This window comes from Hydrogenophaga sp. ANAO-22 (assembly GCF_042466645.1).
GTDB lineage: Bacteria > Pseudomonadota > Gammaproteobacteria > Burkholderiales > Burkholderiaceae_C > Hydrogenophaga.
The window spans coordinates 1,570,200-1,793,263 of record NZ_CP159956.1 but is presented as its reverse complement, the minus strand read 5'-3'; the positions used below and the strand labels follow the sequence as shown (position 1 = coordinate 1,793,263).

Annotated in this window: 206 protein-coding genes, 3 pseudogenes and 1 riboswitch (2 of these 210 cut by a window edge); of the genes and pseudogenes, 119 read left to right on the top strand and 90 right to left on the bottom strand. The window is 69.1% G+C overall.

Features of this window, described 5'->3' with window-relative positions:
• A protein-coding gene (hemA, locus tag ABSY19_RS08435) for a glutamyl-tRNA reductase (protein ID WP_382161304.1) crosses the window boundary here: on the bottom strand, window positions 1-910 show its 5' portion. 389 nt of this gene lie to the left of the window's left edge; the window shows 910 of its 1,299 coding nt (coding positions 1-910); its start codon is at window positions 908-910; its stop codon lies off the left edge, out of view.
• Window positions 911-958: 48 nt separating this feature from the next.
• Here hemA and ABSY19_RS08430 point away from each other — a divergent pair, with 48 nt between their 5' ends.
• The gene (locus ABSY19_RS08430) at window positions 959-1,228 is read left to right on the top strand and encodes a hypothetical protein (RefSeq protein WP_382161301.1); all 270 of its coding nucleotides are present in this window, start codon (window positions 959-961) and stop codon (window positions 1,226-1,228) included.
• A gap of 10 nt (window positions 1,229-1,238) precedes the next feature.
• On the opposite strand, the gene ugpQ is transcribed toward ABSY19_RS08430, so the two are convergent.
• From ugpQ to ugpB, 5 genes are all read right to left on the bottom strand, one after another.
• Window positions 1,239-1,997, bottom strand: a complete 759-nt coding sequence (ugpQ, locus tag ABSY19_RS08425) for a glycerophosphodiester phosphodiesterase (RefSeq protein WP_382161298.1) — start codon at window positions 1,995-1,997, stop codon at window positions 1,239-1,241.
• A complete protein-coding gene (locus ABSY19_RS08420; RefSeq protein WP_382161295.1) occupies window positions 1,994-2,998 on the bottom strand; it encodes a sn-glycerol-3-phosphate import ATP-binding protein UgpC in 1,005 nt (334 codons plus the stop codon). Before ABSY19_RS08420 ends, ugpQ begins: the two co-directional genes overlap by 4 nt.
• A gap of 48 nt (window positions 2,999-3,046) precedes the next feature.
• Window positions 3,047-3,901, bottom strand: coding sequence for a sn-glycerol-3-phosphate ABC transporter permease UgpE (ugpE, locus tag ABSY19_RS08415; RefSeq protein WP_382161292.1), 855 nt, complete (start codon window positions 3,899-3,901; stop codon window positions 3,047-3,049).
• Complete coding sequence (gene ugpA / locus ABSY19_RS08410) at window positions 3,901-4,782, bottom strand: sn-glycerol-3-phosphate ABC transporter permease UgpA (RefSeq protein WP_382161289.1); 882 nt, start codon at window positions 4,780-4,782, stop codon at window positions 3,901-3,903. Before ugpA ends, ugpE begins: the two co-directional genes overlap by 1 nt.
• A 98-nt stretch (window positions 4,783-4,880) precedes the next feature.
• Window positions 4,881-6,197: a sn-glycerol-3-phosphate ABC transporter substrate-binding protein UgpB gene (gene ugpB / locus ABSY19_RS08405; protein WP_382161286.1), complete on the bottom strand. Its 1,317-nt coding sequence runs from the start codon at window positions 6,195-6,197 to the stop codon at window positions 4,881-4,883.
• A gap of 186 nt (window positions 6,198-6,383) precedes the next feature.
• On the opposite strand from ugpB, the gene ABSY19_RS08400 reads away from it, so the two are divergent.
• The 30 genes from ABSY19_RS08400 (at window position 6,384) to ABSY19_RS08255 (ending at window position 32,674) form a co-directional block, all read left to right on the top strand.
• On the top strand, window positions 6,384-10,262 hold the full coding sequence (locus ABSY19_RS08400; RefSeq protein WP_382161283.1) for a DUF3683 domain-containing protein: 3,879 nt from the start codon (window positions 6,384-6,386) through the stop codon (window positions 10,260-10,262).
• Window positions 10,263-10,285: 23 nt separating this feature from the next.
• Window positions 10,286-10,699, top strand: coding sequence for a gamma-butyrobetaine hydroxylase-like domain-containing protein (locus ABSY19_RS08395; protein WP_382161280.1), 414 nt, complete (start codon window positions 10,286-10,288; stop codon window positions 10,697-10,699).
• A 17-nt stretch (window positions 10,700-10,716) separates the two neighbouring features.
• Window positions 10,717-11,448 carry a bifunctional demethylmenaquinone methyltransferase/2-methoxy-6-polyprenyl-1,4-benzoquinol methylase UbiE gene (gene ubiE / locus ABSY19_RS08390; protein ID WP_382161278.1) on the top strand — a complete coding sequence of 244 codons (732 nt, stop codon included), beginning with the start codon at window positions 10,717-10,719 and terminating at the stop codon, window positions 11,446-11,448.
• Window positions 11,449-11,490: 42 nt separating this feature from the next.
• Window positions 11,491-12,495, top strand: a complete 1,005-nt coding sequence (locus ABSY19_RS08385) for a Tim44 domain-containing protein (RefSeq protein ID WP_382161276.1) — start codon at window positions 11,491-11,493, stop codon at window positions 12,493-12,495.
• A gap of 83 nt (window positions 12,496-12,578) precedes the next feature.
• Entirely contained in the window at window positions 12,579-13,196 is a 618-nt protein-coding gene (locus tag ABSY19_RS08380; RefSeq protein ID WP_382161273.1) for a hypothetical protein, read from the top strand.
• Window positions 13,193-14,758, top strand: coding sequence for a ubiquinone biosynthesis regulatory protein kinase UbiB (gene ubiB / locus ABSY19_RS08375; RefSeq protein ID WP_382161270.1), 1,566 nt, complete (start codon window positions 13,193-13,195; stop codon window positions 14,756-14,758). Before ABSY19_RS08380 ends, ubiB begins: the two co-directional genes overlap by 4 nt.
• A 151-nt stretch (window positions 14,759-14,909) precedes the next feature.
• Window positions 14,910-15,242, top strand: coding sequence for an FmdB family zinc ribbon protein (locus ABSY19_RS08370; protein ID WP_382161267.1), 333 nt, complete (start codon window positions 14,910-14,912; stop codon window positions 15,240-15,242).
• Window positions 15,243-15,252: 10 nt separating this feature from the next.
• Window positions 15,253-15,930, top strand: coding sequence for a DUF502 domain-containing protein (locus ABSY19_RS08365; RefSeq protein WP_382161264.1), 678 nt, complete (start codon window positions 15,253-15,255; stop codon window positions 15,928-15,930).
• 48 nt (window positions 15,931-15,978) lie between these two features.
• The gene (gene aspS, locus ABSY19_RS08360; RefSeq protein WP_382161261.1) at window positions 15,979-17,781 is read left to right on the top strand and encodes an aspartate--tRNA ligase; all 1,803 of its coding nucleotides are present in this window, start codon (window positions 15,979-15,981) and stop codon (window positions 17,779-17,781) included.
• 139 nt (window positions 17,782-17,920) lie between these two features.
• A complete protein-coding gene (locus ABSY19_RS08355) occupies window positions 17,921-18,241 on the top strand; it encodes a YqjD family protein (RefSeq protein ID WP_382161258.1) in 321 nt (106 codons plus the stop codon).
• Between the two features lie 17 nt (window positions 18,242-18,258).
• Window positions 18,259-18,645: a phage holin family protein gene (locus ABSY19_RS08350; protein ID WP_382161255.1), complete on the top strand. Its 387-nt coding sequence runs from the start codon at window positions 18,259-18,261 to the stop codon at window positions 18,643-18,645.
• On the top strand, window positions 18,642-18,947 hold the full coding sequence (locus ABSY19_RS08345) for a YqjK family protein (RefSeq protein WP_382161252.1): 306 nt from the start codon (window positions 18,642-18,644) through the stop codon (window positions 18,945-18,947). Before ABSY19_RS08350 ends, ABSY19_RS08345 begins: the two co-directional genes overlap by 4 nt.
• Before the next feature lie 17 nt (window positions 18,948-18,964).
• A complete protein-coding gene (gene nudB / locus ABSY19_RS08340; RefSeq protein ID WP_382161250.1) occupies window positions 18,965-19,420 on the top strand; it encodes a dihydroneopterin triphosphate diphosphatase in 456 nt (151 codons plus the stop codon).
• Window positions 19,417-20,145: an endonuclease/exonuclease/phosphatase family protein gene (locus ABSY19_RS08335; RefSeq protein WP_291114956.1), complete on the top strand. Its 729-nt coding sequence runs from the start codon at window positions 19,417-19,419 to the stop codon at window positions 20,143-20,145. The genes nudB and ABSY19_RS08335 overlap by 4 nt, the downstream gene beginning before the upstream one ends.
• Window positions 20,146-20,186: 41 nt before the next feature.
• Window positions 20,187-21,452: a cardiolipin synthase ClsB gene (clsB, locus tag ABSY19_RS08330; RefSeq protein WP_382161247.1), complete on the top strand. Its 1,266-nt coding sequence runs from the start codon at window positions 20,187-20,189 to the stop codon at window positions 21,450-21,452.
• A 10-nt stretch (window positions 21,453-21,462) separates the two neighbouring features.
• Window positions 21,463-22,485: a ligase-associated DNA damage response exonuclease gene (locus ABSY19_RS08325; protein WP_382161244.1), complete on the top strand. Its 1,023-nt coding sequence runs from the start codon at window positions 21,463-21,465 to the stop codon at window positions 22,483-22,485.
• A complete protein-coding gene (locus ABSY19_RS08320; RefSeq protein ID WP_382161242.1) occupies window positions 22,482-24,317 on the top strand; it encodes an ATP-dependent DNA ligase in 1,836 nt (611 codons plus the stop codon). Before ABSY19_RS08325 ends, ABSY19_RS08320 begins: the two co-directional genes overlap by 4 nt.
• A 121-nt stretch (window positions 24,318-24,438) precedes the next feature.
• Complete coding sequence (gene folE / locus ABSY19_RS08315) at window positions 24,439-25,113, top strand: GTP cyclohydrolase I (protein ID WP_382161239.1); 675 nt, start codon at window positions 24,439-24,441, stop codon at window positions 25,111-25,113.
• 8 nt (window positions 25,114-25,121) lie between these two features.
• Window positions 25,122-25,547, top strand: a complete 426-nt coding sequence (locus ABSY19_RS08310) for a BLUF domain-containing protein (protein WP_382161236.1) — start codon at window positions 25,122-25,124, stop codon at window positions 25,545-25,547.
• A gap of 72 nt (window positions 25,548-25,619) precedes the next feature.
• Window positions 25,620-26,501 (top strand): EamA family transporter, encoded by an 882-nt coding sequence (locus ABSY19_RS08305; protein WP_382161234.1) that lies wholly within the window; start codon window positions 25,620-25,622, stop codon window positions 26,499-26,501.
• 1 nt (window position 26,502) lies between these two features.
• Entirely contained in the window at window positions 26,503-27,357 is an 855-nt protein-coding gene (locus ABSY19_RS08300) for a DUF429 domain-containing protein (protein ID WP_382161231.1), read from the top strand.
• 76 nt (window positions 27,358-27,433) lie between these two features.
• A riboswitch (FMN riboswitch) is annotated at window positions 27,434-27,629 on the top strand.
• 88 nt (window positions 27,630-27,717) lie between these two features.
• Window positions 27,718-28,227: a 6,7-dimethyl-8-ribityllumazine synthase gene (locus tag ABSY19_RS08295; protein WP_382161228.1), complete on the top strand. Its 510-nt coding sequence runs from the start codon at window positions 27,718-27,720 to the stop codon at window positions 28,225-28,227.
• Between the two features lie 51 nt (window positions 28,228-28,278).
• Window positions 28,279-29,106, top strand: coding sequence for a helix-turn-helix domain-containing protein (locus ABSY19_RS08290; protein ID WP_382161225.1), 828 nt, complete (start codon window positions 28,279-28,281; stop codon window positions 29,104-29,106).
• An 80-nt stretch (window positions 29,107-29,186) separates the two neighbouring features.
• On the top strand, window positions 29,187-29,645 hold the full coding sequence (locus tag ABSY19_RS08285; protein ID WP_382161222.1) for a VOC family protein: 459 nt from the start codon (window positions 29,187-29,189) through the stop codon (window positions 29,643-29,645).
• 74 nt (window positions 29,646-29,719) lie between these two features.
• The gene (locus ABSY19_RS08280; RefSeq protein WP_382161219.1) at window positions 29,720-30,064 is read left to right on the top strand and encodes a hypothetical protein; all 345 of its coding nucleotides are present in this window, start codon (window positions 29,720-29,722) and stop codon (window positions 30,062-30,064) included.
• A gap of 24 nt (window positions 30,065-30,088) precedes the next feature.
• Window positions 30,089-30,781, top strand: a complete 693-nt coding sequence (locus ABSY19_RS08275) for an MBL fold metallo-hydrolase (protein ID WP_382161216.1) — start codon at window positions 30,089-30,091, stop codon at window positions 30,779-30,781.
• A gap of 63 nt (window positions 30,782-30,844) precedes the next feature.
• On the top strand, window positions 30,845-31,270 hold the full coding sequence (locus ABSY19_RS08270; RefSeq protein WP_382161213.1) for a hypothetical protein: 426 nt from the start codon (window positions 30,845-30,847) through the stop codon (window positions 31,268-31,270).
• A complete protein-coding gene (locus ABSY19_RS08265) occupies window positions 31,267-31,842 on the top strand; it encodes a preprotein translocase subunit YajC (protein WP_382161210.1) in 576 nt (191 codons plus the stop codon). The genes ABSY19_RS08270 and ABSY19_RS08265 overlap by 4 nt, the downstream gene beginning before the upstream one ends.
• A 107-nt stretch (window positions 31,843-31,949) precedes the next feature.
• Entirely contained in the window at window positions 31,950-32,171 is a 222-nt protein-coding gene (locus ABSY19_RS08260; protein ID WP_291114983.1) for a hypothetical protein, read from the top strand.
• The gene (locus tag ABSY19_RS08255) at window positions 32,168-32,674 is read left to right on the top strand and encodes a thermonuclease family protein (protein WP_382161207.1); all 507 of its coding nucleotides are present in this window, start codon (window positions 32,168-32,170) and stop codon (window positions 32,672-32,674) included. Before ABSY19_RS08260 ends, ABSY19_RS08255 begins: the two co-directional genes overlap by 4 nt.
• A gap of 9 nt (window positions 32,675-32,683) precedes the next feature.
• On the opposite strand, the gene ABSY19_RS08250 is transcribed toward ABSY19_RS08255, so the two are convergent.
• The 3 genes from ABSY19_RS08250 to gpmA form a co-directional block, all read right to left on the bottom strand.
• Window positions 32,684-33,436, bottom strand: a complete 753-nt coding sequence (locus tag ABSY19_RS08250; RefSeq protein ID WP_382161204.1) for a HesA/MoeB/ThiF family protein — start codon at window positions 33,434-33,436, stop codon at window positions 32,684-32,686.
• Window positions 33,437-33,473: 37 nt separating this feature from the next.
• Window positions 33,474-34,955, bottom strand: a complete 1,482-nt coding sequence (locus ABSY19_RS08245; RefSeq protein ID WP_382161201.1) for a S41 family peptidase — start codon at window positions 34,953-34,955, stop codon at window positions 33,474-33,476.
• Between the two features lie 152 nt (window positions 34,956-35,107).
• On the bottom strand, window positions 35,108-35,851 hold the full coding sequence (gene gpmA, locus ABSY19_RS08240; protein WP_291114989.1) for a 2,3-diphosphoglycerate-dependent phosphoglycerate mutase: 744 nt from the start codon (window positions 35,849-35,851) through the stop codon (window positions 35,108-35,110).
• 152 nt (window positions 35,852-36,003) lie between these two features.
• On the opposite strand from gpmA, the gene ABSY19_RS08235 reads away from it, so the two are divergent.
• From ABSY19_RS08235 to ABSY19_RS08220, 4 genes are all read left to right on the top strand, one after another.
• Window positions 36,004-36,414 carry a rhodanese-like domain-containing protein gene (locus tag ABSY19_RS08235; protein WP_382161198.1) on the top strand — a complete coding sequence of 137 codons (411 nt, stop codon included), beginning with the start codon at window positions 36,004-36,006 and terminating at the stop codon, window positions 36,412-36,414.
• Window positions 36,415-36,456: 42 nt separating this feature from the next.
• Window positions 36,457-36,714, top strand: a complete 258-nt coding sequence (gene grxC / locus ABSY19_RS08230; protein ID WP_291114993.1) for a glutaredoxin 3 — start codon at window positions 36,457-36,459, stop codon at window positions 36,712-36,714.
• Window positions 36,715-36,824: 110 nt separating this feature from the next.
• Window positions 36,825-37,283: a protein-export chaperone SecB gene (gene secB / locus ABSY19_RS08225; RefSeq protein WP_291114995.1), complete on the top strand. Its 459-nt coding sequence runs from the start codon at window positions 36,825-36,827 to the stop codon at window positions 37,281-37,283.
• Window positions 37,284-37,301: 18 nt separating this feature from the next.
• Window positions 37,302-38,318: an NAD(P)H-dependent glycerol-3-phosphate dehydrogenase gene (locus tag ABSY19_RS08220; protein WP_382161195.1), complete on the top strand. Its 1,017-nt coding sequence runs from the start codon at window positions 37,302-37,304 to the stop codon at window positions 38,316-38,318.
• On the opposite strand, the gene ABSY19_RS08215 is transcribed toward ABSY19_RS08220, so the two are convergent.
• From ABSY19_RS08215 to panB, 3 genes are read right to left on the bottom strand one after another with little or no spacing between them, the layout of a single operon-like run.
• On the bottom strand, window positions 38,315-38,566 hold the full coding sequence (locus ABSY19_RS08215) for a DUF1272 domain-containing protein (protein ID WP_291114999.1): 252 nt from the start codon (window positions 38,564-38,566) through the stop codon (window positions 38,315-38,317). The genes ABSY19_RS08220 and ABSY19_RS08215 overlap by 4 nt on opposite strands.
• Window positions 38,567-38,583: 17 nt before the next feature.
• A complete protein-coding gene (gene panC / locus ABSY19_RS08210; RefSeq protein ID WP_382161192.1) occupies window positions 38,584-39,435 on the bottom strand; it encodes a pantoate--beta-alanine ligase in 852 nt (283 codons plus the stop codon).
• A 15-nt stretch (window positions 39,436-39,450) separates the two neighbouring features.
• Complete coding sequence (gene panB, locus ABSY19_RS08205) at window positions 39,451-40,338, bottom strand: 3-methyl-2-oxobutanoate hydroxymethyltransferase (protein ID WP_382161190.1); 888 nt, start codon at window positions 40,336-40,338, stop codon at window positions 39,451-39,453.
• Window positions 40,339-40,410: 72 nt separating this feature from the next.
• Between panB and nadC the strand changes: the two genes are divergently transcribed.
• The gene (nadC, locus tag ABSY19_RS08200) at window positions 40,411-41,274 is read left to right on the top strand and encodes a carboxylating nicotinate-nucleotide diphosphorylase (RefSeq protein WP_382161183.1); all 864 of its coding nucleotides are present in this window, start codon (window positions 40,411-40,413) and stop codon (window positions 41,272-41,274) included.
• Between the two features lie 30 nt (window positions 41,275-41,304).
• Window positions 41,305-42,414, top strand: coding sequence for a quinolinate synthase NadA (nadA, locus tag ABSY19_RS08195; protein WP_382161181.1), 1,110 nt, complete (start codon window positions 41,305-41,307; stop codon window positions 42,412-42,414).
• Between the two features lie 7 nt (window positions 42,415-42,421).
• Here nadA and nadB read toward each other — a convergent pair whose 3' ends face one another.
• Genes nadB through ABSY19_RS08175 form a run of 4 tightly spaced genes read right to left on the bottom strand, consistent with a single transcriptional unit; the run spans window position 42,422 to window position 46,793 of the window.
• Complete coding sequence (gene nadB, locus ABSY19_RS08190; protein WP_382161179.1) at window positions 42,422-44,020, bottom strand: L-aspartate oxidase; 1,599 nt, start codon at window positions 44,018-44,020, stop codon at window positions 42,422-42,424.
• Window positions 44,017-44,865: a segregation and condensation protein A gene (locus ABSY19_RS08185; protein ID WP_382161177.1), complete on the bottom strand. Its 849-nt coding sequence runs from the start codon at window positions 44,863-44,865 to the stop codon at window positions 44,017-44,019. The genes nadB and ABSY19_RS08185 overlap by 4 nt, the downstream gene beginning before the upstream one ends.
• 12 nt (window positions 44,866-44,877) lie before the next feature.
• The gene (locus ABSY19_RS08180; RefSeq protein WP_297398212.1) at window positions 44,878-45,090 is read right to left on the bottom strand and encodes a DUF3460 family protein; all 213 of its coding nucleotides are present in this window, start codon (window positions 45,088-45,090) and stop codon (window positions 44,878-44,880) included.
• Window positions 45,091-45,149: 59 nt separating this feature from the next.
• Window positions 45,150-46,793, bottom strand: a complete 1,644-nt coding sequence (locus ABSY19_RS08175) for a SulP family inorganic anion transporter (RefSeq protein WP_382161175.1) — start codon at window positions 46,791-46,793, stop codon at window positions 45,150-45,152.
• A gap of 98 nt (window positions 46,794-46,891) precedes the next feature.
• On the opposite strand from ABSY19_RS08175, the gene bamE reads away from it, so the two are divergent.
• Complete coding sequence (bamE, locus tag ABSY19_RS08170; protein ID WP_382161173.1) at window positions 46,892-47,419, top strand: outer membrane protein assembly factor BamE; 528 nt, start codon at window positions 46,892-46,894, stop codon at window positions 47,417-47,419.
• Between the two features lie 9 nt (window positions 47,420-47,428).
• On the opposite strand, the gene ABSY19_RS08165 is transcribed toward bamE, so the two are convergent.
• Both ABSY19_RS08165 and metG read right to left on the bottom strand, forming a co-directional pair.
• Window positions 47,429-48,172: a YoaK family protein gene (locus ABSY19_RS08165; RefSeq protein WP_291115017.1), complete on the bottom strand. Its 744-nt coding sequence runs from the start codon at window positions 48,170-48,172 to the stop codon at window positions 47,429-47,431.
• Window positions 48,173-48,186: 14 nt separating this feature from the next.
• Entirely contained in the window at window positions 48,187-50,241 is a 2,055-nt protein-coding gene (gene metG / locus ABSY19_RS08160; RefSeq protein WP_382161170.1) for a methionine--tRNA ligase, read from the bottom strand.
• Window positions 50,242-50,401: 160 nt separating this feature from the next.
• Between metG and apbC the strand changes: the two genes are divergently transcribed.
• The gene (gene apbC, locus ABSY19_RS08155; RefSeq protein WP_382161167.1) at window positions 50,402-51,493 is read left to right on the top strand and encodes an iron-sulfur cluster carrier protein ApbC; all 1,092 of its coding nucleotides are present in this window, start codon (window positions 50,402-50,404) and stop codon (window positions 51,491-51,493) included.
• 13 nt (window positions 51,494-51,506) lie between these two features.
• Here the strand turns inward: apbC and ABSY19_RS08150 are convergent, their stop codons facing one another.
• From ABSY19_RS08150 to ABSY19_RS08135, 4 genes are all read right to left on the bottom strand, one after another.
• Entirely contained in the window at window positions 51,507-51,761 is a 255-nt protein-coding gene (locus tag ABSY19_RS08150; protein ID WP_382161165.1) for a Txe/YoeB family addiction module toxin, read from the bottom strand.
• Window positions 51,758-52,009 (bottom strand): type II toxin-antitoxin system Phd/YefM family antitoxin, encoded by a 252-nt coding sequence (locus ABSY19_RS08145; RefSeq protein ID WP_382161162.1) that lies wholly within the window; start codon window positions 52,007-52,009, stop codon window positions 51,758-51,760. Before ABSY19_RS08145 ends, ABSY19_RS08150 begins: the two co-directional genes overlap by 4 nt.
• Window positions 52,010-52,077: 68 nt before the next feature.
• On the bottom strand, window positions 52,078-53,652 hold the full coding sequence (locus ABSY19_RS08140; protein WP_382161159.1) for a benzoate-CoA ligase family protein: 1,575 nt from the start codon (window positions 53,650-53,652) through the stop codon (window positions 52,078-52,080).
• Window positions 53,653-53,687: 35 nt separating this feature from the next.
• Entirely contained in the window at window positions 53,688-55,265 is a 1,578-nt protein-coding gene (locus ABSY19_RS08135) for a 3,4-dehydroadipyl-CoA semialdehyde dehydrogenase (RefSeq protein ID WP_382161157.1), read from the bottom strand.
• A gap of 177 nt (window positions 55,266-55,442) precedes the next feature.
• Here ABSY19_RS08135 and ABSY19_RS08130 point away from each other — a divergent pair, with 177 nt between their 5' ends.
• From ABSY19_RS08130 to ABSY19_RS08095, 8 genes are all read left to right on the top strand, one after another.
• Window positions 55,443-56,390: a helix-turn-helix transcriptional regulator gene (locus ABSY19_RS08130; RefSeq protein ID WP_382161154.1), complete on the top strand. Its 948-nt coding sequence runs from the start codon at window positions 55,443-55,445 to the stop codon at window positions 56,388-56,390.
• 145 nt (window positions 56,391-56,535) lie between these two features.
• Window positions 56,536-58,203: a 2,3-epoxybenzoyl-CoA dihydrolase gene (boxC, locus tag ABSY19_RS08125; RefSeq protein ID WP_382161151.1), complete on the top strand. Its 1,668-nt coding sequence runs from the start codon at window positions 56,536-56,538 to the stop codon at window positions 58,201-58,203.
• Between the two features lie 137 nt (window positions 58,204-58,340).
• Complete coding sequence (gene boxB, locus ABSY19_RS08120) at window positions 58,341-59,768, top strand: benzoyl-CoA 2,3-epoxidase subunit BoxB (protein WP_382161148.1); 1,428 nt, start codon at window positions 58,341-58,343, stop codon at window positions 59,766-59,768.
• Between the two features lie 69 nt (window positions 59,769-59,837).
• Window positions 59,838-61,139: a benzoyl-CoA 2,3-epoxidase subunit BoxA gene (gene boxA / locus ABSY19_RS08115; RefSeq protein ID WP_382161144.1), complete on the top strand. Its 1,302-nt coding sequence runs from the start codon at window positions 59,838-59,840 to the stop codon at window positions 61,137-61,139.
• Window positions 61,140-61,395: 256 nt separating this feature from the next.
• Window positions 61,396-62,013: a DUF3305 domain-containing protein gene (locus tag ABSY19_RS08110; RefSeq protein ID WP_382161142.1), complete on the top strand. Its 618-nt coding sequence runs from the start codon at window positions 61,396-61,398 to the stop codon at window positions 62,011-62,013.
• Between the two features lie 2 nt (window positions 62,014-62,015).
• The gene (locus ABSY19_RS08105) at window positions 62,016-62,672 is read left to right on the top strand and encodes a DUF3306 domain-containing protein (RefSeq protein ID WP_382161139.1); all 657 of its coding nucleotides are present in this window, start codon (window positions 62,016-62,018) and stop codon (window positions 62,670-62,672) included.
• Window positions 62,632-64,701 (top strand): 4Fe-4S binding protein, encoded by a 2,070-nt coding sequence (locus ABSY19_RS08100; protein ID WP_382161136.1) that lies wholly within the window; start codon window positions 62,632-62,634, stop codon window positions 64,699-64,701. Before ABSY19_RS08105 ends, ABSY19_RS08100 begins: the two co-directional genes overlap by 41 nt.
• Window position 64,702: 1 nt before the next feature.
• A complete protein-coding gene (locus tag ABSY19_RS08095) occupies window positions 64,703-65,326 on the top strand; it encodes a molecular chaperone (protein WP_382161133.1) in 624 nt (207 codons plus the stop codon).
• 226 nt (window positions 65,327-65,552) lie between these two features.
• On the opposite strand, the gene ABSY19_RS08090 is transcribed toward ABSY19_RS08095, so the two are convergent.
• Window positions 65,553-67,661, bottom strand: coding sequence for a cache domain-containing protein (locus ABSY19_RS08090; RefSeq protein WP_382161131.1), 2,109 nt, complete (start codon window positions 67,659-67,661; stop codon window positions 65,553-65,555).
• A gap of 106 nt (window positions 67,662-67,767) precedes the next feature.
• Complete coding sequence (locus tag ABSY19_RS08085; protein ID WP_382161128.1) at window positions 67,768-69,150, bottom strand: sigma-54-dependent transcriptional regulator; 1,383 nt, start codon at window positions 69,148-69,150, stop codon at window positions 67,768-67,770.
• Window positions 69,151-69,574: 424 nt separating this feature from the next.
• Here ABSY19_RS08085 and ABSY19_RS08080 point away from each other — a divergent pair, with 424 nt between their 5' ends.
• The 10 genes from ABSY19_RS08080 to ABSY19_RS08035 all read left to right on the top strand — a co-directional run bounded on the left by ABSY19_RS08080 (window position 69,575) and on the right by ABSY19_RS08035 (window position 79,963).
• Entirely contained in the window at window positions 69,575-69,808 is a 234-nt protein-coding gene (locus ABSY19_RS08080) for a formate dehydrogenase (RefSeq protein ID WP_382161125.1), read from the top strand.
• A 19-nt stretch (window positions 69,809-69,827) separates the two neighbouring features.
• A complete protein-coding gene (locus tag ABSY19_RS08075) occupies window positions 69,828-72,806 on the top strand; it encodes a formate dehydrogenase subunit alpha (protein ID WP_382161122.1) in 2,979 nt (992 codons plus the stop codon).
• 15 nt (window positions 72,807-72,821) lie between these two features.
• Window positions 72,822-73,424, top strand: coding sequence for a formate dehydrogenase FDH3 subunit beta (gene fdh3B / locus ABSY19_RS08070; protein ID WP_291115509.1), 603 nt, complete (start codon window positions 72,822-72,824; stop codon window positions 73,422-73,424).
• Window positions 73,421-73,675: a hypothetical protein gene (locus ABSY19_RS08065; protein ID WP_382161119.1), complete on the top strand. Its 255-nt coding sequence runs from the start codon at window positions 73,421-73,423 to the stop codon at window positions 73,673-73,675. The genes fdh3B and ABSY19_RS08065 overlap by 4 nt, the downstream gene beginning before the upstream one ends.
• 10 nt (window positions 73,676-73,685) lie before the next feature.
• A complete protein-coding gene (locus tag ABSY19_RS08060) occupies window positions 73,686-74,921 on the top strand; it encodes a formate dehydrogenase subunit gamma (protein ID WP_382161116.1) in 1,236 nt (411 codons plus the stop codon).
• A 27-nt stretch (window positions 74,922-74,948) separates the two neighbouring features.
• Entirely contained in the window at window positions 74,949-75,335 is a 387-nt protein-coding gene (locus ABSY19_RS08055) for a hypothetical protein (protein WP_382161113.1), read from the top strand.
• Between the two features lie 69 nt (window positions 75,336-75,404).
• A complete protein-coding gene (locus tag ABSY19_RS08050; RefSeq protein ID WP_382161110.1) occupies window positions 75,405-76,268 on the top strand; it encodes a formate dehydrogenase accessory sulfurtransferase FdhD in 864 nt (287 codons plus the stop codon).
• Between the two features lie 59 nt (window positions 76,269-76,327).
• Window positions 76,328-76,960, top strand: coding sequence for a uracil phosphoribosyltransferase (gene upp / locus ABSY19_RS08045; protein WP_382161107.1), 633 nt, complete (start codon window positions 76,328-76,330; stop codon window positions 76,958-76,960).
• A 34-nt stretch (window positions 76,961-76,994) separates the two neighbouring features.
• On the top strand, window positions 76,995-79,538 hold the full coding sequence (locus tag ABSY19_RS08040; protein WP_382161104.1) for an ABC transporter permease: 2,544 nt from the start codon (window positions 76,995-76,997) through the stop codon (window positions 79,536-79,538).
• A gap of 8 nt (window positions 79,539-79,546) precedes the next feature.
• Window positions 79,547-79,963, top strand: coding sequence for a group II truncated hemoglobin (locus ABSY19_RS08035; RefSeq protein WP_382161101.1), 417 nt, complete (start codon window positions 79,547-79,549; stop codon window positions 79,961-79,963).
• A 4-nt stretch (window positions 79,964-79,967) separates the two neighbouring features.
• Here the strand turns inward: ABSY19_RS08035 and ABSY19_RS08030 are convergent, their stop codons facing one another.
• From ABSY19_RS08030 to radC, 3 genes are read right to left on the bottom strand one after another with little or no spacing between them, the layout of a single operon-like run.
• Window positions 79,968-80,369: a VOC family protein gene (locus ABSY19_RS08030; protein WP_382161098.1), complete on the bottom strand. Its 402-nt coding sequence runs from the start codon at window positions 80,367-80,369 to the stop codon at window positions 79,968-79,970.
• Between the two features lie 42 nt (window positions 80,370-80,411).
• Entirely contained in the window at window positions 80,412-81,047 is a 636-nt protein-coding gene (locus tag ABSY19_RS08025) for a Smr/MutS family protein (RefSeq protein ID WP_382161095.1), read from the bottom strand.
• A gap of 46 nt (window positions 81,048-81,093) precedes the next feature.
• Window positions 81,094-81,786 (bottom strand): DNA repair protein RadC, encoded by a 693-nt coding sequence (radC, locus tag ABSY19_RS08020; protein ID WP_382161092.1) that lies wholly within the window; start codon window positions 81,784-81,786, stop codon window positions 81,094-81,096.
• Window positions 81,787-81,885: 99 nt separating this feature from the next.
• Between radC and ABSY19_RS08015 the strand changes: the two genes are divergently transcribed.
• From ABSY19_RS08015 to ABSY19_RS08000, 4 genes are all read left to right on the top strand, one after another.
• Window positions 81,886-82,332: a peptidylprolyl isomerase gene (locus tag ABSY19_RS08015; RefSeq protein ID WP_382161089.1), complete on the top strand. Its 447-nt coding sequence runs from the start codon at window positions 81,886-81,888 to the stop codon at window positions 82,330-82,332.
• The gene (gene ispH / locus ABSY19_RS08010; protein WP_382161085.1) at window positions 82,332-83,303 is read left to right on the top strand and encodes a 4-hydroxy-3-methylbut-2-enyl diphosphate reductase; all 972 of its coding nucleotides are present in this window, start codon (window positions 82,332-82,334) and stop codon (window positions 83,301-83,303) included. Before ABSY19_RS08015 ends, ispH begins: the two co-directional genes overlap by 1 nt.
• A gap of 46 nt (window positions 83,304-83,349) precedes the next feature.
• A complete protein-coding gene (gene serS, locus ABSY19_RS08005) occupies window positions 83,350-84,669 on the top strand; it encodes a serine--tRNA ligase (RefSeq protein ID WP_382161082.1) in 1,320 nt (439 codons plus the stop codon).
• Between the two features lie 117 nt (window positions 84,670-84,786).
• Entirely contained in the window at window positions 84,787-85,317 is a 531-nt protein-coding gene (locus ABSY19_RS08000; RefSeq protein ID WP_382161079.1) for a dihydrofolate reductase family protein, read from the top strand.
• A gap of 24 nt (window positions 85,318-85,341) precedes the next feature.
• Here ABSY19_RS08000 and ABSY19_RS07995 read toward each other — a convergent pair whose 3' ends face one another.
• The gene (locus tag ABSY19_RS07995) at window positions 85,342-86,538 is read right to left on the bottom strand and encodes a serine hydrolase domain-containing protein (RefSeq protein WP_382163739.1); all 1,197 of its coding nucleotides are present in this window, start codon (window positions 86,536-86,538) and stop codon (window positions 85,342-85,344) included.
• Window positions 86,539-86,651: 113 nt separating this feature from the next.
• Window positions 86,652-88,541, bottom strand: a complete 1,890-nt coding sequence (locus tag ABSY19_RS07990) for a PAS domain S-box protein (RefSeq protein ID WP_382161076.1) — start codon at window positions 88,539-88,541, stop codon at window positions 86,652-86,654.
• A 294-nt stretch (window positions 88,542-88,835) separates the two neighbouring features.
• Here ABSY19_RS07990 and ABSY19_RS07985 point away from each other — a divergent pair, with 294 nt between their 5' ends.
• Window positions 88,836-90,782, top strand: a complete 1,947-nt coding sequence (locus tag ABSY19_RS07985) for a methyl-accepting chemotaxis protein (protein WP_382161073.1) — start codon at window positions 88,836-88,838, stop codon at window positions 90,780-90,782.
• A 42-nt stretch (window positions 90,783-90,824) separates the two neighbouring features.
• Here the strand turns inward: ABSY19_RS07985 and ABSY19_RS07980 are convergent, their stop codons facing one another.
• From ABSY19_RS07980 to ABSY19_RS07950, 7 genes are read right to left on the bottom strand one after another with little or no spacing between them, the layout of a single operon-like run.
• A complete protein-coding gene (locus ABSY19_RS07980) occupies window positions 90,825-91,580 on the bottom strand; it encodes a citryl-CoA lyase (RefSeq protein ID WP_382161070.1) in 756 nt (251 codons plus the stop codon).
• A gap of 42 nt (window positions 91,581-91,622) precedes the next feature.
• On the bottom strand, window positions 91,623-93,749 hold the full coding sequence (locus tag ABSY19_RS07975; RefSeq protein WP_382161068.1) for an acetate--CoA ligase family protein: 2,127 nt from the start codon (window positions 93,747-93,749) through the stop codon (window positions 91,623-91,625).
• Complete coding sequence (locus tag ABSY19_RS07970) at window positions 93,746-94,243, bottom strand: MaoC/PaaZ C-terminal domain-containing protein (protein ID WP_382161066.1); 498 nt, start codon at window positions 94,241-94,243, stop codon at window positions 93,746-93,748. Before ABSY19_RS07970 ends, ABSY19_RS07975 begins: the two co-directional genes overlap by 4 nt.
• Window positions 94,240-94,989 carry a 3-oxoacyl-ACP reductase FabG gene (gene fabG / locus ABSY19_RS07965; protein ID WP_382161063.1) on the bottom strand — a complete coding sequence of 250 codons (750 nt, stop codon included), beginning with the start codon at window positions 94,987-94,989 and terminating at the stop codon, window positions 94,240-94,242. The genes ABSY19_RS07970 and fabG overlap by 4 nt, the downstream gene beginning before the upstream one ends.
• 26 nt (window positions 94,990-95,015) lie before the next feature.
• Window positions 95,016-95,981: a Bug family tripartite tricarboxylate transporter substrate binding protein gene (locus ABSY19_RS07960; protein ID WP_382161060.1), complete on the bottom strand. Its 966-nt coding sequence runs from the start codon at window positions 95,979-95,981 to the stop codon at window positions 95,016-95,018.
• Window positions 95,982-96,005: 24 nt separating this feature from the next.
• Window positions 96,006-97,469: an aldehyde dehydrogenase family protein gene (locus ABSY19_RS07955; RefSeq protein ID WP_382161057.1), complete on the bottom strand. Its 1,464-nt coding sequence runs from the start codon at window positions 97,467-97,469 to the stop codon at window positions 96,006-96,008.
• Complete coding sequence (locus ABSY19_RS07950) at window positions 97,466-98,689, bottom strand: iron-containing alcohol dehydrogenase family protein (protein WP_382161054.1); 1,224 nt, start codon at window positions 98,687-98,689, stop codon at window positions 97,466-97,468. The genes ABSY19_RS07955 and ABSY19_RS07950 overlap by 4 nt, the downstream gene beginning before the upstream one ends.
• 70 nt (window positions 98,690-98,759) lie before the next feature.
• On the opposite strand from ABSY19_RS07950, the gene ABSY19_RS07945 reads away from it, so the two are divergent.
• Window positions 98,760-99,575 (top strand): IclR family transcriptional regulator, encoded by an 816-nt coding sequence (locus tag ABSY19_RS07945; protein ID WP_382161051.1) that lies wholly within the window; start codon window positions 98,760-98,762, stop codon window positions 99,573-99,575.
• Entirely contained in the window at window positions 99,572-100,585 is a 1,014-nt protein-coding gene (locus ABSY19_RS07940; RefSeq protein WP_382161048.1) for an NAD(P)H-dependent flavin oxidoreductase, read from the top strand. The genes ABSY19_RS07945 and ABSY19_RS07940 overlap by 4 nt, the downstream gene beginning before the upstream one ends.
• Here ABSY19_RS07940 and ABSY19_RS07935 read toward each other — a convergent pair.
• The gene (locus tag ABSY19_RS07935; RefSeq protein WP_382163737.1) at window positions 100,582-101,505 is read right to left on the bottom strand and encodes a LysR family transcriptional regulator; all 924 of its coding nucleotides are present in this window, start codon (window positions 101,503-101,505) and stop codon (window positions 100,582-100,584) included. The two genes, ABSY19_RS07940 and ABSY19_RS07935, sit on opposite strands and share 4 nt — an antisense overlap.
• Window positions 101,506-101,608: 103 nt before the next feature.
• Between ABSY19_RS07935 and ABSY19_RS07930 the strand changes: the two genes are divergently transcribed.
• Window positions 101,609-102,769, top strand: a complete 1,161-nt coding sequence (locus tag ABSY19_RS07930; protein ID WP_382161045.1) for an acyl-CoA dehydrogenase family protein — start codon at window positions 101,609-101,611, stop codon at window positions 102,767-102,769.
• A gap of 34 nt (window positions 102,770-102,803) precedes the next feature.
• Here ABSY19_RS07930 and ABSY19_RS07925 read toward each other — a convergent pair whose 3' ends face one another.
• Both ABSY19_RS07925 and ABSY19_RS07920 read right to left on the bottom strand, forming a co-directional pair.
• Complete coding sequence (locus ABSY19_RS07925) at window positions 102,804-103,640, bottom strand: hypothetical protein (RefSeq protein ID WP_382161042.1); 837 nt, start codon at window positions 103,638-103,640, stop codon at window positions 102,804-102,806.
• A gap of 53 nt (window positions 103,641-103,693) precedes the next feature.
• A complete protein-coding gene (locus tag ABSY19_RS07920) occupies window positions 103,694-104,638 on the bottom strand; it encodes a LysR family transcriptional regulator (RefSeq protein WP_382161039.1) in 945 nt (314 codons plus the stop codon).
• A gap of 110 nt (window positions 104,639-104,748) precedes the next feature.
• Between ABSY19_RS07920 and ABSY19_RS07915 the strand changes: the two genes are divergently transcribed.
• The 3 genes from ABSY19_RS07915 (at window position 104,749) to ABSY19_RS07905 (ending at window position 107,464) form a co-directional block, all read left to right on the top strand.
• Window positions 104,749-105,438 carry a type 1 glutamine amidotransferase domain-containing protein gene (locus ABSY19_RS07915; protein ID WP_382161036.1) on the top strand — a complete coding sequence of 230 codons (690 nt, stop codon included), beginning with the start codon at window positions 104,749-104,751 and terminating at the stop codon, window positions 105,436-105,438.
• The gene (locus tag ABSY19_RS07910) at window positions 105,435-106,634 is read left to right on the top strand and encodes an L-dopachrome tautomerase-related protein (RefSeq protein ID WP_382161033.1); all 1,200 of its coding nucleotides are present in this window, start codon (window positions 105,435-105,437) and stop codon (window positions 106,632-106,634) included. Before ABSY19_RS07915 ends, ABSY19_RS07910 begins: the two co-directional genes overlap by 4 nt.
• A 143-nt stretch (window positions 106,635-106,777) precedes the next feature.
• Complete coding sequence (locus ABSY19_RS07905) at window positions 106,778-107,464, top strand: GntR family transcriptional regulator (protein WP_382161030.1); 687 nt, start codon at window positions 106,778-106,780, stop codon at window positions 107,462-107,464.
• 4 nt (window positions 107,465-107,468) lie between these two features.
• Here ABSY19_RS07905 and ABSY19_RS07900 read toward each other — a convergent pair whose 3' ends face one another.
• Entirely contained in the window at window positions 107,469-108,290 is an 822-nt protein-coding gene (locus tag ABSY19_RS07900) for a shikimate dehydrogenase family protein (protein ID WP_382161027.1), read from the bottom strand.
• Window positions 108,291-108,306: 16 nt separating this feature from the next.
• On the bottom strand, window positions 108,307-109,011 hold the full coding sequence (locus tag ABSY19_RS07895; RefSeq protein WP_382161024.1) for an SDR family NAD(P)-dependent oxidoreductase: 705 nt from the start codon (window positions 109,009-109,011) through the stop codon (window positions 108,307-108,309).
• A 77-nt stretch (window positions 109,012-109,088) separates the two neighbouring features.
• Here ABSY19_RS07895 and ABSY19_RS07890 point away from each other — a divergent pair, with 77 nt between their 5' ends.
• Together ABSY19_RS07890 and ABSY19_RS07885 are read left to right on the top strand one after the other, a co-directional pair.
• Window positions 109,089-110,537: an NAD-dependent succinate-semialdehyde dehydrogenase gene (locus tag ABSY19_RS07890; RefSeq protein WP_382161017.1), complete on the top strand. Its 1,449-nt coding sequence runs from the start codon at window positions 109,089-109,091 to the stop codon at window positions 110,535-110,537.
• Window positions 110,515-110,967, top strand: coding sequence for an acyl-CoA thioesterase (locus tag ABSY19_RS07885; protein ID WP_382161014.1), 453 nt, complete (start codon window positions 110,515-110,517; stop codon window positions 110,965-110,967). Before ABSY19_RS07890 ends, ABSY19_RS07885 begins: the two co-directional genes overlap by 23 nt.
• A gap of 6 nt (window positions 110,968-110,973) precedes the next feature.
• Here ABSY19_RS07885 and ABSY19_RS07880 read toward each other — a convergent pair whose 3' ends face one another.
• Window positions 110,974-112,086 carry a glycerol dehydrogenase gene (locus tag ABSY19_RS07880; RefSeq protein ID WP_382161011.1) on the bottom strand — a complete coding sequence of 371 codons (1,113 nt, stop codon included), beginning with the start codon at window positions 112,084-112,086 and terminating at the stop codon, window positions 110,974-110,976.
• Window positions 112,087-112,181: 95 nt separating this feature from the next.
• On the opposite strand from ABSY19_RS07880, the gene ABSY19_RS07875 reads away from it, so the two are divergent.
• From ABSY19_RS07875 to ABSY19_RS07840, 8 genes are all read left to right on the top strand, one after another.
• A complete protein-coding gene (locus ABSY19_RS07875) occupies window positions 112,182-113,567 on the top strand; it encodes an ABC transporter substrate-binding protein (RefSeq protein WP_382161008.1) in 1,386 nt (461 codons plus the stop codon).
• A 69-nt stretch (window positions 113,568-113,636) separates the two neighbouring features.
• Window positions 113,637-114,524, top strand: a complete 888-nt coding sequence (locus ABSY19_RS07870) for a branched-chain amino acid ABC transporter permease (protein WP_291121497.1) — start codon at window positions 113,637-113,639, stop codon at window positions 114,522-114,524.
• A gap of 19 nt (window positions 114,525-114,543) precedes the next feature.
• Complete coding sequence (locus ABSY19_RS07865) at window positions 114,544-115,548, top strand: branched-chain amino acid ABC transporter permease (RefSeq protein WP_382161005.1); 1,005 nt, start codon at window positions 114,544-114,546, stop codon at window positions 115,546-115,548.
• Window positions 115,545-116,291: an ABC transporter ATP-binding protein gene (locus ABSY19_RS07860; protein ID WP_382161003.1), complete on the top strand. Its 747-nt coding sequence runs from the start codon at window positions 115,545-115,547 to the stop codon at window positions 116,289-116,291. Before ABSY19_RS07865 ends, ABSY19_RS07860 begins: the two co-directional genes overlap by 4 nt.
• Window positions 116,284-116,988 carry an ABC transporter ATP-binding protein gene (locus ABSY19_RS07855; protein ID WP_382163735.1) on the top strand — a complete coding sequence of 235 codons (705 nt, stop codon included), beginning with the start codon at window positions 116,284-116,286 and terminating at the stop codon, window positions 116,986-116,988. Before ABSY19_RS07860 ends, ABSY19_RS07855 begins: the two co-directional genes overlap by 8 nt.
• 100 nt (window positions 116,989-117,088) lie before the next feature.
• Entirely contained in the window at window positions 117,089-117,973 is an 885-nt protein-coding gene (locus ABSY19_RS07850) for a transketolase (protein WP_382161000.1), read from the top strand.
• A gap of 3 nt (window positions 117,974-117,976) precedes the next feature.
• Window positions 117,977-119,017, top strand: a complete 1,041-nt coding sequence (locus tag ABSY19_RS07845; protein ID WP_382160997.1) for a transketolase family protein — start codon at window positions 117,977-117,979, stop codon at window positions 119,015-119,017.
• A 17-nt stretch (window positions 119,018-119,034) separates the two neighbouring features.
• Entirely contained in the window at window positions 119,035-120,012 is a 978-nt protein-coding gene (locus ABSY19_RS07840) for an NAD(P)H-quinone oxidoreductase (protein WP_382163733.1), read from the top strand.
• 13 nt (window positions 120,013-120,025) lie between these two features.
• Here ABSY19_RS07840 and ABSY19_RS07835 read toward each other — a convergent pair whose 3' ends face one another.
• On the bottom strand, window positions 120,026-120,847 hold the full coding sequence (locus ABSY19_RS07835) for a DUF4377 domain-containing protein (RefSeq protein ID WP_382160994.1): 822 nt from the start codon (window positions 120,845-120,847) through the stop codon (window positions 120,026-120,028).
• A gap of 148 nt (window positions 120,848-120,995) precedes the next feature.
• Between ABSY19_RS07835 and ABSY19_RS07830 the strand changes: the two genes are divergently transcribed.
• Window positions 120,996-121,319: a YegP family protein gene (locus ABSY19_RS07830; protein ID WP_382160991.1), complete on the top strand. Its 324-nt coding sequence runs from the start codon at window positions 120,996-120,998 to the stop codon at window positions 121,317-121,319.
• Between the two features lie 5 nt (window positions 121,320-121,324).
• Here the strand turns inward: ABSY19_RS07830 and ABSY19_RS07825 are convergent, their stop codons facing one another.
• From ABSY19_RS07825 to ABSY19_RS07790, 8 genes and pseudogenes are all read right to left on the bottom strand, one after another.
• Window positions 121,325-122,047: a GntR family transcriptional regulator gene (locus ABSY19_RS07825; protein ID WP_382160988.1), complete on the bottom strand. Its 723-nt coding sequence runs from the start codon at window positions 122,045-122,047 to the stop codon at window positions 121,325-121,327.
• Complete coding sequence (locus tag ABSY19_RS07820) at window positions 122,026-122,991, bottom strand: isopenicillin N synthase family dioxygenase (protein ID WP_382160985.1); 966 nt, start codon at window positions 122,989-122,991, stop codon at window positions 122,026-122,028. The genes ABSY19_RS07825 and ABSY19_RS07820 overlap by 22 nt, the downstream gene beginning before the upstream one ends.
• Window positions 122,992-123,001: 10 nt before the next feature.
• The gene (locus ABSY19_RS07815; RefSeq protein ID WP_382160982.1) at window positions 123,002-124,036 is read right to left on the bottom strand and encodes an ABC transporter substrate-binding protein; all 1,035 of its coding nucleotides are present in this window, start codon (window positions 124,034-124,036) and stop codon (window positions 123,002-123,004) included.
• A gap of 62 nt (window positions 124,037-124,098) precedes the next feature.
• The gene (locus ABSY19_RS07810) at window positions 124,099-124,935 is read right to left on the bottom strand and encodes an ABC transporter permease (RefSeq protein WP_382160979.1); all 837 of its coding nucleotides are present in this window, start codon (window positions 124,933-124,935) and stop codon (window positions 124,099-124,101) included.
• Window positions 124,932-125,687 carry an ABC transporter ATP-binding protein gene (locus ABSY19_RS07805; protein WP_382160977.1) on the bottom strand — a complete coding sequence of 252 codons (756 nt, stop codon included), beginning with the start codon at window positions 125,685-125,687 and terminating at the stop codon, window positions 124,932-124,934. The genes ABSY19_RS07810 and ABSY19_RS07805 overlap by 4 nt, the downstream gene beginning before the upstream one ends.
• Window positions 125,688-125,935: 248 nt before the next feature.
• Complete coding sequence (locus tag ABSY19_RS07800; RefSeq protein WP_382160975.1) at window positions 125,936-126,661, bottom strand: lamin tail domain-containing protein; 726 nt, start codon at window positions 126,659-126,661, stop codon at window positions 125,936-125,938.
• Window positions 126,662-126,712: 51 nt separating this feature from the next.
• A pseudogene (locus tag ABSY19_RS07795) lies at window positions 126,713-126,814 on the bottom strand (PEP-CTERM sorting domain-containing protein); the annotation flags it as partial.
• 72 nt (window positions 126,815-126,886) lie between these two features.
• Window positions 126,887-127,537: pseudogene (locus ABSY19_RS07790) on the bottom strand (SdiA-regulated domain-containing protein); the annotation flags it as partial.
• A gap of 471 nt (window positions 127,538-128,008) precedes the next feature.
• Between ABSY19_RS07790 and ABSY19_RS07785 the strand changes: the two are divergent.
• The 3 genes from ABSY19_RS07785 to ABSY19_RS07775 are packed head-to-tail and all read left to right on the top strand — an operon-like array spanning window position 128,009 to window position 134,328.
• Window positions 128,009-131,152 carry an ExeM/NucH family extracellular endonuclease gene (locus ABSY19_RS07785; protein WP_382160973.1) on the top strand — a complete coding sequence of 1,048 codons (3,144 nt, stop codon included), beginning with the start codon at window positions 128,009-128,011 and terminating at the stop codon, window positions 131,150-131,152.
• Between the two features lie 47 nt (window positions 131,153-131,199).
• Entirely contained in the window at window positions 131,200-133,530 is a 2,331-nt protein-coding gene (locus ABSY19_RS07780) for a 5'-nucleotidase C-terminal domain-containing protein (RefSeq protein ID WP_382160970.1), read from the top strand.
• Window positions 133,531-133,566: 36 nt separating this feature from the next.
• Complete coding sequence (locus ABSY19_RS07775; protein WP_382160967.1) at window positions 133,567-134,328, top strand: PEP-CTERM sorting domain-containing protein; 762 nt, start codon at window positions 133,567-133,569, stop codon at window positions 134,326-134,328.
• A 19-nt stretch (window positions 134,329-134,347) separates the two neighbouring features.
• Here ABSY19_RS07775 and ABSY19_RS07770 read toward each other — a convergent pair whose 3' ends face one another.
• Entirely contained in the window at window positions 134,348-134,995 is a 648-nt protein-coding gene (locus tag ABSY19_RS07770) for a PEP-CTERM sorting domain-containing protein (protein ID WP_382160965.1), read from the bottom strand.
• A 184-nt stretch (window positions 134,996-135,179) separates the two neighbouring features.
• On the opposite strand from ABSY19_RS07770, the gene ABSY19_RS07765 reads away from it, so the two are divergent.
• Window positions 135,180-136,055 (top strand): trypsin-like serine protease, encoded by an 876-nt coding sequence (locus ABSY19_RS07765; protein WP_382160962.1) that lies wholly within the window; start codon window positions 135,180-135,182, stop codon window positions 136,053-136,055.
• On the opposite strand, the gene ABSY19_RS07760 is transcribed toward ABSY19_RS07765, so the two are convergent.
• Genes ABSY19_RS07760 through xrtB form a run of 15 tightly spaced genes read right to left on the bottom strand, consistent with a single transcriptional unit; the run spans window position 136,032 to window position 152,100 of the window.
• Window positions 136,032-137,255 carry a glycosyltransferase family 4 protein gene (locus ABSY19_RS07760; RefSeq protein WP_382160960.1) on the bottom strand — a complete coding sequence of 408 codons (1,224 nt, stop codon included), beginning with the start codon at window positions 137,253-137,255 and terminating at the stop codon, window positions 136,032-136,034. The two genes, ABSY19_RS07765 and ABSY19_RS07760, sit on opposite strands and share 24 nt — an antisense overlap.
• Window positions 137,252-138,490, bottom strand: a complete 1,239-nt coding sequence (locus ABSY19_RS07755; RefSeq protein ID WP_382160957.1) for a glycosyltransferase WbuB — start codon at window positions 138,488-138,490, stop codon at window positions 137,252-137,254. The genes ABSY19_RS07760 and ABSY19_RS07755 overlap by 4 nt, the downstream gene beginning before the upstream one ends.
• On the bottom strand, window positions 138,487-139,320 hold the full coding sequence (locus ABSY19_RS07750; protein ID WP_382163731.1) for a glycosyltransferase family 2 protein: 834 nt from the start codon (window positions 139,318-139,320) through the stop codon (window positions 138,487-138,489). Before ABSY19_RS07750 ends, ABSY19_RS07755 begins: the two co-directional genes overlap by 4 nt.
• Window positions 139,321-139,331: 11 nt before the next feature.
• Window positions 139,332-139,892 carry a putative colanic acid biosynthesis acetyltransferase gene (locus ABSY19_RS07745; protein WP_382160955.1) on the bottom strand — a complete coding sequence of 187 codons (561 nt, stop codon included), beginning with the start codon at window positions 139,890-139,892 and terminating at the stop codon, window positions 139,332-139,334.
• Window positions 139,889-140,842, bottom strand: a complete 954-nt coding sequence (locus ABSY19_RS07740; protein WP_382160952.1) for a class I SAM-dependent methyltransferase — start codon at window positions 140,840-140,842, stop codon at window positions 139,889-139,891. The genes ABSY19_RS07745 and ABSY19_RS07740 overlap by 4 nt, the downstream gene beginning before the upstream one ends.
• Complete coding sequence (locus ABSY19_RS07735; RefSeq protein ID WP_382160949.1) at window positions 140,839-142,005, bottom strand: glycosyltransferase; 1,167 nt, start codon at window positions 142,003-142,005, stop codon at window positions 140,839-140,841. The genes ABSY19_RS07740 and ABSY19_RS07735 overlap by 4 nt, the downstream gene beginning before the upstream one ends.
• Window positions 142,002-143,201, bottom strand: a complete 1,200-nt coding sequence (locus ABSY19_RS07730) for a glycosyltransferase family 4 protein (RefSeq protein WP_382160946.1) — start codon at window positions 143,199-143,201, stop codon at window positions 142,002-142,004. The genes ABSY19_RS07735 and ABSY19_RS07730 overlap by 4 nt, the downstream gene beginning before the upstream one ends.
• Window positions 143,202-143,204: 3 nt before the next feature.
• Window positions 143,205-144,821: a hypothetical protein gene (locus ABSY19_RS07725; RefSeq protein WP_382160944.1), complete on the bottom strand. Its 1,617-nt coding sequence runs from the start codon at window positions 144,819-144,821 to the stop codon at window positions 143,205-143,207.
• Window positions 144,818-145,978 carry a glycosyltransferase family 4 protein gene (locus ABSY19_RS07720; protein ID WP_382160942.1) on the bottom strand — a complete coding sequence of 387 codons (1,161 nt, stop codon included), beginning with the start codon at window positions 145,976-145,978 and terminating at the stop codon, window positions 144,818-144,820. The genes ABSY19_RS07725 and ABSY19_RS07720 overlap by 4 nt, the downstream gene beginning before the upstream one ends.
• Window positions 145,975-147,285 carry a lipopolysaccharide biosynthesis protein gene (locus ABSY19_RS07715; protein ID WP_382160939.1) on the bottom strand — a complete coding sequence of 437 codons (1,311 nt, stop codon included), beginning with the start codon at window positions 147,283-147,285 and terminating at the stop codon, window positions 145,975-145,977. Before ABSY19_RS07715 ends, ABSY19_RS07720 begins: the two co-directional genes overlap by 4 nt.
• The gene (locus ABSY19_RS07710; RefSeq protein ID WP_382160936.1) at window positions 147,282-148,331 is read right to left on the bottom strand and encodes a glycosyltransferase; all 1,050 of its coding nucleotides are present in this window, start codon (window positions 148,329-148,331) and stop codon (window positions 147,282-147,284) included. The genes ABSY19_RS07715 and ABSY19_RS07710 overlap by 4 nt, the downstream gene beginning before the upstream one ends.
• Window positions 148,332-148,358: 27 nt before the next feature.
• Window positions 148,359-149,354: a GDP-L-fucose synthase family protein gene (locus ABSY19_RS07705; RefSeq protein WP_382160933.1), complete on the bottom strand. Its 996-nt coding sequence runs from the start codon at window positions 149,352-149,354 to the stop codon at window positions 148,359-148,361.
• A 7-nt stretch (window positions 149,355-149,361) separates the two neighbouring features.
• The gene (gmd, locus tag ABSY19_RS07700) at window positions 149,362-150,480 is read right to left on the bottom strand and encodes a GDP-mannose 4,6-dehydratase (protein WP_382160930.1); all 1,119 of its coding nucleotides are present in this window, start codon (window positions 150,478-150,480) and stop codon (window positions 149,362-149,364) included.
• Window positions 150,477-151,190, bottom strand: a complete 714-nt coding sequence (epsI, locus tag ABSY19_RS07695) for an exosortase-associated protein EpsI, B-type (RefSeq protein WP_382160928.1) — start codon at window positions 151,188-151,190, stop codon at window positions 150,477-150,479. Before epsI ends, gmd begins: the two co-directional genes overlap by 4 nt.
• 4 nt (window positions 151,191-151,194) lie before the next feature.
• Window positions 151,195-152,100 carry an exosortase B gene (xrtB, locus tag ABSY19_RS07690; RefSeq protein WP_382160925.1) on the bottom strand — a complete coding sequence of 302 codons (906 nt, stop codon included), beginning with the start codon at window positions 152,098-152,100 and terminating at the stop codon, window positions 151,195-151,197.
• Between xrtB and ABSY19_RS07685 the strand changes: the two genes are divergently transcribed.
• The gene (locus ABSY19_RS07685; protein ID WP_382160922.1) at window positions 152,099-152,500 is read left to right on the top strand and encodes a VanZ family protein; all 402 of its coding nucleotides are present in this window, start codon (window positions 152,099-152,101) and stop codon (window positions 152,498-152,500) included. The genes xrtB and ABSY19_RS07685 overlap by 2 nt on opposite strands.
• Here the strand turns inward: ABSY19_RS07685 and epsG are convergent.
• Genes epsG through pstS form a run of 5 tightly spaced genes read right to left on the bottom strand, consistent with a single transcriptional unit; the run spans window position 152,494 to window position 157,654 of the window.
• Window positions 152,494-153,354, bottom strand: coding sequence for a chain length determinant protein tyrosine kinase EpsG (gene epsG, locus ABSY19_RS07680; RefSeq protein WP_382160920.1), 861 nt, complete (start codon window positions 153,352-153,354; stop codon window positions 152,494-152,496). The two genes, ABSY19_RS07685 and epsG, sit on opposite strands and share 7 nt — an antisense overlap.
• Window positions 153,351-154,724, bottom strand: coding sequence for a chain length determinant protein EpsF (epsF, locus tag ABSY19_RS07675; RefSeq protein WP_382160917.1), 1,374 nt, complete (start codon window positions 154,722-154,724; stop codon window positions 153,351-153,353). The genes epsG and epsF overlap by 4 nt, the downstream gene beginning before the upstream one ends.
• 9 nt (window positions 154,725-154,733) lie before the next feature.
• The gene (epsE, locus tag ABSY19_RS07670) at window positions 154,734-155,543 is read right to left on the bottom strand and encodes a polysaccharide export protein EpsE (protein ID WP_382160914.1); all 810 of its coding nucleotides are present in this window, start codon (window positions 155,541-155,543) and stop codon (window positions 154,734-154,736) included.
• Entirely contained in the window at window positions 155,540-156,550 is a 1,011-nt protein-coding gene (locus ABSY19_RS07665) for an EpsD family peptidyl-prolyl cis-trans isomerase (protein ID WP_382160911.1), read from the bottom strand. Before ABSY19_RS07665 ends, epsE begins: the two co-directional genes overlap by 4 nt.
• A 60-nt stretch (window positions 156,551-156,610) precedes the next feature.
• Window positions 156,611-157,654, bottom strand: a complete 1,044-nt coding sequence (pstS, locus tag ABSY19_RS07660) for a phosphate ABC transporter substrate-binding protein PstS (protein WP_382160909.1) — start codon at window positions 157,652-157,654, stop codon at window positions 156,611-156,613.
• 179 nt (window positions 157,655-157,833) lie between these two features.
• On the opposite strand from pstS, the gene phoB reads away from it, so the two are divergent.
• The 25 genes from phoB to ABSY19_RS07535 all read left to right on the top strand — a co-directional run bounded on the left by phoB (window position 157,834) and on the right by ABSY19_RS07535 (window position 190,303).
• A complete protein-coding gene (phoB, locus tag ABSY19_RS07655) occupies window positions 157,834-158,523 on the top strand; it encodes a phosphate regulon transcriptional regulator PhoB (RefSeq protein ID WP_382160906.1) in 690 nt (229 codons plus the stop codon).
• A 192-nt stretch (window positions 158,524-158,715) separates the two neighbouring features.
• Window positions 158,716-159,147, top strand: a complete 432-nt coding sequence (gspG, locus tag ABSY19_RS07650; protein ID WP_382160903.1) for a type II secretion system major pseudopilin GspG — start codon at window positions 158,716-158,718, stop codon at window positions 159,145-159,147.
• Between the two features lie 10 nt (window positions 159,148-159,157).
• Window positions 159,158-160,348 carry a type II secretion system F family protein gene (locus tag ABSY19_RS07645; RefSeq protein ID WP_382160900.1) on the top strand — a complete coding sequence of 397 codons (1,191 nt, stop codon included), beginning with the start codon at window positions 159,158-159,160 and terminating at the stop codon, window positions 160,346-160,348.
• Complete coding sequence (locus ABSY19_RS07640) at window positions 160,345-162,030, top strand: GspE/PulE family protein (protein WP_382160897.1); 1,686 nt, start codon at window positions 160,345-160,347, stop codon at window positions 162,028-162,030. The genes ABSY19_RS07645 and ABSY19_RS07640 overlap by 4 nt, the downstream gene beginning before the upstream one ends.
• The gene (locus tag ABSY19_RS07635) at window positions 162,017-162,841 is read left to right on the top strand and encodes a hypothetical protein (protein WP_382160894.1); all 825 of its coding nucleotides are present in this window, start codon (window positions 162,017-162,019) and stop codon (window positions 162,839-162,841) included. The genes ABSY19_RS07640 and ABSY19_RS07635 overlap by 14 nt, the downstream gene beginning before the upstream one ends.
• Before the next feature lie 140 nt (window positions 162,842-162,981).
• Window positions 162,982-163,506 (top strand): PilN domain-containing protein, encoded by a 525-nt coding sequence (locus ABSY19_RS07630; protein ID WP_382160891.1) that lies wholly within the window; start codon window positions 162,982-162,984, stop codon window positions 163,504-163,506.
• Window positions 163,503-164,042, top strand: a complete 540-nt coding sequence (locus ABSY19_RS07625; protein WP_382160888.1) for a GspMb/PilO family protein — start codon at window positions 163,503-163,505, stop codon at window positions 164,040-164,042. Before ABSY19_RS07630 ends, ABSY19_RS07625 begins: the two co-directional genes overlap by 4 nt.
• The gene (locus tag ABSY19_RS07620; RefSeq protein WP_382160886.1) at window positions 164,042-164,554 is read left to right on the top strand and encodes a hypothetical protein; all 513 of its coding nucleotides are present in this window, start codon (window positions 164,042-164,044) and stop codon (window positions 164,552-164,554) included. Before ABSY19_RS07625 ends, ABSY19_RS07620 begins: the two co-directional genes overlap by 1 nt.
• Entirely contained in the window at window positions 164,551-166,653 is a 2,103-nt protein-coding gene (locus ABSY19_RS07615; RefSeq protein ID WP_382160883.1) for a secretin and TonB N-terminal domain-containing protein, read from the top strand. The genes ABSY19_RS07620 and ABSY19_RS07615 overlap by 4 nt, the downstream gene beginning before the upstream one ends.
• A complete protein-coding gene (locus tag ABSY19_RS07610; protein ID WP_382160881.1) occupies window positions 166,650-167,126 on the top strand; it encodes a type II secretion system protein in 477 nt (158 codons plus the stop codon). Before ABSY19_RS07615 ends, ABSY19_RS07610 begins: the two co-directional genes overlap by 4 nt.
• Window positions 167,126-167,509: a type II secretion system protein gene (locus ABSY19_RS07605; RefSeq protein WP_382160878.1), complete on the top strand. Its 384-nt coding sequence runs from the start codon at window positions 167,126-167,128 to the stop codon at window positions 167,507-167,509. The genes ABSY19_RS07610 and ABSY19_RS07605 overlap by 1 nt, the downstream gene beginning before the upstream one ends.
• Window positions 167,496-168,017, top strand: a complete 522-nt coding sequence (locus tag ABSY19_RS07600; RefSeq protein ID WP_382160875.1) for a type II secretion system protein — start codon at window positions 167,496-167,498, stop codon at window positions 168,015-168,017. Before ABSY19_RS07605 ends, ABSY19_RS07600 begins: the two co-directional genes overlap by 14 nt.
• Entirely contained in the window at window positions 168,014-168,802 is a 789-nt protein-coding gene (gene epsA / locus ABSY19_RS07595; protein WP_382160872.1) for an XrtB/PEP-CTERM-associated transcriptional regulator EpsA, read from the top strand. Before ABSY19_RS07600 ends, epsA begins: the two co-directional genes overlap by 4 nt.
• Before the next feature lie 194 nt (window positions 168,803-168,996).
• Window positions 168,997-169,842, top strand: a complete 846-nt coding sequence (locus ABSY19_RS07590) for a PEP-CTERM sorting domain-containing protein (RefSeq protein ID WP_382160870.1) — start codon at window positions 168,997-168,999, stop codon at window positions 169,840-169,842.
• A 90-nt stretch (window positions 169,843-169,932) separates the two neighbouring features.
• A complete protein-coding gene (locus ABSY19_RS07585) occupies window positions 169,933-171,507 on the top strand; it encodes a hypothetical protein (RefSeq protein ID WP_382160868.1) in 1,575 nt (524 codons plus the stop codon).
• 103 nt (window positions 171,508-171,610) lie between these two features.
• Complete coding sequence (locus tag ABSY19_RS07580; RefSeq protein ID WP_382160865.1) at window positions 171,611-173,161, top strand: ShlB/FhaC/HecB family hemolysin secretion/activation protein; 1,551 nt, start codon at window positions 171,611-171,613, stop codon at window positions 173,159-173,161.
• Window positions 173,162-173,183: 22 nt separating this feature from the next.
• Entirely contained in the window at window positions 173,184-181,340 is an 8,157-nt protein-coding gene (locus ABSY19_RS07575) for a filamentous hemagglutinin N-terminal domain-containing protein (protein WP_382160862.1), read from the top strand.
• Window positions 181,283-183,343, top strand: coding sequence for a filamentous hemagglutinin family protein (locus ABSY19_RS07570; protein WP_382163729.1), 2,061 nt, complete (start codon window positions 181,283-181,285; stop codon window positions 183,341-183,343). Before ABSY19_RS07575 ends, ABSY19_RS07570 begins: the two co-directional genes overlap by 58 nt.
• A 106-nt stretch (window positions 183,344-183,449) precedes the next feature.
• Complete coding sequence (locus ABSY19_RS07565) at window positions 183,450-185,192, top strand: DUF2341 domain-containing protein (RefSeq protein ID WP_382160859.1); 1,743 nt, start codon at window positions 183,450-183,452, stop codon at window positions 185,190-185,192.
• Window positions 185,193-185,196: 4 nt separating this feature from the next.
• A complete protein-coding gene (locus tag ABSY19_RS07560) occupies window positions 185,197-185,607 on the top strand; it encodes an ExbD/TolR family protein (protein WP_382160856.1) in 411 nt (136 codons plus the stop codon).
• 111 nt (window positions 185,608-185,718) lie between these two features.
• Window positions 185,719-186,372, top strand: coding sequence for an energy transducer TonB (locus tag ABSY19_RS07555; RefSeq protein WP_382160853.1), 654 nt, complete (start codon window positions 185,719-185,721; stop codon window positions 186,370-186,372).
• Window positions 186,373-186,404: 32 nt separating this feature from the next.
• Entirely contained in the window at window positions 186,405-187,964 is a 1,560-nt protein-coding gene (locus ABSY19_RS07550; protein WP_382160850.1) for a putative porin, read from the top strand.
• A complete protein-coding gene (locus ABSY19_RS07545; RefSeq protein ID WP_382160847.1) occupies window positions 187,951-188,808 on the top strand; it encodes an ankyrin repeat domain-containing protein in 858 nt (285 codons plus the stop codon). The genes ABSY19_RS07550 and ABSY19_RS07545 overlap by 14 nt, the downstream gene beginning before the upstream one ends.
• Window positions 188,808-189,461, top strand: a complete 654-nt coding sequence (locus ABSY19_RS07540; RefSeq protein ID WP_382160845.1) for a hypothetical protein — start codon at window positions 188,808-188,810, stop codon at window positions 189,459-189,461. The genes ABSY19_RS07545 and ABSY19_RS07540 overlap by 1 nt, the downstream gene beginning before the upstream one ends.
• Before the next feature lie 14 nt (window positions 189,462-189,475).
• Window positions 189,476-190,303, top strand: a complete 828-nt coding sequence (locus ABSY19_RS07535) for a DUF3047 domain-containing protein (RefSeq protein WP_382160842.1) — start codon at window positions 189,476-189,478, stop codon at window positions 190,301-190,303.
• Window positions 190,304-190,309: 6 nt separating this feature from the next.
• Here the strand turns inward: ABSY19_RS07535 and ABSY19_RS07530 are convergent, their stop codons facing one another.
• The 3 genes from ABSY19_RS07530 to ABSY19_RS07520 all read right to left on the bottom strand — a co-directional run bounded on the left by ABSY19_RS07530 (window position 190,310) and on the right by ABSY19_RS07520 (window position 193,386).
• Window positions 190,310-190,570, bottom strand: a complete 261-nt coding sequence (locus ABSY19_RS07530; protein ID WP_382160839.1) for a hypothetical protein — start codon at window positions 190,568-190,570, stop codon at window positions 190,310-190,312.
• 171 nt (window positions 190,571-190,741) lie between these two features.
• The gene (epsL, locus tag ABSY19_RS07525; protein ID WP_382160836.1) at window positions 190,742-191,920 is read right to left on the bottom strand and encodes an XrtB/PEP-CTERM-associated polysaccharide biosynthesis outer membrane protein EpsL; all 1,179 of its coding nucleotides are present in this window, start codon (window positions 191,918-191,920) and stop codon (window positions 190,742-190,744) included.
• A 44-nt stretch (window positions 191,921-191,964) separates the two neighbouring features.
• A complete protein-coding gene (locus ABSY19_RS07520; RefSeq protein ID WP_382160833.1) occupies window positions 191,965-193,386 on the bottom strand; it encodes an undecaprenyl-phosphate glucose phosphotransferase in 1,422 nt (473 codons plus the stop codon).
• Between the two features lie 196 nt (window positions 193,387-193,582).
• Between ABSY19_RS07520 and ABSY19_RS07515 the strand changes: the two genes are divergently transcribed.
• The 3 genes from ABSY19_RS07515 to ABSY19_RS07505 all read left to right on the top strand — a co-directional run bounded on the left by ABSY19_RS07515 (window position 193,583) and on the right by ABSY19_RS07505 (window position 197,398).
• Window positions 193,583-195,076, top strand: a complete 1,494-nt coding sequence (locus ABSY19_RS07515; protein ID WP_382160830.1) for a mannose-1-phosphate guanylyltransferase/mannose-6-phosphate isomerase — start codon at window positions 193,583-193,585, stop codon at window positions 195,074-195,076.
• A gap of 148 nt (window positions 195,077-195,224) precedes the next feature.
• Window positions 195,225-196,781 (top strand): PhoX family protein, encoded by a 1,557-nt coding sequence (locus tag ABSY19_RS07510; protein ID WP_382160827.1) that lies wholly within the window; start codon window positions 195,225-195,227, stop codon window positions 196,779-196,781.
• A gap of 29 nt (window positions 196,782-196,810) precedes the next feature.
• Window positions 196,811-197,398: a PEP-CTERM sorting domain-containing protein gene (locus ABSY19_RS07505; protein WP_382160824.1), complete on the top strand. Its 588-nt coding sequence runs from the start codon at window positions 196,811-196,813 to the stop codon at window positions 197,396-197,398.
• Between the two features lie 93 nt (window positions 197,399-197,491).
• On the opposite strand, the gene dhaK is transcribed toward ABSY19_RS07505, so the two are convergent.
• The 6 genes from dhaK to ABSY19_RS07475 all read right to left on the bottom strand — a co-directional run bounded on the left by dhaK (window position 197,492) and on the right by ABSY19_RS07475 (window position 203,120).
• Window positions 197,492-198,478 carry a dihydroxyacetone kinase subunit DhaK gene (gene dhaK / locus ABSY19_RS07500; protein ID WP_382160821.1) on the bottom strand — a complete coding sequence of 329 codons (987 nt, stop codon included), beginning with the start codon at window positions 198,476-198,478 and terminating at the stop codon, window positions 197,492-197,494.
• A 7-nt stretch (window positions 198,479-198,485) separates the two neighbouring features.
• Window positions 198,486-199,121: a dihydroxyacetone kinase subunit DhaL gene (gene dhaL, locus ABSY19_RS07495; protein WP_382160818.1), complete on the bottom strand. Its 636-nt coding sequence runs from the start codon at window positions 199,119-199,121 to the stop codon at window positions 198,486-198,488.
• Window positions 199,122-199,179: 58 nt separating this feature from the next.
• Window positions 199,180-200,355, bottom strand: coding sequence for an ABC transporter substrate-binding protein (locus ABSY19_RS07490; RefSeq protein WP_382160815.1), 1,176 nt, complete (start codon window positions 200,353-200,355; stop codon window positions 199,180-199,182).
• A gap of 86 nt (window positions 200,356-200,441) precedes the next feature.
• Window positions 200,442-201,287: an ABC transporter permease gene (locus ABSY19_RS07485; protein ID WP_382160812.1), complete on the bottom strand. Its 846-nt coding sequence runs from the start codon at window positions 201,285-201,287 to the stop codon at window positions 200,442-200,444.
• Entirely contained in the window at window positions 201,284-202,087 is an 804-nt protein-coding gene (locus tag ABSY19_RS07480) for an ABC transporter ATP-binding protein (protein ID WP_382160809.1), read from the bottom strand. The genes ABSY19_RS07485 and ABSY19_RS07480 overlap by 4 nt, the downstream gene beginning before the upstream one ends.
• Before the next feature lie 34 nt (window positions 202,088-202,121).
• Window positions 202,122-203,120, bottom strand: a complete 999-nt coding sequence (locus tag ABSY19_RS07475) for an alpha/beta fold hydrolase (protein WP_382160804.1) — start codon at window positions 203,118-203,120, stop codon at window positions 202,122-202,124.
• A gap of 193 nt (window positions 203,121-203,313) precedes the next feature.
• Between ABSY19_RS07475 and ABSY19_RS07470 the strand changes: the two genes are divergently transcribed.
• The gene (locus ABSY19_RS07470) at window positions 203,314-204,225 is read left to right on the top strand and encodes a helix-turn-helix transcriptional regulator (RefSeq protein WP_382160802.1); all 912 of its coding nucleotides are present in this window, start codon (window positions 203,314-203,316) and stop codon (window positions 204,223-204,225) included.
• A gap of 34 nt (window positions 204,226-204,259) precedes the next feature.
• Here the strand turns inward: ABSY19_RS07470 and ABSY19_RS07465 are convergent, their stop codons facing one another.
• Both ABSY19_RS07465 and ABSY19_RS07460 read right to left on the bottom strand, forming a co-directional pair.
• Window positions 204,260-207,307, bottom strand: a complete 3,048-nt coding sequence (locus ABSY19_RS07465) for a transglycosylase domain-containing protein (RefSeq protein ID WP_382160799.1) — start codon at window positions 207,305-207,307, stop codon at window positions 204,260-204,262.
• Window positions 207,308-207,371: 64 nt separating this feature from the next.
• On the bottom strand, window positions 207,372-208,367 hold the full coding sequence (locus ABSY19_RS07460; protein WP_382160796.1) for a LysR substrate-binding domain-containing protein: 996 nt from the start codon (window positions 208,365-208,367) through the stop codon (window positions 207,372-207,374).
• A 107-nt stretch (window positions 208,368-208,474) separates the two neighbouring features.
• Here ABSY19_RS07460 and ABSY19_RS07455 point away from each other — a divergent pair, with 107 nt between their 5' ends.
• Window positions 208,475-209,479 (top strand): bile acid:sodium symporter family protein, encoded by a 1,005-nt coding sequence (locus ABSY19_RS07455; protein WP_382160793.1) that lies wholly within the window; start codon window positions 208,475-208,477, stop codon window positions 209,477-209,479.
• A 94-nt stretch (window positions 209,480-209,573) separates the two neighbouring features.
• On the opposite strand, the gene ABSY19_RS07450 is transcribed toward ABSY19_RS07455, so the two are convergent.
• Both ABSY19_RS07450 and ABSY19_RS07445 read right to left on the bottom strand, forming a co-directional pair.
• Window positions 209,574-209,879, bottom strand: a complete 306-nt coding sequence (locus ABSY19_RS07450; protein ID WP_382160790.1) for a YciI family protein — start codon at window positions 209,877-209,879, stop codon at window positions 209,574-209,576.
• Between the two features lie 32 nt (window positions 209,880-209,911).
• Window positions 209,912-211,825, bottom strand: a complete 1,914-nt coding sequence (locus ABSY19_RS07445; protein ID WP_382160787.1) for a tripartite tricarboxylate transporter substrate-binding protein — start codon at window positions 211,823-211,825, stop codon at window positions 209,912-209,914.
• A 153-nt stretch (window positions 211,826-211,978) separates the two neighbouring features.
• Here ABSY19_RS07445 and ABSY19_RS07440 point away from each other — a divergent pair, with 153 nt between their 5' ends.
• Complete coding sequence (locus tag ABSY19_RS07440) at window positions 211,979-212,863, top strand: LysR family transcriptional regulator (RefSeq protein WP_382160785.1); 885 nt, start codon at window positions 211,979-211,981, stop codon at window positions 212,861-212,863.
• Window positions 212,864-212,894: 31 nt separating this feature from the next.
• On the opposite strand, the gene ABSY19_RS07435 is transcribed toward ABSY19_RS07440, so the two are convergent.
• The 4 genes and pseudogenes from ABSY19_RS07435 to ABSY19_RS07420 all read right to left on the bottom strand — a co-directional run bounded on the left by ABSY19_RS07435 (window position 212,895) and on the right by ABSY19_RS07420 (window position 217,085).
• Window positions 212,895-213,593 carry a TetR/AcrR family transcriptional regulator gene (locus tag ABSY19_RS07435; protein WP_382163727.1) on the bottom strand — a complete coding sequence of 233 codons (699 nt, stop codon included), beginning with the start codon at window positions 213,591-213,593 and terminating at the stop codon, window positions 212,895-212,897.
• A gap of 79 nt (window positions 213,594-213,672) precedes the next feature.
• Window positions 213,673-214,842: a CaiB/BaiF CoA transferase family protein gene (locus ABSY19_RS07430; RefSeq protein WP_382160783.1), complete on the bottom strand. Its 1,170-nt coding sequence runs from the start codon at window positions 214,840-214,842 to the stop codon at window positions 213,673-213,675.
• Entirely contained in the window at window positions 214,839-215,912 is a 1,074-nt protein-coding gene (locus tag ABSY19_RS07425; protein ID WP_382160781.1) for a hypothetical protein, read from the bottom strand. Before ABSY19_RS07425 ends, ABSY19_RS07430 begins: the two co-directional genes overlap by 4 nt.
• A 7-nt stretch (window positions 215,913-215,919) precedes the next feature.
• Window positions 215,920-217,085 (bottom strand): annotated as a pseudogene (locus tag ABSY19_RS07420) (acyl-CoA dehydrogenase family protein).
• Between the two features lie 156 nt (window positions 217,086-217,241).
• On the opposite strand from ABSY19_RS07420, the gene ABSY19_RS07415 reads away from it, so the two are divergent.
• Genes ABSY19_RS07415 through ABSY19_RS07400 form a run of 4 tightly spaced genes read left to right on the top strand, consistent with a single transcriptional unit; the run spans window position 217,242 to window position 221,215 of the window.
• Entirely contained in the window at window positions 217,242-218,432 is a 1,191-nt protein-coding gene (locus ABSY19_RS07415) for a CaiB/BaiF CoA transferase family protein (protein WP_382160778.1), read from the top strand.
• Window positions 218,429-219,454 carry an NADPH:quinone oxidoreductase family protein gene (locus tag ABSY19_RS07410; protein WP_382160775.1) on the top strand — a complete coding sequence of 342 codons (1,026 nt, stop codon included), beginning with the start codon at window positions 218,429-218,431 and terminating at the stop codon, window positions 219,452-219,454. The genes ABSY19_RS07415 and ABSY19_RS07410 overlap by 4 nt, the downstream gene beginning before the upstream one ends.
• 26 nt (window positions 219,455-219,480) lie before the next feature.
• A complete protein-coding gene (locus tag ABSY19_RS07405; protein WP_382160772.1) occupies window positions 219,481-220,443 on the top strand; it encodes a Bug family tripartite tricarboxylate transporter substrate binding protein in 963 nt (320 codons plus the stop codon).
• 1 nt (window position 220,444) lies between these two features.
• On the top strand, window positions 220,445-221,215 hold the full coding sequence (locus ABSY19_RS07400) for an enoyl-CoA hydratase/isomerase family protein (RefSeq protein WP_382160769.1): 771 nt from the start codon (window positions 220,445-220,447) through the stop codon (window positions 221,213-221,215).
• Between the two features lie 563 nt (window positions 221,216-221,778).
• Here ABSY19_RS07400 and ABSY19_RS07395 read toward each other — a convergent pair.
• A protein-coding gene (locus ABSY19_RS07395) for an efflux RND transporter permease subunit (protein WP_382160766.1) crosses the window boundary here: on the bottom strand, window positions 221,779-223,064 show its 3' end. It continues 1,885 nt past the right edge of the window; the window shows 1,286 of its 3,171 coding nt (coding positions 1,886-3,171); the start codon falls outside the window, past its right edge; it ends in the stop codon at window positions 221,779-221,781.

Here is a 223,064-nt window from a genome sequence, read left to right as displayed (position 1 = left end):
TGGCGAGGTCGTCCACGGTGTAGAGGTAGACGTCGGGCAGGGCTTTGACCTCGGCCTCGATGTCGCGCGGCACCGCCAGATCGACCATGAACATGGGGCGGTGGCGGCGCTTCTTGAGCGCGCGTTCCACGGCGCCCAGGCCGATGATGGGCAGCGTGCTCGCGGTACAGCTGATGACGGCGTCGAACTCGTGCAGGCGGTCGGGCACGTCGGCCAGCCGCATCACCTGCGCGCCGAAGCGGCTGGCGAGCTTCTCGCCGCGCTCCAGCGTGCGGTTGGCGATGGCCATGCCCTTGGGCGTCTTGGCCGCGAAGTGGGTGGCGGCCAGTTCGATCATCTCGCCCGCGCCGACGAACAGCACCTTGATGTCGCGCAGGTCTTCGAACAGCTGCGACGCCAGGCGCACCGCGGCGGCGGTCATGCTGATGGAGTGGGCGCCGATCTCGGTGGAACTGCGCACTTCCTTGGCCACGGCGAACGAGCGCTGGAACAGCTGGTGCAGGGTGGTGCCCAGGGCGCCCGCGTCGCTGGCGGCGCGCACCGCGTCCTTCATCTGGCCGAGGATCTGGGCTTCGCCCAGCACCATGCTGTCCAGGCCGCTGGCGACGCGGAAGGCATGGCGCGCGGCCTGGTCGTCGCGCAGGATGTAGGCGTGGTCGCGCAGCACCTGGCCGCTCACGCCGCCGGTCTGCGCCAGCCAGTCCAGGGTGGGATCGACCGCCGACTGGTCGCCCGCGCCGTACAGCTCGGTGCGGTTGCAGGTGGACAGCAGCGTGGCCTCGGGCTGGCGCGCCAGGCTCTGGCGGTAGCCGTGCAAAGTGGGCTGGATCTGGTCGAGCGCAAACGCAAAACGGCCCCGCAGATCGAGCGGAGCCGTGTTGTGGTTGATGCCGAGGGCCCAGACAGACATGGGGTGATTATAAAATTGAACCCTTATGCACGCCGTCGCCCGCTTCGAATGACGCCTTTGGCCTTCCTCGGGCACATCGCCGGCTTCATCGCTCCCGCCGTTTTCATTGCCCTGGTCCTGTGGACGGTGCCCCGTTTTCGCCGGGCCGGCCGTGCGGCGCAGGGCGCCGGCCTGGAAGCCTTCATGCTGGTCGTGGCCGGTGTGGTGGTGTTGCTGGCGGGGCTGGTGTTCTTTGGCCGTGACGGCAAGATGGCCACCTACGCCGCCCTGGTGTTCGTGCAGGGCTCGCTGGCCTGGTGGCTGCACCGCAAGCGCTGAGCGCTTCGCCTCAGCGCCCGGGCGCAAACAGGTCGATGCGGTCGGTGATGATGCCGTCCAAACCCAGGTCCAGCAGCCGTTGCGCGGCCCATTCGTCGTTCACGGTGTAGGCCAGGGTGCGCAGGCCGCTTTCCCGGGCCTGGGCCACAGTGCTGGTGTCCCACAGCGCGTGGTTGCACACGGCCGCCACGCACCCCAAAGATTGCGCCATGTTTCGCCAGCCTTCCCGCAGGGTGTCGAGCAGCAGCCCGCGCGGCAGGTGGGGGGCGCTTTCCCGTGCGCCCTGCAGCGCGTCGGGCTGGAACGAGGTGAGGAAGGGCGCGCGCTCGGCGTCGCTGGCCCAGAGCCGCGCGGCCGCTTTCGCCACGGCGCGCCCCGTGGCCAGCTCCTTGCCGGGTGTGGGTTTGATCTCGATGTTGAGCCAATGGCCCTGCGCCTGGCAGTGGCGGGCCACGGCCTCCAGGGTGGCCAGGGGCTCGCCCGCGAACGCGCGCGAGTGCCAGCCACCGGCATCGAGCTGGCTCAGCTCGCCCCAGGGGCGCTCACCGGCCACGCCGCTGCCGTTCGTGGTGCGCTCCAGGGTGGCGTCGTGCAGCAGGAAGACCACGCCATCGGCGCTGAGCTTGGCGTCGCATTCGTACATGCGGTAGCCGTGCGAGGCTCCCAGGCGGAAGGCGGCGAGGGTGTTTTCGGGCGCCAGTTTGCCGGCGCCGCGGTGGGCAACCCAGCGCGGGTAGGGCCAGTGGCCCGGCTGCTCTCTCCCACTCATTGCCGCTGGCCGGTCTCGGCGTTGAACCAGTGCAGGCGGTCTTCGCGCGGCTGGGCATGGATGGTGCTGCCGATGGCCGGGGCGCCCTGGTCCTCGTGGGTGCGGATGATCAGCATTTCGTCGCCCAGGCGGGCGTGCACCAGGCGCTCGGCGCCCAGCAGTTCCACGGTTTCCACCTGCAGCGGCCAGCCGGTGTCGCCCACGTCCAGGTGCTCGGGGCGGATGCCCAGGATGCTGCCGGGGCGCCCCCCGGGGGCGTGCTTCAGCAGGTTCATGGGCGGCGAGCCGATGAAGCTGGCGACAAAGGTCGTGGCCGGGCGCGAGTACACCTCTTCCGGCGTGCCGAACTGCTCCATCTTGCCGGCGTTCATCACGATCATGCGTTCGGCCAGCGTCATGGCTTCGACCTGGTCGTGTGTGACGAAAAGCGAGGTGATGCCCAGTTCGCGGTGCAGCTTCTGGATTTCCAGCCGGGTCTGGGCGCGCAGCTTGGCGTCCAGGTTGGAGAGCGGCTCGTCGAACAGGAAGACCTGTGGCTGGCGCACGATGGCGCGGCCCATGGCCACGCGCTGGCGCTGGCCGCCCGAGAGCTCGCGTGGCCTGCGGGTGAGCAGGTGGCCGAGTTCCAGGATGCCGGCGGCCTTGTCCACGCGCTGCTTGATCTCGTCGATCGGCACCTTCTTGATCTTCAGGCCGTAGGCCATGTTGTCGAACACGGTCATGTGCGGGTAGAGCGCGTAGTTCTGGAACACCATCGCGATGTCGCGTTCGGCCGGCTCCAGCTGGTTGACCACGCGGTCGCCGATCCAGATCTCGCCGCCGCTGATCTCTTCGAGCCCGGCCACCATGCGCAGCAGGGTGGACTTGCCGCAGCCGGAGGGTCCGACGATGACGATGAACTCACCGTCGTTGATCTCGGCGTTCACGCCGTGGATGACCTGCAGTTCGGTCTTGCCGGTGCGGTAGCGTTTGACGACGTTGCGCAGGGAAATGGAAGCCATGGAAATCCTGTTGTTGTTCGATGGGGGTGCTGCGGCGCGGCGAGGGGCTTACTTTTCGGTGTCCACCAGGCCCTTGACGAACCATTTCTGCATGAGCATGACCACGATGGCCGGCGGCAGCATGGCCAGGATGGCGGTGGCCATGACCACGTTCCACTCGATGTAGACCTCGCCGAAGATCAGGCGCTTGATGCCCATCACGATGGGGTACATCTTCTCGTCGGTGGTCACGAGCAGCGGCCAGAGGTACTGGTTCCAGCCGTAGATGAACTGGATCACGAACAGCGCCGCGATCGAGGTCTTGGACAGCGGCAGCAGCACGTCCTTGAAAAAGCGCATGGGCCCGGCGCCGTCCATGCGCGCCGCTTCCACAAGTTCGTCGGGCACGGTCAGGAAGAACTGCCGGAACAGGAAAGTGGCCGTGGCCGAGGCGATCAGCGGCACCGTGAGGCCCGACATGGTGTTGAGCATGCCCAGGTTGGACACCACCTCGTAGGTGGGACCGATGCGCACCTCCACCGGCAGCATCAGCGTGACGAACACCATCCAGAACACGATGTTCTTGGCCGGGAAGCGGAAGTAGACGATGGCAAAGGCCGAGAGCAGCGAGATCGCGATCTTTCCGATGGCGATGATCAAGGCGCTGGCCAGGCTGATCATCATCATCGGGCCGGCCGCGCCGATGCTGGCGCCGGCCTCGGTCTTGCCACCGAACAGCGCGAGCTTGTAGGTTTCGATGAAGTTGTTGCCCGGCAGCAGCGAGATCGGGTTGCTGCCCAGGATCTGCGCGGCGGTCTGCGTGGAGCCGATGAAGGTCACGTAGATCGGGAAGAACACCACCAGCACGCCGATCGCCAGGATCAGGTGCGAGAAGAAGTCGAGGATCGGGTTTTTCTGGACCATCAGTAGTTCACCTTCTTCTCGACAAACTTGAACTGGATCACGGTCAGCGCGACGACGATCACCATCAGCACGACCGACTGGGCTGCCGAGCCGTTGATGTCCAGCGCCTTGAAACCGTCGTAGTAGACCTTGTAGACCAGGATGGAGGTGTCCTTGCCCGGGCCGCCGTGCGTGGCAGCGTCCACGATCGCGAAGGTGTCGAAGAAGGCGTAGACGATGTTGATCACGAGCAGGAAGAAGGTGGTCGGCGACAGCAGCGGGAAGACGATGCTCCAGAAGCGTTTCCAGGGCGTGGCGCCGTCGATGGTCGCCGCCTCGATCAGCGAGTGCGGGATGGACTGCAAGCCCGCCAGGAAGAACAGGAAGTTGTAGGAGATCTGCTTCCACACGGCCGCCATCACGATCAGCGCCATGGCGTGGTCGCCATTGAGCACGTGGTCCCAATGGAAACCCATTTCGCGCAGCGCGTAGGCGATCACGCCATAAGGCGAGGCGAACATCATCAGCCAGAGCACGCCGGCCACCACGGGGGCGACGGCGTAAGGCCAGATCAGCAAGGTTTTGTAGATGGCGGCGCCGCGCACCACCCGGTTGGCCATCACGGCCAGCACGAGCGCGATGCTCAGGCCCAGCACCGCGACCAGTGCCGAGAACACGGCCGTGGTCTTGAACGACTCCAGGTAGCTCGGGTCCGCGAACAGGCGCGCGAAGTTCTCCAGGCCCACGAACTCGCTCGACGAGCCGAACGCGTCTTCCAGCAGCAGGCTCTGATAGAGCGCCTGGCCGGCGGGCCAGAAGAAGAACACCAGGATGACCGCCATCTGCGGCGCGATCAGCACCCAGGGCAACCACGCCGATTTGAAGAGAACCCGTTTTTCCATGAGGTGCTACAAAAAGAATGGCTGCCCGGTCCCGTTCAGAGGATGTGGACAGCCATTTTGGCCCAGAAAAGGCGGTGCTTCACACCGCCCGCATGGCATCAGCGTGCATTGGCTTTCTGGAAGCGCTCCAGCTGTTCGTTGCCGCGCTTGACGGCCGCATCGAGGGCTTCCTTGGGCTGCTTGCTGCCCTTCCAGACGCCTTCGAGTTCCTCGTCGATGATGGTGCGGATCTGCACGAAGTTGCCCAGGCGCACGCCGCGCGACTTGTCGGTGGTCTTGCGGATCATCTGCGTGACGGACACGTCGGTACCGGGGTTCTTCTTGTAGAAGCCGGACTTGTCGGTCTGCTCGAACGAGGCCTTGGTGACCGGCAGGTAGCCGGTGCGCTGGTGGCTCTTGGCCGCCACGTCGGGCTGGGAGAGGTAGCTGAAGAACGAGGCGATGGCCTTGTACTCTTCGGGCTTCTTGCCCGACATGGCCCACAGGCTGGCGCCACCGATCACGGTGTTCTGCGGCGCGCCCTGCACGTCCGGGTAGTAGGGCAGGGTGCCGATGCCGTAAGCGAACTTGCCATTGCGTGTCACGCTGCCGTACAGGGCCGACGAGGCGGTGGCCATGGCGCATTCACCCGACACGAAGGTGGCGTCGGCCGCGTTGTTGCGGCCCTTGTAGATGAACAGGCCGCTCTTGGCCATGTTGGCCAGGTTCTCGATGTGGCGCACGTGCAGCGGGCTGTTGAAGACCAGGCGCGTGTCCAGGCCGCCGAAGCCGTTGTTCTTGGTGGCGTACAGGGTGTTGTGCCAGGCCGAGAAGCTCTCCAGCTGGGTCCAGCTGATCCAGCTGGTGGTGAACGGGCACTTGTGACCGGAGGCCTTGAGCGACGCGGCGGCCAGGGCCACTTCGGGCCAGGTGGTCGGCGGCTTCTCGGGGTCAAGGCCGGCGGCCTTGAACGCGTCCTTGTTGTAGTGGAACACCGGGGTGGAGCTGTTGAAGGGGAAGCTCAGCATCTGGCCGTTGGGCGCGGTGTAGTAACCCGCGACGGCAGGCACGTAGGCGCCCGGGTCGAACGGCAGGCCCGACTGTTTCATGATCTCGCCGACCGGCTTGATCGCGCCCTTGGAGGCCATCATGGTCGCGGTGCCGACTTCGAACACCTGCAGGATGTGCGGGGCGTTGCCGGCACGGAAGGCCGCGATCGCGGCCGTCATCGATTCGTCGTAGCTGCCCTTGAACGTGGGCACCACCTTGTACTGCGTCTGGCTGGCATTGAATTCCTTGGCCAGGTCATTGACCCATTCACCCAGGGCGCCGCCCATGGAATGCCACCACTGGACCTCGGTCTGGGCGTGAACGGGGCCGCTCATGAGCGCGGCGAGCGCCAGGGCGCCGGTCAAGGGAAGAAAACGCTTGTGCATGGGTGTTGCTCCTTGGGATGGATGGTCGGAAACCGGTGGGGGTAGGGTAGGGCTCCGATATGTCAAAACGATTGCACATGCGTTTCCCAGGTGTGACAACAGGGGTTTCCACAGGGGGGGTGGGTGAATGTTGCGCTGCGGTACCATCTTGGGTTCTTTACTGTCATGCTGGCGACTGCCACACACATGAACGCACCCACACCGCTTTCGTTGCTCGCCACCGCCACCGACGATGCGCCACGTTTGCGCGAGATTCCCTACAACTACACCTCCTTCTCGGATCGTGAAATTGTGCTGCGCCTGCTTGGCGAGCGCGCCTGGGGCCTGCTGGACGAACTGAGGGGTGAGCGCCGCACGGGCCGCTCCGCCCGCATGCTGTACGAGGTGTTGGGTGACATCTGGGTGGTGCAGCGCAACCCCTACCTGCAGGACGACCTGCTCGACAGCCCCAAGCGCCGCCAGCAGCTGGTGGACGCCCTGCACCACCGGCTGGCCGAGGTGCAGAAACGCCGCACGCCACAGGACGACGCGGTGCGCGATGGCCTGGTGGCCGAGTTGCTCACGGCGGCCCGCGCCGCGGTTGATCAGTTCTCCCGCTCGTTCCAGGACATGGCCGCGCTGCGCCAGCGCGCCACCAAGGCGCTGCGCCGGCTGACGGCCAAGGACAACATCAAGTTCGATGGCCTGTCGCGCGTCTCGCACGTGACCGACGCGACCGACTGGCGCGTGGAATACCCCTTCGTGGTGCTCACGCCCGACACCGAAGCCGAAATGGCCTTGCTGGTCAAGGGCTGCTACGAGCTCGGCCTGACCATCATCCCGCGAGGCGGTGGCACCGGCTACACGGGCGGCGCGATTCCACTGACCTGGAAGAGCGCGGTGATCAACACCGAGAAGCTCGAGGCCATGACCGAAGTGGAGTGGGTGAAGGCGCCCGGGCACGACAAGCCGTTGCCCACCATCTGGACCGAAGCCGGCGTCGTGACCCAGCGCGTGTCCGACGCCGCCGACCGCGCGGGCCACGTGTTCGCGGTGGACCCGACCTCGGCCGAGGCCTCGTGCATCGGCGGCAACATCGCCATGAACGCGGGCGGCAAGAAGGCCGTGCTGTGGGGCACGGCGCTGGACAACCTGGTGTCGTGGCGCATGGTCACGCCGCAGGCCCAGTGGCTGGAAGTCACCCGGCTGGACCACAACCTGGGCAAGATCCACGACGCCGAGGTCGCCACCTTCGGGCTGCAGTACTTCGAGGCCGACGGCAAGACCCCGGTTCGCAGCGAGCAGCTGGTGATCCCGGGCAAGACCTTCCGCAAGGAAGGCCTGGGCAAGGACGTGACCGACAAGTTCCTCAGCGGCCTGCCGGGCATCCAGAAGGAGGGCTGCGATGGCCTGATCACCAGCGCGCGCTGGGTGGTGCACCGCATGCCCGACCACGTGCGCACGGTCTGCCTGGAATTCTTCGGCAATCCCAAGGACTGCGTGCCGTCCATCGTGGACATCAAGGACTTCATGTTCGCCGAGATGAAGCGCCCGGGCGGCGCCATCCTGGCCGGCCTGGAGCACCTCGACGACCGTTACCTCAAGGCCGTGGGCTACGCCACCAAGAGCAAGCGCGGCACCCTGCCCAAGATGGTTCTGATCGGCGACATCGTGGGCGACGACGCCGATGCCGTGGCGCGCGCCACCAGCGAAGTGATCCGCATGGCGAATTCGCGCAGCGGCGAGGGCTTCGTGGCCATCAGCGCCGAGGCGCGCAAGAAGTTCTGGCTGGACCGCAAGCGCACGGCGGCCATCAGCCGGCACACCAACGCCTTCAAGATCAACGAAGACGTGGTGATCCCGCTGCCGCGCATGGGCGAGTACACCGAAGGCATCGAACGCATCAACATCGAGCTGTCGCTGCGCAACAAGATCAAGCTGGCCGACGCGCTCGAAGCCTTCTTCGCCAAGGGCAACCTGCCGCTGGGCAAGACCGACGACGCCAGCGACATCCCCAGCGCGGAACTGCTGGAAGACCGCGTGCAGCAGGCCCTGGCCCTGGTGCGCGAAGTGCGCGCGCTCTGGGCGGGCTGGCTGAGCGACGTGGACGCGCTCTTCCCGCAGCTGCAGGACCACCGCCTGCGCGCGAGCTGGAAGACGCAGATCCGCGCGCCGCTGCAGGCCATCTTCACCGGCGCGGCGTTCGGCCCCTTGCTGGCCGAATGCACCGCCATCCACCAGCGCGTGCTCAAGGGCCGCGTGTGGGTGGCGCTGCACATGCACGCGGGCGACGGCAACGTGCACACCAACATCCCGGTCAACAGCGACGACTACGAAATGCTGCAGACCGCGCACGAGGCCGTGGCGCGCATCATGGTGCTCGCGCGCCAGCTCGACGGCGTGATCTCGGGCGAACACGGCATCGGCATCACCAAGCTGGAATTCCTGACCGACGAGGAGCTGCAACCCTTCGCGGACTACAAGCAACGCGTCGACCCCGAGGGCCGCTTCAACAAGGGCAAGCTGCTGCGCCAGGGTCCGGTGGGCGACGCCAGCCTGCGCAGCGCCGACCTGTCCAACGCCTACACGCCCAGCTTCGGCCTGATGGGGCACGAATCGATCATCATGCAGCGCAGCGAGATCGGCGCCATCGCCGACAGCGTCAAGGACTGCCTGCGCTGCGGCAAGTGCAAGCCGGTGTGCGCCACGCACGTGCCACGCGCCAACCTGCTCTATTCGCCACGCAACAAGATCCTGGCCACCTCGCTGCTGGTCGAGGCCTTCCTGTACGAAGAGCAGACCCGCCGCGGCATCAGCATCAAGCACTGGGAAGAGTTCGAGGACGTGGCCGACCACTGCACGGTGTGCCACAAGTGCCTGAGCCCCTGCCCGGTCAAGATCGACTTCGGCGACGTGACCATGAACATGCGCAACCTGCTGCGCAAGATGGGCCAGAAGAGCTTCCGGCCCGGCAACGCGGCGGCCATGTTCTTCCTGAACGCGACCAACCCCGAGACCATCAAGTTCGTGCGCGGCGCCATGGTGGGCGCGGGCTTCAAGGCCCAGCGCCTGGCCAACGACCTGCTCCAGCGCCTCGCGCGCAAGCAGACCGGCGCGCCCCCAGCCACCCTGGGCCCCGCGCCGATCAAGGAGCAGGTGATCCACTTCATCAACAAGAAGATGCCGGGGGGCCTGCCCAAGAAGACCGCCCGCGCCTTGCTCGACATCGAAGACAAGGACTACGTGCCCATCATCCGCAACCCCTCGGCCACCACGGCCGAGACGGAGGCGGTGTTCTACTTCCCGGGCTGTGGTTCGGAGCGGCTGTTCTCGCAGGTGGGACTGGCCACACAGGCCATGCTCTGGCATGCCGGCGTGCAGACGGTGTTGCCCCCGGGCTACCTGTGCTGTGGGTACCCGCAGCGCGGCAGCGGCCAGTTCGACAAGGCCGAGAAGATGATCACCGACAACCGGGTGCTGTTCCACCGGGTCGCCAACACGCTCAACTACCTGGACATCAAGACCGTGGTGGTGAGCTGCGGCACCTGCTACGACCAGCTGCAGGGTTACGAGTTCGACCAGATCTTCCCGGGCTGCCGCATCATCGACATCCACGAATACCTGCTGGAAAAGGGCATCACCTTGCCGGCCGGGCAGGGCGGTTACCTGTACCACGACCCCTGCCACACGCCGATGAAGCTGCAGGACCCGATGAAGACGGTCAAGGCGCTGGTGGGTGACAACGTGGTGGAGAGCAAGCGTTGCTGCGGCGAATCGGGCACGTTGGGCGTGACCCGGCCCGACATTTCCACCCAGGTCCGCTTCCGCAAGGAAGAGGAAATCCAGAAGGGCGAAGCCGCCCTGCGCGCTGCCGGCACCGTGGGCGCGAACGACAACGTCAAGATCCTCACCTCGTGTCCGAGCTGCCTGCAAGGCCTGAGCCGCTATGGCGACGACCTCAAGTCCGGCCTGCTGGAAGCCGATTACATCGTGGTGGAGATGGCGCGCCAGATCCTGGGCGAAGAATGGCTGCCCGAGTACGTGGCCAAGGCCAACGAAGGCGGCATCGAGCGCGTGCTCGTCTGACCCGCCCGACAACGGAGACTTTCATGGCCGGCCTCGACAAGAACACCCCCTCGCCGCAGTCGATCACCCTGCACCAGCAGTCGCGGGTGCTGGAAATCGGCTTTTCCGACGGCAGCGAGTTCAAGATCCCGTTCGAGCTGATGCGGGTCTATTCCCCTTCGGCCGAGGTGCAAGGCCATGGCAAGGGCCAGGAGGTGCTGCAGACCGGCAAGCGCGAGGTCGGCGTCGTGGCGCTGGAGCCGGTCGGCAACTACGCGGTGCAGCCCACCTTCTCCGACGGCCACAGCTCGGGCATCTTCTCCTGGGACTACCTGTATTTTCTGGGTTCGAAGCAGGCCGACCTGTGGGCCGAGTACCTGGAACGTCTGCAGGCCGCCGGCGTGGAGCGCGACGCCCCCATGCCGGACAAGGGCGGCCACGCCTGCGGCAGCCACTGAAGCGAGGAAATTCCACCATGGCCTCCACCCATTTCGGTTTCAAGACCGTCGACGAAGGCGAGAAGGCGCAGCGCGTGCGCAGCGTGTTCGACTCGGTCGCGCCCAAGTACGACGTGATGAACGACCTCATGTCGGCCGGGCTGCACCGCCTCTGGAAGCGCTACACCATCACCGTGGCCAACCCGCAGCCGGGCCAGCAGGTGCTCGACATCGCCGGTGGCACCGGCGACCTCTCGCTGGCGTTTGCCCGCAAGGTGGGCCCCTCCGGCCGCGTGGTGCACACCGACATCAACGAAGCCATGCTGCGCGAGGGCCGCTCGCGCCTGCTGGACCTGGGCGTGGTGCTGCCCACCATGGTGTGCGACGCCGAGAAACTGCCGTTCGCCAGCGAGTCGTTCGATTTTGTTTCGGTGGCTTTCGGCCTGCGCAACATGACGCACAAGGAACTTGCACTGGCCGAAATGCATCGGACCCTCAAGCCGGGGGGCAAATTGCTGGTGCTGGAGTTTTCCCGGGTGGCGAAACCGCTCGAGAAGGCTTATGACTGGTATTCGTTCAATGTGCTGCCCAAGTTGGGCAAGCTGGTGGCCAACGACGAGAGCAGCTACCGCTACCTCGCGGAGTCCATCCGCATGCACCCGGGGCAGGAAGAGTTGCGGCAGATGATGCGCACGGCCGGATTCGGCCATGTGGACGTGCACAACCTCAGCGCCGGGGTGGTGGCGTTGCACATGGGCATCAAGTGTTGAATGGGTTTTTCAGGTTTTCTGTTGTTTGAAGGAGGCAAAAGCATGAACAAGTTGTGGTCGGTGTTGCTGGTGTTCGCGATGGCGCTGGGCACCCAGGATGTGTGGGCCAAGCGCATGGGCGGTGGCGCGTCGTTCGGCAAGCAGTCGGGCAACGTGACGCAGCGCAGCAGCGCGCCGCCGTCCCAGCAGGCCGCGCCGCAGCAGGCGCCTGCCCAGAACGCGGCGGCGGCCCGTCCGGCCACCGCCAATCCGGCCGCCGCCGCGGCAGCGCCCAAGCGCCCCTGGGGCGCCATGCTCGGAGGCCTGGCCGCCGGTCTGGGCCTGGCCTGGCTGGCCTCTTCCCTGGGCCTGGGCGAAGCCTTTGGCCAGATCCTGCTGTTCGCCCTGCTGGCGATGGTGGTCATGGCGGTGATCGGCATGGTGATGCGCCGCCGCGCGCCTGCGGCGGCTGCTCCGGGTGGCATGGCCTACCAGGGCGCCGGCCCGGCCGGCCAGTCGCAGTACGACCCGGCCACGCCGCGCAGCTACAGCCCGCAGAACGTCGGCAACGACGCCTCCGCCCGGCCCTGGGAGCGCAGCGGCCCGGCCGCGCTGGACCATTCCCACCGCCCCGTCGGCGGTTCCATGATCGGTTCGGCGCTCGGCGGCAGCCAGAGCTGGGGCGTACCCGCCGGTTTTGATGCCGAGGGCTTCCTCAAGGCCTCCAAAGCCAACTTCGTGAGCCTGCAGGATGCCTGGGACCGTTCCGACATCCCCGCGCTGCGCGCGATGATGACCGACGACATGCTCCAGCAGATCCGCGGCCAGCTGGCCGAGCGCGAGCAGGCCCGGAGTGGCGCCAACAAGACCGAGGTCGTCATGCTGGACGCGCAGTTGCTCGGCATCGAGGAACTGCAGGGCGAGTACATGGCCAGTGTCGAATTCTCCGGTCTCATCCGCGAGGAAGCGTCCGCCGGTCCCAACCCGTTCCGCGAAGTCTGGAACATCACCCGCCCGAAGAACGGCCCGGGTGGCTGGCTGGTGGCGGGCGTGCAAGCGCTGCAGTGACACGTCGCAGGGGCTGCCTCGCCAGCCCGGCTGATGCACGCTGACGCTGTGCCTCGCGCTTTATCCGTCAAAATCGGGTGGTCATGAAAAATGAACCACCCGATTCTTCTTCCGGGGCCGGTGCGGCCGCCGCCCCCTTGAACTTCCTGCAATCGCTGCTCGGCGCGATCCGCCCGCCCGAATGGGTGGTGGACGAATTGCAGAACCGCGTGGTGCTGTTCCTCAACCACGTGCTGATGCAGGAAAAAGCGGCCCAGGACCGCCTGCGCCGCCAGAAGGGCAAGCCCGTGCGCATCCAGTGGGGCGATTTCCACCTCACGCTCGCACCCAGCGCCGCCGGCCTGCTGGAGCGCTGTGCGCCCGATGCGACGCCCGAATTGAGTGTCACGCTCACCCAGCGCTCGCCGTTGGCGTTGGCCCAGAGCGTGCTGGCCGGTCAGAAACCGGGCGTGGACATCCAGGGCGACGTGCAACTCGCCGCCGAGGTGGCCTGGTTGGTGGACAACGTGCGCTGGGACGTGGAGGAAGACCTCTCCCGCATCGTCGGTGACGCCACCGCCCACACGCTGGCGCGCTTCGCCCAGTCGGCGGCCCAGGCCGTCAAGGCCTTCGTGGAGCGCCTGCCAGCCGGCCGTGCGCCGCGCGCGGCCGCCGGTGGCGATGCGTCGGTGCCTCCGCGCGCCGACGGAACCGCGGCATGAGCCGGCTCTTCCGCGGCGCCTTCATCGTCTGGGTGGTGTTGCGCTACGGCCTGGACGAGCTGGTGCTCTCCAGCTTCGAGCGCCCGGCCATCCGCCTGCTCACCCGCATCGTCTCCATCGGCCGCAACCTGGACGCGCCGCGCGGCGCCCGCCTGCGCGAGGCCCTGGAGCGCCTGGGCCCGATCTTCGTGAAGTTCGGCCAGGTGCTGTCGACGCGGCGCGACCTGCTGCCGCCCGACATCGCCGACGAACTCGCGCGCCTGCAGGACCGGGTGCCGCCGTTTCCCAGCGAAGTTGCGGTCGCCAGCATCGAGCGCGCCTTCGGCAAGCCCCTCTCCTCGGTCTTCTCGCACTTTGAACAGGTGCCGGTGGCCAGCGCCTCCGTGGCGCAGGTGCATTTCGCCACCCTGCTGGACGGCCGCCACGGTGGGCGGGAGGTCGCGGTGAAGGTGCTGCGTCCGAACATGCGCCCGGTGATCGACAAGGACCTCAGCCTCATGCGCATGATGGCCGGCTGGGTCGAGCGGCTGTCGGCCGACGGCAAGCGCCTCAAGCCGCGCGAGGTGGTCGCCGAGTTCGACAAATACCTGCACGACGAGCTGGATCTGCTGCGCGAAGCCGCCAACGCAGCCCAGCTGCGCCGCAACATGCAGGGGCTGGACCTGGTGCTGATCCCGGAAATGCTCTGGGACTACTGCCACACCGAGGTGATGGTGATGGAGCGCATGCACGGCACCCCCATCAACCGGGTCGAGGAGCTGCGGGCCCTGGGCGTGGACATTCCCAAGCTCGCGCGCGACGGTGTCACCATCTTCTTCACCCAGGTGTTCCGCGACGGCTTCTTCCACGCCGACATGCACCCGGGCAACATCCAGGTCAGCACCGCCCCGGCCACCTTCGGGCGCTACATCTCGCTCGATTTCGGCATCGTGGGCACGCTCACCGAGTTCGACAAGGAATACCTGGCGCAGAACTTCACCGCCTTCTTCCGGCGCGACTACAAGCGCGTGGCCGAGCTGCACATCGAATCGGGCTGGGTGCCCGCCGAAACGCGGGTGGACGAGCTCGAATCGGCCATCCGCGCGGTGTGCGAACCCTATTTCGACCGTCCGCTGAAGGAAATCTCGCTCGGCATGGTGCTGATGCGGCTGTTTCAGACCTCGCGCCGCTTCCACGTGGAAATCCAGCCCCAGCTCGTGCTGCTGCAGAAAACCCTGCTCAACATCGAGGGCCTCGGGCGCCAGCTCGACCCCGAACTCGACCTCTGGAGCACGGCCAAGCCGTTCCTGGAGAAATGGATGGTGGAGCAGGTCGGCCCGCAGAAGCTGCTGCAGCAACTCAAGGCCGAGGCGCCGCAGTACGCCAAGCTGCTGCCGGCCCTGCCGCGCCTGCTGCACGACTACCTGCAGCACAAGCCACACGAACTGCGGCGCGAACTCGACACCCTGGTGGCCGAGCAGCGCCGCACCAACCGCCTGCTGCAGAGCATCATCTACGGTGGTGTTGGCTTCGTGCTGGGCCTGATCGTCATGCAGGTGCTGGTGCGGGTCCGGCTCTGGTAGGTGGGGGCCGCCGGGCGCCGACGCCCGGCGCACGCGGGACACACCCTCAATTTATAATGACAGGTTTTGTTCCACGTCCCGCACGGGAACGTCCGGCGCCCTCCGGGGTCCGATTCCCCGAGGCGCTCCAGCCCTCATTCCGGTCCACGCCATGCCTATCTATGCCTACAAGTGCGAGTCCTGCGGCCATGCCAAGGACGTGCTGCAGAAAATCTCCGACGATCCGCTCACTGTCTGCCCGGCCTGCGGCCAGGCCAGCTTCAAGAAGCAACTGACGGCGGCCGGTTTCCAGCTCAAGGGCTCGGGTTGGTACGTGACCGACTTCCGCGAAGGCAACAAGCCTGCCACCACGACCGCGCCCGCCACGGCCGGCGACGCCGCGGCCCCCGCGCCGGCCAAGGCCGATGCCTCCGCCGCCCCGGCGCCGGCCGCCGCGCCCGCGCCGGCAACGGCGCCCGCCAGCCCGCCCGCGTCCTCCACCTGAGCCTGTCCTGATGCCTTCCTTGCGCAAATGGCTGCTCTCGGGCCTGCTGGTCCTGGTGCCCCTGATCATCACCCTCTGGGTGCTGGAGTGGGTGGTGAGCACGCTCGACCAGACCTTGCGCATCCTGCCCACGAGCTGGCAGCCCGATCAGCTGCTGGGGGTGCACATCCCGGGCCTGGGCGTGCTGTTCGCCCTGGTCGTCGTGCTGTCCATCGGCGCGCTGGCTTCCAACATCATCGGCAACAAGCTGGTGAGCTGGTGGCACGCCATGCTGCACCGCATCCCGGTGGTGCGCTCCATCTATTCGGGCGTCAAGCAGGTCTCCGACACGCTGTTCTCCGAAAAGGGCAATGCCTTTCGCAAGGCCATGCTGGTGCAATGGCCGCACGAAGGCATGTGGACCATCGCCTTCCTCACCGGCTCCCCCGCGGGCGACGTCCTGACCCACCTCCAGTCCATGCCCGGCGGCGCCGAGCACGATGAGTTCTTCAGCGTGTACGTGCCCACCACGCCCAACCCCACCGGTGGCTACTTCGTGATGGTGCGCAAAAGCGCCTGCGTGGAGCTGCAGATGAGCGTGGACGAAGCGCTCACCTACGTCGTCTCCATGGGTGTGATCGTGCCCGGCGGGCCGAAGAACCCGCACTTCAAGGTGGCCGCCGATGGCGCCATCACCGAAGCCTCCTGAATGTTCTCCCGCGGGCCTGTCCGCGAACCTGTTGAAAGAAGAGTCGAAATGGCGATGCGTACCCACTATTGCGGTCTGGTGACCGAAGCCCAACTGGGCCAAACCGTTCAGCTGTGCGGCTGGGTCAACCGCCGCCGCGACCACGGTGGCGTGATCTTCATCGACCTGCGTGACCGCGAAGGCTATGTGCAGGTGGTCTGCGACCCCGATCGCGCCGAAATGTTCAAGACCGCCGAGGACGTGCGCAACGAGTTCTGCGTGCAGGTCACCGGCGTGGTGCGCGCGCGCCCCGCGGGCACCACCAACGACAAGCTCAAGAGCGGCCAGATCGAGGTGCTGTGCCACGAACTGAAGGTGCTCAACGCCTCGGTGACGCCGCCGTTCCAGCTCGACGACGAGAACCTGTCGGAGACCACGCGCCTCACGCACCGCGTGCTCGACCTGCGCCGCCCCTACATGCAGAACAACCTGATGCTGCGCTACCGCGTGGCCATGGAAGTGCGCAAGTTCCTCGACGCCAACGGCTTCATCGACATCGAAACCCCGATGCTGACCAAGAGCACGCCCGAAGGCGCGCGCGACTACCTCGTGCCCAGCCGCGTGCACGACGGCCACTTCTTCGCGCTGCCGCAATCGCCCCAGCTGTTCAAGCAGCTGCTGATGGTGGCCGGCTTCGACCGCTACTACCAGATCACCAAGTGCTTCCGCGACGAAGACCTGCGTGCCGACCGCCAGCCCGAGTTCACCCAGATCGATATCGAAACCTCGTTCCTGACCGAGGAAGACATCCGTGACATGTTCCAGGGCATGATCAAGACGGTGTTCCAGAACACGCTGGGCGTGGACCTGGGCGAGTTCCCCATCATGGCCTACAGCGAAGCCATGCATCGCTTCGGCTCCGACAAGCCCGACCTGCGCGTGAAGCTGGAGTTCACCGAACTCACCGACGTGATGGGCGACGTGGACTTCAAGGTCTTCTCGGCACCCGCCACCATGAAGGGTGGTCGCGTCGTCGCCCTGTGCGTGCGCGGCGGCGCCGACATGAGTCGCAGCGAGATCGACGCCTACACCGAGTTCGTGAAGATCTACGGCGCCAAGGGCCTGGCCTGGATCAAGGTCAACGACGCCGCCCAGGGCCGCGATGGCCTGCAGAGCCCGATCGTGAAGAACCTGCACGACAAGGCCGTGGCCGACATCCTCTCGCGCACCGGCGCGCAGAACGGCGACATCATCTTCTTCGGCGCCGACAAGGCCAAGGTGGTCAACGACGCCATCGGCGCGCTGCGCCTGAAGATCGGTCACAGCGAACTGGGCAAGAAGAACGGCCTGTTCGAAGACCGCTGGGCACCCATGTGGGTGGTGGACTTCCCGATGTTCGAGCACGACGAGGAAGCCGACCGCTGGACCGCGGTGCACCACCCCTTCACCGCGCCGAAGGATGGCCACGAGGACTGGATGGTGACCGCGCCCGAGAAGTGCATCGCCAAGGGCTACGACATGGTGCTCAACGGCTGGGAGATCGGCGGCGGTTCCGTCCGCATCCACACCGCGGCCGTGCAGCAGAAGGTGTTCGACGCGCTCAAGATCACGCCCGAGGAAGCCCAGCTCAAGTTCGGCTTCCTGCTGGACGCGCTGCAGTACGGCGCGCCGCCCCACGGCGGCCTGGCCTTCGGTCTGGACCGCATCGTCACCCTCATGACCGGTGCCGAGTCCATCCGCGACGTGATCGCCTTCCCCAAGACCCAGCGCGCCCAGTGCCTGCTGACCCAGGCCCCCAGCCCGGTGGACGAGAAGCAACTGCGCGAGCTGCACATCCGTCTGCGCAACGTGGACCTGGCGAAATCCGCCTGACGAGCCTGTCTGTAGGACACCTCCGAAAGGGGCGCCGAGTGCGCCCCTTTTTCTTGTATCAATGCGCTGATTGCAGTGATCTGCCTTCAAACATCGCCATTCCTTCGGGGTAACATGGCCTTTTGAAAAGGAGTCCCTCATGCCCAAGATTCGTACGACCGCCCTCGATGGGAAGGACAAGCTCGTGGCCGACCTCCAGCGCGTGATCACCGACGCCGAAGAACTGATGCAGGCCACGGCCCACCAGACCGAAGGCAAGGTGGTGGAACTGCGCGACCGCATCAACGAGAACCTGCGCGAGGCTCGCCACAAGTTGGCGGATGCCGAGGAGGCCATCAAGGAAAAGACGTTGGAGATGGCCCGCGCCACCGACGACTACGTGCACGAAAACCCCTGGTCCGCGATCGGCGCCGCCGCCGGTGTGGGCCTGCTGGTCGGCCTGCTCATCAGCCGCCGCTGATCGGGGCCGCCCGCGCCATGGCCACGCCGCAGCGTTTTTCGTCGTCTCTCCGGGGACTGGCCTCCACGGTCCTGGAACTGGTGCAGATCCGGCTGGAGCTGTTCAGCATCGAAGCCCAGGAAGAGGTGCTGCGTGTCGGCGCGCTGCTGGTCTATGGCGCCGTGGCCGTGGCCTTTCTCAGCCTGGGCGTGGTGCTGCTGGCGCTGCTGATCACCGTGGCCCTTTGGGACACCCACCGCCTGTTGGCGCTGGGCATCTTCACCGGGCTGTTCCTCGTCACCGGCGGCGTGGCCGCCTGGCTGGCGCGGGAGCGCGTGCGATCCGGCACCTACCTGTTCTCGGCCAGCGTCGAAGAACTCCGGCAGGACCGTGAGGGTCTGCGCGCCGCCAAGGAGGACGCTTGAACCCGCGTGCGGTCGTGCTGGCGATGCGGCGGGAGCGGCTGGTGCTGCGCTCGCAGCAGCTTCGCCGGCAGATCACCACCGAGTTGCAGGCGGTGCAGCCCGCGCTGACCTGGGTGGACCGCCTGCAGGACGCCCTGCTGTGGTTGCGCGGCAACCCCTTGATCGCCACCGCCGGCAGCCTGCTGCTGGCCGTGTGGCGCCCGCGCCGTGCGGCCAGCTTCGGCATGCGGCTGTGGTCGGCCTGGAAGTTCGTGCAGGGCCTTCGCGGGGTCGGCGTGAAATCGCCGTCCCGACGGCGCTGAACCCACCTGTTCGTCCCGTGAAGATTCCGCAATCGGTGCTGGTGGTGATTCACACCCCGGCGCTGGAGGTGTTGCTGATCGAGCGCGCCGATGCGCCCGGTTTCTGGCAATCGGTCACCGGCTCCAAGGACACCGAGGCCGAGGGCTTCGAGGCCACCGCGGTGCGTGAGGTGCAGGAAGAGACCGGCCTCGATGCCCATGCGCCCGGCCACGTGCTGAGCGACTGGGGGCTGGAAAACGTGTACGAGATCTACCCGCAGTGGCGGCACCGCTACGCGCCGGGCGTCACGCACAACACCGAGCACCTGTTCGGCCTGTGCATTCCCCACGCGGTGCCGGTGCGGCTGAGCCCACGCGAACACCGCAGCCAGGTGTGGCTGCCCTGGGCGCAGGCTGCCGAACGCTGCTTCTCGCCATCCAACGCCGAAGCGATCGCCTGGCTGCCCCGCCTTGGTGGCATGATTTGCCCATGAGCATCGTCAGGATCGCGACCTACAACATCCACAAGGGTGTGCAAGGCCTCGGGCCAGGGCGCCGGCTGGAGATCCACAACATCGCCCACGCGGTGGAGCAGTTCGACGCCGACATCGTGTGCCTGCAGGAGGTGCGGCGCCACAACCGCAAGCTCGAAAAACACTTCACCCGCTGGCCCGAGCTCGATCAGGCGGGTTACCTCTCCCCCGAAGGCTACGAATCGGTTTACCGGACCAACGCGATCACGCGCCACGGCGAACACGGCAACGCGCTGCTCTCGCGCTGGCCGGTGATCGACACCAAGCACTCCGACGTGTCGGACCACCGTTTCGAGCAGCGCGGCCTGCTGCACGTGCAGCTGCTGGTCGAGGGCGTCGATGTGCACGTGGTGGTGGTGCACCTGGGGCTGATCCATGCCAGCCGCGAGCGCCAGGTGCAGCGCCTGGGCGAATACATCGCCACCGCCGTGCCGCCGAGCGCGCCGCTGGTGGTGGCGGGCGACTTCAACGACTGGGGCGCGCAGCTGCTGCGGCCCATGGCGGCCCTGGATCTGCGCACTTTCGAGGGCATCCGCCTGGCCACATACCCGTCGCGCCTGCCGCTGCTGCACCTGGACCGCATCTTCGCGCGCGGCCTGCGGCCGGTCTCGGCCCACGTGCCGCACGGCCGGGTGTGGTCGCGCATGTCGGACCACCTGCCCTTGATCGCCGAGCTCGAACTGTGAGCGCGGCACCCCTTCGTTCCGCGAGCGCGCGGCACGCGCCCATGCGAAGGGGCCATCAGCTGCTGTTGTTGCAGGGCGGCGTGGAGTTCTTCCCCGCCCTGGTCGAAGCGATGGACGCGGCGCGCATGGTGGTGCACCTGGAGACCTACATCTTCGAGTTCGCCGGCTCGGCCTTGGGCGTGGCCGAGGCCCTGGAGCGCGCGGCGCGGCGCGGCGTGGTGGTGCGCCTGCTCATCGACGGCGTGGGCACGCCCGTGGTGCCCCGGGAGTGGCAGCGCCGTTTCGCCGAGGCCGGCGTGGTGATGCGCATCTACGCCCCGCTGGGCCGGCTCGGCCTGCTGGTGCCGCGCAACTGGCGTCGCCTGCACCGCAAGCTCTGCGTGGTCGACGGCGTGGTGGGTTTCTGCGGCGGCATCAACATCATCGACGACCAGGACGACGTGGCGCTCGGCCGCCTGACCGCGCCCCGGCTGGACTTCGCGCTGCGCGTGGCCGGCCCGCTGGTGGAGGACATGGTCGACACCATGGAACAGCTCTGGTGGCGCACCCTGGCCGCGCGGCGCGTGCGCCAGCGCGAGTTCAAGGCCGCGTGGGACGCGCTGCGGGCCTCGCGCCCGGTGGGTGATTTCTCCCGCCTGCTGCAGAAGATCGAAGCTCTGGCCGAGGCCCAGGAGGACGCCAGGGTGGAAGGCCCTTACGGCGAATCCGCGCCTTCGCCGCTGGGGGTGGACGGCGCGCGCGCCACGCTGCTGCTGCGCGACAACGTGACCCACCGGCACGACATCGAGCGCGCCTACCTCAAAGCCATCGGCGAGGCGCGCCAGGAGGTGGTGATCGCCAACGCCTATTTCATTCCCGGGCGCAAGCTGCGCCGCGCGCTCACGATGGCCGCCGCGCGCGGCGTGCGCGTGCGCCTGCTGCTGCAGGGGCGCTACGAGCATTTCCTGCAGTACCGCGCGGCGCGCCCGGTGTACCAGCGGCTGGTGGACGCGGGCATCGAGATCCACGAGTACGCGCCCAGCGCGCTGCACGCCAAGGTGGCGGTGGTGGACCGGCGCTGGTCCACCGTGGGTTCCACCAACCTTGATCCGCTGTCCATGCTGCTGGCGCGCGAGGCCAACGTGATGACCAACGACCGCCGCTTCTCCGGCCTGCTGCACAGCTACCTCGATGGTCTGGTGCAGCACACCGGCCAGTTGCTCGACACGGGCGCCCTGAACCGGCGCCCCTGGGTGCAGCGGCAGCTCGACCGCGTCGCCTTCGCTGTCATGCGGATCACCTTGTTCGTGACGGGCCACCGCTACTAGAACCCGCCACATGCCCGACGACCTGATCGTCCAGCGCCCCGAAGGGCTGTACTGCCCGCCGGGCGACTTCTACATCGACCCCTGGCGCCGCGTGGAGCGCGCCGTCATCACCCACGCCCATGCCGACCACGCGCGCACCGGCCACGCGCACTACCTGGCCACCGCGGTGTCCGAAGGCCTGCTGCGCGCGCGGCTGGGGGCTGACATCCACCTTCAAGGGCTTGCCTACGGCGAGACGGTGGAGCGCCACGGCGTGCGCATCTCACTGCACCCGGCCGGCCACGTGCTGGGTTCGGCGCAGGTGAGGGTGGAGCACCAGGGGCGCGTGTGGGTGGCCAGCGGCGACTACCGCACCACGCCGGCCGGCGCCGTGCCCGACCGCACCTGCGCGCCCTTCGAACCGGTGCGCTGCGACGTCTTCATCACCGAGTCCACCTTCGGCCTGCCGATCTACCGCTGGCGCTCCGATGCCGAGCTGTTCGGCGAGATCAACCGCTGGTGGCAGGACAACGCCGAGACCGGCCGCGCCAGCGTGCTCTCCTGCTACAGCCTGGGCAAGGCGCAGCGCATCCTGGCCGGGGTGGACGCGTCCATCGGTCCCATCGTGTGCCATGGCGCGGTCGAACCGCTGAACCGCGCCTACCGCGCCGCCGGCGTTGCGCTGCCCGACACGCTGCAGGTGAGCGACGTGAGCGACCCCGCCACCTTCCGCCGCGCGCTGGTGCTGTGCCCCGGCTCCGCCCTGGGCACGCCCTGGATCAAGCGCTTCGGCGATTTCTCCGACGCCTTCGCCAGTGGCTGGATGCAGGTGCGCGGCTGGCGGCGGCGCGGTGGCCTGGACCGCGGCTTCGTGCTCAGCGACCACGCCGACTGGCCCGGCCTGCTCAGCGCCATCGGCGCCAGCGGGGCCGAGCGGGTCATCGTCACGCACGGCAGCGTGCCGGTGCTGGTGCGTTACCTGCAGGAGCAGGGCCTGCAGGCCGAGAGCTTCGACACCGAGTACGGCGACGAGACCGAGGCCGCCGGCGCATGAAACGCTTCGCGGCCCTGTTCGACGAGTTGGACGCGACCACCGCGACCAACGCCAAGGTCGCCGCGTTGCGCCGTTACCTGGCCGAGGTGGACGACGCCGACGCGGCCTGGGCGGTGTACTTCCTGGCCGGCGGGAAGCCGCGCCAGCTCATCAAGACGGCGCAATTGCGCGCGCAGGCGATCGCCGCCTCGGGCCTGCCGGAGTGGTTGTTCGAGGCCAGCTACCAGGCGGTGGGCGATCTGGCCGAGACCATCGCGCTGGTGTTGCCCCTGCCGCCACAGGCCGAAGGCATGCAGACCCGGTTGAGCGAGTGGATGGAAGAGCGGCTGCTGCCCCTGCGCGGGCAAGGGGACGAGGCCGTGGCCATGGCCCTGGGCGCCTGGTGGCGCGAGCTCGATGCCGCGGGGCGTTTCCTGCTCGTCAAGCTGGTGGGTGGAGGCTTTCGCGTCGGCGTGAGCAAGCTGCTGGTGCAGCGCGCGATCGCCGCGCACGCCGGGCTGGACGCCAAGCTGGTGGCCGCGCGCATGATGGGCTTCACCGACAGCAAACGCTCGCCCACGCCCGCGCTGTACCGCGCGCTGGTGGCGCCGGCCGAGCCGGCAGGCGAGGCGCGGGGCGGCCGCGACCCGAGCCAGCCCTATCCGTTCTTCCTGGCGAGTCCGTTGAGCGCGGAGGCGGACGGCGATCTCCTGGCCATGGAGATCGCGAGCGCGGGCACGGCCCAGACCATGGAGGCCCGCCTGGGCCCCGCGAGCGACTGGCTGGCCGAGTGGAAGTTCGACGGCATCCGGGGCCAGATCGTCAAACGCGCCGGGCAGGTGTGGGTGTGGTCGCGCGGTGAGGAACTGATGAGCGAGCGCTTCCCCGAGCTGCAGGCGCTCGCGCAGCGCTGGCCGGACGGCACCGTGCTGGACGGCGAAATCCTGGTGTGGGACGACGGCGACCCGGCCACGCCCCGGCTGCCCGGCAGCGAAAGACCGGGCGGCCCCGCACCCTTCGCCCTGCTGCAGCAGCGCATCGGCCGCAAGACCCTGGGCCCCAAGGTGCTGGCCGAGGCGCCGGTCGGCTTCATGGCCTACGACCTGCTCGAGGCCGGCCACGATGACCTGCGCCAGGTGCCGCAGCACGAACGCCGCCTGCGCCTGGAGGCCCTGGCCGCCACGCTCGACGCCACGCCCGGCCCGCGCCTGTGGCTCTCGCCCCGGGTCCCGGGCGGGGACTGGGCCACGCTGGCCCGCTGGCGCGCGCAGGCGCGGACGCTCGACGTGGAAGGCCTGATGCTCAAGCACCGCGACAGCGCCTACGGCACCGGCCGGCAGAAACGCGGCGATGGCCCGGGTCTGCTGGCGTGGTGGAAATGGAAGATCGATCCGCTGACGATCGATGGCGTGCTGATCTACGCCCAGGCCGGCCACGGCCGCCGCGCCTCGGTCTACACCGACTACACCTTCGCGGTGTGGAACCGTCCCCCGGTGGACGCCGCCGAGGCGCAGGCGGTGGTCGAGGCGATCGCGCAGCGCCGCCCGGCAGATCCCGATGGCCTGCAGCTGGTGGCCTTCACCAAGGCCTATTCGGGCCTGACCGACGAGGAGTTCAAGGCGGTCGATGCGGTGATCCGCCAGAACACGCTGGAGAAGTTCGGCCCGGTGCGCAGCGTGCGGCCCACGCTGGTGTTCGAGCTGGCGTTCGAGGGCATCGCACGCAGTGCGCGCCACAAGAGCGGCGTGGCGCTGCGCTTTCCGCGCATGCAGCGCATCCGCGACGACAAGCCGCTGCACGAGGCCAACACCCTGCAGGACCTCGAGCAACTGCTGGCCTGCAAGGCCGGCTGAGGCCCGGCGCCCAATGCCCCCAGGCCGGGTACCCCCGGGAGGTCCGGTGTTAGCATGCCCCAATGCTGACGAAAACCGCATCCGACATGACCCCCGCAGCCCCCCTGACGACGACCACGGCGTGCCCGTTTCCGTCAAGATCCGCGAGCGCGTGAAGGCCGCGCGCCAGCGTTTCCACTCCAACGACAACATCGCCGAGTTCATCCAGCCCGGCGAGCTGGAGAAGCTGCTCGACGAAGTGACCGAGAAGATGCAGGGCGTGCTCGATGCCATGGTCATCGACACCGAGAACGACCACAACACCGGCGACACCGCGCGCCGCGTGGCCAAGATGTACCTCAAGGAAGTGTTCAACGGCCGTTACGTGAAGGCCCCGAGCATCACCGAGTTCCCCAACGCCGAGCACCTCAACGAGCTGATGATCGTCGGCCCGATCACCGTGCGCAGCGCCTGCAGCCACCACTTCTGCCCGGTCATCGGCAAGATCTGGATCGGCGTGATGCCCAACGAGCACACCAACGTGATCGGCCTGTCCAAGTACGCGCGCCTGGCCGAGTGGATCATGGGCCGCCCGCAGATCCAGGAAGAGGCCGTGGTGCAGCTGGCCGACCTGATCCAGGAAAAGACCCAGCCCGACGGCCTGGCGCTGGTGATGGAAGCCAGCCACTACTGCATGGCCTGGCGCGGCGTGAAGGACATGAACAGCAAGATGATCAACTCGGTCATGCGCGGCGTGTTCCTCAAGGACCCCAACCTGCGCCGCGAATTCCTCGCCCTCATCCCCCGTCAATCCTGAGGCCCATCATGCTGGTACGCCTGCTCTACGTCAGCCGCGCTGTCGACAAGGACTGCGCCAAAGCCATCGAATCCATCCTGGAGTCGTCGCGCTCGCACAACCTGGGCAACGGCATCACCGGTGTGCTCTGCTACGGCGGCGGCGTGTTCCTGCAGGCCATCGAGGGCGGCCGCAACGCGGTGAACGGCCTCTACAGCCACATCGTGGCCGACCCGCGCCACACCGAGGTGGTGCTGCTGCACTACGAAGAGATCACCGAGCGCCGCTTCGGTGGCTGGACCATGGGCCAGGTCAACCTCTCCAAGCTCAACACCTCCATCGTGCTGAAGTACTCCGAACGCCCCGAGTTCGATCCTTACGCCGTCTCGGGCCGGGTGTCGCTGGCCCTTTTGGAAGAGTTGATGGCCACCGCCAGCATCATTGGTCGGGCTTGATCCGCTCCTGGGGTCTGAAGCCGCAGCCAGCCCGCTGGGCGCTGCGGCTTTCGCTTGTTTGAAACCACCCACATGTCGCTGAACGCGTTCTGTCTCATCGTGCTGGCCGGCCTGATCCACGCCGGCTGGAACATCGTCGCCAAGAAGGCCGCGGGCGACGCGCGCTTCGCCTTCTTCAACGCCTTTCTCATGATGCTGGTCTGGGCGCCGCTGGGCTGGTGGCTGGGCCGCGAGGAGGTGCCGCGCTGGGGCGCGACCGAATGGGGTTTCGTGGTCGCCAGCGGCGTGCTGCACGTCTTCTACTACGTGATCCTGTTGCGCGGCTACCGCAAGGCGGATCTCACCGTGGTCTACCCGATGGCGCGCGGCTCGGGGCCGCTGCTGTCTTCGCTGGTGGCCATCGTGTTTCTGGGCGAGCGCATTTCGGCGCTGGGCGCCCTGGGCATCGCGGGGGTGGTGGGCGGTGTGTTCCTGATCGCCGGTGGCCCCGGCCTGCTGCGCGCCGCGCACGATCCGGTGGCACGCCGCCGCGTGCACAAGGGCATGGTCTACGGCGTGCTCACGGGCGTGTTCATCGCGGCCTACACGGTGGTGGACGGTTACGCGGTCAAGGTGCTGCTGATGTCGCCCATCCTGATCGACTACATGGGCAATTTCGTGCGCCTGGGCCTTCTCGCGCCCGCCGTGCTGCGCGACCTGCCCACCGCCCGGCAGCTGTGGCATGTGCAGTGGCGCTACGCGCTGCTGGTGGCCGTGGTCAGCCCCATCGCCTATGTGCTGGTGCTCTACGCCATGCGCGAGGCGCCGCTGTCGCATGTGGCGCCAGCGCGCGAGGTGTCCATGTTGTTCGCGGCGCTGATCGGCGGCCACCTGTTGGGCGAAGGCGACCGCGCGGCGCGCATCCTCGGCGCCCTGTGCATCGCGGCCGGCGTGACCGCGCTGGCCCTGGGTTGAAATGGGCAGTGTGAGCGACACGGCAGCCTTCCAGCTGCTGGGCTGCGACTTCAGCAGCGCACCGAGCCGGCGCAAACCCATCACGCTGGCCGTGGGCCGCGCCGACCGGGGCCGCGTGGTGCTCGAGGGCGTGGAGCACTTCGAGACGCTCGACGCCTGGAGCCAGCGCCTGGCGGCACCGGGCCGGTGGGTGGGCGGCTTCGACCTGCCGTTCGGCCTGCCGCGCGAACTGGTCACCACCCTGGGCTGGCCGACCGACTGGGCGGCCTGCATGGCGCACTACGAGGGCCTGAGCCGAGAGGCGATCCGCGAGGCCTTCGCCGCCTTCTGCGATGCGCGGCCGGTGGGCGGCAAGTTCGCGCACCGCGCCACCGACGGGCCGGCCGGTTCCAGCCCGAGCATGAAATGGGTCAACCCGCCGGTGGCCTTCATGCTGCACGCCGGCGTGCCGCGCCTGATCGCCGCCGGCGTCACGCTGCCGGGCTTGTCCGAGGGCGACGGCCGCCGCGTGGGGCTGGAGGCCTACCCGGGCCTGCTCGCGCGAAGCGTGCTGGGCACCGTCTCGTACAAGAGCGACGACAAGGCCAGGCAGACGCCCGAGCGCCTGATCGCGCGCAAGACGCTGATCAACGCGCTGGAGAACGGCCAGGCCCCGCTGCTGCAGGCCGTGGGCCTGCGCCTGCGGCTCACGCACGCCCAGCGCGACGCGCTGGCCGACGACGCCAGCGGCGACCGGCTGGACGCCGTGCTCTGCCTGCTGCAGGCGGCCTGGGCCGAGCAGCAGCACCGCGCCGGCCTGCCGCGTTGGGGCCTGCCGGTGTTCGACCCGCTCGAAGGCTGGATCGTCACGGCCTGACGGGTTGGTACCCGTGCGACAGCGCGGGATTTCGGCACTGCCTAGAATTCGTCGGGTCCGGCCCCGTGCCGGACACAAGCGTTCTCAGGGCGGGGTGAAACTCCCCACCGGCGGTGATGGCGGCGTGGCGACACGACCGCACGAGTGCCGCGAGCGCCCAGGCGCCGGTTCGTCCGGCGCGTGGGGTCAGCAGACCCGGTGAGATCCCGGGACCGACGGTAAGAAGCGGGTCTGACCGACCCGCTTGACAGTCCGGATGAAAGAGAGCGCGAGCCAGGCACCCCCGTGCGCGCCCGCGCGTCGGTGGCGCGTGCGCTTGTGCGCCCTGATTTGTTGGCCCCTCCTTTTTCCGAGGACACCATGAATCAGACCGAGTCTTCCCGCCACCTCCACCTGCCCGCGGGCCTGCGCTTCGCGTTCGTCGAGGCGTCCTGGCACGCCGACATCGTGCACCAGGCGCGCGATGCCTTCTTCGCCGAAATGGCGCAAGGCGGCTTCGGCGCTGACGCCATCGACGTGTTCGACGTGCCCGGCGCCTTCGAGATCCCGCTGCATGCCCAGCGCCTGGCCCGTTCCGGCCGCTACGCCGCCGTCGTCGGCAGCGCGCTGGTGGTCGATGGGGGCATCTACCGCCACGACTTCGTCTCGCAGACGGTGGTGCAGGCGCTCATGGACGTGCAGCTCGACACCGGCGTGCCGATGATCTCGGCCGTGCTCACGCCACACCACTTCCACGAGCACGCCGAGCACCGCAAGTACTTCCTGCGGCACTTCGCCGTCAAGGGCACCGAGGCCGCGCAGGCCTGCCTGCAGACCGTGGCCGGTCTGCGCCGCCTGGACGCGCTGCTGAGCCCGACCGCCGCCGCCTGACGGCCGGCGCCTTGAGCGCGCGGTGGCGATGGGGTACAACCGCCGTTCACCATGTCGCTGCAACGCCTGCCTTCGCCCGCCCTGCGCCCTTTCGTGGCGCAGCTGTGGGCGAGCGAGGACCCGGGCGAGGCGCGCTGCGCCACGCCGTGGCGCGAGCACGCCTTGCCCAGCGGGGCGATGCACCTCGTCATCCGGCTGTCCGATCACCCGCTGCGCATCGCCGATGCCGGCAGCGGCGACCGCGCGCAGACGGTGGCCCCGTCGCTGGTGGGCGGGATGCGCTCGAGGTTCTACCTGCGGGAGTTGCTCGCGCCGTCCTGCTCCGTGGGCGCGGTGCTGCGCCCCGGTGCGGCCGAATGCCTCTTCGGTGGCGTGACCGCCGACGAGCTGGCCGAACGCCACACCCCGCTGGACGCGCTGTGGGGCGCTGAGGCGCATCGGCTGCGCGAGCGGTTGCTGGCACTGCGCTCGCCGCAGGATCGATTGACCCTGTTCGAGGCCGCGCTCGCGGCGCGCCTGCCGCGTGTGCAGGGCCTGCATCCCGCGGTGGCTGGCGCGCTGGCGCAGTTCCGGGGTGGGGCGTCGGTGGCGGCCGCCGTGAAGGACAGCGGTTTCAGCCACCGCCGCTTCCTGCAGCTGTTCCGCCAGGGCGTGGGCCTGGCGCCCAAGACCTACCTGCGCGTGCTGCGTTTCCAGCGCGTGCTGCCGGTCCTGCGCTCGGACCCCGCGCTGTCCCTGGCGGCGCTGGCGGCGGACCTCGGCTACAGCGACCAGTCGCATTTCAACCGCGAGTTCCTGGCCTTCAGCGGTGTCACGCCGCTGGCGTACCGTCAGCGCATGGGGACCGACATCCACCACCTGCCGATGGGCGGTGGCTGAGGTCAATTTTTTTCTATACGCCCGCGCGGTGCCTGGGGAAGATGCGAACCCTGTCCATTCCTGTCCACCGAGGTGAAACCATGAAGATCGAAGAAGTGTTCGCCTACCTTTGCGTGTCCGACGCGAAGGCCGCCATCGCGTTCTACCGCAACGCCTTCGGCGCCACCGAGAAATTCCGCCTCACCGAGCCCAGCGGCCGCGTCGGCCACGCCGAGATGGCCTTTGGCCCGATGACCGTCATGCTCAGCGACGAGTACCCGGAATACGGCATTCGCTCCGCCTCGGCGATCGGTGCCACCCCGGTGTCCATCCACCTGCACGTGGACGACGCCGACCGCATGATCGAGCAGGCCCTGAAAGTCGGGGCCACGCTCGAGCGCGAGGCGCAGGACGCGTTCTACGGCGAACGCTCCGGCGTCGTGCGCGACCCCTTTGGCCACCGCTGGCTGATCGGCCACCACATCGAAGACGTGACCACGGACGAGATGCAGCGCCGCTACACGGCGCTGATGGCATCCGGCAATCCCGGCGAGGGTTGAGGACATCCGCGGCCGGGCCTCGACGCCGGCCCGCGCAGGCACCATGCACGGGTTTCATCCATCCGAAGCCCTTCATGCACCTGCTGTCGCACCTGGCCGTTTCCTGCTCCCTGATCCTGGCCTCTGTCGGCCTGTTCGCGGGTTGCGCCGCCGTTCGCGCCGGTGAGGCCGAGCGCCCACCGGCCTCGGCCCAGCGGGGCGACGACGGGCGGTTCCGCAATCCGCCCGACCCGAGCAACCGCCTCACCGAAGGCAGCTGGAAAATCTGGAGCCGCTTCCTGTTCGAGACCCCGGTGGGCGCCGCCCCGCTGGACCCGATCGCGGTGCGCCGCCTGGACCGGGCCACGCTCGACGCGCTGGACCCGGCGGCCAACCACATCGTGCGCCTGGGCCATTCGTCGCACCTGCTCAAGCTGTAGGGCCGCTACTGGCTGATCGATCCGGTGTTCAGCGAACGCGCGTCTCCGGTGCAGTGGCTCGGCCCGAAGCGCTTCCACGCGCCGCCGCTGTCGCTGGACGAGTTGCCGCCCGTCGATGGCTTGATCCTCTCGCACGACCACTACGACCACCTGGATCAAGCCACCATCGAGGCGCTGCGCGAGCGCGTGCAGGGCATGGGCGTGGACCCCCGGCGCGTGCAGGAGTTCGACTGGTGGCAGGGCGCCCGCCACGCGGGCGTGCAGCTCACCGCCACGCCGGCCCACCACTTCTCGGGGCGCACACTGTGGGACCGCAACAGCACGCTGTGGGCCTCGTGGTTCATCCAGAGTGGCCAGGAGCGCATCTTCTTCAGCGGCGACTCGGGTTATTTCGCGGGTTTCAAGGCGATTGCCGAGCGCCTGGGCCCCATCGACATCGCCCCGCTGGAAAACGGGGCCTACGACAGCCACTGGCCGTCCGCCCACATGTCGCCCGAGGAGACCGTGCAGGCCTTCAAGGACCTGCGGGCGAAGCAGCTGTACCTGGTGCACAACAGCACCTTCAACCTGGGTTTCCACACCTGGCACGACCCCATGGACCGCGTGGCCGACATCGCCGAGCGGGAAGGCCTGCCCCTGGCCACGCCGGAGATCGGCGAGGTGTTGACGCTGGGCCGCCCGCGCCAGAACCAGCGCTGGTGGAAAGACCTGCGCTGACGCGCCCGCCCCCAGGGGGCGCCCGAGCGGGTAAGCTGTCCTCCGTGTTTCAGGAGGACTCCCATGTACCCTTGGCTCTTTCTGTGGGCGCCGCAGCTGCAGCTGCCCTTCAGCGGCGATGTGGCGCAGCGCATCGAACCCCGCACCCAGTGGTTCTTTGACGGCATCGACACCGCGTCGGGCGATCCGGTGATCGAGCGCAAGGCCTTCGAGGTGGCGACCTATGGGCGCCAGCTCGGGCTGATCACCGAACTGCTGCTCGACATGGCCGCGCAGACGCCGCCGCGCACCCGGGCTGGCCGCGAGGCGCGCCAGCGGTTGCAGAAGATCCAGGCCGAAATCGAGCGCATCAAAGCCGAAGACGCGGCGGCCCAGGTGGAGATGGTCGAGGCCGGCCTGCGGCGCCTCAAGGCCCGCCACCGACCCGAGTACGAAGCCCTGCGCGCGCGCCTGCAGCAAGCCCTGGCCGCGCCCGAGGCGGCACCGTGAACCTGACCGACATGGGTGCCCTGCCACTCACCCTGCTGGCCTCGCTGGGCGTCGCCATCGTGCTGCTGGTGATCCGCGTGCTCGTGATGCAGCGGGTGCAGCAGCGGCGCCAGCGCGAGAACCGCCAGGAAACCGAGCGCCTGAAATCGCTGGTGGCGGCGTACCGCGCGCTGGCGGGGTCGTTCTCGCCGGCCACGGTCGAGCACGCGACGCAGATGGAGGAAACGCTGGCCGAGATCGTGCTGTTCGGCTCGCTGCCTCAGGTCGAATTGGCCGCGGCCTGCGCCACCGCGCTCAAGCGCGGCGAATCGCCGGACTTCCAGCCCCTGGTGGAAGCCCTGCGGTCCGACCTGCGCCGCCAGTTGGGGCTCGAACCCATTCCGATCACCCTGCTGTTGCCGACCTCGGGGCCGGGGCGCGCCGCGCCGCGCGGGCGGGGGGATGGTGAAGGCGGTGGCGGCGGTGCCGGGGGGCGAGGCGGCGCGGGAGGTGGTGGAGGGGGCGGCGGCGGAGGGGCCGCGGCGGGCGGGCTGGGCGCGGGCCTGATCGCCGGGGAAGTCCTCCACAACTGAGCCGAGGCGTGCTCTGCGGGCCCGCACTTGGTGCATCATGGGCGCTTGCGCTGCGCCGCCGACACTCGGGTCGGCCGGCGGAAGCACAAGCCTTCGAGGAAATCCCCATGAACGCAGCCAAGCTGGTCGGTATCGTGCTCATCGTCGCCGGTGTGCTCGGCCTGGTGTATGGCAGCTTCAGCTACACCAAGGACACGGAAGCCGTGAAGCTGGGGCCGTTGGAGCTGTCGGTGAAGCAGAAGGAAACCGTCAACGTGCCGGTGTGGGCCGGTGTCGGCGCCATCGTGGTCGGCGCGGTGCTGCTGGTGCTGGGCGGCAAGAAGGGTTGAGGCGGGCGTTTTTCTGCGCTGCCCTGGCGCTGGCGAGCGCCGGGGCGCTGCACGCGGCGGCGGATGAGCCGACGGTGTACGCCGCCCGGGTCAGCCGCGTGTTCGATGGCGACACGCTGTGGGTCAAGCCGCTGGACGGTGGCCGTTACCGCAAGCTGCGCCTCGATGGCATCGACGCGCCCGAGATCTGCCAGGCCGGCGGCACGGCCTCGCGCGATGCGCTGGCCCGGCGGGTGTTGAACCAGGTGGTGGCGGTCAGCGTGCGCCATCACGACGACTACGGCCGTGGGCTGGCCAGACTCACGCACCAGGACGACGACATCGCCGCCTGGATGGTGGCGCAAGGCCAGGCCTGGTCCTACCGCTGGCGCCGCAGCCTGGGGCCTTTCCAGGCCGAAGAGGCGCGTGCCAGGCAGGGCCGCAAGGGTCTGTTCGCCGATGCCTCGGCCGAGTTGCCACGCGAGTTCCGCCAGCGCCATGGGCCTTGCCCGCGGCCCGATTGACGAAAGGCTTCAGTGGGCCTGGCCGCAGACCGCGCATTGCGGGTTCTGCGGCAGCGAGATCGGCGTGAAGGCCAGGTCTCGCCCATCGATCATCAGCAGCTTGCCCGTGAGGCGCGAGCCCAGGCCGGTCAGCAGCTTGAGCGCTTCGGCCGCCTGCATGGTGCCCACGATGCCCACCAGCGGCGCGAACACGCCCATGGTGGCGCACAGGGCCTCCTCCACACCGGCGTCCTCGGGGAACACGCAGGCGTAACACGGGTTGCCCGGGGTGCGGGGATCGAACACGCTGAGCTGGCCATCCATGCGAATCGCCGCGCCCGACACCAGCGGCTTGCGGTGGTTCACGCAGGCGCGGTTGATGGCGTGGCGGGTGGCGAAGTTGTCGGTGCAGTCCAGCACCACGTCGGCCTGCGACACCAGCTGGTCCAGCAGCGCCGCATCGGCCCGCTGGGTGACGGTGGTGACGCGCACGTCCGGGTTGATGGCGGTGATCGCCTCGCGCGCCGATTCGGCCTTGCGGTGGCCCACACGCGCGAGGTTGTGCGCGATCTGCCGCTGCAGGTTGGTCTCGTCCACCGTGTCGTGGTCCACCAGCGTGATGTGGCCGACACCGGCACTGCCCAGGTAGAGCGCCACCGGAGAGCCCAGGCCGCCCGCGCCGATCACCAGCGCGTGCGAAGCCAGCAGGGCTTCCTGGCCTTCGACCCCGAGTTCGTTGAGCAGGATGTGGCGCGAGTAGCGCAGGAGCTGGGCGTCGTCCAAGGGTCTTGCCGCAGGCGGTCACCGCCCGCGGCATCCATCAGTTTTCTTTTTTCTCTTCGGTGCGCACCGACAGCGTCTTGCTGATCAGCACCGGCTGGCCCTTGAGCTGGTTGAGCGCCTGCGTCAGCTGGAAGTCCTTGTCGGTACCGAACTCGGGCACGAGACGCTGGTTCGGGTTCTTCTTGGCTTCCTCTTCCAGGCGCTTGCGCGCGGCTTCGCGGGCCTCGTCGCGCTGCTGCTCGGCGGCGCGCTGGGCGTCGGTCATGCCCTGGTCGCCCTTGACGGCTTCGGTGCCGTTGTTCAGGTGCTTCTGCAGATCGGCTTCGCGCGTGCGCAGCGCGGCGAACACGTTGCCCTCGGGCGTTTCATCGACCATCACGTCGGGCACGATGCCCTTGGCCTGGATGGAGTTGCCCGACGGCGTGTAGTAGCGCGCCGTGGTGAGCTTGAGGCCCGTGTCGGGGCCCAGTGGACGCACCGTCTGCACCGAGCCCTTGCCGAAGGTCTGGCTGCCCAGGATGGTGGCGCGCTTGTGGTCCTGCAGGGCGCCGGCCACGATCTCGCTGGCCGAAGCCGAGCCTTCGTTGACCAGCACCACCAGCGGCACGCGCTTGAGCGCACCCTGCGTGTTGTCGGTCAGGCGCTTGATGGGGTCGGTGCCGCCGCGGCGCAGGTAGTGCTGCGGAATGGCCTTGTAGGTGAACTTGCTGTCCTCGAGCTGGCCGTTGGTGGAGACCACGGTCACGTTGTCGGGCAGGAAGGCGGCGGACAGGGCGACGGCCGCGTCGAGCAGGCCGCCCGGGTCGTTGCGCAGGTCAAGCACGATGCCCTTGAGGTTGGGGTCCGCCTTGTAGATGTCTTCCATCTTGCGGGCGAAGTCCTCGATCGTGCGCTCCTGGAACTGCGACACGCGCACCCATGCGTAGCCGGGTTCGACCACGCGCGACTTCACGCTCTGCGTCTTGATTTCCTCGCGCGTGATCGTCACGGGGAAACTGCGGTTCTCGTCCTTGCGGTAGATGTTGAGCAGCACCTTGGTGCGCGGCTCGCCACGCATGAGCTTGACGGCGTCGTTGATGCTCAGGCCCTTGACCTGGGTGTCGTCGATCTTGGTGATCAGGTCGCCGGTCTTGAGGCCGGCGCGGAAGGCGGGGGAGTCCTCGATGGGCGAGACCACCTTGACCAGGCCGTCCTCCATCGTGATTTCAATGCCCACGCCGACGAAGCGCCCGCTGGTGCCTTCGCGGAATTCCTTGAACGACTTCTTGTCGAAGTACTGCGAATGCGGGTCCAGACTCGCGACCATGCCCGAAATGGCTTCGGAGATGAGCTTCTTCTCGTCCACCGGTTCCACATAGTCGCTCTTGACCATGCCGAAGACGGCGGCGAGCTGCTGCAGCTCTTCCAGCGGCAGCGGGGCCAGCGCACCGCGCGCAACCGCCTGCAACTGCACCGTGGTCAGCGCGCCGGCGACCACGCCAATGGCCACCCAGCCTGCAATCTTCAGCTTGTGACTCACCTGTTTTGCCATCGAAATACCCCAGTAAAAAAGCCCGTGCAGGGCCTGCGGGACCCTCTCGGGTCAATATACACCTTGGAGCATGGCGAGATGCTTCGGTTCCCGGGGCTCCACAGTGGTATTCCCCGGGTTGTCGTGACGGATCGCCGGTTTCAGGCCTTGCCCTGCGCGGCCACCGCCGCCGCGGCCTTCGCCGCCGCCTCGGCATCGCCCAGGTAGAAATGCCGGATCGGTTTCAGATCCGCGTCGAGTTCGTACACCAGTGGAATGCCGTTCGGGATGTTCACGCCCACGATGTCGTTGTCGGAAATGCCATCGAGGTACTTCACCAGGGCGCGGATGCTGTTGCCATGCGCCGCCACCACCACCCGTTTGCCGGCCTTGATCGCCGGCGCCATGGCTTCGTTCCAGAAGGGCAAGACACGTGCCACCGTGTCCTTGAGGCACTCGGTGAGCGGGATTTCTTCGGGCTTGAGGCGGTCGTAGCGCCGGTCGCCGCGCTCGCTGCGCGGGTCCGTGGCCTCCAGGGCCGGCGGCGGCGTGTCGTAGCTGCGCCGCCAGACCAGCACCTGCTCGTCGCCGTACTTTTTGGCCATGTCGGCCTTGTTCAGGCCCTGCAATGCACCATAGTGGCGCTCGTTGAGGCGCCAGCTGTGCACCACCGGCAACCAGGTGCGGTCCATCTCGTCCAACGCGTGCCACAGGGTGCGCGTGGCGCGCTTGAGCACGCTGGTGTAGGCCAGATCGAAGTCGTAACCCTCGGCCTTGAGCAGACGGCCGGCGTTCTTGGCCTGCTCCAGGCCGGTGGCGGTGAGGTCCACGTCGGTCCAGCCGGTGAAGCGGTTTTCCAGGTTCCAGGTGGATTCGCCATGGCGAATCAGGACGAGTTTGTACATGGGCAGGGCGTGCGTTGAAGAGCGGAAATGGGGACGGACGGGGGGATCACAAGCCGGGCCAACCGGCCTGTCGGGTGACGTGCCACCGGGATGTGGCCGGCGCGGCACAGCCAAGCATTCTAAAATCCCGGGCTTACTCGAAAGGTGTATCTGTGAGTTTCTTCATCGAAAACTGGGTTCTGATTGCCGTGGCCATCACGTCGGGGGCCTTCCTGCTCTGGCCGCTGGCCTCTGCCGGCGGTCGCGCGGGGTCCCTCAACACGACCGAGGCCGTGCAGCTCATGAACCGCGACAAGGCGGTGGTGGTGGACGTGCGCGACGCCGATGGTTTTGCGTCGGGCCACGTGATCGGCGCGAAAAACCTGCCTCTGGCCGACCTGGAGGCCAAGCTGCCCACCACGGTCAAGAACAAGGCGCTGCCGCTGATCTTCGTGTGCGCCAATGGCGCGAGCGCGAACAAGGGCGTGGCCATCGCCAAGAAGCTGGGTTACGAGAACGCGCATGCCCTGACCGGTGGCATGGGTGCCTGGCGCACCGCCAACCTGCCCGTGGAAAAAGCCTGATCATCTGGGCTTGTTTTTCATCGGGTTCGACAGGATTTCCGCATGGCCAAGGTCAAGATGTTCACCAGCGCGTACTGCCCGTATTGCAGCCGGGCCCGGGCCCTGCTCGACCGGCGGGGCGTGTCCGACCTGGAAGAGGTGTACGTGGACGGCAAGCCCGAACTGCGCGCCCAGATGACCCAGCTCACCGGGCGCACCAGCGTGCCGCAGATCTTCATCGGGGACACCCATGTGGGCGGTTGCGACGACCTGCACGCGCTCGATGGGCGCGGCGGCCTGGTGCCGATGCTGCAGGCCTGAGTCACAAAGCCGCCTTGCCGGGCTGACATAATCCCGGCCAGTGCCCGCCGCAGGGACTTCGATCCCCGGCGGGTTTGTTTTTTCCTCCCCGAATCTTTCGAGACACCACCATGGCAGAAAACCAGGACCCCATCTTCCAGATCCAGCGCGTCTACCTCAAGGAAGCGTCCCTGGAACAACCCAATTCCCCGGCCATCCTGCTGGAGCAGGAGCAGCCCACGGTGGACATCCAGCTCGGCGTGGAAGCCAGCCCGGTGGCCGATGGCGTGTACGAGGTCTGCGTCACCGCCACGGTGACCACCAAGATCAAGGACAAGACCGTGTTCCTGGTCGAGGCCAAACAAGCCGGCATCTTCGAGATCCGCAACCTGCCGCAGGACCAGATGGGCCCGATCATGGGCATCGCCTGCCCGCAGATCGTCTACCCCTACCTGCGCAGCAACGTGGCCGATATCGTCCAGCGCGGCGGTTTCCCGCCGGTGCACCTGGCCGAGATCAACTTCCAGGCCATGTACGAGCAGCAGCAGGCGCAAGCCGCCGACGACGCACCGCGCATCGTCACGCAGTAAGTCCTCTCGCCGGGACCCATGAACATCGTCGTGCTCGGAGCGGGCGCCTGGGGCACCGCCCTGGCCGTCGGCGCGGCCGCCCAGGGCGGCGAGTTCCGCCAGGTGACGCTGTGGGCGCGCGATGCGCAGCAGGCCGATGACATGCGCGCGCAGCGCGAGAACCGGCGCTACCTGCCGGGCGTGGCCCTGCCGCCCTCGGTGGGCATCGATGCCGGTCCGCTGGACGCGTCCTCGAAGGCCTTGGCCGAGGCCGACCTGCTGATCATCGGCACGCCCATGTCGGGCCTGCGCGGCATGTTGCAGGTGCTGGCATCGCATCCCGCGCCCGTGGCCTGGCTCTGCAAGGGTTTCGAGGCACCGCGCGAGGGCCACCATGGCCTGCTGGGCCATGAGGTGCGCGCCCAGGTGGCGCCACGGCTCAAGGCCGGGGTGCTCAGCGGCCCGAGCTTCGCGCAGGAAGTGGCGCGGGGCCAACCGACCGCCTTGGTGGCCGCGAGCGAACACGCCAGCGTGCGCGACATGCTGGTGGCCGCGTTCCACAGCCCCACGCTGCGCGTGTACGCCAACGAGGACATCGTGGGCGTGGAGGTGGGCGGCGCGGTGAAGAACCTGCTGGCCATCGCCACCGGCCTGTGCGATGGCCTGGACCTGGGCCTGAACGCGCGCGCCGCGCTGATCACGCGTGGCCTGGCCGAAATGACGCGCCTGGGGTTGGCCCTCGGCGCGCGCGCCGAGACCTTCATGGGCCTGTCGGGCCTGGGTGATCTGGTGCTCACCGCCACCGGCGATCTCTCGCGCAACCGCCGTGTCGGCCAGCTGCTGGCGCAGGGCATGAGCCTTCAGCAGGCGGTGGACTCGCTGGGCCACGTGGCCGAGGGCGTGTACAGCGCCCGCACCGCGGTGCAGCGCGCGCGCCTGCTCGGCGTGGACATGCCGATCAGCGAGGGCGTGGTGGCCTTGATCGAAGGCCGGCTCAAGCCAGCGCAGGCCGTGGCCGCGCTCATGGGGCGCGACCCGAAAGAAGAAGGCCTCTAGGCCGCCGCTGACGCGCAGCCTTCGGGCTTGAGCACGCGCTCGGTCGAGGCCGGATGCCGCGCCAGCGCCGCCGCCGGCCGGCGTGGGCGACGCACCAGTTCACCGCCGCAATTGGGGCAGGTGTGGTTCAGCCGGGTGTCGGCGCAGTCGCTGCAGAACGTGCATTCGAAGGTGCAGATGCGCGCCTCGGTGCTTTCGTTGGGCAGGTCCCGGTTGCAGCATTCGCAATTGGGGCGCAGTTGCAGCATGGCGGACCTCCGGGAACTCAGATTTCGAAGTTGTCGATCAGGCGCGTCTTGCCCAGGCGCGCGGCGCCCAGCACCACCAGCGGGTCGCCGGCTTGCGGCGCCTGCAGGTCGGCGCGGCGGCGCACGGTGAGGTAGTCGGGCTGCCAGCCGCGCGCGGCCAGGGCCTTCATGGCGCGTTCTTCCAGCCCCGGCAGGTGCCGCGCCAGGCCATCGGCGGCGGCCAGGGCGTCGCGCCCCAGCGCCCGCAAGGCCAGCGAGAGCTGCACTGCCTCGGCGCGTTCGGTCTCGCTCAGGTAACCATTGCGCGAACTCAGCGCCAGGCCATCGGCCGCGCGCTGCGTGGGCACGCTCACGATGGTCACCGGCAGGGCGAACTGCTGCGCCATGCGGCGGATCACCATCTGCTGCTGGTAGTCCTTCTGGCCGAAGACCGCGTGGCGCGGGCCTTTGCCCTCGGTCAGCACGCACTGGAACAGCTTCATCACCACGGTGCAGACCCCGGTGAAGAAGCCGGGCCGGAAATGGCCTTCGAGGATGTCGGCCAGCTCGGCGGGCGGCTGCACCTTGAAGCCCTGGGGCTCGGGGTACAGCTCCTTTTCCGACGGGGCGAACACCACGTCGCAGCCTTCGGCGGCGAGCTTGTCGCAATCGGTCTGCAGGGTGCGGGGGTAGGTGTCGAAGTCCTCGTGCGGCGCGAACTGCAGGCGGTTGACGAAGATGCTGGCCACGGTCACGTCGCCCAGGGGTTTGGCGGCGCGCACCAGATCCAGGTGGCCGTCGTGCAGGTTGCCCATGGTGGGCACGAGGGCAGGCGCGTTGAAGGGCCGCAGCGTGGCGCGCAACTCTTCGATGGTGTGAACGAGTTTCATGGGTGGATCGTTGATTTACCAGGCGTGCAGGCTGTCGTCGGGGAAGCTGCCGTCCTTCACCGCGGCCACGTAGGCGGCCATGGCGTCGCGCACGCTGCTGGCGCCTTCCATGAAGTTGCGCACGAACTTCGGGTTCTTGCCCAGGTTGACACCGAGCATGTCGTGCATCACCAGCACCTGGCCGGCCGTGCCCTTGCCCGCGCCGATGCCGATGGTGTGGCAGTGCGGCAGCTGGCCGGTGATCTCGGCCGACAGCGCGGCCGGCACCATCTCGAGCACCAGCATGGTGGCGCCGGCGTCCTGCAGCTCCAGCGCGTGGCGCTTGAGCGTGAGCGCGGCCGCGTCGCCACGGCCCTGCACGCGGTAGCCGCCCAGGGCGTGCACGGTCTGCGGGGTCAGGCCCAGGTGGGCGCACACGGGGATGCCGCGCTCCACCAGGAACCGCACGGTCTCGGCCGTCCAGCCGCCGCCTTCGAGTTTGATCATGTGGGCGCCGGCGTGCACCAGTTGCGCCGCGCTGCGCATGGCCTGTTCCTTGGACTCGTGGTAGCTGCCGAACGGCAGGTCGCCGAGCAGCCAGGCCGTGCCCTGCACGCGGCGCAGGCCGCGCGCCACGCTCTCCACGTGGTAGGCCATGGTCTCCAGCGTCACGCCCGCCGTGCTGGCCAGGCCCTGGCACACCATGCCCAGCGAATCACCGACCAGGATGCATTCCACGCCGGCGGCGTCGGCCACGGCGGCGAAGGTCGCGTCGTAGGCGGTGAGCATGGTGATCTTCTCGCCCCGCTCGCGCAGCTCGTTCAACCGGGGTAGGCTCACCGGCTTGCGCTGGGGCAGGGGCGAGGCCGCGGGCAGGGTGCCGTAGGGGGTGGCCATGGGCGTGGGGTTTGTGGGGGTGCTCATCTGGAAATCCCGCAGGGGTTGGGGGTGGGTGAGAATCGGGCACTATAGACCAAACCGCTATGCTTGCGCCCCATGAAACACCTCTCTGAATTCACCCAGGCCGACGTGCAGGAGCTGGCCCGGCGCGACGTGGCGCTGGCGCTGGCCGAAGACGTGGGTGCGGGTGACCTGACTGCCGCGCTGGTGGACGCGCAGCGCCCCGCGCAGGCGCGCATTCTGGCGCGCGAAGCGGCCGTGATCTGCGGCACGCCCTGGGTGGAGGCCGCCGTGCACGCGCTCGACCCCCAGGCCACGCTGACCTGGCACGTGGGCGAAGGCCAGCGCTGCGCCGCCGACCAGACCGTGCTCGCCATCGAGGGGCGTGCGCAGGCGCTGCTCACGGCCGAGCGCACCGCGCTCAACTTCCTGCAGCTGCTCTCGGCCGTGGCCACCAAGACCGCCACCTTCGTCGACACCGTGGCGGGCACGCGCGCGCAGATCGTGGACACGCGCAAGACCCTGCCGGGCCTGCGCCTGGCCCAGAAGTACGCGGTGAAGACCGGCGGCGGCGTGAACCACCGCATCGGCCTGTACGACGCGGTGCTGATCAAGGAAAACCACATCGCCGCGGCCGGTGGTGTGGCCCAGGTGCTGCAGCGCGTGCGCGAGACCGCGCCCGAGGCGCGTTTCGTCGAGATCGAGGTCGAGACCCTGGCCCAGCTCGAAGAGGCCCTGGCTTGCGGCGCCACCATGGTGCTGCTCGACAACATGGACATCCCCACGCTCCACGCGGCGGTGCGGCTCAACGCCGGCCGCGCGATTCTTGAAATCTCCGGTGGCGTGAACCTGGACACCGTGCGGGCCCTTGCAGAAACCGGGGTCGACCGCATCTCTGTCGGCGCCCTCACCAAGGACGTCAAGGCCACCGACTTTTCCATGCGCTTCCAGACGCTCTGAGGCGCCGGAACCCCGAGACACAACGACCCCATGAACACCGCAGACCCTTCCGTCATCGACGTGGAATACGAACAGCCGGCCTGCCCCACGCAGCATGCCTGGGCGCGCGTGCCGGTCGAGCCCGGCCCGAAGCAGCGCGCCGCGCTCAAGGAGCGCATCCGCCAGCTGCTGAAGGAGCGCAACGCGGTCATGGTGTCGCACTACTACGTGCACCCCGACCTGCAGGACCTCGCCATCGAGACCGGCGGCATCGTGAGCGATTCGCTGGAGATGGCGCGCTTCGGCCGCGACCACGCGGCCACCACGCTGGTGGTCTCGGGCGTGCGCTTCATGGGCGAGACCGCCAAGATCCTGAGCCCCGAAAAGACCGTGCTCATGCCCGACCTCGATGCGAACTGCTCGCTCGACCTGGGTTGCCCGATCGACGAGTTCAATGCCTTCTGCGACGCCCACCCTGATCGCACCGTGGTGGTCTACGCCAACACCAGCGCGGCCGTGAAGGCGCGCTCGGACTGGCTGGTCACCTCCAGCTGCGCGCTCGACATCGTGCAGGCGCTCAAGGAGAAGGGCCACAAGATCCTGTGGGCGCCCGACAAGCACCTGGGTGCCTACATCCAGCGCGAGACCGGCGCCGACATGGTGATGTGGACCGGCTCGTGCATCGTGCACGACGAGTTCAAGGCCTTTGAGCTCGAGGCGCTCAAGAAGGAGCACCCCAGGGCCAAGGTGCTGGTGCACCCGGAAAGCCCGGCCGACGTGATCGCGCTGGCCGATGCCGTGGGTTCGACCTCGGCCATCCTGAAGGCCGCGCGCACGCTGGACGCGCCCGAGTTCATCGTCGCGACCGACAACGGCATGATGCACATGCTGCGCCAGCAGAACCCGGGCAAGGTGTTCATCGAGGCGCCCACGGCCGGCAACAGCGCCACCTGCAAGAGCTGCGCGCACTGCCCCTGGATGGCGATGAACGGCCTGGCGGGCGTGGCGCAGATCCTGGAAAAAGGCCTCAACGAGATCCACGTCGACCCGGCGCTGATCCCGCTGGCGCGCCGGCCGATCGACCGCATGCTGGCCTTCACCGGTGCGCAGCGCAACGGTCAGAACCCCGGCGCGCTCATCCCGAACATCGGCGCGGCCTGAACCCGGTTTATCGGCTCGGGGGAACGAGGATCGTCGGTTTCGCCTCGGGCAGCAGCCCGGGGTAGTCGCGGCTGAAATGCAGGCCGCGGCTCTCGTGCCGCAACAGGGCGGACTTCACGATCAGGTCGGCCACCTGCACCAGGTTGCGCAGCTCCAGCAGGTCGCGTGTGACGTGGAACTGCGAGTAGAACTCCTGGATCTCGCGCTGCAGCAGCGCGATGCGGTGCGCCGCGCGTTCCAGCCGCTTGTTGGTGCGCACGATGCCGACGTAGTCCCACATGAAGCGGCGCAGTTCGTCCCAGTTGTGCGAGATCACGACCTGCTCGTCGGCGTCGGTCACGCGGCTGTCGTCCCACAGCGGCGCGGCCGGCGCGGCGGGTGCCGCCGGGGCGTTGCGGATCGCGTTGACCGCCCCTTGCGCGAACACCATGCATTCCACCAGCGAGTTGCTGGCCAGGCGGTTGGCGCCGTGCAGGCCGGTGCAGGTGGTTTCGCCCACCGCGTACAGGCCGGCGATGTCGGTGTGGCCGGCCAGGTCGGTCACCACGCCGCCGCAGGTGTAGTGCGCGGCCGGCACCACGGGAATCGGCTCGCGCGTGATGTCGATGCCCAGCTCGGCGCAGCGCGCGAGGATGTTGGGGAAATGCTCGTGCAGGAACTCGGGCGGCTGGTGCGAGATGTCCAGGTGCACGCAGTCCAGCCCGTGCTTTTTCATCTCGAAGTCGATCGCGCGCGCCACCACGTCGCGGGGCGCCAGTTCGGCGCGCGGGTCGTGGTCGGGCATGAAGCGGTGGCTGCCCAGGTGGGGCGGCAGCTTGAGGTGGCCGCCCTCGCCGCGCACCGCCTCGGTGATGAGGAAGCTCTTGGCGTGCGGGTGGTACAGGCAGGTCGGGTGGAACTGGATGAATTCCATGTTGCCCACCTGGCAGCCGGCGCGCCAGGCCGCGGCGATGCCGTCGCCGGTCGCGGTGTCGGGGTTGGTGGTGTAGAGGTAGACCTTGCCCGCGCCGCCCGTGGCCAGCACCGTATGGGTGGCACTGAAGGTCAGGACTTCGTCGCGCTCGGTGTCGAGCACATAGGCGCCGAAGCAGCGCGGCTGGCCATCGGTGCACGGGTGTTTGCGGTCGGTGATGAGGTCGACCAGCATGTGGTGCTCGAACAGCCGGATCTCGGGCGTGGCGCGCACGCGCTCGATGAGCGTGGCCTGCACGGCCGCGCCGGTGGCGTCGGCCGCGTGCACGATGCGGCGGTGGCTGTGGCCGCCCTCGCGGGTCAGGTGCAGTTCACCGCCTTCCAGCGAGAACGGCACGCCGAGTTCCTGCAGCCAGGCGATGGCGGCCGGGGCGTTCTCCACCGTGAACTGCGTGGCTTCCAGGTCGCAAAGGCCGGCGCCGGCCACCAGGGTGTCTTCCACGTGCGAGGCCACGCTGTCGCCCTCGGCCAGCACGGCGGCAATGCCGCCTTGCGCCCAGTTGCTCGAGCCGTCGCTGAGCGCGCGCTTGGTGATCACCGCCACGCGGTGGGTCTTGGCCAGGTGCAGCGCGGCGGTGAGACCGGCCAGGCCGCTGCCGATGATGAGGACGTCGAAGCGGTGTTGGTCGGTCATGCAGGGGTGTAGGCGAGACGGACGTAGATGGGGGCGAAGGCCTCGGCCTGGGTCAGCTCGATCAGCGTTTCCTTGGCGAGTTCGAGCATGGCGATGAAGGTGACCACCAGCACCGGCGAGCCTTGCGAGGGATCGAACAGTTCGCCGAACTCGACGAACTTGCGGCCCTGCAGGTGGCGCAGCACGATGCTCATGTGCTCGCGCACCGAGAGTTCCTCGCGGCTGATTTTGTGGTGCTGCACGAGCTTGGCGCGCTTGAGGATGTCGCGCCAGGCGCTTTGCAGGTCGATCGCGTTCACGTCCGGGAAGCGCGGCGCCAGGGCCTGTTCCACATAGACCTGGGCGCGCAGGAAATCGCGGCCGTACTGCGGGCTGTCGGCCAGGCGGTGCGCGGCCAGTTTCATCTGCTCGTACTCGAGCAGGCGGCGCACCAGCTCGGCGCGCGGGTCTTCCGGTTCCTCACCTTCGGCCGTCTTCTTGGGCGGCAGCAGCATGCGCGACTTGATCTCGATCAGCATGGCCGCCATCAGCAGGTACTCGGCCGCCAGCTCCAGGTTGCTGGCGCGGATCTCATCGACGTAGGTGAGGTACTGGCGGGTCACCGCCGCCATCGGGATGTCGAGGATGTTGAAGTTTTGCTTGCGGATCAGGTAGAGCAGCAGGTCCAGCGGGCCCTCGAAGGCCTCCAGGAAGATCTGCAGCGCGTCCGGCGGGATGTACAGGTCGCGCGGCATGGCGAACAGCGGTTCGCCGTAGAGCCGCGCCAGCGCCACGTGGTCCACCACCGATGGCAGGACATCGTCCAGGCCCTGAGGGGCCTCGTTGAGCGTGTGCGGATCGCTCATGCAGGAGGCCGATCAGGCGTGGTCGGAGCCGGTCTGGTAGACGTAGGGTTGCTGGGGCACGCGGGCGGCCTCGGCCTTGGCCTGGAATTCGCGGTCGATCTGCTTGTCCCAGAGCAGGGCGCGCCCCTGGCGCTGCGACTGCTCCAGCCCCGGCTTGCCGGCCTTGAGCTGTTCGATGAACTGCGTCGTGTCGGATTGGTAGTCGGGGCGGCGGAAGATGGACATGGTGGGCTCGGTGGTGCGCGGAGGGAAAGAGGCCGATTTTACCGGGCCGCCCCGGGGCCTCACTGGAAGGTGTTCAGCCGCCCCGCGAAGCCCGAGCGTTCGATCAGCGAACGCGGCTGGGCGTGCAGGCCCACCATGCCCAGGTGGCCGCCGCGCTTGTGCACCGCCTTGTGCAGCTGTTCGAGCGCGTCCAGCCCGGTGGTGTCGAGCGAGATCATGTGGCTGGCGTCCAGCATCACGTTGATCGGCGTGGGGGAGCGCTCCACGTCCGCGACGATGGGGTCGATCTTGGCCACGGCGCCGAAGAACAGCGAGCCGTAGAGCTTGTAGGTGGCCTGCTGCTCGGTGCGCGCCACCGGCTCGGCGCGGAAGATCTCGCTCTGGCGGCGCACGAACAGCACCACCGCCAGCACCAGACCGAGCTCGACCGCCACCGTGAGGTCGAAGACGATGGTGACGAAGAAGGTGGACAGCAGCATCAACCGGTAGTGGTTGCTGAACTGCCTCAGGCGCCCGAACTCGCGCCACTCGCCCATGTTCCAGGCCACGAACAGCAGCACACCGGCCAGCACCGCCAGCGGGATGTGGTACGCCAGGGGCGCGGCCACCAGCACCACGGCGGCCAGCGTGAGCGCGTGCACCATGCCGGCCACCGGCGAGGCGGCGCCCGAGCGGATGTTGGTCACGGTGCGCGCGATGGTGCCGGTGGCGGGCATGCCGCCGAAGAAGGGCACCACGGCGTTGGCGACGCCTTGCGCCATCAGCTCCTGGTTGGGGTCGTGCTTGGGCGCGTCGCTCAGCTGGTCGGCCACGCGCGCGCACAGCAGCGATTCGATGGCGCCCAGCAGCGCGATGGTCAGCGTGGGCGTGACCAGCAGGCGCACCGTCTCCCACGAGAAGTCGGGCAGCTCGAAGGCCGGCGTGCCGCGCGGGATGCCGCCAAAGCGCGTGCCGATGGTCTCCACCGGCAGGCTCAGGGCCCAGGCCAGCAGCGTGAGCGTGACCAGGGCCACCACCGGGCCGGGCAGGCGCGAGGTGGCCTTGAGCGCGCTCACCCGGTCCAGCTTCTCGATCTGGCGGCGGAACTGGAAGTCCACCGCCCACAGGCGCGGCCAGACGAACAGGCCCAGCACGCACAGGCCGCCGAGCGCGAAGGCGAAGGGGTTGAAGCTGTCGAGGTGCTGCGCCAGGGCCTTCATCTGGCCGAAAAAGCTGCCCGGCATCTTCGCGATGTCCAGCCCGAGCAGGTCGCGCACCTGCGACAGCGCGATCAGCACCGCGATGCCGTTGGTGAAGCCGATCACGACACTCACCGGCACGTAGCGCACCAGCGTGCCGAGCCGGAAGAGGCCCAGCAGGAACAGCAGCACGCCCGCGCTGGCGGTGGCGATCAGCAGGTTGGCCACGCCGTAGCGCTCGACGATGCCGTAGACGATGACGATGAAGGCGCCGGCCGGGCCGCCGATCTGCATCGAGGTGCCGCCCAGGGCCGAGATCAGGAAGCCCGCGATGATCGCGGTCCACAGACCGGCCTCGGGCTTGAGGCCGCTGGCGATCGCGAAGGCCATGGCCAGCGGCAGCGCCACGATGCCCACCGTGGCACCCGCACCCACGTCGCGCGCGAGCTTGTCGCGGTTGTAGCCTTGCAGGTCTTTCAGCAGGCGGGGGCGGAACGGCGCCAGGGGCGGCAGGCCTTGGAACATGGGGCGATGTTACCTTTGGCTACGGTTCGTGCCGCCCGCCAAGCTTGAGCCATGGGGTCGGGCATTAGACTGGCCTTTTGATCTGGACAAGGACCGACATGCGAACAGCGGCGATGGGCAAGACGTGGCGTGGCGCGCTGGCGCTGCTGGGCGGGCTCGGCCTGGCGGGCCTGCTGGCGGCCTGCGACCCGCAGAACATCAGCGAGCTGGAAGAGGGCGTGTCCACCGAGGCCGACGTGCGCGAACGCTTCGGCGCGCCCGAGGCGGTGTGGGAAGGCGAGGACGGCGCGCAGATCTACGAGTACAACCGCCAGCCCGCGGGCCACACCAACTACATGATCACCATCGGCCCGGACGGCAAGATGGCCTCGCTGCGCCAGGTGCTCAACCCGCGCACCTTTGCCCAGGTGCAGCCCGGCATGCCCATGGAGGCGGTGCGCCGCATGCTGGGCAAGCCCATGAAGATCACCACCTACGCGCTCAAGCGCGAGACGCACTACGACTGGCGCTACTTCGAAAGCCCGAACGTGGGCGAGTCCCAGGTGTTCACCGTGGTGTTCGACGCCGACCTCAAGGTGGTGCGCACGATGTCGGTGCGCGACCCGGACCTGGACAAGAACCGCTGAACGGCGGCGTCAGGCGGCTGCCCGCAGCCGCTGCCAGTCGTCCAGTGCCGGGCGCATCACCAGCAGCAGGAGCATCAGCGCCAGCGGCAGGGTGCTGATGAAACCCAGGTGCTTGAAGCCCAGCGCGCCGGCCAGCCCGCCGAAGAAGAAGCAGGCGATCAGCTGGCCGTGCACGCGCAGCCGGCCGCGGTGGGCCCGCACCGGCGCGGCGCCCGGTTGCCGGTTCACGTAGAGCAGCTTGCCCAGCTCGATGCCCAGGTCCGTCACCAGGCCGGTGACGTGGGTGGTGCGGATGGTCGCGCGCGAGATCTTGGTGATCACCGCGTTCTGCAGGCCCATGATGAAACACAGCAGCACCACGGTGAGCGGCAGGAAGACCGGCGTCATGAAACCCATGGCGGCACCGAACAGGCCGAACACCAGCAGCGCGGCGGCCTCCAGCACCAGGGGCAGGCCGTAGGCGCTGCGCAGTTCGCGGCGCAGGCCCCAGTTCACCAGCCAGGCCGTGGTCATGGCCCCGAGCAGGAAGGCCAGCACCGAGCCCAGGCCGGCCAGGGCCAGCGTGAGTTCGCCCAGCACCAGGTGGTCGGCCACCGACGACACGATGCCCGTCATGTGCGAGGTGTACTGGCCCACGGCCAGCAAACCGCCCGCGTTGGCCGCCCCGGCCACGAAGGCCAGCACCGAGCCGAGCTTCAGATCGGTCTGCGGCGTGCGCTGCAGACTGGTGAAGCCCCGGATCGGTTTGAACACGGGCGGGCCGCCGTTCAGCGCACCCGCATGCCCGGCGTGGCGCCCGGCCAGGGGTTGAGCACGTGGATGCCGGGCTCGGCGTTCTCGTCGGCGTGGCTGGCGGCCAGCACCATGCCTTCGCTGACGCCGAACTTCATCTTGCGCGGCGCGAGGTTGGCCACCACCACGGTGAGCTTGCCCACCAGGTCTTCGGGCGCGTAGGCGCTGGCGATGCCGCTGAACACGTTGCGCGTGCGACCCTCGCCCACGTCGAGCGTGAGGCGCAGCAGCTTGCTCGAACCTTCCACCGCCTCGCAGTTCACGATCTGCGCGATGCGCAGGTCGATCTTGGCGAAGTCGTCGATGGTGATCGTGTCGGCGATCGGTTCGCCCCCCGGCACCGCGGCGGCCTGCGCGGGCGCCGGTGGCGGCTCGAACAGGGCATCGAGCTGCTTCACGTCCACGCGCTGCATCAGGTGCTGGTAGGCCTTGATCGCGTGTCCCTTGCCGAGCAGGCGCGTGGTGTGGGCGAACTGCAGCGGCGCGGCCTGCAGGAAGTCCTCCACCTGCGCGGCGAGCGCGGGCAGCACCGGCTTGAGGTAGAGCGTGAGCAGGCGGAAGGCCTCGATGCAGGTGGTGCACACGTCGTGCAGGCGGCCGTCCATGCCCTCCTGCTTGGCGAGTTCCCAGGGTTTGTTCTGGTCCACATAGGCATTCACGCGGTCGGCCAGCAGCATGATCTCGCGCAGCGCCTTGCCGTACTCGCGCTCGGCGTAGAGCTCGGCGACGCTGGGCGCGGCGCTCTGCAGGTGGTCGAGCAGCGCGTCGCCGTCGGCCGAGACCTCACCCAGGCGGCCCTCGAAGCGCTTTGCGATGAAGCCGGCCGCGCGCGAGGCGATGTTGATGTACTTGCCCACCAGGTCGCTGTTGACGCGCAGCATGAAGTCCTCGGGGTTGAAGTCCAGGTCTTCGTTGCGGCTGCTCAGCTTGGCGGCCAGGTAGTAGCGCAGCCATTCGGGGTTCATGCCCAGCTGCAGGTACTTCAGCGGGTCCAGGCCGGTGCCCCGGCTCTTGCTCATCTTCTCGCCGTTGTTGATGGTGAGGAAGCCGTGCACGAACACCGCGTTGGGCACCTTGCGGCCGCTGAACTTCAGCATCGCGGGCCAGAACAGGGTGTGGAAGGTGATGATGTCCTTGCCGATGAAGTGGTACTGCTCGGTGCTCGGGTCGGCCATGAAGGCATCGAAGTCGCGGCCGGTCTTGTCGAACAGGTTCTTCAGCGAGGCCAGGTAGCCCACCGGCGCGTCCAGCCACACGTAGAAGTACTTGCCCGGGGCGTCCGGGATCTCGATGCCGAAGTAGGGCGCGTCGCGGCTGATGTCCCAGTCGCCCATCTTGGGCTTGCCGTCCTCGCCGGGTTCGATCCACTCGCTGATCTTGTTGAGCACCTCGGGCTGCACCGCGCCGCTCTGGGTCCACTGGTCAAGAAAGGCCAGGCAGCGCGGGTCGGAGAGCTTGAAGAAGAAGTGCTCCGACTGCTTGAGCACCGGCTTGGCGCCCGAGAGGGCCGAGTAGGGGTTGATCAGGTCGGTCGGGCTGTAGACCTTGCTGCAGACCTCGCAGTTGTCGCCGTACTGGTCCTTGGCGTGGCAGTTCGGGCACTCGCCCTTGATGAAGCGGTCGGGCAGGAACATGTTCTTCTCGGGGTCGAAGAACTGCTCGATGGTGCGCGTCTCGATCAGGCCGTTGGCCTTGAGCGCGCGGTACACGTCCTGGGCCAGCGCGTGGTTTTCCGGGCCGTCGGTGCTGTGCCAGTTGTCGAAGCCGATGTGGAAGCCGTCCAGATACGGCTTGCGGCCGGCGGCGATGTCGGCCACGAACTGCTGCGGGGTTTTGCCGGCCTTGTCGGCGGCGATCATGATGGGGGCGCCGTGCGCGTCGTCGGCGCAGACGAAGTTCACCTCGTGGCCCTGCATGCGCTGGAAACGCACCCAGATGTCGGCCTGGATGTACTCCATGATGTGGCCGATGTGGAAATGGCCGTTGGCATAGGGCAGGGCGGTGGTGACGAACAGGCGTCGCTGGCTCATGGGAAGGGCTTTCTGTCGGGGAACCGGCCATTTTACGGGCCGATGCCCTCATGGCGCCTGTGTGTATGCCCTTGACCCGGGGGTCACGTTAGACTTCCCCACGCTCCCGCACCCCTCACAACACCGATACCCCACCCCCCCTCTCAGGAGACCGTTTCCCATGGCCGTTGATTCCCAGGCACTGCTGACCGCGCTGCAAGCCGTTGTCGATCCGAACACCGGCAAGGATTTTGTCTCCACCAAGGCGGTGAAGAACCTGCAGGTGGCCGAGGGCGATGTCTCGTTCGAGGTGGAGATGGGCTACCCGGCCAAGAGCCAGCTGCCGTCGCTGCGCCGCGCGCTGATCGCGGCAGCCAAGAGCGTGCCCGGCGTGGACAACGTCTCGGTCAACATGGGCACCAGGATCGTCGCGCACGCCGTGCAGCGCGGTGTGCAGCTCATGCCCAACGTGAAGAACATCATCGCCGTGGCCTCGGGCAAGGGCGGCGTGGGCAAGAGCACCACCGCCGTCAACCTCGCGCTGGCGCTGGCCGCCGAGGGCGCGAAGGTCGGCATCCTGGACGCCGACATCTACGGCCCCAGCCAGCCCATGATGATGGGCGTGGAAGGCCGGCCCGAGAGCTCGGACGGCAAGACCATGGACCCGCTGGAAAACTACGGCGTGCAGGTGATCTCCATCGGCTTCCTGATCGACCGCGACGAAGCCATGATCTGGCGCGGCCCCATGGCCACGCAGGCGCTGGAACAGCTGCTGCGCCAGACCAACTGGAGCGACCTCGACTACCTCATCGTCGACATGCCGCCGGGCACCGGCGACATCCAGCTCACGCTGAGCCAGCGCGTGCCGCTCACCGGCGCGGTGATCGTGACCACGCCGCAGGACATCGCGCTGCTCGACGCGCGCAAGGGCATCAAGATGTTCGAGAAGGTGGGCGTGCCCATCCTGGGCATCGTGGAGAACATGGCGGTGCACGTGTGCGAGAAGTGCGGCCACGTGGAGCACATCTTCGGCGCCGACGGCGGCAAGAAGATGGCGGCCGAATACGGCATGGACTACCTGGGCGCGCTGCCGCTGAACATGAGCATCCGCGTGCAGGCCGACAGCGGCATGCCCACGGTGGTGGCGGACCCCGAGGGCGAGATCGCCAACCTCTACAAGGGCGTGGCGCGGCAGGTGGCGATCAAGATCGCGGCCAAGTCTAAGGACTTCTCCAGCAAGTTCCCTTCGATCAAGATTTCGAAGGACACCTGAAGCCTTCCTGCCGTCAGTAGTGGTAGCGCAACTGGGCCAGTTGCAGCGCATCGCCTTCGATGCGGTACACCATGCGGTGCTCGTCCGTGATGCGCCGGGACCAGAAACCCGACAGCGCGTGCTTGAGCGGCTCGGGCTTGCCCACACCGGCAAAGGGTTCTCGCATCACCTCGCGGATCAGCTTGTTGATGCGCTCGACCATTTTGCGGTCTTGCTTTTGCCAGTACAGGTAGTCTTCCCAGGCTTCGTCCGAGAACACCAGCCTCACTCGGCCAGCCCCCGCTCGCTTCCCTTCCCGGCGGCCAGCTGGGATACGGACGACAGCAGGCGCCGTGCGTTGGTGGGGTTGCGCAGCAGGTAGGCGGTTTCTTCCAGCGCCTTGTAGTCTTCCAGCGAGAGCATCACCACCGAGCGTTCCCCACCCCGGGTGATGATCAGGGGCTCATGGTCTTCGCACACCTGGTCCATGGTGGTGGCCAGGTTGGCTCGGGCAGCGCTGTAGGTGATGGTGTTCATGCGTACTCCTTTTGGTACTTGTACGCATTATTGTACGCCTCTGTTGTCCGGCCTGCTTGGCCAGGTCGTCAGGTCCCTGTCTCCCGCTCCCGCAGCCGGAAGCGCTGGATCTTGCCCGTGGCGGTCTTCGGCAGTTCCGGCAGGAACTCGATGAAGCGCGGGTACTTGTAGGGCGCGAGCTTTTCCTTCACGAAGGCCTGCAGTTCGGCTTCGGTGGCCTGAGCGCCGGCCTTGAGCACCACGAAGGCCTTGGTCTTGGTCAGGCCGTCGGCGTCGGTCTTGCCGATCACGGCGGCTTCGAGCACGGCGGGGTGCTGCACCAGCGTGGCCTCCACCTCGAACGGGCTCACGTAGATGCCGCTGACCTTGAGCATGTCGTCGTTGCGGCCCGCGTAGGTGCAGTAGCCGTCCACGTCGCGCGTGTACTTGTCGCCGGCCTTGGTCCAGCCGCCCTGGAAGGTGTCGCGGCTCTTGCCGCGGTTGTTCCAGTACATCAGCGCGGCGCTCGGGCCCTTGATGTAGAGGTCGCCGATCTCGCCGTCGGCCACGGGCTGGCCGTCCTCGCCACGCAGTTCGATCTGGTAGCCCGGCACGGGTTTGCCGGTGGTGCCGTAGCGCACGTCGCCAGGGCGGTTGGAGAGGAACACGTGCAGCATCTCGGTGGAGCCGATGCCGTCGATGATCTCGACGCCGAAGTGGTTCGTCCAGCGCTGGCCGATGTCCTGCGGCAGGGCCTCGCCGGCCGAGGAGCACAGGCGCAGCGCCACCTCGCTCTTCTTCGGCAGGTCGGCGGCGGCGAGCATGCCGCCGTAGCCGGTGGGCGCGCCGTAGAACACCGTGGGCTGCTGGTCCTTGAAGCGCTTGAAGCAGGCCTGCGGCGTCGGGCGCTCGGCCATCAGCACCACGCTGGCGCCCACGGTGAGCGGGAAGCTCAGCGCGTTGCCCAGGCCGTAGGCGAAGAACAGCTTGGCGGCGGAGAACACCACGTCGTTCTCGCGCAGCGCCAGCACGCCCTTGCCATACAGCTCGGCGGTCCAGTACAGGTTGGCCTGGGTGTGCACCGTGCCCTTGGGCGCGCCGGTGGAGCCCGAGGAATACAGCCAGAACGCGGGCTCGTCGCCGTGTGTGTCGGCGGCCTGCGCCGCCGGTGCGTGGCTGCCCACCAGGGTGGTGAAGTGGTGCACGCCCTCGGGCAGGGCGCCCGTGGCGCGCGAGGCGATGACGTGTTTCACCTCGTGGCCGCCCTGGGCACTCAGGTGGTCCAGCGCGGTCTGCAGCGTGGGTAGCAGCGCGGCCGACACCAGCGCGGCCTGGGCGCGGCTGTTGGCCATCATGTACGCGTAGTCCTGCGCGGTCAGCAGGGTGTTCACCGCCACCGGCACCACGCCCGCGTGCAGCGCGCCGAGGAAGGCCACCACCCAGTCGCTGCTGTCGTGCATGAGCAGCAGCACGCGCTCTTCGCGGCGCAGGCCCAGCGCGCTGAGCGCGGCGGAAAACCGCCGCACCTGGTCGCCGAGTTCGCCGTAGCTCAGCTGGCCCTGGTCGTCGATCAGGGCGATCTTGGCCGCGCGGCCGCTGTTGAGGTCCAGCAGGTGGCGCGCGAAGTTGAAGCGCTCGGGGGGCGGCGCGACGGTGGTGTCCATGGGGTTGTCTCCTCTGCGGTTCGCGGGGTTCGGGCTCAATACTTCAAGGCTACCGCCGAGGCGGCCAGGGCGTCCAGCGCGGCGCTGCTGGCCTGCACCGCGCTGCGTCGGTGGTAGAAGCCGAGCGCGCGCAGGCCGCCGAGTTCTTCACCGCCACCGGCGCGGCCCGGGCCGCCGTGCAGCGACATGGGCATCACGTTGCCGTGGCCGGTCTGGCTGGCCGCCACGTCGGGCGAGATGGCGTGCACGCGGCCGTGGGCCGAGCCCAGCTCCAGCGCGGCGCTGGCGGTGAAGGCCGGGTCGGCGCTGTAGACCGAACACACCAGCGAACCCTCGCCGCGGCGGATGAGTTCGTAGGCCTGTTCGATGCCGTCGTAGGCCATCAGCGTGGCCACCGGGCCGAACACCTCGACCTCGTGCAGCACCTTCGCCTTCGCGGGTTCGCGCGAGCCCAGCAGCGTGGGCGCCACACACGCCGCCACTGCCGCATCGGCGTCCACCAGGGCGGCGCTGCTGCCGTCGAACAACACCTCGGCTTCGCTGCGCAGCCTGGCGATGCCTTCGAGCACGCTGGCCTTCTGCTCCTGGCTCACCAGCGAGCCCATGCGCACGCTCTCGCTGCGCGGGTTGCCCACGCTGGTCTTGGTGAGCTTGGCGCCGATGGCCTGGGCGGCCGCGTCGTACAGCGCGCGCGGCACGAACACACGGCGGATCGCGGTGCACTTCTGACCGGCCTTCACCGTCATCTCGCGCACCACCTCGCTCACCAGCAGGTTGAAGGCCTCGCTGTCGGCCGTGGCGGCCGGGTCGAGCAGGGCGCTGTTGAGGCTGTCGGCTTCGATGTTGCAACGCACCGAGCGTTCGGCCACGGCCGGGTGGCTGCGGATGATGCGCGCCGTGTCGGCCGAGCCGGTGAACGAGACCACGTCGAAGGGCTGCAGCTGGTCCATGAGGCCGGCGGAGGAGCCGCAGACCACCGAGAGCGCGCCCGGCGGCAGGAGGTTCGCGTCGATCACGTCCTTGACCATGCGCTGGGTCAACCACGCGGTGGCCGTGGCGGGCTTGATGATCACCGGCACGCCCGAGAGCAGGGCGGGCGCGGCTTTCTCCCACAGGCCCCAGCTCGGGAAGTTGAAGGCGTTGATGAACAGCGCCACGCCCTGCGTGGGCTGCAGCACGTGCTGGGTCTGGAACACCGGGTCCTTGCCCATGCGGATGCGCTCGCCGTCGAGCAGCGCGCGCGCGCCGCCCAGGGCTTCGCCCTGCTTGGCATAGAAGCCCAGCGTGAAGATGCCGCCGTCGATGTCCACTGCCGAGTCCTTGGTGGTGGTGCCCGAGTTGGCGGTGGCGATCTCGTAGTAGGCGTCGCGGTTGGCCTGCAGCACCTTGACGATGGCCGCCAGCAGCCCGGCGCGTTCCCCGTAGCTCAGGGCGCGCAAAGCCTGGCCGCCCTGTTCGCGGGCGAACCGGAAACCGGCGGCGAGGTCCAGCCCGGCGCTGCTCACTCGGGCGAGTTCGGTGCCCAGCACCGGGTCGAACAAAGGCGTGCCCGCGTCGCTGCCGGTCTGCCATTGGCCGCCGAGGAAGTTGGGGAGCAGGGAAGAGGGGGTCATGGTGGTTGTCTCGGTGGGTGATGGCGGACCCCGGGGCACTGGCCGCGGGGGAGAATGGCGCTATAAATGCACTATCTTGCGTTTTGCGGATTGTGCATTAAAGTGCATGTTTTGCCGAATGGCAAGCCCCCAGAGGGTTTTTCCCGCCCAACCGATCCACAGAAAGGTCAGCCCACCATGGACATCGACGCGACCGGCGTGATGGCCGCCAGCGAGGCCAAGCAGCCCGGCGCCGAAGAAGAGCGCCACCCGTTTCTGGTGGCGCTGGGCGAGCGCGTGCGCACCCTGCGCTCGCGCCGGGGCATGACGCGCAAGGCGGTGGCGATCGCGGCCGATGTGTCTGAGCGGCACCTGGCCAACCTCGAATACGGCACCGGCAACGCGTCCATCCTGGTGCTGCTGCAGGTGGCGCAGGCGCTGCAATGTTCGTTGGCCGAGTTGTTGGGTGATGTGAGCACAAGCTCACCTGAATGGCTGCTGATCCGCGAGTTGCTGGAAAAACGCAACGAAGCCGACCTGCGCCGGGTCCGCATCGCCATCGGCAGCCTGCTGGGCGGTGGCGCGGCCAGTGGCGGCGACCCCGGGCGCAAGGCGCGCATCGCCCTTATCGGCCTGCGTGGTGCGGGCAAGTCCACCCTGGGCCAACGCCTGGCCGACGACCTGGGTTTTGCCTTCATCGAGCTCAGCCGCGAAATCGAGAAATTCGCCGGCTGCAGCATCAATGAGATCCACTCCCTCTACGGCACGCCGGCCTACCGCCGCTACGAGCGCCGCGCGCTGGAAGAGGCGATCCAGATCTACCCCGAGGTGGTGATCGCCACCCCCGGTGGCCTGGTGTCCGACGCGGCCAACTTCAACCTGCTGCTGTCCCACTGCACCACGGTCTGGCTGCAGGCCGACCCGGCCGACCACATGGGCCGCGTGGCGGCCCAGGGCGACCTGCGGCCCATGGCCGCGAGCCGCGAGGCCATGGAAGACCTCAAGCGCATCCTGGCCGGGCGTTCGGCCTTCTATTCCAAGGCCGACATGGCCTTCGACACCAGCGCCTACAACCTGGAAGACGCTTTCCACGCGCTGCGGGCCCAGGTGCGCAAGGCGATCGGGCTTGAAGAAAAACATGCATGAAAGTGCATTGACGTTTTTGACTTTGTGAATTATTATTCACATCACCAGGTTCGGACCGGCGTTTGAGTGCAGGTCTTCGGGCCTGATCCCGCCGCAGTCCCCTGCGGACCGCCATCGACCTCAGACACCTGCCCGGAGACACCCCATGAGCGCCACCGCCACGCCCCCCGCCGTCGACTACCGCACCGACCCCAGCCAGTACCGCCACTGGAAGCTGTCGTTTGAAGGCGATGTCGCCACCCTGGCCGTCGACATCAACGAAGACGCCGGCATCCGCCCCGGCTACAAGCTCAAGCTCAACAGCTACGACCTGGGCGTGGACATCGAGCTGCACGACGCGCTCAACCGCGTGCGCTTCGAACACCCCGAAGTGCGCACCGTGGTCGTCACCAGCGGCAAGGACCGCGTGTTCTGCTCCGGCGCCAACATCTTCATGCTCGGCCTCTCCAGCCACGCCTGGAAGGTGAACTTCTGCAAGTTCACCAACGAGACCCGCAACGGCATCGAAGACTCCTCCCAATACAGCGGCCTGAAGTTCGTCGCCGCGCTCAACGGCGCCTGCGCCGGCGGCGGCTACGAGCTGGCCCTGGCCTGCGACGAGATCGTGCTGGTGGACGACCGCTCCTCCGCCGTGTCCCTGCCCGAAGTGCCGCTGCTCGGCGTGCTGCCCGGCACCGGCGGCCTGACCCGCGTGACCGACAAGCGCCACGTGCGCCACGACCTGGCCGACATCTTCTGCACCACCAGCGAAGGCGTGCGCGGTCAGAAGGCCGTGGACTGGCGCCTGGTCGATTCCATCGCCAAGCCGCAGCAGTTCGCCGCCCACGTGAAAGAGCGCGCCGCCGCGCTGGCCGCGAAGAGCGACCGCCCGGCCGCCGGCAAGGGCGTGGCCCTGACCCGCGTCGAGCGCACCGACAGCGCCGACGGCATCAGCTACCAATATGTGAACGTGGCGATCGACCGCGCCAAGCGCAACGTCACCCTCACCGTGAAGGCGCCCACCGGCGCGCAGCCGAAGGACGTCGCCGGCATCGAGGCCGCGGGCGCGGCCTGGTGGCCGCTGCAGATGGCGCGCGAACTCGACGACGCCATCCTCTGCCTGCGCACCAACGAACTCGACATCGGCACCTGGCTGCTCAAGACCGAAGGCGACGCCGCCGCCGTGCTCGCCAGCGACGCGCTGATGCTCGCGAACAAGGACCACTGGCTGGTGCGCGAGACCCTGGGCCTGATGCGCCGCACCTTCGCCCGCCTGGACGTGTCCTCGCGCAGCCTGTTCGCGCTGATCGAGTCCGGCTCCTGCTTCGCCGGCTCGCTGGCCGAGCTGGCCTTCTGCGCCGACCGCGCCTACATGCTGGCCCTGCCCGACGACGCCGATGCCGCGCCCAAGCTGCAGCTGGGCGAGTTCAACTTCGGCTTCCTGCCCATGGTCAACGAGCAGTCGCGCCTGCAGCGCCGCTTCTACGAAGAAACGGCCCCGATGGAAGCCGCGCGCGGCGCCATCGGCCAGGCGCTGGACGCCGACGCCGCCCTGGCCCTGGGCCTGGTGACGGCCGCGCCCGACGACATCGACTGGGCCGACGAAGTGCGCATGGCGCTCGAAGAGCGCGCCTCCATGTCGCCCGACGCGCTCACCGGCCTGGAAGCCAACCTGCGTTTCGCGCAGAAGGAAAACATGGCCACCCGCATCTTCGGCCGCCTCACCGCCTGGCAGAACTGGATCTTCATCCGCCCCAACGCCGTCGGCGAAAAGGGCGCGCTCAAGGTCTACGGCAAGGGCGACAAGGCCGCCTTCGACTTCAACCGAGTTTGAGAGACACCCCCTGCGCCGCGCTGCGCGCGTCTTCCCCCTGAAGGGGGACGGCGCGAGTGGCCCGGCAAAGCCGGTTCCACCGCACCCCTGACCTTCGTCCTCGTCACTCCACTGTTCCCCACCCGCAGGAGATTTGCATGTCCAGCATCAACTACAGCGAAAAGATCCCCAACAACGTCAACCTCAGCGAAGACCGCACGCTGCAGCGCGCGCTCGAAGGCTGGCAGCCCAACTTCATCAACTGGTGGGACGACGTGGGCCCCGAGGGTTCGACCAACCACGAGGTCTACCTGCGCACCGCGGTCAGCGTGGACCCACAGGGCTGGGCCCAGTTCGGCCATGTGAAGATGCGCGACTACCGTTGGGGCATCTTCCTGAACCCGGGCGACGCCGAGCGCAAGGTGCACTTCGGTGACCACCTGGGTGAAAAAGCCTGGCAGGACGTGCCCGGCGAACACCGCGCCAACCTGCGCCGCATCATCGTCACGCAAGGCGACACCGAGCCCGCGTCGGTCGAGCAGCAGCGCCACCTGGGCCTGACCGCGCCCAGCATGTACGACCTGCGCAACCTGTTCCAGATCAACGTGGAAGAGGGCCGCCACCTGTGGGCCATGGTCTACCTGCTGCACAAGCACTTCGGCCGCGACGGCCGCGAAGAGGCCGAGGCGCTGTTGCAGCGCACCTCGGGCAGCCAGGACAACCCGCGCATCCTGGGCGCGTTCAACGAGAAGACGCCCGACTGGCTGGCCTTCTTCATGTTCACCTACTTCACCGACCGCGACGGCAAGTTCCAGCTGTCGGCCCTGGCCGAATCCGCGTTCGACCCGCTGGCCCGCACGACCAAGTTCATGCTGACCGAAGAAGCCCACCACATGTTCGTGGGCGAGAGCGGCGTCTCGCGCGTGCTCACGCGCACCGCGCAGGTGATGAACGAGCTCAAGACCGACGACGCGCAGAAGGTGCGTGCCGCCGGCGCCATCGACCTGGGCACCATCCAGCGTTACCTCAACTTCCACTACTCGGTGACCATCGACCTGTTCGGCGCCGACCAGTCGAGCAACGCCGCCATCTTCTACAGCTCGGGCCTCAAGGGCCGCTACGAAGAAGGCAAGCGCACGGACGACCACGTGCTCAAGGGCCAGACCTACAAGGTGCTCGAAGTGAAGGACGGCCAGCTCGTCGAGAAAGACGTGCCCATGCTCAACGCGCTCAACGAAGTGCTGCGCGACGACTTCATCGCCGACTCCGTGGCCGGCGTGAACCGCTGGAACAAGGTGCTGGAAAAGGCCGGCATCCCCACGCGCCTGACCGTGCCGCACAAGGCCTTCAACCGCCAGATCGGCGCGCTCGCGGGCATCAAGATGTCGCCCGACGGCCGCGTGGTGAGCGAGGCCGAATGGGCCGCGAAGAAGAGCGAATGGCTGCCGACGCCGGAAGACTTCGCCTTCGTCGCCTCGCTCATGGGCCGCGTGGTCGACCCTGGCAAGTTCGCCGGCTGGATCGCACCGCCGGTGATGGGCATCAACCGCCAGCCGGTTGACTTCGAATACGTCCGGTTTGGTTGAACCTCTGCGCGCCGCACCCGCGGCGCGCCCCTCTCTCCTACACTGTCTCGACCGCATGGAGACACCATCATGAACGCTGTTGCCGAAGCCGCTGTCATCAAGCAGCACCTGATCGACCCCGAGATCTGCATCCGCTGCAACACCTGCGAAGCGATCTGCCCGGTGCAGGCGATCACGCACGACAACCTCAACTACGTGGTCGACGCGTCCAAGTGCAACCTGTGCATGGACTGCATCTCGCCGTGCCCCACGGGCTCGATCGACAACTGGCGCATGATGCCGCGCGTGCGGGCCTACACGACCGCCGAGCAGCTCACCTGGGAATCGCTGCCGGCCGAGCTGCCGCCCGAAGAGCTCGAAGGCCTGGCCGATGCCGAGGCCGACGTGTCCGTGGCCGCGCCGCCCGCCGCCGCGCCCGCGGTGGCGAAAGACCCCAGCGGTGAGGAGGCCTTCAACTCGTCGGCCTTCGGCGCGACGCTGCCGCCCTGGTCGGCCGCGCACGCCTACAGCAACCTCTACGGTCCCAAGACCGCGCAGAAGACCGTGACCGCCACCGTGGTGGGCAATGTGCGCGTGACCGAGGTCGGCAAGACCGCCGGCAGCGATTACGACACCCACCACATCGTGCTCGACTTTGGCGCCATGCCTTTCCCGGTGCTGGAAGGCCAGAGCATCGGCGTCGTGCCGCCGGGCGTGGACGAGATCGGCCGCCGTCACCACGCGCGCCAGTACTCCATCGCCAGCCCGCGCAACGGCGAGCGCCCGGGGTACAACAACCTGTCGCTCACCATCAAGCGCGTGCTCGAAGACCACGACGGCGAACCGGTGCGTGGCGTGGCGAGCAATTACATGTGCGACCTCAAGGTGGGCGACAAGGTGGAGGTGATCGGGCCGTTCGGCACCAGCTTCCTCATGCCCAACCACCCGCGCTCGAACATCGTGATGATCTGCACCGGCACCGGCAGCGCGCCCATGCGCGCCATGACCGAGTGGCGCCGGCGCCTGCGCGCCTCGGGCAAGTTCGAAGGCGGCAAACTGCTGCTGTTCTTCGGCGCGCGCACGCAGGAAGAGCTGCCGTACTTCGGCCCGCTGCAGAGCCTGCCCAAGGATTTCATCGACACCAACTTCGCGTTCAGCCGCACGCCCGGTCAGCCCAAGCGCTACGTGCAGGACGTGATGCGCGAGCGCGCGGCCGACCTGGCCGTGCTGCTGCAGGACCCGAACACGTATTTCTATGTGTGCGGCCTCAAGAGCATGGAAGAGGGCGTGGTGCTCGCGTTGCGCGATGTGGCGCAGGGCGCAGGCCTGAATTGGGAAACGATCGGCGGCGCGTTGAAGCGCGAAGGGCGCCTGCACCTCGAGACGTACTGAGGTTGCGTTTCGCATTGGCGTGGCGGCGGTCGGTGGCGACCGGGTGGCCCGCCTCCGCGAATGTCCTCCGGCGGCTGGTGCCGCCTCCCCCTTGACTTCGCTGCGGCGGGCCACCCGGTCACCACCGACCTTCGGGCTGGCGTTGCACTCAGGGTTTCCCCGCGCATGTCACACCGTGGGGCGGGGAGAAACGCCCGAAGGGGCACTTCTCCCAGGGGTATGGCTTACAGTCGGTCTCCGTATGCAGATCGAACATATGTCGTCCCCCACCCGCAGCCGACCCGCCATCGAGGTCGATGTGGTGATGCGGCGCGAGCCGGTGAGTGGGCCCATGAGCCGCTGGCAGGCCTGGCGCTGGGTGCTGGCCGACGTGATGGTGCACAGCGATCCCGACGAGACCGGCCCGGCACCCGAGCACGAAAGCCACGAGCCGCAGGCGGTCGAACCCGTGGACACCCAGGGCGTCGACGCGCAGGCCACGCACTGGCTGTTTCCGCGTTTTCGCGTCGAGCTGTTCCGCGACGACGCCGAGGGTTATTTCCTCAACCTCAACAGCCCGAACCCCTGCTTCTGGGTGTTCTGGCGCGCCGACGAAGCGCGCCTGCTCGACGGCGAGCCCATGGCCGTGCCGCAGATCGTCACGCTGAGTTACCACGATGCCGGCCGCTGGCTCGACGCGCAGGAGCGCGTGGACCAGGTCGCCGCGCCCGACGAGGTGGTGGGCTGGCTGCGCGCTTTCGTGGACACCACCTACCAGCCCGAACCCAAGCGCCGCAAGCGGCCCGACAGCTTCAAGCCGCTGACCGACCGTTTCGGCCAGCCCGTGCGCATCAGCACCAGCAAGCTGCGCGGCGGTGGGCCGCCCGGAGAGTGAGCATGGCCGCCGAAGACGACAGCAGCAATTTCTTCTCGCGCTGGTCGCGCCGCAAGGTGCAGGTGCGCAGCGGCGAGCCCCTGCCGCCCGAGCCGCCCGTGGCCCCGGCCGCGGCCGCGGTGGTGGCGCCGCCGATGCCTGAGCTGGTGACCGCGCCCGCCGAAACACCTGCCGAGCCGCCACCCGCGCTCACGCTGGACGACGTGGCCCGCCTCACGCCCGAATCGGACTACTCGGCCTTCGTTGCGCGCGACGTGCCTGCCGACGTGCGCAACGCCGCCGTGAAGAAGCTGTTCACCGACCCGCACTACAACGTGATGGACGGCCTGGACATCTACATCGACGACTACTCCCAGCCCAGCCCCATCACGGCCGCCGAGATGGCCAAGATGGTGGGCGCGCAGTTCCTCAAGCTGGTGGACGACCCCAACGAGCCCAAGCCCGCCGCTGCCGCCCCGGCCACCGATACACCACCTGACACAACGGCCGCCCAACAGGCCGAAGCCAACGACGCCGTCGACGACGCCCCTGTCGCCGCCGACCCCCGCGAGCCCACTGCTGCCGCCCACGACGCGGCGCCCCACGATGACCACGCTGATCTGCAATTGCAACCAGACGATGTCCCTGAACCCCCAGGTTCTGGGCAACGCGCTGGATGAAGACCTGAGCCTGCACACCACGCTGTGCCGCCGCGAAGCGCCCGCCTTCCAGAAGGCCTGTCGCAGCAAGGACGAGCTCGTGGTGGCCTGCACGCAGGAAAGCCGGCTCTTCACCGAACTCTCGGAACAGACCGAGGGCGCGGTGCCGCTGGACGTGCGGCCGATCCATTTCGTGAACATCCGCGAGACCGGCGGCTGGGGCCGCGAAGGCGCGCAGGCCATGCCGAAGATGGCCGCGCTGCTGGCGGCGGCGCGCCTGCCCGATCCCGAGCCGGTGCCCACCGTCACCTACAACAGCGCGGGGCGCCTGCTGATCATCGGCCCGCTGGACGACAGCGAGCGCATCGCCGGCCTGGTGGGCGACGTGCTCGAGGTCAGCCTCCTGGCCACGGGCGGGCAGGGTATGCAGGCGCGGCGTTACCCCGTGATCGCGGGCGCGCTGGAGCAGGTGCAAGGCTGGCTGGGCGCGTTCGACGTGCAATGGCGCAGCGACAACCCGATCGACCTCGACCTCTGCACGCGCTGCAACGCCTGCGTGGCGTCCTGCCCGGAAGGCGCCATCGGCCTGGACTACCAGATCGACCTGGCCAAGTGCCAGGACCACCGCGCCTGCGTGAAGGCCTGCGAAGCGGTGGGCGCGATCAACTTCCAGCGCGAGCCGCAGACCCACAGCGAGCGCTTCGACACCGTGCTCGACCTGCGCGACGCACCCGCCTTCACCCAGCACGCGCACCCGCAGGGCTACTTCCACCTGCGCGGCGGCCTGCAGGCCGAGGCCGCCATGGCCACCGTCGTGCAACTGCGTGACCTGGTCGGCGAGTTCGAGAAACCCAAGTTCTTCACCTACAAGCAGAAGCTGTGCGCGCACGGCCGCAACGAAACCGTGGGCTGCAACGCCTGCGTGGAGATCTGCTCGGCCCTGGCGATCCACAGCGAGATCAAGCGCAACCAGATCGTCGTCAACCCCAACCTCTGCGTGGGCTGCGGCGCCTGCACCACGGTGTGCCCCACCGGCGCGCTGTCGTACGCCTACCCGCGAGCGAGCGAGCAGGGCGTGAAGCTGCGCACCCTGCTGGCCACCTACGCCAAGGCCGGCGGCAAAGACGCCGCCCTGCTGTTGCACAGCGAGGAAGCGGGCGGCGCGCTCATCGGTGAACTCGGGCGCGCGGCCTCGCTGGACAAGAAGGCCGTGCGCGGCGTGCCCGCGCGCGCGATCCCGGTGCCGCTGTGGCACACCGCCTCCATCGGGCTGGACGTGTGGCTCTCCGCCTTCGCCTATGGCGCCTCGCAGGTCTGGGTGCTGATGACCGGCGACGAAGCGCCGCAGTACCGCGACGCGGTGCGCGCGCAGATGAACGTGGCGCAGGCCATCGTGAGCGGCCTGGGCTACAGCGGCCGTCATTTCCGCCTGATCGAAGCGAAGGACGTGAAGGCGCTGGACGCCGAGCTCGGCGACGCACCGGCACAGACCGTGAAGCGCCGCGGAACCTTCGCCATCCAGGCCGAGAAGCGCGCCACCGTAGAGCTCGCGCTCGACCACCTGATGCAGGACAGCGCGGCCCAGCGCGTGCCCGCGGAGGCCATCGCGCTGCCCGGCGCGTCCTTGCTGGGTTCGATCGAGGTCAACAAGGACAGCTGCACGCTGTGCCTGAGTTGCGTGAGCGCCTGCCCGGCCAGCGCCTTGCAGGACAACACCGAGCGCCCGCAGCTGCGCTTCATCGAAAAGAACTGCGTGCAGTGCGGCCTGTGCGCCAGCACCTGCCCGGAGGACGCGATCACGCTGCAACCGCGCCTGTTGCTGGGGGAGCAGCGCAAGCAGTTGCGTGTGCTCAACGAGGCCCAGCCCTACCACTGCATCCGCTGCGCCAAGCCGTTTGGCACGCTCAAGGGCATCGAGGTGATGCTGGCCAAGCTCTCGGGCCACGCCATGTTCCAGGGCGAGGCCCTGGAGCGCCTGAAGATGTGCGGCGACTGCCGCGTGGTGGACCTGTATTCCAACCCGGGCGAGACCCGGATTCACGATGTCTGACATGAACAACGCCATTCCCGTCTCGTCGTCTTCCGCGCTGGACGAAGAAACCGCCCGTGCCGAGGTGTACGGCCTGCTGGCCGCGCTGTACTACGCGCCGCCGCCGGCGGAGCTGATGGCGCAGTTGCGCGTGGCGGTGACTGAGGCGCCGGCGGCCGGCGGCTTCCTGGAAGAGCCGTGGCGCGAGGTGGTGGCGGCCGCGCGTGCCTTAAGCGATGAGACGGTGGCGGCGGAATACGACGCGCTGTTCGGTGGTGTGGGCAAGCCGGATGTGTTCGTGTTCGGTTCGCATTACCTCAGCGGCTTCCTGAACGAAAAGCCGTTGGCGGCCTTGCGCAACGATCTGGCGGCGCTGGGTCTGGCGCGCGACGAGACGATGCCGGAGACGGAGGACCACATCGCTTACCTCTGTGAAGTGATGCGTTATCTGATCGCGGGTGACGAGGTGGAGGTGGCCAACCTCACGCAACAGCAGAAGTTCTTCACCACGCATCTGCAGCCCTGGGTTTTGCAGATGTGCGATGCGATTGCTGGGCATCCCAAGGCTTCTTTTTATGCGGCCTTGGCTGGGTTCACACGGGCCTTTGTCAATGTCGAGGCGCAGGGCTTCGATATGTTGGCCTGATCAAAAGCTGGCACACCCATGGTGGTGTGCCGACCTGTCTCGCAGGACGGTGGCGATGCCCGAATGCGCAGGCCCCCATTCGCGGTTGCCACAGAGCATGAGCGCCAACCGAGGTGTTGACGAAGGGATGCGAGCGAGCCCGGGCGGCCGCCCGCGAGCAGGGCCGGAGCAGGCGGGTGTCGCCATCGGCCTGACGCGAGGTTCAGCCGAGAAATCCAGGAACGCCTCAGAGCCCCCCAGGCCGCCCATCCCGGGTAGGCGCAGCCTCAGGCGCATGAGGCTCCGTCAACAAAGCCACGCAAAAAGAAGCACCGGAACCAGCAGAGAGGTTCTCGGCCGTGATGTGCCCCCCATAGCGCTCCACCAAGCCCTGACTGATCCACAACCCCAGCCCATTCCCATCGTTCTTCGTCGTGAAGAAGGGCCGGAACAGCCGCTCGAGAACCTCCGAAGAAAGACCCGGGCCACTGTCCTGCACCCACAAACGCACACCCCCACGCCCCGCCTCATCCACCCAATCCCGTGTCAAAAGCCGCAACACCCCACCCTGCGGCATCGCCTGAATCGCGTTGATCAACAAATTGATCACCACCTGCTGCAACTCCTGCCGGTTGCACCCCGCGCGCCGCGCCGCCTGCAGATCCCGCTCCACGCGAATGTGCGTCTGCGCCAACAGATGCCCCACCAGCACCAGACAGTCTTCCATCGTCCGGTTGATGTCCAGCGTCTCCACATACCCCGCGTACTCCGTCGGCCGCGCGTACTGCAACAACTGCGTCACGATGATGCGCATGCGCTCCACCTGCTCGTCCAGCAACTTCAGCTCCGACGCCACCGGCCGGCTCGCCGCCCCCAGCGTCTCGCGCATCAGATCCAGATTGCCCTGCATCACCGCGATCGGGTTGTTGATCTCGTGCGCGATGCTCGCCGTCAGCTGACCGATCGCCGCCAGCTTCTCGCTCTTCACCAGCTGCTGCTGCGCCAGCTGCAACGACGCATTGCTCGCCTCCAGCTCCGCCGTGCGCTCCGCCACCTTGTGGTCCAGCTCCTCGCCCCAGCGCTGCAAGGCCGCCGTCTTGTCGTCGATCACGTCCAGCAACTCGTCCAGATGGCCCGCCAGCGCGCCCAGCTCGTCGCGCGCCGAAATCTCGCCCACGCGCGCGCCCGACTGGCCTTCCTCCACCAGCTGCATCGTGCGGTTCATGCGCTGCACCGGCTGGAAAATGCTGCGCGCCCAGCGCAGCGAGAACCAGGCCGAGAGCGCCATCACGCCCAGGAAGATCAGGCCCATCACCCCCAGCATCGCGTAGCGCACCAGCCGGAACGGCGCCTCCAGGTACCCCACGTACAACATGCCGATGCGCTGGTCGTGCGCGTCCAGCAAGGGTTCGTAGGCCGAGACGTACCAGTCGTTCACCACGAAGGCGCGGTCCAGCCAGGTCTGGCCCCGGCCCAGCACCGCGTCGCGCACCGTCTGCGACACGCGTGTGCCGATCGCGCGCTGGTCCTGGAACAGGCGCACGTTGGTGGTGATGCGCACATCGTCCATGAACAGCGTGGCCGTGCCCTGGCTGCCGAACGGCAAGGAGCCTTCGGGGTACACGATGCGGTTGATGTGGTCGATGAAATCCAGGTTCTGGTTCAGCAGCAGGCCGCCCGCGAGCAAGGCGATCGTCTGGCCCGCCGCGTCGCGCACCGGGTGCGTGGCCAGCATCACCATGGCGCGGTGCTCGGCCTCGCGCGTGTCGGGCGCGGCGTTGCGCGTGGCCACCAGCGAAATGCGCAGGCGCGGCGAGAGGTGCGGCGCCAGGGCCTCCAGCTCTTCCGGCTCCAGCACCAGCAGCCGCGCGCGCGCGGCCGAGCGGCCGTTGTCGCTCACCGAACCACCGAGCGCGGGGGGCATGAGCGGGATCGGCGCGCTCGCATCCGCGTTGCTCAGCCCGGTGGGCACCGCGCGCGCCAGCGGCTGGCCTTGCGGCGTGTAGAGCAGCAGGAAGTCCAACCCGAGCCGCTCGCGGGCCAACGCCAGTTGCTCGCTCACGTCGCGCCGGTCCGTGGGTTTCGCGGGCCGCAGCGCGGTGTAGAGCGCCTGTGAGCCGGCCACGCCCTGTGTGCCCGAGCCGACCTCGCTGAGCACCTGCTCGAAGTAACCGTGCGCCACCGCCAGGTCGCTGCGCACCTTGGTGATCAGCAGCCGGTCGTAGGCCACGTTGCCCCACAGGGCCAGCGCCAGCACCAGCATCGGGAACGCCAGCAGCAGCGGCAGCAGCGCCATCGCCAGCAGCTTGTTGCGGACCGAGCCGGCCAGCCAGCGGGGGGCGCGCCAGAGACTCATGTGCGGGCCCAGGGCGGTCTGTCCCAGAGATGCCGCGGAACCGGCTGTGCCGGGCCGCTGGCATCGCCCCCTTGAGGGGGTCGCGCGAAGCGCGGCGGGGGTGTTGTCACGCGCTGCCCCACTCGGCCACACGCCGTTCCAGCGTGCGGCGCGAGACCCCCAGCAATTGGGCCGCGCGCGTCTTGTCGCCCTGCACCGAGTCGAGCACCGAGAGGATGTGCATCTTCTCCAGCGTGTGCAGGTCGGTGGGTGTGGCGCTGCTGGCCTCGGGGCGGCGGGTCTGGCCGGGGTAGAGCGCCGACACGTTGAGGCTGCCCAGGATCAGCGAGCGCTCGATCAGGTTGCGCAGTTCGCGCACGTTGCCCGGCCAGTCGTACTGGCGCAGGAAGTCCATCTCGGGTTCGCTGATGGCCAGGGGTTCCACGCCCAGCGAGGGCGCGAGCTGGGCGATGAAGTGGGCGACCAGTTCGGCGATGTCGTCCTTGTGCTCGCGCAGCGGCGGCAGCGTGAGGTCCACCACCTGCAGTCGGAAGTAGAGGTCCTTGCGGAAGCGGCCGGCCGCCACCTCTTCGCTGAGCTGGCGGTTGGTGGCGGCGACGATGCGCAGGTTCAGCGGCACCAGCTGTTCGCTGCCCACCGGGCGGATGTTGAGGTCTTCGATCGCGCGCAGCAGCGTGGCCTGGATGGACAGCGGCAGCTCGGCGATCTCGTCGAGGAACAGCGTGCCGCCCTGCGCGTAGTGGAACAGGCCGTCGCGCGCGCGCGTGGCGCCGCTGAACGCGCCCTTGGCGTGGCCGAACAGCTCGCTCTCGATCAGCTCGGGCGAGACCGCCGCGCAGTTGACCGGCACGAAGGGGCCGCCCGCGCGGCTGCTGAGCGCGTGCAGCTCGCGCGCCACCAGCTCCTTGCCGGTGCCCGACTCGCCCTGCAGCAGCACGGTGCTGTTGACCGGGGCCACGCGCGCGATCGACTCGCGCAAATGCTGCATGGCCGGCGAGGCACCGACCAGCGCCGCGCGCCCGGGCGCGCTGGTGACGACCGCGCGGCGCAGCACGAAGTTCTCGCGCCGCAGGCGCGAGCGCTCGTAGCAGTGCTTCACCGCGTTGAGGATCTGCGGCACGCGGAACGGCTTGAGGATGAAGTCCGACGCGCCCGCGCGCAGCGCTTCGATGGCGGTGTCCAGGTCGGCGAAGGCGGTGATCAGGATCACCTCGCCGGTGAAGCCCTGTTCGCGCAACTCCTTGAGCCAGACCACGCCGCTCTTGCCGGGCAGCGAGATGTCGAGGATCACCAGGTCCACGTGGTGGCCGCGCAGCCACTGCGCGCCGTCCTCGGCGCTGGAGGCGCTCATCACGAAGTGGCAGCGCGGTGCCAGCGTCTTGACGAGGAAGTTGAGCATGCCCTGTTCGTCGTCGACGATCAGGATCGACCAGTCGGGCCAACCCTCCAGGGTTCTTTCGGGCGAGGGGGGAAGAAAGGGGGTGTCCACCCCGAAGGATTCTACGGAGTAAGCCTACGAAATCACTGGGGTATTGGCGCATTTCCGACCTTGCGCGCGGGAGGGCGGTCGCGACAATTTGTCGCATCGACGATGGACAGTTTGACGGTCCACGCCAGCGCGTAATGGATTCGTTCCATGGGTTATCCCTAGGCGGTGAAGCGCATCGCCCCGCAAGCCCCCGGGGGCCCGTGCGAGGCGCGGTCCACGCCGGCACCATGGCACGGTTCTGGCTATGAATTCGGAAGCGCGGCAGCATGCTGCGCTGCGACATGCGGCGATGAGAACCGCTCGCATTTCACTCGGAGGGCGGCCTTATGGACGGCTTGCATAGGGGGTGGGGGGCGGTTAGATTCGACGTATGCAAAAGGTCCGCATGTTGTGATGCGGGACCGATACCCCACAGGAGACATGCATGAACAAGTCCCCACGATCCACGCCCGAAGAAGGCCGTCCGAACCTGAAGCGCCGCACCTTGTTTGCCGGCGCGTCCACCGTGGGCGCCCTGGCCGCCGCGGCCACCCTGTTGCCCCGCGTGGCGCCCGAAGAGGCGGCCGCCGTCGCCGAGCCCAAGCCGGCGCCGACCAAGGGCGGTGGTTACTCGCTGAGCGATCACGTCAAGCAGTACTACCAGACCACCCGCATCTGAGCGAACAGGAGCGCCTCCCATGTTGCTGACCAAAAAATCCCCGTCGGGTGCGCACGCTTCGCGCGCATCCTCCTCCACGTCCTCGGGCTTCGTGCACCGCCTGCAGCGCGGCCTGTCGACAGCCCTGCCCACCATGGACCGCCGCGCCTTCCTGCGCCGCTCGGGCCTGGGTGTGGGCGTCGGCCTGGCCGCGAGCCAGCTCACGCTGGTGAAGAAGGCCGAGGCCGCTTCGGGCAAGTCGTCCATCGACGGCTCCGGCAAGATCGAGGTCAAGCGCACCGTCTGCACGCACTGCTCGGTGGGCTGCGCGACCGACGCCATCGTGGAGAACGGCGTCTGGGTGCGCCAGGAACCGGTGTTCGACTCCCCCATCAACCTCGGCGCGCACTGCGCCAAGGGCGCGTCGCTGCGCGAGCACGGCCACGGCGAGTACCGCCTGCGTTACCCGATGAAGCTGGTGAACGGCAAGTACCAGCGCATCAGCTGGGACACCGCGCTCAACGAGATCACCGCGAAGATGAAGGAACTGCGCGAGGCCAGCGGCCCCGACTCGGTGTACTTCATCGGCTCCTCCAAGCACAGCAACGAACAGGCGTACCTCATGCGCAAGTTCGTGAGCTTCTGGGGCACCAACAACTGCGACCACCAGGCGCGCATCTGCCACTCCACCACGGTGGCTGGCGTGGCGAATACCTGGGGTTATGGCGCCATGACCAACTCGTACAACGACATGCAGAACAGCAAGTGCGCGTTGTACATCGGCTCCAACGCCGCCGAGGCGCACCCCGTCTCCATGCTGCACATGCTGCACGCCAAGGAAACCGGCTGCAAGATGATCGTGGTGGACCCGCGCTTCACCCGCACCGCGGCCAAGGCCGACGAGTACGTGCGCATCCGCTCCGGCACCGACATCCCCTTCCTCTTCGGCGTGCTGTACCACGTCTTCAAGAACGGCTGGGAAGACAAGCAGTACATCAACGACCGCGTCTACGGCATGGAAGCCGTCAAGGCCGACGTGATGGCGAAGTGGACGCCGGCGGCCGTGGAAGAGGCCTGCGGCGTCAAGGAAGAGCAGATGTTCAAGGTGGCCAAGATGCTGGCCGAAGCCAAGCCGGCCACCATCGTCTGGTGCATGGGCCAGACGCAGCACACCATCGGCAACGCCATGGTGCGCGCCTCGTGCATCCTGCAGCTGGCGCTGGGCAACGTGGGCAAGAGCGGTGGCGGCACCAACATCTTCCGCGGCCACGACAACGTGCAGGGCGCGACCGACGTCGGCCCCAACCCCGACTCGCTGCCCGGCTACTACGGCCTGGCCGCCGGCTCGTGGAAGCACTTCGCCAACACCTGGGGCGTGGACTACGAGTGGATCAAGAAACAGTACGCCGACGGCACGATGGAGAAGCCCGGCATCACGGTCTCGCGCTGGATCGACGGCGTGCTCGAGAACAACGAGCTGATCGACCAGGGCCCGAACCTGCGCGGCGTGTTCTATTGGGGCCATGCGCCCAACTCGCAGACCCGTGGTCTGGAGATGAAGCGCGCGATGGACAAGCTGGACCTGCTGGTGGTGGTGGATCCGTACCCCTCGGCCACCGCGTCGATGGCGGCCATGCCTGGCAAGCCCGAAGACCTCAACCCCAACCGCGCGGTGTATCTGCTGCCGGCGGCCACGCAGTTCGAGACCAGCGGTTCCTGCACCGCGTCCAACCGCTCGCTGCAGTGGCGCGAGAAGGTCATCGACCCGCTGTGGGAGAGCCGCAGCGACCACATGATCATGCACCAGTTCGCTGAAAAACTCGGCTTCGCCACCGAGCTCAGCAAGAACTACAAGATGCAGAAGATCAAGGGCCTGGACGAGCCCATGCCCGAAGACATCCTGCGCGAGATCAACAAGTCGGTCTGGACCATCGGCTACACCGGCCAGAGCCCCGAGCGCCTCAAGGCCCACATGCGCAACATGAACGCCTTCGACGTGAAGACGCTCAAGGCCAAGGGCAAGGTGGTGGACAAGGAAACCGGCTACGACATGACCGGCGACTACTTCGGCCTGCCCTGGCCCTGCTACGGCACGCCGCAGATCAAGCACCCCGGCTCGCCCAACCTGTACGACACCTCCAAGCACGTGATGGACGGCGGCGGCAACTTCCGCGCCAACTTCGGTGTGGAGCGCGAGGGCAAGTCCCTGCTGGCCGAAGACGGTTCCTACTCGGTCGGTTCGGAGATCACCACCGGCTACCCCGAGTTCGACCACGTGCTGCTCAAGAAGCTGGGCTGGTGGGCCGACCTCAGCGAGGCCGAGCAGAAGGCCGCCGAGGGCAAGAACTGGAAGACCGACCCGACCGGCGCCATCATCCGCGTGGCCATGGCCCACGGCTGCCACCCATTCGGCAATGCCAAGGCGCGCGCCGTGGTGTGGAACTTCCCCGACGCCGTGCCGCAGCACCGCGAGCCGATCTATGGCACGCGCCCGGACCTGATCGCCAAGTACCCCAGCCACGACGACCAGAAGACCCGCTGGCGCCTGCCCATCCTCTACAAGTCGCTCCAGCAGAAGAACGTGGACGACAAGATGCACGAGAAATTCCCGCTCATCATGACCTCGGGCCGCCTGGTCGAGTACGAGGGCGGTGGCGAGGAAACGCGGTCCAACCCCTGGCTGGCCGAACTGCAGCAGGAGATGTTCGTCGAGATCAACCCGAAGGCGGCGGCCGAGCGTGGTGTGCGCAACGGCGAGCGCGTGTGGGTCAACACCCCGACCGGCGCGCGCCTGAACGTGCAGGCGCTGGTGACCGAGCGCGTGGGGCCCGACACGGTGTGGCTGCCGTTCCACTTCTCGGGCCGCTGGCAGGGCGTGGACATGAAGCCCTACTACCCCGACGGCGCCTTCCCCGTGGTGCGCGGCGAGGCCGTCAACACCGGCACGACCTACGGTTACGACATCGTCACGATGATGCAGGAAACCAAGACCACGATCTGCAACGTCGAAAAAGCATAAGACCAGGAGCACCACATGGCACGAATGAAATTCATCTGTGACGCCGAACGCTGCATCGAATGCAACGGCTGCGTCACCGCCTGCAAGAACGAGCACGAGGTGCCCTGGGGCGTGAACCGCCGCCGCGTGGTCACGCTCAACGACGGCATTCCGGGCGAGAAGTCGATCTCGGTGGCCTGCATGCACTGCAGCGACGCGCCCTGCATGGCGGTCTGCCCGGTCAACTGCTTCTACCGCACCGACGAGGGCGTGGTGCTGCACGACAAGGACGTCTGCATCGGCTGCGGCTACTGCTCCTACGCCTGCCCGTTCGGCGCACCGCAGTTCCCTTCGCAGGGCACCTTCGGCGTGCGCGGCAAGATGGACAAGTGCACCTTCTGCGCCGGCGGCCCCGAGGCCCACGGCAGCCAGAGCGAGTTCGAGAAGTACGGCCGCAACCGCCTGGCCGAAGGCAAGCTGCCGGCCTGCGCCGAGATGTGCTCGACCAAGGCCTTGCTCGCCGGTGACGGCGACGTGGTGGCCGACATCTTCCGCAACCGTGTGCTGCAGCGGGGCAAGGGCGCCGAAGTCTGGGGCTGGGGCACCGCCTACGGCACCGCACAGGGGACCAAGTCATGATGCGCCGCTTCGCACTCACCACCACCGTGGCCGCCGCCTTGCTCGCGCTCACCGCCTGCGGCGAGAAACCGCAGGAAATGAACGCGGCCGGCGTCAAGCAGGACAGCGCGCCGTACCAAGGCGTGGGCAGCAGCCAGTACGCCAACACCGACTGGAAGGCGGGCGACAAGACCAGCTGGGAACAGCAGCTCAAGACGCGCGCGCAGTACGGCCAGAACGACTACACCCGCATGGGCGGCAACAAACCCTGAGGCCCCCACCATGTACAGCCTCCTGACTCAAGGCCTGCGCCCCCTGGCGTCGCCCAAGGTGTGGTGCATGGCGCTGCTGACGCTGAGCGCGGCCTGGGCCAATGCCCAGACGCTCAAGGTGGAGCCACCGCAGGAAGACCCGGCGCCCGCCGGCGCGGCCGCACCGGCCAGTGGCCAGATGGGTGGCATCAAGGGCGCCAACATCTTCGAGATCGCACCCGACGCGAACAAGGACCCGAAGTACCCGGAGCAGACCAACGCCGAACGCGGCAAGGTGCAGCCCGGCAACAACGCGCCGATGTGGCGCGACGTGGGCAAGGGCGTGACCGGCTATTCCAGCCTGCCGTACCCCGAGGCCGGCAACCTGATCCAGCCGTTCGTGAACTACCCCGGCGCGCGCCTCACCAACGCAGGCGAAGCCTGGCGGCAGGTGCGCAACCAGTGGATCATTCCGTATGGCGGTTCGGTGCTGCTCATCGTCGCGGTGGCCATCGCGCTGTTCTATTTCGCCAAGGGCGCGATTCCCGTGCACGGCCAGCCCACCGGCCGCGTGATCGAGCGCTTCACCTACTTCGAGCGCGCGGCGCACTGGGTCAACGCCATCGCCTTCGTGGCGCTGGCGGTCTCCGGCATCATCATGGCCTTCGGCAAGTTCTTCCTGCTGCCCATCCTCGGCAGCACGCTGTTCGGCTGGCTGACCTACGCGCTCAAGAACCTGCACAACTTCGCCGGGCCGCTGTTTGCGGTGTCGCTGGTGGTGGTGATCCTCACCTTCATCAAGGACAACCTGCCGGCCAAGGAAGACATCACCTGGCTGCTCAAGGGCGGTGGCCTGTTCAGCGGCCAGGAAGTGCCTTCGCACCGCTTCAACGCGGGCGAAAAAGTGGTGTTCTGGGCCGGTGTGTTCTTCTTCGGCCTGATCGTGGTCGGCTCGGGCCTGTTCCTGGACAAGCTGCTGCCTTCGGTGGACTACACGCGCGGCAACATGCAGATCGCGCACATGATCCACGCCAGCGCCGCGGTGCTGATGATGGCGCTGTTCATGGGCCACATCTACCTCGGCACGATCGGCATGAAGGGCGCCTACAAGGCCATGAAGACCGGCTACGTGGACGAGACCTGGGCCAGGGAACACCACGAGCTCTGGTACGACGACGTCAAGGCCGGCAAGATCCCCGCGCAGCGCACGGCGGGCCCGGTGGACGCGGCCAGCGCGGCCGAGGCCTCGCGCGCCGTCAAGGCTTGAACACAACAAGACAACGAGGACATTCCCATGAAACGCAGCCTCCTGTGCCTGACCCTGCTGCTGGCCGCCACGGCCCACGCCAAGCTGCCGGCGCCCCCGCCACCGACGGAAGAAGCCAAGGCCAAGGCCGCCGAAGCGGCGGCCAAGACGGCCTGGGCCGCCAAGGTCGACGGCTACAAGCTGTGTGCCTCCATGGACAAGGCCGCCGCCAACTACTTCAAGACCGCGGCGGCCACCGGCAAGAGCGTGCCCCCGGCGACGGCCAACGCCCCGGCCTGCACCGACCCGGGCCCCTTCGCCTATGTGGCGCCGAAACCGGTCGAGGCCGCCGGAGCCCACTCGCCACCGGAAACCGCCAAGTCGCCACCCAGCACGAACACCCCGGCTGCGGTGACCACGCCCGCCAAGAAATAAGCCTCCCTGCTGCCTTGCCATGGGCCGCACCTCCGGGTGGCGGCCCTTTTCATGCGGTAGTCTTCGCCCATGTCCCTGTTGCCCCAACTGACCCAGGCGCGCGCGCCGCTCACCCGTGACGTCGAGGTCATGAACGAGCAGGGTGTGCGAGAAACCATCGCCATCCCCGCCGAGCGCGATCTCACCGTCTATGTGGACAAGCGCGAGCTGGTCACGCTCATGACGCTGGGCGCGCAGCCCGAATGGCTGGTGCTGGGCTACCTGCTCAACCAGCGGCTCATCGCCTCGGTGGACGAGATCGAGTCCATCACCGTCGACTGGGACGTGAACGCCGCCTCGGTGAAGACGCGGCACGGCATCGACCGCATCGAGGAGCGCACGTCCAAGCGCGTGGTGACCACGGGTTGCGGCCAGGGCAGCGTGTTCGGCAACCTGATGGACGAGATCGACAACATCCGCCTGCCCGATGAGGCCGGGCTCACGCAGTCGCAGCTCTACGCCATCGTCAACGCGATCCGGCTCAAGGAGAGCACCTACAAGTCGGCCGGCTCGGTGCACGCCTGCGCCCTGTTTTACGGGCAGGACCTGCAGCTGTTCGTGGAAGACGTGGGTCGCCACAACGCGGTGGACACGATCGCCGGCTGGATGGCACTTCAATCCCATGCCCCCACCGGTGAAAAGATCTTCTACACCACCGGCCGCCTCACCAGCGAGATGGTGATCAAGTCGGCCCAGATGGGCGTGGCGGTGGTGGTCTCGCGCAGCGGCATCACGCAGATGGGGCTGGACGTGGCCTTGCGCGTGGGCCTGTGTGCCATCGGCCGCGCGACGAACCAGCGCTTCCTGTGCTACGCCAACCCCCAGCGGCTGGTGCTGGATGCGGTGCCGCCGGCCGCGCCCGTGGCCCGCGAGCGCATCGCCCCTGCCTCCTGAAGCGGCAGCGCCCGCGTGTTCAGGCATAAACTCGGATCACCCCCTCCGAGAGACCCCCCATGAGCCGAGACGTCCACGTCATTGACCACCCCCTGGTGCAGCACAAGCTCACCCTCATGCGCCGCAAGGACACCAGCACCAAGAGCTTTCGCGAGCTGGTGCACGAGCTGAGCGCCTTGCTGGCCTACGAGATCACGCGCGACATGCCGATGCAGGAGATCGAGATCGAGACCCCGCTGGAGAAGATGACCTCGCGCGTCATCGACGGCAAGAAGGTGGTGCTGGCCTCCATCCTGCGCGCCGGCAACGGCTTCCTCGACGGCATGCTGCAGGTGATCCCGGGCGCGCGCGTCGGCCACATCGGCCTGTACCGCGACCCCGCCACGCTCAAGGCGGTGGAGTACTACTTCAAGATGCCGCACGACATGCACGAGCGCGACGTGATCGTGCTCGACCCCATGCTCGCCACCGGCAACTCCGCCGTGAGCGCGGTGGACCGGCTCAAGAAGACGAAGCCGCGCTCGATCCGCTTCGTCTGCCTGGTGACCTGCCCCGAGGGCCTCAAGACCTTCCACGACGCCCACCCCGATGTGCCGGTCTACACCCCGGCGGTGGACCGGGGCCTGAACGAACACGGCTACATCGTGCCGGGCCTGGGCGACGCGGGCGACCGAATCTTTGGGACGAAGTGAACCAGTCGGGCCGCGCGCGCTCGAACCCCGCACCATGACACCGCCCACCCCCTCCTTGCCCATCCGCTTCTGGACCCTGGGCTGGTCCTCCCTGGTCCGCGACTGGCGCGCTGGCGAGCTGCGCCTGCTGATGCTCGCCGTCACCCTCGCGGTGGCCGCGCTCACGGCGGTGGGTTTCTTCGCCGACCGCTTGCAGGGCGGCCTCACGCGCGACGCCAGCGCGCTGCTCGGCGGCGACGCGGTGATCAGCAGCGACCACGTGCCGCCGCCCTCGTTCGAGGCCCGCGCGCGCGAACTGGGCCTGACCACCACGCAGACGCTGGGCTTTCCCACCATGGGCCGCGCGCGAGAGGAAGAAGGCGGCGCCGCGCGCCTGGTGGCGCTCAAGGCCGTGGGTGAGGGCTACCCGCTGCGCGGCAGCCTGCGCGTGGCCGACGCCCAGGGCGGGCCCGACAGCGCCACCCGCGAGATCCCTGCGCCTGGCACCGTGTGGGTCGACGAAGCCCTGCTGGCGGCGCTCGACCTGAAGATGGGCCAGGCGCTGCTGCTGGGCGACTCCACGTTCACCATCGCGCGCCTCATCGTGGTCGAACCCGACCGGGGTGGCGGCTTCATGAGCTTCGCGCCGCGCGTCATGCTCAACGCGGCCGACCTGCCCGCCACCGGCCTGGTGCAGCCCGCCAGCCGCCTGACCTACCGCCTGGCCGTGATCGGCAACGAGGCCCGCGTGGCCGATTTCAGCCAATGGGCCACGAAGGCGATGGAGCAGCCCGACGTGCGCGGCATGCGGCTGGAGTCGCTCGAAGGCGGCCGGCCCGAGATGCAGCAGACGCTGGGGCGCGCCGAAAAATTCCTCAACCTCGTGGCCCTGCTGGCCGCGCTGCTGTGCGCCGTGGCCGTGGCGATCGCCGCGCGCGGCTTCGCCCAGCGCCACCTGGACGACTGCGCCATGTTGCGCGTGCTCGGCCTCTCGCAAGGCACCATGGCGCGCGCCTACACGCTCGAATTCGCGCTCATCGGCCTGTTCGCCAGCGCCCTGGGCGTGGCCATCGGCTACGCGGTGCACCACGCCTTCGTGCTGCTGCTGGCCGGGCTGGTCGAAGCCAGCCTGCCCGCGCCCAGCATCGCGCCGGTGCTGCTCGGCCTGGGCATGGGCCTCACGCTCATGATGGCCTTTGGCCTGCCGCCGGTGCTGCAGCTGGCCCAGGTGCCGCCGCTGCGCGTGATCCGCCGCGACGTGGGCCAGCTCAAGCCCGCCACCCTGGCCGTCCTGGGCCTGGGCGTGGCCGGTTTTGCCGCGCTGCTGCTCGCGGCCAGCCGCGACCTGCTGCTCGGCGCCATCGCCGTGGGCGGCTTCGCGGGCGCGGTGCTGCTGTTCGCCGCCGCCAGCTATGCAGCGGTGCGAGTGCTGCGCGCCAGCGTGAACGAAGCCACCGCGCCGCGTGCGCTCGTCATGGCCACGCGCCAGCTCTCGGCGCGCCCGGCCTATGCCGTGGTGCAGATCAGTGCGCTCGCCGTCGGCCTGCTGGCCCTGGTGCTGCTGGTGCTGCTGCGCACCGACCTCATCTCCAGCTGGCGCAACGCCACGCCGCCCGACGCGCCCAACCGCTTCGTCATCAACGTGCAGCCCGACCAGGGCGAGGCGTTCCAGCAGGCGCTGCGGCAGGCCGGGGTGCAGCGCTACGACTGGTACCCCATGATCCGGGGCCGGCTGGTCACCATCAACGGCAAGGCCGTGGTGCCCGAAGACTTCACCGAAGACCGCGCGCAGCGCCTGGTGGACCGCGAGTTCAACCTCTCCAACTCCGCCACCGTGCCCGAGCACAACCCCGTGATCGCCGGCCGCTGGACCGACAACGAGCCCGATGCGCTGAGCGTGGAAGAAGGCCTGGCCGAAGAACTCGGCCTCAAGCTCGGCGACCGCCTGGGCTTCGACATCGCGGGCCAGGTGACCGAAGGCCGCATCACCAGCCTGCGCAAGGTGGACTGGGGCTCGATGCGGGTGAACTTCTTCGTGGTGTTCCCGGTGGCCCAGGTGCCCGACGTGCCGCTGAGCTACATCAGCGCGTTCCGCGCGCCCGAGCCCACGAACGGTTTCGACAACGGGCTGGTGCGCCAGTTTCCCAACATCACCAACGTCGACATGAGCCAGACCATCGCGCAGGTGCAGCGCGTGTTGGGCCAGGTCATCAGCGCGGTGGAATTCCTGTTCGCCTTCACGCTCGCGGCCGGTCTGGTGGTGCTGCTCTCGGCCGTCACGGCCACGCGCGGCGAGCGCGAGCGCGAGTTCGCCATCCTGCGCGCCGTGGGCGCGGGCTCGAAGCTGCTGCGCCAGGTGCAGCGCATCGAGCTGCTCGGCGTGGGCCTGCTGGCGGGCTTCCTGGCCTCGGCCGTGGCGGTCGCGGTGGGCTGGGCGCTGGCGCGCTTCGTGTTCCAGTTCTCGTGGACGGCTTCGCCCTGGGTGCCGCTGGGCGGCGCCGTCGCGGGCGCCTTGCTGGCACTGCTGGCGGGCTGGTGGGGGCTGCGCAGCGTGCTGCGCACGCCGGTGGTGGAAACCTTGCGCAAGGCAGCAGTCTGAACAACGGCATGAGCGATCTCATTCAACCCCAGGAACCCATGCAGCACGCCACGCCCTTCGACTGGATCGGTGGCGAGGGCCAGGTGCGCGCACTCGTCGACCGCTTCTACGACCTCATGGACATCGAGCCGCGTTACCGCGAACTGCGCGCCGCGCACGGCAACTCGCTGGACAGCGCGCGCCAGAAACTGTTCTGGTTCCTCTGCGGCTGGCTCGGCGGCCCGCAGCACTACACCGAGCAGTTCGGCCACCCGCGGCTGCGCATGCGGCACATGCCGTTCGCCATCGGCATCATCGAGCGCGACCAGTGGCTGGCCTGCATGGACCAAGCCATGGGCGAGACCGGCGTGGACGCGCCGCTGCGCGAGCGGCTCAAGACCAGCTTCTTCCAGACCGCGGACTGGATGCGCAACTCGCCGGGCTAGCGCCTCAACCCGCAGCGGCGGCCAGCTGCGGGATGTCCTCGTGCAGGCACAGGTAGTTGCCTTCGGTGTCCTTGAACCACGCGGCCTTCTCGGCGCCGAGCACGCACACGTGGTCCACGGTCTTGAAGTCCGGGAAGTCGTAGTCCTCGAACACCACGCCGGCCTGCTTCAGCTTCGCGATGGTGGCCGCGATGTCCGCCACCTGGAAGCTGATCGCAGTGTGCTCGGCCTTGGTGCCTTCGGGCTTGGGGAACAGCGCCAGGGTGCTGCCGCCCACCCGGTACACGAATTTGCCATCCGGTCGGGAGCCGCCGGGCACCAGCCCGAGCCCTCCTTCGTAGAACTTGCGGGCCCGCGCCATGTCGACGACGGGGAGCATGGTGGTCACTGCAGCGTTGGCCAGCATATGCGGTCCTTTCCAACAGCGGGCATGCAGTATGGACCTGCGTCAGCCCGAGCGCAACAGCACCACCAGCGCGCCGGCCCCGCCCTCGGCCGGGCGCGCCTGCACGAAGGCGATCACCTCCTTCTTCTGCACCAGCCAGCGCAGCACGCGGTTCTTCAGCACCGGGGTGCGCCCGGGTGAGCCCAGGCCCTTGCCGTGCACCACGCGCACGCAGCGAAGGCCGGCCAGGTGGGCCTCGCGGATGAAGCGGCCCAGGGCCTCGCGGGCTTCGTCGGTGCGCAGGCCGTGCAGGTCGATCTGGCGCTGGATGCTCCAGCGGCCCTCGCGCAGCTTGCGCACGATCTCCGGCCCCAGGCCCGGGCGGCGGTAGCTCAGGAGCTCGTCGGTGTGCAGCAGGGTCTCGACGTCGAACTCGTCCGACAGCGCCTCGCGCATCACCGAGGCTTCGTCGCGCTGGCGCTGCAGGGGCACCGGGTCCACCGGCACCGGGCGCGGCTCGATGCGGCCCCGATGGGGCATGCGTTGCACCGGGCCCACCGCGAGTTCGAACAGCCGGTGTTCGCGCTCGTGGCGCAGCGCGGCGAGCCGCTCGGCCTCGCGCCGCTGGGCCTCGGCCGCCGCGCGTTCGGCCATGGCCCGCTTGAACGCCTTCAACTCGGCCAGCGTGTGGACTTTCATGGCCGGAATTGTCGCCCGGCCAGACCGCCGCTGCCCGGCGCGGGGTTTACATCAGGCCCTCCTGGGCCATGGAAACGGCGTGCTCCCGCGTGACCACGAAATGGTCCAGCACGCGCACATCCACGAGGGCCAGGGCGGTGAGCACGGTGCGGGTCAGTTCGATGTCGGCCAGCGAGGGCTCGGCGTTGCCGCTGGGGTGGTTGTGCGCCAGCACCACGGCCGAGGCGTGGTGGTGCAGGGCGCGCACCACGATCTCGCGCGGGTAGACGGTCGCCTGGGAGAGCGTGCCCCGGAACATGTCTTCCATCGCGATCAGGCGGTTCTGGCTGTCCAGGAACATCACGGCGAACACTTCATGGGGCCGTGCGCCCAGCTGCAGCTGAAGGTATTCCCGCGCGGCTTTGGGGCTCTCGAAGACGGGTCGTTTCTCCAGCTTCTCGGTCAGCGCGCGGCGCGCGATCTCCAGCACCGCGACCACTTCCGCGCGTTTGGCGGGCCCCAGCCCCTTGATCTGCTTGAGGGAGTCGGCGCCGGCGTCCAGCAGGCCTCTGATGCCGCCAAAACGGCTCAGCAGTTCATGGGCCAGCTGCAGCACGTCCTTGCCGGTGATGCCGGTGCGCAGCAGCAGGGCGAGCAACTCGACATCGCTCAGCGCGGTGGGGCCTCGGGCGAGCAGTTTTTCGCGGGGGCGTGATTCGCGCGGCCAGTGCTTGACGCCATTGATTGACAGGCCATTCATGGGCGGTCCTTCCTGATTGGGTGGGGTTTTTACAATAGGGGCTGTGTCGGCCCCCAGCCGCCTTTTTCGCATACTTTTTACTGACATACTCCCCCACCTATGCCCCAAGTCCAAGAAGGTTCCTTCCTGACCCTGCACTACCGCATGTCCGGGCCGCAGGGACAGGTGATCATTGACACCTTCGAAGGCAAGCCCGCCACGCTCAGCCTGGGCGCGGGCGAACTCTCGCCCGCGATCGAGCAGCGCCTGATCGGGCTGGAGGAGGGCACGCGCACGGTGATCGAACTCGCGGCGGGCGAGGCTTTCGGCGATCGCCAGGCGGACATGGTGCAGTGGGTGGCGCGCAAGCTGCTCAACGAGCTGGGCGACCCGCACGAGCAGTACGCCGCGGGCGACGTGGTGCAGTTCCCCACGCCCGACGGCCTGGGCAGCTACGCCGGCGCGGCCGTCCAGGTGCGCGAGGACGGCGCGGTGCTGTTCGACTTCAACCACCCGCTGGCGGGCCAGCCGGTGCGCTTCGAAGTGCAACTGATCGGGGTGCTGTGATGGGCGATTCACCCGAAATCATCATGGCCGAGCCGCGCGGCTTCTGCGCCGGGGTGGACCGCGCGATCGAGATCGTCGAGCGCGCGCTGGCCAAGTTCGGTCGGCCGATCTACGTGCGCCACGAGATCGTGCACAACACCTATGTGGTCAACGACCTTAAGTCCAAGGGCGCGATCTTCATCGAGGAACTCTCCGACGTGCCGCCCGGTGCCACGCTGGTGTTCTCGGCGCACGGCGTGAGCAAGGCGATCCAGGAGGAAGCCCGGCAGCGCGGCTTCCAGATCTTCGACGCCACCTGCCCCCTGGTGACCAAGGTGCACGTGGAGGTGGCCAAGCTGCACCGCGAGGGCTACGAGTTCATCATGATCGGCCACAAGGGCCACCCCGAGGTGGAAGGCACCATGGGCCAGCTCGACAGCGGCATCCACCTCGTGGAAGACGTGGCCGACGTGGCCCGCGCCGCGCCCGCGCAGACCGAGAAGCTCGCCGTGGTCACGCAGACCACGCTGTCGGTGGACGATGCGGCGGAGATCCTCGACGCCGTGAAGGCGCGCTTTCCGAGCGTGCGCGAACCCAAGCAGCAGGACATCTGCTACGCCACGCAGAACCGGCAGGACGCGGTCAAGCTGCTGAGCCCGCAGGTGGACATCGTGATCGTGGTGGGCAGCCCCACCAGCTCCAACAGCAACCGCCTGCGCGAGCTGGCGGTGAAGCTGGGCACGCCCAGCCACATGGTGGACAGCGCCGACGAGATCCAGGCCGAGTGGTTCGAAGGCAAAAGCCGCGTGGGCCTGACGGCGGGGGCCTCGGCGCCCGAGATCCTGGTGCGCCAGGTGATCGAGCGCATCAAGGCGCTGGGCGCGATCTCGGTGCGCACGATGGACGGCCTGACCGAGACCATCAAGTTCCCGCTGCCCAAGGGCCTGAAGATCGACGGCGAAGACACCAAGCCGCTGGAACACCTGCGCTGAGGCGCGCCCGCCGCGCCCGGCCGGGGCGCAAAACTACAATCGCCGCATGCTAGACATCGTTCAACTGAGAAAAGACCTCGACGGGGTCGTGGCGCGCCTGCAGACCCGCAAGCAGCCGCAGCCCTACCTGGATGTGCCCGCCTACCAGGCGCTGGAGTCCGAGCGCAAGGCGCTGCAGACGCGCACCGAGGACTTGCAGAGCCAGCGCAACACGCTGTCCAAGCAGATCGGCATGCTCAAGGGCAAGGGCCAGCACGCCGAGGCCGACGCGGCCATGGCCCAGGTGGCGGCGTTCAAGGCCGAGCTGGAAGCCTCGGCCGCGCGGCTGGAGGTGATCCAGGCCGAGCTGCAGGACCTGCTGCTGGCCGTGCCCAACCTGCCGCACGAGAGCGTGCCGGTGGGCGAGGACGAAAACGGCAACGTGGAGCTGCGCCGCTGGGGCACGCCGCGCGCGTTCGACTTCGAGCTGCGCGACCACGTCGACATTGGCGAAAAACTCGGGCTGGACTTCGAGACCGGCACCAAGCTCGCGGGCTCGCGCTTCACCTTCATGCGCGGCCCGATCGCCCGCCTGCACCGCGCGCTCGCGCAGTTCATGCTGGACGTGCAGACGCAGGAGCACGGCTACACCGAGTGCTACACGCCCTACATCGTCAACGCCGAGACGCTGCTCGGCACCGGGCAGCTGCCCAAGTTCGAGGGCGACATGTTCGCCGTGAAGAAGGGTGGCCAGGAAGGCGAGGAAGTGCCGGACACGCAGGCGCTCTACCTCATCTCCACCAGTGAAATCACGCTGACCAACACCGTGCGCGACACGGTGCTGGCCGAAGCCGAGCTGCCGATCCGCCTGACCGCGCACACGCCGTGCTTCCGCTCCGAGGCGGGCAGCGCCGGGCGCGACACGCGCGGCATGATCCGCCAGCACCAGTTCGACAAGGTCGAGATGGTGCAGATCGTGCACCCCGAGAAGAGCTACGAGGCGCTGGACGCGATGACCGGCCACGCCGAGGCCGTGCTGCAGAAGCTGGGCCTGCCCTACCGCGTGATCGTGCTGTGCACCGGCGACATGGGCTTCGGCTCGACCCGCACGCACGACCTGGAGGTGTGGGTGCCCGCGCAGGGCACCTACCGCGAGATCAGCTCGGTCTCCAACTGCGAGGCCTTCCAGGCGCGGCGCCTGCAGGCGCGCTTCAAGAACGCGCAGGGCAAGAACGAACTCGTGCACACGCTCAACGGCTCGGGCCTGGCGGTGGGCCGCACGCTGGTGGCGGTGCTGGAGAACTTCCAGAACGCCGACGGCAGCGTGACCGTGCCCGAGGCGCTGCGGCCTTACCTGGGCGGTCTGGAGCGGCTCACGCCCCGGTGACCGGACACCCGGTGGGCGCTGGCCGCTCCCCGGATGTCGAAAGCGCCCTGGCCCGTTCGTCGTGAGGGTGGGGCGCCCCTGTTGGCGGCGGCCCCTTTGCACCAGAAAGGCAACGCCATGGCCAAGCTCGTGTTCGGCATGAACCAGTCCCTCGACGGCTACGTCGACCACACGGGTTTCGCGCCCGGCCCCGTGCTCTTTCGCCATTTCATCGAGCAGGCCCAGGGGCAGACGGGCAGCGTCTATGGTCGCGTGATGTACGAGATCATGCGCTACTGGGACGACGAGCATCCGGAATGGGACGCCGAGGAACGCGCCTTCGCGGCGGCGTGGCGCCGGCAGCCGAAGTGGGTGGTCTCGCGCACCCTGAAGTCGGTCGGCCCCAATGCGACGCTGGTGGGGGATGACCTCGAGGGCGCGATCCGCGCGCTGAAGGCCGGGCACGACGGCGAGATCGAGGTGGCCGGCCCGAACCTGGCCAAGCGCCTCACCGAGCTGGGCCTGATCGACGAGTACCGGATCTACCTGCACCCCGTGGTGCTGGGCCAGGGCCAGCCCTATTTCGCCGGGCCCCGGCCGCCGCTGCGGCTGGTGAGCCACGAGCCGATGGGCGAGGACGTGCTTCGGTTGACCTACGTGCCGGCCTGAGGCCTCTTGCGAGGGCGGCTTGCGTCAGCGCGGCTGGCGCATGAGGTGCCGCGCCACCGCGTCGAAGGCCGGCAGCGTGGTCGGGTCGTTGGCGGCATTGCTCGCCACCGGGTGCGAGGCGTAGCGCACGATCACCACGCCGGCCTGCGGGTTCACGTAGATGCGCTGGCCGTGCACGCCGCGCGCCATGAAGGCGCTGTCGGGCTGGTGGGTGACCCACCACATGTTGCGGTAGCTCCAGCCGGGCAGCAGGCTGTAGCCGGCCTGGGCGAAGGCCTCGCGGCTGCCGCCGCGCCGGATGTCGTCCACCACGGCCTTGGGGATGATCTGCTGGCCGTTGAAGCGGCCGTTCTGGCGCAGCATCTCGCCAAACCGCGCGAGGTCGCGCAGGCCGGTGTTGAGGCCGCCGCCGGCGAAGGGGGTGCCGGTGGCGTCCACGGTCAGGTAGGCGTCCTGCTCCGCGCCCAGCCGGCTCCAGATGCGCTCGGACAGCAGCTCGGCCACATTGCGCCCGGTGACGCGCGCGATGACCCAGCCCAGGGCATCGGAGTTGACGGTCTTGTAGCCGAAGGCCGCGCCGTGCCGGCCTTCGGGCTGCACGGTCTGCAAGTACTCGTAATAGCTGCGCGGGCCGGAGTAGTCCTTCGGCTTGGGCAGCGGGTTGCCGGCTTGCGAGAAGGCCCAGACTTCCGCGTTGGGGTCGGCATAGTCTTCGCTGTACTTGAGGCCCGTGGTCATGTCGAGCACCTGCCGCACAGTGGCGTTGCCGAAGGCCGAGCGCGCCAGCTCGGGCACGTAGTCCGCGACCCGCTTGTCCGCGTCCAGCCGGCCTTCGGCCACCAGCATCGCGCCCAGCGTGCCGGTGACGGATTTGGTCACCGACATGGCGCCGTGCTGCCCCTGCGCGTTCAGCACCCCGAAGTAGCGCTCGTAGACGACGCGGCCCTGGTGCAGCACCAGGATGCCGTCGGTGTAGTTGGCGGCCAGCGATTCGGCCCAGCTCATGGTGGCCGCGCCGCCCAGGGGGGTGAAGCGCACGGCGTCGATGTCCTGTCGCAGCGCGCGCGGCAGCGGCGTGGGCGCGCCCACGCCACGCGAGACGTTCACCGTGGGCATGAGCTGGCGGAAGTTCGACACGCTCCAGCGCATCGCGGGAAACTGGAAGTAGCTCCCATCGTCGAAGCGCAGTTGCCGCTCCGGTGGGGGCGGGGAGCCCACCATCCAGCCCAGCTTGGCGGGGTCGCTGGCCGCGGCGTCCGGCGGCGGGGTCTGGGCGAAGGCGGTGGTGGCGGTGACCACGCCGAGCGCGAGCGCGAACGGCAGCAGGGTGGATTTCATGGCAGGTGGCTCCCCAGGTGGGCGCGTGTCAACAGTTCTCTCAGATCGGACAGCCCGACCGGCTTCTGCAGGCGCGCGTCGAAGCCGGCGAAATCGGCGCGGCCGGCTTTCTCGTCTTCGGTGCCGTAACCCGTGACGGCGGCGGCGAAGAGGGTGTCGCCACCGGGCAGGGCACGCAGTTCCTGCAGGACCTGCGCGCCATTCCTGCCGGGCATGCCGATGTCGAGAAACGCCATGCGGGGGCCGTCCTGCCGGGCGGCTTCGAGCGCGGCCTTGCCGTCGTAGGCGGTGCGCACGCGGCAACCGAGCATGCGCAGGAGGTCCGCGAGGCTGTCGGCCGCGTCGCGGTTGTCGTCCACGACCAGGAGCCAGGGCGTTTCCTGCTGGCTTGCCTGCGCATCCATGGACGCGCCGGGCAACTCGAAATGAAAGACGCTGCCCTGGCCCGGCCCGGGGCTGGTCGCGGCGATCGTGCCACCGTGCATCTCCACGATGGAGCGCGCCAGCGCCAGCCCGATGCCCAGGCCGGACTGCCGCGACGCGGCAACGCCGTCGCCCTGGGAGAACAGGGCGAAGATCTCGTGGATGGCCGTGGCCGAGATGCCCTCGCCGTTGTCGGCCACCTCCACCCGCAGTCGGGCGGCGTTCACGCGCGCGCTCAGCTTGATGGTGCCGCCGATGGGCGTGAACTTGGAGGCATTGCCCAGCAGGTTCTGCAGCACCTGGGCGAGGCGGATTTCATCCGCGTTCACCCAGAGGCTGGCGGCGGGGATGTCGACGTCGAAGGCCTGGCCCCGCGCGTCCATCGAAGGCCGCGCCACATCGATGGCCCGGGCCACCACCTGGTTGAAGGACACGCGCTCGGGCTTGATGCGGATCTTGCCGCTGGTCAGGCGCCCGGCGTCCAGCAGGTCGTCGATCAGCCGCGTGAGGTGGGTCAACTGCCGGTCGATCATGTCGCGGCTGGTGCGCAGCGTGGGGCTGGGCGAGGCTTCCAGCTGCAGAATCGACACCGCGTTGCGGATGGGCGCGAGCGGGTTGCGCAGCTCGTGGGCCAGCATGGCGAGGAACTCGTTCATGCGCTTCAGGGAATGCTCCAGCTCGCGCAGCTTGCTGCGCTCGCTCATGTCGCGCGTGACCTTGGCGAAGCCCAGCAGGGAGCCGTCCGCGCCGTGGATGGGCGTGACGATGATGTTGGCCCAGAAGGTCGAGCCGTCCTTGCGCACGCGCCAGCCTTCGTCTTCGGTCCGGCCGTGGGCCAGGGCGTCCTTGAGTTCCTGCACGGGGCGGCCCGCCTGGACGTCCTCCTGCCGGAAGAACATGCCGTAGTGCTTGCCGATCACCTCGCTGGCCGCGTAGCCCTTGATGTCCTCGGCCCCGCCGTTCCAGCTCTGGATGATGCCGTCGGGGTCGAGCATGTAGATGGCGTAGTCGCGCACGCCTTCGATCAGCAGGCGGAACCGCTCCTCGCTTTGCCGCAGGGCCTCTTCGTGGGCGCGCCGCTCGGTGAGGTCGCGCGTGACCTTGCCGAAGCCGGTGAGCGTGCCGTGCGCATCGCGCATCGGGGTGATGACCACGTTGGCCCAGAACGGCGTGCCGTCCTTGCGGACGCGCCAGCCTTCTTCCTCGTACTTGCCGACCGCCGCGGCCTGCCGCAGCTCGTGGTCGGGCCATTTCCGGGCGCGCGCCGGCTCCGGGTAGAACATCGAGAAGTGCCGGCCGATCACCTCGTCGGCGCGGTAGCCCTTGATGCGTTCGGCCCCCGCGTTCCACGACATCACGTGGCCCGCCGGGTCGAGCATGAAGATGCCGTAGTCCTGGACGGCCTCCACCAGCAACTGGAAGCGGTCGGCGGTGGACGGTTCGCGCGTGTCGGGGGCAGTCACTGAGGTGCGCTCCAGGGGGTGGGAGGGTGGGCGGCGGCGGCCCCCAGTCTACGCCGCGACGGCGGCGCGGCTGTGTGGGTTGGCGCACGGACCCCACGAGGGGGAATTGCCCCGGCTTTCCCCGTCTGTTCGCGGTCTTGCGGATTCGTCGGCGTGGGAAATTCACCGTCCTGACAGGTCGCCTGGCTTCGCCCGCCTTCGGGCAGCGCCAGGCATTCACTTCCACTGGACGAAGAAAGAAGCCGCCGCGTGTCTCATCCCCACTCCCTTTCCACGAGTTCCCCTCTTGCCACCATGAGCCTGCGCACCAAGCTGCTGCTGCTGGTCATCGGGGTGGTGCTGGTCGGATTTGCCGTCACCGTGATTTCGCTGACCCGCCAGGCCGGCCAGCTGCAGGAAAGCACCGCCCTCCTGTACGCCGAGGAGCTGGCGAGCCGCAACGCGGCGCAGGTGGAGTCCGAGCTCAACGCCACCATGACGGCGGCGCGCACGCTGGCCCAGGCGCTGGGCGGCCTGAAGGCCACCGGGCAGGCCGACCGCATCGAGGCCGATGCGCTGATCCGCAACGTGCTGGAGGGTTCGCCCCAGTTCCTCGGGGTCTGGGTGGCCTGGGAGCCCAACGCGTTCGACGGCCGCGATGCCGAGTACGTGGACAAGCCGGGCCACGACGCCACGGGCCGCTACATCCCCTACTGGAACCGGGGTTCTGGCTCGCCGATGGTGGAGCCGCTGGTGGACTATGACAAGCCCGGCCCGGGCGACTATTTCCAGCTGCCCAAGCGCACCGGCAAGGAAACGCTGATCGAGCCCTACAAGTACACGGTCGCGGGCAAGGAAGTTCTGATCACGACCACCTCGGTGCCCATCGTGGTCAATGGCCAGTTCGTGGGCGTGGCGGGCATCGACCTGCCGCTGTCCAGCCTGCAGGAGAAGGTGCAGGCGATCCGCATCTACGACACCGGTTACGCCAGCCTGCTGTCGAACGGCGCCCTGTACGTCGGCGACCGCGACCGCGCCCAGGTGGGGCAGGCGCTGACCAAGCCGGCCGAGCTGGAAGCCATGCGCACTGCGCTGAGCGAGAACCGGCCGCAGCGCGTGCGCTACCTGCACGAGGGACTGAACACCGAGGTGACCAGTGTCTACGTGCCGATCCGCGTGGGCCGGGACCACTCGTCGTGGGCCTTCGCGGCCACCGTGCCGCAGGACCGCATCCTCGCCGAGGTGCGCCAGCTCAACCTCACCGCGGCCTTGCTGGGCGCGGTGTCGATCGTGGTGGTGTCGCTGGGCCTGCTCTGGGCCCTGCAGCGCCTCGTGCTGCGCCCGCTGGGCGGTGAACCGGCCGAAGCGGTGGCGGTGAGTGCGCGCGTGGCCCGGGGCGACCTGGGCCAGCCCGTGCCCGTGCGGGCCGGCGACACCCAGAGCCTGATGGCCCAGCTGGCCATCATGCAGAAGGACCTGGCCAGTGTGGTCGGTCGCGTGCGACGCGGTGCCGAGGCCGTGGCCACGGCCAGCGCGGAGATTTCCCAGGGCAACCAGGACCTGTCCAGCCGCACCGAGAACCAGGCCAGTGCGCTGGAGGAAACCGCCGCTTCCATGGAGCAGCTGGGCACCGCCGTGGGCCAGAACTCGGGCCATGCGCGTGAGGCCGACCAGCTGGCGCGTTCGGCCACCACGCTGGCCGAGCAGGGCGGCGCGGCTGTGCAGCGCGTGGTGGACACCATGCAGGACATCGACGCCGGTTCGCGCAAGATCGCCGACATCATCGGCGTCATCGACGGCATCGCCTTCCAGACCAACATCCTGGCGCTCAATGCGGCCGTCGAGGCGGCGCGCGCCGGTGAACAGGGCCGGGGCTTCGCGGTCGTGGCCGGCGAGGTGCGCAGCCTGGCCACGCGCTCGGCCCAGGCCGCGCGCGAGATCAAGGCCTTGATCGGCACCAGCGTGGAGAGCGTGGGCAACGGCACGGTGCTCGTGAACGAGGCCGGCCAGACCATGCAGGAGCTGATTGCATCCATCCAGAAGGTCTCGCGCCTCATGTCGGACATCAGCACCGCCAGCGGCGAACAGAGCGCGGGCGTGAGCCAGGTCGGCGAAGCGGTGGTGCAGCTGGACCAGACCACGCAGCAGAACGCCGCGCTGGTGGAGGAAATGTCCGCCGCCGCCAGCAGCCTGCGCCAGCAGGCGGACGAGCTGGTGAAGACGGTGTCCGTGTTCCAGCTCGGGGCCTCGACCCACGGCTGAACCTCGGTGGCGGCCCGGCGACGGAGCGCCGCCTTTTTCGCCTTATCCGTGCGCGGCGTGGCCCGAGGCCATGTCCCACACTTTTTGCGCGATGGGGTTCTTCTGCTCTTCGATGATGTGGGCCATCAGGCCGACGGTGCGCCCGATCATGGTGAGCGCCTTGCCGAGTTCGGGCGTGAGGCCCATGTCGAGCACGATGGCGCCCTTGGCGCCGGTGGCGTTGAGCGGGATCTTGCGGCCCGACTGGCGAGCCGCCGCCGCCGCGAGTTCCACCGCGAAGCGCGAGTACACGCCGTAGTAGCCGCACTCGCGGGCGATCTCGAACATCCGCTCGCAGCGCGGATCGCCGTCCACATGAATCGGGTGGCCCACGCCTGGGATCTTGCGCTTGGCGGCCTTGTTGGCCCGCACGCATTCTTCGGCGCACGCACGCAGCTCTTCGTCGGTGTAGCTGTCCTTCGGGGGCAGCGCGTCGCGCAGGAAGCGCGCGCTGTACTCGATGACGCCCAGGAAGCGGCTGCCCGCGCCCAGTAGGCCCGCGGCCAGCGCGCCCTGCATGGCCTCGGGGGCGCCGTGCAGTGTGAGGCGCGAGGACAGCGCGCTGGGCGTGAGGCCGTGGTCGGTGGCGCTGATGAGGAACAGGTTGAGCATGCGCTTGAGCGGCGGGCTGGGGAACTCGCCGAGCAGCTCCAGCGCCAGCACGTCGATGAAGTCGCGGTTGAACAGGTCGTTGACCAGGTCATGGCCCCGCACCAGGATGGAATGGGCGTCGCCTCCGCCGATCTGGCTGTCGAACATGGTTGTTTTTCCTTTGCTTGATGTGTCAGGGTGGCCGGTGCGTCACTCGATCACGGCATCCAGGGCGACCACGCCCTGACCGTCGTCGAGCACGACCAGTGGATTCACTTCCAGGGATTGCACGCCGTCGCCCAGCGCGAGGAACAGCGCGGCCGTGCGCTGCATGGCGTCCAGCAGCGCGGCGCGGTCGCGCGCGGGCAGGCCGCGGTGGCTGGCGAGCCGCCGGGCGATGCGCGTCTTGTCGAGCGCGCGCTCCAGCACAGCACGGCCCGCCGGCAGGTGGCAGCGGGCCACATCGGCCTCGACCTCCACCCACACGCCGCCCGCGCCCACGCTCAGCACCGGGCCGAAGACCGCATCGCGGTGGATACCGACCAGCATTTCCACGCCGTCCGTCACCATCTCCGAGACCAGCACACCCCGGATGGCGTGCGCCGGCACCAGGTGCCGCCGCGCGTTGGCGAGGATGCGGTCGAAGGCCTCCCGCACCTGTTCTGCGTCGCGCAGGTGCAGGGCCACGCCGCCGATCTCGCTCTTGTGCAGCACCCCGTCGGCCACCAGCTTGAGCGCCACCGGAAAGCCGATGCGGCACGCCTGCGCGGCGGCTTCCGCGGCGGTGGTGGCCTGCGCCTCCTGCGGCGAGCGCACACCGTGTTGCGCGAGCAGTGCCTTGGCCTGGGTCTCGTTGCAGGGCAGCGGCACGGTCGAGGAGGACGGGTTCGCCACCACGGCCTCGGGTTCGTCGGTGGTGCCGAGCTGCTGCGCGTATCCGCTGCAGCGTCGCAGGGCCAATGTGGCGTTGCGCAGGCTGTAGATCGGCGCGAAACCTTCCCGCACCAGCAGCTCGTGCGCCGGGCCGCGCCGGCTGCTCATCCAGACCGGCACGAAGGCCTTGCTGCCGGTGCGGGCCACTTCCAGCATGTTGCGCACAATGCCTTCGGTGCTGGCCGCGTAGTTGGAGGTGATGGGGTACAGCACCACGTCCACGCCGGGGTCGGCGAACAGCGGCGTGAGGCAGCGCCGCGCCAGTTCGGGGTCCACCAGCGCCTTGGTGGTCAGGTCCACCGGGTTGGTCAGCGCGGCGTAGGAGGGCGCGTGCTTCGCCATCTCGGCCACGGTGGTGTCGGCCAGCGTGGCCATGGCCAGGCCGGCTTCGCCGACCTTGTCGGCCGACAGCACACCCGCGCCGCCCGACGACGAGTACACGCAGACCCGCTCCAGGCTGCGCACGCCCACGCGCGAGATCAGGCTGGCCACGTCGAGCAACTCGTCCAGGTCTTCGACGCGGATCACGCCGTACTGCGAGAACACCGCGTCGTTGACCACGTCTTCACCGGCCAGCGAGGCGGTGTGCGACTGGGCGGCCTTCTTGCCGAAGTCCGAGCGGCCGATCTTCAGCGCGACCAGGGGCTTGCCGGCGCGTTGCGCGGCCTGGGCCGCGGCCACGAAGCGCGCACCGTCCTTGATGCCCTCCATCACGGTGCAGATCAGGTCGGTGCCGGGGTCCTGCGCCAGCCAGTGGATGAAGTCGGCGCTGTCCAGATCGACCTCGTTGCCGGTGGAGAACCAGCGCGAGAAGCGCACGCCGCGCTCGTCGCCTTGCATCAGCGAGCGGCCCAGGCCGCCGCCCTGCGTCACCAGGCCGATGCGCGAGAGCGCGCCGCTGCGGCCGTCGTTGCGGAATTCGGTCGAGAAGGTCAGTCCCAGGCGCGGGGCCAGCAGGGTCATGCCCGCGCAGTTGGGGCCGTAGATGCGCATGCCGGTGCGCTCGGCCAGCGCCCGCATCTCGGCCTCGACCGAGCGGCCCGCCTCGCCCAGCTCGGCAAAGCCGCCGGTGAACACGATGGCGTAGCGCACGCCTCGGGCCGCGCAGGCGTTCAGCGTGGCGATGGCCGATTCGGCCGGCACCAGCAGCAGGGCCACGTCGATGCCCTGGGCCGGCACCTCGCCGACGCTGCGGTGCAACGGCCGGCCCATCAGCTCGCCGCCCTTGGGGTTGACGAGGTGGACCTCGCCGCTGAAATCCGAGTGCTCCAGCAGGTTGAGCACGGTGGTGTGGCCCAGCGTGCCGGGGCTGGTGGAGGCGCCCACGACCATCACCGAACGCGGCTGCGTCAGGCCCGCGAGGTCGTCGAAGCGCACGGCGCCGTCAGGATGGCACGCGTTCATGCCGCCTCCGTTCTGCATTTCATCAGCGTGGTCCATTCGCTGTCCACCACGACCTCGCCGCGCTGGTTCTTCACGGTGCGGTGCATCGCCACGCGGCCCGTGCCCGGGCGCTTTTTCGAGAGCGTCTTCTCGCCGATGCGCAGCTCCACGTGCAGGGTGTCGCCCATGAAGACGGGCTGGCGCCACTGGCAGCGCAGCTCGGTCAGCGCCAGGCGGGCGCCGTCCATCAGCCGGTACACCGGCATGCGGGTGGTCAGGCCCGAGGCGATGGCCAGGGTCAGCAAGCCGTGCGCGGCGCGCTGACCGAAGGGGTGCTCGGCGGCGAACACCGCGTCGGTGTGCAGCGCGTTGTAGTCGCCCGAGAGGCCCGCGAACTGCACCACGTCGGCCTCGGTCACGGTGCGGCGCGGGCTCTCCCAGGCCTGGCCGGGCTGCAGGTCGTCGAAGTACAGGCGCCGGCCCAGGTGTTCGTCCAGGTCGAAGGGCGGGTTCATGCGTAGCGCCCTCCGGTGACGTGCACGGTCTCGCCGGTGGTGAAGCCGGCTAGCCGCGAGGCCAGGAAGGCCACGGTGGCGGCCACGTCGGCCGGGTCGCCCAGGCGGGCCACCGGGGTGTTGGACTTGGCGCGTTCGGTCAGCTCGGCGTAGTCGGGCCGCTGCTGCATGCGCGGCGTGGAGATCACGCCCGGTGCGACGGCGTTGGCGGTGATGCCGAACTTGCCCGACTCCAGCGCCAGCGAGCGCGTGAACCCGATCAGGCCGGCCTTGGCCGCCGAGTAGTTGGTCTGCCCCGGGTTGCCCAGGTGCGCGCGCGAGGCGATGTTGACGATGCGGCCGTGGCGCTGCGCCATCATCAGCGGCAGCACGGCGCGCGAGCAATGGAAGGCGCCGAGCAGGGTCACGTCGAGCACCGCGTGCCAGTCTTCCTCGCGCATGCGGGTGAGGTAGCTGTCGCGCGCGAAGCCCGCGTTGTTGACCAGCACGTCCACCTTCTGCCAGCGCTCGATGGCCTTCTGCACGGCGAGGCCCACCTCGTCCTTGCTGGTCACGTCGGCGCGCACGCCCAGCGCCTGGCCGCCCAGGGCGGTCAGCTCTTCGCAGGCGGCGTCAATCGCGTCCTGGTTGGTGTCGCACACGACGACATTGCAACCTTCCTGCACGAAGCGCCGGGCCATGGCCAGGCCCAGCGTGCCCGCACCGCCCGTGATGAAGGCGGTGCCATCTTTCAGTCCGAGATCCATGATCGGTCATTCCATTCAAAGCAAGGTCAGTCGATCTGCAGCTTGGCGGTTTCCACCAGGGTCTTGGCTTCGGCGCGTTCCTTTTCCCAGAACTTCGCGAAGACCTCGGGCGTGCTGCCCACCAGCGGCGTGTAGATGCGCGCGAAGCGCTCGCGCACCTCGGGCGATTCCAGCGTCTCGCGCAGCGCCTTGGAGAACTTGTCGACGATGGGCTTGGGCGTGCCCGCGGGCATGACGACGGCTTGCCAGGTGGTGACCTTGAAGCCGGGGACGCCGGCCTCTTCCACGGTGGGAATTTCGGGCATGTCGGCCGCGCGCTTGCCCCCGCTGACGGCCAGGGCCCGCAGCGAGCCGTCCTGGATGAACGGGGCGGTGGTGGAGCGGCTGTCCACCATGAAGGTCAGGCGCCCGGCGAGCAGGTCCTGGATGGCCGGCGCGCTGCCCTTGTAGGGCACGTGGGTCATGGGCGCGTTCAGGGCCAGGGCCAGCGAGGCGCCGGCGATGTGCATGGAACTGCCGTGGCCGGCCGAGCCGTAGGACATCGTGGCACCCGTCTGCTTGATGCCCTGCAGCAGCTCCTGCATGGTGCGGTACGGCGAGGACTTGGGCACGACCACTACCAGGGGCGAGTCGGTGAGCTGCGTCACGGGCACGAAGGCCTTGCCCGGGTCGATCTTCACGCCCTTGTAGAGGTAGGTGTTGACCGCCAGCGGGCCCACGTTGGCCCACAGCGCGGTGTAGCCGTCGGGCGCGGCGGTGGCCACGGCCTGGTTGGCGATGTTGCCGTTCGCGCCGGGCTTGTAGTCCGGCACCACGGGCTGGCCCAGGCGGCGGGCGAGTTCCTCCTGCACCATCTTGAAGGCGATGTCCGATGCGCCGCCGGGCGCGAAGCCGATCACCATGCGGATGGGCTTGTCGGGCCATTCGGCCAGGGCGCTGCCCGCGAGCGTGCACGCCGCGAGGCCGAAAACGATTTTCTTGCTGAGTTTCATGGTGGTCTCCTGGGTTGAAAGGGTTTACACGCTCATGTCGTACTTGACGTTCTTGAGCTGGGTGTTTTCGTAGATCGCTTCGAGCCCGCGCTCCTTGCCGATGCCGGACTGCTTGTAGCCGCCGAAGGGCGCATCGAACGAGGTGCGCACGCCGGTGTTGATCGCGACGCTGCCGCTCTGCAGGCCGTGCGCAATGCGCAGGGCGCGGCCGCCATCGCGCGTGAACAGCACGGCGGCCAGGCCGTAGCGCGAGTCGTTGGCGATGTCCAGCGCCTGGGCTTCGTCGCGGAAGCCGATGACCGACTGCACCGGGCCGAAGATCTCGTCCTGCGCGGACTGCATGCGGTTGTGCGAGTTCAGCAGCAGCGTGGGCCGCACGAAGAAGCCGGCGGCCGTCGTGGCGTCCAGCGCCATCTGCCCGGACGCGGCGGGCAGGGCGCCTTCGCGGCCGGCGATTTCGATGTACTGCTCGACGCGCTGCTTCTGCGCCGCGCTGACCAGCGGCCCCATCTCGGTGGCCGGGTCCGTGGGTGAGCCCACGCGCACGGTCGCGAGCCGCTGCTGCAGGCGTTGAATGAATTCGTCGCGGATGCCGTCCTGCACCAGCAGGCGGGTGCAGGAAATGCACACCTGGCCCGAGTTCTTGATGAGGTCGCCCGCGGCCACGGCCACGGCCTTCTCCATCGGCGCGTCGTCGAACACGACGAGGGGCGACTTGCCGCCCAGCTCCAGGGTCACGCGCTTGACGTCGCCCGCAGCGGCGGCCTGGATGCGCGCGCCCGTCACGGTGCCGCCGGTGAACGACACGCGCGAGACCAGCGGGTGCGTCACCAGCCGCTGGCCCACGGTGGCGCCGGGGCCGTTGACCACGTTCACCACGCCCGGGGGAAAGCCGGCTTCCTCGAACAGCCGTGCCAGCGCCATGGTGGACAGCGGCGTCACCTCCGAGGGTTTGAGGATCACCGTGTTGCCCGCGGCCAATGCCGGCCCGAGCTTGTTGACGGTGAGGGTCATCGGGTAGTTCCACGGCATGACCAGGGCGCACACGCCCAGGGGCTCGCGCAGGGTGAAGTTGAGCACGTCGGGCTGGCCCACCGGAATGGTCTCGCCGCGCACGGCCGGGATGATGCCGGCGAAGTACGCCAGCGAGGCGGGCATGGCCTTGAGCGAATCCAGCGAGTGCGTGATGGGCTTGCCCACGTTGAGGGTTTCGAGCCAGGCGATCTTTTCGCGGTCGCGCTCGAACAGATCGGCCAGGCGCCGCAGCAGCCGGCCGCGCTCGGCGGGGGTGGTCTTGCGCCAGTGTTGTTGATACGCCTCGTGCGCGGCCATCACGGCCGCATCCACGTCGGCCTCGGTGGCTTCGTGCACCTGGGCCAGCACCTGACCCGTGGCGGGGTTCAGGGTGTCGAAGGTGCGGCCTTGCGCCCCCGCGGTCCAGCGCTCGCCGATGAGCAGTTCGTAGGGCCGGGTGTCGACAACGTTCATGGGGAAACTCCTGGGTGGGCCATCTGCAGGTACAGCGACCGGATGTCTTCGTGCGCCAGCGGGCGCGGGTTCAGGGGTGTGGAGGCGCTTTGCCGCGCCTGGGTCGCGAGCAGGTCGGCCTCCTGCACCGACAGGTGCAGATCGGTGAAGCGCGTGGCGATGCCGCCCAGCCGGGCCAAGGCTTCCACCGCTTCGATCAGGGCCAGCGCGTCGCGCGGCTCGTCGCCGGTGTTCGAGATGCCCAGCGTGCGCGCCGCGTCCGCGTAGGGGCGGGCGTGCGTCTGCACCGTGTGGCGCGCCACCACGCTGAACACCGGGGCCAGCACTTCCGCGTGCGTGAGGTGCACCCGCGCTTCGAGCGGCGTGCACATGCCGTGCACCGCGTCCACCTTGTTCAGGCCAATGGCCACGCCCGCGAGGTAGGCGCCCATCTGCATGTCGGCGCGGGCCTGCAGGCTGTCGGGGTCGCGCAGCACGGCGGGCAGCGCGGGCAGGCAGATGCGCAGCGCGTGCAGGGCCAGGGCCTTGCCGACCGGGGACGGGTCGGTGTTGACCCAGGTGCCCAGCGCGTGCAGCACCGCGTCGAAGCCGCCGTGCGCCGTGGGGCGGGGTGGCAGGCCCAGCGTCAGCGAAGGCTGCAAGGCCACGATCGCGGGGCGGGTGCGCAGCGAGCGGTACAGGTGCTTGCGGCCGTCGTCGCCCTGGATCAGGGCGGCCGAGCTGCTTTCGCTGCCGGTGCCCGAGGTGGTGGGCACCGCCAGCAGCAGGGCGTCCTGGGGCGTGGCAGGGGCGTCCAGCCAGGCCCGGCCCTGCGGCGCCTGCAGATCTTCCACGTCCAGGTGGCCGGCCAGGCCGGCCAGCACCACCTTGGCCACGTCGATCGCGCTGCCGCCGCCCACGGCGACGAGGCTGGCGCAGCCCAGGCGCCGCGCCATCTGCAGCGCCTCGCGCACCTGGGTCAGCGAGGGGTTGGGCACCACGCCGTCGTACACCTGCCACGACAGCCCGGGCACGGTGGCGAGCGCGGCTTGCACGGCGGGGCCGACGGCGCGCCACACCACGGGGTCGGTGATGACCAGGGGCTGGCGCAGGCGCGGTCCCGCGGCCACAACGGCGCGCGCCAGCGCATCGGCGCCCCAATGGCTGTCGCCCGGCCAGGAGACGCCACCGCCGGCCGCCGGGGCGGTGGGGGACTGCAGGGGGTTGATTTTGTCCGTCATTGTCTTTATAATTTGCATAGCGAATTAACAACTCGCTAAGTGAATTGATCATACGAAAGGCGGCATCCCCATGTCAAGCACCGACACGTCCGCCCGCTCTGCGGGCGACCCTCCGGAGGCGGTCGAACCCGACCGCCAGTTCGTCACGGCGCTCGCGCGCGGGCTGGAGGTGCTGCGCTGTTTCGACGCCGAGCGGCGCATGCTGGGCACCACGGAAATCGCCCACCTGACCGGGCTGGCGCAACCCACCGTCTGGCGGCTGTGCCACACCCTGCAGAAGACGGGCTTCCTGAGCCCGGTGCCGGGCAAGGACAAGCTGCAGCTGGGCGCGGCGGTGATCGCGCTGGGCGCGGCCGCGCTGGCCGGGCAGGAGGCGCTGGAGGTCATCCGGCCCCAGCTGCAGTCGCTGGCCGACCGCTACCAGGTGGCCGTGGCCCTGGGGCGCCGGGACGGCGACAGCATCGTCTACCTGCTGCGCTGCCAGGGCAATTCGCCGCTGCTGATGAACCTGCGCGTGGGCTCGCGCATCCCGCTGTTCCACAGCGCGATCGGCTGGGCCTACCTCGCGTCCTGCACGCCCGAAGAGCGCGCGCGGTTGCTGGCCGAGGCCGGCGAGGCGGCCGCCGATCCGGCGGAGCAGCAGGCGCTGGCGCAGGCCATCGCGCTGTACCCGGAGCGCGGCTTCACGTACCACGAGCGCCCCCGGCACCAGATCAACACCGTGGCGTCGGCCATCGAACTGCCGGCCGGTGAACGTTATGTGATCAGCTGCGGCGGCCCGGCGACGCTGCTGCCGCAGCCGCTGATGCTGGGCGAGGTGGGGCCGCTGCTGCGCCAGCTGGCGCTGGAGCTGCATCCGATCCTGCTGATGGGGCGGCACGTATGAGCGCGGGCGTCACGATTCCGGACCGTCTTCCCACGCGCATCACCGAGCTGCTGGGCATCCGCTGGCCCTTGCTGCTGGGCGGGATGATGTGGCTGTCGGACGCGCGCCTGGTCGCTGCCATGGTGCGCGCTGGTGGCATGGGCTTCATCACCGCGCGCAGCTCGCGCACCGACGAGGCGTTCCGCCAGGCGCTGCGCGACTGCAGGGAATGGACCCAGGGCCAGCCCTTCGGTGTGAACCTCACGCTCTCGCGCCGCGTGGCGCAGAACGACGTGATGCTCACGCGCCTGCGCATCGCGCTCGAAGAGGGCGTGCGGATCTTCGAGACGGCGGGGCTGCCGCCCACGCCGCTGCTGCCCGAGATCAAGGCCGCAGGCGCGGTGGTCGTCCACAAATGCGCCCACGTGCGCCACGCGGTGGCGGCGCAAAACATGGGGGTGGACGCGGTCACGCTGGTGGGCATGGAAGAGGGCGGCCACCCGGGCAACAACCAGCTGCCCACCTTCCTGAATGGCGCGTATGCGCTGGAGCGGCTGCAGGTGCCGCTGGCGCTGGGCGGTGGCATTGGCCACGGCCGGCAGATCGCCGCCGCGCTGGCCCTGGGGGCGGACGCGGTGGTGATGGGCAGCGTCTTCACCCCGGCGGTGGAGACGCCCGCGCACGAGGCCTACAAGCAGCGCGTGGTGAATACCGACGAGCACGGCACCCGTGCCGTGCTCGGCAGCCTGGGCGACACCTGGCGCATCATCGACAACGACAACGCGCGCAAGGTGGCCGCGCTGGAGCAGACGGGGGCGAACAGCTACGCGGCGTTCGGCGAACTGATCAGCGGCGAACGCACGCAAACCCTGGCCTACCAGGCCGGCCAGCACGAAGAAGGCATGCTCTCCATGGGGCCCGCCGTGGGCTTCGCGCGCGCGATCGAGCCTGTGGCCAGCATCGTGCAGCGGCTGCAAAGGGAGTGCGTGCAGGCCTGTGGCCGATTCCAGCGCCTGCAGGTGTCGGCCTAAGCGCGCTCAGGCCCGACGCGCATCCCCGCCTGCCAGGCGCGGACCTGGTTGACGACGAAGTCGATCAGGGTCCGTGTGGCCAGGGTCTGGAAGCGGTTCGGCATGCGCAGCAGAAACAGGCGCGTGCCGAACACGCTCAGCCGCCAGTCGTGAAGCGCCGTGACCACGCGGCCCTCGGCGACATCCTGGTCGATGACGTAGTCGGGCACCAGCCCCACGCCCAGGCCGGCCAGGATGGCTTCGCGCAGGAACTGGAAATTCTCCGAGGCCAGGGTGGGGCGCTGGCTCAGCTCGCGCCGTTCCTCGTCGCGGTAGGCCGAGATCCGCAGCTCGCGGCCGGAGACGGCGGAGGTGATCAAGGGCACGCGCGCCAGGTCTTCCAGGGTGCTGGGCATGGCATGCAGGCGCGCGTGCTCGACCGAGGCGCAGACGGCGTAGCGCACCGCCGCCAGTTCCGTCGCCACCAGCTGCTGCGGCGGCTCGGACATCACCCGCACCGCCACGTCCACCTCCTCGTGCAGCAGGTCGTCGACGCGGTTGTCGAACAGCAGCTCCAGCGCGATGTCGGGGTACCGGCGCTTGAACTCGATCAGCCAGCCCGACATCACCAGGTGCCCGAAGCCGGTGGGCACGCTCAGGCGCACCGAGCCGTGCAGCGACCGCCCGAAGGTCGTCACCGACTCGCGCGCCGCCATCAATTCGTCGCGCACCACCTTGCCGTGCCGGTACAGCCGCTCGCCGACCTCGGTCAGCTCCACGCGCCGGCTGGTCCGCCGCATGAGCTGCTGGCCGAGCGATTTCTCCAGCTGCGCCAGGTGGTAGCTGATGTTGGCCCGGCTCATCTTCAGCTGGCGGGCGGCCAAGCTGAGGTTGCCGGCCTCGACGATGCCCACGAAGAGCACGAGCGCGTTGGAGTCCATGGGGTTGAATGTCAAAATGTACTTGACGTATTGTTCATGTTTTTTGTGATTGTCAAGCGGCATCGATGGGTCAACAATCCGGCTCCCCCACAGGAGATGCCCCATGTCGCTGGACCCCGAAACCTTTCAATTGCTCAAGGAGAGCGTGCACCGCTTTGTTCGCGACCGGTTGATGCCCGCGGAAGACGAGGTGGAGGCGCGCGACGAGGTGCCGGCCGACATCGTGGCCGACATGAAGGAGCTGGGGCTGTTCGGCATCTCGATCCCCGAGGCATTCGGCGGCATCGGGCTGAGCATGACGCAGGAGTGCGAAGTCGCCCACGAGCTGGGGCACACCGCGCTGGCGTTCCGCTCGGTGGTGGGCACCAACATCGGCATCGGCTCGCAGGGCATCCTGATGGATGGCACGCCGGCGCAGAAGGCCGAGTACCTGCCCCGCATCGCCAGCGGCGAGCTGATCGTGTCCTTTGCGCTCACCGAGCCTGATGCCGGCTCGGACGCGGCCTCCCTCAAGACCCAGGGCGTGCGCGACGGCAGCGACTACCTGCTCAGCGGCACGAAGCGGTTCATCACCAACGCCCCGCGCGCCGGTGCCTTCACCCTGATGGCGCGCACCGAAGGTGCGGGCGCGGGCGGCATCACGGCGTTCATCGTCCCCGCGGGGCTGCCGGGGCTCTCACTGGGCCCGACCGACAGGAAGATGGGGCAGCGCGGCACCAAGACCTGCGACGTGTATCTGGATCAGGTGCGGGTGCCCGCCGGGAACATCATCGGCGGCGAGCCCGGCAAGGGCTTCAAGACCGCGATGAAGGTGCTGGACCGGGGCCGCCTGCACATCTCGGCGCTGGCCTGCGGCATGGCCAGCCGCATCCTGCGCGAGAGCATTGCCTACGCGCAGCAGCGAAAGCAGTTCGGGCAGCGCATTGGCGACTTCCAGCTGGTGCAGGCCATGCTGGCCGACAGCCAGGCCGAGCTGCAGGCGGGCTGGGCGCTGGTGCAGGCGGTGGCGGCGCGCTACGACGCCAAGCCCTTCGGCGCGCCCGACGCCGAGGTGAGCATGCAAGCCTCGTGCGCCAAGATGTTCACCACCGAGATGGTGGGCCGCGTGGCCGATCGTGGCGTGCAGATCCACGGTGGCTCGGGCTACATCAACGACTACAAGGTCGAGCGCTTCTACCGCGACGTGCGCCTGCTGCGGCTCTACGAGGGAACGACCCAGATCCAGCAGGTGGTCATCGGCAAGCACCTGATGAAGGCGGCCTGAGCACGGCGGTGCCCGACACACGCCCGTGGGGTGTCTAGGGGCTCTGCCGCACCAGCGAGAGAAGCCGATTGAAGTTGTCCATGTCGTCGTCGCTTTTCCATCGGTTGATGAACCGCGCGACCACCTGGAGGTTTCCCTCCTCGTAGTGCCCGTTGGCGTCCTTGCGATCCAGCGACGGTGACAGCTCCTTGTCCTGGAAGGTCAGATCAAGAGGCAGTTGGGAGATGGCGCACACCGGGTTCCTCAACAACCCTTCCAGGTGCGCTTGAAAATGCTCGCTGGAAGCGAACCGCACCTCCTTGTGCTTCGAGACCCTGACGGTTTCCGAACCACTCGCCGCCGCAGCCTGGTGCGCCATCGCCAGCATGTGCACGATGGCGGCCCTGCGCCGCCATTTTTCCTCCTGGCTCCCGGGCGTCGCCTCGCCTGGCTCGGCGCCCGTTGCGGCGTTGATCTGCCATTGGGGCCCAGGCCGATCCGCTTCAAGCGCCAGCCTCTCCAGAAACACGCTGGCACCCGACAGCGTGAAGCCCAGCATGTAGGCGTTGATTCTCCTGTCGAAAATCCGGGGCCGGGCGGGCTCGTTTTCAAGCAGGGCTTTCTGATGGTCCAACCAGGCGCGTGCGTCCGCGTGCTTCTCAAGGTCATTGCCGGTCATCGCCAGCGGATCGACAGCGATTTCAACCTCGTTGGCGCCAAGGCAATCGTTCCTGTAGAGGGACAGAACCCATTTGCCCTTCAAGGGATGGGAGACGACGTAGATGCCATCCTTGAGGATCCTGTGTTGGGGATCGGATCGAATCTTCCACGGCCCCCCGGGCGGCGCAACGATCTCGCCGCATTGTCGAAACGCTTCGTCGCTGATGGTCACGGTTTTACCTCCAGAGCTATAGGTGCTGCATGGTTTCGCAAGCTGGCTTCCGTTCATGGCCCGTCACTGCCTGCGATGAGCGACCCGCTTCTCGCAGAAACCTGCTGGATCTGCTGCCGCAGCCAACGCCGCAAGGGGTCGGCGTCGGTGCGTTCGTGCCAGATCTGTTTCACCTCCACCCGGGGCAGGTCGATCGGCAGCGGGTGGATCTGCAGATCGGGGTCGCGTTGCGCGGCCTCTTCGGCCACCGAGCGCAGGCAGGTCAGCAGAAAGGCCGAGTCCCGGACCAGGCGGGTCGGGGCCAGGAAGCTGGAGAGGCCCGCCGCGATGCGGCGGCGCAGGCCCCGCGCCTCCAGGGCGCGGTCGACCCGCCCATGCAGATCGCCAGTGAGCGTGGTCAGCAGGTGTTCGCAGGCCAGGAATTGTTCGAGCCCCAACGCACCTCCGTTCAAGTGGGGGTTGTGGCGCGAGGCCAGCACCACGAAGTCTTCGCTGAACAGGCGCTGCTGGCGCAGCGTGTCGGGCAGCTCGTCGTAGAAGCCCGCGATGGCGAGGTCGCAGCTGCCTTTTTCCAGTTCCTCGCGAGGCAGCTGGCCTCGCGTGTTGTGCGTGATCAGGATGACCCCGGGCGCCTGCGCGCGCAGCCGGGGCAACAGCCCGGGCAGCAGGGACTGTTCGAGGTAGTCGGTGGTGAAGAGGTGCAGCCGCTCGTTGCGCGAGAGGAAGTTGCTGCCTTCGCTGCGGTGGTAGAAGGCCTCGATGTCGCCCACCAGCGCCTGCACCTGCGGCGCCAGCTCATGCGCCCGGGGCGTCGGCGTCAGGCCACGCGGGGCGCGCACGAAGAGCGGGTCGCCCATCTCGTGGCGCAGCTTGGCCAGCTTGTGGCTCAGCGCGGGCTGGCTCAGCGCCAGGCGTTCGGCCGCGCGCGAGGCGTTGCGCTCCTGGTAGACCACGTGGAAGACCCGCAGCAGGTTCAGGTCCTTGTTGTCGATATTCATTTATTGAATTCCAAAGATCGAATCTTTCGACTTTTCGAATCATAGAAGCGTCCCGATCATCGTGTCCAACCCATTTCAACCACGGCCTGCGGGCCTCGAAAGGATGCGCGATGAAGAAGATATTGATGGTGCTGACCTCCCACGACCGGCTGGGCGACACCGGGCACAAGACCGGTTTCTGGCTGGAGGAGTTCGCCGCCCCGTACTACCGGTTCAAGGACGCGGGCGCGCAGGTCACGCTGGCCTCGCCTCTGGGCGGGCCGCCGCCGATCGACCCCAAGAGCCACGAAGCCGATGCCCAGACCGAAGCGACACGCCGCTTCAACGCCGACGCGCAGGCCCAGGCCGCCCTGGCCCGCACCCTGCCTCTGGGCGACGTGAACGCGCAGGACTTCGACGCGGTGTTCTACCCCGGTGGCCACGGGCCGCTGTGGGACCTGGCGGAAGACACCCGGTCCATCGCGTTGATCGAACGCTTCCTGGCGCAGGACAAACCGGTGGCGGCGGTGTGCCACGCACCCGCCGTGCTGCGCCATGTGAAGGACGCGCAAGGGCAGCCGCTGGTGCGCGGCCGCCAGGTCACCGGCTTCAGCAACAGCGAGGAATCGGTGGCCCAGCTCACCGACGTGGTGCCCTTCTCGCTGGAGGACATGTTGACTGGCCACGGCGGCCTCTACACCCGCGGGGCCGACTGGCAGAGCCACGTGGTGGTGTCCGGCCGGCTGATCACGGGGCAGAACCCGGCATCTTCCGAAGCGACCGCCGAGGCCTTGCTCGCGCAGCTCGGAGCGCGCTCATGAGCCGCGCCGCGTTCGCGCTGGCGGCGCTGCTGGCCTTTTCCTGGGCGGCCCAGGCCGCCGATCTGCTGCCGCTGGAACGCTGGCGCAGCTACCAGGGGGTGAGCTGGGAGGCTGCCGCACCCGGGCAGGCGGCCGTGCCGTTCGCGCAATCGGTGAACGCGCCCATCGCCGGCCTGCATTTCGACGCCCGGGGCGGCGCCTACGTGAGCACGCCCCGCCTGCTCTCGCCCGCCGCGCCGGCCACCCTGAGCCGGCTCGACACCACGGCCGACGGTGGCCCCGCGAGGCTGACCGCCTTTCCTTCCACGCAGGGCAACGATGTGAAGGCGCCGCCCCACCTGGCCTTGCGCAACGTGCTCGGCTTCCATGTGGACCGGCGCAACGGCTGGCTCTGGGCGCTGGACATGGGCTTCGTGGCGGGCGAGGCCGAAGCGCCCGCCGGGGCCCAGAAGGTGATGGTGTTCGAACTGGCCTCGGGCAAGCTCTTGAAGACCATTGCGCTGGACGGCGTGGCCGATCGGGCGGGCAGCTTCCTCAACGACATCGCGGTCGACGAACGCCGGCGCGTGGCCTATGTGTCCGACAGCGGCTTTCGCAGCGCGCCGCGCAACCAGGTGGGTCTGATCGTGGTGGACCACGCCAGCGGCACGGCCCGGCGTGTGCTGGACGGGCACGCCAGCCTGCAGATCGAGCCGGGCGTCAAGGTGGTGTCCGGCGGCAGCGAGGTCTGGCCCGGCAACCCCTTGCTGATCGGCGTCAACGGCATCGCGCTCTCGCCCGATGGACAGACGCTGTACTGGACGGTGACGACCGGCACGCAGGCCTGGGCGGTCCCGACCGCCGTGTTGCGCCGGGCGGGCGCCAGCGACGCGCAGATCGCGCGCGAGGTCCGAAGCCTGGGCGTGGTCGGCGGCAACACCGACGGCATCGTCACCGACCCGGTGGGCGACCTCTACATCACCGACGTGACGCGAGGCGGCATCGTGCGCTACAGCCCCTCAACGCGCGCGCTGGCGCTGATCGCCGCGAACGGCGCGGTGCGCTGGCCCGACACGCCGGCCTGGCACCCGGGCGGTGACCTGGTCTTCACCGCCAGCGCACTCAACCAGCACTTCGACGGCCAGGTCAAGGCCGGGGAGGAGCGCTACGAGCTGTGGCGGCTGCGGCCGCGCGGCCAGAAGGCCACGCGCCACTGACGATCCCTCGCGCCGCCTTCCGACGCCACGCTGTCTCCTGCGCTGAGCCGCAGGAGACAGCGTGGCCTTGTCGCGCCCGTGCATCCCGCCCTTTTCTGCTACATTCCGGACAGGATATATGATGTAAAAAGTAAGGTGCGGAGATGGCTGAACTGGGCCGAGTGGAAAAGCAGAACCTGTCCCAACGCGTGTACGTTGAGATTCGCAATGCCTTGATGAACGGGCAATACGCGCCCGGTTCGAGGCTGCGCATCGCCGAACTCGCCGAGGTGCTGGGCACCAGCATCACACCGGTGCGCGAGGCCATCTTCCGCCTGGCGAGCGAGCAGGCGCTGGACGTGACCGCCGCCACCTCGATCGCGGTTCCCGAGCTGGACTTGGCCACCGTGCGCGAGATCCAGCTCATGCGGGGCCTGCTCGAAGGCGCGGCCGCCGCCCAGGCCGCGCGGCAGATCACGCGCAAGGAAATCGAGCACCTGGAGAAGATCCAGGACCAGTTCATCAAGGCCTCGGCCACCAACCCGAAGGACGCCGCCCGGCGCAACCGCGACTTCCATTTCGAGTTGATGGCCGCCGCCCGGCTGCCCAGCCTGTCCGCGGTCGTCGAGACCCTGTGGGTGCGGATGGGGCCGCTGCTGAACACCTTCCACGCCAAGGTGCCCCGGCGCAACATCTTCAACAGCGGCCACCCGCACTACAAGGTGCTCGAAGGCCTGAAGGCCCGCAACCCCGAGATGGCGTCCAAGGCCATCCAGGAAGACATCCAGTGGGGTGAGCGGGTGTTGACCGAGTGGATGAGCGGGCGCTCGGTCGAAGAGATCTACGCCTAGGCGTTCAGCCGGCCTGGCCGGTCGTGAACTCGACCAGCAGCCGGATCTGCGTCGTGACCATGTGCACGCCCTTGTGGATGCGCTGGCCGTTCTCCGACGCTCGCTGCAGCAAGGGGGTGATGTCGGGCTGCATCACGACCTCGGCCACCACCGTGTCCTGGCGCAAGGTGGTCGGGTCGAACGGCAGCGGGTCTTCCGGGTGCAGGCCCAGCGAGGTGCCGTTGACGGCGATGTCGTAGCCTTCCACGCGCGCTGGATTGAGTTCGACCACCAGGTCCGGGAAATGGCGCGAGAGCTGCTGCCCCAGTTCGCGCGCCTTGTCCACCGAGCGGTTCCGGATGCCGATGCGGCCCACCTGCGACCCGGCCAGCTCGAACGCGATGGCGGTCGCCACGCCGCCGGCGCCCGCGAGCAGCACCGAGCGGCCGGCCAGCGGGATGCCCCGCTCCAGCAGGCCCTGCACGAAACCCTGGCCGTCGTACATGCGGCCCGACAGCGTGCCATCGGCGTTCTTGCGCACCGCGTTGCACACGCCCATCACCTCGGCCAGGCCCTCCAGCGTGTCGCAGTGCCGGCAGACCTCGTGCTTGTGCGGGATGGTGATGACGAAACCGGGAATGTTCTCGATGCGGCGGATGGCCTCGATGGCCGCGGGCAGGTCCGCGGGCGAGACCTTCCACGGCACCATCACGGCGTTGATGCCGTGCTCGCTGCAGTGCTGGTTGAAGAAGCCGGGCGTGCGCACGTGCTCGCTCGGGTAGGCCAGCAGGGGCACCACGGCGGTTCGGCCGTTGACGGCGGGGGTCGGTGGAGGGTTCACGCTCATGGGCTCCGGTGCGGGTTCAGGCGATGCCGAATCCGCCGTCCACGGGCATCACGATGCCGGTGACGTAGGCGGCCTCGGCCGACAGCAGGAAGCTCACCACGCGGGCCACGTCCGCCGGCTGGCCCCAGCGCCCGAGCGGAATGCGGCCCAGGATCGCCGCGCTGCGCTCGGGATTGTGGATGGCGCCGGAGGCCAGTCGCGTGTCGATCCAGCCCGGCGCGATCGCGTTGACCCGCACACCGTCGGCGGCGAAGGCCACCGCGTGCGAGCGGGTGAGGGAGGTCACGCCGCCCTTGCTGGCCGAGTACGCCGGGTTGCGGGCCGAACCGAACTGGCTCCACATGGAGGCCACGTTCACCACCGCGCCGCGCGCCGCCTTGAGGCCGGGCAAGGCGGCGAGCGTCAGCCGGTTGACTGCGTTGAGGTTGATCGCCACCACCTTGTCGAAGCCGTCGGGCGTGAGTTCCTTCTGCTCGTGCAGGATGATGCCCGCCGCATTGACCAGTCCGTCGACGTGCGGGAGCCGCTCGAACAGGGCCGCGATCGCGGCGCTGTCGGTCACGTCCAGGCGGGTGAATTCGAGCTGGTCGGGCAGCGTGGGCTCGGTGTCCAGGCCGGCGCACACCACGCGCCAGCCCTTGGCTTGCAGCTCCTGGGCGCAGGCCAGCCCGATCCCCGTGCCGCCACCCGTCACCACCGCCACCTTTTGCCTTTGATTCATGAAAACGTCTCCTTGTTGATGGAAGACGCATGATATATCATGCATCCAAAATCGGACAACCCTTTTTTGGAGACAGCATGAAACATCTGAAGGACCCCGGCCTCTTTGTTCAGCAGTGCCTGATCGATGGCCACTGGCAGCCCGCCTTGAACGGCCAGGCGCGCGAGGTGATGAACCCCGCCACCGGCGAGCGGGTGGGCACGGTGCCCAACATGGGCGAGGGGGAAACGCGCCTGGCCGTGCAGGCGGCGGCCCACGCCTTCCCGGCCTGGGCCGCGCGCAGCGCCAAGGAGCGCGCCACGCTGCTGCGCCGCTGGTACGAGCTGATGATGGAGGCGCAGGACGACCTGGCGCGCATCATGACGATCGAACAAGGCAAGCCGCTGGCCGAGTCGCGCGGCGAGATCGCCTACGGCGCGAGCTTCATCGAATGGTTCGCCGAGCAGGGGCGGCGCAACAACGGCGACGTGATTCCCGCGCCGCAGCCCGACAAGCGCATCGTGGTGCTGCGCCAGCCCATCGGCGTGTGCGCGGCGATCACGCCCTGGAACTTCCCCAACGCGATGCTCACGCGCAAGCTTGCGCCCGCGCTGGCCGCGGGTTGCACCATGGTGGTCAAGCCGGCCACCCAGACCCCGTTCTCGGCCCTGGCCATCGCGGTGCTGGCCGAGCGCGCCGGCATTCCCCGGGGCGTGATCAACGTGGTGACGGGGGATGCCGGCGCGATCGCGAAGGAGCTCACCGGCAACCCGGTGGTGCGCAAGCTGAGCTTCACCGGCTCCACCGAGATCGGGCGCGTGCTCATGCGGCAATGCGCGGAGCACATCAAGAAGGTCTCGCTGGAACTGGGCGGCAACGCCCCCTTCATCGTGTTCGACGACGCGAACCTGGACGCGGCGGTGCAGGGCGCGATGATCGCCAAGTTCCGCAACAACGGCCAGACCTGCGTGTGCGCGAACCGCCTCTATGTGCAGCGCGCGGTGTACGACGAGTTCGCTGTCAAGCTCGCGGCCAGCGTGCAGGCGATGAAGCTGGGCAACGGCCTCGACGCGGGCGTGGTGGTCGGCCCCCTGATCGACGGCAAGGCCCTGGCCAAGGTGGAGGAGCACATCGACGACGCCCTTGGCCAGGGGGCCACCGTGATCGCTGGCGGGCGCCGGCTCGAGGGCAATTTCTTCGAACCCACGGTCATGACCGGTGTGACGCAGCAGATGCTGGTCGCGCGCGAGGAAACCTTCGGCCCGCTGGCGGCCTTGATCCCCTTCGACAGCGAGGACGAGGTGATCCGCATGGCCAACGACACCGAGTACGGCCTGGCCTCCTACGTGTACACGCGCGACCTCTCGCGCAGCTGGCGCGTGTCGGAGCGGCTGGAGTACGGCATGGTGGGCGTGAACACCGGCCTGATCTCCACCGCCGAGGCGCCGTTCGGCGGCGTCAAGCAGTCGGGCCTGGGCCGCGAGGGCTCGCAGTACGGCATGGACGACTACACCGAGCTGAAATATGTCTGCGTCGGTCTCGACTGAACGCGACCCTGAACCTCAGGACGGGCGCTGGCACTGGACCATGCCGGTGCGCGTGCGCTGGACGGATCTGGACGCGCTGGGCCATGTCCACCACCTCGTGTACCTGAGGTGGTGCGAGGACGCGCGCAACGAGCACGCCGAGGCCATCGGTCTGCCGCTGCCGGGCACGGGGGCCCGCTCCCAGGTCGTGGTGGCGATGGCCTGTGATTTCCGCCAACCGGTCGGCCGCGGGGCCGAGCCTTCGGTGTGCCTGCGCGTGACGCGCGTGGGCCGCACCAGCCTGGAAGCGCGGTTCGGCATCCAGGTCGACGGGGTGGCGCATTTCGCGGCGCGCGTCACCACCGTGATGTGCGAAGACCGCACGGGGCAGGCGTCGCCCTGGACACCGGCCGAGCGGGAGCGGCTGCTCGCCGGGCCGGTGCCTGCCTGAGCGCGTTCAGCCCAGGCGCGCGGCCTCCACCTGGCGGATGGCGCCGGCGATGCGCTCGGCGCTGAGGGCGGTCGGGAAGTTGCGCACATGCGGCGCGGTCATGGTCTGGCGCGCGATGGTCTCGATCTCGTCCTGGCTGGCCGCGCGCCCCAGGCCCAATTCGTTCAGGTCCTGCGGCAGGCCGATGCGCCGGTAGAAGCCGCGCAGCTCCGCCATGAAGGCCGCGTCGCGCTCTTCCAGCGTGAGCTGCACCAGCAGGCCGTAGGCGACCTGCAGGCCGTGCAAGGTGCTCGCGGTGCCGGCGATCGCGGACAGGCCGCGCGTCATCGCATGCGACACCGAGAGTCCGCCGTTCTCGAAGCACAGCCCGCTGAGCAGCACCGTGGCCTCGACCAGCGATTCGAGATGCGCATCGGTGGTGGCGCGCCGCACGGCCTCGATGGCCGGCTCGGCGTGCTCGCGCACGCTGCGGTAGCTGAGGTCGGCCAGCACCAGCGCCGCCTGCGTGCCCAGGCCGCCGTAGATGTTCAGGCCACCGGCGGCGGCGCAGCGCTCGACCTCGAACTTCTTCGAGAGCGCGTCGCCGATGCCCGCGAGCAGCAGCTTGACCGGCGCGGCCGCGATCAGCGCGGTGTCGACCACCACGGCCGCGGGGTTGTGCGCCAGGTGCTCCACCGACAGCAGGCGGTGGTGTTCGTCGTACAGCACAAAGATCTTGCTGGTGGGCGCGTCGTTGGACGCCACCGTGGGCACGGTCACGACCTGCGCACCCAAGGCCCGGGCCACGGCCTTGCCCACGTCGATGCCCTTGCCACCACCGGCCGCGATCACCACGCCGGGCTTCGCCGCGCCGAGCTGGTCCGTGAGGCGCTGCACCTCGGCGGGCGTGATGTCGCCGGAGAACTCGCCGGTGCTCAGCGCCACCCCCGAGGCCTGGCAAGAAGCCGCCACGCGAGCGCCCACCAGGTCGAGCACGAAGCGGTCGGCAATCAGCACGGCCGACGGCGCGAGCAGGGCGGCCTGCGCGCCCAGTTGATCGAGGGCGCCCGGGCCCTGCAGGTAGCGCAGCGGGCCGCCAAAAACGCGCAGCAGGGAAGGGGTGGCGGGGGAAGTGGACATCTTGTCTCCTGGGTGGAAAAGGGTTCTTGAACACGGCGGACCGGGCACCCGCATCCGGGAAAACCCGCAGCATGATGCACGTTGCATCATATATCATGCGTCCGATCGAAGGCGAAAGCAAGGTGCTGTCGGACGGGCCCGGCACCGTCGCCTTCGATGCCCGGCCGGTGCGCTGGACCGCTGGCCGACCCATTCCTCAATCTGGAGACGAGACCATGAAGACCATCCCAACCCATCGGCGCCAGGCGCTGATCCGCCTGGGCGCCGCCTGCCTGTTCGGGCTGAGCGCGGCGGCGTTCGCACAGCCCAAGGAGATCAAGATCGGTTTCGTGCTGCCCCTCTCGGGCGGCACCGCGACCATCGGCAACCAGACCAAGGTCGGCGCCGAGATCGCCATCGAGCAGATCAACGCCGCGGGCGGCATCAAGTCCCTGGGTGGCGCCAAGCTGGTCGCGATCTTCGCGGACAGCCAGTCCAAGCCCGATGTCGGCGTGGCCGAAACCGAGCGCCTGATCACGCGCGAGCAGGTGTCGGTGATGGTGGGCGCGTACAACAGCGCGGTCACCTTCCCGGCCACCGAAGTGGCCGAGCGCTACAAGACGCCCTGGCTGGTCACGGGCTCGGTGAAGGACGAGATCACCGAGCGCGGCTTTCGCTACGTCTTCCGCCCGAACAACAAGGCGATCTACGACGCGCGCGAGCAGATGGACGCGATCGACCTGCTGGCCAAGGAAACCGGCAACAAGCCGCAGACCATCGGCCTGTTCTACGAAGGCACCGACTGGGGCCGCTCGCACACCGCCAACATCAAGAAGATGGCGCTGGAGCGCGGCTACAAGATTTCACTCGACGAGTCCTACCCGCCCAACCAGTCCGACTTCTCCGCGCAGCTGCTGAAGATCCGCGCGAGCAAGCCCGATGCGCTGATCGTCGTGGCCTACACGCCCGACCACATCCTGTTCACGCGCCAGTTCGCGGAGAACCGCCTCAACGTGCCCTATGGCATCCACTCCGTCGGTGGCGGCGCGGAAGACCCCTCGTTCTACAAGTCGGTCAACCCCAAGGCCTACGACCTGATGTTCGTGCAGGACGATTTCCAGGTGGACATCATGCAGGCCATCAAGGACCCGAACGCGCTGGACGCCGACAAGAAGTTCCAGACCCGCATGGGCTACGGCCTGAACGCCTACGGCGCGCAGGGCGTGTCCAACGCCTACATCCTGCGCGACGTGCTGGAGCGCGCCGCCTCGACCGACCGGGAAAAGATCCGCGATGCCCTGGCCGCGACCGACATCAAGAGCGGGCCCGCGCTGATCACGGGCTACAGCCGCGTGGTCTTTGACGACAAGGGCCAGAACCCGCACGCCCACGGCGCCATCACCCAGAACATCGGTGGCGAGCGCCGCACGGTGTGGCCGGCGACCAACCGGCTGGCCGGCACCAAACCGGTCTGGCCGCTGCCCGACTGGTCCAAGCGCTGATCCGGTCCACGGCTTCAACCCGGGCGCCCGCCGCCCCGCGCGGCGGGCGCCCTCATCACGGAAACCGGTATGGATCCCCTCATCTTTTTCTACGCGCTCATCAACGGGCTGCTGCAGGGCGCCATCTATGGCGGCATCGCCCTGGGCCTGAGCCTGATCTTCGGCGTGCTGCGCGTCATCAACTTCGCGCACGGCTCGTTCCTCATGGTGGCCATGTACGCGGCCTACACGCTGTGGTCCACCTTCGGCCTGCACCCCTACGTGGCGGCGCTGGTGACCATGCCCTTGCTGTTCGGCTTCGGCTACTTCACGCAGAGCGTCATCATCTCGCCGCTGTTCAAACGCGAGTCGTCGCTGGTGGTGGAACCGCTGGGCGCGCTGCTGCTGACCACGGGCGTCTACCTGGTCATGGACAACCTGGTGCTGATGACCTACGGCCCGGACGTGCGCTCGGTGAGCGTGGACTTCGCCGGTGGCACCTTCGAGGTCGCGGGCCTGCCGATCAGCATCCCGCGCTTCGTCGGCTTCGTCGCCGCCATCGCCGTGGCCGGGGGCCTCTGGTGGGGGCTCAAGCACACCGACGTGGGCCGCTCCATCCGCGCCACCGCGCAGAACCGCGACGCGGCCGCCATGAGCGGCGTGAACGTCTACCGCGTCTACAACCAGACCTTCGGCCTGGGCGCCGCGATCCTGGGCCTGTTCGGTGCCTTGCTGGTGCCCTTCCTGTCGATCACGCCCACCGTGGGGCTGATGTTCGGCGTCAAGTCGTTCCTGGTGGTGGTGCTCGGTGGCATCGGCTCGATCCCGGGCTCCATCGTGGGTGGGTTGCTGCTCGGTGTCTTCGAGTCGCTGATCTCGCAGTTTGTCACCGCCACCTCGGCCGCGATGTTCTCCTTCCTCATCTTCATCGTGGTGCTGCTGGTCCGTCCCAACGGCCTGCTGGGCCGCAAGGCGTGAGGGCGTGGCCATGTCAAGAATGAACGCCTTTTCCAACTCCCCCTCCACGCTGATCCTGGGCCTGCCCATGATCGCGATCGCGGCCGTGCTGCCGCTGTTCGTGAGCGACTCGTACACGCTGCACTCCCTGACCATGATCCTGTACTTCGCGTACATGGCCACGGCCTGGAACTTCGTGTGCGGCTACGTCGGGCAGCTCTCGCTCGGGCATGCCGTGTTCGCGGGCCTGGCCGGTTATGTGACGGTGCTGCTGTTCACGCTGCTTGGCCTCTCGCCCTGGCTGGGCATGCTGGCCGGCGGTGCGTTCGCGGCCCTGCTGTCGCTGGCCATCGGCTACCCCACGTTCAAGCTCAAGGGCCCGTACTTCACGCTCACCACGATCGCGTTCGCCGAGATCGTGCGCATCTGGTTCGAGAACACCGACGATTTCCTGGGCATCCCGCTCAAGGGCGCGCAGGGCCTCGTGGTGCCGCCGAGCGAACTCGGTGGCCTGGTCTACCAGTTCGAAGGCAAGGTGCCGTACTACTACATCGCCCTGGTGATGCTGGTGCTGGTGCTGCTCGCCACCATCGTGCTCGAGCGCTCGCGCCTGGGTTATTACCTCAAGGCGATCCGGGGCGACCACAACGGCGCCGAGGCCCTGGGCGTCAACCCCACGCGGTGCTCGCTGATCGCGCTCGCGGCCAGCGCCTTCATGACCGGCCTGGGCGGCGCCTTCTACGCCCAGTTCTTCCGCTACATCAACCCGGAACGCAACATGGGCATCGAGTTCTCGATCGACGTGGCGCTGATGGCCATCGTGGGCGGGCAGGGCACGGTGCTCGGCCCCATGCTGGGCGCCCTGGTGCTGCACCCGATCGCGGAGTTCTCGCGCACTTACCTCGGCGGCACCTTCCTCGGCCTGCACCTGGTCATCTACGGCGTGATCCTGATCGTCGCGGTGCTGTACTTCCCCAAGGGCATCATCGCGCCGATCGATCGCTGGCTGAAACAACGCCTCCAGCAAGGAGGGACGAAAAAATGAGCGATTCGACAACGGCGCTGCTGCAAGTGCAGGGCCTGAGCAAACGTTTCGGCGGCCTGAAAGCCGTGAACGAGGTGTCGTTCGACCTTCGGCAAGGCGAGATCCTCGGGCTGCTCGGTCCCAACGGCGCGGGCAAGACCACGGCCTTCAACCTGATCGCCGGTTTCCACCGCGCCGACCAGGGCCGCATCCTGTTCGAAGGCCGCGATGTGCTGGGCATGGCGCCCAGCGACATCTGCCGCGCGGGCATCGCGCGCACCTTCCAGCTCTCGCGGCCCTTCGGCGGGCTCTCGGCGGTGGAGAACGTGATGGTCGGCGCCTTCGCGCGCCTGGAGTCCACCGCCAAGGCGCGCGCGCTGGCGATGGAGCTGCTGGACTTCCTCAACCTCGGCGACCGCTGCAACGCCGACGCGAACGACCTCACCGCCTTCGACAAACGCAAGATCGAACTCGGCCGCGCGCTGGCCACGCAGCCGCGCCTGCTGCTGATGGACGAGGTGGTGGCCGGCGCCACGCCCAGCGAGGCGGCCGAGATGGTGGCCCTGGTGCGCAAGGTGCGCGACCGAGGCATCACGGTGCTGATCGTGGAGCATGTGATGAAGGTGATCATGGGTCTGTCGGACCGCGTGATCGTGATGGACCAGGGCTGCCTGATCGCCAATGGCGAACCGCAGAAGGTGGTGAAGGATCCGCGCGTTCTGACCGCGTATTTTGGAGAAGGCTATGTCGGCACCGATGTTTAGCGTGAAAGACCTCTGGGCCGGCTACGGCGAGCAGCAGGTGCTGCGGGGCATCCACCTCGACCTGCACCCCGGCACCATCACCGCCCTGATCGGCGCCAACGGCGCGGGCAAGACGACCTTCCTGCGCACGGTCTCGGGCCTGGTGAAAACCACCAAGGGCTCGGCGGTGCTGGAAGGCTGCTCGCTCACCGGCCTGCCGCCGCACCGCATCGTGGACCAGGGCTTCGTGCAGTCGCCCGAAGGCAAGCAGCTCTTTCCCGAGATGACGGTGATGGAGAACCTGATGGTGGGGGCGTCCACACCCCGGGCGCGCGCGCGCCGCTCGAAGACGATGGACGAGATCTTCGCGCTGTTCCCCATCCTCGATGAGCGCCGCCATCAGCTGGCCGGCACCCTGTCGGGCGGGCAGCAGCAGATGGTCGCCGTGGGCCGCGCGCTGATGGCGCTGCCGCGCGTGCTCGCGCTCGACGAACCATCGCTCGGGCTCGCGCCCATCATGGTGGACCGCCTGTTCGAAGGCATCCGCAAGATCCGCAACAGCGAACTCGCGGTGCTGGTCATCGAGCAGAACGTGCAGATGGTGCTCAACATGGCCGACCACGGCTTCGTGATCGAGAACGGCACCATCGCCATGCGCGGCACCGGCCGCGAGCTGCTGCACAACCCGCAGCTGAGGGCCAGCTACCTCGGCATCTGAACACCGGGCCCGCCGACCCGGCAGGGCCCGATCCCCTTCCCGCACCACGCCTGTTTCAAAGATATATGGTGCATCAATTCGCAACGAAAGGAACCCCCTCATGCCGCAGCCCAGTCCCGTCCGCCGAGCGGACGCTCCCGATTTCACCCCCACCGCCGAAGAGATCGCCCGCCTGCGGGAGAAGGCCCGCTTCGTGCGGCTGGAGACGATCCGGCTGATCGAGATCGCCAAGGTCGGCCACTACACCTCGGTCTTCTCCGCCGCCGAGATCTTCGCCTCGCTGTACTACGACGTGATGTCGCTGCGCCATGGCGAGCCCGCCTGGCCCGACCGCGACCGCTTCCTGATGGGCAAGGGCCATGCCGCCGTGGGGCAGTTCCCCATCCTCGCGGAGTGGGGCTTCATCCGCCCGGAAGAGCTGGACGGCTACACCCGCCTGGGCAGCGCGCTGGGCGACCACCCCGACATGACCAAGGTGCCCGGCATCGACTTCAGCTCGGGCTCGATCGGCCACGCGCTCTCCGGCGGCTGCGGCATGGCGCTGGGTGGGCGCATGTCCCAGCGCGACTTTCACGTCTTCGTGATGCTGGGCGATGGCGAGATGCAGGAAGGGCAGGTGTGGGAGGCCGCGCTGTTCGCGGCCCACAACAAGCTCTCGCGGCTGGTCGCCATCGTGGACCGCAACGGCTACCAGCTCGACGGCAAGGTGGACGAGGTGATGGGCGTCGAGTCCCTGGCCGAGAAGTGGCGCGCGTTCGGCTGGGAGGTGCACGAGGTGGACGGCCACAGCGTGCGCGACCTCACCGCGCTGCTGCGGCGCCTCAAGGCCGACACGGGCCGCGACAAGCCCGCCTGCGTGATCGCCAGGACCATCAAGGGCAAAGGCGTTTCCTACATGGAAACCGAACCCGGCTGGCACCTGGGCTACCTGGCGCCGGCCGACGCGCAGCGCGCCATCGAAGAAATCATGAGCAAGGAGATCTGAACCATGAACCCCCAACCCCTTTCCCCCGACTCCTGGCAGTACCGCGCCCTGAACCAGATCACCCCGGGCCTGAACCATTTTTCGGACGCGCTGATCGAACTGGCCGAGCAGGGCCACCCCGTGATGGCCGGCTCGGCCGACCTGCAGTACTCCAACGGCCTCAACAAGTTCGCCAAGGCCTACCCCGATCGTTATGTGCAGTTCGGCATCTCCGAACAGAACATGGTGACGGCCGCCGCCGGCCTGGCGACCACGGGCCAGATCCCCTTCGTCGCCACCTTCGCGTCCTTCCTGGGTCTGCTGTGCTGCGAGCAGATCCGCATGGACGTGGCCTACAGCAAGCTGCCGGTGCGGCTGGTGGGCCACCACACCGGCATCTCGCTCGGCTTCTACGGCACCTCCCACCACGCGACGGAGGACATCGGCACCATGCGCTCCATCGCGGGGCTCACGGTGATCTCGCCCGCCGACGGTCCGCAACTCGCGAGCGCGATCAAGGCCTCGATCGGCTGGCCCGAGCCGATCTACTTCCGCATCGGTCGCGGCCGTGAGCCCGACGTGTACGAGAAGAACACACCGTTCGAGATCGGCAAGGCCATCGAGCACAGCCGGGGCACCGACCTCACCCTCATCGCCTGCGGCATGGCCGTGAAAGGCGCGCTCGAGGCCGCGGCCGCGCTGGGCCGCACGGGCTTCTCGGTGGGCGTGATCGACATGGCCACCATCAAGCCGCTGGACCGCGACGCGGTGCTGCAGGCGGCGGCGCGTTCGCGCCTGCTCATGACGGTGGAAGAGCACAACGTGCTCGGTGGCCTGGGCGCCGCCGTGGCCGAGGTGCTGGCCGACGAAGGCGCGGGCGTGCGCCTGGTGCGCCACGGCATCCACGACGAGTACAGCCTGATCGCCCCGCCCACCCACCTGTACGCGCACTACCGGCTCGACGGCCCCGGCATCGAGGCCGTGGCGCGCGAAGCCATGCAGGGCAAGCGCGCGGCGGCCCGGCCCGCGCCGGCGCTGGCCTTGGCGGCGGGAGGCGCGCGATGAGCGCCGTGTCCGCGACGATGCGCTTCATCGACCACGGCCAGGGCGGCGGCCCCGAGGTGCTCGTGCCGCGCACCGGCCCCACGCCGGTGCCGGCGGCCGGCGAGGTGCTGGTGCGCGTGGCCTATGCGGGCGTCAACCGCCCCGAAGCCCTGCAGCGGCGCGGGCTCTACGCGCCGCCGCCCGGTGCCTCCCCCATCCTGGGCCTGGAGGTGTCGGGCGAGGTCGTGGCACTGGGTGCGGGTGTGACGCGCTGGTCGGTGGGCGACCCGGTGTGCGCGCTGACCAATGGCGGTGCGTACGCCGACTGCGTGGTGGTGCCCGAGGGCCAGGCGCTGCCCGTGCCCGAGGGCATTTCGATGCGGCAGGCCGCCGCCTTGCCGGAGAACTTCTTTACTGTCTGGGCCAACGTCTTTCAGCGCGGCGGTCTGCGCGCCGGGGAAAGCCTGCTGGTGCATGGCGGCTCATCGGGCATCGGCCTGACGGCGATCCAGCTGGCCAAGGCCTTCGGCGCGCGCGTGCTGTGCACGGTCGGTAGCGCCGAGAAGGCGGCGGCCTGCAAGGCCGCAGGGGCCGACATCGCCATCAACTACCGCGAGCAGGACTTCGTGGACGTGGCGCTGAAGGCGACCGAGGGCGCCGGTGTGAACATGGTGCTCGACATGGTCGGTGGCTCCTACGTCGAGCGCAACCTGCGGGCCCTGGCCGTCGAAGGGCGGCTGGTGCAGATCTCGTTCCTGGAATCGTCCCGGCCCGAGCTCGACTGGACACCGCTGATGGCCAAGCGCATCACCTTCACCGGCTCCACCTTGCGCCCGCGCAGCCTGGCGGACAAGACCCGGATCGGCCGGGAGCTGGTGGAGCAGGTGTGGCCCTTGTTGAGCGCGAAGCGCGTGGCGCCCGTGATCCATCAGGTGTTCCCGCTGGATCAGGCCTCCCTGGCGCATGCGCTGATGGAGTCCTCCGAGCACATCGGGAAGATCCTGCTGGAGGTCTAGGCCCGCCCGCGGCTCATCGAGGGCCGACCAGCTCCGACTCCACGCGCATGTCCAGCACATAGGCATAACGCGAGGCGTCGGCCGGCGGGTTCTGGATCGTGTAGCGCTTGACACGCAGCACGTTGCGCGTGCCCGCCTGGTGCGTGAAGCCCTCGATGTTGCCGTAGAAGTGGCCCCATTCGCCGGTGCCGGTCTTGAGGCCGGCGCTGTTGTACTTCACCTCGCGCACCTGCATGCACTGCGCATTGCGCACCACGCCGTGGCTGCAGGGCTGGAGCTGGGGGCCCACTTCCAGGAACAGGGTTTCGCCCGCGCCGCCGTAACGCGTGGCGTCGGTGGGCTTGCCCACCAGGTGCCAGCGGCTGCCGTCGTTGAACTGCAGCAGCACGCGCGGCGGGTTGGCGTCCTGGGCCAGGTGCACGCGGGTGGCGCGGCTGATCTGCGTGGCCACGGCCTGTTCCAGCTGCATCAGCTGGCGGTCGGGGCAGGCCATCATCGTGCTCACCGGGCGCGAGATCGTGATGTCGATGCCGTTGAGCTGGTAGCCCGCGCCGATGCCGTTGCAAAGCCTGTCCACGACCACGCGCTGGTCGCCCGGCTTGTCGCCCGGGACAAAGCTCAGGCGCACGACGCGCTGGGGCGCGAGCGCGGTGAATGCGGGCAGTGCGCGGCCGCTCGGGTCGTCCGCCTTCTCCAGCTCCCAGTGGAAGGCCTGCAGCGTTTTGTTGAGAGACGAATCGTTCATGGCGTTGGCCGACGGGGGGGTGGAGGTGGCGCAGGCCGTCAGGCCCAGCAGGGTGGCTGCGGTGAGGGCGATGAATGTCCAGCGTTTCATATGGAGGTTTCCTTTCTGTGGTCCGCCAGGACAGCATGGCGGATGTGTTTGTTTCATGCAAGCTCTCCTACATATTGAGGATTGACAGCCGTCCGGGTGCCGCCGAGGATGGTCGGCGGTGTCCTTCCCCCAACCATACAGGAGCATCATGGCCGCCTACTTTCATCTCAAGCCTTCGGGCACGCAGTGGATGTTCAACCTCGTGGCGGGCAACCACGAAATCATCTTGACCAGCGAGCGCTACACCGCCAAACAGAGCGCGCAGGGTGGCATTGCGTCGGTCCAGGCGAATGCGCCGGTCGATGCCCGCTACGCGCGCCTGAACGACGCCGCGGGAAAGCCTTATTTCGTGCTGAAGGCGGCCAATGGGGAGCCGCTTGGAAAAAGCGAGACCTACTCATCGGCGGCCGCGCGGGACCAGGGGATCGAGGCGGTGAAGGCCGCGGCGCCGGGCGCACCAACCAAGGCGTGAAGGTCTCAGCGCGACGTGCTGGTGTAGATGCGGTTGCGCCCTTCCAGGCAGTACGTCTGCGCGTGAAAGATCGGCCGGTTCTGTGCGTAGTGCACCCGGTCGAGCAGCACGTAGAGCTGCGGCTGGCGGTTGCCGCGGTCCCAGCCGATGGCACTGGAGTGGACCGCGTGGTATTCCACCTCGGTGCGGTCCGTGCGCACGCCCAGGCGCGCGAAGATGTCCACGAACGACATCGAGAACAAGGTCTCGTCGAGCACCTCGGGGAACAGGCTGTCGACGTAGCGGTCGTAGCCATAGCTCAGCAGTTCGTCGTCGCTGTAGATCGCGCGCTCGGTGTAGAGCACGCGCGCGCCGGCGGGCAGTTCCAGCTTGTGGGTTTCCTCGGGCGTGCCGGCGCGGCGTTCCAGCCTGTGCAGCACGATGCGCGGCGTGCGGCCCTGGCCCCTGATCGACTCGGTGAGAGACTCGAAGTGGCCCATGCCCATGGACGCGGGCGGCGGCGGGGGTGGGCTCACGATGGTGCCCACGCCGCGCTGGATGCGCAGCAGGCCCTCCGTCACCAGGCGGCTGATGGCCTCGCGGATGGTGTTTCTCGACACCGCATACGTGCCGGCCAGCGCGGTCTCGGCCGGGATGGCCTGGCCCGGCGACCATTCGCCGGCCGACAGGCGCCGGCGCAGGTCCTGCGCCAGCCGGTCGGGCAGGGTCAGGACGTCAGCTCGGCCCATGACTTGCGCTCGCCGGCGAAGTTCCTGTAGACCTGCTCGCCGGCCACGATGGGCTCGAAGCGCGGCACCTCGCCAGCCGGCGCGAAGTCGCGCGGGTCGATCACCTGGTGGTAGTTCGGGTGGATGAACAGCGGGATCGAATAGCGCTCGCGGCCCGAGCGGTTGATCACGCGGTGCAGCGCCGACTTCAACCGGCCATTGCTCCAGCGCGTGAGCAGCTTGGCGACGTTGAGCACGATGGCCTCTTCGTCGGGCACCACGGGCAGCCAGTCCTTGTCCGGGCCGAGCACTTCGAGGCCTCCGTTCATGTCCTGGATCAGCAGCGTGATCAGGCCCTGGTCTTCGTGCGCGCGCACGCCTTCGTCGGCGATGTGCTGCACCACTTCCTGCGGCGGGTAGTGGACCACGCGCATGTTGGAGTAGGTGTTGCGCGACACGTTGGCGAAGAAGTCCGCCGGCGCGCCCAGGTGCAGCGCAAACGCCTGCAGCACCGATTCGCCGACCCGGAACATGTCGTGGTAGCAGGTCTCGAGGCGCTCGCGGAAACCGGGCACGTCGGGCCAGGGCGTGGCCGCGTAGAACGGCAGCGGCAGCAGGGCCGGGTCGATCGGCGGGATCGGATGGCCCATGCTGAAGGCCTCCTGTCCGCTGGGCTTCTGGCCTGGCTTCGCGTTGTCGAACATCGGCTGGAAGCCGCGGTTGGTCTTGCGCTCCTGGTACGGCGCCTTGGCTTCCTCGCTCTGGCCGAAGAAGGCTTCGGCGGCCCGGAAGGTCTCGGCGATGACCGCGGGCGACACGCCGTGGCCCACCAGTTTCATGAAACCATAGGTCTCGGCGGCGCGGCCCATGTCGTGGGCGATGGCCTGGCGCGCGGCCGGGTCGTCGCCGAAGAGCGGCGAGATGTCGATGGTCGGGATCGCGTGCGGGGCGGTGGTGGTGCTCATGGGTGCTCTCTCAGTTGGCCTTGATGCCCGGGTTGAACGCGTTGGTCATCATCTCGGTGACGGGGGCCACCGACTTGATCTGGTCGTATTCCTTGTAGAAGGCCATGGTGTCCTCCCACACCTTGGGGTCCATCCACAGCAGGCCGCGCGCGCGCGTGTCGGCGCTCTGGTTCAGCGGGTTCTGCACCTTCATGCGCCAGGCGAGCTTGTCGGCGCGCTCGATCTGCTGCGGGTAGGCATCGACCAGCTGCACCGCCTCGGCCGGGTGGTCGATGGTGAACTTCAGGCCCCTGGCCACGGCGCGCACCACCTTGCGCACGGTTTCGGGCTTTTCCTTGATCATCTTGCCGCTCGTGAAGAGCGTGTCGCCGTAGGAGGCCACGCCGTGTTTCGAGAAGCGCAGCACCTTCCAGGTCTTGCCCTTCAGGTGCGCGGGCGCGTCGGCCTTGGCGGCTTCCAGTTCGACCTGGTAGGTCTGGTTGTGCAGATGGCCCGTGAAGTAGTCGACCTTGCCGACCAGCAAGGGCTCGGCGTTGGCCAGCACGGTCTCGACCTTGACCTTCGACAGATCGAGGTTGTTGCGTTTGGCCAGGGCCTTCAGGAACATCTCACCATCGGCCTGGATGCCCACGCGCTTGCCTTCGAGGTCCTTCGGCGCGGGATCCGGGTCGCCGGGGTTGCCCAGGCCGATGTACACGTAGGGCAGCTCCTGGATCAGCGCGCCGATGGCCACCACATCCACCGGCGACGGCGCCAGGCGCGCCGACATGATGAACGAATGGGCCATGACCCCGAACTGGGCCTGGCCCACGCCCACCGTGGGGATGGGGTTCTTGCCCGGGCCGCCGTCGATGAAGCTGACCTTGATGCCTTCTTCCGCGAAGTAGCCCTTGGCGTCGGCCACCATGAGTGCCGCGTACTGTCCGTTGCGCAGCCACGAGAGCGCGATCCGGATATCTTCGGTCGGGGCCTGCGCGGCGGCGCCGCTCCAGGCGGTCAGGCCCATGGCCAGGGCGGCGGCGAGGCGGATGAAGGGGGCGCGCATGGTGGGGCTCCTTGAAGATCGGAAAAGACGGGCGGAAAAGAAATGGCCTGGGAGGATGCGGATCACTTGCCGCCGGTGCGGCTGCGCTCGCTCCAGTTGATGCGCGCGCCGATCACCTGGACCAGCATGTAGATCGCGTAGGACAGCACGGCGGCCAGCAGCGCCACCGCATACACCTGGTCGCCGCGGTACTGGGCCATGGCGCGGTTGATCACGTAGCCCAGGCCTTCGGAGGAAATCATCCATTCGGCGGCCACCGCGACGATGATGCTGCCGCTGCCGGTGATCTCCTGTGCGGCGAGGATGTAAGGGACGGAATACGGCAGCCGCACCTTGAGGAACACCTTCCACGGACTCACGTCGAGGATGCGCATGCGGTCCAGCACCACGGGGTCGACCGCCGCCAGGCCGCGCAGGGTGTTCACCAGCACGGGGAAGAAGCCGGCGATGGTGACGATCGCCACCTTGGTCCACAGGCCGTCGCCCACCGCGAGCACCAGCACCGAGGCCAGCGCCACATAGGGCACGTTGCGGATGGTGATGGCCGCCGGCATCAGCAGGCGGTTGAACATCGGCAGCGAGGTGAACAGCACCGCCAGGCCGATGCCGACCAGGTTGGCGAACAGGAAACCGATCGCCGCCGCGCGCAGCGTGACCATCAGGTGCTGCGTCACGAACGAGGTTTCCTGGGTCAGCACCGCGAGCACCTGCGTGGGGCGCGGAATCACGAACTCCGGCAGCCCCGAGAACGCGATGGCCAGGTACCACAGGCCGAGGATGGAGATCACGGGCAAGGCGATGCGCGAAGCGATCGTCAGCGCGCGCAGCGCCGCGGTGCGCGCGGCAGCGGCTGGCGGCACCGGCGCGACGGCGGGCGGGGTCACGCTGGTGGTGTTCATGCGGCGGCCCTCCATTGGCCGAACAGCAGGCCGCGGATGCGGTCGGTGAGGTCCACGAATTGCGGATCGGTGCGGAAGGCCGCCGTGCGCGGGCGCGGCGAGGGCACGCGGATGTCGGCCAGGATGCGGCCGGGCGCTGGCGAAAACACGATCACGCGATCGGCCAGCAGCACCGCTTCATCGACGTGGTGGGTGACGAACAGCACGGTTTTGGGGCGCGTGGCGAGCTCGGTGCCGAGCCACAGGCCCAACTCTTCACGCTTCATTTCGTCCAGCGCGGAGAAGGGCTCGTCCATCAGCAGCACCTCGGGGTCGTGCGCGATGGCCGACGCGAAATTCACGCGCTGCAGCATGCCGCCCGAGAGGTGGTGCGGCATCTTCTCTTCGTGTCCCGCCAGGCCGAAGTCGCGCAGCAGGCCGCGCGCGGGCAGGCCGGCGCGACCGGTCACCTTCTGGGTGAACTCGACGTCCTCGATGGCGCGCTTCCACGGCAGCACCGCGGGCCGCTGCGACACCAGGCCCAGTTGGCGCTGGCGCCGCACGGTGGCGGGCGGCAGGCCGCCGATCCGCACCGAACCGCTGCTGGGCTGGTCCAGGTCCGCCACCAGGCGCAACAGCGTGGTCTTGCCACAGCCCGATGGCCCGACCAGGGCGATGAACTCGCCGGCCGCGATGTCGAGGTCGACCGATTCGAGCGCCACGGTGGGACCGAAGCGGCGTGAAACGTTTCTGAGTTGAATGTCTGCGGACATGATGTCTGGACGTCCCCAAAAGTGGGCGGGTTGTTGGACGTCCAATGTCCAAAGCGAGATCCATGCCACGGAATTGCGGATGACCTGGCGCGAAAAAAAAGAGGCCCGCATCGCGCGGGCCTCTTCTTTGTGTATGGCGTCCCGATACTTGTCCGCCCGTCAGGACCGGCGGGCGTGGGCCATCTTATCGGCCCCATGTGACAGCCCTGTGGCAGGCCGGCCTTCGATCCCGCAGGCCGGGCCTTCTGTCAGGCCGCGGCGGGGACCAGGGCCGGCAGGGCGGCCGTGCGGCGGCGGCGCGCCACGGCACCGCCGACGAGGCCCAGGCCGGCCAGCAGCAGGGCATAGGCTTCGGGTTCGGGCACCGGGGTCACGAGCGAGCTGAAACCGGGGCTGCCGACATCGCCGACCGTCGAGGTCCACGAGCCATCGGCGTCACCGACGGAGGACAGCACCCAGCCGTGGATGTTGTTCTGGCCGAGTTCGGCGAAGCTGCCCGGGCGGGCGGCGTTGAAGCGCGGGCGCACGCCACCGATGGTGTTGTCGCCATAGGTCAGGCGGTCCACCAGGTTGAGCTGCGCGTCGTAGATGTTGACTTCGTCCGCGCGCGCGAAGTTGGGCGCCATGAAGCCGATCACCTTGACCGAGCTGTCCAGGTTCCAGCGGGTGCGGAACAGGTCGGGGTCGATCTCGGTGATGATGACCGACTCGCCCGCGCGCACGACGCCGAACTCCGACAGGTTGAAGGTCAGGCTGGTGCGGCTGTCGTCGTCGTAGCTCCAGCCGGTGAAGTCCACATCGGTGACACCGGTGTTGGTGAGCTCGATGTACTCGCCTTTTTCGTCGCTCACCGCGCTCTGGTACGAGAACTCGGTGATGAAGACGCTGGCGTGCGCCGGCGCGGCGACGACCAGGGCGCTGCCCGCGAGCAGGGTGGCGGCGAGCATGCGGTGAAGGGTGGACATTTTTTTCATGGAAGAACCTCGTTCAGGGTTGGCGTGGTGGACGGAAAACGGGAGCGGTGATCAGGCGGTGGTGGCGACGCGGTTGCGGCGGCGCGCCATGAAGCCGGCCAGGCCCAGGCCGGCGAGCAACATGCCGTAGGTCTCGGGCTCGGGCACCAGGGCGGCGGGCGTGAAGACGAACACCGACGGTTGTTCCTGGGTGATGTAGATCACGCCGTTCTCGTCGATGGTCACGCCCTCGGCGGTGCCGCTGAGGAACTTGAGGTCGATGAAGCCCAGCACCTCGCCGGTGCGGGTGATCTCGAACAGCCGGCGCGATTCCTGGCTGATGACGAGCAGGTGGTCGTCGATGCCGGTGCCGGAGAGGCCGGGCACGGTGGAGAGCACCTGGATGTCGGCCAGGTCGAGCGGGCGAACCGAGCCGGTCCAGTCGGGCTGCGCGAACACCATGTTGGCCGGGTTGAACAGCGCGCCGTGGCTGCCCGTGCCGGTGTTGAAGTCGATGTTCGCTTGCAGGATCGCCAGCGGGTTCTTTTCCTTGACGGCGATGAAGCTGCCGTTGCGCGGATCGAAGCTCACGCCTTCCAGGCCTTCGTTGTTGCTGTAGCTGCCGAGCGAGTAGGCCGGCAGGCTCGCGCTGCGCGTGGCGGTGGTGTTGGCTGTGTAGTCCACGCGGAACAGGCTCTGCGTGCGCTCTTCGCCCAGCACGAACTGGCCGTTGCCCACATAGGTCAGGGCTTCGGTGTCGTCGAAGCCGCTGAGCTTCATCGAGCCCAGCACCTCGCCGGTGCGCGTGACTTCCACGATGGCCTCGCCTTCGTCGCCGACGACGAACAGGGTGCCGGTGTCCCAGTTGTAGGTGATGGCCGAAGCCTCCGAGACCATGCCGGCCTGGCCGGGCAGGCGGAACTGCTGGGTGAGCGTGTAGCCCCCGAGGTTGAGCGAGGGCGTGGTCTGGGCGTGCGCCGAGACCGTGAGGCCTGCGCACAGCGCAAGCAGAAGGGAGGGGAACTTCATGGTGTCTCTTTCGTCTTGGGCGGCTCGACGCGAGTCCGCTTGCGGCGGAATTCTGGGCACCGAGCATTGCGGGCCTGTTGCCGGTTGACGCATTTTTCGGGCCTGGCCGTGCGCCGTTCGGACCATGCGGGCGCTTCGCCTTCGCCGTGGTGATGTCGAGCGCGGTTGCTGCGCTTCGGGCCGAACTTGATGAGCCGTTCGGCTCAGTAAAGCCGCGGCCCGCGGTTGCATTTCCGTGACGCACGCTCTGCATCATCTGACGCAGTCCGGCGCTGCGGTTGCATCCCACCGCGCGCCATCCAACGTGCTGCAAAGCCCACCACCAACCAGGTCCTGAAGATGAAGCCCACCCTTGTTCCGCGCTGCCCATCCGTTCAACGCCGCCTGCCCGCCTGCCTCATGGCGCTGGGCCTGCTCACGGCCCCGTCCGTGTGGGCCGACACCGTGGCGCAGAGCCTGCCGTTCCAGCAGAACTGGTCCAACGCGGGCCTGATCACCGCGGCCGACAACTGGTCGGGCGTGCCCGGCATCGTGGGCTACCGCGGTGACGACCTCGTGACCTCCACCGGCGCGAACCCGCAGACCGTGCTGGGCGTCGGCTCGCAGGTGGTCAACGTGCTGGCCAACCAGACCAACCCCAACACGCTCACCAACGGCGGCGTGGCCGAGTTCGAGATCGCCAACCCCGTGGTCGCGCTCAACGGCTCGGGCACCGCCGACGCGCCCAACCTCGTCATCCACCTCAACACCACCGGCCAGCAGGACATCCGCGTGGCCTACACGCTGCGTGACCTCGACGGCTCCAGCGACGACGCGGTGCAGCCGTTCGCCCTGCAATATCGCGTGGGCAACACCGGCAACTTCATCAACGTGCCGGCCGGCTTCGTCGCCGATGCCACCACCGGCCCGAACCTCGCCACCGCCACCTTCCCGGTGTCGGTGGTGCTGCCGGCCGCCGCCAACAACCAGGCCCAGCTGCAGGTGCGCATCATCACCACCAACGCGGTGGGCAACGACGAGTGGGTCGGCATCGACGACATCGCCATCACCGGCACGCCGGTGGGCGGCACCATCAACCAGCCGATCGCCACCGCCTGCCCGGCCGGCAGCGCGTTCGACCAGGGCGTGGGCGGCACGCTGGCCCTGAGCGCCACCGACAGCGACAGTGTGGTCAACGGCCTCACGCTGGGCAACGGCACGCCCGCCGGCATCTCGCTCGACGGCTTCCAGCCCGCCGTCGCCGACGGCGGCACGGCCACCGCGTCGCTGGTGGTCGCCGGCTCGCTGGCCGCGGGCAGCTACCCGGTGCAAGTCACCTTCTCCAACAACGAACTGCAGACCGCGCTGTGCAACCTCACGGTGACGGTCAACGGCAGCCTCACCATTCCGCAGGTGCAGGGCAGCGGCGCGCAGAGCCCGCTGGTGGGCCAGGCGGCCACGGTGCGCGGCGTGGTCACGCTGGTCACCAACAACGGCTTCTTCCTGCAGGACCAGGTGGGCGACGGCGATGCCAGCACCTCCGACGGCCTCTTCGTCTTCACCAGCAGCACCCCGGGCGCCAACGTGGTGGCGGGCAACGAACTCAGCGTGACCGGCACCGTCACCGAGTACCGCACCGGCACCGGCGCGCAGGCCGTGGCGCGCCCGCTCACGCAGCTCACCACGCCCACGATCGCGCTGCTGTCCACCGGCCACACCGTGGCGCCCACCGTGATCACGCTGCCCGAAGTGGCCGAGGGTGAACTCGAGCGCTACGAAGGCATGCTGGTGCACATCGCCACGCCGCTGACCGCCTCGCAGAACTTCTTCCAGGGCCGCTACGGCCAGGTCACCCTCTCCGCCGAGGGCCGCCTCGAGAAGCCGACCAACCGCCACCCCGCCGGCTCGGTGGAAGCGCTGGCGATGGAAGACGAGAACGCGCGCCGCCGCATCCTGCTCGACGACGGCCTGTCGATCCAGAACCCGGACCCCACGCCGTACCTCGGCGCCGACACCACCCTGCGCGCCGGCGACGTGCTGCCCTCGGGCGTGACCGGCGTCATCGACTACGGCCTGGCCACCAACCTCACCGACGGCATCAGCGACTACAAGATCCACCCGACCGAACCGGTGGTCTTCAGCCGCGAGAACGCCCGCCCGGGCACGCCCGCGCCCGTGGGCGGCAACGTGCGCGTGGGTGCCTTCAACGTGCTGAACTACTTCACCACCATCGACCAGGCCGGCGCGAGCTGCTTCCCCGGCGGCGGCCGTTCCGACTGCCGTGGCGCCGACAGCGCGGCCGAATTCACCCGCCAGCGCGACAAGATCGTGAAGGCCATCGTCGGCCTCAACGCCGACGTGGTGGGCCTGATGGAGATCGAGAACAACGGCAACACCGCCGTGCAGAACCTGGTGAGCGGCCTCAACGCCGTGGCTGGCGCCAACACCTACGCCACCATCGCCATGCCCACCGGTGGCAGCGGCACCGATGCGATCCGCGTCGCCATGATCTACAAGCCCGGCAAGCTCTCGCCGGTGGGCCAGGCCCGCAGCGACACCAATAGCGTGCACAACCGCCCGCCGCTGGCGCAGACCTTCGCCGCCGCCAACGGCGAGCGCTTCTCGGTGGTCGTCAACCACTTCAAGTCCAAGGGCAGCTGCCCGAGCGGCTCGGGTGCCGACGCCGATGCGGGCGACGGCCAGGGCTGCTGGAACGCCACCCGCGTCGACCAGGCGCAGGCCCTGCTCGGTTTCATCTCGCAGATCCAGTCCACCTCGGGCTCGAACGACGTGATGGTGGTGGGCGACATCAACGCCTACGGCAAGGAAGACCCGATCCTCGAACTGACGAACAACGGCCTGGTCGACGAGATCGCGCGCTTCAACGCCTTCGGCTACTCCTACGTGTTCGACGGCGAAGCCGGCTACCTGGACCACGGCCTGGCCACGGCCAGCCTGAGCGCCAAGGTGACGGGCGCCATCCACTGGCGCATCAACGCCGACGAGCCCTCGGTGATCGACTACAACACCGAGTTCAAGCTCACCGACTACTACACCAACACGGTGTACCGCTCCTCCGACCACGACCCGGTGCTGGTGGGCCTGGCCCTGCGCAAGGCCGTCAACGGCACGGCCTCGCGCGACACCCTGGTCGGCACGGCCGGCGATGACGTGATCACCGGCGGCCCCGGCGCCGACGTGCTCACCGGCGGCGCGGGTGCCGACGTGTTCGTCTACACCGACCTGCGCGATGCCGGCGACCGCGTCACCGACTTCGCGCCCGGCACCGACCGCATCGACCTCACCGCGCTGCTGCAGTCCATCGGCTACACGGGCGGCAACGCCATCGCCGACGGCGTGGTGCGCCTGGTCGACAGCGCCGCCGGCCTGGTGGTCCAGATCGACGCCGACGGCCACGCCGGCCCGCTCGCCGCACGGCCCCTGCTCACCCTCAGCGGTGTGAACGCCGCCCAGATCGTGGCCGCCCGCGACCTCGGCCTGTGACGCCGGCCTCTTTCACCGACATCCCTTTCAATCCGGAGCCTCTTCTCATGAACGCATCCCAACAACGTTTTCGCCGCACGGCCTGTGCCTTCGCCGCGTCCCTCGTCCTGTGCGGCGGCTCGGTCTGGGCCGAGGGCCTGACGGTCCTGCACCTGGGCGACCAGGAATCGTGGCTGCTCTCCGCGCAGGGCAACCTGCGCGACGACGCCAGCCAGGCCATCTCGTTCTACGGCGGCGTGGACCGCCTGGCCACCGTGGTCGCCAACCGCAAGGCGGCGGCGTTGTCCGCCGGCCGCAGCGTGATCACGCTCAACGCCGGTGACTCCTTCCTGCCCGGCCCGCGCCTGACCGCCAGCTTCGCCAATCTCGCCAGCGCCCACGCCGACGGCGGCCAGGACTTCTACGACGCCATCGCCAACCGCCTGATCGGCGTGGACGCCACCACCTTCGGCAACCACGAGTTCGACCTGGACAACACCGGCCCGGTGGCCGCGCGCTTCGCCGAGGTCTCGGGCACCACCTACCTGTCGGTGAACCTGGACTTCTCCGCCACCCCCCAGTTCGCCAACCTGCAGGCGCTGGGCAAGGTGGCCGCCTCCAAGATCCTCACCACCGCCGGTGGCAAGAAGGTCGGCGTGATCGGTGTCACCACGCCGCTGCTGCCCTCCATCTCTTCGCCGCCCGCCGGCATCATGAAGAACTGGAGCGCCGCCAACAGCGAACTGCAGAACCTGCAGGCCCTGCTGCCCCTGGTGCAGGCCGAAATCGACGACCTGCGCAACAACCAGGGCGTGACGGCCATCGTCGTCATGAGCCACCTGCAGAACTCGCAGAACGAGCTCAACGTGATGGTGCCCGCCCTGCGTGGTGTGGATCTGGTGATCTCCGGCGGCGGCCACGAGCTCATGACCGACCCGGACGACCTGCTCATCAACGGCGGCGTGTCGCCCACCTACAGCACGCACCCGGTGTACGCCACCGACGCGCAGAACAAGGCCGTGCCCCTGGTCACCGGCCACTTCGGCAACCGCTACGTGGGTGAGGTGAACCTCACGCTGGACGACACCACCGGTGCCGTCACCCGCATCGACGGCACCCGCATGGTCCGCGTGAGCGGCGCCGCCGCCGACGCCGACCGCGTCACCGGCAACAGCGCCATCGCGGCGGCCGTGGTCGCCCCGGTGTCCACCTACATCCAGGCGCTCAACGCCCAGATCATCGGCACCACCGCCGTGCCGCTCAACGGCCCGACGCACGTGGCCTGCCCGGCCGCGCCCTGCGACTACACCGAAGGCGTGCGCAACGCCGACACCGGCCTGGGCAACCTCGTGGCCGACGCCATGCGCTTCGCCGGCAAGGCCGAGGTGGGCATCCAGAACGGCGGCGGCATCCGCACCAGCATCGCCGGCCCCGGCAACGTGACCACCGGCGACACCTTCAACGTGCTGCCCTTCACCAACCTGGTGAAACGCGCGCCCGCGATGAACGCCGCGCAGCTCAAGGACCTGCTGGAGCACTCGGTGGCCGCCTCCACGGCCAACGGCGTGCCGCAAGGCCGCTTCGCCCAGGTCTCGGGCATCCAGGTGGTCTACGACACCCTGCGCACCGCGCGCGGCACGGTGCTGAACTCGGGCGACCGCATCCGCCGCATCACGCTCGACGACGGCACCGTGCTGGTCGACAACGGCGCCGTGGTCTCGCCGCGCATCTTCTCGTTCGCCACCATCGACTTCACCGCCAACGGCGGCGACGGCTTCCCCTTCGCGGCCAATGCCGTGGTGTTCGAGAACAACGTCAACACCATCACCTACCAGGAAGCGCTGGCCAGCTTCATCCGCACGCCCAAGGCCGAAGGCGGCCTGCAGCGCCTCAACGCCGCCGACGGCGACGAGATCACCGCCAACGTGTACGGCGAGGAAAACGCCTTCGACCGGGGCGGCCGCCTGATCGACGCGGCCGTGGCCCGCACCGTGGCCGGCGTGACGCGCAACGGCACCAGCGGGCGCGACACGCTCGTGGGCACCGCGGGCGACGACCTGATCATCGGCGGCGCCGGTGCCGACACCCTCACCGGTGGCGCGGGCCTGGACACCTTCCGCTACACCAGCGCGCGCGATGCCGGCGACACCATCACCGACTTCACGCCCTACGTGGACAAGCTCGACCTCAACCCCCTGCTGGCCAGCCTCGGCGTGGTGGGCAACGGCGTGGCCAGCGGCCACGTGAGCCTCGTCGACACCCTCGGTGGTGTGCACGTGATGCTCGACACCGATGGCGCCAGCGGCCCCATCGCCCCGCGCCCCCTGGTCACGCTCAAGGGCCTGACCGCCGCCCAGTTCGCCCCGGGCCGCGACCTCGTGCCCGCACCCGCTCCCTGATTCCCCTGACGATCTTCTTCACCCGAAAGGTTTCCCATGAAAGCAATCCGCACCTTCGTCGCCGCCGCCTGCCTGTGCGCTGCCGGCATCGCGCCTGCCCTGGCCCAGGGCACCACGTTCCAGAACGGCACGTTCGACGCCAACGCCACGGCGGGCTGGCAGTCCTACGGCGACGTGCTCGCCGCCAACGAGCGCCTGCGCCTGACCACGGCCTCGCTGTACGACGACGACATCCCCGGCCAGAACGGCTTCAACAACCAGTCCGGCGTGGCCGCCGTCGATTTCTTCGCCTCGCCCGACCTGGCCGGCATCCCGGTCTCCGCGTTCGACCTGGGCGGCTACGCCTACGAAGGTTCCGCCGTGCGCCAGGACTTCACGGCCAACGCCGGCGACCTGCTGACGGTCACCTTCAACTGGGCCTTCCTGTCCACCGACACCGTCAACCCGGACTTCGGCTTCGTGGCCCTGAACGACTCGGTGTTCAAGTTCGTCGACACCACCAGCTCGGTGCTCAACGGCGTGTTCCTCGGCACCTTCGCCGACAGCAGCAACGTCAACTGGAGCTGGTACCAGTCCACCTACACCTACCAGGCCAACAGCAGCGGCACCGTGTCGCTGGCCCTGGGCGTGGTGGACGTGGGCGACGTGCTGAACACCTCCGAACTGCGCATCGACAACGTGGTCGTGAGCGCCGTGCCGGAACCCGAGACCTACGCGATGCTGCTGGCCGGCCTGGGCCTCCTGGGGGGTTACGCCCGCCGCCGCAACAAGCAGCAACCGCAGGCGGCCCAGGCCTGAGCCCGGGCCACCGACCGCCTCAAACCGCCTGAGCCGCCGCCATCTTGCGAGCCCGACGCCGAGCCCCGACCATGACCACGCCCAGCCCTGACAGCAGCATGGCCAGCGTTTCGGGCTCGGGCACGGCCGCGATCGTGACGCGCACCACCATGTCGTCGAAGTCGTTGTCGGCGTACGAGTCGTTGAAGAGCAGCAGCGCGCTCTGGCGGTCGGCCGAGAGCATCACGCCGACGTTGGCGCTGCCGTTGCCCCACAGCGCGCCCAGGCCGTTGCTGAGGAAGCCGAAGTCGAGCGCGCCGCCGGCGTCGATCGCGCTGCTGAAGCTGCTGCCGAGCTGGGCGATGCCGTTGAGCTGGTTGCTGAGCTGCCCCAGGCCGGCGACGAAGGCGTTGTTGTACGCGGCCTCGAAGCCCACCAGCGTGTACGTGACCGTGGCCGCCTGCGAGAGCAGCAGCGGCGCGCCGCGCCACAGCGCGGAGAGGTCGAACTCGGCGGCGTACGTGGCCGCGCTGCCCAGCCACTCGGGGTTGAACGTGCCGGCCGCGTGCGTCAGGTCGACGAAGCTGCCGCCGGTCTGGTCGAGGTCGGCCGCGCTGGCGATGCCGGTGGCGGCCACGAGGCCGAGGGCCAGGCACGCGGCCCGGGTGAGAGATGCGAGACGTTTCATGAGGATCACCTTTCGTCGGCCGCCCCTGTCGGCGCGCCGATGCCTATGGACGAAAGACTGGACCGTGATGGAAAAGTAACACCAGCCTGGGTATCTTCTGCCACGCCTGCCAGCCACGAACCCGGATTCTGCGGTCGGGGTTGGTGCTGTGTTCTTTTCAACCGCGTTGGACAGGGGTGTCGGCATGATCCGAATGGATGGTTTGGGGCGATCTGTGGCCTGTGCGGCCCTGCTCGCCGGTTTGTGGGGCGCGCCCGCGGCGCTGGCGCTCACGGGCGGCGCGGGCCCGCAGGAGATGGCGGCCGATGCGCCGTGGTCCGGCGTGCTCAGCCTGGACAGCGGGGGCCGGCTCTACAGCGGTGTGCTCATCGGGCCCGAGCACGTGCTCACGGCGGTGCACGCGGTGAACATCGCCGAGCCCGGCCGCATGAGTTTTCGCAGCGCGCTGGGCGGCGGCTTCGTGGCCACGGGCACCGAGGTGCATGTGAACCCGGCCTACACCGGCACCACCACGGGCAACGCGCCCGGCGACCCGTCGGTGCACGCCGACCTGGCGATCGTGCGCCTGAGCCGCCCCGCGCCCAAGGCGCTGCAGGTGCCGCGGATCTTCACCGGCGCTCTGCTGGGCCGCGTGATCACGCTGGTGAGCCACGGCGGCAGCACCACCCTGGTCACCACCGGCGAGAACCGGGTCGATGCGGTGTTCGCCGATGTCACCGGGCGGCCCGCCACCTACCTGTTCGACTTCGACGGGCCAACCCTGGAGAGCAACCGCATCGGCCCGCCCGTGCCGGCCAACGGCACCCTGGGCGCGCGGCGCGAGGCCACCCTGGTCAACGGTGATTCGGGCAGCGCCGCCTTCGTGCAGGTCGACGGCCAGTGGTGGCTGGCGGGCCTCAACAGCTTCGAGATCAACTTCGCCGCCGGCCCCCGCGCGCGCGGTGCCCACGGCACGGGCGCGGGCGGCATCGTGCTGTCCGAGCACCTGGGCTGGATGCGCGAGGTGCTGGCCGCGCCGCCCAAGCCCGCGGCGGCCTCAGGCGCGAAGGCCGCCCGCTGAAGGCGGCGGCGCGGCGCGCCAGCCGAACGCCTCGATGAGCTGGCGCCCCCAGCCCTGCTCGGTGGGCAGCGGGGGCAGCGGCCGCGAGAAGAAGCCGGGCGCCTGGGTGCGCCGCAGCATCTCGCGCATGCCCTCGGTGAAGCCGGCCGGGCCACCGTCGGTGACCACCACCCAGGGTGTGTCGCGCAGCAGCTCGACCACGCCCGAGTCGCGGTGCAGCACCACGCCCTGCATGCGGTAGAGCGCTTCGATGGCGGGCAGCCCATAACCCTGCAGCGCGGGCATCAGGAACACGTGCGAGCGCCGGTACAGCGCGGCGAGCTGCTCGTCGTCCACGAAGCCATGGAAGAACACGCGGTCGTCCAGCCCCAGCCGGTGGCTGAGGGCCGCGAGCTCCGCCGCCTGCGGGCCGCTGCCCGCCACGTGCAGGCGGAACGGCGGCTCGCCCCGGGGCTCGCGCAGGATGGCCGCGAGGCCGTGCAGCATCCAGTCGATGCGCTTGCTGGTCTGCAGGCGGCACACGCTGAGCAGCTCGATCGGCGCCATGGGCCGCGTGGGCGCCTGCGTCAGCGGCTGCTGGCCGAAACCGCCGAGGTGGAACACCTGGGCCTCGCGGCCGTAGAGCGCCCGCATCTCGTCGCTCAGCGCCTGGGTGTTGGTGGCGAAAGCGCGCGCGCCCCGCACGCCCCGGCGGGTGCCCCAGTGCCGCAGGCTCAGCAGCTCGCGCGCGCGGTGTGAGGGCGCGGCTTGCAGCAGGCGGTAGGTGTCGGGGATGCGCAGGTGGTAGGCCACGGGGCCCATGAACCCGGCCAGCCCCGCGTGCAGGGCCGACTGGATGCTGAACAGCACCGGCACCGGGTCGCCGCGCTGCCGCAGGCGCAGCAGGGCTCGGCGCAGCGCCAGGGCGCGGTGCAGGCCCCCTTGCGGCGGCCGCAGCGCGTGCACGCTCAGCGGCAGTCGCGCGTGCCGGGCCAGGTCGATCCGGTCGTGGTAACACAGCACGCTGTGCGCCAGGCCTTGCGCGTGCAGGCCTTCGGACAGCGAGAGGATCACGCGCTCCTCGCCGCCGAACTCGACGAACTCCGGCTGGAAGATCACGATGTCGCCGGCCGCCGGGAAGCTGGCGGCGTTCACCAGGGTACCTTCGCCCTGCGGGCTGCGGTGCGAGCTTGCTTGGGGGCGGCCCGGCGCTGCGCTCATGCTCTTTCCGGGGCCGGGCCGCGCGAAGCCTGCATGCGGTTCACCAGCGACTGCAGCACCGCGTCGCGCGCGAGGTGCCGCAGCGCGTGCTCGCGCGCGCGCTCGCCCAGCGCCTGCCGTTGTTCCGGGTGGTCGAGCAGGCCGATCAGCGCCATCGCCAGCGCGCCCGCGTCGCCGGGCGGCACCACGCGGCCGCAGCGCAGCACCACGTCGGCCAGCTCCGTGTCGGTGCGGCAGGTGGCCAGCACGGGCCGGCCGCTGGCCAGCATGCCGGTCAGCTTGGAGGGCAGCACCAGGTCTTCGGCCTCCTGGCTCTGGGGCAGCAGGTGCACGTCGGCCAGGCCCAGCAGTTCGTTCAGGCGCTCCAGCGGTTGCAAGGGCAGCAGGCGCAGGTTGGGCAGGCTGCTCGCGGCCTGTTCCAGCTCGGCCTGCATCGGGCCGTTGCCGCACACCACGAACACGAGGTCGCTTCGGTGGGCCAGCAGGCGCGCGGCCTGCGGGATCACCATCAGGCCCTGCTTGGCGCCCAGGGTGCCCGAGAACAGCGCCACGTGGGTGCCGGGCGCCAGGCCGAGTTCGGCCCGGTAGGGGCTGGGGCCGTTCAGGGGGCGGATGCGCGCCACGTCGGCCCAGTTGATGAAGAGGTGCGTGCGCTCTTCGGGCACGCCCTTGCGCTTGAGGTGCTGCAGCATGCGCCCCGAGATGGTGGAGACCACATCGAAGCGGCGCAGCAGCCACGATTCGAGCGCGCGCACCGTGCGGCCCAGGCGCTCGCCGCGCAGCAGGCCCATCTGCAGGGCCACGTCCACCTCGAAGTCCTGCACGTGCAGCCAGGCCTGGGCGCCGCTCAGGCGCGCGGTGAGCCAGCCGCCGGGCGCGCACACCAGCGCGGGCGCCACGGTGAGCACCACGTCGGGCCGCCAGGCCACCTGGCGCAGCATCACTGGCAGCGAGGACAGCGCGAAGGTGCACAGGTGCAGCACACGCTTGAGGCCGCCGGGGTGCCGGGGCACCCACAGCGGCGCGCGCCACACGCGCACGCCGCGCCAGATGTCGTGCCGCCAGGGCGGCCAGCGGAAGGCCCGGTCCACCTGCCAGGCCGGGTAGTAGGGCGGGGCGGCCACCACGCGCACCTCGTGGCCCTGGGCGGCCAGCCACTCGGCCATCTCGCCCGAGTACTTGCCCACGCCGATCACCTCGGGCGCGAAGTTGGCGCTGTGGATCAGGATCTTCATGGCCGCTCGGACGCCGCCGAGGCGCGCTGTCCCTGTTCGGCTTCCTTCACCTTGAGCACGATCAGGTACTCGTAGATGGTCTGCAGCAGGGCGTAGCGGATGCCGGCCACGCCGTCGAGCACGCCGCGCCGCCAGACCAGCATGTAGGCCAGCTTGATCAGCGGGCGCGCCGGCAGGCGGTAGAAGATCGCCTTCTGGTGCACGCGGCGCTCGTTGAAGTCGGCGCCGAACAGCGCGGTGCGCCAGGACGGCTGCGGCACCGACCTCGACAGGATCAGCTGGGCTTCCATGCGCGAGTAGGTGTTGTGTTTGTCGAGCCAGTGGTCCAGCCCTTTGGAAAACGGGTAGTGGTCGAACGGCTGGGCCAGGTCGGCGATGGGGCCGTCCACCACCAGCACCTCGTTGATCTCGCGCTCGTAGCGCGCGCGCTCAGGGCGCAGCAGCCGCACGTAGAAGGGCGAGATCTGCGAGCGGCGCAGCCAGGTGCCCCACCAGATGTCGCGCCGGCGCATGCGCGCCGCGGCCACGTCCACGTGCGTCCCGGCGCCTTGCACGAAGGCCTCGATCTCCCGGGCCAGCGCGGGCGGCACGCGCTCGTCGGCGTCGAGCACCAGCAGCCAGGGGTGGCGGAACGGCAGGCGCAGGCCGGCGTTGCGCTGGCTCGCGTAACCGTCGAAGGCGCGCTCCGTCACCTGGGCGCCGGCCTCGCGCGCGATCTCGCGCGTGCGGTCGGTGCTCAGCGAGTCCAGCACATGCACGTCGTCGCTCCAGGCCACGCTGGCCAGGCAGCCCGGCAGGTCCTGCTGTTCGTTGCGGGTGAGGATGAGCACGGACACCGGGGTCACGGCAGGCTCCTGGGCTGGCGGCCGCGCTTGCGCGTGGCCGGGTGGCCGGTCCAGACCGTCCAGGGCTCCTGGATGTCCTTGATCACCACCGCGCGCGCGCCGACCACGCAGCCGCGCGCCACCCGCACGCCCGGGCCGATGAAGGCGTCGGCGCAGATCCACACCTGGTCCTCCAGCACCACCGGCCGTGCCACCAGCTGGAAGTTGGACGAATCGATGTCGTGCGAACCGCCACAGAGGTGCGCGCCCTGCGAGATCACGCAGCCGTCGCCGATCTCCATCGGCGCCATGTTGTAGAGCGTCACGCCGTCGGCCACGCCCACGCGGTTGCCGATGCGCAGCTGCCAAGGCGCCCAGATGCGCACGTTGGCGTACACGTTCACGTCGGTCCCGAGCCTGGCGCCGAAGAGGCGCAGCAGCGCGCGGCGCCAGGCGTGCGCGGGCCGGGGGCTCGGGCGGAAGACGAGCAGCCACACCACCCCCCACAGCGCGCGCGCCGCGCGGTTGCCCAGCGAGAACGAGGGCTGCGTGAAGGGGTCGTTGTCCTGCAGGATCACGGTCCGTTCTCCGGCTTCTTGCGCAGCACGAAACGCCACTTGTCGCCGAGCAGTTCTTCCTCGCTGTAGTCGTCGAGTTCCTCGATCACGTCCTCGGTCAGGAAGGCCGCGCCATGGCCGGCCTGCAGGTTGTGCACCGCCTCGACGCGGAAGTGGCGTTCGAACAGGTGCTGGTAGTCCGCCAGGCGCATCTCGTTGAGGAAGCAGTCGGCCTGGAAGCGCCGCTGGCGCAGGTGCTCCCAGGGTTCGGAGCGGCGCTCCATGCCGCTGCCCAGGGTGTGCGCGTACCACTCCACCAGGTGGCCGCCGCCGATGCCGGTGAAGACGGCGGGCGCGATGAGGGCCACGCCGTCGGGCGTGAGCGCGCGCGCCATGCTGGCGCACACGGCGTCCAGCGCGTCCCGCGGGATGTGTTCGAACACGTCCTCGGAGCAGAAAAAGTCGACGGACGAGGGCGCGAGGCTGGCCGTGGCGATGTCGCCGACCAGGAAGCGCTCGGGCTGGATGCGCAGGCGCGCGCCGCGCTGCGCCAGCGCGCGGTCCAGCGCGCGGCGCTCGTGCGCATCGAAGACCTTGGCGCGCACCGTGCTCTTGATGAAGCGCTGCCAGCCGTTGGTCCTGAGCACGCGCAGCAGTTCGGGGACGGAGCCGCTGAGCAGCGGCGCGTCCAGGTCGATGCCCCGGGCGTTGAGGCCCAGCGAGGTCAGCGCGAGCAGCCGCAGCGGTCGCGCGCCGTAACCCACCTCGAAGATGGCCGCGTCGCGGAACAGCCAGCCGCTGAGCGATTCGTAGGCCGTGCGGTAGCCGTCGAGTTCCGCCATGAGTTCGGCCATGTCGTCGCCCCGGCCTTGCAGGCCCTGCAGGCGCATCCGCAGGAACTGCAGGTTTTCCCAGAGCCAGTCGCCGGCCGTGGCGATGTGGCCGACCGAGTTCGTCTTGACCAGGCTCATGGCTGTTTCTCGCGGGCGTGTTGGCGGATGACCTGCAGCAGGCTGTCGGCCATGGCTTCGACGGTGAAGCTCTTCTTGAACAGCCGGCTGGCCGCCAGGGACATGCGCTGGCGGTCCGCCGGGTGCAGCGCGAGCCAGCGTTCGAGCAGGGCGCGCGTGCCGTCCACCGTGTCCTCGGCCACCAGGCCGGCGCCCGCGTCCTGCACCTCGCGCCAGATGTTGACCTTGTCGGAGATCAGGACCGGCAGGCCGCAGCCCAGGGCCTCGGCCACCGCGATGCCGAAGTTCTCCTGGTGCGAGGGCAGCACGAAGGCCTCGGCCGCGTGGAACGCGCCCCACTTCTCATCGCCCTGCAGCATGCCCACCCAGTGGACGCGGTGGTCCACGCCGCGCAGCGCGGCCTGGGCGCGCAGCGCGGCCATCCAGCCGGTCTGGTCGGGGCCGGCCATCACCAGGTGCAGGTCGAGCGCCTGCTCGGCGACATCGGCGAAGGCGTCGATCAGCAGGTCGCAGCCCTTCTTCTCCTGGATGCGCCCGAGGAACAGCAGCACGCGGTTGCCCCACAGCGCGGGGTGGGCATCGAGGAAGCGCACGGCCAGGGCCGCGCCGTCGGCCGGCGGCGTGCGCGTGCCGAACGAGACCACCTGCTCGCGCGCCTTGTAGAGCCGGAAGGACTCGCGCGCCAGCAGGCGCTCGTCCTCGCAGGTGAAGAGCACGGCGGCCGCGTCGCGCAGCACGCGGTATTCGGCCCAGGGCCAGTACAGCCACTTCTTGAAATGCTTGAGCGGGTAGGTGCGCTTGAACCAGGGGTCCAGCATGCCGTGGGTGAACACGGCGTAGGGCTGGCCGGTGCGCGCGAGCACGCGCCAGGTGGCGAAGCTGTGGTACTGCCAGAGGCCGTTGACGATCACGAAGTCGTAACCCCGCGCGTGCTGGTCGAGCCAGGACACCATGCGGCCGTTGAGGCCGTAGTTGCCCCGGCTCGGGCCGAGCGCGTGCACCTTCTGCGTCAGCTGGCCGAGCCAGCTCGACGCGGGGTCGTCCAGGGTCACGAGTTCGGTCTCGCAGCCGAGTTCGGCCATGCGGTGCGCGACGTTGCGCACGCCCTCGATCGGGCCGCCGCGGGCCGGGTCGGCGGAGTGGATGACTTGCAGGATTTTCATGCGGGGGTCCTGGCCATGTCGGCGTTGAGGCTCACCTGCTGGCCGGCGAGCACCTGCCCGTAGACCTGCAGGTACTGGCCGATGGCGCGGTCGGCGTCGAAACGCCGGGCCCAGGCCATGCAGGTTTGCGCGCGGGCCTGCGCGTCGGCGGGGGTTTCGTTGATCACGGCCTCGATCAGGCGCGCGCCCTCGGCGGCCCAGGCCTGTTCGTCCTCGCCGTGGCGCAGCCGGCGCAGGTAGAAGGTGTGCGGGCCGCCGATCTCGTTCATCGGCGTGTCGTCGGTGGTGAACACCGGGCAGCCGCAGGCCTGCGCCTCCACGATGGGCCAGCCGAAGCCCTCGGCCAGGCTGGGGAACAGGAAGGCGCGCGACACCGAGTAGGCGGCCTGCAGCAGCGCGTGGTCGATGCCGTAGAGGAAATGCACCGTGCCCTGGGTGGGCACCTCGCGCAGCACGGCCTGCACCGCCTCGGTCTGCGGCACGCCCACCAGCCACAGCGGCAGCGGGTGGCGCTGGGCGCGGGCGTAGTGCGCGTAGAGGCGCAGCACGCCGGCCACGTTCTTGTACCACTGGCCACCGCTCACGTGCAGCAGCAGGCCGCCGGGCGCCACGGGCATGCCCGCGCCGCGCAGCTGCACCCGGGCCTGCGCCGCCGGGATGCGCGCGAAGCGCTGGTTCAGGCCGTTGTAGACCACCTCGCACGAGAGCGGATCGACGCCGCCCACGCGCCGCAGGTCCTCGCGCGTGCGCTGCGAGATGCAGATGAAATGGCGCGCCTGCTGGAAACCCCGGCGGATGTAGCGCTGGTAGACCCGCCCGCTCAGGCCGGTGCGGTTTTCGGGGATCTCGCCCAGGGCCGAGCGCAGGGCCAGCAGGTCGTGCACGTGCACCACCAGCGGCCGGCCGCGCAGCAGCGGCACCCAGGGGCCGAGCGCCTGGTCGGTCATCACGAACAGCGTGTCCTCGGGCACCCGCGCCAGCTGCCGCCGCACCCAGAGCGGGAACAGCAGGTACTGGTCGACGTAGCCGGCCCATTTCGACAGCGGCCCGCGCACCCAGCGGCGCACGCGGGCCGGGGGCGACCACACCTGGACCTCGTGCCCGCGCGCCGTGTAGGCGTGGCGCAGCATCTGCGCGAAGCGGGGCATGCTTTGCGAGGCCAGGAAAGCCGGGTGGGTGAACAGGACGATGCGCATGGTCTAGGGCCGCAGGGGGAAACCGTGCGCGGTCGGCGTGGCGCGCGGGTCGGGCCGGGCGCCGCCCTGGAACACCAGGCCCAGGCAGCGCACGAAGGTGGTGATGACGACAAAGAAGAACACCTGCTGCGGCAGTTCGCGGAACACCAGCGAGACCCAGGCGTGCAGGGCGTCGGCGGTGAGCCCGTACTGGAAGATCTTCCAGATCGACAACATGCCCACGGTGCTGAGCAGCACCTGGCCGGAGCGCTGCCGGTACGACAGCAGGTCGAGCAGGGCGAACACCCCCAGGCAGGCGAAGAAGTACACCACCGCGAAGCCGATGCCCAGCAGCGCCAGGCCCTGGGCCAGCATGGAGCCGGTGCGGTAGCCGCCCAGCGGGCCGCCCTGGCTCAGGTGGCTCAGGTAGTCGCCCATCGAGAACTCGAGGTCGCGCTTGTTCACGTCCACCCCCAGCGCCTTGAGCGCCGGGTTGGGCAGGATGGACCACATCAGGTCGACCGAGGTCTGCGCCAGGCGGGCGGTGTCGCTCTGCGAGAAGCGCGAGACGAAGTACAGCGAGTTGTCGTGGAACTTGGTCTCCATCAGCCGCGCCAGCAGCGGGTTCTCGAAGTAGTACTCGTCGTACTTGTCCAGGGTGGCGGCGTCGCGCTGCATGCGCTCCTGCTGCGCCAGCAGCTCGGGGCGCTGGAAGTAGTAGAGCGTTTCCTTGACCATGTCCACGGCGGACACGCCGCCGCGCACCTTGCGCGCCACCACCATCGCGGTGGCCAGGTCGGTCATGGGAATGGCCACCGCGCCCAGCACCAGGCCGAGCAGGCCCAGCTGCAGGCAGCGCTTGCCCGACACCGGCTTCTGGCTGCGCAGGGCGGTGAGCAGGGCGAACAGCGCGATGGTGACGAAGCCCGACAGCATGATGCTGCGCACATTGGCCGCCAGCCCCAGCAGGATCACCAGGCTGCCGAAGCCCAGCAGGTGCAGGTACTGCCGGCGCGGGCGGCAGTAGGCGGGGCCGACCTGGATCAGGTACATGGGGATCAGGAACGGCGCCCAGGTCAGGAAGCGCATGCCGTCGAGCACCTTGCGGAAGGTGCCTTCGCTGCCGCCGCTGATGAGGAAGGCGAACAGGCCCACATAACCCATGAGCCACAGCGCGCTGGTGGGCGGCGCCTCGTACAGGCCGAGCTTGCCGAGCAGCTGGCGGATGAGCGAGGGCGAGGCCACCAGCGGGGCCGTCACCGGCGACGGCGGCGGGGCCGGGTGCAGGAACCAGCGGTAGAGCATGTGCGCCAGCAGGGCGATCGCCTGGAAGCCCGCCAGCGTGACGAAGGTTTCCAGGGGCTGGCGCAGGTTCTGCGCCAGCGAGGTGCCGAACACGGTCTGGCCCAGCAGCGCGCCCATCTGCGTGGTCACGCAGAAGCCGAAGAGCGCGAAGGTGGAGAGGGGGTGGGTGTGCAGGGCCGGCGTCCACAGCAGGTACAGCAGCATCGCGATCGACGAGGCGAACACGATGCAGGCCGAGCCGATGTTGACGGTCGAGAAATCGATCACCATCTGCGCCGCCAGCGCCAGGGTGGCCAGGGCCATCAGGCTCAGCAGGATGAAGCGGGCGTTGCTCATGCCGCCACCAGCTGCTGGTAGAGGCCGAGCGCGCGCTGGCCGTAGTCGCGCCAGCCGCCCAGGCGCTGCACGCGCTCGATGCAGGCCGCGGCCATGCGCTCGCGCAGGCCGGTTTCGTCCACGAGCCGCTGCAGGCGATCGGCCAGCGCCGCCGCGTTGCGGATCGGGACGATGAAACCTTCCTGCCCGTCGTCGAACAGGTCGCGCGCGCCGGTGTTCTCGCTGGCGATCACGGGACAGCCGCAGGCCATGGCCTGGGCGAGCACCATGCCGAAGCCGTCCTGCACGCTGGGCAGCACCAGGGCGTGGCTGCGGCTCATGAGGTGCCTGAGCTCGGTCTGCGGCACGTGGCCCAGCACCTCGATGCCGGGCGACCACAGGCCCTTGGCGCTCAGGTGCGCGATCAGCTGGGGCGAAGGCGTGCCCGCGATCTTCAGCGACTTGGCCGGGTGCTTGAGCGCGCGGTAGGCCTGCAGCAGGTAGGGCACGCCCTTCTGCAGGCTCATGCCGCCGACGAAGAGCAGGTCGAAGCGCCGCGCGTCGGGCTCGCCCGAGCGCGCGAAGCGCGCCAGATCGACGCCATAGGGCAGGCGCCGCACCTTCTGGGGCGGCACGCCCTGGCGGATGAACGATTGCCACGCGAAGGCCGAGGGGACGGTGATGCAGTCGGCCTGCGCGTACTCGGCCTCCTCGCGCTCCAGGTTGCGCGGATCGACGCCTTCGAAGGGCAGGCCCCACTCGTGGTGTTCCTCGCGCAACAGCGCATCCTGCACGCGGATGTGGGCCGAGCCCCGGTCGCACACGTAGCGCCCGCCCTGGCGCTGCTGGCGCCGGCCCGCCGCGAGCGAGCTGCCCGACAGGCCCACGTACACGTCGCAGGCGGGCAGCGCGGCGGCGGCCCACGCGGTGAAGGTGGTGGCCACCAGGTGTTCCTGCGCCCGCGTCCAGCGGCGCGGCAGGCGGTGCTGCCACGGGTTGGCCATGTAGGGCGCCATGAACCAGGGGAAGGTGCGGATCAGCGAGGCGGGCAGTTGCTCGTGGCGCAGCTTGAAGCGCGGGTAGCCGGTGAGGATGCCGGCCAGCGCGCCCTGCGCGTGCAGCTCGCGCGCCAGGTCGAAGGTGTGGAACTTGCCCGGCACCGAGAGCGCGACCTTCATGGCGCCACCCCCTGGCCGCGCGGCGCGGCGGCGGGGGCCTCGATCGCGCCCCAGGCCAGCCGCAGGCAGATGCCCGTCAGCAGGGCCTCGCTGGCCAGCATGGCCGTGGCCGCCCCGGTGAGGCCCATCGGTTCGTTCAGCAGCCAGACCAGGGCCACGCACAGCGCGCTGGCCAGCAGCGACCAGACGGCCAGCGGGCCGTGCCGGTTGATGGACATGAGCAGCACGCGCGGCACATGGCACAGGCCGGCCACCGCCGCGTAGGCCATGAGCAGGCCGAACACCCAGGGCTCGAAGCCGATCTCGCCATGCGTCCAGGCGCGCAGCAGCCAGGGCGCGAGCGCGAACAGCGCGGCGCTCAGCAGCAGCGATGGCGCCACGCCCCACCAGGTGCTGCGCCCCACCAGCTGCCGCAGGCTGGCCAGCGCGCCCTGGCCGAACAGGCGCGCGAACTCGGGCCACAGCGCGTGGCTCAGGATCGCCGTGGCCTGCACCGCGGTGCGCGCCAGCGTGCGGTAGGTGTTGAGCACCGCCACGGCCACCGGGCCGAGCAGGGCGCCCACCAGCAGGGTCACCCCCTGCAGGCTCAGGGCGTTGGCGAGCGGAAAGGCCATGAACGCGGCGGCCGGCCGGACCATCTGGCGCACCACGGCCGGCGCCGCGTCGGCCAGGCCCCAGGCCAGGCCGTGCGAGCCGTGGCGCGCGACCTGCATCGACAGCAGTGTGCCGGCGATGCGGCACAACAGGCCGCCCAGGGCCACGGCGGTGAAGCTGCCCGAGAGCAGCAGGCCCAGCATCCAGCCCGCCCATTCGGCCAGGCGCGTGGCGTTGCCCAGCAAGGCGCCCTGCGCGTAGCGGTGGGTGGCCTTGAAGAGCTGTTCCGAGAGGCCGCCCAGGAAGGAGACCAGCACGCCGGCCACCAGGGCCATCAGGGCCAGGCGCTGGTCGGCGGTGGCGTCCGCCGGCCACGCGGACCACCAGATGCCGGGCAGCACCAGCAGCGCCAGCGCGCCGCAGACACAGAGCACGAAACCTTGCGCGCTCTGGAACACGCGGTTGGCCAGGGCAGCGTTGCCCGCGCCCATGGCCATGGTCATGCGGTTGCCGGCGGCGGTCACCATGCCCACGTCGGCCATCGACAGGTAGGCCGGCAGGGCGCTGATCATGAGCCAGACGCCGTAGGTGCGCGTGTCCCACACCGCGAGAAACAGGGGCAGCGAGGCGAGCTGGGTGCCGATGGTGATGGCCATGCCCACCGAGTTGGCGCCCATGCCGGCGACCACGCGCTGGCGCAAGGCGCGGTTCACGCCGTGGGCTCCAGCACCGCGGGTGCTTCGATCTGGTCGACGGCCGTCAGCAGGGTGCGCATCAGCGCGTCGTTGCGGTGGGGGCTCAGCAGGTGGCGCCAATGCCCCGCGCTGGCCACGCGCTGGCGCCGGTGCTCGTCGGCCAGCGCCTCGCGGCACACCGCGGCGCATTCTTCCGCGCCCGACCAGAACAGGGCTTCCTGGCCTTCGATGTACATGGCTGTGTGCTCGGGCGTGCGCTCGGCGCACAGCAGGCCGCCCAGCGCCGGGATCTCCACCGAGCGGGTGGTGTGCAGGTCGCGGTTTTCGCGCGAGAGCAGCCCCAGGTTCACCTGCGCGCACTGGATCGCCTTGGCGTAGTGGTCGCCGCCGATGGCGCCGCCGGCCCAGTGCGGCTGGAGTTCGGCCCATTCGGGCGCCTTGTGCCAGTTCGGGCCGCGGATGGTCAGCGGCACGCCCAGGCGGATGAGTTCGAGCAGGAAGGGGCCGCGCTCGGGAAACCAGGTGCCCAGGAACAGCACCTGCGAGTGCCAGGTCTGCCGGTCCGCCTCGCTCAAGGGGCGGGGTGCGTGGCTCACCTCGTCCGCGCAGTGGTGCACGCGCAGCACGCGCCGCGCGCCCAGGGCCTTCACCTCGGGCACATTGGTCTCGCGCAGCACCGCCACCAGGTCGTAGTGCGGCACGGCCTGCCGGTACGCTGCGAAGCGGGCGCCGTCGCGCGCGCCGGTGGGGTCGTCGTTGTTGTAGTTGATGACGTGGCGGGCGTGCCGGCGCAGCAGCGCGATCACCGCCGGGGTGATCCATTCGCCGCAGTCCACGTGGCACAGGTGGTAGCGCTTGAAGCCCAGGCGCGCCTGCAGCGCGCGCTGCGCCCAGGGCGAGAACCAGTGGCCCCCCATGCGCCAGGTCCAGCGGTCCACCCAGACCGTGGCGGGCAGCAGCTCGCGCGGGTCGATGTGGTCGACCATGCAACCGATGCGGCGCAGCGCGTTGGCGCGGTCCAGGCAGGTCCCGCTCTTCTGGCCCAGGTAGAGCACGGAGGGCATGGGGGTGTGCATGGCCGGTGGGCGCGATCAGGCCGCGCGCGCCACGGCGCGCGCGAAATCGGCGCTGGCCAGGGCGCGGCGCAGGCCCTGCTCCAGCGGCACGCTGGCCGTGAAGCCCAGCGCCTGCAGGCGCGAGACGTCCATCAGCTTGCGCGGCGTGCCGTCGGGCCGGCTGGTGTCGTACACCACGTCGCCCTGGTAGCCCACCACCTGCTGGATGGTCTGGGCCAGTTCGCGGATGCTCAGGTCGTGGCCGACGCCGATGTTGATGAGCGGGGGCTCGAAGCGGCCGGTGGCGGCCTCGTCGCTGCCCAGCAGCGACAGGAAGCGCGCCTCGGGCAGCTTCATCAGGAACAGGCAGGCGGCGGCCATGTCGTCGCTGTACATGAACTCGCGCCGCGGCGTGCCGCTGCCCCAGACCGTGACCTGGGGCGCGCCGCGCCCGCGCGCCTCGTGGAACTTGCGCAGCAGCGCCGGGATGACGTGGCTGGTGTCGAGGTCGTAGTTGTCGCCGATGCCGTACAGGTTGGTCGGCATCGCGGCCAGGAAGCGCGTGCCGTGCTGGCGGTTGTGGCTCCAGCACATCTCGATGCCCGCGATCTTGGCCAGCGCGTAGGGCCGGTTGGTGGCCTCCAGCGGGCCGCTGAGCAGGTCGGTCTCCTTCATCGGCTGCGGCGCCAGGCGCGGGTAGATGCAGCTCGACCCGAGGAACAGCAGGCGCTGCACGCCGGCGCGCCAGGCCTCGTGGATCACGTGGGTCTGGATCAGCAGGTTGTCGCGGATGAAGTCGGCCGGGTACTGCTGGTTGGCCAGGATGCCGCCCACGCGGGCGGCCGCGAGGAAGACGTACTCGGGTTTTTCGCGCGCGAAGAAGTCGGCGGTGGCCGCCGCGTCCGTCAGGTCCAGCTCGGCGTGCGTGCGCAGCAGCAGGCGGTGGTAGCCGGCCGCGCGCAGCTGGCGCACGATGGCCGAGCCCACCAGGCCCCCGTGGCCCGCGACGTAGATGCGTGCATCGTGGCGCATGGGGTGCTCACTCCTGGTATTCGAAGGCGGGGAAGCCGGCCAGCTTGACCATGGCATCGCGCCGCGCCAGGCGGTAGTCGGCCTGCACCATCTCGCTCACCAGCTGGGGCAGGGTCGTCTTCGGCGTCCAGCCCAGGCGCGTGCGCGCCTTGCTGGCGTCGCCCAGCAGCGTCTCCACCTCGGTGGGCCGGTAGTAGCGCGGGTCCACGCGCACCACCACATCGCCCACCGAACAGCGCAGGTCGGGCCGCTGCACCGACGCGACCACACCGGCCTCGTCGCTGCCCTCGCCCACCCAGTCGAGCGTGAAGCCCAGTTCCCGCGCGGCCATCTCCACGAACTGGCGCACGCTGTACTGCACGCCGGTGGCGATGACGAAGTCCTCGGGCTGCTCCTGCTGCAGCATCAGCCACTGCATCTCGACGTAGTCGCGCGCGTGGCCCCAGTCGCGCAGCGCGCTCAGGTTGCCCAGGTGCAGGCAGCGCTGCAGGCCCAGCGCGATGCGCGAGACCGCGCGCGTGATCTTGCGCGTGACGAAGGTCTCGCCGCGCATCGGGCTCTCGTGGTTGAACAGGATGCCGTTGCAGGCGTACATGCCGTAGGCCTCGCGGTAGTTCACCGTGATCCAGTAGGCGTAGAGCTTGGCCACCGCGTAGGGGCTGCGCGGGTAGAAGGGCGTGGTCTCCTTCTGCGGCGTTTCCTGCACCAGGCCGTAGAGCTCGCTGGTGGAGGCCTGGTAGAAGCGGCAGTGTTTCTCCATGCCGAGCAGGCGCACCGCCTCGAGCAGGCGCAGCGTGCCGACGGCATCGATGTCGGCGGTGTACTCGGGGCTCTCGAAGCTCACCGCCACGTGGCTCATGGCGCCCAGGTTGTAGATCTCGTCGGGGCGCACCTGCCCGACGATGCGGATCAGGTTGCTGCTGTCGGCCAGGTCGCCGTAGTGCAGCACCAGGCGGCGGCCGGACTCGTGCGGGTCCTGGTAGAGGTGGTCGATGCGGTCGGTGTTGAACGACGAGGCGCGGCGCTTGATGCCGTGCACCTCGTAGCCCTTCTGGAGCAGCAGTTCGGCGAGGTAGGCGCCGTCCTGTCCGGTGATGCCCGTGATGAGCGCGATTTTTTTCTTCATGGTGCGGGCGGGGTGGAGGCGGTGGTGGTGGCGCTGTCGACGCCGGAGAAACGGGCGCGGTGTTCGGCGGGCAGGGCGGCCACCAGGTCGGCCGCGAAGCGGGCCTGCTGGCGGTGGGCGCGCGCGCTGTCGCGGTCGATGGAGGAGACCCGCACCAGCATGCCGTCGGGCACGCGGCCGCCCAGGCCGTAGCGCATCTCGGTCAGCTTCTTGTCGATGCCGGTGGTGGTGACGTGGTCGCCCACCACGGTCCAGTAGGTCACGGGCTCGTAGCGGTTGCCCAGATGCGTCTCCAGGCGGGTGGCCGCGATGGCGCGGCCGTGCAGCTGGAGTGGCACGCGCTCGATGCGCTCCAGCTTGAAGCCCTGCGCCGGGTAGCACACCTCGGGCTTGTGCAGCTGCAGGTTGTCGCTCTGGTCGTTGCCGTAGGCGATCGACAGCATGATGCGGTAACCGTCGGCGTGGATGTAGTTGCGCGTGAGCGTCTGGGTGTAGATGGCCTCGATGGTGGCCTGCTGCTCGGGGTCGATGATCTGCACCGCCACGTTGGGCTGCTCGCGCCAGCCGTTGAATTCGGTCGGCACCATCGTGGCCAGGTCGATGGTGGGCCGCTCGTCGGCCAGGCGGGCGGTGGGGCGCATGGCGTAGGCGAGCGCGGCCGAGGCCAGCATCAGCGCCATCAGCAAGAGGTTCTTGAAGGGGAAGACCATGGCGTCAGGCTTTCTGCAGGCTGGTGGCGGGCCGCTGGCGCAGGCGCTCCACCCACTGGAGCGCGCTGTCGAAGGCGATGATCATCAGCAGGGCGCTGAGGAACAGCACCATGCCGGCGAAGCCGTGCAGGAAACCCTGGCCGGCCTCGTTGCCGAAGTGGTAGGTGATCAGGCTGAGCGCCATCACGCGGATCACGTTGGCGGTGAACGAGATCGGCACGATCAGGATGGCCAGGCCGACGTTGCGGAACAGCGAATCGCGCCGCACCAGGTTCAGGTACAGCAGGCCCAGGGCTTCGAGCGTGAGCAGCGTCTGCAGGCCGGCGCAGGCGTCGGCCACCAGCAGCATGTACTGGCCGATCTGCAGGATCACGCCGTTGCGGCCGATCGGGTAGCCCAGCGCGTAGAGCACGTTCTCGGCCACGTAGGAGACCATCATCTTCATCGGCATGGTCACGATGTCCACCACCTGCGAGGGCAGCGGCACCATGAACAGCATGAAGAAGAAGGCGAACCACTGGGCCTTGAGGCCGGACGCGCCGTGCGTGAGCAGCACCACGCCGGCCAGCAGCCAGATCACCGAGCCGACCTCGAGAATGCCCATGCCCTGCGAGCGGCCCAGCGCGTAGCCGGCCAGCGCGAACAGCACCAGCGGCCAGCCCCAGGCGCTGCCCTGGCTGCCCATCGAGGCGGCTTCCATCGCACCCCAGTTGCGGTGCAGCAGCCACAGCGAGATCGCCAGCACGATGGGACCGTGGAACTGATTGTCCTGGGCCCAGATCCCAGTGAAGAGGTCGTAGAGGGTGGGCACGTAGAGCACCGCCAGCCCGACCATAATCGGCAGCCAGGGCAGAAGGCGCGTCACCATCGGCGCGGCGCCCGTATCAATCGAAGGTGTGGTGGTGCTCATGGGTTTTTCACTTCGGCGCGTGCAGCGCGTGGCGCGTTGGCTGGCCGTGGCGCTGACACTGGCGGTGCCGCTGGCCTTGTGGATCGGTGGCGCCCAGCCCTTCGCGGTGGGCCTGGTGCCGGCCCCATGGGACAAGCTCGCCCACATGGCGGTCTACGCCGTGCTGTCGTGCGCGATCGGCTTCGCCAGCGGCCGCCGCGGGGTGTCGGCGATGGTCATTGGTTTCACGGGCGCGCTGCTCGTGGGCGCGCTCGACGAGGCCAGCCAGATGCGCCTGCCCGGGCGCAGCGCCGACATCGACGACCTGGTGGCCGACGCGGTGGGCGCGGCGCTGGGCACCACGGTGCTCGCGGTGCGCATTCGCCTGCGGGAGTGGGTGGCGTCGCATACGGCTCAGTAATGGTTCAGCACCGAGCCCACCAGGGCCACGCCGGTGTCCTGCAGGCGGCGCGAGAGATCGCCCAGGCCGCCGAGCGGGCTGCGGTGGCGGCGCGCGACCAGCAGGGCCGCGCCGGTGCGCGCGGCGATGATCTCCGCGTCGGCGAAGCGCTCGCTGGCGGGCGTGTCGATCAGCACCACGTCGTGGTTCTGGCTCACCTGCTGCAGCAGCGCGCCGAAGCTGGGCATGCCCACCAGCTCCTGCGGGTTCGGTGGCGCGGCGCCGGCCGGCAGCACGCGCAGGCCGGGCAGGCCCGGCACCGACTCGATCACCTCCAGCCCGGCGCGCCCGGCCAGGATGCCGGCCAGGCCCGCGCTGTGGCCGGTGGTGTGGAACATCCTGGCCTGGTGCGGCTCGCGCAGGTTGGCGTCGATCAGCAGCGTGCGCTGGCCCTGCTGCGAGAACACCACCGCCAGGTTGGCCGCGATGAAGCTGCGGCCATCGCGCGGGCGCTGGCTCACCACGGTGAGCAGGCGGCGGCGGCGGTCGTCGTTGAACCAGCGCAGCATGAGCTGGCCGCGCAGCGCGCGCATTTCTTCCGAGGCGCGTGAGAAGGGCTTGAACGCCGTGACCAGCTCGCGGCTGAGCGGCGCGTCCTCGTCCTGCAGGTAGCCGTAGTTGAACTGGGTCGAGAGCGCGGCGTCGAGGTCGGCGCGGTCGAGCAGCTTGAGCGCGATGGCGGCTTCGCCGAAAGGTTCGTCGTGGCTGGCCTGGCGGGCGACCACGCGCACCACGTCGGCCGGCAGCAGCAGGCCGCGCGCGACCAGGATGTCGCCGATGGCGCCCTGCGGCTTGAAATCCAGCGGGGCGTTCATGCGCGGGCTCCGGCAGTGGGTTTCATCATGCCGCCGGCCGGACCGATGCTGCCCAGCGGCACCACGTCGCGCAGGGCGCGCAGGTCGTCGGCCGAGCGCACCCGGCGGTTGGCGAATTCGAGCGCCAGGGCCAGCATCACGCCGAGCAGGCCGCCGAGGAACATGGCGATCGCGATGTTGAGCTTGACGCGTGGGCCCGAGGGGAAGGTGGGCGCGATCGCCGGGTTGAGCACCGCGATGTTGGTCTGGCTGGTCTGGCTCTCGATGCTGCTCTGCGAGGCGCGCAGGCTCACCGACTCGAACACGCGCTGGGCCGACTCGATGTCGCGCCGCAGCACCGCGATCTGGTCGCGCTGCTTGTTGAGTTCGAGCACGCGGTCCTTCTGCTGGTTCAGGGCCGCCTGCAGCTGGGCCTCGCGCTGGCGGTTCACCTGGTAGGTGGTGGTGATGGCGCTGGTGATCTGGCGCGTCTCGGCATCGAGCTGGGCCTTGAGCGTGGCGAGCTCCGATTCGTAGCGAAGCGTCTGCGGGTGGTTCCTGCCCAGGTTCACGCCGGTTTCGGTCAGGCGCGCCTCGAGGCGGGCGATGTCGCCCTTGAGGCCGTTGACCAGCGGGCTCTGCATGACCTCGGCCACGGTGTCGGCATCGCTGCGCTGGCGCTTGCTCTGGCTGTCGGTGGTGGCGGCCTGGATGGAGGTGAGCTGGCTGCTGGTCTCGTTGAGCTTGGCGGTCTCGAAGTCCACGCGCTCGTCGGTGGAGGTGATGCCGTTGACCTGCTGGAAGTCCGACAAGGCCTTCTGCGCGGCTTCGAGCCGCTCGCGCGCCGAGCGGGTCTGGGCGTCGAAGAAACCCGCGTAGCTGCGCGCCGGGTCCACGCGCAGTTCCAGGTTGACCTCCACATAGGCGCGCGCGAAGGCGTTGGCCACCAGCGCCGCGAAGTTGGGGTCGGCGCCCATGTACTCGATGCTGATCACGTTGCTCTCGCGCGAGGGCTTCACGTCCAGGTTGCGCTGCAGCAGCGCCGAGAGCCAGTCGGTGATCTGGCCCCGGCCTTCGGTGGCTTCACGCCATTGCGATTGCACCGCCGCGCTGCTGTCCAGCCGCAGCGCGCTGACCACGCGCTTGGCGACGCGATCGCTCTTGATGATGTCCACCTGCGTGGCCATGTAGCCGGGCGCCATCAGGCCCGCCAGGGTCTGGCCGCTCACCGGGTCGGGCGACTTCACGTCCAGCACCACGGCGGCGGAGGCGGTGTACTGCTTGTCGGCCATCAGCGTCACGGTGGCGACGGCCGCCACCACGAGCACGAAAGTGAGGAAGACCACGAGCCAGCGCGCGCGCAGCACGGTCAGAAGTTGTTGGGGCGTCATGGGGTTCGCTCAGAACAGGCTCTCGCGCACGTAGAGCACGTCGTTGGACCGGACCGGGTCGTTCATCTCGGGCGCCAGGGTCTGCACGCTGCCGTCGTCCTGCTGGCGGTGCAGTTCCAGGCGGCTGCGCGAGCCCCGCGCGGTCGGGCCACCGGCCTGCGCCAGCGCCTGCATCACCGTCATGCCGCGTTCGATGCGGAACGAGCCCGGCCGCTGGGCCTCGCCGTACACGTAGAACACCGGGGCCCGGTGCACGTAGATCACGTCGCCGCTGCCCAGAACGATGTCGTCCGCGCGGTTCTCGCGCAGGAACAGCGAGGGCAGGTCGATGGTCTTGCGAAAGGCCTGGCCGTCGCGCTGACCGGTGACGATGACCACGTCGTCGCCGCCGGGCGTGGTGCCGCCGGCGTTGGCGAGCATGTCGCTCAGGCGGGTGCCGGCGGTCTCCAGCGGGAAGCGGCCGGGCCGGCCGACCTGGCCGAGCACCGAGACCTGGCTGCCGCGGATCTGCGTGAGCAGCAGCGTGACCTGCGGGTTCTGCAGGAAGCCGCCGCTCTGCAGCGCATCGGCGATCTTCTTCTCGGCCGCGCTCACCGACAGGCCGCCCAGGCGCACCGCGCCGATGAGGGGGAAAGAGATCGTGCCGCTCTCGGTGATGCGCGTCTCCAGCGCGAGGTCCGGGTTCTGGAACACCTGGACGCGCACCGTGTCGCCCGCGGCCAGCGGGTAGTCGACCGGGCCGGTCTGGGCCTGCGCCGTGGCGCCGAAGCAGGCGGCCACGGTCAGCAGGCAGGCACTGAGCAGCGCGCGCGTGCTCACTTCAGACCTTGCAGGCCGCGTTCGATGGCGCCCTGGTCTTCACCGGCCGCGGGCGCCACCTTGTCGTCGGCGGCCAGCGGCGTGGTGAGCGCCGGGCCGTTCGCGGCGGCCGCGTCGGGCTTGTCGGCGCCCGGGGTGGCGCGGGCGGGCGCTTCGAAGCCGCCGAGGTAGGTGACGGTGGTGGCTTCGCGCAGGCGCTTGAGTTCGCTGTTCACGAGTTCGGTGGAGCGGCGGTTGCCCAGGAACTTCTCGATGCCCGGCGTGGCCGCGGTCTCACCCACCGGGATCTGCTGCGACGAGGCCACGCGCAGGAAGGTGGCGGCGTCGCCGTTCTTCACCACCAGGCTCTGGCCGTCCTTGAGCGCGTGCAGGCGCGGCAGCAGCTCCAGCGGCACCTGCTCGGCCGTGCGGGTGGCGCTGCCACCGCCGAACTGCACGTTGCGCGCGCGCAGCATGCTGGCCACCTCGTCGATGGGCCGGGCCTGCGTGGCCATGCTGGTCAGGTCTTTCAACACCTCGGTGGCCACCGGCACGCGGATTTCCTGCAGGTTGAACACGCGGCGTTCCGAGAACAGGGCCGGGTGGGTGTCGTAGTAGCCCTTCACTTCTTCGGGCGTGGGCTTGGGCATCGCGCCGGTGAGCTGCTGCAGGTAGGCGCGCGCCAGCACCTCGCGGCGCGCGGCCTCGAGCTGGGCCACCACGTCGGGCGAGCGGTGCAGCTTGTTCTCGGTGGCCTGGTCCACCGCCAGCTGCTGGTCGATCAGGCGTTCGAGCACCTGCTGGCTGGCCGCCTGCACGGCTTCCTTGGAGGCGTTGGCCATCGGCGTGCGGGCGAGCACCTGGTTGATCTGGTGCACGGAGATCTCGTTGGAGCCGACCTTGGCGGCCACCTGCGTGGCCTGCGTGCCTTCGTCCTTGGCGCCGCACGCGCTCAAGGCCAGCGTGAGCAGAACAGCCAGCGCGGTCAGGCGGGGCGCGGTGGGGGAGGGGAATCTGCGGGTGGTCATGGCCAGGGCCTTGAAGAAAAGGGGTTGGGCGCGCGAACGGCGCCGGGTGGTGAGGCTTGCTTACTTGTAGGCAACGGGCTGGCCGGCGGGGTCGCGCACCTCGGCCCAGCGGGCCTCGATCGAATCGACCACCGCCTTGGGCAGCGAGGCGTAGCCCAGCGAGGTCACCATCGGCGCGCCCTGCGTGAGGCCCCAGTGGAAGAAGCGCAGGGCCTGCGCCGCGTGGGCCACGTTGTCGGGGCGGGCGTACATCAGCACGAAGGTCGCGCCGGTGATGGGCCAGGCCTCGGGCGAGGGCTGGTGCGTGAGCATGTGCGAGTGCGAGGTCTTCCAGTCCACGCCCTGGCTCGCGGCCTGGAAGGCCTCGGTGCCCGGGGCCACGTAGGCGCCCGCGGCGTTCTGCACCAGCGCGTGCGTCATGCGGGCCTGCTTCACGTAGGCGTATTCCACGTAGCCGATCGAGTTCGGCATGCGCGAGACCAGCGCGGCCACGCCGATGTTGCCGCGCCCGCCGTTGCCGACCGGCCAGCTCACCGACGTGCCCTCGCCCACGCGCGACTTCCAGTCGGCGCTGACCTTGCTCAGGTAGTTGGTGAAGATGAAGGTGGTGCCCGAACCGTCGGAGCGGAAGATCGGCGAGATGGCCGTGTCCGGCAGCGGCAGCTGCGGGTTGAGCGCCTGGATCGCCGGGTCGCTCCAGCGCGTGACCTTGCCCATGTAGATGTCGCTGAGCAGCGCGCCGGTGAGCCGCAGTTGGCCCGGTGCGATGCCGCGCAGGTTGACCACCGGCACCACGCCACCGATCAGGGTGGGGAACTGGATCTGTCCCTTGCGCGCGAGTTCGTCGTCCTTCAGCGGCGCGTCGGTGGCGCCGAAGTCGACCGTGCGCGCATCGATCTGGCGGATGCCGCCGCTGGAGCCGATGGGCTGGTAGTTGACGCGCGCGCCCTGGGCCGTCTTGTAGGCCTCGGCCCATTGTGAATAGGCGGGTGCCGGAAAGGTGGCGCCCGCGCCGGTGATCTCCTGGGCGTGGACGGCCATCCAGGGCACCGTCGCGAGAACGGTGGTCGCGAAAATCCGCTTGAAGTTGGCGTGGATGCTCATGAAACGCGAAGTGGGTGGCCTGAAGAAATCGCGAGTCTATGGACCAAGTACGTCAGATCTGTGACCGCTTCGGCGCGTTTCGATGACGCCATCGAAGCCGCGCCTGGAGCGACACGGGACTGCAATCAAAACGTCACCACACGCTTCTACGATCCGTGCTTTTCCACGATCGATCGACCATGGCTGCTCAAATTCTGATCGTCGAAGATGAGCCGCCCATCCAGGAGCTCATCTCGGTCAACCTCACGCGGGCCGGGCATGTGGTGCGCTGCGCATCGGACGCCGAACAGGCGCGCGAGATGCTGTTGCGCTGGCTGCCCGACCTGGTGTTGCTCGACTGGATGCTGCCCGGCATGTCGGGCATGGAGTTCACGCGGCTGCTGCGCTCGGAGGCGCGCACGCGCGACATTCCCATCATCATCCTGTCGGCCCGCATCGAGGAGCGCGACAAGATCGCGGGCCTGGAAGTGGGCGCGGACGACTACATCACCAAGCCCTTCTCGGCGCGCGAGCTGATCGCGCGCATCGCCGTCATCCTGCGCCGCCGCGTGCCGCAGGTCACGGCCGATGTGGTGCGCCTCTCGGGCCTGGTGCTCGATCCCTCGGCCAAGACCGTGGTGGCCGCCGGCATCCCGCTGTCGCTGGGCAGCACCGAGTTCCGCCTGCTGCACTTTCTCGTCACCCACACCGACCGGGTCTACAGCCGTTCGCAGCTGCTCGACCACGTGTGGGGGTCCGACTTCGAGGGCGACGACCGCACGGTGGACGTGCACATCAGCCGCCTGCGCAACGCGCTGCTGCCGGCCGGTCTGGACTCGCTGATCCGCACGGTGCGCGGCAGCGGCTACAGCCTGTCGGTGTCGCCTTGAGACAAGTCGGTCACATGTCCGCTTTGCAACACGGCCCCCACCTTCGCATGGTCCGTTCGGATCAAAAGCATGGCGAAGGCCGGTGGCAACCGGGCCGAATGTCTCGATGTAACCCGCGCTTCACAGAAGCTTCCTAACCTAGGTTTCAACCCGGGCCTGCACAAGGCCCTCACCGTCGCGGAGCGTGTCGTCATGTTGTCCCTCGTTGTTCCCGGCCCGCGGCACTCGCGCGGCTTCACCTTGCTGGAGCTGCTGGTGGTGATGGTCATCATCGGCCTGCTCGCCGGCTTCGTGGGCCCGCGCTTCTTCGCGCAGATCGGCAAGTCCGAGGTGAAGACCGCGCGCGCCCAGATCGATGCGCTGGGCAAGGCGCTCGACCAGTTCCGGCTCGACGTGGGCCGCTACCCGACCAGCGAAGAAGGCCTGGCCGCGCTCAACGAGCGCCCGGGCGCGGACACGCGCTGGAGCGGCCCCTACCTGAAGAAGGGTGTGCCGCCCGATCCCTGGGGCACGCCCTATGTCTACCGCGCGCCAGGTGAACACGGGGAGTACGACCTGCTCTCGCTGGGCAACGACCGCCAGCCCGGTGGCAGCGGCGAAGCCGAAGACATCGTGAGCTGGTGAGCGGCGTCCCATGCGCTACCTCGTGAAGTCGCTGCAGCCCGACCTGTCGATGGCCGTGAGCGCCATCGACGCGGCCACGGCGGACGACGCGCGCCGCCAGGTGCACGCGCTGGGCCATTCGGTGGTGTCGGTCTCGCGCGAGCGCGGCTGGTCGCGCGGTGCCGCGCGCGGCGCTTCTGCCGCTTTCCCGCTGCTGCTGTTCAGCCAGGAGCTGCTCTCGCTGCTGAGCTCGGGCGTGAGCATCGTCGAGGCGGTGGAGACCCTGGCCGAGAAAGAGTCGCGCGCGCCGGTGCGCGCCGTGCTGCAACAGATTCTGCTCAGCCTGCGCGAGGGCCAGACCTTCTCGGGCGCGCTGCAGGCGCTGCCGCAGAACTTTCCCCCGCTGTACGTGGCCACCGTGCGCGCCAGCGAGCGCACCAGCAACCTGGGCGAGGCGCTGGGCCGCTACATCGCCTACGCCACGCAGCTGGAGACGCTGCGCGGCAAGCTGGTGAGCGCGGCCATCTACCCGGCCATGCTGATCGGCGTGAGCAGCCTGGTGATCCTGTTCCTGATGGGCTATGTGGTGCCGCGCTTCGCGCACATCTATGAAGACATGGGCGACCAGCTGCCCCTCATGTCGCGGCTGATGCTGCAGTGGGGCCAGGCGGTCGAACAATATTGGCCGGTGCTGCTGGGCCTGCTGGTGGCGCTGGGCGTGGCGCTGACGTCGGGCGGCGGCCGCTGGCTGGCGCAGCGCATCGCGGGGCAGCTCTGGCGCATCCCCGCCGTGGGCGAGCGCATGCGCGTGTTCCAGCTCGCGCGCCTGTACCGCACGCTGGGCATGCTGCTGCGCGGCGGCATCGCCATCGTGCCCGCGCTGGAGATGGTGGGCGGCCTGCTCTCGCCCGCGCTGCAACCGCGCCTGCGGGCCGCCACCGGCCGCATCCGCGAAGGCCAGCCGATGTCGCACGCCTTCGAGGCCCAGGGCCTGAGCACGGCGGTCTCGCTGCGCATGCTGCGCGTGGGCGAGCGCACCGGCAACATGGGCGAGATGATGGAGCGCGCCGCCGCCTTCCACGACGAGGAACTCGCGCGCTGGGCGGAGTGGGCCACGCGCCTGCTGGGTCCCGCGCTCATGCTGATCATGGGCCTGGTGATCGGCGCCATCGTGGTGCTGATGTATCTGCCGATCTTCCAGCTGGCGGAGAGCGTGCAATGAACGCGCCGCACGAGTTGCCGAACTGGCTGCCCAAGCCCTATGCCGCGGCCGAGCTGCAGGGCGCGCGCCAGGCCGCGCGCACCCCAGGCCCTGGCCTGGCCGACTGGCTGGACGCGCAGGACCTCGCGCTGGGCGACCCGCTGGCCCGCCTGGGCCTGAGCGCGCAGGTCGCCGTGCTGGGCATGGACGAGCTGCACGCGCTGCGACCCGCGTTCGAGCGCCTGCCCTACGGTGAAGCCCTGCAGCGCGAATGCCTGCTGATGCACGGCGACGGTGGCGCGGACCTGTGCCTGGTGATCGCCAACCCCTTCGACACCGACCTGCTGGCCTGGGCCGAGGAGCGCGTGCGCCAGCCCTTGCAGCTGCGGCTGGCGCACCGCGCCGACATCGAGGCCTACCTCGCGCGCCACGAGGACGGCCTGCGCGCCATGGACAGCCTGGTGCCGATGCAGCAGGCCGCGGTGGCCGGCGAGGGCCTGGAGGACATCTCGCTGCGCAGCATCAGCGAGGACAGCAGCCCGGTGGTGCGCCTGGTCAACTCCACGCTGTACGACGCGCTCAAGGCCGGCGCCAGCGACATCCACCTGGAGACGGCGGGTGGCGGCATCACCATCAAGTACCGCATCGACGGCGTGCTCGCCAGCGTGGGCGGCATCCACGGCAGCGAAAACGCCGAGCAGGTGATCTCGCGCATCAAGGTGATGGCCGAACTCGACATCGCCGAGCGCCGCGTGCCGCAGGACGGCCGCTTCAAGGTCGCCGCGCTGGGCCGCGCGATCGACATCCGCGTCTCCATCATGCCCAGCATCCACGGCGAGGACGCGGTGCTGCGGGTGCTCGACAAGGAGCGCCTGTCCGACCAGGTCACCGGCCTGCGGCTGGAGGCCCTGGGCTTCGACGCCGAGACCATGCGCTCGCTGCGCGCGCTCTGCCAGGAGCCCTACGGCATGCTGCTGGCCACCGGCCCCACCGGCAGCGGCAAGACCACCACGCTGTACGCGGCCATCAACGAGATCAACCACGGGCACGACAAGATCGTGACCATCGAGGACCCGGTGGAGTACCAGCTGGCCGCCGTGCTGCAGATCCCGGTCAACGAGAAGAAGGGCCTGACCTTCGCGCGCGGCCTGCGCTCCATCCTGCGGCACGACCCCGACAAGATCATGGTGGGCGAGATCCGCGACGGCGAGACCGCGCAGATCGCGGTGCAGGCCGCGCTCACCGGTCACCTGGTGCTCACCACGGTGCACGCCAACAACGTGTTCGACGTGCTCGGGCGCTTCACCCACATGGGCGTGGACCCCTACAGCCTGGTGGCCGCGCTCAACGGCATCGTGGCCCAGCGCCTGGTGCGCGTGAACTGCCCGGACTGCGCGGTGGACGATGTGCCCACGCCCGAGCTGCTGGCCGACAGCGGACTGAGCGACCTGAGCGGCTTCCACTTCCGCGCCGGGCGCGGCTGCGCCAGCTGCCGGGGCACCGGCTTCAAGGGCCGCAAGGCGGTGGCCGAGGTGCTGCTGCTCGACGACGAGCTGCGCGAGATGATCGTCACGCGCGAGCCGGTGCGGCGCATCAAGGAAGTGGCGCACCAGAAGGGCACGCGCGTGCTGCGCGACGTCGGCCTGGACCTGGTGCGCCGGGGGGAAAGCACCTTGCAGGAGCTCAACCGTGTGGTTCGCTGAACGTCCCTTGCTGCAGGTCGCCCTGCTCGAAGACCGCCTGGTGGTCGATGGCCCGCGCCGCGACGGCGGCGCCGGCACGGACCCCAAACCCCTGCCGCTGGCCGGCGCCGGCGCGGACGAACCGCTGTGGCGGCCCGCCATGGCGCGGCTGGCCGGCTGGCTGCGCGAGGAAAGCCTGCCGCGCGCGCGCCTGCACATCCACCTGAGCAGCCGCTTCGTGCGCTGGCAGCTGCTGGAGTGGCAGCCGCAGCTGACCCAGTCGCAGGAGCTGGAGGCCTATGTGCGCCTGCGCTTTCGCGCCACCTTCGGCGCGGCGGCCGACGGCTGGCGCGTGATGCACGCCGAGCCCATGCCGGGCCGCGCGGTGCCGGCCTGCGCCATCGACGAGGCCCTGGTCGCCGAATTGCAGGCGCTGCGGTCCATCGGCGACGCGCGCGTGGTGCGCATCGCCCCGTACTTCTCGGCCGCCTTCGACCGCTGGTGCGCGCGCCTGGGCCGCCAGACCGCCTGGTTCGGCGCCGCCGAGCCGGGCAGCTTCACGCTGGGCCTGTTGCACAAGGGCGCCTGGCGCGGCCTGCGCTCGATGCGGCATCCCGACGCGGCCGATGGCGGCTGGCGCGGCGTGCTGCCCGCCATGCAGGCGCAGATCGCGCTGGCCAGCGGGCTGGCGCTGCCGCAGGACACGCCGGTGTTCCTCGCGGGCTGCGGCGCCATCCCCGGTCGGCGCGATGCGCCGGGCCTGGTCTGGCTCGCGCCCGAAGGCCGGCACGAACCCGCACAAGGCCTGGCGCGCATGGCCTGGGGAATCTGAAATGAAACACCCCCGCAGCGCTTCGCGCTACCCCCTGAAGGGGGCGACACCAGAGGCCCGGCAAAGCCGGTTCCTCGGTGTCTCTCGACGGCGCTGCTTCATGCGGCACGGGTGTCGCATCGATGGAATGGATGGCTGACATGCAAAGGCTGCGCATCGACTTTCTCAACCGCCGGCCACCCGCTTCGCTGCTGGGTTGGGCGCTCACGCTGGTGGGGGTGGCCAGCATGGCCGTGGCCGCGCTGGACTACGGCCAGGCGCGCGACGAACTGCAGTCCACGCTGGACCACGCCGAGCGCCAGGCGCGCGGCAGCAAGCAGCGCGCGCGAAGCGGCGCGGCGCCGGCCGTGGCGCCTGAACTGGTGCGCGCCAGCGCGCGCGCCGATGCGGCGCTCACACAACCCTGGGGCCGCCTGCTGCGCGAACTCGAAACCGTGGCCGACACCCGCGTGGCCCTGCTCGGCGTGGAAGCGCAGGGCGCGGCGCGCACCCTGCGCATCACCGCCGAGGCCGCCAACATGGCCGACGCGGTGGACTACGTCGAGCGCCTGCGCCAGTCCGCGCTGACGAAATCGGCGGTGCTCGGCTCGCACGAGTGGCGCAACGCGGAGGGCGTGGAGGTGATCCGCTTCTCGGTGGACATGGCCTGGGGAGCGCCTTCGTGAGCCCCAACCTCATGGCGCATTTGCGCTTCGCCCTGCGGCGCCACGGCTGGCCCGCGCCGCTGGGTGGGCTGCTGGTGCTGCTGGCCGTGGTGCTGGCGCACTGGGGCGCCGACGGCGCGCGCGCGCAGGCCGAGGCGCTGCGCGCGTCGCTGGCCAGCGAGCGCGAGCGCGTGGCGCGCCAGCCCGACCCGGCGGCCGACCAGGCCAGCCGGCTCGAAGGCCTGCAGCGGCAGCTGCCCGATGCCGCCGCCGCGCTGGAAGCGGTGCAGTTCATCCACCGCAGCGCGGCCGAACACGGCGTGACGCTGGCCACCGGCGAGTACCGCCTGGTGCGCGAGGGCGGCGCGCGCCTGCAGCGTTACCAGATCACGCTGCCGGCCGATGGCGACTACCCGGCCCTGCGCGCGTGGCTGGCCGAGGTGCTCAACCGCCTGCCCTCGATCGCGCTCGACGACCTCAGCCTCTCGCGCGGTGCCACCGGCGAGCAGCGCGTCGAGGCGCGGGTGCGCTGGTCTTTCTACCTGAGGACGCCGTGATGGCCCTCTCGCGATCGACAGGCCTGCTGCTCGGCCTGGCCTTCACGCTGGCCGCGACCTGGTACGCGGCCGGCATCGAGGCGCCCGAAGACGACCTGCTGGCCGAGGCCACCGCGCCGCAGCGCCCGGCGCGCGCGCCGGTGGCCACGCCCAAGGCCGATCCCCTCGGCGCCGAAGCGCCGGCCGATGGCGCGCCGCGCATGGAGGCCGCTGCCGGCAACCTGTTCGCGGTCCGCAGCTGGCGCCCGCCCGCGCCCCCGCCGCCCGTCGAGGTGCAGGCGCCGCCGCCCAGCGCGCCGCCGCTGCCCTACCGCTACGTCGGCCGCATGGAGGAAGGCGGCGCCGTCGTGGTCTTCCTGGCCGAGGGCGCGGCCGACGCGCGGCCGCGCCTGGTGCGCCAGGGCGACCAATGGCCCAACTACCGCGTCGACGAGATCACCCCGCAGGGCATGCGCCTGACCTACCTGCCGCTCAATGAAACGCAGCGCCTGCTGTTTGGAAGCCCGAATTGAACCTCTTGCCCCTCTCCAGCCGCTTCGCGGCCGTCCTGGTGCTGGCCGTGAGCGCCGGTTGCGCCACGCACCCCGCCATCCGCGAGAGCGAAGCCCTGATGGCCGCCGGCCGGCTCGACGAAAGCGTGACCCGCCTCGAAGAGGGCCTGCGCGAATCGGGCAACCACAACGAGCTGCGCACCACCTACTTCCGCCAGCGCGACCGCGTCTCGGCGCAGCTGGGCGCGCAGGCCGAGGCCGAGCGCCTGGCCGGCCGGCTCGATGAGGCGCAGGCGCTGTACCAGCGCGCGCAGAAGATCGACCCCAACAACCCGCGCCTGCGCGACGGCCTGATCGCGCTGGAGAACGAGCGCCGCGTCGCCGCGCGCATGGTCGAGGCGCGCGCCCTGCTGGCCAAACGCGACAACGCGGGCGCCGAGAAGGTGCTGCGCGAGGTGCTGTCGCTCGCGCCGACCCAGGTCGAGGCCCGCCGCGCGCTCGAGCGCGTGCGCGCCGAGGCGCCGCGCCCCGACGAGCCGCCGCAGGCCCTGGCCGCCGCGCTGAGCAAACCCATCACGCTCGATTTCCGCGAGGTGCAGATCAAGCAGGTGTTCGACGTGATCGCGCGCACCTCGGGCGTGAACTTCGTGTTCGACAAGGACGTGCGCTCGGACGCGCGCGTCACCATCTTCGTGCGCAACGCCAGCGTGGAGGAGGTGATCGGCCTGGTGCTCACCACCAACCAGCTCGAGCGCAAGCTGCTCAACGAGAACACGCTGATGATCTACCCCAACACGCCGGCCAAGGCGCGCGACTACAAGGAGCTGGTCACGCGCAGCTTCTTCCTCGCCAACGCGGACGTGAAGCAGGCGCAGGCCATGGTGCGCACCATCGTGAAGACGCGCGACATCTTCATCGACGAGAAGCTCAACCTGATGATCATCAAGGACACCGCCGAGGCGGTGCGCCTGGCCGAGCGTCTGCTGTCCTCGCTGGACATGGCCGAGCCCGAGGTGATGCTGGACGTGGAGGTGCTGGAGGTCACGCGCAGCCGCCTGCAGGAGCTGGGCCTGCGCTTCCCCGACCAGATCGGCTACGGCCGGCTGCAGCCCGACGTCGCCACCACCATCGTCAACAACGGCGTGACGCAGAGCAACACCGCGCTGGGCGGCCGGCTCGCCGAAGGGTATGTGGACCTGCGCAACCGCAGCGGCCTGACCTCCTTCGTGGCCAACCCCGCCATCACGCTCAACCTGCGCAGCGAGGCCGGCGACGGCAACACCCTGGCCAACCCGCGCATCCGCGTGAAGAACCGCGAGAAGGCCAAGATCCACATCGGCGACAAGCTGCCGGTGTTCACCACCACCTCCACCGCCAACGTGGGTGTGTCGTCCTCGGTGTCCTACCTCGACGTGGGCCTCAAGCTCGACGTGGAGCCCAACGTCTACCTCGACGACGAGGTCGGCATCAAGGTGCAGCTGGAGGTGAGCTCGGTGATCCGCGAGGTGACCGGCCCGTCGAACTCGCTGGCCTACCAGATCGGCACGCGCAGCGCGGGCACGGTGCTGCGCCTGCGCGATGGCGAGACGCAGGTGCTCGCCGGCCTGATCAACGACGAGGAGCGCAGCAGCGCCAACCGCCTGCCCGGCCTGGGCGACATCCCGGCCATCGGTCGCCTGTTCTCCAGCACGCGCGACAACAACAGCAAGACCGAGATCGTGCTGCTGATCACGCCGCGCATCGTGCGCAACGTGGCGCGGCCCGACAGCAACGCCTTCAACGAACCCGCCGGCTCCGAAGCCAGCGTGGGCGCGCCGCCGCTGCAGTTGAAGAGCACCGCGCCGCGCACGCTCTCGCTCAGCGGGGGCGCCGCGCCGCGCGCGGCCGCGGCGCCGCCGTCGACTCCGCGCCCGGCCGATACGCCCGCCCCCACTGCCGCCGATGCGCCGGCCACGGCCGACGAAGCGCCCGCCGAGCCGCGCGATCCGCCCAGCGCGGCGCCCGCGCCCGCGCCGGGTTCGCCCGCCGCGCCACCGGCGGCGCCCAGCGCGCCGTCCTCCGTCATCCTCACGCCCGTCGCGCCGCTGGCGCCCGAGCGCCCCACCGGCCAGTCCCCATGATCCGCCGGGCCCGGGGCTTCACGCTCATCGAACTGGTGGTCACCGTGGCCATCGTCGCCATCCTGGCGTCGGTCGCGGTGCCCCTGGTGGAGCTGAATGTGCAGCGGGCCAGGGAGCACGAATTGCGCAGCGCGCTGCGGCAGATCCGGGGCGCGCTCGACGCCCACAAGCGCGCGGTGGAAGAGGGCCGCGTGGAGGCGCGCGTGGGCGGCAGTGGCTACCCGGCCTCGCTCGACGACCTGGTGAAGGGCGTGCCCGATGCGAAGAGTCCCACGCCCGCGCGCATCCTGTTCCTGCGCCGCCTGCCGCGCGATCCGTTCTCGCCCGACCGAGAAGCGAGCGCCGCTGAGACCTGGGGCCAACGCGCCTACAACAGCCCGCCCGACGCGCCCGCCCCGGGCAACGACGTGTACGACGTCTACTCGCGCTCGGGTCGCATCGGCCTCAACGGCCAACCGTACCGGGAGTGGTGATGCGAGCCCGTGGTTTCACCCTCATCGAACTCATGGTGGTCATGGCCATCATCGCCACGCTGCTGACCCTCGTGACGCCGCGTTATTTCGCGCACCTGGACCGCGCGCGAGAGACCGCGCTGCGCGAGACGCTCGCCGTCACGCGCGACGCGATCGACAAGTTTCACGCCGACAACGACCGCTACCCCGCCACGCTCGCCGAGCTGGTGGACAAGCGGTACCTGCGCGGCCTGCCCACCGATCCCATCACCCAGAGCAACGACGGCTGGACGCTGGTGCCGCCTCCGACGCGGCCCGGCGAAGAGACCGTGGGGGTGACGGGCGGGGTGTGGGACATCCGCAGTGGCGCCATCGAGGAGGGAAAGACGTATGAACAATGGTGAGCGCGCGAGCGCGCGCAGGGGCCGCCAACGGGGCTTCGGTTATCTCATGGTGCTGTTCGCGCTGGCGGCCATGGGCCTCACGCTGGCCGGCGCGGGCGAGGTGTGGCACACCGCCGCGCGGCGCGACAAGGAGGCCGAGCTGCTGTTCGTGGGACAGCAGTTCCGCCTCGCGCTCGCCTCGTACCGCGACCGCAGCCCGGTGGGCTCGCCCACCGCGCCGGCCACGCTGGACGAGCTGCTGCAGGACCGGCGCTTCCCCATGCCGGTGCGGCACCTGCGGCGGGTCTGGCGCGACCCGCTGACCAACGACACGGCCTGGGCGCTGGTGAAGGCCGGGGACCGCATCGTGGGCATCCACAGCCGCTCGACGGCCGAGCCCTTGCGCACCGCCTTCGAGTCGCGCGACGCGGCGTTCGCCGGCAAGGCTTCGTACAACCAGTGGGTGTTCGAGGCCGGTGGCGCGAGCGCGCCCACGGCCGCGCCCCAGGCCGGGGAGGGCGCGACATGAGCCCGACCAAGTCGTTTGTCCGCCTCAACGCGAGCGACCTCGAGCACCTGCTCATGACCATCGAGCGCGCGCTCGAGGTGCAGACGCGCTCGCAGTTCTTCCTCTGGGCGCAGGGCGCGCTGCAGGGCTTCATCGCGCACCAGGCCCTGTGGTGCGCGCACGGCGACGTGGAGCGCATGCGCCTGCGCGTGGAATCGTTCTCCAGCGGCGTGACCAGCGCGCGCGTGGAGGCCCAGGTCACCGACCCGACCGACGGCCTGCTGCCGCGCCTGGTGGACGACTGGCTGCGCGGGGGGCGCGTGCCGCGCCTGCTCAGCTGCCAGGGCGGCGACCAGGTGGGGCGGCGGCAGCTCATCAGCGACCTGAGGAACTGCGGCTTCGAGCACGTGGCCGTGCACGGCGTGCGCGAGGTGCAGGGCGAGTACGGCAGCTTCTTCGTCTTCGCCGGGCTGGACCATGTGCCCAACGAGCGCGATGCCTACCTGCTGGAGCTGCTCATGCCCCACCTGCACCTGGCCTTGCACCGCATGCGCCTGCGCGAGAGCGGGCAGGGCAGCGCCGAGATGCAGCCCGCCACGCTGTTGTCCAAGCGCGAGATCCAGGTGCTGCACTGGGTGAAGAACGGCAAGACCAACCAGGAGATCGGGCTGATCCTGGGCATCAGCCCGCCCACGGTGAAGAACCACCTGCAGAAGATCATGCGCAAGCTCAATGTGAACAACCGAGCGCAGGCCGTGGGCAAGAGCGCCACGCTGCGGCTGATCGCGCACACCGACACGGTGTGAGCCGATCCGGGTGAAGGGGTGTGTGACGGATTTCACTACCTGAACGGACTATTCAGAGCCAGGAACCGCACCCATGAGGTGCAACGTTGGATTTTTAAAGTCTTCCCTGTTCAACCCAGTCTTTGGCGTTGACCAGCGCGAAAAGTTCCTTGTCTTCCGTTCCCCGTTCCTTCACCTACAGATTGGACTCACACATGAAACTCAAACTGATTGCATTGGTGGCCCTGCTGGGCGCCGCAGCCGGTTCCGCCCAGGCCGCCATCGCCGACGCCACCTCCGGCAATGGCGAACTGGTCCTCAACCTGCGTTACTACAACGGCTCACCCACCACCGGCAACAACGACTACTCCGCGCTGTTCGACCTGGGCGCCGTGATGTCGTCCTTCGCCGACAACCGCAACACCGCCGGCTTCACGCAGAGCTTCTCGCTGACCGACCCGAACTACGGTGGCGTGTACGACTCGTTCCTGAGCGCCGTCGGCGCCGCGGGCGCGGCCGCCATCGAGTTCAGCGTCATCGCGCTCAACAACGTCGGCACCGCCCTGGGCAATGCCAGCTACCTCACGACCTCGGTGCTCAACACCGTGAACGTGACGCCCGGTGCGCTCAACGCGTTCCAGAACCTGAACCCCTACATCCTCGCCAACAACACCCGCGGCACGCACGCCACCGAAGCCAACGGCGCCAGCTGGGCCAGTTCCGCCGACATCGCTTCATCGCCCAGCGCCTACTACGGTGCCGTGCCCGCCGCCAACGGCGACAACTGGGTCGGCCAGGGTCCCGATTCGACGGCCCGCCTGAACGTGGCCCAGAACTTCTTCTACCTCGCCGGCGACGGCACCCGCGCCGCCTTCGGCGTGGACATCGACGGCAACGGCGTGATCGCCGGTGAAGAGTTCGGCAAGTGGACCTTCGACGTGGCCACCGCCACGCTGACCTTCGCCAACCCCGTGCCGGAACCCGAGACCTACGCGATGCTGCTCGCCGGCCTGGGCCTGATGGCTGGCGTGGCCCGCCGCCGCAGCCGCCGCCAGGCCTGATCGGCCTGCCCGGGTCCGCCGCTTCGCGCGGGCCCGGTTCTCCCGCTTGCATTCCCCGTTCCTCTTTCCCAACCTCCATCGGAATCCACCATGAAACTCGGCAAACTCGCTCTTGCCTGCGCCGCCCTGTGCGCCGCACCCGCTTTCGCCCTCACGCCGGCCCAGGTCGAAGCCTCCGGCAACCTCAAGGAAGTCTGGATCACCGGCGCCTCCGCCGTGCTGAACAACGCCTTCCAGGGCTTCGCCACCCTGTGCTCGGGCGCCACCTACCGCAACGCCGCTGGCGTGGTGGTGACCAACCCCGGCACGATGAACCTGTCGGTCTACCTGCAGAACACCGGCGCCAGTGCCCTGGCGCCGGGCCAGGGCGCCGGCAACAACGTGGCCTACGCCTGCACCGTGAACACCGTGGACGGCCGTGCCGGTGCCTTCGAAGGCGCTGACGTGGTGGTCTACCACACCGTCGAAGGCGGTTCCTTCAACGCCTACACCCCGTCCCTGCGCGCCTTCGGCGACACCAACGCCGAAATCCCCGCCACGCTGACCCGCACCACCGACCTGCGCCAGCTCGACAATGGCAGCAACTGCGCCGTCGCCGCGCCGGCCACCGCCTCGCTGACCATCTCCGGCCAGGCCAACAGCGTGCGCCGCTACACCAACTGCGCCCGCACCACCGTGACCCTGGCCACGCCCACCGTGGCCGCCTCGGTCAACGTCGCGGGCGACGTCGCACCGAAGCAGTCCTCGGGCGGCTTCTCGGACACCGAGTACAAGATCAACCAGACCCTGCTGAACATCGCCACCTCGGTCGATGAATTGGGCACGACCTACCGAACCAACGTGGCACAGGCCTTCGGCGTCGGCGTGAGCAAGAAGCTCTACCGCCAGCTGCAGAAGAGCCAGGGCCTGATCAACACCGTGGCCGACGACGGCGAGCTGTGCGACACCATGGTGCCAGGCGCCTGCCAGCCTTCGATCTCCACCGCCCAGTACGCCTCGATCGCCGCGGTGAATACCGGCGGCACGATCAACGGCGCGTTCTTCGGTGGCTCGTCCGCCGACACCGTGCAGCTGCTGCGCCGTGCGCAAACCTCGGGCACGCAATCGGCCTCCACGATCCAGTTCCTGAACAACCCCTGCGGCGTGGCCGAAAACACCGGCTTCTACGTGCCCCTGCGCCGTGCCGACGTGTACAGCGGCAACACCCCGCTGACCAAGCTGCTGGTCGAAGAGCACAGCTCCAGCGGCAACGTTTCGGGTGGCCTGGTCACCGCCGCCAACAACAGCTACGCCCTGGGCGTGCTGTCGATGGAAAACGCGCGCGATGCCAACGGCAACTGGGCCTATGTCCGCCTCAACGGCGCTTCGCCCAACGCGCAGGTCGGCCTCAACGGTGTGGAAACCGAAGACCTGAACAACCGCGTCAACGCGGTGCGTGGCACCTACCCGATGTGGTTCGAGCTCGAAGGCTTCGTGCCCTACGAGCAGTCGGGCGGCGACGGCGATGCCTACATCTCCAGCGTGATCGCTTCCCTGGGCAACCCGGAAATCACCAACCTGCGCGGCCTGTTCATCACCGGCGCCGCCGGCGTGCCGGCCAACGGCGCCAACGTGTCGGAATTCACCCGCAACGCGCTGTCCTGCCAGCCCGCCCTGAAGCCCTGACCGGTCTCAGCGCACTCCTTCGGCCGCCCTGCCGGGCGGGCCGATGTCGGCGAAACGCGGCCTGCCGCGTTTCGCCCTTTTCTGTTGGAAGAGTTCCGATTCGATGAAACCGATCCGCCTCCTGCTGCTGGCCGCCGGCCTGGTCCTGTCGACTGCGCACGCGCAGGACGCGCGCTTCGATGTGTTCGAGTACCGCGTCGAGGGCGCCACGCTGCTGCCCGCCATCGCCGTCGAGCGCGCGGTCTATGGCCACATGGGCGAGCAGAAGACGCTGGCCGACGTGGAGAAGGCGCGCGAGGCGCTGGAGAAGGCCTACCACGGCGCGGGCTACCTCACGGTGCTGGTGAGCATTCCTCAGCAGCGCGTGAACGAAGGTGTGGTGCGCCTGCAGGTCACCGAAGCACCGGTGGACCGCCTGCGCGTGACCGAGTCGCGCTACCACAGCCTGGGCGCCATCAAGGCGGCCGCGCCGCAGCTGGCCGAGGGCAACGTGCCCAACTTCCAGGACGTGCAGGCCGAGCTCACCGCGCTCAACCGCAGCCCCGACCGGCGCGTGACGCCGGTGCTGCGCCCGGGCAAGACGCCCGGCACCGTGGAGGTGGACCTCAAGGTGCAGGACCGCCTGCCGTTCCACGGCAACCTCGAACTCAACGACCGTTACAGCCCTGACACGACACGGACACGCGCGAGCGCCAGCCTGCGCTGGGACAACCTCTGGGGCCGCCAGCACAGCATCGGCCTGACCGTGCAGACCGCCCCGCAGGACCCCGGCGAGAGCCAGGTGTTCTCGCTCAACTACACCTGGCCGCTGGCCAACGGGGGCTTTCTGGCGTTCTACGGCATCCGCTCCGATTCCGACGTCTCCGCGGTGGGCACGCTCAACGTGGTGGGCCGTGGCGACATCGTGGGCGCGCGCTACATCCGCCCGCTGCCGGGCAACGAGAGCTTCTTCCACAGCGCCAGCTTCGGCATCGACCACAAGGACTTCGATCAGTCGGTCAAGCTCATCGGCAGCGGCGGCTTCAACACGCCGATCGCCTACACCCCGTTCACCCTCGGCTGGGACGGCACCTGGCTGGGCGGGCAGCGCACCACGCGCGCGGGCATCTCGTTCAACTTCCACGTCAACGGCCTGGGCGGCAGCGAACAGGAGTTCGCCGACAAGCGCTACCAGGGCCGCCCGTCCTACGTCTACCTGCGCGGCAACGCCTCGCAGGAGCGCACGCTGGCGGGCGACTGGGGCTTCGACTGGCGCGGCAGCTGGCAGCTCTCGGGCCAGCCCCTGATCTCCAACGAGCAGTTCGCCATCGGTGGCCTGGACACCGTGCGCGGCTACTACGAATCGGCCGCGCTGGGCGAGCAGGGCGTGGCGCTGAGCCTGGAAGGCCGCACGCCCAACTTCGCCGCGCGCCTGGGCACGGACAGCGTGAGCGAGCTGCGCGCGCTCGCCTTCGTCGACGCCGGCCACGTGCGCGTGGTCGACCCCATCACCGAGACCAGCCGCTACACCCTCGCCAGCGTGGGCCTGGGCCTGCGCGTGCGCGGCGCCAGCGGCCTGCAGGGCGCGCTGTGGTGGGCCTACCCGCTCAAGGCCGTGGGCACCACCGCCCGCGGCGACCACCGATTGCATTTCAGCCTCACCTACGAGTGGTGAGCCTTTTTCCGAGGACCGTCCCATGAACCGCCAACGCCACCGCATCGTCTTCAGCCGCCACCTGGGCACCCTCGTCGCCGTGGCCGAATGCGCGCGCGCGCAGGGCAAGGCCGCCAGCGGCGCGCGCGCCGCCGGCACCCTGGCCGCCGCGCTGCTGATCGCCGCGCCGCTGGGCGCGCAGCAGCTGCCCGTGCCCAGCGCGGGCGGGGCGCTGCCGGCCTTCGTCACCGCCGGGCAGGCGGCCTACCAGGCCATCGCCAACCAGGCCTTCGTGAACCAGGTCGGCAACAAGGCCATCCTGAACTGGAAGAGCTTCAACGTCGGCGCGGGCCACAGCGTGCAGTTCCGCCAGGTGCAGGACCTGGCGAGCAACCAGCTGGTGCCGGGCGCCAGCTTCACCACGCTCAACCGCATCTGGGACATCAACCCCAGCGTGATCGCGGGCGCCATCGGCCAGGCCGCCGGCCAGAAGGCCAACATCATCCTGGTCAACAGCAACGGCATCGCCTTCATGGGCGGCTCGCAGGTGAACCTCAACAGTTTCACCGCCAGCACGCTGAACATGGCGGACCAGTTCGTCGACAACCTGCTCACGAGCAACACGCTCACGCCCCAGTTCCAGCTCGCGCTGGACGGCGGCGAGGCGCGCGGCTTCGTCAAGGTGTTCGAGGGCGCGCGCATCAGCGCGGGCCAGTTCGGCCGCGTGATGCTGATCGCGCCCACAGTGGTGAACCGGGGCAGCGTGAGCGCGCCGGACGGCCAGGTGGTCATGGCCGCCGCCAGCAAGCTCTACCTGCGCTCGGCCTCGGGCGTGGACAGCAACGTGAGCGGCCTGCTGGTCGAGGTGGACAGCCCGGCCGCGCTCAACGGCTACGAGCAGGCCAACACCAGCGTGAAGAACGGCGAGATCGACGGCCAGGCGGTGGCGCTGGTCAACCCGGCGGACGACCTGCTCGGCCACGTGACCAACCTGGGCAGCCTCTCGGCCGATCGCGGCAACGTGACCATGATCGGCTATGCGGTCAACCAGAAGGGCCTGGCCTCCGCCTCCAGCTCGGTGGTGCAGAACGGCTCGGTCTACCTGCTGGCGCGCGACCGCGCGGTGAGCAGCAGCGAACCCACGCGCGGCGGGCGCGTGGTGATCGGCGCGGGCAGCCGGACCGAGGTCCGCATCGACACCGAGAGCGGCGCCACCGCGCAGGACGGCGAGAACGGCGACCGGCTGGAGAAGCCTTCGGTGGTGAAAGTCGTGGGCCAGGACGTGCGGCTGGAAAGCGGCTCGCGCATCGTCGCGCCCTCGGGCACGGTCGACATCACGGCGCAGGACAACCCGGGCGCGGTTGGCGCCAACGACCCCTTCACCCGGCCCGGGTCGTCCTACGTCTCCAACACCGCGCGGCTGCACATCGCCGAGGGCGCGGTCATCGACGTCTCGGGCCTGCAGGGCGTGGCGGTGGACGTGGCGCGCAACAGCGTGGCCGTGGAGCTGCGCGGCGACGAACTCAAGGATTCGCCGGTGAACCGCAACGGCCCCCTGCGCGGCCAGACGGTGTACATGGACGTGGAGCGCGCGCTGGCCCTGGCCGAAGGCGGCCTGGACACGCTGGTGGCCAAGGACAGCCTGGAGAGCTACGCGGCGCGCCTGCAGCGTGGCGCGGCCGAACGCGCCACCAGCGGCGGCACGGTGAACCTGCGCTCGCAGGGCGAGACCATCGTGGAGAGCGGTGCCACCATCGACGTCTCTGGCGGCAGCGTGGACTACCGGCCCGGCATGGTGAAGCAGTCGGTGCTGATCTCCAACGGCAAGCTGGTCGACGCGACCGAGGCCACGGCGGGCACGCGCTACGACGGCGATGCCTCGCGCTTCCGGGTGGAGCACGACCGCTGGAACCGCACCGACGTGATCGAGACCGGCGCGGCCCAGCGCCACGACGCGGGCTATGTGCAGGGCAAGGACGCCGGGCGCGTGAACGTGGTCGGCATGAAGGCCACCGTGATGCAGGGCGACGTGGTCGGGCGCACCGTGCAGGGCACGCTGCAGCAGGCCAGCGGCAGCGCGCCGGCCGGCGCCACGCTGCGCCTGGGCAGCAACGCGGTGGGCGACGACTTCAAGCTCAACCAGCGCGTGCTGATCGAGCGCGGCCTCGCGGGCCTGCAGACCGGTTTCGGCTTTGGCGATGTGTTGGGTCAGCCCTTCAACGAGACGCTGGTGATCGACCCGCGCCTGCTCGGCAAGGACCGCGTGGCCCGGCTCGAGGTCTTCGGCAACAACGAGGTCGTGATCCGCAGCGACCTGGCGATGGAGCCCGGCGGCTCGCTGTCGGTGACCGGCCAGCGCGTGCAGGTGGACGCCAACCTGAGCGCGCGGGGCGGGCGCATCGAACTCAATGCCGCCAACAACGTGGTCAACACCGGCGCGCCGGCCCCCCGGCTGGACGTGGCGGCCGGCCGCACGATCGACGTGAGTGGTGGCTTCACCCACCTCAATCCCCGCCTCGCGCAGGCCAACGCCCCCACCGTGCCGGTGAACGGCGGCCAGATCGTGATGGACTCGGACGGCGTGCTCTCGCTGGGCGCGGGCAGCGTGCTGCGCGCCGACGGCGGCGCGCGCATCGACGCGAAAGGCAAGACCACCTTGGGCGATGGCGGCGCCATCGAACTCTCGGGCGCGACCGGGCTGTCGCTCGGCGGTGAGCTCAGCGCGCTCGGTGGCGACAAGGGCGGCCGCCTGACCCTGGGCGCACCGGCGGTGGTGGTGGGCGGTTCGGGCGCGGGCCTGCCCGCCGATGCCACCCACCTCGCGGCGGATTTCTTCTCGCAGGGCGGTTTCGAGCAGGTCAACGTGCGCGGCGACCGCTCGGTGGACATCGTGGCGGGCACCGTGTTGCAACCCCTGCTCACCACCCACGCGCTGGCCCCCGATGCGGGTACCGCCTCGACCGGCGCCCCGCTCGCGCAGGTGCTGCAGAACGAGGTGCGCCCGCCGCTGGAACGCCGCGCGGTCAACCTCGCGTTCAGCGCGCCGGCCACGCTCGACGGCACGGCCGGCACGGTCACGCTGGGCGAGGGCGCGCGCATCCTGGCCGAGCCGGGCGCGACCGTGTCGTTCAGCGCGCGCGCCCAGGTGCAGCTGCTGGGCGAGGTGCAGGCCCAGGGCGGCACCATCAGCGCCAGCGTGAACCGCGCCGCCGCCGACCCGTTCCGCGCCGACGCGGCGGTCTGGCTGGGCGGGCACGCGCGGCTGGACGCCAGCGGCGTGGTGCGCACCGAGGTCGACGACCAGGGCCTGGTGCGCGCGCAGGTGAAGGACGGCGGCACGGTGCAGCTGCAGGGCACCAACGCCTACGTGGTCGCCCAGGCCGGCTCGGTGATCGACGTCAGCGGCAGCGCCGCCACCCGCGTGGACCACGCCGGTGCGGCCGAAGGCCTGGGGCAGTCGGTTTCGGCCAGCGCCGGCACGCTGCGCGTGGGCACCACCGAAGGTGCCTTGCTCGATGGCACGGTGCACGCCCAGGCGCGCGCGGCCGACGCGCGCGGCGCGGACTTCGTGTTCGCCCTCACGGCCACCGACGCCACCGCGCGCGCGGCCGCCGGTGCGCCGCTCACGCCGCGCCAGCTCACGCTCGAGCAGACCCTGGCCCCACAGAGCGCGGGCCTGGCCCCCGGCGCGGCGCTGGACAACGCGCACAACGGCAACGTGCGCCTCTCGGCCACGGCCCTGCGCGAGGCCGGCTTCGACGCGATCGACCTGAGCAGCGCCGACCGCATCGCGCTGGCCGACGGCGCGCAGCTGCAGGCCGCGGCCGGCGCGCGCGAGCTGCGCTTCGTGCGCCTGGACTCGGCTCAGCTGCAGGCGCAGGGCGCGGGCGCCCAGGTGCGGGCGCACGAGGTGCTGCTCTCGAACAGCCCGAACGCCACCGTCGCCGCGCCCAGCGGCGGGCCGGCCACGCTGGACGTGCAGGCCGAACTGCTGCGCGTGCAAGGCCGCGTGACCGTGGCCGGTGCCGACCAGGTGCGGCTCACCGGGCGGCAGGAGATCCGGCTGGAAGGCGCGTCGTCGTCGCAGCGCCAGGGTTCGCTCACCGTCGGTGGGAACCTGGAGCTGCACGCCGGCGTGGTCGCGCCGGGCACCGATGCGCAATTCACCATCGACGTGCCCCAGGGCGACGTGCGCATTCATGCGGTGGGTGTGGAGCCTTCCATGCCGCTGTCGGCCCAGGGCAGCCTCACGGTGAAGGCGGGCGTCATCACGCAGGCAGGTCGCGTGTGGGCACCGATGGGCGCCATCGACCTGCAGGCGAGCGGTGCGCTCGAACTGCAATCGGGCAGCCTGACCTCGGTCCACGCCGAAGGCCTCGTGCCTTACGGCCGCATCGAGAACGGCCGAACCTGGGTGTATGGCGCGGGACAGGGCCGCCGCATCGACCATCTCGACGGCAAGCGCATCCGCACCGAGGGCGCGAGCGTGGACGTGCAGGCTGGCGCGCGCGTGGACCTGCGCGGCGGCGGCGACCTGCAGGCCGACGAGTTCACCGTCGGCCCCGGGGGCTCGCTCGACTTCCTGGCGCAGGACGGCGTGTACGCCGTGCTGCCCGCCCAAGCGGCCGGTTTCGCGCCGGGCGACGCCGCGCTGGACGGCCGCCTGGAGCGCTCCGGCGCGATCGAACTGCGCGGCGTGCCCGGCCTGGCCGATGGCCGTTATGTGCTGCTGCCGGGCCGCTACGCCTTGCTGCCCGGGGCCTTCGCCGTGCGGCTCAGCGACAGCGCCGCCGCGCTGCTGCCCTCGCAGGCCCACACGCGCGCCGACGGCGTGCGCGTGGCGGCCGGCTTCGTCACCGACACGCGCGCGCAGGCGCCCACGCCGGGCCAGTGGAGCGCGGTGGAGGTGTTCTCCGCCGAGCAGGTGCGCGACCGCGCCGAGTACACCGTGACGCGCGCGGCCGACTTCTTCGGCGCCGGCGCCGTGCAGGCCGCCGACGCGGGGCGCCTCTCGATGGTCACGCAGGGCACGGGCGCCGACGCGCTGCGCCTGCAGGGCCAGTTCCTCACCGCCGCGGCGAGCGGCGGGCGCGGTGCGGCGGTGGACCTCTCGGCCGACCGCATCGAGGTGGTGGGCGCGGGCCTCGCGCCCGCCACCAGCGGCGCCACCGTGATCGCCGCGCAGGACCTCAACGCGCTGGGCGCGGCCAGCATTCTCATCGGCGGCGAGCGCAGAACCGAGGGCGACAAGGATGTGATCACGGTGGGCGCCCGCGAGGTCACGCTCACCAACAACGAGGCCTCGGCGCTGCGCGCGTCCGAAGTGATCCTGGCCGGGTCGGAGCGCGTGGAACTGGCCGAGGGCAGCCGCCTGCAGGCGCAGGGCCCGGCGGGCTCGGGCCGTGCCTTCAGCGTGGCCGGCAACGGGGCGCTGGTGCGTGCCGGCGTGGACGCCGTGGCCTACGAGCGCACCGGCGCGCCGGACCGCAGCACCGGCACCATCGTGGGCGCGGCCAGCAGCCGCATCGACGCGCCGGCCATCGTCCTCGACGCCACGGCCGACAACCGCTTCCAGGGTGAACTCGGCTTCGGCGGCGCCACCGGCGGGCGGCTGGAGATCGGCGCCTCGCGCATCAGCCTGGGCGAGGTGCCCACGGGCACCGGCGGCGTGGTCTACGACAACGCGGACCTCGCGCGCTTCGACACGCTGGACGCGCTGGCGCTGCGCAGCTACTCGTCGATCGACCTGTATGGCGACACGCAGCTCGGCGCCCAGGGCGCCGACGGCAAGGCCACGCTGGGCCGGCTGGACCTGCGCGCCGCCGCGATCTCGGGGCGCGACAACGCCCAGGCCACGGTGCGCGCCGGCACGGTGAGCTTCGCCAACGCGGCGGGCGCCACGGCCACGCCGGCGAGCACCGCCCCGGGCAGCGCGCTCACGGTGCACGCCGAGCGCCTGGAGCTGGGCGAAGGCGCCAAACGCATCGACGGCTTCGACACCGTGGCGCTGAACGCGGGCACACTGGCTGGTGTGGGCACGGGCTCGCTGACCGTGGCGGCCAGCACCACCACGGTGGCCACCGGCGCGCTCGTGGGCACCGAGGCGTCGAACCAGACCCTCAACGCCAGCGGTCGCCTGGCCGTCGCCCGCCTGGCCGGCGCGGACGCGGCGGCGGCGGCGGCGGCTTCCGCGCTCGGTTCGCGCTGGCAGCTCGAAGGCGAGTCGCTGGACTTCGGCGCGCGCGCCGTGCTGCCTTCGGGCGAACTCGGCCTCACCTCGCGCAGCGGCGAGCTGCGCGTGGGGGCGACTGCCGAGATCGACGCGGGCGGTCGCCAGGTGAGCTACTTCGACGCCCAGCGCGCCACCGACGGTGGCCGGGTGAGCCTGCGGTCGCAGGGCAGCGGCGGCATCGTGGTCGAGCAGGGCGCGCGCATCGGCGTGTCGGCGGTGGCCGGTGGCGGCGCGGGTCGCATCGAGATCCGCACCCCTGGTGGCACGCTCGACCTCGCCGCCGGCAGCCTGCAAGGCCAGGCCGGCCCGGGCGGTGGCGAGGGCGCGCGCATCTCGGTGGACGTGGGCCGCGTGGCCGATTTCTCCGCGCTCGCGGCGGCGGTGGGGCAGGGCGGTTTCACGCAGGAACAGGCCTACCGCGTGCGCACGGGCGATCTTGAGTTGCAGAGCGGGCAGACCGTGCGCGCGCAAGAGATCGCGATCGCCGCCGACGGCGGCGACATCCGCGTGGCCGGCGCGCTGGACGCCAGCGGCGCGAAAGGCGGGCGCGTGAGCGTGCAGGCCCAGGGCGACCTCACGCTGGCCAGCGGCGCGCGGATCTCGGTGCGGGCCACGGACGCGGCGCAAAACGGCGGCACGGTCGAACTCGGCTCGAGCGACGGTGTGCTGGACCTGCAGCAGGGCTCGACCATCGCGGCGCAGGGCGCGCGCGGCGGCGAGGTGCAACTGCGCGCGCGCCGCACGGGCTCGGGCGCCAGCGAGGACGTGGCCGTCACGCAAGTGGCCTCCACCTTCGACGGTGTGGACCAGATCCGCCTGGAGGCGGTCAAGGTCCACGAGAACATCAACCGCCTGACGGCGACCGGCAACGTGGCGGGCGAACTCTCGCTGGCCACGGTGAACGCCGACCTGAACAACTTCGCGGCGCGCCACGGCGCGATCGAATCGCGGCTGGGCCAGGCGGCCGATGCGCGCTTCCAGGTGGTCTCGGGCGTGGAGGTGCGCTCGCAGGGCGACCTCACGCTGGCGAACGACTGGAACCTGGACGGCAGCCACGCGGGCGGCCAGCCCGGCGTGCTCACGCTGCGCGCGGCGGGCAACGTGAAGCTGGACAACCACCTCTCCGACGGCTTCAGCACCGCCACGCCGTGCGCCACCCCCACCTGCGCCGCCACCTCGCCGGTGCCGGCCACGCTGCGCGGCCAGGATTCGTGGAACCTCAACGTGACCGCCGGCGCCGACCTCGGCGCCGTGAGCCGCCACGCCACCGTGGACGGCACGGGCGACGTGACCCTGGCCGCCGGCAAGCTGCTGCGCACCGGCACCGGCGACATCCGCGTGCACGCGGGCCGCGACGTGGTGCTCGCCAGCGCCGAGTCCGCCATCTACACCGCCGGCAAGCTGGCCACGCCGGTGGCCGGCTTCGCCGTGCCGGCCAACGCGCAGTTCAGCGAGCAGGGCGGCGACGTGGTGATCGAAGCGGGGCGAGACATCCAGTCGCTTGCGCGTTCACAGCAGCTCTACAGCAACTGGCTGTTCCGCCAGGGCCAGACCAATACCACCGGCGACAGCTACACCACGGCGCCGGGCTGGTGGGTCCGCTTCGACCGCTTCCAGCAGGGCGTGGCCGCGCTCGGCGGCGGCGACGTGACGCTGCGCGCGGGCAACGACGTGCGCAACCTCTCGGCCAGCGCGCCCACGCAGGCGCGCTCGACCGGCACCACGCCGGCGACCAACCGCCTGGTGGTCACCGGCGGGGGGCGGTGCGGGTCGAGGCGGGCGGCGACATCCAGGGCGGCCAGTACCAGGCCGACCGGGGCGCGCTGCGGCTGGACGCGGGCGGCAACATCGAGGCTGGCGAACGCGTCACCGTGGGCACGGGCTCGCGCGCGCTCTTCCCCATCCTCGCGATGGGCGACACGCAGGCCAAGGTCACGGCGCGCGGCGACGTGGGCATCCACGCGGTGATCAACCCGCACCTGGTGGTGCAGTCCTCCGGCAACGGCACCGGGGTGAACGTGGGCAACTCCGCCAGCCCGCAGTGGAGCCTGTTCTCCACCTACAGCGACGGCGCGGCCCTGCAGATGGGCAGCCTCACCGGCGATGTGGTGTTCCACAACCGGCCCGGGGGTTCCAGCGAGCTGGCGTCGCTGACCACCACCAACCAGACCTACCGCGCGCCGCTCAACTTCTCCATCAGCGCGGCGAACTACAACGCGGCCATCGCCCTGGGCGTGCTGCCGCCCAGCCTGGAAATCACCGCGCCGCAGGGCCGCGCGGTGGTCGACGGCGTGAGCTCGACCCTGCAGCCCTCGGCGGCGGGGCAGCTCGCGCTGCTGGCGCGCGACGAGGTGAACGTGGCCGCGAGCCTGAACCTCGGCGACATGGCGCCGCTGCCCGATGCGCTGCACCCCGTCACGCGCAGCAGCGCCTTCGCCACCACCACGGCCACCGCGCACGCCCCCGTGCCGGTGCACCAGGGCTCGGACAGCCCGGCGCTGCTGCACGCCAGCGAGGGCGACGTGGTCGGCCAGTCCGGCCGGCTCAACCTCGCGAGCGCCAAGCCGGTGTCGGTGAAGGCCGGGCGCGACGTGCGCAACCTGGGCCTGTCGATCCAGCACAACGACGCGGACGACGTGTCGGTGGTGCAGGCCGGGCGCGACGTGGTGTTCAGCTCCACCGGCACCTCGCGCACGCCAGGCTCCTACGTGTGGGTGGCCGGCCCGGGCCGGCTCGAAGTGCGCGCCGGGCGCGACGTGGACCTGGGCACCTCGGCCGGCATCGTGAGCCGGGGCAACCTCGACAACCCGGCCCTGCCCTCGCAGGGCGCGGACCTGCACATCTACGCCGGCATCGGCGATGCGGCCTGGAAAGAGACCGACGTGATCGGCCGCCTGCTCACGCAACTGGGCCGCGCGCCCGGCGACCTGGGCGCGCTGTGGGCCGCGCGCTGGCTCACCGGCAACCCGGGTCTGGACGCCGCGAACGCCGCCGATGCCGTGCGCGCCCTGCAGGCGCAGCCAGCCGACGCGCAGCGCGAGCGCGTGCGCACGATGGTCTACGCCGCGCTGCGCGAAACCGGGCGCGACTACAACCAGCGAGAGAGTGCCTTCGCCGGCGACTACAGCCGGGGCTATGCCGTGCTCGATCTGGCCTTTCCCGGCATGGCCGAGCGCACGCCGCAGGGCGGCTTCGCGCGCTACCAGGGCTCGCTCAACCTGTTCGCCAGCCGCCTCCTCACCGAGGCCGGCGGCGACGTGGAGTTCATGGTGCCCGGCGGCGACGTGGTGGTGGGCCTGGCCAACACGCCGGCCGATCTGCTGGCCACGCAGAAGCCCGGCTCGGGCATCGGCCTGACCGACAGCGGTGTGCTCGGCGTCGCGGTGATCGGCGAAGGCAGCGTGCGCGGCTTCGCGCGCGGCGACATGCTGGTCAACCAGTCGCGCATCCTCACCGTCGGCGGGGGCGACGTGATGCTCTGGTCCAGCGAGGGCGACATCGACGCCGGCAAGGGCAAGAAGACCGCCTCGGTGGTGCCGCCGCCGCTGATCCTGATCGACGCCCAGGGCAACGTGACGCAGGTGCTGCAGGGCGCGGCCACGGGCTCGGGCATCGGCGCGCTGTCCACCGGCGGCGCGCGCGCGGGCGACGTGGACCTGGTCGCGCCCAAGGGCACGGTCAACGCCGGCGACGCCGGCATCCGCGCCGGCAACCTCAACATCGCCGCGCAGGTGGTGCTGGGCGCCGACAACATCTCGGCGAGCGGCACGAGCACCGGCACACCGGTGGCCGACACCAGCGCCGTGACGGCGGCGTCCTCCGGCGCCACCTCGGGCGGCGACGACGCCTCGCGCGTGGTCGAGGCGCTCAACCAGGCCGCGGCCGATTCGGCCAAGGCGGCGCAGGAACTGGCCGCGGCGCTGCGCCCGTCGGTGGTGCGCGTGGACGTGCTGGGCTTCGGCAACGAATAGTCCGAATGGATGGTTCTTCCCTTCTGTAACACCCGCGCCACCGTTCCTTCTTACCTTTCTGTGCTGGCCCCGCTCTCGCGTGGGCCGGCCTTTTGATGCCCTTCCCATGAAACGTTTCCTCACCCTCGCTGTCTGCCTGCTGATGCTGCCCCTCTCCGCCCAGGCGTGGTGGGACGAGGCCTGGACCATCCGCAAGAAGATCACCCTGGACACCCAGGCCGCCGGCATCGCCACCGAGGCCACGGGCGTGCCGGTGCTGGTGCGCCTGTCCACCGGCAACTTCGATTTCCTCGCGGCGAACGAGAACGCGTCCGACCTGCGCTTCGTGGCCGAGGACGAGAAGACCGTGCTGCCGCACCACATCGAGCGCTTCGACAGCACCAACGAACTCGCCTTCGTGTGGGTGCAGGTGCCGCGCCTGGCCGGGAGCAACGCGGCGCAGCACATCTGGCTGTACTACGGCAACGAAGCCGCGCAGCCGGTGGCGGCCACCGGCCTCTACGACGCCTCGCAGTGGGCCGTGTACCACCTGGGCGAGGCCAGCGGCCTGCCGCAGGACAGCGCGGGCGCGGGCCACCACGTGCTCGGCGGCACCTCGACGCCGGTGCCCGGCGGCCTGATCGGCGGCGCCGCACGGCTCAACGGCGACGGCGGCCTGCAGGCCGGCGACGCCACGCTGCAGGCGGCCACCGGCTTCACCTTCTCGGCCTGGATCAAACCCGAGCGCGCCGACGGCGAGCTGCTGGCCTTCGGCGGCCTCACGCTCTCGCTGCGCGGCGGCGTGCCGGTGCTCGGCGTGGCGGCGGCCACCGCCCCCGGCGGCGCGCCGCTGGCCCTGGGCGCGTGGCGCCACATCGCGGTGAGCGCGGGCAGCAACACCGTGCTCTACATCGACGGCAAGGTCGCCACCAGCCTGCCGGCCGCCTTCGCGCCCGCCGGGGCGCTGCGCATCGGCGGCGGCCTGGTCGGCGAGATCGACGAGGCCCAGGTGTCCACCGTGCAGCGCACCGAGGCCTGGATCGCCACGCAGGCCGATTCGCAGGGCCAGGCGGGCCGCCTGGTGCGCATGGGCCAGGAAGAGACCACCGACACCAGCGGCGAGACCGGCTACTTCGTGGCCACCATGAACAACCTGACCGTCGACGGCTGGGTGGTCACCATCATCTGCGTGCTGATGCTGTTCGTGGCGATCTACGTGATCGCGGCCAAGGCGCTGCTGCTCTCGCGCGTGGAAAAAAGCAACCCGCGCTTCGGCGAAGCCTTCGACCGGCTCAGCGCCAGCCTGCGCTCGCTCGACGCCGGCGCGCAGGAGCACGCCCGCCAGCTCGACACCCTGACCGCCCCCGCCGAGCAGTTCCACCACTCGCCGCTGCACCGCATCTACCAGGTGGGCGCGCGCGAGCTGAAGTCGCGTTTCCACCTGGGCGACCCCAAGGCGCCGGTGGTGGAGCACGACGGCGTGACCGCGCCCTCGGTGAGCGAACGCGCCATGCTGGCCGTGCGCGCCGCGCTCGACGCCCAGATGACGCGCGAGCGCCAGCGGCTGGACCGCGGCATGGTGCTGCTGACGATCGCGATCTCGGGCGGCCCCTTCCTCGGCCTGCTGGGCACCGTGGTCGGCGTGATGATCACCTTCGCGGCCATCGCCGCCGCGGGCGACGTGAACGTGAACGCCATCGCGCCCGGCATCGCGGCCGCGCTGGTGGCCACCGTGGCCGGCCTGGGCGTCGCGATCCCCGCGCTGTTTGGCTACAACTACCTGCAGACCAAGATCAAGGCCCTGTCCAACGACATGACGGTTTTCGTGGACGAGTTCGTCACGAAGATGGCCGAGACCTACGGAGACTGAGGCCATGGCACAGGTTCAGGACGATGGCGCCGTCTACGACGACATCAACATCACCCCGATGCTCGACCTGGCCTATGTGCTGCTGGTCATCTTCATCCTCATGACCACGGCTTCGGTGCAGGGCATCAAGGTCAACCTGCCCCGGGCCAGCAACACGCCCAGCCTGGCCAAGCCGGCCACGCGCGCCATCACCATCACCGAGACCGGCGCGCTCTACCTCGATGCCTACCCCATGGCCACCATCGCCGACCTGGAGGCGCGCCTGCTGCAGTTCAAGGCCGCCACGCCGGAGTTTCCGATCGTGGTCAAGGGCGACTCCGCCGTGCAGTACGCGAAGGTGGTCGAGGTGCTCGACCTGCTGGGTCGGCTCGACCTGAACCAGATCGGCCTGGTCACGCAGCGCTCGGCGAAATGAAGACCCCCCCGCCGCGCTTCGCGCGTCCCCCCCGAGGGGCGGCACTGGCGGCCCGGCAAAGCCGGTTCCGCGGTGCCTCTGGTTTGAAACCCCTCGCGCCGGGCCACGCGCATGAACCCGCGCCTGTTCCGTGTCGTGGCCGTCGGGCTGCTGCTGGCCTTGCTGATCGCGCTCGGCGTGTGGCTCTACAAGCTGTTCAGCGAACCCACCGAGCCCACGAAGAAGCGCGCGGTGCAGCAGATCGAGCTGCTCAAGCCACCGCCGCCGCCGCCACCGCCCAAGACACCGCCGCCCCCACCGCCACCGCCGCAGGAGCAGCAGAAGATCGACGTGCCCAAGCCGGACGCGGCGCCCGAGCAAGCCGCTCCCGCGCCGCCGGCCGGCCCGACCTCGTCCTTGCCCGACAACGGCACTGGCGGCGCCTTCGGCCTGCCGCCGGGGGACGGCAGCCTGCGCATCGGGCCTGTGGGGGGCAGCGGCGGCGGCAACCGATTCGCCTGGTACGGCGCGCTCGTGAAGGAGCGCATCACCGACGCCGTGCTCAAGGACAAGAAGCTGCGCGAGGCCACCGACTACCAGCGCGTGGTCAACGTGTGGGTCGACCCCAGCGGCCTGATCACGCGCGTCGAGCTGGTGGGCGCGAGCCCGGCGCCCGAGCTGGACGAGGCGCTGCGACTGGCCCTGCGCAGCCTGGCGCCGGTGCGCGAGGGCGCGCCCGGCGACATGCCCCAACCGATCCGGCTGCGCATCTCCGCGCGCTCCTGACGACCCCAACCCCTTTCCTGCCGAGACACCCCATGAAATCACCCCTGCACCACGCGATGCGCCAGGTCTCCCTGGCGGCCCTGATGGCCGTCGGCCTGGCCGCCACCGCCCATGCCGACGAACGCGAAGACCTGGAGACGCTCAAGCAGACTACGCTCAACCTGATCCAGGCGCTGGTGGACCAGGGCGTGCTGCCGGCCGCCAAGGCCGATGCGCTCGTGAAGCAGGCCGAGGCCAAGGCCCGCGCGGCCGTGGCCGAAGCGAAGAAGACCGAACAGTCCACCGTGCGCGTGCAGTTCGTGCCCGAATCGGTGCGCAAGCAGATCGCCGACGAGGTGCGCGAAGAGGTGGTGGCCCAGGCCAAGATGGAGCGCTGGGGCGACGTGAACGCGGTGCCCGAGTGGGTGGACCGCTTCCGCTTCGAGGGCGATGTGCGGCTGGGCTACCAGCGCGACATGTTCGACGAGGGCAACGCGCCCGAGATCTTCCACCAGGTGGACGGCCAGAACGTGAGCAACACGCTGGAAGACCGCGACCGCACCCGCCTGCGCGCGCGCCTGGGCGTGAGCGCGCGCGTGACGCAGGACCTCACGGCCTCGCTGCGCCTGACCACCGGCAGCAGCAGCGACCCGGTGTCGACCAACCAGACCCTGGGCAACTACGGCAGCAAGTACAACTTCGCGCTCGACCGCGCCTTCCTGCGCGCCCGCTCGCCCGACTTCCTGCCCTGGCTCACCACCACGGCCGGCCGCATCCCCAACCCCTTCTTCAGCACCGACCTGGTGTGGGACGACGACCTCGCCTTCGACGGCATCGCGCTGCAGTTCGAAGACCCCGCGGCCGCCACGCGCACCTGGCGCCCCTTCGGCACCGTGGGCTGGTTCCCGCTGCAGGACAACGAGAAGTCGGCCAGCAACCAGGCGCGCAACAAGTCGCTGCTGGCCGCGCAGGTGGGCGTGGAGTGGGTGCCCAGCAACGACCTGCGCGCCAAGCTCGGCCTGGCGATGTACGACTACCGCAACGTCAGCGGCGTGCGCAACGCCTTCAACAGCAACACCCAGGACGCGACCCAGCCCGCCTTCCGCCAGAAGGGCAACTCGCTGTTCAACCTGTCCAACCCCGCGAACCTGAGCGGCCCCTTCGGCCTGGCGGCGGACTACCGCGTGCTCAACCTCACCGGCACGGTGGACTACAACCTGTTCAACCCGGTGCACCTGATCCTGAGCGCCGACTACGTGCGCAACATCGGCTTCAACCCGTCGCGCGCGCAGGCCCGCTCGGGCCGGCTGCTGCGCGAGGAGGACACCGGCTACATGGTGCGCGCGGCCGTGGGCATGCCCAACATGCTGCTCAAGGGCGACTGGCAGCTTTCGCTGGCCTACCGCTACCTCGAGGCCGACGCCGTGCTCGACGCCTTCACCGACTCCGACTTCCACCTCGGCGGAACCAACAACAAGGGCTTCATCGTCGGCGCGCAGTACGGCCTGAGCCGCAACACCTGGCTCAGCGCGCGCTGGCTCTCCAGCCGCGAGATCAGCGGCCTGCCGCTGTCCATCAACACCCTCCAGCTGTACTTCAATGCGAAGTTCTGAGGACGCTCGCCGCCTGGCGTGGTGCACCACGCTGGCCCTGGCCGCCGGCCTGGGGGCCTGCGCGCAGCACGACCCGCGGCAGCTGGCGCTGCGCGACCGCATCGAGCAGGGCGCGCTCACGCCCGAGGACAGCGAGCGTTTTTTCACCGGCGAGCGCGAGCACCAGGCGGTGGTCAGCGCGCGGCGGGACGTGCCGCCCCGGCTCGCCAGCGCGCTGGACCGCGATCTCGCGCAGGCGGTGGCGAGCGGCGAGGTGGAGCGCGCGCGCCAGCTGATCAAGGACGGTGCGCAGGTCAACGCGGTGGACGCCGGCGGCCAGACCGCGCTGCTGATCGCCGCGCGCGCCGGCGACCTGGAAATGGCCCGGCTGCTGCTGCGCTCGGCGGCCGACCCCAATGGCCGGGGCGGCCCCTTCACCCCGCTGGGCGCGGCCGCGCTGCACGGGCACGCCCCGCTGGTGCGCCTGCTGCTGCGCGCGGGGGCCGAGGTGGATGCCGTGGGCCTGAACGGCCAGACGCCCCTGATGAACGCCATCAAGCTCGACCGCCTCGACGCGGCGGCCCTGCTGCTCCAGGCCGGTGCCGACACCCGCACGGCCGACCGCAGCGGGGACGACCCGCTGGTCGCCGCGATCCACGAAGACCGGCCGCGCATGCTGGATCTGCTGCTGGCCCACGGCGCGGACCCCAACCGGGCCGACGCCAACGGCCTCACGCCGCTCTACTGGGCGCGCCAGCTCCAGCGCGATGCCCTGGCGCAGCGCCTGCTGGCGGTCGGCGCGCGCGAGGACCAGCAACGGCAGACCCTGCGGGCCAGCCGTCCCTACCCGAAGGAGGATTTCTGATGCGCAAAGCCACATGCCGGGGCCTGATCCTCGCGCTGCTGATGGTGGGTGTGGGTGGCGTGGCCACCGCTCAGGACGACAAGCGCGCCACGCGCGAGCGCGAGGCCCTGCGCCGCGCCCAGCAGCAGGCCCAGAAGGCCACCCAGGACCTGGGCGCGCTGCAGGAAAAATTCAACGCCGCCGAAAAGGAGCGCGAGCAGCTGGCCGGTGAGGTGGACGGCGCGCAGAACCGCGCGCGCAACGAGGCCGCGCGCGGCCAGCGCCTGCAGCGTGAGCTGCAGGCCGTGACCGGCGAGCGCGAGGCGCTGCGCACCGAGAAGGCCACGCTGGAGCAGCGCTTGCAGGCGAGCACGGCGCGCGGCGCCCAGCTCGAACGCGACCTCGCCGCCGCGCAGCAGCGCGGCCAGCAGCTGGACGCGCAGGGCGCGACCCAGCGCGAGCAGATCACCGCCTGCGAAACCCGCAACAGCGGGCTCTACGCCACCGGCCGCTCGCTGATCGAGCAGTGCCGCGACCGCAGCGAGAACGACAGCGTGCTGCGCCTGGAGCCGTTCACCGGCATCCACCGCGTGGGCATCGAGAACATGCTGGAGTCGCACCGCGACCAGCTCGACGAACACCGAACCCCGCCGGCGGCCGCCGCCGGCCGTTGAAGGAGCAGCGCCGCATGGCCAAGGGAACGATGCTGGCGGTGCTGATCACCGCCGCCGTGCTGGCCGGCTGTGCCTCGCGGCCGCTGGACGACAGCGATGCCGAGGCCGAGGCCGTGCCGGCGTCGGCCTGGGCGCGGCAGATGCACTGGGCGGGCGCCGACGGCCGGGCCACCTGGATGCACCTGCGCTACGGCAGCCAGACGCCCACGCACTACAGCCCCACCTTGCACGAAGGGCGTGCCGCGCTGCTGGCGCGCAGCGACGCGGGCAACAGCACGCTGCGCATGAAGCTCGCGCCGCAGGACGTGGGCGCGGCGCGCTGGCTCTCGTTCTCCTGGTTCGTGCCCGCGCTCAACGAGCAGGCGGACCTGCGCGACGCGGACATCGACGACGCGGTGGTGCGCGTGATCCTCGCCTTCGATGGCGACCGCAGCCGCATGGCGCCGCGCGACCACATGCTGTCGGAGATCGCGCAACTCGTCTCGGGCGAGCCCTTGCCCTTCGCGACCCTGATGTACGTGTGGGACCACCGCTACCCGGTGGGCAGCGTGATCCCCAACCCGCACACGCAGCGCATCCGCAAGCTGGTGCTGGAATCCGGCCCGCAGCGCCTCAACCAGTGGGTGGACGTGGAGCGCGACATCGAGGCGGACTACCGCCTGGTGTTCGGCGAGGCGCCGGGCCGCCTCACGGCCATCGGGGTCATGAGCGACTCCAACAACACCGGTGAAAAAGTGCAGGCCTGGTTCGGCCCGCTGAGCCTGTCGGCCGAGCCGCGCCACGGCCTGCCGCTGCGCTCGGCGGAGGTGGACCGCTCGATCGAGGGCCGGGACCTCCGTTGAACCGGCTCAGGCCTTGGCTTGGGCGAGTTCCGCGGCCTGCACCGACACGTCCAGCAGGCGGGCCTTGCTGCTGTAGTGGCGGTCCAGGCGCCACTCGTTGAGGATCTCGATCGCCAGTTCGAAGCGCGGGTAGTTCATCGCGTACAGCTGACCGAGGGGAAACGCCTGGTCGGATTCCAGCGCGATCACGAGCGCGGACAGCGTCTTCGAATCGCTGTTGTCCGGGTTGGCTTGTATCAGCTTGCGGGCTTTCTTGACGGCGAGCATGGTGGGGTCCTTTGCGAGGGTGGGAGGCGGTTCAGGCGGAGGGGGAAGCTCGATTCATGCCAGCGCAACGGACGCAAAAAACGCGCCCGGTGCCGCGATAAAAAGGCACCTGCATGAACCGTCATGTAACCGACATTTTTCTGACACAGTCCATGCCTTTCGAGCGCCCATTCACTGCGAGGTGCGCAGGCTCAGGCCGACCAGCGCCTGTGTGCTGGAGAACGCCAGGCCGGGGCGGTTGCCGCGCCGCTGGGTGTGCTGCAGCGAGGTGTTGAGCGAGAGGTTGCGGCTCACCGCCCAGCGCAGGCCCAGGCTGGCCTCCTGCGTGGCTTCGCGCGTGGGGTCGGGCGTCCGGCCCGGGGGTGGGCCGAGGAAGCGGCGGCGCGTTTCGCCCAGGCTGGCCTGCAGCGTGGTGCGCGCGGCGATCTGCCACACGTGGCCGAGCTGCAGCTTGTCGGTGCGCACGTGGCTGGCGTTGAGCGACTGGTAGCTCGACACGTCGGACGACCACTGCAGGGTCCACAGGGTCTTGGCCGTGGCCGACCAGCGCAGCGAGAGCGCGGCGTTGGTGCCGTCGTAGTCGCGCAGCGCCAGGCGTTCGTGCCGGCGCTGCAGGTGGACGAGGTTGAGCTCGACGGTGGTCTTGGCGCTGGCCAGCCAGCGCACGTCGAGCACCTGCTCGTCCTGGTCGAACTCGGTGTCGCGCAGCAGCACCGGCGGCCCCAGGCCGGCCAGGGTGCTGCCGCTGCCCTTGCGCAGCCGCCAGGTGACGGAGCTGCCGGAGCTCGCGTCGTAGCGCAGCCCGGCCTCGGCCGAGCGCAGCACATAACTTTCTTCACCGAGCAGGGGCTGCTCGTTCTGGTTGCGCGTGCGCAGCACGCCCGCGACCAGGCGCCAGGCGCCGTCGATCTCGTACACCGCGTCGAAGGCCTCGTGCCGCTGGGTGCGCTGGTTGCCGCTGGTGAGCACGCTGGCGTCGTCGAAGCTGTTGACGCTCTCGTCCTGCTCGGCGCGCAGGCTGCCGCGCAGGCGCGGCGTGAGGGCCCAGCGCCAGGCCAGGTCGTAGTTGGTGGCCAGCAGGTCGAGCCGCTGGTGGGTGCGGTAGCGATAGTCGACCAGGCTCACGTCGAGCTCGATGCGCTGCAGGCTGTGCGTCTTGGCGTAGCGCAGGCCGAGCGAGCTGATGTCCATGGTCTCCCCGGCGCTGGGCCGGCCCAGCACCGCCTGTGGCCGCACGCCGTCGGGCAGGCGGAACAGGTTGTCGTCGTGCCGCAGCGTGTACGAGGCGGAGAGGTCCAGGCCGTCGGTGTCCTGGGCCAGGGTGGCGCCGGCGGATCCGAGGGCGAGCAAGGCGGTCGCCCAACGGGCGAGGCAGGCAAGGCGAACCATGTCGGTCAATACGCCTGCTGGTCTTTGAACACCAGGCGGATCGTCTTGAGCACGATCAGCAGGTCCAGCTTGAGCGACCAGTTGCGCAGGTAGTCCAGGTCGTACTCGATGCGGCCTTCCATCTTCTCCAGCGTGTCGGTTTCGCCGCGGTAGCCGTTGACCTGGGCCCAGCCGGTGATGCCGGGCTTGACCTTGTGCCGCACCATGTAGCCCTTGATGAGCTTGCGGTACAGCTCGTTGTGCGCCACCGCGTGCGGGCGCGGCCCCACGATGCTCATGCGGCCCTGCAGCACGTTGATGAACTGCGGCAGTTCGTCCAGCGAGGTCTTGCGCAGAAAGGCGCCCAGCGGCGTGATGCGCTTGTCGTCGCGGCGCGCCTGCTGGATGTTCGGGCCGTCCTCGGCCACGGTCATCGAGCGGAACTTGTAGACCACGATCTCTTCGCCTTCCTGCCCGTAGCGGCGCTGCTTGAAGATCACCGGGCCCGGCGAGCCGAGCTTGACGGCCAGCGCGATCGCCAGCATGACCGGGGCCAGGCCCAGCAGGATGAGCGAGGCCAGCACGGTGTCGCTGCCGCGCTTGAGCAGGCCGTTGAGGCCCTGGAACGGCGTGTCGCAGACCGAGATCACCGGCATGCCGCACAGCAGCGTGGGCTTGCTCTGGATCAGATCGGTCACGAACATGTCGGGCACGAAGTAGATGGAGGCGGTGGTGTCCTTGAGGTCGTCCAGGATCTTCAGGATGCGCGGCTGCGAGGCCATGGGCAGCGAGATGTAGATCAGGCTGATGCGCTGGCCGTGGATCACCTCGGCCAGGTGCTCGAAGCGGCCGAGCAGGGTGAACGGGGCATCGGTCTGCAGGCGCTCGCGGCTGCGGTCGTCCACGAAGCCGACCACGTCGATGTTGTTGAAGACGGCGGCCTTCAGGCTGTGGGCCAGGGCCAGGCCCTGGTGGTTCATGCCGACGACGAGGGCGCGGTCGGGCGGGCCCTGCAGGCGCACCAGGGCGGGCGCGGCGCGGCGCAGCAACAGCCAGGCGAGGGTGTCCACCACCGGCACCGCCACGGCCCAGGCCATGAGCAGGTCCGGCGGGTAGGCGCGCAGGTAGCCGGTGACCAAGCCCGCGGCCAGCAGCAGGCCCAGGGTGGCGCCCCAGCTCAGCAGCACGTCGATCACCAGCGCGCGGGCGGAGACGGTGAGGCGCGCCGGGCCGGGGAAGGTGAGGGCGAACACCACCAGGCCCAGGATGAAGTACTCCGGGTGGATACCGCCATCCATCGCGCGGGCCAGCGCCCAGAGGCAGGCCACGCCCACCAGCGGGCTGAGCGAAATTTCCAGCGCATGCAGCAGGCCGCCCCGGCTGGAGGCGCTCGGGTGGCTGCGTGGGAGGGTGGTGGGCGAAAGGCCCTGGGCGGTCGTCTGGGTCAAGGGAGTTCCCCCGGTGCAACGGGCTGTCGCCAGGGGCGGAACGCGCCGATGGCAGGGGCCAGTCTGCCGGCCGTATGTGACACCTTGAATGCACGATGAAGACAGGCGCGGGACAACCGGCAACGGTGGAATCGCGCTGTCACGCGCGCCACATGCAAGCCCCCTACATTCGCGCTTTTTCTTCCAGGTCTCCACCATGCCTTCCATTTCCGTCGTTCCTGTCGTTCTCTCGGGCGGCTCCGGCAGCCGCCTCTGGCCCCTCTCGCGCGACCAGCACCCCAAGCAGCTGCTGGCCCTGGCCGGGGCCGATTCGCTGCTGCAGGCCACGCTGCGCCGCGTGGCCGAGCTGCCGGGCCTGGGCGTGGCGCGGCCGCTGGTGGTGTGTGGGGAGGCGTACCGCTTCGTGATCGCCGAGCAGCTGCGGCAGATCGGCTGTGAGGGACAGATCGTGCTGGAGCCCGTGGGCCGCAACACGGCACCGGCCATGGCGGTGGCCGCGCACGCGGCGGGCAGCGAGGGCGACGATCCGCTGATGCTGGTGATGCCGGCCGACCACATGATCCCCGACGCTGCCGCCTTCGGCCGCGCCGTGGCAGCCGCCGCGCCGCTGGCCATGGCCGGAGCGATGGTGACCTTCGGCGTGGCGCCCACCACGCCCGAGACCGGCTACGGCTACATCCAGCGTGGGCCGGCGTTCGCGCTCGCCGCCGACGGCACCACCGTCTGGTCGATCGCCCGCTTTCTGGAGAAGCCCGACGAAGAGACCGCCGAGCGCCTGGTGCGCGAGGGCGAGTGCCTGTGGAACGCGGGCCTCTTCATGGTGCGCGCCTCGGTCTGGCTGCAGGCGCTGCGCCACTGCCGGCCCGACATCGCCACCGCGGTCGCCACCACCTGGGAGGCGCGCCGCACCGACAGCGACTTCGTGCGCCTGCCGATGGCGGCGTTCGCGGCCTGCCCGAGCGACTCGATCGACTACGCGGTCATGGAGCGCCTGGTCGCGGGTGGCGCGCGCGACCCGGCGCTGCCCCACGGCGTGGTCGTGCCGCTGGCGGCAGGGTGGTCCGACGTGGGCGCGTGGAATTCGGTCTGGCAATGCCTGCCCAAGGACGAGGCGGGCAATGCGGTGCAGGGCGATGTGGTGTTGCGCGATGCGCGCAACACGCTGGTGATGGCCGAGCGCCGCCTGGTGGCCTGCTGCGGCGTGGACGACCTGGTGGTGGTGGAGACCGCCGACGCGGTGCTGGTGGTCCACAAGGACCGGGCGCAGGAGGTCAAGCAGATCGTGGAGCAGCTGCGGCGCGAGGGCCGCGCCGCAGCGACGGCCCACCGCAAGATCCACCGCCCCTGGGGCTGGTACGACAGCGTGGACGCGGGCGCGCGCTTCCAGGTCAAGCGCATCCTGGTCAAGCCGGGCGCGGCGCTCTCGCTGCAGATGCACCACCACCGCGCCGAGCACTGGATCGTCGTCAAGGGCACGGCGCAGGTGACCTGCGACGACCGCCAGTTCCTGCTCACGGAAAACGAGTCCACCTTCATCCCGCTGGGCAAGATCCATCGGCTGGAGAACCCGGGCCGCTTCGATCTGGAAATGATCGAGGTGCAGTCGGGCTCCTACCTCGGTGAAGACGACATCGTGCGCTTCGACGACGTGTACGGCCGCGTGCCGGCGGCCGCGCCGCTCATGCGCTGAGGGGGTGCAAGGGTCCGTTCGGACCATTTTTCTTTGCGGCGCCGACATCAAACGCAGCCCATCGTCCAGCGCGATGTCACCGCGGGTTCATGGCCTCGCGGGATGCTGGGGACTCCCGTTTTCCCCACCACTCCCACGAGGAACTTCCATGTCAGACCAGTCCAACGGCCATCCCGATCTTTCCCGCCGCAGCATGCTGCTGGGCGGCAGTGCCGCGGCCATCACCGCCGCGTTCACCGGCCCCATCACCGCGATGGCCAACACCATCGACCAGGGCTACAACGCCAGCTGCTCGCCGGCCGACGCCTCCGCGCTCGTCACCAGCCCCTACGGCCCGACCGCACCGGTGAACGACATGGTCACCGGCCTGCCCCTGATCGAACTGCCCGCCGGCTTCAGCTACAAGAGCTACGGCTGGCGCGGCGACGTCATGAGCGACGGCCTGCCCACCCCGGGCAACCACGACGGCATGGGCGTGGTCGTCTCGCGCCGCGTGGGCCGCAGCAACGAAATCATCCTGGTGCGCAACCACGAGCAGAGCACCTCCACCAACGCCGCGAACATCATCGGCGGCAGCCGCTCCAACGTCGCCAAGTACGACACCGGCCTGACCGGCAGCGACTACCAGATCGGTGGCAACACCAACCTCGTGTTCCGCGACGGCAACTGGGCCGAGAGCTACGCCACGTTCGGCGGCATCTACCGCCCGTGCGCTGGCGGCGCGTCGTCCTGGGGCAGCTGGCTGAGCAACGAAGAGATCGGCAGCAACGCCATCAGCAGCGAAGGCAAGAAACACGGCTACATCTTCGAGATCCCGGCCGACACCAGCCTGAACGCCGCCAACGTCAACCCCATCCGCGACATGGGCCGCATGGCGCACGAAGCCAGCGCGCTGGACCCCGACACCGGCTACTGGTACCTGACCGAAGACGCGGGCAACGCCAACACGCTGTACCGCTTCCTGCCGAACAACATCAACGGCGGCCTGGGCTCGCTGCACGAAGGCGGCCGCCTGCAAGGCCTGGCCGTGCGCGGCCGCCCCGGCGCCGACCTGCGCTTCCCCACGCTGTGCCAGGAATTCCAGTGCGACTGGGTCGAGATCGCCGATCCCGATGCCGACCGCGCGTCCATGAGCACCTCGGTGGGCACCGTCACCGGCAGCGGCCCGTTCCGTGGCGCCTACGCCAACGGCGGCGCGATCTTCGGCGCCAACGAAGGTTGCTGGGTCGCCAACGGCGTGGTGTTCTTCACCGACAAGGCCACCAGCTCGGCCACCTCGTCCCTGCCGGCGCGCGCGGGCGTGATCTGGGCGCTGGACCTGTCCACCCTGGTGCTCAAGGCCATCTTCGTGAGCCGCGACCGCGTGGTCGGCAACTCGCCCGACAACATCTGCGTGAGCCCGCGCGGTGGCCTGCTGTTCAACGAAGACGGCGGCAACAGCAGCCCGACCAGCCAGCCGATCCCCTCGCAGGACCTGAAGGTGCTCACGCCCGCCGGCAACAGCTACATCTTCGCCCGCAACAACTACAACTTCACGCGCGCCCAGCTCGACGCCGTCGGCAAGACCGGCGCCACCACCGGCAACCAGCGCAACACCGAATGGGCCGGCAGCGTGTTCAGCCCCGACGGCCGCGTGCTGTTCGTGAACATCTACACCGGCGTCACGCTGGCCATCACCGGCCCTTGGACCAAGGGCAGCCTTTGAACCCCCGCACCCCGCAACAGGACCACACCATGAAAAAACCACTTCTCTCCCTCGCCGCCGCCGCCGCCCTGCTGGCCGCCATGCCCGCCCACGCCATCAGCTTCAACGGCGTGATGGGGGGTGATTCGGAGTTCCGGGACTTCAGCACCGACGGCCTGCTGTCGTTCGACATCGACTTCTCGTCGCTGGCGCCCATGACCCTGAACTACACCATCGACGCGGCCGACCTGATCGGCGGCAGCCTCTCGTTCAACGCCCTGCTGGCCAACTTCCTGGGCAACGCCGGCTTCGAAGGCCTGTCGTTCAGCCTGAGCACCGGCACCTTCGGCAACCTGGGCACGGTCACGCCGCAGTTCGGCGCCGTCAGCGCGATCAACTTCAACGGCAGCAACGCCAGCGTGAACTTCTCGCAGCCCGAGTTCCTGGACGTGGCCATCGGCAACTCGCTGAACAACGGCGGCGTGAACTGGTCCATCAACGGCCTCAACGCCGGCGACAGCCTGAGCATCACCGTGGCCGCCGTGCCGGAACCCGAAACCTATGCCCTGCTGCTCAGCGGCCTGGGCATGGTCGGCTGGCTGTCGCGCCGCCGCCGCCCGCAAGCCGTCGCCGCCTGATGGGTTGATCCTCCGGGCTCGCACGGTTCACGGCTGTGGGCCGTTGCGGGTTCCCGGGGGAACTGTGGCCGGGCGGGGGCCCGCGCCCCACGCTCACCAGTTCAACGCGGACGTTCGGACCGGGGCGTCCCAGAGAGCCTTCAATTCGCTATCGAGCACGGTGAGCGTCAGCGAGGCGCCTGCCATTTCGAGTGCGGTCGTGTAGTTGCCCACCAGAAAGCGCACGGGCTTGAACCCCAGCCACGTGAGCTGGGCTTCGGCCCGGTGTTGGAGCAGGTACAACTCCAGCAGCGGCGTGCCGCCAAAGCCATTCACGTGCAGCAGCACTTCGGCACCTGGCCGCGGTTTCAAGTCGCTCAAGATCGCGCCGACCAGCTCGTCGACGATGGCATCGGCGCGCTGCAGCTTCTCGCGCCGCCGGCCCGGTTCGCCGTGGATGCCCACGCCGATCTCCATCTCGTCATCCGCCATCTCGAATGTCGCCCGTCCGGCCGCCGGCACGGCGCAACTGGTCAAGGCCACGCCCATGGACGCCGTGGCCCGGTTGACCCGGTCGCCAAGCGCCTTGCATTGAGCGAGATCGGCTCCAGCCTCGGCCGCCGCGCCGACCATCTTCTCGACCATCACGGTGCCGGCCACACCGCGGCGTCCGGTGGTGTGGGTCGAGCGCTCGACGGCCACGTCGTCCTGGACCAGCACGGTCGCGTTCGGGATCTCCAGCATCTCGCTGGCGATTTCGAAGTTCATGACGTCGCCGGCGTAGTTCTTGACGATGAACAGCACGCCGTGCCCCATGTCGACCTCGGCTGCCGCCGCGAGCATCTGGTCGGGCGTCGGCGAGGTGAACACCTGGCCCGGGCACGCTGCGTCCAGCATGCCGCGTCCGACGAAGCCCAGGTGCAAGGGTTCGTGGCCGGAGCCACCACCGGAAATGAGGGCCACTTTGGGTCGAGGCGGCGGCCCCGAACGCCGCACGAAGCAGGGGTCGGGGTGCAGCTCGATCACGTCCGCATGCGCCGAGACCATACCGGCCAGCGCGTCGCGAAGGAGGCCGTCGGCATCATTGAGAAATTTCTTCATGGCTCCATCAACCTTGCTGGGCGAGCACCACCGCGGTGACCGCCGCGAGGACGACCTCGCAGGTCTTGCAACCGGGGTCGACGTGACCGAGTGCACGCTCTCCCAGGAACGAGGCGCGCCCTTTGGTGGCGATCATGTCGCGCGTCGCGAGCATGTTTTCTCTGGCTTCCGCGTTGATCCGTTCACACAGGTCCTTCAGAGGAATCGAGCCCTCGGCCTGCTGGAGCAGGAAGCGTGAGACGGGGATCAACACATCGAGCATCGTCTTCTCGCCGACGTCGGCCTTGCCGCGCAGCTGGATGGATTCGACACCCGCGGCGAACGCGTGAGCCATTTGCTTGCGGTCCAGCGGGCCGGCGTCGGCCAGCGCTTTGCCCATCGCGACGAAGAATCCCGAGATCAAGGGGCCGGATGCGCCCCCGATCGTCGACAGAAGCTTCATGCCGATGGCGCCGAACGCCGCCCCGGCGGGCCTGGACTCGAGGTCCGCGCGCATGACCATCAGCACATCGCAGCCGCGTCGCACGTTGAGATAGTGGTCGCCATCACCGATGGCGCGATCGAGCGACTCGATGTTCGACTCATTGGCCAGAATCGCGGCGTGCACAGCGCCGATGCTGGCGGAAATCATGGAGTTTTTCATGGGGAGGCCTCGCCGCCATGGGCGGCGGGTGGATGTGGTCTGAGGGATCGCCGGGCGGTTAGTTGATGGCGCTGGCGTAGAAGCTCTTCTCCATGCTCGCCATGTCCACCGCCTGCAGTTCGGGCGACAGCGGGTATTGGTCGGCGTCGGCATGCACTTTGGCTTTGTCGAACCTGTTCGCATCGGCAATGAAGTCGTTGAGCACGTACTTCTTCGCGTCGATCTCGATCGACGACTGGCCGATCCGTTTGAGGAGTTTGAAGAAGTTGTCCCAGGCGGCAATGTCGTGCTCGCCCCAGCCCTTGCGCAGGGTCAGGTCGCTCTTGAAGGTGCGGTGGATCTGCAGCAGGCTCTCGGTGCCGTAACGAGGGCCGTAGTTCCGAAGCGTTTGGGGCAAGGCCTTGAAGACCATCTGCGCCGCGGCGCGGGGGTTCCGGTCAGCGAACTCGGAGCCCATCGCCCAGCCCCGGAGGTACTTCTGCAGGACCGCTTTGCGGTCCGGGTCCTGGATGTCCGCTCGGCGCACGACGAGTGAATTGGAGGGGAGCTTGGATCCCCGCATCCCGAGCCAGTAGTCGAACTTGAGGCCCTTGGCCTCAAGGTCGGCGCGCAGCCCTTCCCAGGCCAGGCAGGCGTCGCCTTGACCGCTTTGCAGCGCCTTCGTCCAGGTCGGCCAGCCGGCCTCGATGTACTTGATGCTCCTGGGGTCCACCCCGGCATCGGCGAACATGGGGTCCGCGATCGACTGCCATGCCGCGGACCCCAGCAGCACCGTCTTGCCCGCGAGCTGCTTGAGGTCCCTGACGCCCTCGCCCTTGCGGAAGGCGATGTTGAACAGGTCCCGCGCGCCGCTGCCGTAGATCGACACCAGGTCCATCTTGTTGTTGACGGCGAAGGACAACACGCCCGGTGAGGGGAAACCGATGTCGGCCTGGTTGACGGCCAGGAACTTCACCACCGCCGTGCCGTCCGAGGGCCCGGGCTCCATCTTGGTCTGCACCCCCAGATCGCCGAAGTAGTCCATCTCCCTGGCCACCCAGTACGGGTAGTCGTCCATCACCTCGATGGTGCCGCGCGGGGAAATCCAGGTGTGCGTTCCCCTGTAGGGCGCCGCGTGGGCGATGCCCGCCGGCAGCAGGGCCCCGCCCAGGACCGTGGCGGTCACCACGCCGGTGGAACTGACCTGCAGGAAGTGCCGGCGCGTCAAGCCTGGCGACGCGATGGAATGGTTCATGGATGCTCCTTCGTCGTTGTGCGCCGCAAGCGGGCGCGGGTGGGCGGCTGGCCCCAAGGCCGGGCCGTTCGTGGCAAGAATCGGGTTCAGCTTTCCCAGCCGGCGAGGCGCTTGCCGAGCCAGAAGAAGAGCAGGTAGATCAGGATGCCCAGCAAGGCCAGGATCAGGATGCAGGCGAAGAACTCGGGCATTCGGATGACCGAGGAGTAGGTCGTCAGACGGCTGCCCAGACCGAAACCGCCGCCGGCCATCTCGGCACCCACGGCCGTGATGAGGCCGAAGATCGCACCCATCATCAGCCCGACGAGGACCATCGGCATGGCCATCGGGATGCGTATCTTGGTGAAGATCTGCAGCGTGGAGGCGCCGTACGAACGGGCCAGGGCGATCTTGCCCAGATCCACCCGGCGAAACCCCGTGGCCGCGTTGATCATCACCATCGGCCCGCAAGCCAGGGCCACCGCGACGATGCGGGGCGCATAGCCGAAGCCGAAGTTCAGAATCAGGAGTGGCACCAGCGCGAGCATGGGCGTGGTGACCAGCAGCAGGATGTACGGCGTGATGATTTTTTCCGCGAACGGAAACTGCGTGATCAGCGCCGCCAGCATCAGGCCGATGCTGGCGCCGATGGCGTAGCCCGACAACAGCTCGACCAGCGTGTGGCCGGCGTGCGTGGCGATGACCGGCACTTCGTCCGAGAAAAACACCGCGATGATCGAAGAGGGTGTGGGCATGATGAAGGCCGGAACCTCGAACATCCTCAGCAGCAGTTCCGCCCCGCCGACCATGAGCACCGCCACCGCGATGACCGCCACCATCTCCTGCGTCGACTGAATGCCGACACCGCTCAGTCCTCCGGACATGCCAGCCTGGCCCGCGGCCTTCGGCTGGCCAAACTCGGGGATGCGATCGCCCAGTGCCTTGTCGGTCATTGCGTCGCTCCCGCTTGCGCCGTCCTGGGGGATGCCGGCTGATGTTGGATTTCGGCCTTGATCGTGTTGACCACGTCGAAGAACTCGCGCGTTTCCATGATGTCCAGTGCGCGCGGGCGCGGGAAGTCGATCGTGAAGGTCTTGGCCAACCGGCCCGGCCTGGCGCTCATCACGTGGACCTTGTCGGACAGGAAGACGGCCTCGGGGATGCTGTGGGTGATGAAGACGATGGTCTTTCGTGTCTCGAGCCAGATTTCCTCGACCAGCATGTTCATCTCGTCGCGGGTGAAGGCGTCCAGCGCGCCGAACGGTTCGTCCATCAGCAACACCGAGGGGTCGAACGACAAGGCACGCACGATAGAGGCGCGCTGCTGCATGCCGCCGGAGAGTTCGCGCGGCATCTTCGAACCGAAGGCCCCCAGACCGACACGTTCCATCAAGTCGGTGAGCCTCTGGCGGTCGGCCTGCTTGCCGCTGATCTCGAACGGGAACTCCAGATTTTTCTGGATGGACCGCCAGGGCAGCAGGTTGGCGTCCTGGAAGATCATCCCGATGTTCGGGTTGGGGCCATGGATCGGCACACCGTCCAGGCGGATCTCGCCGCTGGTGAGATCGTGCAGGCCCGCCATCGACCACAACAAGGTGGACTTGCCGCAGCCCGATGGACCGACCAGCGAAACGAACTCGTGGTGGCCGACGTGCAAGGAGACGTTGTCGAGTGCGTGAACCCGTCCGGTCCTGGTCTCGTAGTGCTTGGTCGCTCGGTCGATGACGAGCTTGATCGGCGATGGGTGGTTCATGGAATTTTGGGAGTGGGTGTCGAGACGGAGGGGGTCAAGCCGGGAAGTCCAGCAGCTCGCGCAGGTGCTTGTCCACCTGCGCCGTGTAGGCGGGATCGAATCCGTTCAATGCCATGTGTCCCTCCACGGCCTCGATGACCCTGAACGCCGAACGAGGGATCAGGCGCTGCTCGGCCTCACAGTCGCGTGGCGGGAAGAACATGTCGTGGCTGATCGGCATCACGCAGCACCGGGCCGTGATCCGGCCCAGTGCCTTGGCCAGATCACCGGCCGTGTGGCGCGACACATCACCCCGCTGCCACTTCCACGCCATGCACAGCAGGTTGTTGGCGTCCATCGGGGCGAAGTAGGCGCGCATGACGCCGTTGATGAAATCGCGCTCGGAGGACATGCCCAACAGCGACTGCCAGCGCTTCTTTTCGTAGAACTCGGTGCTCCAGCCCATGACGGCGAAGATTCCCGCCATGCGGTTCAAGCCGTCGCGCACATCCTCGCCGCGCTCGTACCAGCCCTTGTTCCAGTGCGGGTCGGAGGTCAGCGCTTCGATGAGCGTCTCGGTGAACATGAAGTCGTGGAAGGTGTTGCGGGCCGTGGCGGCGACCACGGCGGCCCGCTTGACCTGGTCGGGGTACCGCACCGCCCATTCATAGACCTGTTGGCCCCCCATGGAGCCGCCAAAGACCAAGGCCAGCTCCGTGATGCCGAACGCGTCCTTCAGCAGCCGCCGCTGCGCCTGCACGTCATCGCCGATGCGCACCCTCGGGAAGCGCGCCATCGACTGGGCGCCGGGCGTGTTGTGCGGCGAGCTCGACAAGCCGCTGCCGATCTGATCGACGATGACGATGAAGTATTTGGCGGGGTCGAGCGCGCGGCCCGGGCCGACGTACACGTCCTCCATCACTTTGCCCGTGCCCGAAAACCAGGTCGTCACCAGCACGGCGTTGTCGCGGGCGGCATTCAGCTTCCCGTGGGTGCGGTAGGCCAGCTTGCAGCCGCGCAGGGTTTCGCCTTCTTCCAGGATCAGATCCCCCATGTCGCGGAGCGTGTAGGTCCCCTGATGCATGGGGAATAGAAGTCGTTGTCGATCACACCGAGGGCCTTTCGAGAGAGTGGGGGGTCTGCATGGGCTGGAATCGTCTTCGGATCGGGCCCGTCTGAACATTGCGAAAAATCGCGTAGGGAAACCCCGCTACGCCGCGCGCGCGGCCGCGGCGCACACTTTCACCATGAGTCCCGATCAACCCGCGCCAGGCCAGACTGGGTTTCCGTCGTACCCCGAGGTGGTTCAGTCGACGCTGGTTCGTTTGCGCGACGGTCTTTTCGGTTCGGCCGGTCGCATCCGCTGGCGCCCAGCCCGGGATCTGGCCGCGCACATGCTGCTGTTCGTGGATGACGCCCAACGCTGTTCGGCCATTGCCGTGGAGTGGATTCGCGGCGATCTCGGCTGCTCACGGGTGGACACGGGCCTGGGCGCGCCCGGCAACGCGACGTACGTGCCGGGTTACGCGGAGTCGCGGGACCCGGACGCCGAGGTGCCGACGTACGCCGGTGCGCAGGTCAACAACATGGCAGGCGCGATGCAGCTGATGTGGAAGACCGAGCACCCGATCGTCTTCAGGGACGTCGCCGCGGACGGCCGCTTCGACGTCCGGCTTCACGACATGCTGGTGAACGCCGGGACCACCTCCAAAATGGCCGCGCCGGTGGGCCATCGTGGTCGTCCCATCGGTTTGATCTGTGCCAATTGGGTGGGTCGCTCCATCCCCAACAGTTCGGCGCTGCACGAGCACTTCGAGTCCGTGGTCGGTGATGTGCTTGGGCCGATTCTGCTGGCCTCGTGCGAACTGGCGGCGATGCGCGCCGCGGCTGAGCGGGCGGAGTCGGGAGCGGGCGGCGCTGCGGCGGGCGGCGAGGGCCAGGGCCTTGTCTTGCTCACGCCGGCCGAGCTCAAGGTCGCCTGGCTGGCGGCCTCTGGTTTGCCGTACAAGCTGATCGCCGACCGCTTGAACAAGTCGTTTTCGACCGTCGATCACCAGATGCGCAGCATTCGGCACAAACTGAAAGTGCGAACCTACGCCGAACTGGCGGCGGTGCTGGCGAACTCAGGCGGACCCAGCTCGAAAAACGAGCTGCTCTAGGTCGGCCCTGCGCGCGCCGACGATCGCCGGTGACTCAGGGCTCGCGCGGGCAACCGCTGCCGGGCCTGCCGTCCAGGTGGGGCATCAGCACCGGCGCCATGGAGCGCAGGATCTGCACCGGCAGGCCGGAGGTGAAGCGGTAGCCGGCCGCGTCCGGTCCGATCACGTAGGCGGTCACGCTGCCGAAGTGCCGTGGTCCCAGGTAGAACACGAAGGTGGCCGTGCGGTTCAGGGCCACCCCACCGCGCCGGTTCACCACCACGCGGTTGTCGCCGGTGCCGGTCTTGCCTCCGGGCGACAGGTCTTCTCCCGAAGCCGACTGAAAACTGCCCGAGAGCCGGCGGGCGGTGCCGGCTTCCACCACTTCCGACAAGGCTTTCTTCAAGGCCTGGGCCACCTCGGGCGCCATGACGCGTTCACCTTCCGTCGGCGTGGGCCGCAGCGCGGTTTCCCACGGTGTGCCTTGCGCGAAACGCAGGTCGGCGATGCGCAGCGTGGACCGGCGCACCCCGCCGTTGACGATGATGCCCATCAGCTCGGCCAGGGCGGCGGGCCGGTCCCCGGAGCTGCCCAGGGCCGTGGCCAGCGACGGCACCAGATGACCGAAGGGGTAACCCAGCCGGGTCCAGCGGCGGTGGATTTCCAGGAAGGCTTCCACCTCCAGCATGGTGTGGATGCGGGCATCCTGCGCGTCCTTCGCGCGCGTGCGGAACAGCCAGCGGTAGACCGCCTGGCGCTCGGCGGCGCTGGCGGCGACCGCCTCGTCCAGCGTGGCCCGGGGGTGTTGCCGGCGGTAGGCCACCAGCCAGAGTTCCAGCGGGTGCACGCGGGCCACGTAGCCCCGGTCCGGCAGGTCGAGGGCGTCGAGCGCGAAGCGCTCGTACAGTTGCGCCACGCGGGGCGCCTCGGGCGCCTTGTCGCCCAGGCGGGCCGAGAGGAAGGCGCCCAGGGCTTCGGGCGATGCCGTGGGCTCCAGGTAGCGGAACACCGCGGTCAGCCGGTCGGCGCCTGGGCGCAGGCCGTCGAGCAGCATGTCGCTCAGCTCGGTCGGGGTGCGGTTGTCGGTCTTGCGCCAGAAGCGGCGCAGGAAGGCCTGGCCTTCGCGGTCGGCGAACAGGGCCAGGTAGGTGTCGCGGCGCGGATCGAGGTGGTCCTCCAGCAGCCGCGCGGTGTCGCCGGGCCCCTGGTACATGGTGTGGCGCACGATCTCGCGCAGCAGGCGCACGAAGGGCAGGTTGATGGAGGCCTGCATGGCCTCGCGCAGGCTGGGTTGTCGCGCGTCGTCCTTCTTGTTGAAGTTGTTGAAGCTGTGCAGGCCGCCGCCGGTGAAGAACTGCTCGTGCGGGCTGGCGGAGAAGCGCCGGTCCATCGCCGCTTCCAGCATCGCGCTCAGGCCGTGGTCGTTCGGGCCCGACAGGTAGTCCACCGCCCAGCGGCTCAGGCTGTCCTGCGGGCTGACCTCGGTGGCTTTCAGCGCGGCGGGTTCCAGCGGCGCGAGCCGGGCGTGCAGTTCGGCGACCAGCTCCAGGTAGGTCGCCAGCACCCGCAGCTTGGCGGTGGAGCCCAGCTCCAGCTTGCTGCCTTCGTTGATGTCCAGCGGCTGCTGCGTCGTGTCGGTCTGCACCCGCACGAGGTTGCCCTGCGGCGTGCTTTCCAGCAGGGTGAAGCTGTAACGCACCTCGCCCAGGGTGTCGGGCTGCAGCAGGCGCTCGCCCATCAGCTCCTGCGAGCGGGCGAAGGCCGGCTCGGTCAGGCGCCCGAGGTAGGTGCTGACCGCGTCCTGCAGCTGGCCGTTCAGCGTGGTGCTGGCCTGGGCGTCGAGCCGGTCCAGGCTGTAGAGCGAGGTGCCGAGCAGGCCGGCCAGCCGGGTGCGCACGGTGGTCGTGCCCTTGCTCGCCGCGGCCGGCAGCAGCGGCGGGTTCTTGGTCATGTCGCGGAACACCAGCTTCTGTCGCAGGGCGGCGTCGCGCCAGGCGGCGTCGATGATGCCGGCCTCGGTCAGCAGGCGCAGGTGGGCGTCGGTGGCGCGGTCGAGTTCCTGGCGGCCCTGCGCGAGGTACCACGAGGGCCGGCGGTGGGCGATCATCAGCGCCACCGCCTGGCGCAGGACGCGGCCGCGGGCCGCGCCGTCGCCAGGGGCCGAGAGCGCGGCCATGGCGCGATCGAAGTCGGTGCCGAACCACACCCACAGGCCGTCGCCCAGGCCATGCACCTCGCCATGGCGGGGCGCCGCCGACAGCGGCACCGTGTTGAGGTAGTCCAGCACGAGCTGGCGGCGCACCGGCAGCGTGTCGGTGCCTTGCTGGTAGGCCCGCACCGAGGCCGAGGCCATCTGCCGCAGTTTCTCGCGCGCGTCGTGCGTGATGCCGCCGGGCGAATGGCGGTACTTCTCGATCTGCGTGGCCAGCGTGCTGCCACCGTGGGCGTCGATGTCGGGATCGATGTGGCTGCCCAGCTGCGCGAGCACCGCGCGCGTGAAGCGCAGCCAGTCCACCGCCGGGTTCATCTGCGGGCGCCCGGGGTCGAGCAGGTCGCGGTTCTCGATGAAGAGCAGGGCCTGCACCACCACCGCGGGCACGCTCTCGAAGCTCTCGAAGCGCCGGTAGGGGTAACGGAAGGCGTGCAGCGATTCCCGGCTGCAGTCGAACACGGTCAGGCCGGTGTGGGTCTTCTCCGCGTAGGGGGCGAACCAGCCGCGCTCCAGGTGGGTTCGCAGGGCATCGTCCTGGCGCGACTGCTCCGCGATCTCGAAGCCGCGCTCCTGCAGGCGGGTGGTGAAGGCCGGAAGGCTGGTGTAACCCATGCGTTCGTCGAACGGGCCGTGGGTGGGAAACCGGATGAGTTCGGCCGGACCAGGGGCGACGTGGGAATTCAGGGTGGCCGCATAGCCGTGCAGTTCCCGCGCCTGCCAGTGCGAGGTCTGCATCTCCCGGCGCAGCAGCAGCGCGGCCACCGCGCACAGGATCAGGAGGACCAGCAGGAGCACCCGCCACCGCAGGCGAAAGCCGGGTGGGCGCTGGTACCCGGGTGGGTCACCGGCGTGGGCCGTGTTGGGCGCTGCCTCCATCTGTGGTTCGACCATGCTGTGTTCCATTGGCTTCAAAGCCCCTGTGCAGATCCTGTGCGTGTGTGGACCGTGCCCAGGGTCATCTTGCACCTGCGCGGGTGCGTTGTTGGGCAGACCGGACCGGCGGCGATGCCACCGCGACGGGGACGGGTGCGGTGTGATGGCTGTCACGCCTGCGGGGTGCGGTGCGCTCGGCGGCGACCTGGCGGACCAGTCGCCAGGCCAGCTCCGCCGGGGGGGTCAAGGTCCGGTGGGCGCGGCGCACCAGCGCGATGTGCCGGTCGATGCGGGGCAGCAGCGGGCGCATCACCAGGCCCTGCAGCCCCGCGGGCGGCAAGGCCAGCATGGGCACGACCGAGATGCCCAGGCCGGCGTCCAGCATGCGGAAGATGGTGGTGACGTGGCCCACTTCCTGCGCCACGGAGGCCTCCACGCCGTGCAGGCGCAAGGCCTCGTCGATCAGGCCCCGGCTGCCGGAGGCGTGGTCCAGCAGCACCAGCGATTCGCCGGCCAGATCCGCCCATTTCGCGCCTCGGCGCCGGGCCAGGCGGTGCGAAGGCGGGCAGACGAGGCAGAAGGGCTCGGACAGGATGGTCTCGGCCTGCAGGTCGTCGCGCGCGCCGGTGTCGATCACCACGCCGAAGTCCACCTCACCCGCCAGCACGCTGGCCAGGGCATCGTGCTGGATGCGATCCAGCAGCAGCAGGTCCAGCCCCGGGTGTTCGCTGCGGCAGCGCGCGATGCATTCGGGCAGCAGGTTGGCCGACAAGGTCGGGCTGCTGGCCACGCGAACCCGGCCATGGCGCTGCGTGGCCTGGCCTCGTGACTCCTGCAGCACGGCATCCAGGTCTTCCAGCACGCGTTCGAGCTGCACGGCCAGGCTGCGGCCGGCATCGGTCAGCACCACCTCGCGCGTGGTGCGGTCGAGCAGCTTGAGCCCGAGGTGCTGTTCCAGTTCGGTCACGCAGCGGCTGACCGCGGGTTGGGACAGGCCGATGTGGGTGCCCGCCCGCGTGAAGCTGCCCTGCGAGGCGACGGCCTTGAAGACCCGCAACTGCCGCAAGCTGACATTCATTTGATATTGGTATCAATGGATCCGATAAATTCATTTTACTGTCGTCGGCGGCTGCGGTTCAATGGCCGTCCCACCGATTGACACGCGCGACGCCGCGCGCTCCTGCCATGGCCCGTTCCCGGCTGCTGCCCGACAACTTCACGCTGTACCTCGTTGCGACCGTCGTTCTGGCCAGCCTGTTGCCGGCCCGAGGCGGGTTCACCCAGGCGCTGAGCTGGGCCACCACGGTGGCGGTGAGCCTGCTCTTCTTTCTGCACGGAGCGAAGCTCTCGCGAGCGGCCATCTGGGCGGGCATCGGGCACTGGCGCCTGCAGCTGATGGTGGTGTCCACCACCTTCGTGCTGTTTCCCTTGCTCGGCTGGGCGCTGGCACCGCTGCTGCGGCCGCTGGTGACGCCCAGCCTCTACATGGGCATCCTGTACCTGTGCGCGCTGCCCGCCACGGTCCAGTCGGCGATCGCGTTCGCCTCCATGGCGCGAGGCAACATTCCCGCGGCCGTCTGCAGCGCCTCGGCCTCGACCTTGCTGGGCGTGGTTCTCACGCCCCTCGTGCTCGGTCTGCTGCTGACGCACAACGCCGCCATGGGCGATCCCCTGCAGGCCGTGGGCCGCATCAGCGTGCAACTCCTGCTGCCCTTCATTGCCGGCCATCTGATGCGGCCCTGGGTGTCGGGTTTCCTGCAGCGCCGCGCCTCCATCATGAAAGTGGTGGACCAGGGCTCCATCCTGCTGGTGGTGTACGCGGCGTTCAGCCACGCCGTCATCGCCGGGCTGTGGTCGCAACTGCCGCTGACGGCCCTGCTGGGCCTGCTGGCCGTGTGCGCGGTGCTGCTGGCGCTGGTGCTCACGCTCACGGTCTGGGGCAGCCGCCGGCTGGGCTTCTCGAAGGAAGACGAGATCGCCATCGTCTTCTGCGGATCGACCAAGAGCCTGATCAGCGGCGTGCCCATGGCCAACGTGCTGTTTGCCGCGCCCGTGGCGGGCGCGATCGTGTTGCCGCTGATGGTGTTTCACCAGATGCAGCTGATGGTGTGCGGGGTGATGGCGCAGCGGTATGCGCGCCGCCAAGGCGATCAGGCCACGGCGGTCGAGGGTGCCCAACCCTCCCTTTGAACAGATCAGCCGGTTCCATGTCCGAGCAGGCGGCGCACTTCCTTCAGCTGGTCCACAAGACGCCGCGTGCCGATTGGTAGCGCGCCTCAGGGGTTCAACTCAGGGGGGGATAACCACACCGCTGCGGCCACAGGTTGTCGAACGCATGGACCGATGCGCTTGCGTAGAGGCCCGCCTGGGTGAACGGCTCGTTGCGCTGCCAGCGCATCGCTTCCTCGCGACTCTTGAAGTCGATGGCCAGCAGGCTGCCGACCATGGCCGCACCCTCGTCACTTGTCAGGGGGCCTGCAAATGCGATGCGATCGGCCACCTGGGCCAGGTACGCCTTGTGCGATGGCCGCATCGCCTCACGAAGCGCCGCTGCGCCGGGCCGATCCAGCAAGTGAAAAACAAAAATCATGATCGCCTTCTGCTTGTGGACCGCCGTCTTCTTTATCCGCCGTACCGGGATTCGATGTTCGACCAGCGATCGAACCCGACGATCGTCTTGTACTCCTCGAACCCAACGCCGGTGCCCACCAGCTTCAGCTCGCCGCTGCGGATGTCGGCAAGGCTTTCCTGCATGACGCGCACGCTGCGCATCAAGAGCGAAATGCCGTAGATGACGATGCGGAACCCGAGATCTTCCAGTTCCTGCGGGCGCAGGATTGGCGTGCGCCCCCCTTCGAGCATGTTGGCCATCAGGGGCACGCCTGCCAGGCGTCGGCCAATGAGCGCGAGTTCTTCCACCGACTCAGGGGCTTCGATGAACAGGCCGTCGGCACCCGCCTGGGCGTAGCGTTCTCCGCGTCGCAAGGCCTCGTCCATGCCGTAGACCTCGCGGGCATCGGTGCGGGCAATGATGAAGGTGCGGGGGTCGCGGCGTTGCTCCGCGGCGGCGCGGATGCGGCGCTCCATTTCCTCGCAGGGCAGGAGTTCCTTGCCGGCGATGTGGCCACACCGCTTGGGAGAGACCTGGTCTTCAAAGAACAGGGCCTGGGCGCCCATCTTCTCGTAGGTGTGCACCGCATGAACCACGTTCTTGACGTCGCCGTAGCCGTTGTCGACATCCACCAGCACGGGCAGATCGGACACCGCGAGGATGTCGCGCACGCCCGCGCCGATTTCCCCCAGCGTGGCCAGGCCGATGTCGGGCAGGCCGAATCGAGCGCCGACCAGGGGGAAACCGCCAATGAAGTAGGCTTTGAAGCCGGCCTGCTGGATGAGCAGGGCGGAGATCGCATCGTGGGCTCCGGGGAGCACCAGCGGGCGTTCGCTGGCGACCAGATCGCGGAAGTGGAGGGGCATGGACGTGCTTGGTGTGGTCATGGCTTGAGCGTTGCCTTCTTTTTCACTGTTCAATCTTGATGTTGCCCGTGGTGATGACCTTGGCCCATCGGCTGCCATCATCCCGAACGAGCTTCTCCAGGTCCTGCGGCGTGCCGCCCAAAGCCTCGGCGCCCTGGCGTTCAAACTGGGCTCGAAGATCGGGGTCGCGCAGCGCCGCGTTGATGTGGCGATTGAGCTCCGCCACGATCTTCGGGGGATTCCCGCCGGCCCCATGAGCGCGAACCACGTCGTGCCGTCGAAACCCGCGAATCCCGCCTCACGCATCGTCGGCAGATCGGGGGCCAACGGCGATCGTTCCGGGCTGCCGATGGCCAAGGCCTTGATCTTGCCGGCCTGCGCCTGGGGCAGGGCCCAGACGATGCTGTCGAAGGTGAAGTCGATCTGTCCGCTGTTGAGCTCGGGCAGGGCTTGAATGCCCGTTTTGTAGGGAATGTGCCGAGCGCGGATGCCCGCGCGCTGGACAAAGTCCGCCGCGATGAGGTGCGTGACGGTGCCACTCCCGCTGGAGGAGTAGGTCAGTCCGCCTTCGCGGGAGGCCGCCAGCTGCGCCAGATCCTTGACGGTGGTCACCTTGAGCGCAGGACTGACCATGAGCACGTTGGGCGCCGAAGCGATGCGCGCGATCGCGGTGAAGTCCTTGATCGCGTCGTAGGGCAGCGGGCGCAGATGGGGCAGCACCGCATGGGTGCTGCTTGTCGCCAGCAGGAACGTGGTGCCATCGGGTGCGGCCTTGGACACGGCCTGTGCGCCGATGGCGCCGGCCGCGCCCGCGCGGTTTTCAATGACGACGGTCTGTCCAACGAGCCCACCCAGCTTCTCTGCCAGGATGCGGGCGAGCGCATCGGTGCTGCCGCCCGCGCCGAACGGCACCACGATGCGAATGGGTCGATCGGGCCAATCGGCGGCCTGCGCGTGGCCACCCAGCAGCGCGCACAGCGCGGCTGCGCAGAACACGGTGGCCAGGCTGCGCCTGCCTTTCGCCGCCGCTGGCGATGGAGGGTGGGTCTTGCGGTTCATGGCTGTTTGTCTCCAGGATAGGTGTTGGTCTGATATTCATGCGCACCATGAATAGACCTTCTTCAGAAGGTGCAACCAATGTAAATATTTCGGAGAACGGGGTCCAATGATGCTTTTCCATCTTCGTCAATGAATGGAATGCATAATGGATTCATGGACCTTCGACGGCTCGATCTCAACCTGTTGGTGGTATTCGATGCGGTGCTCAGCGAACGCAGCGTCTCGCGCGCGGCGGACCGCCTGGCATTGACCCAACCGGCGGTGAGCCATGCGCTGACGCGTTTGCGCCAGGCCTGCGGCGACCAGATCGTTGTCCGGCGCGGGCACGCCATGGTGCCCACGCCCAAGGCGGTGGCCTTGCAGCAGGAGGTCCGGGCGATTCTGGTGCGGGCTCAGCGGGTGTTTGCGATGTCCAGCGCATTCGATCCCGCGCGATCCCGGCGGCACTATCAGATCGGTTGCTCGGACCACGCCGCCGTGGCGATCCTCGAACCTGTGCTTGGCCGCATCCTTGCGCAGGCGCCTTTCGTGCGCATTCAACTGACGCACGTGGGGCGAACGCACGCGGCGGACATGATCCGATCCGGGGCGCTGGATCTGGCATTGGGTGTGCTCAACAGCGCCGACGATGCCATCGCCGTGAAGACCCTGAGGGAGGTTCCCTATGTCTGCGTCGCGCGCGCGGGCCATCCCGCCTTCAAGCGCCGACTCACCTTGGATCGGTATCTGGCGGCGGAGCACTTGCAGGTGCTGGTGCAGCCCGGGTCCTTCGGGGTCATCGACCAGACGCTGAGCCGCTTGGGGCAGGAGCGGAACATTCGACTCGTCGCCGCTCATTTCGAGGCGGCACTGCGCCTGCTCCCATCGACCGACTTGATCCTGACCGTCCCGAAAGACCTCGTCGCACGGCAGGAAGCGCGTTGGTCCCTGCAGGCCGTGCCATTCGCCTTGGAGCCCTTCCGGCATCAGATCGCGATGGGCCGGTCGTTCGCCGATGATCCGGGCACATCCTGGTTGATCGACATGCTGTCTGCCTGAGTTCTTCGGGCTCGCTGCGCCGATCCGCCTTTCAACCGCTGCTGTCGGCCTGCTGGTCGAGCGGTCGTGCGGTCACCGCGCCCACCAGCGGCGGGGCCTCGCGCGACACGCCATGGGTGACCTGCTTGGCGAGCTGCTCGGCGATTCGGTGCCGTGAAGAGAACGTGTCGCCTTTTCGGGGCCGGTACCAGACCGTGATCCAGTTCAGCGAACCCAGAATGCCCTTGGAGGCCAGCGAGGGCTCCACGGCCGCAAGACTTCCGGCCGCGATGCCTTCCCGCAGCACGTTCTCGAACAGGTGCTCGTAGGCATCGCGCATCGCAACGACTTCCTTCAGCGCCTCCCTCTCCGAAGCGCTGGTCGTGGTGGACTGGTGAAGCTCCACGCCCTGGACGGTGACCCGCTGGTAGTGCAAGTGCTCCATCATCACCATCGCATGCCGATAGGACATGCTTTGCAGCTTCTGGACAGGGTCCAGCGACTGGTCCTGCACCACCGGCAACTGCGCGCGCAGGTTCAGCACCATCGCACGTTTGTGCACGGCGAAGAACAGGTCGGCCTTGCTGCGGTAGTGGTAGTAGACGCTGCCCTTCGTGGCACCGATCTGGGCCGCGATGACATCGATGGACGCGGCCGCAAATCCGAAGTTCGTGAAGGCCCTCGCCGCCGCATCGAGAAGGGCCAGTTGCGTCGTCGGCATCGACTCGTAGTCGGTATCCACCCAACCCATGATGTTGTCCGGAAGTTCCACGAAATGCCCTCTCTCCACGCGCGCAGGATCGTCGATCCTACTACGGGTGCGGACGGCGTCAGGCCTGGTCGAACGGGTCGGCATCGGGCTCCAGCGTCGTGCTTCCCAAAGGGGGTGTCCCCTTGCGAATGCTCCCTGGCGTGTCGGAGAGCTTGATCGGAATGCCGGGACCGACATAGTCGGGCTGGCGAACCACCATCTGCCGGTACTGGGCGTGCTCGGAGGTCGCAACGCTGGCGATGTCCAGAATCGGGGCGGCCGGCACACCGTCCGCCAGCAACCGCTTGCCGAACTCGTCACCATCCACCCTGGAAAAAGCCCGGGACAACGCCACTTCGAGCGCCTCGCGGTTCTCGACCCGCAGCTTGTTCGTTGCGAAACGCGGGTCCGTGGGCAGGTGGGGCGTTTGCAGATGCGTGCACAGCTTCGCGAACAGCCGGTCGTTCGCCACGGCGATGAACAGTGGGTAGGAGGCCGTCTTGTACACGTTGTAGGGCACGATATTGGCGTGCCGGTTGCCCGTAGGGCCCGGCACCTTGCCCGAATGGAGGTAGTTGCTCAGGAAGGGATGCGCCACCGACACCGCGCAGTCGTAGAGACTGACGTCCGCCATCTGGCCCCGGCCCGTCCGGGCGCGGGCCTGCAGGGCCAGCAAGACCGCCATTGCCGCATTCATGCCGGTGGTGAGGTCGACGACGGGCACGCCGATGCGCACCGGCTCAGCGCCCTGATCGCCATTGATCGAGAGCAGCCCCGCCATCGCCTGCACGGCGGCGTCGTAGCCTGGCAGCCCGCCGTAGGGTCCGGTATCGCCGAAGCCCGTGATGCGGCAGTGGATCAGGCGCGGGTAGCGCTCGGTGAACCATTGGACGTTGGGAATGCCCCAGGATTGCAGCGTGCTGAGCTTGAAGTTCTCGAGCAGGACGTCGGCTGTCTCCAACATGGCGTAGAGGCGATCACGTTCCTCCGCCTTTCCCAGGTCCAGCACGACGCTGCGCTTGTTGCGGTTGACGGCGTTGAAGTAGGCCGAGTGCCCGTTGACAAAGGGAGGGCCGAAACCGCGGCACTCGTCGCCTTCCGGACTCTCGATCTTGAGCACGTCCGCGCCGTGGTCCCCCAGGATCTGCCCCGCAAAAGGGCCGGCGAGCACGCGCGCCGCATCGACCACCTTCAGTCCCGCCAGCGCGCCCAACCCGGGTTGCGAAGTGTTCTCGGTGTGTGTCGTCATTCCTGGATGCTCCAGCGCAGCTCGTGCCCGCCATGGATTTCCTGGTGCGCGAAACCCAGGGAGAGCCGGCGGTTGTGGGCTTGCAAGGCCCCTTCGAAAAGGCCATTCCAGGCGAGGTCCAGGCCGGGGTCCCACTCGGCCACCCCTTCGCGGAATGCCCAGCCTTGCTGCCTTACCTCCCAGCCACCGCCGGTGCGGGTCAGATCGGCGCTGTCACCGTGAGCGAGCGCGATGGACTGGAGGAAGCGGCCAAAGCCAGCGGCGTCCGTCCCGAAGTCCTCGCCGAGCCGGCGCGAGGTCGCGTGGTAGAACTGCATGCCGATCATCTTGGCCGCCAATCGAAGGCGCGAAGAGGCCTCGTCGGGTCCCCACAAGGCGAGCGCGGTGGGGAACGCGGAGCGCACGTACTCCATCGCGTAGTTGCGATGCGCTTTGTCCAGGCGTTCTTGGGGCCAGGTCTGGGTCGGCAGCTTCGGCGCCTTCTGGGGATCGAAGTCCGGTGCATCCTCGTGCCGGGCGAAGCGCAGCCGCTCGTGCGGCGCCAGGTCGCGGTCGTACTCGAAGTAGTAGCCCTCGAGGCCCGATTGGCCATCGACCGTCTGTTTGGTGCACACGAAACCCAGGCGCGGGTTGTTCAACATGGTGCCGTTCTGGGCGTGCCAGCCCAGGAGCATCGCCCTGGAGACTTCGGGCGGAATGCCGCACAGCGCGGTGTCCGCCCAGATCCACCGCGGCGCGGCGTACCGGATCCAGGCCTTGCGTTCGGTCTCGGGCATGAACTCCACGGAGACGCCGCCGATGTGGTTCGAGAGGTAGTGGTACTGCGCGGCAGCGACGGCGGGCGGCAGCTGGTCGATGCCGAGCTTCTTCAGCCCTGGCAGAAACCGCTCACGCCGTTGGCGGCAGAAAATCTCATGGACCAGCTCCTCCGCTTTGGCCGTGCCAAGTCGAGACACGGCGAAAAGCACGATGCCCGTGAAGTAGGCGTGATAGAGCTCAGCGACGGCGCGCCATGCACCGGACTGCTCTGTGATGGAAGGGTCGTGCGGCATCTTCGAGGTGGATTTCATCGTTGCGTCAGGAATGGGAAGCCGAGGCCTCGCGCTTGATCGCCCGGGCGATCACCAGCCGTTGGATCTCCGAGGTGCCCTCGTAGATTTCCGTGATTCGCTGGTCACGATAGCAGCGCTCGACCACATTCGGCTTCACGTAGCCTCGACCGGCCAGCACGGACATCGACGTGTCGCAGATCTCGTGGGAAGCCTCCGTGGAGAAGAGCTTGGCCATGGCGCCGAGCGCACTGACGTCCTTGCCCGCGTCGTAGGCCTTCGCGGCTTCGAAAACCATCATGCGCGCGGCAGAGAAGCTTGTCGCCGCGTCGGCCATCATGAAACCAACGCCCTGGTGGTCGATGATCGACTTGCCGAAGGTCTTGCGCGACGCCGCGAACTCGGCGGCCGCCCGGTAGCTGCACAGGGCGATGCCGAGCGCCTGCGCCGCGACGACGATCCGTCCGACATTGAGTGTGGACAGCGCGAGCTTCAATCCTTGCCCTTCCTCGCCGACCATGCTCTCTTGCGGCACCCAGACGTCCACCTTCAGGTTTGTCGTCGTTGTGCCGCGAATGCCCATCTTGTCTTCGTAGAAGTCGACGACCGCGCCCGCCGTTGACCGGGGCACCCAGAACGCCGTGATGTTGTTCCGCGCACCTTCTTCGCCCGTGCGGGCAAACACGATGAAGTGCGTCGAGTGCCCACCATTCCCGAGCCAGCACTTTTCACCCCGGATGCGCCAGCCGTCACCTTCCCGGACGGCCGTGGTCGCGACCGCCGCCGCGTCCGATCCGGCGCCACGCTCGCTCAACGCGAAGTTGACCGCCTCCCCCTTGCGGGCCAGCCCCCGAGCAATGCCTGCTTCTGCGTTTCGTTGCCGCCAAGGAGCACCGGGAAGGCGCCAAGAGACAGCGCCGCCATGATCGCCGCGGTCGATCCGCAGCCCGCACCAATGGCCTCCACCACGGCGACCAGCGACACGAGAGACGCGCCACCACCGCCGTAGGCCTTCGGCAGAAACATGCCCGAGATGCCGGACTCCCGCAGCGGGTCCAGGTGCTCGATCGGATAGCGCTGCTCGCGATCGATGGCGTCGGCGGCCGGCGCGAAGTGCTTCGCGGTGAGTTCCTGCGCGAGACCCTGCCAACGCAGCGACTCATCCTCCAGCGGCATTTCCCATAAGACCGACATCTGTTTCTCCGTGTTTTGAGGCGCCGTGCGCCGATGAATACTGATTGGTATCTTACGGCTTCATCGATTGCTGTGCAATGATTCTCTTTAGAAATGTACCTATTGCCAAACTCACAAGATACTTGTTAGTATGTTAAAAAACATACGCAGGATGTCATGACTGGACCATTGCTTGGAATTCGAGTGCTGGACGCGACCGCGGCCCTTTCAGGGCCGGTCGCGACACAAATCCTGGGTGACATGGGGGCCGATGTCATCAAGGTGGAGTCGCCTGACGGCGACACCATCCGCGGCATGGGCCCCGCCCGCCATGACGGCATGGGGGCGATGTTCCTGCACACGAACCGCAGCAAGCGCAGCATCGTTCTCGACCTGAAGGAGGGCGCCGCACGGGAGGCGTTTGTTCGCCTGGCGGGCACTTGCGACATCGTCGTGTGCAACACGCGACCGAAGGCCATGGCCCGCCTGGGCCTGGACTACGCGAACCTCAGCAAGGAAAGGCCTGGCCTCGTCTACGTGAGCATCGTGGGCTACGGGGCCGGTGGGCCCGATTCCGACAAGCCCGCCTATGACGACCTGATCCAGGCCGTTGCAGGCATACCCTCGCTCCACGCGCCTGGCGAGCCGCCGCGCTACGCGCCGATCGCCGTCGCGGACAGGGTGACCGGCATCTGCGCCGCCAACGCCGCGCTGGGTGCCATGGTGCACAAGCTGCGCACAGGTCAGGGCCAATGTGTCGAAGTCCCCATGTTCGAGACCATCGCAGCGCTCGTCCTCGCCGACCACATGGCAGGACTGACGTTCGAGCCCTCTCTGGGCCCGCCCATCTTCCAGCGGTACGTGTCCATCCGGCGGCCGTTCCCGACCACCGACGGCTCCCTCTGCCTCATGGTCCTGACGGACAAGCAGTGGCGCACCTTCTTCCACACCGCCGGCCAGCCCGAGGTGATGGACGACGAGCGCTTCACGACGGTGGCAAGCCGCACCCGGCATCTCGAGGCGCTCTACGACATCGTTGCCTCACTGCTCAAGCAGCGACCCACGGACGAGTGGATCGCCCTGCTGCAGGAGGCCGACATCCCGGTGGCCAAGCTGGAGACGGTGCAGTCCCTCATGTCGCATGCGCATTTGATCAAGACGGGGTTCTTCCAGGAACTGCAGCACCCCAGCGAGGGCGCCATCCGGACGGTCGCAAAGACCAGCAACTGGTCTCTCACGCCAACGGGACCGACCAGGCCGACGCCGAGGCTGGGCGAACACACGCGCGAAATCCTCGCGGAATGCGGTTATTCGCCGCAGCAGGCAGACCAGCTCATCGCTGCCGGCGCAGCCCGGGAGGCCCGATGAAAGCCGTCGTGTGCCGTGAGTATGGCGGCCTCGATGCCGCCAGGCTGGAGGAGGTGCCTTCGCCAACGATCCGGCCGGGATGCGTGCGCATCCGGGTGGAAGCCTGCAGCGCGAGCTTCGCGAGCCTCCTGGTCATGGAGGGCAAGCACCAGAACAAGGCGCCCTTGCCACTGATTCCCGGCACCGAACTGGCCGGCGTGATCACCGAAGTGGGCGAAGGCGCATCGCGATTTGCCATCGGCGACCGGGTCATCGCGGGGGTTCAGTCCGGAGCCTATGCCCAGGAAGTGATTGCGCCCGAAGAGACGGTGTTCGCCCTGCCTGACGGGGTGGGCTTCGACACGGGCGCGCAGATCCCCACGATCTACGGCACCGCGTTCGGTGCGTTGGCCTGGCGGGCGAAGGTCGAGCCTGGTGAAGTGGTGCTGGTTCATGGTGCCGGCGGCGGGAGTGGCCTGGCGGCCATCGAGGTCGCCAAGGCGTTGGGGGCGCGCGTGATTGCCACGGCAGGTTCGGAAGAGAAGGCGGCGATCGCGCGGGCCCATGGTGCGGATCTCGCCATCAACTACCGGACAGACAACTGGCGGGAGGCTGTCCTCGCGGCCACCCATGCCCGCGGCGCAGACGTCATCTACGACCCGGTCGGAGGCGAGACGTTCGACATCTCGCTGCGATGCATCGCACCCGACGGGCGCATCATTCCCATGGGATTTGCCAGCGGCACCATCCCGACCATCCCGGCCAACATCGTGCTGGTCAAGAACATCACCATCATCGGGGTGTACTGGGGCTACTACTTCGGCTGGGGCAAGCACCCGGTGCCGGCCACCAACGACACCAGGCTGCGGCGCACCTACGCCCAACTGTTCGCGTGGGTCCTGGAGCAGAAGCTGCGCCCCCGTGCGCACGCAGTCCTTCCTCTCGCCAATTTTCGCGAGGCCCTCGAAATGATTGCCTCTCGCGAGGTCATCGGCCGCGTCCTGATGCGGCCACAGCAAGAGACTGCGCCGTCAGCCTCGTAAACCACCTGAACCCAGAAGGAGACACCATGTTGATTCGCCGAGCCTTGTGCGCCATTCCGCTGCTTGCCCTCATCGGGGCCGCGCACGCGCAAGACAAGTACCCGTCCCGCCCGATCATGCTGGTCTCGCCCTATGCCGCCGGCGGGGCGACAGAGACCTTCGCACGCCTGCTGAGCGAGGATTTCTCGGCCATCATCGGGCAGCCCCTGGTCATCGAACAGAGAGCGGGCGCCGCCGGAACGATCGGTGCGCGCTACGTCGCGACCAGCAAACCGGATGGGTACACGCTTCTCGCGAACACGTCACAGCACGTGATGTACGAGGGCATGTACCGGAAGCTGCCCTTCGATGCCATGAAGGACTTCAAGCCCGTCGGCATCCTGGGCTCGTCGCCGATCCTGGTCGTCGTGGCCGAAGCGTCCCCGTACAAGAGCTTCAAGGACGTGCTCGAAGCGGCCAAGACGAAGGACATCACCTACGCATCTGGCGCGCTGGGCTCCTTGCCGCACCTCACGGGTGAGCGCGTCGCGAGCCTGGCCAAGATCAAGATGACCCATGTCCCGTTCTCGGGCAACGCGCCGGCGGTGACCAGCACGCTCGGTGGACACGTCGACATGATGTACTCCACCGCTCCCAGCGTCATCACGCAGATCAAGGGCGGCAAGATGCGGGCCTTGGCGGTCTCGACCAAGGAGCGCATGCCCGAACTGCCGAACGTGCCCACCATCGCCGAGTCCGGCATGGCCGGCTTCGACGTCACGGCCTGGTATGCGGTGTGGGCACCGAAAGACACGCCCAACGACGTGGTGCGGACCCTCAATGAAACGCTGCGCGCTGCCGCTGCGAAGCCTGGGGCCCGCAAGCGCATGGCCGACGCGAGCGTGACGCCCAGCAACCTGACCGCCGAGCAGTTCGCGGCCTTCGCGGAGCGCGAGCGCCAGGTTTGGCTGCCCGTGATGAAGGCCGCCGGCCTGGAGCCTGAGAACTGACATGGCCGACGGTGGCGTTGAGGTCCGCGTCGACGGACATGTGGCCTGGGTAACGATCAACCGGCCGCAGCGGATGAATGCGTTGGCCAAGGCCACGTTCGCCCAGCTCGCGGAGGCTTCGCTCATGCTGGACGACGATCCGCAGGTTCGGGTCGTCGTCTACACCGGCGCCGGTGAGCGCGCGTTCTCCGCGGGCGTGGACCTGAAGGAGCTGGATGCCGCCGGCCGCATGGCCCATCCCATGGGCGGACGCGAGCGAAACCTCAATGAGCTTGTGCTGGAGATGTCCAAGCCCACCATCGCCGCCATCAACGGCGTCGCCGCCGGCGGCGGGTGCGAACTCGCGCTCGCTTGCGACATCCGGATCGCGGCGCAAGGCGCAAGAATGGGCCTGCCGGAAGCCAAGGTGGGGATGGGGGCCAACTTCGGTAGTGTGGTCCTGCCCTTGCTGGTCCCGCGGGGTATCGCCCTGGAACTGTTGTACACCGGGCAACTGGTCGACATGGAGGTGGCGCAGCGGATCGGCCTGGTGAACCACGTGGTGCCTCAGGCCGAGCTCATCGAGCGGAGCCGTGCGCTGGCAACCCAGATCGCGGACAACGCTCCGTTGACGGTGCAGCGCATGAAGGCCGTCAGCTTCAAGAGCATCGGACTGCCGGCCTCGGCCGCCTTGCGCTTGAACGTGGGCCCGAATCCGTACATCTCTGAAGATCGGCTCGAAGGCAACCGCGCCTTTGTGGAAAAGCGCAAGCCCAGATTCCGGGGCCGCTAAGGCCGCGCCTGTTTCGTAGGGAGTCTGAACGGGTCGCGACCCCTCGAGCGTCATCAAGGGGTGGCGGAGGACCTAGAAAGCAGCGAACCCTTCTCACGGAAGTTGGTGAGCGTTAACCATTGAATTTCTGCAGGCGTTTAAAAAATGCGCTCGCCGCCTCAGCGCCCCCCAGTGGCCCTACGGGTTGCTCTAAGGGACGTTGTGGCTTGCAGTGGCCGTGCGACGAGAGGCTCGACCTTGATCGCACGAAGCTGATGTGGCGGCAGGTCCAGGCGTCTTCGGCAACGTGCCTTTCGAGACGCTGTGGCTCATTGGACTTGCGCCAGTCTGCGAAGCTTTTCCAGCCATGGCGATCCGCCTCCTTGGTTCTGTGAGGTTGGCCCTCAGTCAGGGCCAATGATCTGGGGCGCGCAGCCGCCCGCTCCGGTTCCCTGCGTCACGCAAGGGAACCGGAGGGGGAAGCCGCAACTACGCGCCTCACCTTGGAAACTGGCGGTACGGGCGACCTCAGCGACCTCGAGAACTCCTTTGAGCGTAGTTGACAAAGCTAACGAGAGATGGGTTCAAGTTGCGGAACTGCGTCTTGCCCAGAATGATTTTCCGGCAGATCGGCGTTCGCGAGGCCGGCGCATCAGCAAGTACACCGCGGGGATCACAAACATGGACAGCAAGGGGGCGGTGATCATGCCGCCGACCATGGGCGCGGCAATGCGTTGCATGACCTCGGAGCCGGTTCCCGTCCCCCACATGATGGGAAACAAACCGCCCAGAATGACGGCCACGGTCATCGCCTTGGGACGCACTCGCAGCACCGCGCCTTCCCGAATCGCATCGAGCAGGTCGGCCGCCGTGGTCTTGCCCTGGTCGAGTCGGTCGCTCCAGGCGGATTTCAGGTACAGCAGCATGATCACGCCGAACTCGGCGGACACCCCGGCCAAGGCGATGAACCCGACGGCGCCGGCCACCGACAGGTTGTAGCCCAAAAGGTACAGCAGCCAGATGCCGCCCACCAGCGCAAACGGCAGCGTGGCCATGATCAGCAAAGCCTCGTCAAAGCGTTTGAACGTCAGGTAGAGCAGCACGAAGATGGTCAGCAGCGTGAACGGCACCACCACCTTGAGCTTGGCCGTGGCGCGCTCCAGAAACTCGAACTGGCCGGACCAGGAGACCGAATAACCTGGCGGCAGCTGGACCTTGTCCGCGACGGCTTTCTGCATGTCCTGCACGGCCGAGCGCAGATCACGTCCGCGAATGTCTACATAGACCAAGCCCGACAGGCGGGCGTTTTCGCTGCGCAGCATGGGTGGACCGTCGGTGATGCGGATGTCGGCCACGTCCGACAGCAGCAGGCGCGAGCCGCGTTCTGTCACAAAGGGCAGGCTGCGCAGCTTCTCCAGCGAATCCCGGATCTCGCGCGGGTAGCGCATGTTGATCGGGAAGCGCTGCAGGCCTTCCACCGTCTCACCAATGTTCTCGCCACCCACGGCCGCGCTGATGACCGACTGCACGTCGGCCACGTTGAGGCCAAAGCGCGATGCCGCATCCCGCTTGATATTGACGTCCACATAGCGCCCCCCGGTCAGGCGCTCGGCCAGCACGCTCGTGACGCCAGGAACACCCTTGAGGGCCCGCTCGATCTCGCCAGTCAGTCGGTCTATCGTGACCAGGTCGGCACCCGCCACCTTGACCCCCACCGGGCTCTTGATGCCGGTGGCCAGCATGTCGATGCGGTTGCGGATGGGCGGCACCCAAATGTTGGACAGGCCGGGCACCTTGACGATGCGGTCCAGTTCTTCCACCAGCTTGTCCTGCGTCATGCCGGCGCGCCACTGTTCGCGTGGCTTGAACT

Excerpts from the sequence above, each read along its gene's own strand:
- ABSY19_RS07430 (WP_382160783.1), bottom strand. The coding sequence starts at position 214,842 with ATGACGACACACACCGAGAACACTTCGCAACCCGGGTTGGGCGCGCTG.
- ABSY19_RS07640 (WP_382160897.1), top strand. The coding sequence starts at position 160,345 with ATGAACGCGCCGCACGAGTTGCCGAACTGGCTGCCCAAGCCCTATGCC.
- fabG (WP_382161063.1), bottom strand. The coding sequence starts at position 94,989 with ATGGATCTCGGACTGAAAGATGGCACCGCCTTCATCACGGGCGGTGCG.
- ugpE (WP_382161292.1), bottom strand. The coding sequence starts at position 3,901 with ATGGTCCAGAAAAACCCGATCCTCGACTTCTTCTCGCACCTGATCCTG.
- ugpA (WP_382161289.1), bottom strand. The coding sequence starts at position 4,782 with ATGGAAAAACGGGTTCTCTTCAAATCGGCGTGGTTGCCCTGGGTGCTG.
- metG (WP_382161170.1), bottom strand. The coding sequence starts at position 50,241 with ATGAGCCAGCGACGCCTGTTCGTCACCACCGCCCTGCCCTATGCCAAC.
- ABSY19_RS07900 (WP_382161027.1), bottom strand. The coding sequence starts at position 108,290 with ATGAGCGTGAACCCTCCACCGACCCCCGCCGTCAACGGCCGAACCGCC.
- radC (WP_382161092.1), bottom strand. The coding sequence starts at position 81,786 with ATGAATGGCCTGTCAATCAATGGCGTCAAGCACTGGCCGCGCGAATCA.
- epsI (WP_382160928.1), bottom strand. The coding sequence starts at position 151,190 with ATGGTCTTCCCCTTCAAGAACCTCTTGCTGATGGCGCTGATGCTGGCC.
- ABSY19_RS07785 (WP_382160973.1), top strand. The coding sequence starts at position 128,009 with ATGAAGCCCACCCTTGTTCCGCGCTGCCCATCCGTTCAACGCCGCCTG.
- ABSY19_RS08365 (WP_382161264.1), top strand. The coding sequence starts at position 15,253 with ATGCCTTCCTTGCGCAAATGGCTGCTCTCGGGCCTGCTGGTCCTGGTG.
- ABSY19_RS08270 (WP_382161213.1), top strand. The coding sequence starts at position 30,845 with ATGTACCCTTGGCTCTTTCTGTGGGCGCCGCAGCTGCAGCTGCCCTTC.
- upp (WP_382161107.1), top strand. The coding sequence starts at position 76,328 with ATGAGCCGAGACGTCCACGTCATTGACCACCCCCTGGTGCAGCACAAG.
- ABSY19_RS07760 (WP_382160960.1), bottom strand. The coding sequence starts at position 137,255 with ATGAGCGCAGCGCCGGGCCGCCCCCAAGCAAGCTCGCACCGCAGCCCG.
- ABSY19_RS07985 (WP_382161073.1), top strand. The coding sequence starts at position 88,836 with ATGAGCCTGCGCACCAAGCTGCTGCTGCTGGTCATCGGGGTGGTGCTG.
- ABSY19_RS07490 (WP_382160815.1), bottom strand. The coding sequence starts at position 200,355 with ATGAACCATTCCATCGCGTCGCCAGGCTTGACGCGCCGGCACTTCCTG.
- ABSY19_RS07710 (WP_382160936.1), bottom strand. The coding sequence starts at position 148,331 with ATGCCCTCCGTGCTCTACCTGGGCCAGAAGAGCGGGACCTGCCTGGAC.
- ABSY19_RS07445 (WP_382160787.1), bottom strand. The coding sequence starts at position 211,825 with ATGAACCGCAAGACCCACCCTCCATCGCCAGCGGCGGCGAAAGGCAGG.
- ABSY19_RS08060 (WP_382161116.1), top strand. The coding sequence starts at position 73,686 with ATGTACAGCCTCCTGACTCAAGGCCTGCGCCCCCTGGCGTCGCCCAAG.
- ABSY19_RS07440 (WP_382160785.1), top strand. The coding sequence starts at position 211,979 with ATGGACCTTCGACGGCTCGATCTCAACCTGTTGGTGGTATTCGATGCG.
- ispH (WP_382161085.1), top strand. The coding sequence starts at position 82,332 with ATGGGCGATTCACCCGAAATCATCATGGCCGAGCCGCGCGGCTTCTGC.
- ABSY19_RS07945 (WP_382161051.1), top strand. The coding sequence starts at position 98,760 with ATGTCAAGCACCGACACGTCCGCCCGCTCTGCGGGCGACCCTCCGGAG.
- ABSY19_RS08015 (WP_382161089.1), top strand. The coding sequence starts at position 81,886 with ATGCCCCAAGTCCAAGAAGGTTCCTTCCTGACCCTGCACTACCGCATG.
- ABSY19_RS08040 (WP_382161104.1), top strand. The coding sequence starts at position 76,995 with ATGACACCGCCCACCCCCTCCTTGCCCATCCGCTTCTGGACCCTGGGC.
- ABSY19_RS08065 (WP_382161119.1), top strand. The coding sequence starts at position 73,421 with ATGATGCGCCGCTTCGCACTCACCACCACCGTGGCCGCCGCCTTGCTC.
- nadC (WP_382161183.1), top strand. The coding sequence starts at position 40,411 with ATGAAACACCTCTCTGAATTCACCCAGGCCGACGTGCAGGAGCTGGCC.
- ABSY19_RS07935 (WP_382163737.1), bottom strand. The coding sequence starts at position 101,505 with ATGGACTCCAACGCGCTCGTGCTCTTCGTGGGCATCGTCGAGGCCGGC.
- ABSY19_RS08320 (WP_382161242.1), top strand. The coding sequence starts at position 22,482 with ATGAAACGCTTCGCGGCCCTGTTCGACGAGTTGGACGCGACCACCGCG.
- nadA (WP_382161181.1), top strand. The coding sequence starts at position 41,305 with ATGAACACCGCAGACCCTTCCGTCATCGACGTGGAATACGAACAGCCG.
- ABSY19_RS07870 (WP_291121497.1), top strand. The coding sequence starts at position 113,637 with ATGGATCCCCTCATCTTTTTCTACGCGCTCATCAACGGGCTGCTGCAG.
- ABSY19_RS07605 (WP_382160878.1), top strand. The coding sequence starts at position 167,126 with ATGCGAGCCCGTGGTTTCACCCTCATCGAACTCATGGTGGTCATGGCC.
- ABSY19_RS07685 (WP_382160922.1), top strand. The coding sequence starts at position 152,099 with ATGGGTTTTTCACTTCGGCGCGTGCAGCGCGTGGCGCGTTGGCTGGCC.
- ABSY19_RS08130 (WP_382161154.1), top strand. The coding sequence starts at position 55,443 with ATGGACATCGACGCGACCGGCGTGATGGCCGCCAGCGAGGCCAAGCAG.
- ABSY19_RS07510 (WP_382160827.1), top strand. The coding sequence starts at position 195,225 with ATGTCAGACCAGTCCAACGGCCATCCCGATCTTTCCCGCCGCAGCATG.
- ABSY19_RS07570 (WP_382163729.1), top strand. The coding sequence starts at position 181,283 with ATGGGCGACACGCAGGCCAAGGTCACGGCGCGCGGCGACGTGGGCATC.
- ABSY19_RS07415 (WP_382160778.1), top strand. The coding sequence starts at position 217,242 with ATGACTGGACCATTGCTTGGAATTCGAGTGCTGGACGCGACCGCGGCC.
- ABSY19_RS07835 (WP_382160994.1), bottom strand. The coding sequence starts at position 120,847 with ATGAAACGCTGGACATTCATCGCCCTCACCGCAGCCACCCTGCTGGGC.
- aspS (WP_382161261.1), top strand. The coding sequence starts at position 15,979 with ATGGCGATGCGTACCCACTATTGCGGTCTGGTGACCGAAGCCCAACTG.
- ABSY19_RS07405 (WP_382160772.1), top strand. The coding sequence starts at position 219,481 with ATGTTGATTCGCCGAGCCTTGTGCGCCATTCCGCTGCTTGCCCTCATC.
- ABSY19_RS07940 (WP_382161048.1), top strand. The coding sequence starts at position 99,572 with ATGAGCGCGGGCGTCACGATTCCGGACCGTCTTCCCACGCGCATCACC.
- ABSY19_RS07920 (WP_382161039.1), bottom strand. The coding sequence starts at position 104,638 with ATGAATATCGACAACAAGGACCTGAACCTGCTGCGGGTCTTCCACGTG.
- dhaK (WP_382160821.1), bottom strand. The coding sequence starts at position 198,478 with ATGAAGAAATTTCTCAATGATGCCGACGGCCTCCTTCGCGACGCGCTG.
- ubiE (WP_382161278.1), top strand. The coding sequence starts at position 10,717 with ATGGCCTCCACCCATTTCGGTTTCAAGACCGTCGACGAAGGCGAGAAG.
- ABSY19_RS08145 (WP_382161162.1), bottom strand. The coding sequence starts at position 52,009 with ATGAACACCATCACCTACAGCGCTGCCCGAGCCAACCTGGCCACCACC.
- ABSY19_RS07880 (WP_382161011.1), bottom strand. The coding sequence starts at position 112,086 with ATGTCCACTTCCCCCGCCACCCCTTCCCTGCTGCGCGTTTTTGGCGGC.
- ABSY19_RS08380 (WP_382161273.1), top strand. The coding sequence starts at position 12,579 with ATGAAAAATGAACCACCCGATTCTTCTTCCGGGGCCGGTGCGGCCGCC.
- ABSY19_RS08335 (WP_291114956.1), top strand. The coding sequence starts at position 19,417 with ATGAGCATCGTCAGGATCGCGACCTACAACATCCACAAGGGTGTGCAA.
- ABSY19_RS07435 (WP_382163727.1), bottom strand. The coding sequence starts at position 213,593 with ATGGGTTGGGTGGATACCGACTACGAGTCGATGCCGACGACGCAACTG.
- ABSY19_RS07765 (WP_382160962.1), top strand. The coding sequence starts at position 135,180 with ATGATCCGAATGGATGGTTTGGGGCGATCTGTGGCCTGTGCGGCCCTG.
- ABSY19_RS07600 (WP_382160875.1), top strand. The coding sequence starts at position 167,496 with ATGAACAATGGTGAGCGCGCGAGCGCGCGCAGGGGCCGCCAACGGGGC.
- ABSY19_RS07885 (WP_382161014.1), top strand. The coding sequence starts at position 110,515 with ATGTCTGCGTCGGTCTCGACTGAACGCGACCCTGAACCTCAGGACGGG.
- ABSY19_RS08430 (WP_382161301.1), top strand. The coding sequence starts at position 959 with ATGACGCCTTTGGCCTTCCTCGGGCACATCGCCGGCTTCATCGCTCCC.
- ABSY19_RS07755 (WP_382160957.1), bottom strand. The coding sequence starts at position 138,490 with ATGAAGATCCTGATCCACAGCGCCAACTTCGCGCCCGAGGTGATCGGC.
- ABSY19_RS07550 (WP_382160850.1), top strand. The coding sequence starts at position 186,405 with ATGAAATCACCCCTGCACCACGCGATGCGCCAGGTCTCCCTGGCGGCC.
- ABSY19_RS08310 (WP_382161236.1), top strand. The coding sequence starts at position 25,122 with ATGCTGGTACGCCTGCTCTACGTCAGCCGCGCTGTCGACAAGGACTGC.
- ABSY19_RS08305 (WP_382161234.1), top strand. The coding sequence starts at position 25,620 with ATGTCGCTGAACGCGTTCTGTCTCATCGTGCTGGCCGGCCTGATCCAC.
- ABSY19_RS07890 (WP_382161017.1), top strand. The coding sequence starts at position 109,089 with ATGAAACATCTGAAGGACCCCGGCCTCTTTGTTCAGCAGTGCCTGATC.
- ABSY19_RS07815 (WP_382160982.1), bottom strand. The coding sequence starts at position 124,036 with ATGCGCGCCCCCTTCATCCGCCTCGCCGCCGCCCTGGCCATGGGCCTG.
- ABSY19_RS07585 (WP_382160868.1), top strand. The coding sequence starts at position 169,933 with ATGAAACTCGGCAAACTCGCTCTTGCCTGCGCCGCCCTGTGCGCCGCA.
- ABSY19_RS08180 (WP_297398212.1), bottom strand. The coding sequence starts at position 45,090 with ATGTCCATCTTCCGCCGCCCCGACTACCAATCCGACACGACGCAGTTC.
- ABSY19_RS07825 (WP_382160988.1), bottom strand. The coding sequence starts at position 122,047 with ATGGGCCGAGCTGACGTCCTGACCCTGCCCGACCGGCTGGCGCAGGAC.
- ABSY19_RS07705 (WP_382160933.1), bottom strand. The coding sequence starts at position 149,354 with ATGCGCCACGATGCACGCATCTACGTCGCGGGCCACGGGGGCCTGGTG.
- ABSY19_RS07580 (WP_382160865.1), top strand. The coding sequence starts at position 171,611 with ATGAAACCGATCCGCCTCCTGCTGCTGGCCGCCGGCCTGGTCCTGTCG.
- ABSY19_RS07910 (WP_382161033.1), top strand. The coding sequence starts at position 105,435 with ATGAGCCGCGCCGCGTTCGCGCTGGCGGCGCTGCTGGCCTTTTCCTGG.
- ABSY19_RS08300 (WP_382161231.1), top strand. The coding sequence starts at position 26,503 with ATGGGCAGTGTGAGCGACACGGCAGCCTTCCAGCTGCTGGGCTGCGAC.
- ABSY19_RS07830 (WP_382160991.1), top strand. The coding sequence starts at position 120,996 with ATGGCCGCCTACTTTCATCTCAAGCCTTCGGGCACGCAGTGGATGTTC.
- ABSY19_RS07995 (WP_382163739.1), bottom strand. The coding sequence starts at position 86,538 with ATGGTGGGCTCCCCGCCCCCACCGGAGCGGCAACTGCGCTTCGACGAT.
- ABSY19_RS07775 (WP_382160967.1), top strand. The coding sequence starts at position 133,567 with ATGAAAGCAATCCGCACCTTCGTCGCCGCCGCCTGCCTGTGCGCTGCC.
- ABSY19_RS08420 (WP_382161295.1), bottom strand. The coding sequence starts at position 2,998 with ATGGCTTCCATTTCCCTGCGCAACGTCGTCAAACGCTACCGCACCGGC.
- panB (WP_382161190.1), bottom strand. The coding sequence starts at position 40,338 with ATGAGCACCCCCACAAACCCCACGCCCATGGCCACCCCCTACGGCACC.
- ABSY19_RS08035 (WP_382161101.1), top strand. The coding sequence starts at position 79,547 with ATGAGCGATCTCATTCAACCCCAGGAACCCATGCAGCACGCCACGCCC.
- ABSY19_RS07590 (WP_382160870.1), top strand. The coding sequence starts at position 168,997 with ATGAAACTCAAACTGATTGCATTGGTGGCCCTGCTGGGCGCCGCAGCC.
- epsA (WP_382160872.1), top strand. The coding sequence starts at position 168,014 with ATGAGCCCGACCAAGTCGTTTGTCCGCCTCAACGCGAGCGACCTCGAG.
- ABSY19_RS07820 (WP_382160985.1), bottom strand. The coding sequence starts at position 122,991 with ATGAGCACCACCACCGCCCCGCACGCGATCCCGACCATCGACATCTCG.
- ubiB (WP_382161270.1), top strand. The coding sequence starts at position 13,193 with ATGAGCCGGCTCTTCCGCGGCGCCTTCATCGTCTGGGTGGTGTTGCGC.
- ABSY19_RS07515 (WP_382160830.1), top strand. The coding sequence starts at position 193,583 with ATGCCTTCCATTTCCGTCGTTCCTGTCGTTCTCTCGGGCGGCTCCGGC.
- nadB (WP_382161179.1), bottom strand. The coding sequence starts at position 44,020 with ATGACCGACCAACACCGCTTCGACGTCCTCATCATCGGCAGCGGCCTG.
- ABSY19_RS07475 (WP_382160804.1), bottom strand. The coding sequence starts at position 203,120 with ATGGGGGATCTGATCCTGGAAGAAGGCGAAACCCTGCGCGGCTGCAAG.
- ABSY19_RS07855 (WP_382163735.1), top strand. The coding sequence starts at position 116,284 with ATGTTTAGCGTGAAAGACCTCTGGGCCGGCTACGGCGAGCAGCAGGTG.
- ABSY19_RS07575 (WP_382160862.1), top strand. The coding sequence starts at position 173,184 with ATGAACCGCCAACGCCACCGCATCGTCTTCAGCCGCCACCTGGGCACC.
- ABSY19_RS08075 (WP_382161122.1), top strand. The coding sequence starts at position 69,828 with ATGTTGCTGACCAAAAAATCCCCGTCGGGTGCGCACGCTTCGCGCGCA.
- clsB (WP_382161247.1), top strand. The coding sequence starts at position 20,187 with ATGCGAAGGGGCCATCAGCTGCTGTTGTTGCAGGGCGGCGTGGAGTTC.
- ABSY19_RS07555 (WP_382160853.1), top strand. The coding sequence starts at position 185,719 with ATGAACCCGCGCCTGTTCCGTGTCGTGGCCGTCGGGCTGCTGCTGGCC.
- ABSY19_RS07425 (WP_382160781.1), bottom strand. The coding sequence starts at position 215,912 with ATGAAATCCACCTCGAAGATGCCGCACGACCCTTCCATCACAGAGCAG.
- ABSY19_RS07875 (WP_382161008.1), top strand. The coding sequence starts at position 112,182 with ATGCGTCCGATCGAAGGCGAAAGCAAGGTGCTGTCGGACGGGCCCGGC.
- ABSY19_RS07800 (WP_382160975.1), bottom strand. The coding sequence starts at position 126,661 with ATGAAAAAAATGTCCACCCTTCACCGCATGCTCGCCGCCACCCTGCTC.
- ABSY19_RS08080 (WP_382161125.1), top strand. The coding sequence starts at position 69,575 with ATGAACAAGTCCCCACGATCCACGCCCGAAGAAGGCCGTCCGAACCTG.
- ABSY19_RS08050 (WP_382161110.1), top strand. The coding sequence starts at position 75,405 with ATGTCCCTGTTGCCCCAACTGACCCAGGCGCGCGCGCCGCTCACCCGT.
- ABSY19_RS07840 (WP_382163733.1), top strand. The coding sequence starts at position 119,035 with ATGCGCTTCATCGACCACGGCCAGGGCGGCGGCCCCGAGGTGCTCGTG.
- gmd (WP_382160930.1), bottom strand. The coding sequence starts at position 150,480 with ATGAAGAAAAAAATCGCGCTCATCACGGGCATCACCGGACAGGACGGC.
- ABSY19_RS08110 (WP_382161142.1), top strand. The coding sequence starts at position 61,396 with ATGTCGTCCCCCACCCGCAGCCGACCCGCCATCGAGGTCGATGTGGTG.
- ABSY19_RS08325 (WP_382161244.1), top strand. The coding sequence starts at position 21,463 with ATGCCCGACGACCTGATCGTCCAGCGCCCCGAAGGGCTGTACTGCCCG.
- ABSY19_RS07470 (WP_382160802.1), top strand. The coding sequence starts at position 203,314 with ATGAGTCCCGATCAACCCGCGCCAGGCCAGACTGGGTTTCCGTCGTAC.
- boxA (WP_382161144.1), top strand. The coding sequence starts at position 59,838 with ATGAACGCTGTTGCCGAAGCCGCTGTCATCAAGCAGCACCTGATCGAC.
- bamE (WP_382161173.1), top strand. The coding sequence starts at position 46,892 with ATGCGAACAGCGGCGATGGGCAAGACGTGGCGTGGCGCGCTGGCGCTG.
- serS (WP_382161082.1), top strand. The coding sequence starts at position 83,350 with ATGCTAGACATCGTTCAACTGAGAAAAGACCTCGACGGGGTCGTGGCG.
- ABSY19_RS07620 (WP_382160886.1), top strand. The coding sequence starts at position 164,042 with ATGGCCCTCTCGCGATCGACAGGCCTGCTGCTCGGCCTGGCCTTCACG.
- ABSY19_RS08350 (WP_382161255.1), top strand. The coding sequence starts at position 18,259 with ATGGCCACGCCGCAGCGTTTTTCGTCGTCTCTCCGGGGACTGGCCTCC.
- ABSY19_RS07930 (WP_382161045.1), top strand. The coding sequence starts at position 101,609 with ATGTCGCTGGACCCCGAAACCTTTCAATTGCTCAAGGAGAGCGTGCAC.
- ABSY19_RS07975 (WP_382161068.1), bottom strand. The coding sequence starts at position 93,749 with ATGAACGCGTGCCATCCTGACGGCGCCGTGCGCTTCGACGACCTCGCG.
- ABSY19_RS07410 (WP_382160775.1), top strand. The coding sequence starts at position 218,429 with ATGAAAGCCGTCGTGTGCCGTGAGTATGGCGGCCTCGATGCCGCCAGG.
- ABSY19_RS07740 (WP_382160952.1), bottom strand. The coding sequence starts at position 140,842 with ATGAGCCTGGTCAAGACGAACTCGGTCGGCCACATCGCCACGGCCGGC.
- ABSY19_RS08185 (WP_382161177.1), bottom strand. The coding sequence starts at position 44,865 with ATGAGCGATCCGCACACGCTCAACGAGGCCCCTCAGGGCCTGGACGAT.
- ABSY19_RS08400 (WP_382161283.1), top strand. The coding sequence starts at position 6,384 with ATGAACGCACCCACACCGCTTTCGTTGCTCGCCACCGCCACCGACGAT.
- apbC (WP_382161167.1), top strand. The coding sequence starts at position 50,402 with ATGGCCGTTGATTCCCAGGCACTGCTGACCGCGCTGCAAGCCGTTGTC.
- ABSY19_RS07850 (WP_382161000.1), top strand. The coding sequence starts at position 117,089 with ATGCCGCAGCCCAGTCCCGTCCGCCGAGCGGACGCTCCCGATTTCACC.
- boxC (WP_382161151.1), top strand. The coding sequence starts at position 56,536 with ATGAGCGCCACCGCCACGCCCCCCGCCGTCGACTACCGCACCGACCCC.
- ABSY19_RS07730 (WP_382160946.1), bottom strand. The coding sequence starts at position 143,201 with ATGCGCATCGTCCTGTTCACCCACCCGGCTTTCCTGGCCTCGCAAAGC.
- fdh3B (WP_291115509.1), top strand. The coding sequence starts at position 72,822 with ATGGCACGAATGAAATTCATCTGTGACGCCGAACGCTGCATCGAATGC.
- ABSY19_RS07865 (WP_382161005.1), top strand. The coding sequence starts at position 114,544 with ATGAACGCCTTTTCCAACTCCCCCTCCACGCTGATCCTGGGCCTGCCC.
- ABSY19_RS07400 (WP_382160769.1), top strand. The coding sequence starts at position 220,445 with ATGGCCGACGGTGGCGTTGAGGTCCGCGTCGACGGACATGTGGCCTGG.
- ABSY19_RS07545 (WP_382160847.1), top strand. The coding sequence starts at position 187,951 with ATGCGAAGTTCTGAGGACGCTCGCCGCCTGGCGTGGTGCACCACGCTG.
- ABSY19_RS08295 (WP_382161228.1), top strand. The coding sequence starts at position 27,718 with ATGAATCAGACCGAGTCTTCCCGCCACCTCCACCTGCCCGCGGGCCTG.
- epsG (WP_382160920.1), bottom strand. The coding sequence starts at position 153,354 with ATGAACGCCCCGCTGGATTTCAAGCCGCAGGGCGCCATCGGCGACATC.
- ABSY19_RS07560 (WP_382160856.1), top strand. The coding sequence starts at position 185,197 with ATGGCACAGGTTCAGGACGATGGCGCCGTCTACGACGACATCAACATC.
- ABSY19_RS07915 (WP_382161036.1), top strand. The coding sequence starts at position 104,749 with ATGAAGAAGATATTGATGGTGCTGACCTCCCACGACCGGCTGGGCGAC.
- ABSY19_RS07950 (WP_382161054.1), bottom strand. The coding sequence starts at position 98,689 with ATGACGGACAAAATCAACCCCCTGCAGTCCCCCACCGCCCCGGCGGCC.
- ABSY19_RS07610 (WP_382160881.1), top strand. The coding sequence starts at position 166,650 with ATGATCCGCCGGGCCCGGGGCTTCACGCTCATCGAACTGGTGGTCACC.
- ABSY19_RS08175 (WP_382161175.1), bottom strand. The coding sequence starts at position 46,793 with ATGTTCCAAGGCCTGCCGCCCCTGGCGCCGTTCCGCCCCCGCCTGCTG.
- secB (WP_291114995.1), top strand. The coding sequence starts at position 36,825 with ATGGCAGAAAACCAGGACCCCATCTTCCAGATCCAGCGCGTCTACCTC.
- ABSY19_RS08280 (WP_382161219.1), top strand. The coding sequence starts at position 29,720 with ATGCACCTGCTGTCGCACCTGGCCGTTTCCTGCTCCCTGATCCTGGCC.
- ABSY19_RS07860 (WP_382161003.1), top strand. The coding sequence starts at position 115,545 with ATGAGCGATTCGACAACGGCGCTGCTGCAAGTGCAGGGCCTGAGCAAA.
- ABSY19_RS07455 (WP_382160793.1), top strand. The coding sequence starts at position 208,475 with ATGGCCCGTTCCCGGCTGCTGCCCGACAACTTCACGCTGTACCTCGTT.
- ABSY19_RS07540 (WP_382160845.1), top strand. The coding sequence starts at position 188,808 with ATGCGCAAAGCCACATGCCGGGGCCTGATCCTCGCGCTGCTGATGGTG.
- ABSY19_RS08285 (WP_382161222.1), top strand. The coding sequence starts at position 29,187 with ATGAAGATCGAAGAAGTGTTCGCCTACCTTTGCGTGTCCGACGCGAAG.
- gpmA (WP_291114989.1), bottom strand. The coding sequence starts at position 35,851 with ATGTACAAACTCGTCCTGATTCGCCATGGCGAATCCACCTGGAACCTG.
- ABSY19_RS07565 (WP_382160859.1), top strand. The coding sequence starts at position 183,450 with ATGAAACGTTTCCTCACCCTCGCTGTCTGCCTGCTGATGCTGCCCCTC.
- ABSY19_RS07980 (WP_382161070.1), bottom strand. The coding sequence starts at position 91,580 with ATGTTCGACAGCCAGATCGGCGGAGGCGACGCCCATTCCATCCTGGTG.
- ABSY19_RS07960 (WP_382161060.1), bottom strand. The coding sequence starts at position 95,981 with ATGAAACTCAGCAAGAAAATCGTTTTCGGCCTCGCGGCGTGCACGCTC.
- ugpQ (WP_382161298.1), bottom strand. The coding sequence starts at position 1,997 with ATGAGTGGGAGAGAGCAGCCGGGCCACTGGCCCTACCCGCGCTGGGTT.
- ABSY19_RS07845 (WP_382160997.1), top strand. The coding sequence starts at position 117,977 with ATGAACCCCCAACCCCTTTCCCCCGACTCCTGGCAGTACCGCGCCCTG.
- ABSY19_RS08090 (WP_382161131.1), bottom strand. The coding sequence starts at position 67,661 with ATGAGTCTCTGGCGCGCCCCCCGCTGGCTGGCCGGCTCGGTCCGCAAC.
- ABSY19_RS07480 (WP_382160809.1), bottom strand. The coding sequence starts at position 202,087 with ATGAACCACCCATCGCCGATCAAGCTCGTCATCGACCGAGCGACCAAG.
- ABSY19_RS08370 (WP_382161267.1), top strand. The coding sequence starts at position 14,910 with ATGCCTATCTATGCCTACAAGTGCGAGTCCTGCGGCCATGCCAAGGAC.
- ABSY19_RS07955 (WP_382161057.1), bottom strand. The coding sequence starts at position 97,469 with ATGAACGTTGTCGACACCCGGCCCTACGAACTGCTCATCGGCGAGCGC.
- ABSY19_RS08290 (WP_382161225.1), top strand. The coding sequence starts at position 28,279 with ATGTCGCTGCAACGCCTGCCTTCGCCCGCCCTGCGCCCTTTCGTGGCG.
- boxB (WP_382161148.1), top strand. The coding sequence starts at position 58,341 with ATGTCCAGCATCAACTACAGCGAAAAGATCCCCAACAACGTCAACCTC.
- ABSY19_RS07465 (WP_382160799.1), bottom strand. The coding sequence starts at position 207,307 with ATGGTCGAACCACAGATGGAGGCAGCGCCCAACACGGCCCACGCCGGT.
- ABSY19_RS08105 (WP_382161139.1), top strand. The coding sequence starts at position 62,016 with ATGGCCGCCGAAGACGACAGCAGCAATTTCTTCTCGCGCTGGTCGCGC.
- ABSY19_RS08025 (WP_382161095.1), bottom strand. The coding sequence starts at position 81,047 with ATGAAAGTCCACACGCTGGCCGAGTTGAAGGCGTTCAAGCGGGCCATG.
- ABSY19_RS08135 (WP_382161157.1), bottom strand. The coding sequence starts at position 55,265 with ATGACCCCCTCTTCCCTGCTCCCCAACTTCCTCGGCGGCCAATGGCAG.
- gspG (WP_382160903.1), top strand. The coding sequence starts at position 158,716 with ATGTTGTCCCTCGTTGTTCCCGGCCCGCGGCACTCGCGCGGCTTCACC.
- ABSY19_RS07505 (WP_382160824.1), top strand. The coding sequence starts at position 196,811 with ATGAAAAAACCACTTCTCTCCCTCGCCGCCGCCGCCGCCCTGCTGGCC.
- ABSY19_RS08215 (WP_291114999.1), bottom strand. The coding sequence starts at position 38,566 with ATGCTGCAACTGCGCCCCAATTGCGAATGCTGCAACCGGGACCTGCCC.
- pstS (WP_382160909.1), bottom strand. The coding sequence starts at position 157,654 with ATGAGCATCCACGCCAACTTCAAGCGGATTTTCGCGACCACCGTTCTC.
- ABSY19_RS07810 (WP_382160979.1), bottom strand. The coding sequence starts at position 124,935 with ATGAACACCACCAGCGTGACCCCGCCCGCCGTCGCGCCGGTGCCGCCA.
- ABSY19_RS08395 (WP_382161280.1), top strand. The coding sequence starts at position 10,286 with ATGGCCGGCCTCGACAAGAACACCCCCTCGCCGCAGTCGATCACCCTG.
- ABSY19_RS08385 (WP_382161276.1), top strand. The coding sequence starts at position 11,491 with ATGAACAAGTTGTGGTCGGTGTTGCTGGTGTTCGCGATGGCGCTGGGC.
- ABSY19_RS08000 (WP_382161079.1), top strand. The coding sequence starts at position 84,787 with ATGGCCAAGCTCGTGTTCGGCATGAACCAGTCCCTCGACGGCTACGTC.
- ABSY19_RS07460 (WP_382160796.1), bottom strand. The coding sequence starts at position 208,367 with ATGAATGTCAGCTTGCGGCAGTTGCGGGTCTTCAAGGCCGTCGCCTCG.
- grxC (WP_291114993.1), top strand. The coding sequence starts at position 36,457 with ATGGCCAAGGTCAAGATGTTCACCAGCGCGTACTGCCCGTATTGCAGC.
- panC (WP_382161192.1), bottom strand. The coding sequence starts at position 39,435 with ATGAAACTCGTTCACACCATCGAAGAGTTGCGCGCCACGCTGCGGCCC.
- ABSY19_RS07665 (WP_382160911.1), bottom strand. The coding sequence starts at position 156,550 with ATGACCACCCGCAGATTCCCCTCCCCCACCGCGCCCCGCCTGACCGCG.
- ABSY19_RS07905 (WP_382161030.1), top strand. The coding sequence starts at position 106,778 with ATGGCTGAACTGGGCCGAGTGGAAAAGCAGAACCTGTCCCAACGCGTG.
- ABSY19_RS07485 (WP_382160812.1), bottom strand. The coding sequence starts at position 201,287 with ATGACCGACAAGGCACTGGGCGATCGCATCCCCGAGTTTGGCCAGCCG.
- ABSY19_RS07770 (WP_382160965.1), bottom strand. The coding sequence starts at position 134,995 with ATGAAACGTCTCGCATCTCTCACCCGGGCCGCGTGCCTGGCCCTCGGC.
- ABSY19_RS08095 (WP_382161133.1), top strand. The coding sequence starts at position 64,703 with ATGAACAACGCCATTCCCGTCTCGTCGTCTTCCGCGCTGGACGAAGAA.
- ABSY19_RS08140 (WP_382161159.1), bottom strand. The coding sequence starts at position 53,652 with ATGGACACCACCGTCGCGCCGCCCCCCGAGCGCTTCAACTTCGCGCGC.
- ABSY19_RS08260 (WP_291114983.1), top strand. The coding sequence starts at position 31,950 with ATGAACGCAGCCAAGCTGGTCGGTATCGTGCTCATCGTCGCCGGTGTG.
- epsF (WP_382160917.1), bottom strand. The coding sequence starts at position 154,724 with ATGACGCCCCAACAACTTCTGACCGTGCTGCGCGCGCGCTGGCTCGTG.
- ABSY19_RS08220 (WP_382161195.1), top strand. The coding sequence starts at position 37,302 with ATGAACATCGTCGTGCTCGGAGCGGGCGCCTGGGGCACCGCCCTGGCC.
- ABSY19_RS07725 (WP_382160944.1), bottom strand. The coding sequence starts at position 144,821 with ATGAGCAACGCCCGCTTCATCCTGCTGAGCCTGATGGCCCTGGCCACC.
- ABSY19_RS08355 (WP_382161258.1), top strand. The coding sequence starts at position 17,921 with ATGCCCAAGATTCGTACGACCGCCCTCGATGGGAAGGACAAGCTCGTG.
- ABSY19_RS07630 (WP_382160891.1), top strand. The coding sequence starts at position 162,982 with ATGCAAAGGCTGCGCATCGACTTTCTCAACCGCCGGCCACCCGCTTCG.
- ABSY19_RS07535 (WP_382160842.1), top strand. The coding sequence starts at position 189,476 with ATGGCCAAGGGAACGATGCTGGCGGTGCTGATCACCGCCGCCGTGCTG.
- ABSY19_RS07720 (WP_382160942.1), bottom strand. The coding sequence starts at position 145,978 with ATGAAGGTCGCGCTCTCGGTGCCGGGCAAGTTCCACACCTTCGACCTG.
- ABSY19_RS07450 (WP_382160790.1), bottom strand. The coding sequence starts at position 209,879 with ATGATTTTTGTTTTTCACTTGCTGGATCGGCCCGGCGCAGCGGCGCTT.
- ABSY19_RS08030 (WP_382161098.1), bottom strand. The coding sequence starts at position 80,369 with ATGCTGGCCAACGCTGCAGTGACCACCATGCTCCCCGTCGTCGACATG.
- dhaL (WP_382160818.1), bottom strand. The coding sequence starts at position 199,121 with ATGAAAAACTCCATGATTTCCGCCAGCATCGGCGCTGTGCACGCCGCG.
- ABSY19_RS07735 (WP_382160949.1), bottom strand. The coding sequence starts at position 142,005 with ATGAAAATCCTGCAAGTCATCCACTCCGCCGACCCGGCCCGCGGCGGC.
- ABSY19_RS07805 (WP_382160977.1), bottom strand. The coding sequence starts at position 125,687 with ATGTCCGCAGACATTCAACTCAGAAACGTTTCACGCCGCTTCGGTCCC.
- ABSY19_RS07970 (WP_382161066.1), bottom strand. The coding sequence starts at position 94,243 with ATGAACCCGCCCTTCGACCTGGACGAACACCTGGGCCGGCGCCTGTAC.
- phoB (WP_382160906.1), top strand. The coding sequence starts at position 157,834 with ATGGCTGCTCAAATTCTGATCGTCGAAGATGAGCCGCCCATCCAGGAG.
- ABSY19_RS07645 (WP_382160900.1), top strand. The coding sequence starts at position 159,158 with ATGCGCTACCTCGTGAAGTCGCTGCAGCCCGACCTGTCGATGGCCGTG.
- ABSY19_RS07780 (WP_382160970.1), top strand. The coding sequence starts at position 131,200 with ATGAACGCATCCCAACAACGTTTTCGCCGCACGGCCTGTGCCTTCGCC.
- ABSY19_RS08055 (WP_382161113.1), top strand. The coding sequence starts at position 74,949 with ATGAAACGCAGCCTCCTGTGCCTGACCCTGCTGCTGGCCGCCACGGCC.
- ABSY19_RS07530 (WP_382160839.1), bottom strand. The coding sequence starts at position 190,570 with ATGCTCGCCGTCAAGAAAGCCCGCAAGCTGATACAAGCCAACCCGGAC.
- ABSY19_RS07895 (WP_382161024.1), bottom strand. The coding sequence starts at position 109,011 with ATGAATCAAAGGCAAAAGGTGGCGGTGGTGACGGGTGGCGGCACGGGG.
- ugpB (WP_382161286.1), bottom strand. The coding sequence starts at position 6,197 with ATGCACAAGCGTTTTCTTCCCTTGACCGGCGCCCTGGCGCTCGCCGCG.
- xrtB (WP_382160925.1), bottom strand. The coding sequence starts at position 152,100 with ATGAGCACCACCACACCTTCGATTGATACGGGCGCCGCGCCGATGGTG.
- ABSY19_RS08100 (WP_382161136.1), top strand. The coding sequence starts at position 62,632 with ATGTCCCTGAACCCCCAGGTTCTGGGCAACGCGCTGGATGAAGACCTG.